At 57.9% G+C, this 225,709-nt stretch carries 223 protein-coding genes (1 of these 223 cut by a window edge); 104 read left to right on the top strand and 119 right to left on the bottom strand.

The window, feature by feature from the left end:
* On the bottom strand, positions 1-243 hold the beginning of the coding sequence (locus tag ACR0B7_RS13785) for a 23S rRNA (adenine(2030)-N(6))-methyltransferase RlmJ (protein WP_170484984.1). Its footprint begins 552 nt before the window's first position; 243 of the gene's 795 nt are visible here — the first part of the coding sequence; it begins with the start codon at positions 241-243; the stop codon falls past the left edge of the window.
* Positions 244-398: 155 nt separating this feature from the next.
* Here ACR0B7_RS13785 and ACR0B7_RS13780 point away from each other — a divergent pair, with 155 nt between their 5' ends.
* The 6 genes from ACR0B7_RS13780 to ACR0B7_RS13755 are packed head-to-tail and all read left to right on the top strand — an operon-like array spanning position 399 to position 6,963.
* Positions 399-1,445, top strand: coding sequence for a rod shape-determining protein (locus ACR0B7_RS13780; RefSeq protein ID WP_039523195.1), 1,047 nt, complete (start codon positions 399-401; stop codon positions 1,443-1,445).
* Between the two features lie 56 nt (positions 1,446-1,501).
* Complete coding sequence (gene mreC / locus ACR0B7_RS13775; RefSeq protein ID WP_170388930.1) at positions 1,502-2,404, top strand: rod shape-determining protein MreC; 903 nt, start codon at positions 1,502-1,504, stop codon at positions 2,402-2,404.
* On the top strand, positions 2,397-2,933 hold the full coding sequence (locus ACR0B7_RS13770) for a rod shape-determining protein MreD (protein ID WP_170484986.1): 537 nt from the start codon (positions 2,397-2,399) through the stop codon (positions 2,931-2,933). Before mreC ends, ACR0B7_RS13770 begins: the two co-directional genes overlap by 8 nt.
* On the top strand, positions 2,930-4,879 hold the full coding sequence (gene mrdA, locus ACR0B7_RS13765) for a penicillin-binding protein 2 (RefSeq protein ID WP_170550268.1): 1,950 nt from the start codon (positions 2,930-2,932) through the stop codon (positions 4,877-4,879). Before ACR0B7_RS13770 ends, mrdA begins: the two co-directional genes overlap by 4 nt.
* Positions 4,876-6,015 carry a rod shape-determining protein RodA gene (rodA, locus tag ACR0B7_RS13760; RefSeq protein ID WP_170388927.1) on the top strand — a complete coding sequence of 380 codons (1,140 nt, stop codon included), beginning with the start codon at positions 4,876-4,878 and terminating at the stop codon, positions 6,013-6,015. Before mrdA ends, rodA begins: the two co-directional genes overlap by 4 nt.
* 15 nt (positions 6,016-6,030) lie before the next feature.
* Complete coding sequence (locus ACR0B7_RS13755; protein ID WP_170484990.1) at positions 6,031-6,963, top strand: 2-hydroxyacid dehydrogenase; 933 nt, start codon at positions 6,031-6,033, stop codon at positions 6,961-6,963.
* Here the strand turns inward: ACR0B7_RS13755 and ACR0B7_RS13750 are convergent, their stop codons facing one another.
* The 6 genes from ACR0B7_RS13750 to ACR0B7_RS13725 form a co-directional block, all read right to left on the bottom strand.
* On the bottom strand, positions 6,964-8,979 hold the full coding sequence (locus ACR0B7_RS13750) for a M3 family metallopeptidase (RefSeq protein WP_170484992.1): 2,016 nt from the start codon (positions 8,977-8,979) through the stop codon (positions 6,964-6,966).
* Positions 8,980-9,037: 58 nt separating this feature from the next.
* On the bottom strand, positions 9,038-10,075 hold the full coding sequence (locus tag ACR0B7_RS13745) for a molybdopterin-synthase adenylyltransferase MoeB (protein WP_170484994.1): 1,038 nt from the start codon (positions 10,073-10,075) through the stop codon (positions 9,038-9,040).
* The gene (gene dut / locus ACR0B7_RS13740) at positions 10,075-10,530 is read right to left on the bottom strand and encodes a dUTP diphosphatase (protein ID WP_170484996.1); all 456 of its coding nucleotides are present in this window, start codon (positions 10,528-10,530) and stop codon (positions 10,075-10,077) included. The genes ACR0B7_RS13745 and dut overlap by 1 nt, the downstream gene beginning before the upstream one ends.
* 15 nt (positions 10,531-10,545) lie before the next feature.
* Entirely contained in the window at positions 10,546-11,742 is a 1,197-nt protein-coding gene (coaBC, locus tag ACR0B7_RS13735) for a bifunctional phosphopantothenoylcysteine decarboxylase/phosphopantothenate--cysteine ligase CoaBC (RefSeq protein WP_170484999.1), read from the bottom strand.
* Between the two features lie 63 nt (positions 11,743-11,805).
* On the bottom strand, positions 11,806-12,621 hold the full coding sequence (locus ACR0B7_RS13730) for a ChaN family lipoprotein (protein ID WP_170576818.1): 816 nt from the start codon (positions 12,619-12,621) through the stop codon (positions 11,806-11,808).
* On the bottom strand, positions 12,618-13,496 hold the full coding sequence (locus ACR0B7_RS13725) for an RNA polymerase factor sigma-32 (RefSeq protein ID WP_170485003.1): 879 nt from the start codon (positions 13,494-13,496) through the stop codon (positions 12,618-12,620). The genes ACR0B7_RS13730 and ACR0B7_RS13725 overlap by 4 nt, the downstream gene beginning before the upstream one ends.
* A gap of 100 nt (positions 13,497-13,596) precedes the next feature.
* On the opposite strand from ACR0B7_RS13725, the gene cobU reads away from it, so the two are divergent.
* The 4 genes from cobU to ACR0B7_RS13705 are packed head-to-tail and all read left to right on the top strand — an operon-like array spanning position 13,597 to position 17,196.
* On the top strand, positions 13,597-14,118 hold the full coding sequence (cobU, locus tag ACR0B7_RS13720; RefSeq protein ID WP_170576817.1) for a bifunctional adenosylcobinamide kinase/adenosylcobinamide-phosphate guanylyltransferase: 522 nt from the start codon (positions 13,597-13,599) through the stop codon (positions 14,116-14,118).
* The gene (locus ACR0B7_RS13715) at positions 14,115-14,693 is read left to right on the top strand and encodes a histidine phosphatase family protein (protein ID WP_170485007.1); all 579 of its coding nucleotides are present in this window, start codon (positions 14,115-14,117) and stop codon (positions 14,691-14,693) included. Before cobU ends, ACR0B7_RS13715 begins: the two co-directional genes overlap by 4 nt.
* Before the next feature lie 58 nt (positions 14,694-14,751).
* Positions 14,752-15,636 (top strand): glutathione S-transferase, encoded by an 885-nt coding sequence (locus tag ACR0B7_RS13710; protein ID WP_170485009.1) that lies wholly within the window; start codon positions 14,752-14,754, stop codon positions 15,634-15,636.
* Between the two features lie 45 nt (positions 15,637-15,681).
* Positions 15,682-17,196: a YifB family Mg chelatase-like AAA ATPase gene (locus ACR0B7_RS13705; protein WP_170576816.1), complete on the top strand. Its 1,515-nt coding sequence runs from the start codon at positions 15,682-15,684 to the stop codon at positions 17,194-17,196.
* Here ACR0B7_RS13705 and gshB read toward each other — a convergent pair.
* The 3 genes from gshB to rsmI all read right to left on the bottom strand — a co-directional run bounded on the left by gshB (position 17,193) and on the right by rsmI (position 19,417).
* Positions 17,193-18,125 (bottom strand): glutathione synthase, encoded by a 933-nt coding sequence (gene gshB / locus ACR0B7_RS13700; protein ID WP_170485012.1) that lies wholly within the window; start codon positions 18,123-18,125, stop codon positions 17,193-17,195. The two genes, ACR0B7_RS13705 and gshB, sit on opposite strands and share 4 nt — an antisense overlap.
* A 61-nt stretch (positions 18,126-18,186) precedes the next feature.
* A complete protein-coding gene (locus ACR0B7_RS13695; protein ID WP_170387578.1) occupies positions 18,187-18,558 on the bottom strand; it encodes a YraN family protein in 372 nt (123 codons plus the stop codon).
* Between the two features lies 1 nt (position 18,559).
* Positions 18,560-19,417: a 16S rRNA (cytidine(1402)-2'-O)-methyltransferase gene (rsmI, locus tag ACR0B7_RS13690; RefSeq protein WP_170485015.1), complete on the bottom strand. Its 858-nt coding sequence runs from the start codon at positions 19,415-19,417 to the stop codon at positions 18,560-18,562.
* Positions 19,418-19,505: 88 nt separating this feature from the next.
* On the opposite strand from rsmI, the gene ACR0B7_RS13685 reads away from it, so the two are divergent.
* From ACR0B7_RS13685 to murJ, 3 genes are read left to right on the top strand one after another with little or no spacing between them, the layout of a single operon-like run.
* Positions 19,506-20,678 carry a penicillin-binding protein activator gene (locus tag ACR0B7_RS13685; protein WP_170485017.1) on the top strand — a complete coding sequence of 391 codons (1,173 nt, stop codon included), beginning with the start codon at positions 19,506-19,508 and terminating at the stop codon, positions 20,676-20,678.
* Positions 20,638-23,457 carry a [protein-PII] uridylyltransferase gene (locus tag ACR0B7_RS13680; protein ID WP_170485019.1) on the top strand — a complete coding sequence of 940 codons (2,820 nt, stop codon included), beginning with the start codon at positions 20,638-20,640 and terminating at the stop codon, positions 23,455-23,457. The genes ACR0B7_RS13685 and ACR0B7_RS13680 overlap by 41 nt, the downstream gene beginning before the upstream one ends.
* Entirely contained in the window at positions 23,454-24,995 is a 1,542-nt protein-coding gene (gene murJ / locus ACR0B7_RS13675) for a murein biosynthesis integral membrane protein MurJ (RefSeq protein ID WP_170485021.1), read from the top strand. Before ACR0B7_RS13680 ends, murJ begins: the two co-directional genes overlap by 4 nt.
* Here murJ and ACR0B7_RS13670 read toward each other — a convergent pair whose 3' ends face one another.
* Positions 24,996-25,682 carry a rhomboid family intramembrane serine protease gene (locus tag ACR0B7_RS13670; RefSeq protein ID WP_170485023.1) on the bottom strand — a complete coding sequence of 229 codons (687 nt, stop codon included), beginning with the start codon at positions 25,680-25,682 and terminating at the stop codon, positions 24,996-24,998.
* Positions 25,683-25,768: 86 nt separating this feature from the next.
* Between ACR0B7_RS13670 and trpS the strand changes: the two genes are divergently transcribed.
* The 13 genes from trpS to ACR0B7_RS13605 all read left to right on the top strand — a co-directional run bounded on the left by trpS (position 25,769) and on the right by ACR0B7_RS13605 (position 37,323).
* Positions 25,769-26,797: a tryptophan--tRNA ligase gene (trpS, locus tag ACR0B7_RS13665; RefSeq protein ID WP_170485025.1), complete on the top strand. Its 1,029-nt coding sequence runs from the start codon at positions 25,769-25,771 to the stop codon at positions 26,795-26,797.
* Between the two features lie 58 nt (positions 26,798-26,855).
* The gene (locus ACR0B7_RS13660; RefSeq protein ID WP_170387564.1) at positions 26,856-27,719 is read left to right on the top strand and encodes a branched-chain amino acid aminotransferase; all 864 of its coding nucleotides are present in this window, start codon (positions 26,856-26,858) and stop codon (positions 27,717-27,719) included.
* A 59-nt stretch (positions 27,720-27,778) separates the two neighbouring features.
* Positions 27,779-28,234: a universal stress protein gene (locus ACR0B7_RS13655; protein WP_170387562.1), complete on the top strand. Its 456-nt coding sequence runs from the start codon at positions 27,779-27,781 to the stop codon at positions 28,232-28,234.
* A gap of 9 nt (positions 28,235-28,243) precedes the next feature.
* Positions 28,244-28,837 (top strand): 2-hydroxychromene-2-carboxylate isomerase, encoded by a 594-nt coding sequence (locus tag ACR0B7_RS13650; protein WP_170485027.1) that lies wholly within the window; start codon positions 28,244-28,246, stop codon positions 28,835-28,837.
* A 69-nt stretch (positions 28,838-28,906) separates the two neighbouring features.
* Entirely contained in the window at positions 28,907-29,470 is a 564-nt protein-coding gene (locus ACR0B7_RS13645) for a NifU family protein (protein WP_170387558.1), read from the top strand.
* The gene (gene tsaB / locus ACR0B7_RS13640; protein WP_170485029.1) at positions 29,460-30,047 is read left to right on the top strand and encodes a tRNA (adenosine(37)-N6)-threonylcarbamoyltransferase complex dimerization subunit type 1 TsaB; all 588 of its coding nucleotides are present in this window, start codon (positions 29,460-29,462) and stop codon (positions 30,045-30,047) included. Before ACR0B7_RS13645 ends, tsaB begins: the two co-directional genes overlap by 11 nt.
* Positions 30,044-30,457 carry a GNAT family N-acetyltransferase gene (locus tag ACR0B7_RS13635; RefSeq protein WP_170485031.1) on the top strand — a complete coding sequence of 138 codons (414 nt, stop codon included), beginning with the start codon at positions 30,044-30,046 and terminating at the stop codon, positions 30,455-30,457. Before tsaB ends, ACR0B7_RS13635 begins: the two co-directional genes overlap by 4 nt.
* A gap of 160 nt (positions 30,458-30,617) precedes the next feature.
* Positions 30,618-31,616, top strand: coding sequence for a BMP family ABC transporter substrate-binding protein (locus tag ACR0B7_RS13630; RefSeq protein WP_170414874.1), 999 nt, complete (start codon positions 30,618-30,620; stop codon positions 31,614-31,616).
* Between the two features lie 84 nt (positions 31,617-31,700).
* The gene (locus tag ACR0B7_RS13625) at positions 31,701-33,230 is read left to right on the top strand and encodes an ABC transporter ATP-binding protein (RefSeq protein ID WP_170485033.1); all 1,530 of its coding nucleotides are present in this window, start codon (positions 31,701-31,703) and stop codon (positions 33,228-33,230) included.
* 1 nt (position 33,231) lies between these two features.
* A complete protein-coding gene (locus ACR0B7_RS13620; protein ID WP_170387548.1) occupies positions 33,232-34,326 on the top strand; it encodes an ABC transporter permease in 1,095 nt (364 codons plus the stop codon).
* Positions 34,326-35,294, top strand: coding sequence for an ABC transporter permease (locus tag ACR0B7_RS13615; RefSeq protein WP_170387546.1), 969 nt, complete (start codon positions 34,326-34,328; stop codon positions 35,292-35,294). The genes ACR0B7_RS13620 and ACR0B7_RS13615 overlap by 1 nt, the downstream gene beginning before the upstream one ends.
* A gap of 338 nt (positions 35,295-35,632) precedes the next feature.
* Positions 35,633-36,553: a sulfite exporter TauE/SafE family protein gene (locus ACR0B7_RS13610; RefSeq protein ID WP_170576815.1), complete on the top strand. Its 921-nt coding sequence runs from the start codon at positions 35,633-35,635 to the stop codon at positions 36,551-36,553.
* Positions 36,554-36,555: 2 nt separating this feature from the next.
* A complete protein-coding gene (locus tag ACR0B7_RS13605; protein ID WP_170485035.1) occupies positions 36,556-37,323 on the top strand; it encodes a TIGR02186 family protein in 768 nt (255 codons plus the stop codon).
* A 3-nt stretch (positions 37,324-37,326) separates the two neighbouring features.
* Here ACR0B7_RS13605 and ACR0B7_RS13600 read toward each other — a convergent pair whose 3' ends face one another.
* The 7 genes from ACR0B7_RS13600 to ACR0B7_RS13570 form a co-directional block, all read right to left on the bottom strand.
* Complete coding sequence (locus ACR0B7_RS13600) at positions 37,327-38,055, bottom strand: SDR family oxidoreductase (RefSeq protein WP_170576814.1); 729 nt, start codon at positions 38,053-38,055, stop codon at positions 37,327-37,329.
* Complete coding sequence (locus tag ACR0B7_RS13595; RefSeq protein WP_170485040.1) at positions 38,052-39,584, bottom strand: AAA family ATPase; 1,533 nt, start codon at positions 39,582-39,584, stop codon at positions 38,052-38,054. The genes ACR0B7_RS13600 and ACR0B7_RS13595 overlap by 4 nt, the downstream gene beginning before the upstream one ends.
* A gap of 61 nt (positions 39,585-39,645) precedes the next feature.
* Complete coding sequence (locus ACR0B7_RS13590) at positions 39,646-40,284, bottom strand: acyl-homoserine-lactone synthase (protein ID WP_170576813.1); 639 nt, start codon at positions 40,282-40,284, stop codon at positions 39,646-39,648.
* A gap of 83 nt (positions 40,285-40,367) precedes the next feature.
* Positions 40,368-41,087, bottom strand: a complete 720-nt coding sequence (locus ACR0B7_RS13585; RefSeq protein ID WP_170485045.1) for a LuxR family transcriptional regulator — start codon at positions 41,085-41,087, stop codon at positions 40,368-40,370.
* Positions 41,026-41,244, bottom strand: a complete 219-nt coding sequence (locus tag ACR0B7_RS13580) for a hypothetical protein (protein WP_170484878.1) — start codon at positions 41,242-41,244, stop codon at positions 41,026-41,028. The genes ACR0B7_RS13585 and ACR0B7_RS13580 overlap by 62 nt, the downstream gene beginning before the upstream one ends.
* Before the next feature lie 206 nt (positions 41,245-41,450).
* Positions 41,451-42,737 (bottom strand): crotonyl-CoA carboxylase/reductase, encoded by a 1,287-nt coding sequence (gene ccrA / locus ACR0B7_RS13575; protein ID WP_170576812.1) that lies wholly within the window; start codon positions 42,735-42,737, stop codon positions 41,451-41,453.
* Between the two features lie 112 nt (positions 42,738-42,849).
* Positions 42,850-44,238, bottom strand: a complete 1,389-nt coding sequence (locus tag ACR0B7_RS13570) for a 1-acyl-sn-glycerol-3-phosphate acyltransferase (RefSeq protein WP_170576811.1) — start codon at positions 44,236-44,238, stop codon at positions 42,850-42,852.
* 143 nt (positions 44,239-44,381) lie between these two features.
* Between ACR0B7_RS13570 and ACR0B7_RS13565 the strand changes: the two genes are divergently transcribed.
* From ACR0B7_RS13565 to deoD, 3 genes are all read left to right on the top strand, one after another.
* Complete coding sequence (locus ACR0B7_RS13565) at positions 44,382-46,349, top strand: methylmalonyl-CoA mutase family protein (protein ID WP_480681699.1); 1,968 nt, start codon at positions 44,382-44,384, stop codon at positions 46,347-46,349.
* A gap of 128 nt (positions 46,350-46,477) precedes the next feature.
* On the top strand, positions 46,478-46,795 hold the full coding sequence (locus ACR0B7_RS13560) for an H-NS histone family protein (protein ID WP_170485052.1): 318 nt from the start codon (positions 46,478-46,480) through the stop codon (positions 46,793-46,795).
* 17 nt (positions 46,796-46,812) lie between these two features.
* Positions 46,813-47,526 (top strand): purine-nucleoside phosphorylase, encoded by a 714-nt coding sequence (gene deoD / locus ACR0B7_RS13555; RefSeq protein WP_170485054.1) that lies wholly within the window; start codon positions 46,813-46,815, stop codon positions 47,524-47,526.
* A gap of 250 nt (positions 47,527-47,776) precedes the next feature.
* Here deoD and ACR0B7_RS13550 read toward each other — a convergent pair whose 3' ends face one another.
* The 10 genes from ACR0B7_RS13550 to ACR0B7_RS13505 all read right to left on the bottom strand — a co-directional run bounded on the left by ACR0B7_RS13550 (position 47,777) and on the right by ACR0B7_RS13505 (position 55,022).
* Entirely contained in the window at positions 47,777-47,914 is a 138-nt protein-coding gene (locus ACR0B7_RS13550) for a hypothetical protein (protein ID WP_170485057.1), read from the bottom strand.
* Between the two features lie 136 nt (positions 47,915-48,050).
* Positions 48,051-48,830 carry a succinate dehydrogenase iron-sulfur subunit gene (locus ACR0B7_RS13545; protein ID WP_170414955.1) on the bottom strand — a complete coding sequence of 260 codons (780 nt, stop codon included), beginning with the start codon at positions 48,828-48,830 and terminating at the stop codon, positions 48,051-48,053.
* Between the two features lie 12 nt (positions 48,831-48,842).
* A complete protein-coding gene (gene sdhA / locus ACR0B7_RS13540) occupies positions 48,843-50,648 on the bottom strand; it encodes a succinate dehydrogenase flavoprotein subunit (protein ID WP_170387519.1) in 1,806 nt (601 codons plus the stop codon).
* 18 nt (positions 50,649-50,666) lie between these two features.
* Positions 50,667-51,038: a succinate dehydrogenase, hydrophobic membrane anchor protein gene (gene sdhD / locus ACR0B7_RS13535; protein WP_170485061.1), complete on the bottom strand. Its 372-nt coding sequence runs from the start codon at positions 51,036-51,038 to the stop codon at positions 50,667-50,669.
* A gap of 11 nt (positions 51,039-51,049) precedes the next feature.
* On the bottom strand, positions 51,050-51,436 hold the full coding sequence (gene sdhC, locus ACR0B7_RS13530; protein WP_170387516.1) for a succinate dehydrogenase, cytochrome b556 subunit: 387 nt from the start codon (positions 51,434-51,436) through the stop codon (positions 51,050-51,052).
* Positions 51,437-51,635: 199 nt separating this feature from the next.
* Positions 51,636-52,298, bottom strand: coding sequence for a DUF1194 domain-containing protein (locus ACR0B7_RS13525; RefSeq protein WP_170485063.1), 663 nt, complete (start codon positions 52,296-52,298; stop codon positions 51,636-51,638).
* A gap of 58 nt (positions 52,299-52,356) precedes the next feature.
* A complete protein-coding gene (locus ACR0B7_RS13520; protein WP_170570712.1) occupies positions 52,357-53,385 on the bottom strand; it encodes a MaoC family dehydratase in 1,029 nt (342 codons plus the stop codon).
* Positions 53,385-53,591 carry a DUF1737 domain-containing protein gene (locus tag ACR0B7_RS13515; protein WP_170485067.1) on the bottom strand — a complete coding sequence of 69 codons (207 nt, stop codon included), beginning with the start codon at positions 53,589-53,591 and terminating at the stop codon, positions 53,385-53,387. The genes ACR0B7_RS13520 and ACR0B7_RS13515 overlap by 1 nt, the downstream gene beginning before the upstream one ends.
* Before the next feature lie 12 nt (positions 53,592-53,603).
* Positions 53,604-54,158: an NnrU family protein gene (locus tag ACR0B7_RS13510; RefSeq protein ID WP_170485069.1), complete on the bottom strand. Its 555-nt coding sequence runs from the start codon at positions 54,156-54,158 to the stop codon at positions 53,604-53,606.
* A gap of 6 nt (positions 54,159-54,164) precedes the next feature.
* The gene (locus tag ACR0B7_RS13505) at positions 54,165-55,022 is read right to left on the bottom strand and encodes an HpcH/HpaI aldolase/citrate lyase family protein (RefSeq protein WP_170485071.1); all 858 of its coding nucleotides are present in this window, start codon (positions 55,020-55,022) and stop codon (positions 54,165-54,167) included.
* Positions 55,023-55,193: 171 nt separating this feature from the next.
* Between ACR0B7_RS13505 and ACR0B7_RS13500 the strand changes: the two genes are divergently transcribed.
* Complete coding sequence (locus ACR0B7_RS13500; protein ID WP_170485073.1) at positions 55,194-55,493, top strand: hypothetical protein; 300 nt, start codon at positions 55,194-55,196, stop codon at positions 55,491-55,493.
* Here the strand turns inward: ACR0B7_RS13500 and ACR0B7_RS13495 are convergent.
* A complete protein-coding gene (locus ACR0B7_RS13495) occupies positions 55,490-56,245 on the bottom strand; it encodes a sulfite exporter TauE/SafE family protein (protein WP_170485075.1) in 756 nt (251 codons plus the stop codon). The two genes, ACR0B7_RS13500 and ACR0B7_RS13495, sit on opposite strands and share 4 nt — an antisense overlap.
* A 147-nt stretch (positions 56,246-56,392) precedes the next feature.
* On the opposite strand from ACR0B7_RS13495, the gene mdh reads away from it, so the two are divergent.
* The 8 genes from mdh (at position 56,393) to lpdA (ending at position 66,614) form a co-directional block, all read left to right on the top strand.
* Entirely contained in the window at positions 56,393-57,355 is a 963-nt protein-coding gene (gene mdh / locus ACR0B7_RS13490) for a malate dehydrogenase (RefSeq protein WP_170414978.1), read from the top strand.
* A gap of 321 nt (positions 57,356-57,676) precedes the next feature.
* A complete protein-coding gene (sucC, locus tag ACR0B7_RS13485; protein WP_170387497.1) occupies positions 57,677-58,870 on the top strand; it encodes an ADP-forming succinate--CoA ligase subunit beta in 1,194 nt (397 codons plus the stop codon).
* Between the two features lie 83 nt (positions 58,871-58,953).
* Positions 58,954-59,835 carry a succinate--CoA ligase subunit alpha gene (gene sucD / locus ACR0B7_RS13480; protein WP_170353524.1) on the top strand — a complete coding sequence of 294 codons (882 nt, stop codon included), beginning with the start codon at positions 58,954-58,956 and terminating at the stop codon, positions 59,833-59,835.
* 40 nt (positions 59,836-59,875) lie between these two features.
* Positions 59,876-60,418 (top strand): DUF805 domain-containing protein, encoded by a 543-nt coding sequence (locus ACR0B7_RS13475; RefSeq protein ID WP_170485077.1) that lies wholly within the window; start codon positions 59,876-59,878, stop codon positions 60,416-60,418.
* Positions 60,415-63,372 carry a 2-oxoglutarate dehydrogenase E1 component gene (locus ACR0B7_RS13470; RefSeq protein WP_170485080.1) on the top strand — a complete coding sequence of 986 codons (2,958 nt, stop codon included), beginning with the start codon at positions 60,415-60,417 and terminating at the stop codon, positions 63,370-63,372. The genes ACR0B7_RS13475 and ACR0B7_RS13470 overlap by 4 nt, the downstream gene beginning before the upstream one ends.
* 3 nt (positions 63,373-63,375) lie before the next feature.
* Positions 63,376-64,881 (top strand): 2-oxoglutarate dehydrogenase complex dihydrolipoyllysine-residue succinyltransferase, encoded by a 1,506-nt coding sequence (gene odhB / locus ACR0B7_RS13465; RefSeq protein ID WP_170485082.1) that lies wholly within the window; start codon positions 63,376-63,378, stop codon positions 64,879-64,881.
* A gap of 2 nt (positions 64,882-64,883) precedes the next feature.
* On the top strand, positions 64,884-65,153 hold the full coding sequence (locus ACR0B7_RS13460; protein WP_170414993.1) for a hypothetical protein: 270 nt from the start codon (positions 64,884-64,886) through the stop codon (positions 65,151-65,153).
* Between the two features lie 72 nt (positions 65,154-65,225).
* A complete protein-coding gene (gene lpdA / locus ACR0B7_RS13455) occupies positions 65,226-66,614 on the top strand; it encodes a dihydrolipoyl dehydrogenase (protein WP_170485085.1) in 1,389 nt (462 codons plus the stop codon).
* 56 nt (positions 66,615-66,670) lie between these two features.
* On the opposite strand, the gene ACR0B7_RS13450 is transcribed toward lpdA, so the two are convergent.
* From ACR0B7_RS13450 to ACR0B7_RS13430, 5 genes are all read right to left on the bottom strand, one after another.
* Complete coding sequence (locus tag ACR0B7_RS13450; protein WP_170485088.1) at positions 66,671-67,714, bottom strand: sterol desaturase family protein; 1,044 nt, start codon at positions 67,712-67,714, stop codon at positions 66,671-66,673.
* 82 nt (positions 67,715-67,796) lie between these two features.
* Positions 67,797-68,402, bottom strand: coding sequence for a pyridoxamine 5'-phosphate oxidase family protein (locus ACR0B7_RS13445; RefSeq protein WP_170485090.1), 606 nt, complete (start codon positions 68,400-68,402; stop codon positions 67,797-67,799).
* A complete protein-coding gene (locus tag ACR0B7_RS13440) occupies positions 68,389-69,129 on the bottom strand; it encodes a lysophospholipid acyltransferase family protein (RefSeq protein WP_170485284.1) in 741 nt (246 codons plus the stop codon). The genes ACR0B7_RS13445 and ACR0B7_RS13440 overlap by 14 nt, the downstream gene beginning before the upstream one ends.
* Positions 69,129-70,028: an FtsX-like permease family protein gene (locus ACR0B7_RS13435; protein WP_170485092.1), complete on the bottom strand. Its 900-nt coding sequence runs from the start codon at positions 70,026-70,028 to the stop codon at positions 69,129-69,131. Before ACR0B7_RS13435 ends, ACR0B7_RS13440 begins: the two co-directional genes overlap by 1 nt.
* Positions 70,025-70,702: an ATP-binding cassette domain-containing protein gene (locus tag ACR0B7_RS13430; protein WP_170485095.1), complete on the bottom strand. Its 678-nt coding sequence runs from the start codon at positions 70,700-70,702 to the stop codon at positions 70,025-70,027. Before ACR0B7_RS13430 ends, ACR0B7_RS13435 begins: the two co-directional genes overlap by 4 nt.
* 184 nt (positions 70,703-70,886) lie before the next feature.
* On the opposite strand from ACR0B7_RS13430, the gene ACR0B7_RS13425 reads away from it, so the two are divergent.
* Positions 70,887-71,624: a zinc-ribbon domain-containing protein gene (locus ACR0B7_RS13425; RefSeq protein ID WP_170485097.1), complete on the top strand. Its 738-nt coding sequence runs from the start codon at positions 70,887-70,889 to the stop codon at positions 71,622-71,624.
* A 9-nt stretch (positions 71,625-71,633) separates the two neighbouring features.
* On the opposite strand, the gene ACR0B7_RS13420 is transcribed toward ACR0B7_RS13425, so the two are convergent.
* From ACR0B7_RS13420 to argH, 5 genes are all read right to left on the bottom strand, one after another.
* A complete protein-coding gene (locus ACR0B7_RS13420; protein ID WP_480681689.1) occupies positions 71,634-74,174 on the bottom strand; it encodes a TIGR02302 family protein in 2,541 nt (846 codons plus the stop codon).
* Between the two features lie 37 nt (positions 74,175-74,211).
* A complete protein-coding gene (gene lysA / locus ACR0B7_RS13415) occupies positions 74,212-75,477 on the bottom strand; it encodes a diaminopimelate decarboxylase (RefSeq protein ID WP_170485099.1) in 1,266 nt (421 codons plus the stop codon).
* Positions 75,478-75,542: 65 nt separating this feature from the next.
* On the bottom strand, positions 75,543-75,692 hold the full coding sequence (locus tag ACR0B7_RS13410; RefSeq protein ID WP_170415035.1) for a hypothetical protein: 150 nt from the start codon (positions 75,690-75,692) through the stop codon (positions 75,543-75,545).
* 85 nt (positions 75,693-75,777) lie between these two features.
* A complete protein-coding gene (locus ACR0B7_RS13405) occupies positions 75,778-75,960 on the bottom strand; it encodes an argininosuccinate lyase (RefSeq protein WP_170485101.1) in 183 nt (60 codons plus the stop codon).
* A complete protein-coding gene (gene argH, locus ACR0B7_RS13400; RefSeq protein ID WP_170485103.1) occupies positions 75,960-77,348 on the bottom strand; it encodes an argininosuccinate lyase in 1,389 nt (462 codons plus the stop codon). The genes ACR0B7_RS13405 and argH overlap by 1 nt, the downstream gene beginning before the upstream one ends.
* Positions 77,349-77,369: 21 nt before the next feature.
* Between argH and ACR0B7_RS13395 the strand changes: the two genes are divergently transcribed.
* The 10 genes from ACR0B7_RS13395 to yddG all read left to right on the top strand — a co-directional run bounded on the left by ACR0B7_RS13395 (position 77,370) and on the right by yddG (position 85,367).
* Positions 77,370-77,936: a TlpA disulfide reductase family protein gene (locus ACR0B7_RS13395; protein ID WP_170485105.1), complete on the top strand. Its 567-nt coding sequence runs from the start codon at positions 77,370-77,372 to the stop codon at positions 77,934-77,936.
* 92 nt (positions 77,937-78,028) lie between these two features.
* Entirely contained in the window at positions 78,029-78,358 is a 330-nt protein-coding gene (locus tag ACR0B7_RS13390; RefSeq protein WP_170415042.1) for a hypothetical protein, read from the top strand.
* Between the two features lie 61 nt (positions 78,359-78,419).
* Positions 78,420-78,806 carry a hypothetical protein gene (locus ACR0B7_RS13385; RefSeq protein WP_170485107.1) on the top strand — a complete coding sequence of 129 codons (387 nt, stop codon included), beginning with the start codon at positions 78,420-78,422 and terminating at the stop codon, positions 78,804-78,806.
* On the top strand, positions 78,803-79,774 hold the full coding sequence (locus tag ACR0B7_RS13380) for a sterol desaturase family protein (RefSeq protein ID WP_170485109.1): 972 nt from the start codon (positions 78,803-78,805) through the stop codon (positions 79,772-79,774). The genes ACR0B7_RS13385 and ACR0B7_RS13380 overlap by 4 nt, the downstream gene beginning before the upstream one ends.
* A 90-nt stretch (positions 79,775-79,864) precedes the next feature.
* A complete protein-coding gene (locus ACR0B7_RS13375; protein ID WP_170387455.1) occupies positions 79,865-80,053 on the top strand; it encodes a hypothetical protein in 189 nt (62 codons plus the stop codon).
* Between the two features lie 100 nt (positions 80,054-80,153).
* Positions 80,154-80,987: an EAL domain-containing protein gene (locus tag ACR0B7_RS13370; protein ID WP_480681684.1), complete on the top strand. Its 834-nt coding sequence runs from the start codon at positions 80,154-80,156 to the stop codon at positions 80,985-80,987.
* A 183-nt stretch (positions 80,988-81,170) separates the two neighbouring features.
* Positions 81,171-82,346: an acetyl-CoA C-acetyltransferase gene (locus ACR0B7_RS13365; RefSeq protein WP_170415051.1), complete on the top strand. Its 1,176-nt coding sequence runs from the start codon at positions 81,171-81,173 to the stop codon at positions 82,344-82,346.
* Between the two features lie 187 nt (positions 82,347-82,533).
* Complete coding sequence (gene phbB / locus ACR0B7_RS13360; protein ID WP_170485113.1) at positions 82,534-83,256, top strand: acetoacetyl-CoA reductase; 723 nt, start codon at positions 82,534-82,536, stop codon at positions 83,254-83,256.
* Positions 83,257-83,556: 300 nt separating this feature from the next.
* Positions 83,557-84,504, top strand: coding sequence for a transcriptional regulator GcvA (locus ACR0B7_RS13355; RefSeq protein ID WP_170485115.1), 948 nt, complete (start codon positions 83,557-83,559; stop codon positions 84,502-84,504).
* Positions 84,501-85,367: an aromatic amino acid exporter YddG gene (yddG, locus tag ACR0B7_RS13350; RefSeq protein ID WP_170570695.1), complete on the top strand. Its 867-nt coding sequence runs from the start codon at positions 84,501-84,503 to the stop codon at positions 85,365-85,367. Before ACR0B7_RS13355 ends, yddG begins: the two co-directional genes overlap by 4 nt.
* Here the strand turns inward: yddG and ACR0B7_RS13345 are convergent.
* From ACR0B7_RS13345 to ACR0B7_RS13335, 3 genes are all read right to left on the bottom strand, one after another.
* Positions 85,364-85,528 (bottom strand): DUF465 domain-containing protein, encoded by a 165-nt coding sequence (locus ACR0B7_RS13345; RefSeq protein WP_170387443.1) that lies wholly within the window; start codon positions 85,526-85,528, stop codon positions 85,364-85,366. The genes yddG and ACR0B7_RS13345 overlap by 4 nt on opposite strands.
* A 124-nt stretch (positions 85,529-85,652) precedes the next feature.
* On the bottom strand, positions 85,653-86,423 hold the full coding sequence (locus ACR0B7_RS13340) for a methyltransferase (RefSeq protein ID WP_170485120.1): 771 nt from the start codon (positions 86,421-86,423) through the stop codon (positions 85,653-85,655).
* Positions 86,420-86,635, bottom strand: a complete 216-nt coding sequence (locus ACR0B7_RS13335) for a putative signal transducing protein (RefSeq protein ID WP_170387439.1) — start codon at positions 86,633-86,635, stop codon at positions 86,420-86,422. Before ACR0B7_RS13335 ends, ACR0B7_RS13340 begins: the two co-directional genes overlap by 4 nt.
* 56 nt (positions 86,636-86,691) lie before the next feature.
* On the opposite strand from ACR0B7_RS13335, the gene ACR0B7_RS13330 reads away from it, so the two are divergent.
* Positions 86,692-87,690, top strand: coding sequence for a polyprenyl synthetase family protein (locus ACR0B7_RS13330; RefSeq protein WP_170485123.1), 999 nt, complete (start codon positions 86,692-86,694; stop codon positions 87,688-87,690).
* On the opposite strand, the gene ACR0B7_RS13325 is transcribed toward ACR0B7_RS13330, so the two are convergent.
* The 4 genes from ACR0B7_RS13325 to soxR all read right to left on the bottom strand — a co-directional run bounded on the left by ACR0B7_RS13325 (position 87,683) and on the right by soxR (position 92,548).
* Positions 87,683-88,504, bottom strand: a complete 822-nt coding sequence (locus ACR0B7_RS13325; RefSeq protein ID WP_170570693.1) for a 4-(cytidine 5'-diphospho)-2-C-methyl-D-erythritol kinase — start codon at positions 88,502-88,504, stop codon at positions 87,683-87,685. The two genes, ACR0B7_RS13330 and ACR0B7_RS13325, sit on opposite strands and share 8 nt — an antisense overlap.
* Entirely contained in the window at positions 88,494-90,209 is a 1,716-nt protein-coding gene (locus ACR0B7_RS13320; protein ID WP_480681679.1) for a tetratricopeptide repeat protein, read from the bottom strand. Before ACR0B7_RS13320 ends, ACR0B7_RS13325 begins: the two co-directional genes overlap by 11 nt.
* A 101-nt stretch (positions 90,210-90,310) precedes the next feature.
* On the bottom strand, positions 90,311-91,957 hold the full coding sequence (locus tag ACR0B7_RS13315) for an electron transfer flavoprotein-ubiquinone oxidoreductase (protein ID WP_170415072.1): 1,647 nt from the start codon (positions 91,955-91,957) through the stop codon (positions 90,311-90,313).
* A 135-nt stretch (positions 91,958-92,092) separates the two neighbouring features.
* Entirely contained in the window at positions 92,093-92,548 is a 456-nt protein-coding gene (soxR, locus tag ACR0B7_RS13310; RefSeq protein WP_170485129.1) for a redox-sensitive transcriptional activator SoxR, read from the bottom strand.
* An 85-nt stretch (positions 92,549-92,633) separates the two neighbouring features.
* On the opposite strand from soxR, the gene ACR0B7_RS13305 reads away from it, so the two are divergent.
* The 3 genes from ACR0B7_RS13305 (at position 92,634) to ACR0B7_RS13295 (ending at position 94,633) form a co-directional block, all read left to right on the top strand.
* On the top strand, positions 92,634-93,014 hold the full coding sequence (locus ACR0B7_RS13305; protein WP_170415079.1) for a VOC family protein: 381 nt from the start codon (positions 92,634-92,636) through the stop codon (positions 93,012-93,014).
* A 141-nt stretch (positions 93,015-93,155) separates the two neighbouring features.
* Complete coding sequence (greA, locus tag ACR0B7_RS13300) at positions 93,156-93,626, top strand: transcription elongation factor GreA (protein ID WP_170387425.1); 471 nt, start codon at positions 93,156-93,158, stop codon at positions 93,624-93,626.
* A 14-nt stretch (positions 93,627-93,640) separates the two neighbouring features.
* Positions 93,641-94,633, top strand: coding sequence for a hypothetical protein (locus ACR0B7_RS13295; protein ID WP_170485131.1), 993 nt, complete (start codon positions 93,641-93,643; stop codon positions 94,631-94,633).
* Here the strand turns inward: ACR0B7_RS13295 and ACR0B7_RS13290 are convergent.
* The 4 genes from ACR0B7_RS13290 to ACR0B7_RS13275 are packed head-to-tail and all read right to left on the bottom strand — an operon-like array spanning position 94,630 to position 97,919.
* The gene (locus ACR0B7_RS13290) at positions 94,630-95,895 is read right to left on the bottom strand and encodes a molybdopterin-binding protein (protein WP_170485133.1); all 1,266 of its coding nucleotides are present in this window, start codon (positions 95,893-95,895) and stop codon (positions 94,630-94,632) included. The two genes, ACR0B7_RS13295 and ACR0B7_RS13290, sit on opposite strands and share 4 nt — an antisense overlap.
* Complete coding sequence (mobB, locus tag ACR0B7_RS13285) at positions 95,892-96,383, bottom strand: molybdopterin-guanine dinucleotide biosynthesis protein B (protein ID WP_170485135.1); 492 nt, start codon at positions 96,381-96,383, stop codon at positions 95,892-95,894. Before mobB ends, ACR0B7_RS13290 begins: the two co-directional genes overlap by 4 nt.
* Positions 96,380-97,024 (bottom strand): molybdenum cofactor guanylyltransferase MobA, encoded by a 645-nt coding sequence (gene mobA, locus ACR0B7_RS13280; RefSeq protein ID WP_170485288.1) that lies wholly within the window; start codon positions 97,022-97,024, stop codon positions 96,380-96,382. Before mobA ends, mobB begins: the two co-directional genes overlap by 4 nt.
* A 4-nt stretch (positions 97,025-97,028) precedes the next feature.
* Positions 97,029-97,919, bottom strand: coding sequence for a formate dehydrogenase accessory sulfurtransferase FdhD (locus tag ACR0B7_RS13275; RefSeq protein WP_170485290.1), 891 nt, complete (start codon positions 97,917-97,919; stop codon positions 97,029-97,031).
* A gap of 49 nt (positions 97,920-97,968) precedes the next feature.
* Between ACR0B7_RS13275 and ACR0B7_RS13270 the strand changes: the two genes are divergently transcribed.
* The gene (locus ACR0B7_RS13270; RefSeq protein WP_170485137.1) at positions 97,969-98,685 is read left to right on the top strand and encodes an AzlC family ABC transporter permease; all 717 of its coding nucleotides are present in this window, start codon (positions 97,969-97,971) and stop codon (positions 98,683-98,685) included.
* A complete protein-coding gene (locus ACR0B7_RS13265) occupies positions 98,682-99,014 on the top strand; it encodes an AzlD domain-containing protein (protein ID WP_170485139.1) in 333 nt (110 codons plus the stop codon). The genes ACR0B7_RS13270 and ACR0B7_RS13265 overlap by 4 nt, the downstream gene beginning before the upstream one ends.
* Here ACR0B7_RS13265 and ACR0B7_RS13260 read toward each other — a convergent pair.
* The 7 genes from ACR0B7_RS13260 to ACR0B7_RS13230 all read right to left on the bottom strand — a co-directional run bounded on the left by ACR0B7_RS13260 (position 99,003) and on the right by ACR0B7_RS13230 (position 105,512).
* On the bottom strand, positions 99,003-99,635 hold the full coding sequence (locus tag ACR0B7_RS13260) for a hypothetical protein (RefSeq protein ID WP_170387412.1): 633 nt from the start codon (positions 99,633-99,635) through the stop codon (positions 99,003-99,005). The two genes, ACR0B7_RS13265 and ACR0B7_RS13260, sit on opposite strands and share 12 nt — an antisense overlap.
* A gap of 21 nt (positions 99,636-99,656) precedes the next feature.
* Positions 99,657-99,791, bottom strand: a complete 135-nt coding sequence (locus ACR0B7_RS13255; RefSeq protein ID WP_058281864.1) for an aa3-type cytochrome c oxidase subunit IV — start codon at positions 99,789-99,791, stop codon at positions 99,657-99,659.
* Between the two features lie 67 nt (positions 99,792-99,858).
* A complete protein-coding gene (locus tag ACR0B7_RS13250; RefSeq protein ID WP_170485141.1) occupies positions 99,859-100,419 on the bottom strand; it encodes a hypothetical protein in 561 nt (186 codons plus the stop codon).
* Positions 100,406-102,244 carry a glycerophosphodiester phosphodiesterase gene (locus ACR0B7_RS13245; protein WP_170485143.1) on the bottom strand — a complete coding sequence of 613 codons (1,839 nt, stop codon included), beginning with the start codon at positions 102,242-102,244 and terminating at the stop codon, positions 100,406-100,408. The genes ACR0B7_RS13250 and ACR0B7_RS13245 overlap by 14 nt, the downstream gene beginning before the upstream one ends.
* 64 nt (positions 102,245-102,308) lie before the next feature.
* On the bottom strand, positions 102,309-102,758 hold the full coding sequence (locus ACR0B7_RS13240) for a DUF6173 family protein (protein WP_170387405.1): 450 nt from the start codon (positions 102,756-102,758) through the stop codon (positions 102,309-102,311).
* 4 nt (positions 102,759-102,762) lie between these two features.
* Positions 102,763-103,809, bottom strand: coding sequence for an MBL fold metallo-hydrolase (locus tag ACR0B7_RS13235; RefSeq protein WP_170485145.1), 1,047 nt, complete (start codon positions 103,807-103,809; stop codon positions 102,763-102,765).
* A complete protein-coding gene (locus ACR0B7_RS13230; protein WP_170576808.1) occupies positions 103,809-105,512 on the bottom strand; it encodes an acyl-CoA dehydrogenase family protein in 1,704 nt (567 codons plus the stop codon). Before ACR0B7_RS13230 ends, ACR0B7_RS13235 begins: the two co-directional genes overlap by 1 nt.
* Positions 105,513-105,649: 137 nt before the next feature.
* Between ACR0B7_RS13230 and ACR0B7_RS13225 the strand changes: the two genes are divergently transcribed.
* Complete coding sequence (locus ACR0B7_RS13225) at positions 105,650-106,600, top strand: L-threonylcarbamoyladenylate synthase (protein WP_170485149.1); 951 nt, start codon at positions 105,650-105,652, stop codon at positions 106,598-106,600.
* Here ACR0B7_RS13225 and ACR0B7_RS13220 read toward each other — a convergent pair whose 3' ends face one another.
* Entirely contained in the window at positions 106,601-107,155 is a 555-nt protein-coding gene (locus ACR0B7_RS13220; RefSeq protein ID WP_170387396.1) for a YqgE/AlgH family protein, read from the bottom strand.
* A 145-nt stretch (positions 107,156-107,300) separates the two neighbouring features.
* On the opposite strand from ACR0B7_RS13220, the gene ACR0B7_RS13215 reads away from it, so the two are divergent.
* Together ACR0B7_RS13215 and ACR0B7_RS13210 are read left to right on the top strand one after the other, a co-directional pair.
* Positions 107,301-108,113 (top strand): protein-disulfide reductase DsbD domain-containing protein, encoded by an 813-nt coding sequence (locus tag ACR0B7_RS13215; protein ID WP_170485292.1) that lies wholly within the window; start codon positions 107,301-107,303, stop codon positions 108,111-108,113.
* A 5-nt stretch (positions 108,114-108,118) separates the two neighbouring features.
* Positions 108,119-108,538: an NUDIX hydrolase gene (locus ACR0B7_RS13210; protein ID WP_170387394.1), complete on the top strand. Its 420-nt coding sequence runs from the start codon at positions 108,119-108,121 to the stop codon at positions 108,536-108,538.
* On the opposite strand, the gene ACR0B7_RS13205 is transcribed toward ACR0B7_RS13210, so the two are convergent.
* The 7 genes from ACR0B7_RS13205 to ACR0B7_RS13175 form a co-directional block, all read right to left on the bottom strand.
* The gene (locus ACR0B7_RS13205) at positions 108,535-111,933 is read right to left on the bottom strand and encodes an efflux RND transporter permease subunit (protein ID WP_170576807.1); all 3,399 of its coding nucleotides are present in this window, start codon (positions 111,931-111,933) and stop codon (positions 108,535-108,537) included. The genes ACR0B7_RS13210 and ACR0B7_RS13205 overlap by 4 nt on opposite strands.
* Positions 111,934-111,938: 5 nt before the next feature.
* A complete protein-coding gene (locus tag ACR0B7_RS13200) occupies positions 111,939-113,393 on the bottom strand; it encodes an RND family efflux transporter (RefSeq protein ID WP_170485153.1) in 1,455 nt (484 codons plus the stop codon).
* Positions 113,394-113,497: 104 nt separating this feature from the next.
* Entirely contained in the window at positions 113,498-114,040 is a 543-nt protein-coding gene (gene moaB, locus ACR0B7_RS13195; protein WP_170485155.1) for a molybdenum cofactor biosynthesis protein B, read from the bottom strand.
* Between the two features lie 6 nt (positions 114,041-114,046).
* Entirely contained in the window at positions 114,047-114,667 is a 621-nt protein-coding gene (locus tag ACR0B7_RS13190) for a LysE family translocator (protein ID WP_170485157.1), read from the bottom strand.
* On the bottom strand, positions 114,664-115,263 hold the full coding sequence (locus tag ACR0B7_RS13185; protein WP_170485159.1) for a metallophosphoesterase: 600 nt from the start codon (positions 115,261-115,263) through the stop codon (positions 114,664-114,666). The genes ACR0B7_RS13190 and ACR0B7_RS13185 overlap by 4 nt, the downstream gene beginning before the upstream one ends.
* Positions 115,263-116,027: a uracil-DNA glycosylase gene (locus ACR0B7_RS13180; protein WP_170485294.1), complete on the bottom strand. Its 765-nt coding sequence runs from the start codon at positions 116,025-116,027 to the stop codon at positions 115,263-115,265. Before ACR0B7_RS13180 ends, ACR0B7_RS13185 begins: the two co-directional genes overlap by 1 nt.
* 97 nt (positions 116,028-116,124) lie before the next feature.
* Positions 116,125-116,331, bottom strand: coding sequence for a hypothetical protein (locus ACR0B7_RS13175; protein ID WP_170485161.1), 207 nt, complete (start codon positions 116,329-116,331; stop codon positions 116,125-116,127).
* Positions 116,332-116,837: 506 nt separating this feature from the next.
* Between ACR0B7_RS13175 and ACR0B7_RS13170 the strand changes: the two genes are divergently transcribed.
* From ACR0B7_RS13170 to ACR0B7_RS13140, 7 genes are all read left to right on the top strand, one after another.
* Positions 116,838-117,773 carry an aspartate carbamoyltransferase catalytic subunit gene (locus ACR0B7_RS13170; RefSeq protein WP_170485163.1) on the top strand — a complete coding sequence of 312 codons (936 nt, stop codon included), beginning with the start codon at positions 116,838-116,840 and terminating at the stop codon, positions 117,771-117,773.
* Positions 117,770-118,288 (top strand): hypothetical protein, encoded by a 519-nt coding sequence (locus ACR0B7_RS13165; protein WP_170485165.1) that lies wholly within the window; start codon positions 117,770-117,772, stop codon positions 118,286-118,288. The genes ACR0B7_RS13170 and ACR0B7_RS13165 overlap by 4 nt, the downstream gene beginning before the upstream one ends.
* Positions 118,273-118,659, top strand: a complete 387-nt coding sequence (locus ACR0B7_RS13160; RefSeq protein WP_480681669.1) for a hypothetical protein — start codon at positions 118,273-118,275, stop codon at positions 118,657-118,659. The genes ACR0B7_RS13165 and ACR0B7_RS13160 overlap by 16 nt, the downstream gene beginning before the upstream one ends.
* Positions 118,656-119,936 (top strand): dihydroorotase, encoded by a 1,281-nt coding sequence (gene pyrC / locus ACR0B7_RS13155; protein ID WP_170485167.1) that lies wholly within the window; start codon positions 118,656-118,658, stop codon positions 119,934-119,936. The genes ACR0B7_RS13160 and pyrC overlap by 4 nt, the downstream gene beginning before the upstream one ends.
* Entirely contained in the window at positions 119,936-120,541 is a 606-nt protein-coding gene (gene plsY / locus ACR0B7_RS13150) for a glycerol-3-phosphate 1-O-acyltransferase PlsY (protein WP_170485169.1), read from the top strand. Before pyrC ends, plsY begins: the two co-directional genes overlap by 1 nt.
* Positions 120,538-120,816 carry a hypothetical protein gene (locus ACR0B7_RS13145; RefSeq protein WP_170485170.1) on the top strand — a complete coding sequence of 93 codons (279 nt, stop codon included), beginning with the start codon at positions 120,538-120,540 and terminating at the stop codon, positions 120,814-120,816. The genes plsY and ACR0B7_RS13145 overlap by 4 nt, the downstream gene beginning before the upstream one ends.
* A 174-nt stretch (positions 120,817-120,990) precedes the next feature.
* A complete protein-coding gene (locus ACR0B7_RS13140) occupies positions 120,991-121,467 on the top strand; it encodes a YHS domain-containing (seleno)protein (RefSeq protein ID WP_170387368.1) in 477 nt (158 codons plus the stop codon).
* A 67-nt stretch (positions 121,468-121,534) separates the two neighbouring features.
* Here the strand turns inward: ACR0B7_RS13140 and ACR0B7_RS13135 are convergent, their stop codons facing one another.
* Positions 121,535-122,518 carry a quinone oxidoreductase family protein gene (locus ACR0B7_RS13135; RefSeq protein WP_170485171.1) on the bottom strand — a complete coding sequence of 328 codons (984 nt, stop codon included), beginning with the start codon at positions 122,516-122,518 and terminating at the stop codon, positions 121,535-121,537.
* Between the two features lie 193 nt (positions 122,519-122,711).
* On the opposite strand from ACR0B7_RS13135, the gene ACR0B7_RS13130 reads away from it, so the two are divergent.
* The gene (locus ACR0B7_RS13130) at positions 122,712-123,569 is read left to right on the top strand and encodes a DUF2189 domain-containing protein (protein WP_170576806.1); all 858 of its coding nucleotides are present in this window, start codon (positions 122,712-122,714) and stop codon (positions 123,567-123,569) included.
* 34 nt (positions 123,570-123,603) lie between these two features.
* Here the strand turns inward: ACR0B7_RS13130 and ACR0B7_RS13125 are convergent, their stop codons facing one another.
* Together ACR0B7_RS13125 and ACR0B7_RS13120 are read right to left on the bottom strand one after the other, a co-directional pair.
* A complete protein-coding gene (locus tag ACR0B7_RS13125; RefSeq protein WP_170485173.1) occupies positions 123,604-124,590 on the bottom strand; it encodes an NAD(P)H-quinone oxidoreductase in 987 nt (328 codons plus the stop codon).
* Between the two features lie 55 nt (positions 124,591-124,645).
* Positions 124,646-125,338, bottom strand: coding sequence for a COQ9 family protein (locus ACR0B7_RS13120; RefSeq protein ID WP_170485174.1), 693 nt, complete (start codon positions 125,336-125,338; stop codon positions 124,646-124,648).
* A gap of 111 nt (positions 125,339-125,449) precedes the next feature.
* On the opposite strand from ACR0B7_RS13120, the gene rpsU reads away from it, so the two are divergent.
* Positions 125,450-125,656, top strand: a complete 207-nt coding sequence (gene rpsU, locus ACR0B7_RS13115; RefSeq protein WP_005614280.1) for a 30S ribosomal protein S21 — start codon at positions 125,450-125,452, stop codon at positions 125,654-125,656.
* A gap of 117 nt (positions 125,657-125,773) precedes the next feature.
* Here rpsU and ppk2 read toward each other — a convergent pair whose 3' ends face one another.
* Positions 125,774-126,691, bottom strand: a complete 918-nt coding sequence (gene ppk2 / locus ACR0B7_RS13110; RefSeq protein ID WP_170387358.1) for a polyphosphate kinase 2 — start codon at positions 126,689-126,691, stop codon at positions 125,774-125,776.
* A gap of 382 nt (positions 126,692-127,073) precedes the next feature.
* Between ppk2 and ACR0B7_RS13105 the strand changes: the two genes are divergently transcribed.
* Positions 127,074-127,823, top strand: coding sequence for a CPBP family intramembrane glutamic endopeptidase (locus ACR0B7_RS13105; RefSeq protein ID WP_170576805.1), 750 nt, complete (start codon positions 127,074-127,076; stop codon positions 127,821-127,823).
* 1 nt (position 127,824) lies between these two features.
* Here the strand turns inward: ACR0B7_RS13105 and ACR0B7_RS13100 are convergent, their stop codons facing one another.
* Complete coding sequence (locus ACR0B7_RS13100) at positions 127,825-128,283, bottom strand: Lrp/AsnC family transcriptional regulator (RefSeq protein WP_170387354.1); 459 nt, start codon at positions 128,281-128,283, stop codon at positions 127,825-127,827.
* 136 nt (positions 128,284-128,419) lie between these two features.
* Between ACR0B7_RS13100 and ald the strand changes: the two genes are divergently transcribed.
* Entirely contained in the window at positions 128,420-129,538 is a 1,119-nt protein-coding gene (gene ald, locus ACR0B7_RS13095) for an alanine dehydrogenase (protein ID WP_170485176.1), read from the top strand.
* A 189-nt stretch (positions 129,539-129,727) separates the two neighbouring features.
* On the opposite strand, the gene ACR0B7_RS13090 is transcribed toward ald, so the two are convergent.
* A complete protein-coding gene (locus ACR0B7_RS13090) occupies positions 129,728-130,534 on the bottom strand; it encodes a mechanosensitive ion channel domain-containing protein (protein ID WP_170387350.1) in 807 nt (268 codons plus the stop codon).
* Between the two features lie 214 nt (positions 130,535-130,748).
* Here ACR0B7_RS13090 and ACR0B7_RS13085 point away from each other — a divergent pair, with 214 nt between their 5' ends.
* Positions 130,749-131,447 carry a glutathione S-transferase N-terminal domain-containing protein gene (locus ACR0B7_RS13085; protein ID WP_170576803.1) on the top strand — a complete coding sequence of 233 codons (699 nt, stop codon included), beginning with the start codon at positions 130,749-130,751 and terminating at the stop codon, positions 131,445-131,447.
* A 36-nt stretch (positions 131,448-131,483) separates the two neighbouring features.
* Here ACR0B7_RS13085 and ACR0B7_RS13080 read toward each other — a convergent pair whose 3' ends face one another.
* From ACR0B7_RS13080 to ACR0B7_RS13035, 10 genes are all read right to left on the bottom strand, one after another.
* Complete coding sequence (locus tag ACR0B7_RS13080; protein WP_170485180.1) at positions 131,484-131,933, bottom strand: YtoQ family protein; 450 nt, start codon at positions 131,931-131,933, stop codon at positions 131,484-131,486.
* A gap of 62 nt (positions 131,934-131,995) precedes the next feature.
* Entirely contained in the window at positions 131,996-134,392 is a 2,397-nt protein-coding gene (gene pheT, locus ACR0B7_RS13075; protein WP_170485182.1) for a phenylalanine--tRNA ligase subunit beta, read from the bottom strand.
* 78 nt (positions 134,393-134,470) lie between these two features.
* Entirely contained in the window at positions 134,471-135,274 is an 804-nt protein-coding gene (locus ACR0B7_RS13070) for a prolyl oligopeptidase family serine peptidase (RefSeq protein WP_170570680.1), read from the bottom strand.
* Between the two features lie 118 nt (positions 135,275-135,392).
* Positions 135,393-135,677, bottom strand: a complete 285-nt coding sequence (locus ACR0B7_RS13065; RefSeq protein ID WP_170485186.1) for a hypothetical protein — start codon at positions 135,675-135,677, stop codon at positions 135,393-135,395.
* Entirely contained in the window at positions 135,674-136,747 is a 1,074-nt protein-coding gene (pheS, locus tag ACR0B7_RS13060) for a phenylalanine--tRNA ligase subunit alpha (protein WP_170387338.1), read from the bottom strand. Before pheS ends, ACR0B7_RS13065 begins: the two co-directional genes overlap by 4 nt.
* An 86-nt stretch (positions 136,748-136,833) precedes the next feature.
* Entirely contained in the window at positions 136,834-137,901 is a 1,068-nt protein-coding gene (locus ACR0B7_RS13055) for a Hint domain-containing protein (RefSeq protein WP_170387336.1), read from the bottom strand.
* Between the two features lie 110 nt (positions 137,902-138,011).
* Positions 138,012-139,382, bottom strand: coding sequence for a glutamate--cysteine ligase (locus tag ACR0B7_RS13050; RefSeq protein WP_170387334.1), 1,371 nt, complete (start codon positions 139,380-139,382; stop codon positions 138,012-138,014).
* A gap of 64 nt (positions 139,383-139,446) precedes the next feature.
* Complete coding sequence (locus tag ACR0B7_RS13045; protein WP_170387332.1) at positions 139,447-139,974, bottom strand: hypothetical protein; 528 nt, start codon at positions 139,972-139,974, stop codon at positions 139,447-139,449.
* Complete coding sequence (locus tag ACR0B7_RS13040; RefSeq protein ID WP_480681660.1) at positions 139,971-140,819, bottom strand: GNAT family N-acetyltransferase; 849 nt, start codon at positions 140,817-140,819, stop codon at positions 139,971-139,973. Before ACR0B7_RS13040 ends, ACR0B7_RS13045 begins: the two co-directional genes overlap by 4 nt.
* Positions 140,816-141,541 carry a 16S rRNA (uracil(1498)-N(3))-methyltransferase gene (locus ACR0B7_RS13035; protein WP_170485188.1) on the bottom strand — a complete coding sequence of 242 codons (726 nt, stop codon included), beginning with the start codon at positions 141,539-141,541 and terminating at the stop codon, positions 140,816-140,818. The genes ACR0B7_RS13040 and ACR0B7_RS13035 overlap by 4 nt, the downstream gene beginning before the upstream one ends.
* A 12-nt stretch (positions 141,542-141,553) precedes the next feature.
* On the opposite strand from ACR0B7_RS13035, the gene ubiA reads away from it, so the two are divergent.
* From ubiA to ACR0B7_RS13020, 3 genes are all read left to right on the top strand, one after another.
* Entirely contained in the window at positions 141,554-142,516 is a 963-nt protein-coding gene (ubiA, locus tag ACR0B7_RS13030; protein WP_170570678.1) for a 4-hydroxybenzoate octaprenyltransferase, read from the top strand.
* 65 nt (positions 142,517-142,581) lie between these two features.
* Positions 142,582-144,492: an OmpA family protein gene (locus tag ACR0B7_RS13025; RefSeq protein ID WP_170576802.1), complete on the top strand. Its 1,911-nt coding sequence runs from the start codon at positions 142,582-142,584 to the stop codon at positions 144,490-144,492.
* Between the two features lies 1 nt (position 144,493).
* Positions 144,494-144,814 (top strand): hypothetical protein, encoded by a 321-nt coding sequence (locus ACR0B7_RS13020; RefSeq protein WP_170387322.1) that lies wholly within the window; start codon positions 144,494-144,496, stop codon positions 144,812-144,814.
* Between the two features lies 1 nt (position 144,815).
* Here ACR0B7_RS13020 and ACR0B7_RS13015 read toward each other — a convergent pair whose 3' ends face one another.
* Genes ACR0B7_RS13015 through pgsA form a run of 3 tightly spaced genes read right to left on the bottom strand, consistent with a single transcriptional unit; the run spans position 144,816 to position 146,180 of the window.
* Positions 144,816-145,259, bottom strand: coding sequence for a molybdopterin synthase catalytic subunit (locus tag ACR0B7_RS13015; RefSeq protein WP_170485194.1), 444 nt, complete (start codon positions 145,257-145,259; stop codon positions 144,816-144,818).
* A 3-nt stretch (positions 145,260-145,262) separates the two neighbouring features.
* Positions 145,263-145,508, bottom strand: a complete 246-nt coding sequence (moaD, locus tag ACR0B7_RS13010) for a molybdopterin converting factor subunit 1 (protein ID WP_142635267.1) — start codon at positions 145,506-145,508, stop codon at positions 145,263-145,265.
* A 3-nt stretch (positions 145,509-145,511) separates the two neighbouring features.
* Complete coding sequence (gene pgsA, locus ACR0B7_RS13005) at positions 145,512-146,180, bottom strand: CDP-diacylglycerol--glycerol-3-phosphate 3-phosphatidyltransferase (RefSeq protein ID WP_170485196.1); 669 nt, start codon at positions 146,178-146,180, stop codon at positions 145,512-145,514.
* A 184-nt stretch (positions 146,181-146,364) separates the two neighbouring features.
* Here pgsA and ACR0B7_RS13000 point away from each other — a divergent pair, with 184 nt between their 5' ends.
* Positions 146,365-147,249, top strand: coding sequence for a DMT family transporter (locus ACR0B7_RS13000; RefSeq protein WP_170485198.1), 885 nt, complete (start codon positions 146,365-146,367; stop codon positions 147,247-147,249).
* Here ACR0B7_RS13000 and uvrC read toward each other — a convergent pair.
* From uvrC to ACR0B7_RS12965, 7 genes are all read right to left on the bottom strand, one after another.
* Complete coding sequence (uvrC, locus tag ACR0B7_RS12995; protein WP_170485300.1) at positions 147,246-149,120, bottom strand: excinuclease ABC subunit UvrC; 1,875 nt, start codon at positions 149,118-149,120, stop codon at positions 147,246-147,248. The two genes, ACR0B7_RS13000 and uvrC, sit on opposite strands and share 4 nt — an antisense overlap.
* 290 nt (positions 149,121-149,410) lie before the next feature.
* Entirely contained in the window at positions 149,411-150,190 is a 780-nt protein-coding gene (locus ACR0B7_RS12990; protein WP_170485201.1) for an SDR family oxidoreductase, read from the bottom strand.
* 21 nt (positions 150,191-150,211) lie between these two features.
* Positions 150,212-151,174 (bottom strand): calcium/sodium antiporter, encoded by a 963-nt coding sequence (locus ACR0B7_RS12985; RefSeq protein WP_170485203.1) that lies wholly within the window; start codon positions 151,172-151,174, stop codon positions 150,212-150,214.
* Positions 151,175-151,342: 168 nt separating this feature from the next.
* On the bottom strand, positions 151,343-152,140 hold the full coding sequence (locus tag ACR0B7_RS12980; RefSeq protein ID WP_170485205.1) for a S49 family peptidase: 798 nt from the start codon (positions 152,138-152,140) through the stop codon (positions 151,343-151,345).
* Between the two features lie 113 nt (positions 152,141-152,253).
* Positions 152,254-153,015 carry an ABC transporter permease gene (locus ACR0B7_RS12975; protein ID WP_170485207.1) on the bottom strand — a complete coding sequence of 254 codons (762 nt, stop codon included), beginning with the start codon at positions 153,013-153,015 and terminating at the stop codon, positions 152,254-152,256.
* The gene (locus tag ACR0B7_RS12970) at positions 153,012-153,941 is read right to left on the bottom strand and encodes an ABC transporter ATP-binding protein (RefSeq protein WP_170415201.1); all 930 of its coding nucleotides are present in this window, start codon (positions 153,939-153,941) and stop codon (positions 153,012-153,014) included. The genes ACR0B7_RS12975 and ACR0B7_RS12970 overlap by 4 nt, the downstream gene beginning before the upstream one ends.
* A gap of 100 nt (positions 153,942-154,041) precedes the next feature.
* Positions 154,042-155,307: a TAXI family TRAP transporter solute-binding subunit gene (locus tag ACR0B7_RS12965; RefSeq protein ID WP_170576800.1), complete on the bottom strand. Its 1,266-nt coding sequence runs from the start codon at positions 155,305-155,307 to the stop codon at positions 154,042-154,044.
* Between the two features lie 124 nt (positions 155,308-155,431).
* Between ACR0B7_RS12965 and ACR0B7_RS12960 the strand changes: the two genes are divergently transcribed.
* Positions 155,432-156,520, top strand: coding sequence for a CaiB/BaiF CoA transferase family protein (locus ACR0B7_RS12960; protein WP_170485211.1), 1,089 nt, complete (start codon positions 155,432-155,434; stop codon positions 156,518-156,520).
* An 82-nt stretch (positions 156,521-156,602) separates the two neighbouring features.
* Here ACR0B7_RS12960 and hemE read toward each other — a convergent pair whose 3' ends face one another.
* Positions 156,603-157,637 carry a uroporphyrinogen decarboxylase gene (gene hemE, locus ACR0B7_RS12955; RefSeq protein WP_170485214.1) on the bottom strand — a complete coding sequence of 345 codons (1,035 nt, stop codon included), beginning with the start codon at positions 157,635-157,637 and terminating at the stop codon, positions 156,603-156,605.
* Between the two features lie 106 nt (positions 157,638-157,743).
* Between hemE and hemC the strand changes: the two genes are divergently transcribed.
* Entirely contained in the window at positions 157,744-158,703 is a 960-nt protein-coding gene (gene hemC, locus ACR0B7_RS12950) for a hydroxymethylbilane synthase (RefSeq protein WP_170576799.1), read from the top strand.
* 222 nt (positions 158,704-158,925) lie between these two features.
* Here the strand turns inward: hemC and ACR0B7_RS12945 are convergent, their stop codons facing one another.
* From ACR0B7_RS12945 to ACR0B7_RS12915, 7 genes are all read right to left on the bottom strand, one after another.
* A complete protein-coding gene (locus ACR0B7_RS12945; protein ID WP_170576798.1) occupies positions 158,926-160,212 on the bottom strand; it encodes an aminotransferase class III-fold pyridoxal phosphate-dependent enzyme in 1,287 nt (428 codons plus the stop codon).
* A gap of 1 nt (position 160,213) precedes the next feature.
* A complete protein-coding gene (locus tag ACR0B7_RS12940; protein WP_170485221.1) occupies positions 160,214-161,317 on the bottom strand; it encodes a mandelate racemase/muconate lactonizing enzyme family protein in 1,104 nt (367 codons plus the stop codon).
* Positions 161,318-161,426: 109 nt separating this feature from the next.
* Positions 161,427-162,542 carry an enolase C-terminal domain-like protein gene (locus ACR0B7_RS12935; protein WP_170576797.1) on the bottom strand — a complete coding sequence of 372 codons (1,116 nt, stop codon included), beginning with the start codon at positions 162,540-162,542 and terminating at the stop codon, positions 161,427-161,429.
* On the bottom strand, positions 162,539-163,645 hold the full coding sequence (locus ACR0B7_RS12930) for an enolase C-terminal domain-like protein (RefSeq protein WP_170485224.1): 1,107 nt from the start codon (positions 163,643-163,645) through the stop codon (positions 162,539-162,541). The genes ACR0B7_RS12935 and ACR0B7_RS12930 overlap by 4 nt, the downstream gene beginning before the upstream one ends.
* Positions 163,642-164,217, bottom strand: a complete 576-nt coding sequence (locus ACR0B7_RS12925; RefSeq protein WP_170485225.1) for a dimethylsulfonioproprionate lyase family protein — start codon at positions 164,215-164,217, stop codon at positions 163,642-163,644. The genes ACR0B7_RS12930 and ACR0B7_RS12925 overlap by 4 nt, the downstream gene beginning before the upstream one ends.
* Entirely contained in the window at positions 164,214-165,296 is a 1,083-nt protein-coding gene (locus ACR0B7_RS12920) for an alcohol dehydrogenase family protein (RefSeq protein WP_480681650.1), read from the bottom strand. Before ACR0B7_RS12920 ends, ACR0B7_RS12925 begins: the two co-directional genes overlap by 4 nt.
* Positions 165,293-167,749 (bottom strand): FAD-dependent oxidoreductase, encoded by a 2,457-nt coding sequence (locus tag ACR0B7_RS12915; protein ID WP_170576796.1) that lies wholly within the window; start codon positions 167,747-167,749, stop codon positions 165,293-165,295. The genes ACR0B7_RS12920 and ACR0B7_RS12915 overlap by 4 nt, the downstream gene beginning before the upstream one ends.
* 68 nt (positions 167,750-167,817) lie before the next feature.
* On the opposite strand from ACR0B7_RS12915, the gene ACR0B7_RS12910 reads away from it, so the two are divergent.
* From ACR0B7_RS12910 to ACR0B7_RS12900, 3 genes are read left to right on the top strand one after another with little or no spacing between them, the layout of a single operon-like run.
* A complete protein-coding gene (locus tag ACR0B7_RS12910; RefSeq protein WP_170415223.1) occupies positions 167,818-168,705 on the top strand; it encodes a MurR/RpiR family transcriptional regulator in 888 nt (295 codons plus the stop codon).
* Positions 168,702-169,790, top strand: coding sequence for an aromatic ring-hydroxylating oxygenase subunit alpha (locus ACR0B7_RS12905; RefSeq protein WP_170485227.1), 1,089 nt, complete (start codon positions 168,702-168,704; stop codon positions 169,788-169,790). Before ACR0B7_RS12910 ends, ACR0B7_RS12905 begins: the two co-directional genes overlap by 4 nt.
* Before the next feature lie 42 nt (positions 169,791-169,832).
* Complete coding sequence (locus ACR0B7_RS12900) at positions 169,833-170,216, top strand: carboxymuconolactone decarboxylase family protein (protein ID WP_170485228.1); 384 nt, start codon at positions 169,833-169,835, stop codon at positions 170,214-170,216.
* A 39-nt stretch (positions 170,217-170,255) separates the two neighbouring features.
* On the opposite strand, the gene ACR0B7_RS12895 is transcribed toward ACR0B7_RS12900, so the two are convergent.
* Positions 170,256-170,924: a TetR/AcrR family transcriptional regulator gene (locus tag ACR0B7_RS12895; protein WP_170485229.1), complete on the bottom strand. Its 669-nt coding sequence runs from the start codon at positions 170,922-170,924 to the stop codon at positions 170,256-170,258.
* A gap of 68 nt (positions 170,925-170,992) precedes the next feature.
* On the opposite strand from ACR0B7_RS12895, the gene ACR0B7_RS12890 reads away from it, so the two are divergent.
* The 5 genes from ACR0B7_RS12890 (at position 170,993) to ACR0B7_RS12870 (ending at position 175,757) form a co-directional block, all read left to right on the top strand.
* Positions 170,993-172,348 (top strand): NAD(P)-binding domain-containing protein, encoded by a 1,356-nt coding sequence (locus ACR0B7_RS12890; RefSeq protein ID WP_170485230.1) that lies wholly within the window; start codon positions 170,993-170,995, stop codon positions 172,346-172,348.
* A complete protein-coding gene (locus tag ACR0B7_RS12885; protein ID WP_170485232.1) occupies positions 172,345-173,247 on the top strand; it encodes a bile acid:sodium symporter family protein in 903 nt (300 codons plus the stop codon). The genes ACR0B7_RS12890 and ACR0B7_RS12885 overlap by 4 nt, the downstream gene beginning before the upstream one ends.
* Complete coding sequence (locus ACR0B7_RS12880; protein ID WP_170570669.1) at positions 173,244-174,182, top strand: SDR family oxidoreductase; 939 nt, start codon at positions 173,244-173,246, stop codon at positions 174,180-174,182. Before ACR0B7_RS12885 ends, ACR0B7_RS12880 begins: the two co-directional genes overlap by 4 nt.
* Positions 174,179-174,958 carry an SDR family NAD(P)-dependent oxidoreductase gene (locus ACR0B7_RS12875; protein WP_170570666.1) on the top strand — a complete coding sequence of 260 codons (780 nt, stop codon included), beginning with the start codon at positions 174,179-174,181 and terminating at the stop codon, positions 174,956-174,958. The genes ACR0B7_RS12880 and ACR0B7_RS12875 overlap by 4 nt, the downstream gene beginning before the upstream one ends.
* A 277-nt stretch (positions 174,959-175,235) precedes the next feature.
* Entirely contained in the window at positions 175,236-175,757 is a 522-nt protein-coding gene (locus ACR0B7_RS12870) for an Arm DNA-binding domain-containing protein (RefSeq protein ID WP_480681644.1), read from the top strand.
* Between the two features lie 211 nt (positions 175,758-175,968).
* Here ACR0B7_RS12870 and ACR0B7_RS12865 read toward each other — a convergent pair whose 3' ends face one another.
* The 3 genes from ACR0B7_RS12865 to ACR0B7_RS12855 all read right to left on the bottom strand — a co-directional run bounded on the left by ACR0B7_RS12865 (position 175,969) and on the right by ACR0B7_RS12855 (position 182,294).
* Positions 175,969-177,753 (bottom strand): Na/Pi cotransporter family protein, encoded by a 1,785-nt coding sequence (locus ACR0B7_RS12865; RefSeq protein ID WP_170486599.1) that lies wholly within the window; start codon positions 177,751-177,753, stop codon positions 175,969-175,971.
* Between the two features lie 273 nt (positions 177,754-178,026).
* Positions 178,027-181,182, bottom strand: coding sequence for an efflux RND transporter permease subunit (locus ACR0B7_RS12860; RefSeq protein WP_480681642.1), 3,156 nt, complete (start codon positions 181,180-181,182; stop codon positions 178,027-178,029).
* Positions 181,179-182,294, bottom strand: coding sequence for an efflux RND transporter periplasmic adaptor subunit (locus ACR0B7_RS12855; RefSeq protein ID WP_170486597.1), 1,116 nt, complete (start codon positions 182,292-182,294; stop codon positions 181,179-181,181). Before ACR0B7_RS12855 ends, ACR0B7_RS12860 begins: the two co-directional genes overlap by 4 nt.
* A 460-nt stretch (positions 182,295-182,754) precedes the next feature.
* On the opposite strand from ACR0B7_RS12855, the gene ACR0B7_RS12850 reads away from it, so the two are divergent.
* The 6 genes from ACR0B7_RS12850 (at position 182,755) to ACR0B7_RS12825 (ending at position 190,886) form a co-directional block, all read left to right on the top strand.
* Positions 182,755-184,320, top strand: coding sequence for an inorganic phosphate transporter (locus ACR0B7_RS12850; protein WP_170563881.1), 1,566 nt, complete (start codon positions 182,755-182,757; stop codon positions 184,318-184,320).
* 415 nt (positions 184,321-184,735) lie between these two features.
* Positions 184,736-186,430, top strand: a complete 1,695-nt coding sequence (locus tag ACR0B7_RS12845; protein ID WP_170486453.1) for an FAD-dependent oxidoreductase — start codon at positions 184,736-184,738, stop codon at positions 186,428-186,430.
* A gap of 22 nt (positions 186,431-186,452) precedes the next feature.
* Complete coding sequence (locus tag ACR0B7_RS12840) at positions 186,453-186,863, top strand: hypothetical protein (RefSeq protein WP_170486454.1); 411 nt, start codon at positions 186,453-186,455, stop codon at positions 186,861-186,863.
* A 37-nt stretch (positions 186,864-186,900) separates the two neighbouring features.
* Positions 186,901-188,145 (top strand): glutamate dehydrogenase, encoded by a 1,245-nt coding sequence (locus ACR0B7_RS12835; RefSeq protein WP_170563884.1) that lies wholly within the window; start codon positions 186,901-186,903, stop codon positions 188,143-188,145.
* A complete protein-coding gene (locus ACR0B7_RS12830; protein ID WP_170486456.1) occupies positions 188,145-188,972 on the top strand; it encodes a class II glutamine amidotransferase in 828 nt (275 codons plus the stop codon). Before ACR0B7_RS12835 ends, ACR0B7_RS12830 begins: the two co-directional genes overlap by 1 nt.
* 126 nt (positions 188,973-189,098) lie before the next feature.
* Positions 189,099-190,886 carry an SLC13 family permease gene (locus ACR0B7_RS12825; RefSeq protein ID WP_170486457.1) on the top strand — a complete coding sequence of 596 codons (1,788 nt, stop codon included), beginning with the start codon at positions 189,099-189,101 and terminating at the stop codon, positions 190,884-190,886.
* A gap of 133 nt (positions 190,887-191,019) precedes the next feature.
* Here the strand turns inward: ACR0B7_RS12825 and ACR0B7_RS12820 are convergent, their stop codons facing one another.
* A complete protein-coding gene (locus ACR0B7_RS12820) occupies positions 191,020-191,514 on the bottom strand; it encodes a hypothetical protein (RefSeq protein ID WP_170486458.1) in 495 nt (164 codons plus the stop codon).
* Positions 191,515-191,715: 201 nt separating this feature from the next.
* On the bottom strand, positions 191,716-193,011 hold the full coding sequence (locus ACR0B7_RS12815; protein ID WP_170486459.1) for an MFS transporter: 1,296 nt from the start codon (positions 193,009-193,011) through the stop codon (positions 191,716-191,718).
* A 572-nt stretch (positions 193,012-193,583) separates the two neighbouring features.
* On the opposite strand from ACR0B7_RS12815, the gene ACR0B7_RS12810 reads away from it, so the two are divergent.
* From ACR0B7_RS12810 to ACR0B7_RS12790, 5 genes are all read left to right on the top strand, one after another.
* Entirely contained in the window at positions 193,584-194,600 is a 1,017-nt protein-coding gene (locus tag ACR0B7_RS12810; protein WP_170577046.1) for an AraC family transcriptional regulator, read from the top strand.
* Positions 194,601-194,694: 94 nt separating this feature from the next.
* Positions 194,695-195,795, top strand: coding sequence for an alpha/beta hydrolase (locus tag ACR0B7_RS12805; RefSeq protein WP_170577045.1), 1,101 nt, complete (start codon positions 194,695-194,697; stop codon positions 195,793-195,795).
* 287 nt (positions 195,796-196,082) lie between these two features.
* Complete coding sequence (locus ACR0B7_RS12800) at positions 196,083-196,904, top strand: hypothetical protein (RefSeq protein WP_170486462.1); 822 nt, start codon at positions 196,083-196,085, stop codon at positions 196,902-196,904.
* Between the two features lie 43 nt (positions 196,905-196,947).
* Positions 196,948-198,387: an arylsulfatase gene (locus ACR0B7_RS12795; RefSeq protein ID WP_170563890.1), complete on the top strand. Its 1,440-nt coding sequence runs from the start codon at positions 196,948-196,950 to the stop codon at positions 198,385-198,387.
* Between the two features lie 27 nt (positions 198,388-198,414).
* Complete coding sequence (locus ACR0B7_RS12790) at positions 198,415-198,906, top strand: acyloxyacyl hydrolase (RefSeq protein ID WP_170577044.1); 492 nt, start codon at positions 198,415-198,417, stop codon at positions 198,904-198,906.
* Between the two features lie 351 nt (positions 198,907-199,257).
* On the opposite strand, the gene ACR0B7_RS12785 is transcribed toward ACR0B7_RS12790, so the two are convergent.
* From ACR0B7_RS12785 to ACR0B7_RS12775, 3 genes are all read right to left on the bottom strand, one after another.
* Positions 199,258-201,468 carry a hypothetical protein gene (locus ACR0B7_RS12785; RefSeq protein WP_170577043.1) on the bottom strand — a complete coding sequence of 737 codons (2,211 nt, stop codon included), beginning with the start codon at positions 201,466-201,468 and terminating at the stop codon, positions 199,258-199,260.
* Between the two features lie 47 nt (positions 201,469-201,515).
* Positions 201,516-201,863 (bottom strand): SH3 domain-containing protein, encoded by a 348-nt coding sequence (locus ACR0B7_RS12780; RefSeq protein WP_170577042.1) that lies wholly within the window; start codon positions 201,861-201,863, stop codon positions 201,516-201,518.
* Between the two features lie 463 nt (positions 201,864-202,326).
* A complete protein-coding gene (locus ACR0B7_RS12775) occupies positions 202,327-202,794 on the bottom strand; it encodes a DUF992 domain-containing protein (protein WP_170486466.1) in 468 nt (155 codons plus the stop codon).
* Positions 202,795-203,432: 638 nt separating this feature from the next.
* Here ACR0B7_RS12775 and ACR0B7_RS12770 point away from each other — a divergent pair.
* Positions 203,433-203,822, top strand: coding sequence for a hypothetical protein (locus tag ACR0B7_RS12770; protein ID WP_348540231.1), 390 nt, complete (start codon positions 203,433-203,435; stop codon positions 203,820-203,822).
* Between the two features lie 535 nt (positions 203,823-204,357).
* Positions 204,358-204,837: an ion channel gene (locus tag ACR0B7_RS12765; RefSeq protein ID WP_170486469.1), complete on the top strand. Its 480-nt coding sequence runs from the start codon at positions 204,358-204,360 to the stop codon at positions 204,835-204,837.
* Positions 204,838-205,524: 687 nt separating this feature from the next.
* On the opposite strand, the gene ACR0B7_RS12760 is transcribed toward ACR0B7_RS12765, so the two are convergent.
* Positions 205,525-206,292 carry a hypothetical protein gene (locus ACR0B7_RS12760; RefSeq protein ID WP_170563858.1) on the bottom strand — a complete coding sequence of 256 codons (768 nt, stop codon included), beginning with the start codon at positions 206,290-206,292 and terminating at the stop codon, positions 205,525-205,527.
* Positions 206,293-207,058: 766 nt separating this feature from the next.
* On the opposite strand from ACR0B7_RS12760, the gene ACR0B7_RS12755 reads away from it, so the two are divergent.
* Positions 207,059-209,155 carry an AAA family ATPase gene (locus ACR0B7_RS12755; RefSeq protein WP_170563860.1) on the top strand — a complete coding sequence of 699 codons (2,097 nt, stop codon included), beginning with the start codon at positions 207,059-207,061 and terminating at the stop codon, positions 209,153-209,155.
* 216 nt (positions 209,156-209,371) lie between these two features.
* Here the strand turns inward: ACR0B7_RS12755 and ACR0B7_RS12750 are convergent, their stop codons facing one another.
* The 4 genes from ACR0B7_RS12750 to ACR0B7_RS12735 all read right to left on the bottom strand — a co-directional run bounded on the left by ACR0B7_RS12750 (position 209,372) and on the right by ACR0B7_RS12735 (position 212,174).
* Complete coding sequence (locus ACR0B7_RS12750; RefSeq protein WP_170486575.1) at positions 209,372-209,899, bottom strand: lipocalin family protein; 528 nt, start codon at positions 209,897-209,899, stop codon at positions 209,372-209,374.
* A 185-nt stretch (positions 209,900-210,084) separates the two neighbouring features.
* Positions 210,085-211,104: an HIT domain-containing protein gene (locus ACR0B7_RS12745; RefSeq protein WP_480681633.1), complete on the bottom strand. Its 1,020-nt coding sequence runs from the start codon at positions 211,102-211,104 to the stop codon at positions 210,085-210,087.
* A 9-nt stretch (positions 211,105-211,113) separates the two neighbouring features.
* Positions 211,114-211,767 (bottom strand): hypothetical protein, encoded by a 654-nt coding sequence (locus ACR0B7_RS12740; protein ID WP_170486576.1) that lies wholly within the window; start codon positions 211,765-211,767, stop codon positions 211,114-211,116.
* Positions 211,764-212,174 carry a hypothetical protein gene (locus ACR0B7_RS12735; RefSeq protein WP_170486577.1) on the bottom strand — a complete coding sequence of 137 codons (411 nt, stop codon included), beginning with the start codon at positions 212,172-212,174 and terminating at the stop codon, positions 211,764-211,766. The genes ACR0B7_RS12740 and ACR0B7_RS12735 overlap by 4 nt, the downstream gene beginning before the upstream one ends.
* Positions 212,175-212,718: 544 nt before the next feature.
* On the opposite strand from ACR0B7_RS12735, the gene ACR0B7_RS12730 reads away from it, so the two are divergent.
* Positions 212,719-214,554 (top strand): amidohydrolase family protein, encoded by a 1,836-nt coding sequence (locus ACR0B7_RS12730; RefSeq protein WP_170577041.1) that lies wholly within the window; start codon positions 212,719-212,721, stop codon positions 214,552-214,554.
* Complete coding sequence (locus tag ACR0B7_RS12725; protein ID WP_170485422.1) at positions 214,551-215,345, top strand: DUF3299 domain-containing protein; 795 nt, start codon at positions 214,551-214,553, stop codon at positions 215,343-215,345. Before ACR0B7_RS12730 ends, ACR0B7_RS12725 begins: the two co-directional genes overlap by 4 nt.
* A 195-nt stretch (positions 215,346-215,540) precedes the next feature.
* On the opposite strand, the gene speB is transcribed toward ACR0B7_RS12725, so the two are convergent.
* Positions 215,541-216,521: an agmatinase gene (gene speB / locus ACR0B7_RS12720; RefSeq protein WP_170352649.1), complete on the bottom strand. Its 981-nt coding sequence runs from the start codon at positions 216,519-216,521 to the stop codon at positions 215,541-215,543.
* Positions 216,522-216,593: 72 nt separating this feature from the next.
* Here speB and ACR0B7_RS12715 point away from each other — a divergent pair, with 72 nt between their 5' ends.
* From ACR0B7_RS12715 to ACR0B7_RS12705, 3 genes are all read left to right on the top strand, one after another.
* Entirely contained in the window at positions 216,594-216,806 is a 213-nt protein-coding gene (locus ACR0B7_RS12715) for a hypothetical protein (protein ID WP_170486579.1), read from the top strand.
* Positions 216,807-216,920: 114 nt separating this feature from the next.
* Positions 216,921-217,646: a ParA family protein gene (locus tag ACR0B7_RS12710; protein ID WP_480553437.1), complete on the top strand. Its 726-nt coding sequence runs from the start codon at positions 216,921-216,923 to the stop codon at positions 217,644-217,646.
* Positions 217,647-217,655: 9 nt separating this feature from the next.
* A complete protein-coding gene (locus tag ACR0B7_RS12705; protein WP_170469303.1) occupies positions 217,656-217,958 on the top strand; it encodes a hypothetical protein in 303 nt (100 codons plus the stop codon).
* 452 nt (positions 217,959-218,410) lie between these two features.
* On the opposite strand, the gene ACR0B7_RS12700 is transcribed toward ACR0B7_RS12705, so the two are convergent.
* The 5 genes from ACR0B7_RS12700 to ACR0B7_RS12680 all read right to left on the bottom strand — a co-directional run bounded on the left by ACR0B7_RS12700 (position 218,411) and on the right by ACR0B7_RS12680 (position 223,868).
* Complete coding sequence (locus ACR0B7_RS12700) at positions 218,411-218,809, bottom strand: hypothetical protein (protein WP_170469306.1); 399 nt, start codon at positions 218,807-218,809, stop codon at positions 218,411-218,413.
* A 276-nt stretch (positions 218,810-219,085) separates the two neighbouring features.
* Positions 219,086-220,369 carry a carbohydrate porin gene (locus ACR0B7_RS12695; protein ID WP_170464500.1) on the bottom strand — a complete coding sequence of 428 codons (1,284 nt, stop codon included), beginning with the start codon at positions 220,367-220,369 and terminating at the stop codon, positions 219,086-219,088.
* Between the two features lie 25 nt (positions 220,370-220,394).
* Complete coding sequence (locus ACR0B7_RS12690) at positions 220,395-220,796, bottom strand: hypothetical protein (protein ID WP_170464499.1); 402 nt, start codon at positions 220,794-220,796, stop codon at positions 220,395-220,397.
* Positions 220,797-220,916: 120 nt separating this feature from the next.
* Entirely contained in the window at positions 220,917-222,428 is a 1,512-nt protein-coding gene (locus ACR0B7_RS12685) for a metal-dependent hydrolase family protein (protein ID WP_170464498.1), read from the bottom strand.
* 66 nt (positions 222,429-222,494) lie between these two features.
* Complete coding sequence (locus ACR0B7_RS12680; protein WP_480681627.1) at positions 222,495-223,868, bottom strand: metal-dependent hydrolase family protein; 1,374 nt, start codon at positions 223,866-223,868, stop codon at positions 222,495-222,497.
* Positions 223,869-224,064: 196 nt separating this feature from the next.
* On the opposite strand from ACR0B7_RS12680, the gene ACR0B7_RS12675 reads away from it, so the two are divergent.
* A complete protein-coding gene (locus ACR0B7_RS12675) occupies positions 224,065-225,018 on the top strand; it encodes an AraC family transcriptional regulator (RefSeq protein ID WP_170577040.1) in 954 nt (317 codons plus the stop codon).
* The last annotated feature ends 691 nt before the right edge of the window (positions 225,019-225,709 follow it).

Below are 225,709 nucleotides of genomic sequence, written 5' to 3'. Positions count from 1 at the left end.
TGACAGGGGATGATCCCCGTTGAACCACCCTTCGCGCTGCGCCCGTTCGATCCCGGCTGCGGCCTCGCCCGTCCGCACGGCCTCGGCCGCGTCCAACTGATACAATCCACGGCCCGAATGCGTCTCGAGATAGGACAGAGGCTTGTCCTTGCGGGTCAGATATTCCAGCATCCATGCCAACAAAGCGTGCTTTTGCACATCAGCCAGATTTCCGGCGTGGTAAATGTGTTGATATGAGAGCATGATGCCTTCTAAAGTCCCTCTCAATAAGGCGGAAAGGTGCTGATTGACGCGGAATCAGCCCTTTTACCGGACGAGATGGCACCCTATAAGACATCCGTCCCGGAACCGTCGAGTCGCGGGCAGTAGAAATTCTGACGAACGGGATCAGTGAACACATGGGAATCTTTGGCAATCTGGGCGGCTTGTTCACAGCGGACATGGCCATTGACCTTGGGACAGCGAACACGCTGGTTTATGTCAAAGGGCGCGGTGTGATCCTGTCGGAACCTTCGGTTGTGGCCTATCATGTCAAGGACGGCGTCAAGAAAGTTCTGGCCGTGGGTGAGGACGCCAAGCTGATGCTGGGCCGGACGCCGGGTTCGATCGAAGCGATCCGTCCCATGCGCGAAGGTGTCATCGCAGATTTCGACACCGCCGAGGAGATGATCAAGCATTTCATCCGCAAGGTTCATAAACGCTCGACCTTCTCGAAGCCCAAGATCATTGTCTGCGTGCCTCATGGCGCGACACCTGTTGAAAAACGCGCGATCCGTCAGTCGGTTCTGTCCGCAGGCGCGCGCCGCGCCGGTCTGATTGCCGAACCGATTGCAGCCGCCATTGGTGCCGGGATGCCGATCACCGATCCGACTGGCAACATGGTCGTCGACATTGGCGGCGGCACCACCGAAGTTGCCGTCCTGTCGCTGGGCGACATCGTTTACGCGCGCTCGGTCCGCGTGGGTGGGGATCGCATGGATGAGGCGATCATCTCGTATCTGCGCCGACAGCAGAACCTTCTGGTCGGTGAATCCACCGCTGAACGGATCAAGACCACCATTGGCACCGCGCGGATGCCCGACGATGGCCGTGGCCAGTCGATGCATATCCGGGGCCGTGACCTGTTGAACGGTGTGCCCAAGGAAATCGAGATCAGTCAGGCGCAGGTCGCCGAAGCTCTGTCCGAGCCGGTCCAGCAGATTTGCGAGGCGGTGATGACCGCGCTGGAAACCACGCCGCCCGATCTGGCCGCGGATATCGTGGATCGGGGCGTCATGCTGACCGGCGGCGGTGCGCTGCTGGGCGATCTGGACCTCGCGCTGCGCGAACAGACGGGTCTGGCCGTGTCGATTGCCGATGAAAGCCTGAACTGTGTGGCTTTGGGCACCGGCAAGGCGCTGGAATACGAAAAACAACTGCGCCACGCGATTGACTACGAAAGCTAAGGCGCGCACCCTTTCGGGGTGAAAACTCGGGCAAGAGCAGCACGGGAAGGTAACCTGTGGCAAAGGACCGATCACAGCGCGACGAATACACGACTCCATTGCGCCGCCTGCTGTTGGGGATCGTTGTTCTGTGTCTGCTGGGCATCTTTCTGGTATGGCGCATTGACAGCCCACGGGTCGAGCGGTTCCGCGCACAGGTCGTAGACACCGTCGTACCCTCAATGGAATGGGCCATGGTTCCCGTCACGGCGGTCGTGAACCTTGTGCGCGATTTTCAAAGCTATCAACGGCTAAGCGAGCAAAATCAGGAATTGCGCAGCGAATTGCGCCTGATGCGCGCGTGGAAAGAAGCGGCCCTGCAGCTTGAGCAGGAAAACGCCCGGCTTCTTGACCTCAACAATGTGCGGCTTGATCCGCGCCTGACCTATATCACGGGCGTCGTAATGGCGGATAGCGGCTCGCCCTTCCGTCAGTCGGTTCTGCTGAACGTGGGCGAGCGTGACGGGATCATGGATGGCTGGGCCACGATGGACGGGATCGGCGTGGTTGGCCGCATCTCGGGCGTTGGCCCTGATACGGCGCGGGTGATCCTGATGACTGATGCCTCCAGCGCGATACCCGCAACTATTCAACCTTCGGGCCAGACCGCTCTGATCGCGGGGGATAACACACCTTCTCCGGCGGTCGAGTTTCTTGAAAACCGTGAACTGGTGCGTCCCGGTGACCGGGTTGTCACATCGGGCGATGGCGGCGTTTTCCCGGGTGGTCTGCTGATCGGACAGATCACGGCTGACCCCGGTGGGCGTCTGCGGGTTCGCTTGTCGGCTGATTTTGAAAGGCTCGAGTTTCTGCGGGTGCTGCGATATCACTCTGCGCCTCCGATCGAAGAGTCTGGGGATATCGTCGGCCCAAGACGACCCGAAGCCGCCATAGAGCCTGCAGAGGTCGGCGATGGATAGGCAGGTTTCGCAGCTTTGGACCAAACGGGCGCTATACCTGTTTCTGGCCTTTCTGGTCATGTTTCTGCACCTATTGCCGCTGGACACACAGCCCGGGCGCTGGCCCTTTCCGGATCTGCTGATCGCCTTGACCTTTGCATGGGTCTTACGGCGACCTGAATATGTTCCGATCCCCTTGATCGCGGTCGTAATGCTGCTAGCGGACCTGCTGTTACAGCGTCCCCCCGGATTGTTGGCCGCGCTTGTCGTTCTGGGGGCAGCCTATTTGCGTTCGGCCGCGCCCAGTATGCGTGACGCCGGATTCGTTGCCGAATGGACCACCGCAGCCGTTGCGATCACGGCTGTTTTTGTACTGAACCGCATAATTCTTGCTATTCTAACGGTGCAACAAGCAGCATTAGGGCCGATGGTGATACAAGTGGTTCTGACAATTGCAGTTTATCCGCTGATCGTTCTGCTCAGCCAAAGCGGATTCGGCATTCGACGCGCCTCAGTGGTGGATTCCGCTACAGCGGGGCTTCGGCCATGAAACAGCGTAAGACCAAATCACAAGGGCTTGCCTATAAACGCCTGCCGCGTCGCGCGGTGATCCTGGGCGGATTGCAGGCGGCGTTCATTGGCGGGCTGGCGGCCCGAATGCGGTTCATGCAGGTGGATCAGGCTGACGAATATCGCCTGCTGGCAGAAGAGAACCGCATCAATATCCGACTGATCCCCCCGACACGCGGTCGGATCTACGACCGCAACGGGCAGATTATCGGACAGAACTCGCCATCCTACCGCATCGTAATGGTTCGCGAGGACGCGGGCGATGTCGATGCCGTAATCTCCAAGCTGTCCGATCTGATCCCATTGACCGATGACGAGATCGAACGCGCCAAGACTGAAATGCGCCGGTCCGCCCCGTTCCTTCCGGTGACGCTGGCGGATCAGGTGACGTGGGAAGATATCTCAAAGGTCGCGGTCAACGCCCCTGCCCTGCCCGGTGTCACCCCCGAAGTTGGCATGACCCGCCAGTACCCAAGATACGAGGACTTTGCGCATGTCGTCGGGTATGTCGGCCCGGTCAGCGACTATGACCTCAGCCAGATCGACGACCCCGAGCCGGTTCTTCGTATTCCCCGTTTCCAAATCGGCAAGGTCGGTCTGGAAGCCAAGCAGGAAGGCACCTTGCGCGGCAAAGCGGGTGCCAAACGGGTCGAGGTCAACGCCACGGGCCGCGTGATGCGCGAATTGGACAGGCAAGAGGGCGAGGCCGGTGCCGATCTTCAACTCTCGGTGGACGCAGACCTGCAACAATACGCGCAGGCTCGTTTGGCCGGGGAAAGTGCCGCCGCCGTGGTGATTGATTGCGAGACCGGGGATATCCGCGCCATCAGCTCTGCCCCCAGTTTCGATCCGAACCTGTTCGTGCGCGGTATCTCGGTCGCTGATTATCGGACCCTGACTCAGGACAACTACCGCCCGCTGGCCAACAAGACGGTGCAGGGCACTTATCCTCCCGGTTCGACATTCAAGATGATCACCGCAATGGCCGCGCTTGAGGCCGGGGTGATCGGTCCGTCCAATACCGTCTATTGCCCCGGCCACCTAAAGGTCGGCAGCCGCAGATTCCACTGCTGGAAGCGCGGCGGCCACGGAACCGTTGATCTGGAAACATCGCTCAAACGCAGTTGCGATGTTTACTACTATGACGTGGCATTGCGTACCGGCATCGACAATATCTCGGACATGGCGCGGATATTCGGGCTGGGCGTGAAACACGACATACCGATGTCTGCCGTTGCCGCTGGACTCGCCCCGAACCAGGAATGGAAACAGCGCGTGCACGGGCAGGACTGGCTGGTGGGCGACACAGCGAATGCCTCGATCGGTCAGGGGTTCATGCTGGCGTCGCCGCTGCAACTGGCGGTCATGACGGCGCGGATCGCCACGGGGCGCGCTGTCTCGCCGCGGCTGGTGCGGTCGGTGAACGGGGTCGAAGAACCCTCGGGCGCGGGTGAGCCTTTGGCGGTGAACCCAAACAACCTTGAGCAGGTGCGCAAGGCGATGTTCTCGGTCTCGAACGACCGGCGTGGGACGGCCTATCGCAGCCGGATTATCGCCGATGACTTCCGCATGGCCGGGAAAACCGGAACCAGCCAGGTGCGCAACATCACCAAGGCCGAGCGCGCTGCTGGCGTTATCCGCAACGAAGACTTGCCATGGGAACGCCGCGACCACGCGCTGTTCGTCAGCTTTGCGCCGTATGACAATCCGAAATACGCCGTTGCCGTCGTCGTGGAACACGGCGGCGGGGGCTCGAAGGCGGCCGCGCCGGTTGCGCGGGATATCATGCTGCAGGCGCTGTACAACGGCACTCCGCCGCTTGAGGCGTATCCGGTCGCCGACCGCGACCGCATAAAGGAACAGCAAAAACGGCTTGAGGGCGACCGCCGCCCCAAAGCGCGTCCGTCCGAAAAGGACCGCGCATGAGCTATCTAGAATACGCTGTCAAATCCACACCATCAGGGTTTCGCAAGTTTCTGTACATGAACTGGCCGCTGACCCTGTTGCTGATCAGCACGGCCAGCGCCGGGTTCCTGATGCTGTATTCGGTGGCCGGTGGGTCGTGGACACCTTGGGCTGAACCGCAGATGGAGCGGTTCGGCCTTGGCCTGGCCGTCATGTTCATCGTGGCGCTTGTGCCGATCTGGTTCTGGCGCAACATGTCTGTTGTGGCCTATCTGGGCTCGATCGCTTTGCTGGTTTTCGTGGAACTGTTCGGCACCGTCGGGATGGGCGCGCAGCGTTGGATCGACCTTGGTTTCATGCGGCTGCAACCATCCGAAGTTATGAAAGTGACATTGGTGATGCTGCTGGCGTCTTACTATGACTGGCTGCCATCGCATAAAACCTCTCGGCCGGTTTGGGTCATCATTCCCGTCATACTGATCTTGATTCCCACATTCATGGTGCTGCGCCAACCCGACCTTGGAACCTCGATCCTACTACTGGCAGCCGGGGGTGGGCTGATGTTTCTGGCGGGCGTCCACTGGGCCTATTTCGCTGCGGTGATCGCGGCTGGTGTCGGACTGATTGCCACTGTGTTCAACAGCCGCGGAACGGAATGGCAGCTTTTGAAAGACTATCAGTTCCGCCGTATCGACACCTTTCTCGACCCATCTACTGACCCGCTGGGTGCGGGGTACCACATCACGCAGTCGAAAATCGCCCTGGGGTCTGGGGGATGGAATGGGCGCGGTTTCATGCAGGGCACGCAGTCGCGGCTGAACTTCCTGCCCGAAAAACACACCGATTTCATCTTCACCACGCTGGCTGAGGAGTTCGGCTTTGTCGGCGGTATCACACTGCTGACCCTTTACGGATTGATCTTGATCTTCTGCACTGTCACGGCGCTGTCGACGAAAGACAGGTTTTCCTCGTTGGTGACACTGGGGATAGCGCTGAACTTCTTCCTGTTTTTTGCCGTAAACATGTCGATGGTCATGGGCCTCGCCCCGGTTGTGGGTGTGCCCCTGCCGATGGTCAGCTATGGCGGATCGGCCATGCTGGTTCTGATGGCGGCCTTTGGCATTGTTCAAAGCGCCCATATCCACCGCCCCCGCTGATCCGAAAGGCCACCAATGCCCGTGAACGTCCTGTTTTCCGCACGCCCCGAGCTTTGGCCGGTATATCAGCCGCTGTTGACAAAGGGTCTGACCGAAGCCGGTCTGAACTTTCGTCTGGCAACCGACATCGAGCCGGATCAGGTGGATTATATCGTCTACGCCCCAAATGGCGGCCTTCTGGATTTCACGCCATATACGCGACTGAAGGCGGTACTCAGTCTTTGGGCTGGAGTCGAAAAGATCGCGGGAAACGAAACCCTGACCGTTCCTCTGGCTCGGATGGTAGATCACGGCCTGACGCAAGGCATGACGGAATGGGTGGTGGGGCATGTACTTCGCTATCATCTGGGGATGGATCAGCACATCACTGTTCAGGATGGCGTATGGACACCGGACGCCCCGCCACTGGCGCCCGAGCGGCGGGTCTGCATTCTGGGCCTTGGGGCGTTGGGCGAGGCCGCAGCCCGCGCCCTTTCCGCGCTTGGCTTTGATGTCACGGGCTGGAGCCGCACCGCCAAGGATATTCCGGGTGTACGGTGCCTGCATGGAGACTCGGGGCTGCGTACCGCCCTGTCACAAGCCGAAATTATTGTGCTGCTGTTGCCGGATACGCCTGCGACCACAAACACGCTGAACGCCGAAACACTGGCCCTGTTGCCAAAGGGCGCACGGGTCATTAATCCCGGCCGCGGGCCATTGATAAACGACGACGCGCTGTTGTCGGCCCTGAACTCCGGCCAGATCGGGCACGCGACGCTGGATGTGTTCCGAGTGGAACCCCTGCCCGCCGATCACCCTTATTGGGCGCACCCCAAAGTGACGGTCACACCTCACATCGCATCGGAAACCCGCCCGGCCACGGCCGCGCAAGTCATTTGCGACAACATCGCCCGAGGTGAAGCCGGAGAAGCCCTGCTGCACATCGTGAACCGCGATCTGGGATACTGATCAGACAGCGATCAGGCCACGGCCTTTCAGCAACGCCTCGACCCCCGGCAACCGGCCCCGGAAGGCCAGATACAGATCCTCGGCCTCGCGCGAGCCGCCGGCGGATAGGATGTTCTCCTCCAGCGCTTTGGCACGCTCGGGATCAAACGCGCCTCCGGCCTCTTCAAAGGCGGCGAAGGCGTCGGCGTCCATGACCTCGGACCACATATAGCTGTAATAGCCCGAGCTATAGCCATCGCCCGCAAACACATGCGCGAAATGCGGCGTCGCGTGGCGCATCCCGATGGCCGGGGGCATCCCCAGACCTTCCAACACCTGCGCCTGTTTTTCCATCGGGTCCGCCGGGGCCGCGCCGTCGTGGAACTCCAGATCAACCAAAGCCGAGGCGACATATTCCACCGTCTGGAACCCCTGATCGAAATTCGCCGCCTTCAGTACCTTATCCAGCATGTCCTGCGGCATCGGCGCGCCGGTTTCGGCATGAGTGGCAAACTCGGCCAGAACCTCGGGCACTTCCAGCCAGTGTTCATAAAGCTGGCTGGGCAGTTCCACGAAATCGCGCGCCACCGATGTGCCCGAGATACTTTCATAGGTCACATCCGACAGCATCTGATGCAGCGCATGACCGAATTCATGAAACAGCGTCCGCGCATCATCATAGGACAGCAACGCCGGATCGCCCTTGGCGAAGTTGCAGACATTGATCACGATCGGAGCCTGCACCTTGGGGAATTTCGCCTGACCCCGCATCGCACTGCACCACGCGCCGGATCGCTTGGACCCGCGCGCGAAGTAATCCCCGATGAACACCGCGATATGCTGACCGTTGCGCGTGACCTCCCACGCGCGACAATCGGGGTGGTACAGAGGCACGTCCAAAGGCGCGAACTCCAGCCCGAACAAGCGGTTGGCACAGGCAAAGGCGGCCTCGATCATCCGGTCCAGTTGCAGGTAAGGCTTTAGCGCAGCCTCATCCAGATCATGCTCGGCCTTGCGGCGCTTCTCGGCATAGTAGCGCCAGTCCCACGCGGCCAGAGGGCCATTGACCCCATCCGCCTGCATCATCTGTGTGAGGATCTCAGCATCCGCATCCGCGCGGGCCTTGGCGGGCTCCCACACCTGCATCAGCAGGTCGCGCACCTTGTCGGGCGTGCGGGCCATCTCAGTCTCCAGCTTGTAGGCGGCGAAATTGTCATAGCCCAGCAGCTTGGCGCGTTCTTCGCGCAGGGTCAGGATTTCGGCGGCGATCTTACGGTTATCAGTCTCACCGCCATTGGCACCACGCGCGGTCCACGCCTTATACGCCACCTCACGCAGATCGCGGCGGGGCGAGAATTGCAGGAACGGCACAATGATCGAGCGCGACAGGGTGACAACCGGACCGTCTGCGCCTTTTTCCTGCCCGGCGGCGCGGGCTGCGTCTACGACGAAATCGGGCAGACCGTCCAAATCATCCTCGGACAGAGGCATGAACCACGCACGCTCATCCGCCAGCAGGTTCTGGGTGAACGCAGTGCCCAGCGAGGCCAGCCGTGCTTTGATCGCCTGCATCCGCGCGTCCGCGTCTCCGGTCAGCGCCGCACCCGCGCGCACGAAGCCACGATGGGTCAGCATCAGCACCCGCGCCTGTTCGTCCGTCAGTCCCAAATCATCCTTACGTGCCCACAGATCGGCCACCCGCTGAAACAGCGCCTTGTTCGACGAAATGCCCGAGAAATGCGCCGCCAGCTTGGGTGAGAAGTCACGCTGCAACTCCTCACGCGCCGGATTGCTATCGGCCCCGGCCACTGTGAAGAAAACAGACAGAACCTTGTCCATCTGCTCACCCGCGGTCTCAAGTGCCTCGACCGTATTGGCAAAGGTGGGGGCATCCGGGTTGCCTGCAATCGCGTCGATCTGCGCGGTGTGGGATGTCATCGCCTCTTCCAGAGCGGGGGCAAAGTCTGCGTCTGAAATATCCGCGAAGGGCGCGATTTCAAACGGTGTGGTCCAGTCGGACAGGATCGGGTTGGTCATGAAACTCTCCTTTGAGCACAAGCTAAGAACGCTGGGTGGGATGATCCAGTGCGCGCGCTCACTTGCCGCAAATCGGGCAATCGGCGCGGCGCGACAGGGTGATCTTGCGGCTTTCCCCATAAAGCGCATCATAGATCAGCATCTCACCGCGCAGGGCTTGCCCCGCACCCGTGATCACCTTGATCGCCTCAACCGCCATCATCGAGCCGACCACACCGGGCAGAGGGCCGATCACACCAGCCTCGGCGCAAGAGGGGGCCAAACCGGGGGCCGGAGCCTCGGGGAAGATACACTGATAGCAAGGGGCGTCATTAGCCGGATCAAAGACGCTGAGTTGCCCTTCCCATTGAGACAACGCGCCCGAGATCAGCGGTTTGCCCAGCGCAACCGCGGTGCGATTGGCCAGATAGCGGGTGTCGAAATTGTCGGTGCCATCAAGGATCAGATCGAAATCGGCAAACAGATCGGCCGCGATCTCATCCGTTAGCCGCCGGTGATAGGGCAGCACAGTCACGTTTGGGTTCTGCGCCTGCATCGCTTGTTGCGCCGAGAACACCTTGGGCATCCCGATATCCGTATCTCGATGGATCACCTGCCGTTGCAGGTTGGCGTTTTCGACCTCATCATCGTCGATCACGCCGATGGTCCCGACCCCGGCGGCGGCCAGATATTGCAGCGCAGGCGCGCCCAGCCCACCGGCACCAATCACCAGCACGCGGGCCTGTTTCATCTTTTTCTGACCCGGCCCGCCCAGTTCCCGCAGCACGATATGGCGGGCATAGCGTTCCAGTTCAGTTTCCGAGAATTGGTCGGATGGCATGGCGGGCTCCTTGACGGCGGGCGCTGCACGGTTTCGCAACGCTTTCAGCACCCTTCCGTAAACCAGAACCAGAACGGCGAAACCACCCAGTATAAGCCACATGGCGGCGGAACCGCCTGTTGCCTCGCGCAGGGGGTGACCGTCAGGCAGCACCAACTGGGCTGTAATGACCCCCAACAGCAACACTGCGACCGAAGCCAGACGCGCTGTTCGGGACACTCCGGCCAGATAGCCGATGCCCCACAGCCCCGCGGCCAGAATGAGCACCAACAGCATCAGCCGCGCCCGGTTGACCCGAAACCGCCCGCACCGCGTGCGGTGTCGCTAAGCGTTTCGACAGCCTCAAAAGTGGCCTGCACCACCGGGGCCACGATCAGTTGGGCGATGCGTTCCCCGTGCGTGATCTCGAACGCCTGTTGTCCGGCATTCAGAACGATCACCCCCAAAGGACCGCGATAGTCACTGTCGATCGTGCCCGGCGTGTTTGGCAGCGTAATGCCATGTCTCAGCGCAAGCCCGGACCGAGGGCGCACCTGCACTTCAAACCCCTGAGGGATTTCGATCCGCAATCCCGTCGGAACCAGAGCCCTTTCGCCCGGCTGCAACTTGACCGACGCACCGTCCGGCAGATTGGCCCGCACATCCGCGCCGGCCGCCCCCGCCGATTCATATGAGGGCAAGGGCACCGAGGGGTCCGCTCCGTCCTCGCGGATCACACGAATTGCAACCATCTGAGTTCCTTTTGCTTAGCGGTTCAGGGCATCTGCGATTTTTTCGGCCAGTCGCTTGGCCACGGCGTCCTTGCCCATCCGGGGCCATTCGTCCGCGCCCTGATCCGAGATCAGGATGACCGCGTTTTCAGACCCGCCCATGATCCCCGTCGCCGGGCTAACGTCGTTGGCAACGATCCAATCACACCCTTTGCGCTTGCGTTTGGCCGTCGCGTGTTCAACCACGTTGTCCGTTTCAGCGGCAAAACCAACAACCAACGCGGGGCGTCCGTCCGTCATCTGAGCAACCCTTTTCAGGATGTCCGGGTTCTCGGCAAACTCCAGTGCGGGAAGACCGTCACGGGTTTTTTTCAGCTTCCGGTCCGAGGCACTGGAAACACGCCAGTCCGCCACCGCAGCCGCAAAAACTCCGGCGTCCACGGGCAGCGCGGCGTCCACGGCATCAGACATCTGCTGGGCGGTCTCCACAGACACAACCTGCACGCCCTCCGGAGCCGGTACATCGGCAGGCCCGGTCACAAAGATCACCTCTGCACCCAGCGCGGCCAGCGCACGCGCCACGGCGGTGCCCTGCGCCCCTGAAGACCGGTTGGCGATATAGCGAACCGGATCAATCGGCTCATGCGTCGGGCCAGAGGTTACAAGAATGCGTTTCCCCATAAGCGGGCCATTGCCAAGCTGGGCTTCTACTGCAGCAACAATTTCCAATGGCTCGGACATACGGCCGGGGCCATACTCCCCACACGCCATATCGCCTTCGTTCGGGCCAACAAAGCGGACCCCATCAGATTTCAAGGTTTGCAGATTGCGCTGCGTCGCAGGGTGGTCCCACATGAGCACATTCATGGCAGGAGCGCACAAAACCGGCGTGTCGGTTGCCATCAAAAGGGTCGAGGCCAGATCATTGGCCAGCCCACTCGCCATCTTTCCCATCAAATCCGCCGTCGCTGGCGCAACAACGATCAGGTCCGCCGACCGGGACAACTGGATATGCCCCATCTCAGCCTCATCCGTCAGGTCAAACAGATCGCGATATACTTTTTCCCCAGCAAGTGCAGAAACTGACAGAGGCGTTACGAATTCTTCGGCCGCGCGCGTCAGAACGGGCGTCACCGAAGCGCCGCGTTCCTTCAACCGTCGGATCAGATCCAGCGATTTATAGGCCGCGATCCCTCCGCCGATGATCAGCAGAATGCGTTTCGATGCCAACATGTTGTGCCCTTCCCATTCCGGTCGGCCCCGACATTAGGCAAGGCCGCCGAACAGTTCCAGCGGTTAATTCTGCGTCTCGAACGCAAGGCAGGGGTCTTCCCGTTCCACCGAAGGGCTGTCGATCACCGCGTCGAATTCCCCCTCGATGCTGCCGTCCTCGGACTGCCCCAGAACGAACACCTTCAGCCCCGGACGCAGGCGCGACAAAAAGGTCGGGATACCCCAGTCCTTGCGCGCGTGACCATTGCCCGTGATCACCGCAACCGGACCACCGGTTTCATCCGTCGCGCGCAAGATAGAGCGGGTCAGAACGGCATCGCGCAGGCGCTGAATGGCAACCATCTGCGGCAGCGCACTTTCGGGAATGGCATCACAATGCGCGGCAAGCTGGTCCGCTTCGCGTGCGTCCTGTTCGGCATCGGATAGTGGGATGGTCAGACCGAAACGGGCTGCGTCTGCGCCCAAAGTTGTCGCGGCCCCACGCTCCATCGCGGCGCGGGCCGCTGCACGCGGGACCATCGCGCCATAGACCGGAGCATCCGTTGCCTGAAAGACGGGGTAATACATGCTCAGCGGTGGCCAGCCGGACTCGGCCCAACGCAGGATTCGCGACAGCTCCTCAGGGTTGGACGCCGCTTTCTGGGCAAGTCGCTGCGCCCCTTCCTCGGTCACCATTTCCCAAACCACAGCCGAGGGCGAGACGATCTTCAACGCCTCGGTCTGCACCATGTGGTGGTGGGGATTGTCGTGGATTTCACCAAGAATAACCACGTCCGCAGACCGCATCGCGGCCGCAACGTCGTCTGGAATATGTTGATCGGCCCGGCCCTGACTGACCGTAATCACCAATGCACACAGCAGAATCGCAATCTGTCTCATGCGATGAAGTGTTGCACCTCGCGCGATTGCGCTTCAAGGTTCTTGCGCATTTTCACAAATGCCGCCGCTTCCAACTGGCGCACACGTTCCTTGGACAAGCCAAGTTCCTGACCCAGACTTTCAAGCGTCCGCGCAGGTTCGCGCAGCTTGCGCTCGCGCACAATAAACCTTTCACGATCGTTGAGCGCCTTCATCGCAGTGACCAGCCACTCTCGTAATTGTTCCGTATCGTGGCTGTTTTCGACAGTCTCGGCAGCCTGTTCGCGGTCGTCTTCCAACGCGTCAATCCACTCGCGCCCGTCTTCATCGGCAGACTGCACAGCGTTCAGCGAGAAATCGGAGCCGGACAACCGTCCCTCCATCATCTCGACGTCGCGCAGCGGCACACCAATCTCGGCGGCAATCATCTGATGCAACTGGTGACGATCCAGTTGCATGCCTTCTGTCGCGGCCTCCCTCTCCAGCCGCGCCTGAACACGGCGCATATTGAAAAACAGCGATTTTTGAGACGAGGTCGAGCCCGTCCGAACCATCGACCAGTTCCGCATGACATAGTCCTGGATACTGGCCTTGATCCACCACACGGCATAGGTGGAAAAGCGCACGCCGCGATCAGGGTCGAACTTGTCGGCCGCTTTCATCAGGCCCAGCCCTGCCTCCTGAATCAGGTCGTTCATCGGCGCGCCGTACCGCTTGAACTTGGCCGCCATTGAAATCGCCAACCGCATATAGGCCGTGATCAACCGATGCAGAGCTTGCTCGTCACGTTGGTCGCGCCACGCATACGCGAGTTTCAATTCGGTTTCCGCGTCCAGCAATTCCGCCTTCATTGCCTGTCGCGACATTGAAAAATCGTTTGAATTGTCCAGTGCCATGGAAATCTCCCCTTTTCACAGGCGCAGGCCGGGCTTGCCTTGCCGACTTGTGGTCGATACGCAGAACAACACCGGGTGGATCACATGAAAGGTAATAATAGTGTATCCGGATTTAACCTTTGTGATAGGGGGCGCAGCTTCGGGCAAATCGGCATTTGCCGAGCAACTTGTTGTTTATTCAGGAAAAACAAAGGCATACATCGCGACTTCACAAGTGTTTGATGACGAGATGCGCCTAAAAGTTGATCGCCACAAAGCCCAACGCGGCCCAGATTGGTTAACAATCGAAGCTCCTCTGGACGTGGCGCCCGCATTGGCCGAGCTGACTTCGGACCACGCCTGCCTGATTGACTGCGCGACTATGTGGCTGACCAATCATCTGCTGGCCGAGAACGATCTGGAACAGTGCCAGCGTGCATTTTTAGACGCGCTGAAAGGCTGCGCCGCACCTATAGTGGTTGTGTCCAATGAGGTCGGTCAAGGGATCGTTCCAGACAACGCCCTGTCCCGTCAGTTTCGCGAGGAACAAGGCAGGTTGAACATTGCACTAGCTGCACAGGCCGATCTTGTCGTTCAGGTCACCGCCGGCCTACCCTTGGTTCTGAAAGGCAAACTCCCATGACCCGCCTACACCTTGTCCGACATGGGCCGACCCATGCGAAAACCATGGTTGGCTGGTCCGATCTGCCAGCGGACCTAAGCGACCACGCCGCTATTTCCCGACTGCACGATCATCTCCCGCGAAACGCCGTTGTGATCTCGTCCGACTTGGCTCGTGCTGCGGATACAGCATCGGCCATTCAAGGAGACCGTCATCGCCTGCCCCATCACCCCGATTTGCGAGAAATCAATTTCGGCACTTGGGAACTGCGCGGCTTCAAGGATATCGAAGCGGAAGACCCTGAACTTGCCTTCGCTTACTGGGACAATCCCGGCGACGTGCGGCCGCCTGACGGCGAAAGCTGGAACGAAGTGCGTAGACGCGTGGACCCCGTGATCGACGGCCTCATCGCAAACCACACCGGTCGCGATTTGGTGATAGTCGTACATTTCGGCGTCATCCTGACCCAGGTCCAGCGCGCTTTGGGCGTTGATGCCCAAGAGGTGTTCGGCCATCGCATCGACAATCTCTCGGTGACGGAAATTACCCACCACGGCGACCGTTGGTCGGTGGGACGGATCAATCATCTTCCGTGATCACACCGCGCACAAATCACTGATTTACCGAGCGGTCTTTCCGCGCCATCCTGCGCCCATGACCTATGATCTGTATATCGGAGACCGCCTGTTTTCCAGTTGGTCCATGCGCGGTTGGCTGATGCTGGAAAAGTTCAGCCTACCCTACCGAACCCATATGATCGGCCTTTATTCCGGCACAATGGCCGAAGACATGAAGCCCCTTTCGCCAGCGCGCCTTGTCCCCGCACTGCGCCTGCCCGATGGCACCGTCGTCGGTGAAAGCCTTGCGATGGCCGAAACGCTGGCGGAACGTCACCCTACAGCCGGGATGTGGCCGCAGGACTCTGCTGCCCGCGCAACCGCGCGGTGGCTCTGCGCCGAAATGGTGGCAGGTTTCGCGGCTTTGCGCGGACAGTGTCCGATGCAACTACAGCATTGCTGGCTAGGATTTGAACCGTCGTCGGAAACGCTGTCTGATCTGAACCGGATCGAGACACTTTGGAACCATGCGCGTGACGTATCGGGATCAACCTCCGGCCCGTTGTTCGGAGCCTATTCCTTGGCGGATGTCTTTTACACTCCGGTCGCGGCCCGCATAATTGGGTATGGATTGCCGGTTTCGGACGCCAGTCGGGAGTACTGCCTTGACCTTCTGTCCGACCCGTCTGTTCGGCAGTGGCGCGCAATGGGACTGACAGTGCGGTACAGCCCGTTTCCCTATCCACAGAATCTGGAGACTCAACCGTGGCCAATAGGCGGCGTATCCAACGCAAGCCACGCAAAAGACGGCCCGTCAATCAACGATACCTGTCCCTATTCGGGCAAACCGGTCTCAGACTTTCTCGAGCTTGACGGTCAGCGTTGGGGCTTTTGCAACCCGTTTTGCCGCGACAAGACCGTTGCCGACCCGGACGCATGGCCAAAATTCGTTGCGATGAGGCAAGCCGTTAACGATTCATAAACCGGCAACATGGCAATAACGACCTGTTAACCAAAAAGGTCGCTTATGGTTGCCCGAGCCCACACTGTCGCTTTCCAAGGGGTCGAAGCCCGCCCTGTCGAGGTGCAATGCGCCGTCTCGCCAGGGCTTCCCGCCTTTTCCATCGTCGGGCTGCCGGACAAAGCTGTGTCCGAAGCCCGCGACCGTGTGCGCAGCGCCCTGAGTTCCATGGCCATCGCGCTGCCGTCTAAACGCATCACCATCAACCTATCGCCCGCCGACCTGCCCAAAGAAGGCAGCCATTTCGACCTGCCCATAGCGGTCGCACTCCTGACCGCTCTAGAGATCATCCCACCCGACGCCGCCGAAGGCGCGGTTTCGCTGGGTGAACTGTCCCTGGATGGCTCGCTTGTACCCGTTGTTGGTGCCCTGCCCGCAGCGATGACCGCCGCAGCGGAAGATCGTATTCTGCTCTGCCCCAGGTCCTCAAGCGCCGAAGCCGCATGGGTGGACGCGACACAGGTTATCGGAGCCGAGTCCTTGGGAGACGTCGTTCGTCATTTTTCGGGCCAGGCTCCGTTACCTGCCGCCAAACCCGGAGAAGTGACCCTAGAGCCCAACGCGCGCGACCTGCGCGACGTAAAAGGGCAGGAACGGGCCAAACGCGCGCTGGAGATTGCAGCAGCCGGACGGCACCACCTGATCATGATCGGCACGCCGGGGTCAGGCAAATCCATGATGGCTGCTCGTTTACCAAGCATCCTGCCTCCGCTCACACCGACCGAAGCGCTTGAAACGTCGATGGTCCAATCTCTGTGTGGGCTGCTTGACGAAGGTGGGATCAGCCGTACGCGCCCCTTTCGCGAACCGCACCACACAGCATCGATGGCTGCAATCGTTGGCGGCGGAAAAGGGGCTAAGCCGGGGGAAATTTCTCTTGCTCACAACGGCGTACTGTTCATGGACGAGTTCCCGGAATTTCCGCGCACCGTTCTTGAAACCTTGAGACAGCCGATCGAAAGCGGCGAGGTCATGGTCGCGCGGGCAAACGCCCATGTGAAATATCCGTGCCGATTCATGCTGGCCGCTGCCGCGAACCCTTGCAAATGCGGGTATTTGACGGATCCGGCCCGAGCCTGCTCGCGCGCGCCTGTCTGTGGCGAGGACTATCTGGGCCGCATTTCCGGCCCTTTGATGGACCGGTTCGACTTGCGGATCGAGGTGCCTCCGGTCGGATTCACCGATCTTGATCTACCACCCTCCGGAGACAGTTCCACCACAGTCGCCGCAAGAGTAGAGCAAGCGCGGCAAGTGCAGGCCGAGAGATATGGCAACACCCCTTCGGTGCATCAAAACGCCGACGCCGAAGGTAAACTCCTGGAAGAGATCGCAGCGCCAGACGCCGAGGGCAAAGACCTGTTGCTAAAAGCGGCCGAGCGGTTTGGCCTGTCCGCACGCGCCTTTCACCGTATCTTGCGGGTGGCGCGCACGATAGCCGATCTGGAAGGCGCGCCTGATGTCCGCCGCCCTCACGTTGCCGAAGCGCTAAGTTTCCGCATCAGCGCCAAGGCCGCGTCTTAGACCTTGGCCTCAATCGCCTGCCAGATTTTTTCAGCGATGTTGACGCCGTCGAACCGCTCCAACTCCTGAATGCCGGTGGGCGAAGTCACGTTGATCTCGGTCAGGTAGTCGCCGATCACGTCGATCCCGACAAAAATCTGGCCTTTTTCCTTCAGCAACGGACCAATCGCGGCGCAAATCTCAAGATCGCGTTCGGACAGCCCGATCTTTTCAGGCCGACCGCCGACATGCATGTTTGACCGTGTCTCGCCTGCCGCCGGAACACGGTTGATCGCGCCCACCGGCTCTCCATCCACCAGAATGACGCGCTTGTCGCCGTTGCTGACATCAGGCAGGAACTTCTGCACGATCAGCGGTTCACGCGAGAACCCTGTGAACAGCTCATGCAGCGAGGTCAGGTTGCGGTCATTCGCATCCAGCCGGAACACACCCGCGCCGCCGTTTCCATAAAGCGGCTTGAGGATGATATCGCCGTGCTTTTCCTTGAACGCCTTAATGGTCTGCAAGTCGCGCGCGATGGTCGTGGGCGGGGTCAGGTCCGGGAAATCCAGTACCAGCAGCTTTTCTGGATAGTTCCGCACCCAGAACGGATCATTGACCACCAATGCCTGCCCTTTGAGGCGATCCAGCAAATGCGTCGACGTGATATAGTGCATATCGAACGGCGGGTCCTGCCTTAGCCAAACAACGTCAAACTCGGCCAGATCAACCTCACGCTCGGGCCCAAGCTCGGCCGGGTTACCGGCAATGCGCTGCACCGTCATGTCCTGACCACGCGCCGTTATGCGGCCTTCCTGATAGGCCAGTTGATCAGGACCGTAGAAAAACAGGGAATGGCCGCGCTTCTGCGCCTCTTCCGCAAGGCGGAAGGAACTGTCGGCATTGATATCCACGGCCCCGATCGGGTCCATCTGAAAGGCGATTTTCATGGCATGTCCCTAAGTTTCACGCCAGATACATGGCCCAGCGCGGCCAAGGGTGCAATGGGCATCAAGCCTGATCAAATGCGTTTTCGATGATTTGAACCGCGCCCAAAGCGTCCACCAGCGCCGCGTCGAACCGAACGTTGGTGAGTTGCCCACCCGGTTCATTTTCAAGATATTGCGCGGCCGACGCGCATATGCGGTTCATTTGACGGCGGTTGATCCGTGCTGCGGCCATATCGAAGGTTTGGCTTTTCTTGACCTCGACAAAAACCAGCCCTTCGGCATCTCTGGCGATCAAGTCGATCTCACCACCCGCACCTCTCCACCGGCGATGCAGGATGGTAAACCCGCGGCGCTCATAATCTGAGGCCACCCGTAATTCCGCAGCCTGCCCCGCATGAAAAGACACAGAGCTTTGCACGGATCGCCTGGACATTTCATCCCTTTCCCAACTTCAGTGCCTTCTGGTAGATCGGTCGGCGCGGCAGCTTGTACATTTCAGATACAAGGTCGGCAGCATCGCGCACCGAATGTGTCTCCAAGGCACGTTTCAATGCCTCTTCTACGTCAGATTCGTTAACAGTTTCCGAATGACTGCGATCCACCAGCAGAACGATTTCGCCTTTGACGGTTTGCCCTGCGATCTCGGCCGAAAGCGCGCCCAGCGTGCCGCGCCGAACCTCCTCGAACTTCTTGGTTAGCTCGCGGCACATTGCGGCCTGCCTGTCCCCCCCTAGAACTTCGGCCAGATCCGCCAGACACGCGGCGACACGTTTGGGCGATTCGTAGAACACAAGCGTTCCGGGTACATCCCTCAATGCTTCGATCCGAGTCCGACGCGCCCCGGACGCATTCGGCAGAAATCCCGCAAAAAAGAACGCATCTGTTGGCAAGCCTGCAAGGGTCAGGGCCATCAACGCAGCCGATGGCCCCGGAGCGCAGGTCACCATGTGGCCTGCCTCGGCCGCCTGTTTTCCCAGGTCATAGCCCGGATCGGCAATCAGCGGCATTCCGGCCTCGGACGCGTAAACCACTGACTGACCATCCTGCAACGCATCCAGTATCTTGCCGCGAGCACCTGCGCCGCTGTGATCGTGATAGGCCAGTATGCGCCGCCCGTCCAAGGGAACTCCGTGGATCTCCATCAGCCGCCGCAGACTGCGGGTATCCTCGGCCGCGATCATGTCAGCCGAAGCCAGCAGGTCCAACGCCCTGAGCGTAATATCGCGCGCCGTTCCGATCGGAGTGGCAACAAAATACAGGCCCGCGCCCAATCTGACTTTTTGATGATTCAAAGCTGGACCCTCACAGCGTGACGTTTATTATCGCGACCCAACAGACTTGCGGTACCCCAAGCCGCCGGGACAGGGAGTTTTCATTTAGATGTTTATCGTTTGCAAGCCCGTTCGCAAACTGGCGAAATCAGCCGTCGTATTGGCAACCGCAGCGTTTCTGGCTGCCTGTGAACCAGGCAACCTAGGCGGAGGTCCATCAATCAATACATCCGCGCCCGTTCCCGTCGCCCTTCTGGTGCCCGCAGGTTCGCCTCAGTCTGGTGATGCAGCCTTGGCGCGCAGCCTTGAAAACGCCGCACGCCTTGCAATGGCCGACCTGCAAAACGTGACCATTGATCTGCGGGTCTATGACACGCAAGGCAGCTCCAACACCGCCGCCGAGGTCGCCCAGCGCGCCGTTGCAGACGGGGCGAAAATCATCCTTGGCCCCGTTTACGCGCAGGCGGCAAATTCTGCCGGGCTTGCCGTGTTGAGCAACAACGTCAACGTGCTGTCATTCTCGAACAACACCAGCATCGCGGGTGGGAATGTATTTGTGCTTGGGCCGACTTTTGACAACACGGCCAACAGGCTGGTCAATTTCGCCGGGTCTCAGGGCAAAACCGGCACCGTGATTGTTCACAGCACGGATGCTGCCGGGCAGCTTGGGCAATCCGCGATCGCAAACGCGCTGAGCAGCAGCCGCGTGAACAATGCCGGAACGGTCGCCTATGACCGCTCGCAGCAGGGTGTCATCAACTCGGTGCCCACGATCAAGGCAACTGTGGATGCGGCGGGCGCTGATTCGATCTTTCTGACCGCGACCACTGCGGGGGCACTGCCGCTGTACTCGCAATTGCTGCCCGAGGCAGGCATTTCACCTGCAACCACACAGTTTATTGGCCTGACACGCTGGGATATCCCGTCCCAAACGCTGGAATTGCCGGGCGTGCAAGGTGGCTGGTTCGCCCTTCCCGACCCGTCCAAGTCGCAAGCCTATCGCCAGCGCTACAACAACACCTATGGCGAAGCCCCCCATCCGATCAGCGGCCTTGCCTATGACGGTATCGCGGCCATTGCCGCTTTGGTCAGCCAAGGCAAATCGGATGCGTTGACGGCGTCAGCGCTTACACAAAATGCCGGATTCCAGGGCGTCGGCGGGATCTTCCGCCTGCGCTCGAACGGTACGAACGAACGCGGTCTGGCTGTCGCCACGATCCAGAATAAACAGGTAGTAGTGATTGACCCTGCCCCACAAAGCTTCTCTGGCGCCGGTTTCTGACCGACCGGCCCTGACCCTCGTCCCGCGTGGCGAGCTGATTTGCCCGGCTGAAAAAATTTTCGACAGCGCCAATGTCATGGCGCAACTGTCGGAAGCCTTTGATAAGACCGAAGACAATACCGCACGGCGCAGCGAAACCGTGCGAATTCTTCGTGATGCCCAGAAATCAGGGCGTCAGGCCATAGCCGATGCCTTTGCGCGGCGCCCCTTCGATGCCAGACCGCTGACGCGATCATATACGTATCTGACCGACGGCCTGGTCTGCACCGCGATGCAGGTCGCCAGCCAGGATCTGCATCCACTTGCCACGCCAACCAAGAGCGAAAAGATCTCGGTTCTTGCGGTCGGCGGGTACGGTCGTGGAGAAATGGCACCTGCGTCCGATGTCGATCTGTTGTTCCTGACGCCCTACAAAATCACCGCATGGGCCGAGAGCGTGATTGAATCCATGCTCTACATCCTGTGGGATTTGCGGCTGAAGGTCGGACATTCCTCGCGCACGATCAAGGACTGCCTGCGGCTGGGCGCCGAGGATTTCACCATTCGCACAGCCATGTTGGAGCAACGGTATCTGGCCGGTGACTCTGCCTTGGGCGAAGAACTGAAAAAGCGCCTGCGCGAAGACTTGTTCAAGGGCAGCGAGCGTCAGTTCATCGAAGCCAAGCTGCAGGAACGCGACGAGCGGCACAAAAAGCAGGGCCAGCGCTATATGGTCGAGCCCAACGTCAAAGAAGGCAAAGGCGGCCTGCGCGACCTGCAGTCGCTCTATTGGATCGCGAAGTATGTGTATGACGTGCAGGATTTCGACCACTTTGCGCCGTTGGGATTGATCACTGACGAAGAATTCAAAACCTTCGCGCAGGCGGAAGAATTCCTTTGGGCCGTTCGGTCCCACCTGCATTTGGTGACAGGCCGGGCAACCGAACAGCTGACTTTCGACCTGCAGGTCGAGGTCGCCGAGCGCATGGGCTATGAGGACCGCGCCGGTCGCCGTGCGGTCGAAGTATTCATGCAGCGCTATTTCCGCGAAGCCACGCGCGTGGGTGAGTTGACCCGCATTTTCCTGACCAAGCTGGAAGCCTCGCATATGAAGGGCGCTGCCTTGCTCGAGCGCATCTTTCGCAGGCGTCCCCGCGTCAAACCCGGCTACAGGGTCGTTCACGGCAGGCTGGATGTTGCTGACGCCAACACGTTTTTGTCGGACAAGCTGAACCTGTTGCGCCTGTTTGAAGAAGGGTTGCGCACCGGAATGCTGATCCACCCTGACGCGATGCGACTGGTCAGCGCCAACCTGCATCTGATCGACGAGGACATGCGCGAAAACAAGGAAGCACAGCGCATTTTCCTCGACCTGATGCTGAAACATGGCAACCCGGAACGGGCCTTGCGACGCATGAACGAATTGGGCGTCCTGTCCGCCTTCCTGCCCGAGTTCGAGCACATCGTGGCAATGATGCAGTTCAATATGTATCACAGCTATACGGTGGACGAGCACACCATTCAGTGCATCGTCAATCTGGCTCAGATCGAACGCGGTGAATTGGTGGAATCCCTGCCTTTGGCCTCGTCGATCCTGAAGGGCGGAGTGAACCGCAAGGTGCTGTACGTTGCACTGCTGTTGCACGACATCGCCAAGGGCCGACCAGAGGATCACTCGATTCTGGGGGCGCAGATCGCTCGTAAGGTTGCACCGCGATTGGGACTGAACAAAAAGGATTCGGAAACGGTCGAATGGCTTGTCCGGTATCACCTTCTGATGTCGGACATGGCCCAGAAACGCGATATTTCCGACCCGCGCACAGTCCGCGATTTCGCCAAGGCCGTGAAGACGGTCAAGCGGCTGGACCTGCTTACGGTTCTGACCGTTTGCGACATTCGCGGCGTCGGACCCCACACGTGGAACAACTGGAAAGCCACCCTGCTGCGCGCCCTTCATGCCGAAACAAAGCGCGCACTTGAGACCGGGATGGAAGACCTCAACCGTGCCAATCGCGGGGCCGGGGCCAAAAAAGCGTTGCGCACGGAATTGGCCGATTGGTCCAAGACCGATCTGAAAACGGAAACCGCCCGCCACTATGACCCCTATTGGCAAGGTCTGAACCTGTCGACCCACGTCGAGTTTGCAGAGATGTTGCTCGAGCTGGACCGCAGCGGCGATCCGGGAGGAATGGAAATCCGTCTACACCCGGACGAGGACCGCGACGCGACCCGCGCGTGCTTTGCCATGGGCGACCACCCCGGCATCTTTGCGCGTATCGCTGGGGCACTGGCTCTGGTCGGGGCCAACGTGGTGGATGCCCGCAGCTATACCACCAAGGACGGGTACGTCACTGATGCGTTCTGGATTCAGGATTCTGATGGCCGCCCGTTCGAGGCCAGCCGATTGCCGCGCCTGACGCAGATGATCCACAAAACGCTCAAGGGTGAAGTGGTCGCACGGGATGCCCTGAAAACCCGCGACAAGATCAAGAAACGCGAACGCGCGTTCAACGTGCCCACTCATATCATCTTCGACAATGACGGGTCCGAGATTTACACCATCATCGAAGTTGATACCCGCGACCGCCCCGGCCTGCTGTATGATCTGGCCCGCACACTGGCCGCCGCCAATGTTTATGTGGCAAATGCCGTGATCGCGACCTATGGCGAGCAGGTGGTCGATACCTTCTATGTCAAAGACATGTTCGGGCTGAAATACCACTCGGAAGGCAAGCAGCGCACGCTGGAGACCAAGCTGCGCAAAGCCATTACCGAGGGCGCCGAGCGCGCTGCCTCATGAAGCAGATCCGGCTGTTTTCGGGCCTGTTCACGGTCGGGTTCTGGACTCTGGCCAGCCGGATACTGGGGTTCCTGCGTGAAATTCTGCTCACGGCCTATATTGGGCCGGGACCAGTGATGGACGCGTTTGTCGCCGCCTTTCGCCTGCCAAACATGTTCCGCCGCTTTTTCGCCGAGGGTGCGTTCAACGCAGCTTTTGTGCCGATGTTCTCGAAACGGCTGGAAGGCGACGAGGACGCGCAGGGCTTTGCGCAGGACGCCTTCAACCTGCTGGCTGTTGCGGTGCTGGCACTGGTCGGGCTTGCCATGGTTTTCATGCCCGCTCTGGTCTGGGTCACGGCCGAGGGGTTCTATGGGGATGAGCGGTTCGATCTTGCGGTCGACTACGGCTATGTCGTGTTCCCGTACATCCTGTTCATGTCGCTGGCCGCGTTGTTTTCGGGCGTTCTGAACGCCACCGGCCGGTTTGCGGCTGCGGCGGCCGCGCCGGTTCTTCTAAATGTCTTCGCCTGCACCGCCCTGATCGCGGGGGCCATATCCGGCGGGGAAGTGATCCGATGGCTGATCTCCGTAATCCCGCTGGCCGGTATCGCGCAACTCGCGTTGGTCTGGGTCGCGACCGAGCGTGCCGGAATCCGAATCCGCCCCGGCCTGCCCAAGCTCAGCCCCGAGATGCGGCGCATGGTGCGCATCGCCGTTCCCGCAGCGCTCGCCATGGGGGTGACGCAGGTCAATCTAGTGGTCGGCCAGCTTGTGGCGTCCAAGACGGAAAAGGCCGTTAGCTGGCTGTTTGCAGCCGATCGCCTGTACCAACTGCCCTTGGGTGTCGTCGGCATCGCTGTTGGCATTGTCCTACTGCCTGACCTGTCGCGACGCCTGCGCGCCGACGACAAGGACGGCGCGCGCAACGCTTTCTCGCGCGCGGGAGAGTTTACGCTGCTGCTGACGATCCCTTCGACCGTGGCCTTTGTGATCATTCCGAACCCGTTGGTCTCGGTCCTGTTTGAACGGGGGCAGTTCAGCGCCGAGGACACGGCAGCGACGGCGCTTGCTGTCGCGATTTACGGAATTGGATTGCCCGCCTTCATGCTGCAAAAGCTGCTGCAACCCTTGTTCTTTGCGCGCGAGGATACCCGGTCACCCTTTCACTATGCGGTGGTCGCCATGATCATCAACGCTGGGCTGGCCTTTGGGCTGTATCCGGTGGTGGGGTGGATTGCGCCTGCGATCGCGGCCTCGGCCGCAGGCTGGGCCATGGTCGGGCTGCTGATCATCGGGGCACGGCGCATGGGGGAAGAAGCCCGGTTTGACGCCCGCTTCAAACATCGCGCGTGGCGCATCATGGCGGCGTCTGCCGGGATGGGCGTTGTTCTTATCGCCGCCATTCACCTGTTCGGCTGGGCGTTCCACGTACCCGGTTGGCGGTATCTTGCGTTGATGCTGCTGATCTTGGTTGCCGCCGTTACGTATTTCCTTCTTGGCCACCTGATAGGGGCCTTCAAGGTGTCCGAGTTCAAGACGGCTCTGCGCCGGTCATGATCAATCCCGGCGGATACGGCCCACGATCCGCGCCCAGCCGCCCGGAGCCAGAAAGAACGACAGGCCAAAACCGGTGGCAAACCCACCCAGATCAGCGACCCAATCCAGCGTCCCGCCGAAAAGAAGACCAAACAGCAGCTGGATGCCCATCAATACCGCAATCAGGCTGAAAGCGCGCGACTGGTTCTCTCCGACCAGCGACAGCTTTCGCCACAGAATCCACGTGAACGCTCCGATCAGGCCGTAGACCGGAGGGAAACCTCCGACCAGCGGGTATTGCGGATCAAGCGGCACAGCATAGATCAACGCGCCGCCGATGCCGGACAGCACAAAGATCACCAGCATCTGCAGGCCGCCAAACACTTCGGCCACCATCTTTCCCATGGCCAGCACGAAGACACAGACAAACACGGCCTGCGTGAAATTGGCCGACACGAAAGGATAGGTCACAAAACGGATCAAATGCTCGAATGGCCACCGGCCATTCTCAACCATCCAATCAAAGATGTCCGGCGAAAACGAATACTGCTGTAGCGCGTCCAGCCGCCAACCGACTGCAGTTGGCCCTCCGACCAGCCCGCGTGCGCCCAACGTGAAGATCAGCTCGATCCCGAAGATGAACAGAACCAACGCCACCACAACAGGCGGCAGAGGGTTCACGGCAGGTGTATAATGCTCACTGCTCATTGGGCTGGCCTTTCGCGGCTGTTGACGTCCCTTGGCCTCATGGGTAAGCGACGGGGGCTGATTTTTCCAGACGGGAGTTCCCTTCGATGACCGAAACCCAATTCACGCCGCGCGTGTTTTCCGGCATCCAGCCTTCGGGAAACCTGCACCTTGGTAATTACCTGGGTGCGCTCAAGCGTTTTGTCGATATGCAGGGCGAAGATTACGAGACCATCTATTGCATGGTCGACCTGCATGCGATCACCGTCTGGCAAGACCCCGCCCGTCTGCGCGAAAAAACCCGCGAGGTTTGCGCAGGCTTTATCGCCGCCGGGCTGGACCCCGAGAAATCCATCCTGTTCAACCAAAGCCAGGTGCCCGAGCACACGCAACTGGCGTGGATTTTCAACTGCATCGCCCGAATTGGCTGGATGCAGCGGATGACGCAGTTCAAGGACAAGGCGGGCAAGAATGCACAAAACGCCTCGCTTGGCTTGTTTGCATACCCAGCGCTGATGGCGGCGGATATTCTGACCTATCACGCGACGCATGTGCCCGTGGGCGAGGATCAGAAACAGCATCTGGAACTGACCCGAGACATCGCGATCAAGTTCAACCACGATTACGGCATCGAGTTCTTCCCGGTAACCGAACCTGTCATCGGCGGCCCAGCGCCGCGCGTGATGAACCTGCGGGACGGGTCGCGCAAGATGTCGTCGTCGGACCCGTCGGACATGACCCGGATCAACATGACCGATGACGCAGACGCCATTGCCAAGAAGATCCGCAAGGCCAAGACGGACCCGGATGCCCTTCCCTCGGAAGTTGACGGCCTGTCGGAACGGCCCGAGGCACGCAATCTGGTGAATATCTACGCGGCCCTCAGCGACCAGACGGCCGAGCAAGTGCTGGCCGAAGTGGGTGGCAAACAGTTTGGTGAGTTCAAACCGATGCTGGCGGAGCTGGCCGTATCGAAACTGGCCCCGATCTCGTCCGAGATGGCGCGTCTGATGGGCGAAGAGGCCGAGATTGATCGGATACTGGCCAATGGTGCCGAAAAAGCACGCGCGATTGCGGCCCCGATCCTGCAACAGACCTACGACATCGTGGGTATGGTCGGCGCAAAACAGGGCTGATTGCGCTGGACGTTGCCGCTACGTCTTCCTAGGTTTGCGCAAAGCTTAGGAGGGCGTCATGGCAGTCGGCAAAAACATCCGCACCTATTTTGAAGGTCAATGGCACGACGGGGATGCGCCGATCATGCGCGCAGCCGATCATGGTGCGTGGCTGGGGTCGTCTGTCTTTGACGGGGCGCGGTACTTCGATGGGCTGGCACCCGACCTAAAGGCGCATTGCGCCCGCGTTAACCGCTCGGCCGAGGCGTTGATGTTGACGCCGACGGTGACCACAGATCAGATGGTCGAAATCGTGCGCGAGGGTCTTGAAAGCTATGCGCCAGACTCTGCCGTCTATATCCGCCCGATGTATTGGGGCATCGACGGGGACGCGACCGCGATTGTGCCGCAGGAAAACAGCACCGGCTTTGCCATCTGCCTGGAAGAAATTCCGATGGCGCCCGAGACGGCCTCGGCCACGCTGGGATATACGCGCTTTCGCCGTCCGGTACTGGAATCGGCGGTGGTGAACGCCAAGGCGGGCTGTCTCTACCCCAACAATGCGCGGATGCTGCAAGAGGTCCGGTCCAAGGGCTTTGCAAATGCGCTGGTGGCCGACGCGCTTGGACATGTGGCAGAAACCGCCACTGCCAACATCTTCATGGTCCGTGATGGCGAGGTCTTTACGCCCACCCCCAACGGCACCTTCCTTGCCGGGATCACGCGTGCACGCCACATCGAAAACCTACGCGCCGACGGCGTGACCGTGCACGAATCCGTCCTGACCTTTGACGATTTCCATAAGGCCGATGAGGTCTTTATGACCGGCAACATGAGCAAGATTACTCCGGTCACGGCGCTGGAGGACACGCAGTATCAGGTCGGGCCCATCGCCCGGCGCGCGCGCGAGCTGTATTGGGATTGGGCGGCCAGCACGCGTTAGGCTTTGGTTGCCAGCACGCATCTGGTCGGGCATGATCGCCCAAATGAGTGAGGACACCCATGCGTAAGTTCCTGGTCGTACTGGATGATAGCCGCGAATGCCTGAACGCCATGCGGTTTGCGGCCATGCGTGCTGCCCATACCGGCGGCGGCGTGACGATCCTGTCGGTGATCCCGCCCGATGAGTTTAACCACTGGATCGGCGTGGCCGAGGTGATGCGCGAAGAAGCGCGGGAACGCATTCACGCCCATTACGAGGTTTTCGCCAAGTGGATGCGCGACAAACAGGGCGTCGATCCGGAACTGGCCATTCGCGAAGGCGAACCGGTGGCGCAGATCATAGAACACGTACAGTCCGACCCTGAGATCGGCGTGCTGGTGCTGGGGGCTGGGGTCGAAAAGAAAGGTCCCGGGCCGTTGGTGACTCAGCTCACCAAAAATTCGGGCAGCCTGCCCATTCCGATCACTATTGTTCCCGGTGATCTGAGCAAGGAAAAGCTGGAAGAAATCACCTGAGGAACGGCCATGCCGCGCAGCGTCCAGTTCTGGTTCGAGTTCGCCTCGACCTATTCTTATCTCAGCGCGATGCGCATTGAAGAAATTGCAGGCCGACACGGGGTTTCTGTCGAATGGCAGCCCTTTTTGCTCGGGCCGATTTTCGTGGCCCAGGGATGGAACGACTCTCCGTTTAACGTCTATCCGGCCAAAGGTCGTTACATGTGGCGTGACATGGAACGATTGACTGCGCAGCGGAACTTGCCCTTCCAAAGACCCGATCCATTTCCACAGAACGGCCTGAAAGCGGCACGGTTGGCGCTGGCTATCGAAGATCACGCAAAAAGGGCCGCATTCAGCCGTGCGGTCTATTCGGCAGAGTTTGCAAACGGGCAGAACATCGCGGACGACGCTGTTCTGCGTGCCTGTCTTGCTGAAACAGGATTGCCGCAGGATTTACTTGCCAAGACGCAGGACCCTTTGGTCAAGGCCGCGCTGAAGACACAGACCAAAGCAGCGCAGGACAACGGGCTGTTTGGCGCTCCTAGCTTTTTGGTGGGCGATGAGCTGTTCTGGGGGGACGACCGGCTTGAAGATGCGATCAAACTGGCGTCGGTAATTTAGAACGGTTCCAAATCTTGACTTCCCGGTCGCAGACCCGCATATCAGAGACAACTGAAACGGAGCTGCGCCATGTTCATCCAGACCGAATCCACGCCGAACCCTGCAACGCTGAAGTTCCTGCCCGGCCAAACCGTGCTGGAAATGGGAACTGCGGACTTTCCAACTGCGGAAGCGGCAGAAAAATCGCCTCTGGCGAGCCGGATATTCGGTGTAAACGGCGTAACCGGTGTATTTTTCGGCAACGATTTCGTGACGGTGACCAAATCGGACGATATCCAGTGGGATCACATCAAACCCGCGATTCTGGGCGCCGTGATGGAGCACTACCAGTCCGGGCAACCGGTTATGGGCGCGGATGCTAAGACGGAATCTGGCCATGCCGAGCACACAGGTGAAGACGCAGAAGTCGTAAATCAGATCAAGGACTTGCTGGACAGCCGCGTGCGTCCGGCGGTTGCGCAGGATGGTGGCGACATCACGTTTCACGGCTTTGACCGGGGCGTTGTCTATCTGCACATGCAGGGCGCGTGCGCAGGCTGCCCGTCATCGACCCTGACGCTCAAGATGGGCATCGAGAACCTGTTGCGCCACTACATCCCGGAAGTGACCGAGGTTCGACCCGTTGCCGTCTGAACCGGTCATTCTGGCATTTGACACATCGGCCGCGCATTGCGCGGCCGCTTTGTTGCAGGGCGATCAGATCATCGCTTCGCGTGTCGAAACCATGTCACGCGGTCAGGCCGAACGGCTGATGCCCATGCTTGAGGAAGTTCTGACCGAGACGGGGCACACCTGGCGCGACCTGTCGGCTATTGGGGTCGGGATCGGCCCTGGAAACTTCACCGGCATCCGCATCTCTGTCTCTGCCGCGCGGGGGCTGGCACTTGGTCTTGGTGTTCCCGCTGTTGGTGTGTCAGGTCTTGAGGCGTTGGCGGCATCTCACGAGGGCGCCTTGCCCGCGATCCGCGCGCCTCGGGGACAGGTCTATATTTCGCTGCTCGGAGCAGACCCTGAACTGGTTGCAATGGAATATGCAGAATCACTCGGCCCGCTCGTGTTCAATGACAACCCAGATGCGCAGGCCCGCGCCATTGCCAGCATCGCGGCGCAACGGTGGCAGAATGTGACCGAGCCTCCCGCTCCGCTCTATGTGCGGCCCGCTGACGCCGCGCCATCCAAGGACCGGCCGCCAATACTGCTGGACGAATGACCCCGGACGAGCTGGCAGAAACGCACGCTGCTTCCTTTACGCAGTCGCGCCCCTGGACCGCTGCGGAATTTGCCGACCTGCTGTCCAACCGATTTACGCATGCCATTGGCACCCCTCAATCTTTCGCCCTGTTTCAAGTCATCGCAGATGAGACCGAGCTGCTTACGATAGCGACCCATCCTTCGGCGCAAAGACAAGGTCTGGCAAAAAAACGAATGGCAGAGTGGCACGCAGAAGCCAAAAAATTGGGCGCAACCCGCGCGTTTTTGGAAGTTGCCGTGAACAACTATCCCGCCATCGCGTTGTACCTACAGATTGGCTACTGCAATTGTGGACTGCGCAAAGGGTACTATCAGCAGGAAAACAACAGAAAAATTGACGCCGCAGTTATGGAATTCGACCTGACTTGAGGCCGTGCCGCAATTTTCTTCGACCAGCTGGTCAAAAATCTGTTGACCCCGGCCATTGCAAACGGCCTTAATTCCTTCCATCACAAGAGTTATGCTCGCTCTGTAGTGGGTAAACGGGGCTGCAATGGCTCCGACCGACAATAACCAACGGGAGTATGAAATGAGCCTGATGAAATCCTTGATGGGTGCCGCCGCTGCTGTCGCGCTGACTGCGGGTGCTGCATTGGCTGAACCGGCCTTGATCTTTGATCTGGGTGGCAAGTTCGACAAGTCGTTCAACGAAGCCGCGCATAACGGTGCGCAGCGTTGGGCAGACAAAACCGGCGGCACGTACCGCGAGATTGAGCTTCAGTCCGAAGCACAGCGTGAACAAGCATTGCGCCGCTTTGCCGAAGCAGGCGCGAACCCGATCATCACAATGGGCTTTGCGATGGCCGACCCGCTTGCCGCTGTTGCTGGTGACTATCCCGACACCAAATTCGTCGCCGTAGACGTGAACTGGCTGGATGCACCCAATATCCGTCAGGTCAGCTTTGCTGAGCACGAGGGCTCGTATCTGGTTGGCATGATGGCGGCTATGGCGTCTCAGTCCGGCACCGTTGGGTTCATTGGCGGTATGGACATCCCGCTGATCCGTCACTTTGGCTGTGGGTATGCCCAGGGCGCCAAGGCCGTGAACCCTGACATCGAAGTTGTCGCCAACATGACCGGCACCACCCCTGCCGCATGGAACGACCCCGTAAAAGGTTCCGAGCTGACCAAGGCGCAGATCAGCCAGGGCGCTGACGTGATCTATGCGGCCGCAGGCGGCACCGGCGTTGGTGTTCTGCAGACCGCCGCCGACGAAGGCATCCTGTCGATCGGCGTGGACAGCAACCAGAACCACCTGCACCCGGGCAAAGTTCTGACTTCGATGCTGAAACGAGTGGACGTTGCGGTCTATGACGCGATGACCGCTGGCGAAGATGTTGAAACTGGCGTGTTCACCATGGGTCTGGCCGAAGATGGCGTCGGCGTTGCGATGGACGACAACAACAAGGAACTGGTTTCGCCCCAGATGGCCGACGCGGTTGAAGACGCGCGCAAAGGCATCATCGACGGAGACATCTCTGTCGTAAGCTACTACGAGAACGATAGCTGCCCGGCACTTCAGTTCTGATATCGCGTGGGGCGGGGGTTGCCTCCGCCTCACACCCACTCTGCCGCGATGTGTATGCGGCCCTTCGGCAACTGAGGACAAGACATGACCGTCCCCGCCATTGAGCTCAAAGGGATTTCCAAAGCCTTTGGGCCGGTTCAGGCCAACAAAGACATTTCCATTAGCGTAGCCCCCGGTACGATCCACGGAATCATCGGTGAAAACGGTGCGGGCAAATCCACGCTGATGAGCATCCTCTACGGCTTTTATAAAGCTGATAAGGGCGAGATTTGGATCAACGGTACCAAGACCGACATCCCAGACAGTCAGGCAGCAATAGCAGCCGGCATCGGGATGGTGTTCCAGCATTTCAAACTGGTCGAAAACTTCACTGTTCTGGAAAACATTGTTCTGGGGGCCGAGGATGGCGGGTTGTTGGCCCCGTCTCTATCAAAGGCGCGCAAGGAACTGAAAGCGCTGGAAGAGGAATATGAGCTGTTCGTGGACCCGGACAAACGCATCGACGAGATCGGTGTGGGGATGCAGCAGCGTGTTGAAATCCTAAAGGCGCTGTACCGCCGGGCCGAGATTCTGATCCTTGATGAGCCGACCGGCGTGCTGACACCTGCCGAAGCTGATCAGTTGTTCCGAATCCTTGATCGCCTGCGTGCAGAAGGCAAAACGATCATCCTGATCACCCACAAGCTGCGCGAGATCATGGAGGCCACCGACACTGTCTCCGTCATGCGGCGCGGCCAGATGACGGCCACGGTAAAGACGGCCGACACCAACCCGCAGGAACTGGCCGAGCTGATGGTGGGCCGCAAGGTTCTGCTGCAGGTCGACAAGGTGCCAGCTCAGCCGGGCAAACCCATCCTTGAGATTGAAAACCTGCAAGTCATTGATGAAGCAGGTGTCGAGCGTGTCAAAGGCATAAACCTGACTGTCCGCGCAGGCGAGATCGTGGGAATTGCCGGAGTTGCCGGAAACGGGCAGTCTGAATTGTTGGAAGTTCTGGGCGGAATGCGCTCTGGTCAAGGCTCGATCAAATTGAACGGCACGCCGCTTGCACTTAGCGGTGCAGGGTCAGATGGGCAGGCGCGGCGCGCGCAACACATCGCCCACGTGCCCGAAGACCGACAGCGCGAAGGTCTGATCATGGATTTCCACGCCTGGGAGAACGTGGCCTTCGGCTATCACCGGGACCCGGCCTATAAACGCGGGATCTTCATGGACAACGCTGCCCTGCGTGCTGATACCGAACGTAAGATCGAAACATTCGACGTCCGCCCGCCTGATGGCTGGCTGGCGGCCAAGAACTTCTCGGGCGGGAACCAGCAAAAGATCGTCGTCGCGCGCGAGATCGAGCGAAACCCCGATCTGCTGCTGGTCGGACAACCTACACGCGGCGTCGACATCGGCGCGATCGAGTTCATTCACAAACAGATCGTCGCCCTGCGCGATCAGGGCAAGGCGATCCTGCTGGTTTCGGTCGAGCTTGAGGAAATCTTTTCGCTATCCGACCGGATCGCCGTGATGTTCGATGGACATATCATGGGTGAGCGTCTGCCCCATGAAACAGATGAAAAAGAATTGGGCCTATTGATGGCCGGTGTTGCGGGAGAGGCCGCGTAAGATGGATAAAATGCCCAAATGGGCCGACGTCGTTCTGATCCCGCTGATCAGCCTGATGCTGGCCGCAATCCTGTCGGCGCTGGTTATTCTCGCCATCGGAGAAAACCCGGTCGAAGCGGTAAAGTTGATGGTGTCGGGTGCGCTTGGGTCTACTTACGGCTGGGGCTATACCCTCTACTATGCCACCAACTTCATGTTTACCGGCCTTGCCGTTGCCGTCGCCTTTCACGCGCGGATGTTCAACATCGGGGGCGAGGGGCAGGCCATGCTGGGCGGGCTGGGGGTTGCTCTGGTCTGTCTTTATGTCCCTTGGCCGCATTGGAGTATCGCGCTGCTGGCGGCCTGTGCTGCCTCGATGCTGTTTGGCGCTGCGTGGGCGGCGATTCCGGCTTATCTGCAGGCCAAGCGCGGCAGCCATATCGTGATCACCACGATCATGTTCAACTTTATCGCTGCGGCCCTTCTGAACTACATGCTTGTCAATGTGATGCGCCCCGAAGGGTCAATGGATCCAGCGACGGCGCGGTTTTCGGAAACGGTCCACCTACCCACGTTGCATGAGCTGCTGGCCCCGATCGGTATCAACTTTTCAAAAGCTGCACCGGCAAACATTTCCCTACTGGTTGCGATCTTTGCCTGCGTCGTGGTCTGGGCACTGATCTGGAGAACTCGTCTGGGGTATGAAATCCGCGCCTATGGCCACTCGGAAACCGGTGCGGTCTATGCCGGTATTTCACCGGTGCGCATTACCATCGTCGCCATGCTGATTTCCGGTGCCTTGGCCGGACTTATGGCGATCAACAACGTTATGGGCGAGGCCGAACGGCTGGTCCTCAACTCGACCGAGGGTGCCGGATTCATCGGTATCGCGGTGGCGCTGATGGGCAGGTCTCACCCGTTCGGCGTGTTCCTGGCCGCGATCCTGTTTGGATTTCTGTATCAGGGCGGGGCGGAATTGGCACTTTGGACGTCCATCCCGCGCGAACTGATCGTCGTTATTCAGGCGCTTGTGATCCTATTCACCGGAGCACTGGACAATATGGTGAGGATGCCGCTTGAAAAAGTGTTCCTGAGCCTGCGGAAAGGAGCAGAGTGATGGAATTCTTCGTGACGCTCGTCCAAATCCTGGACTCGACGATCCGCCTGGCGACACCGCTGTTGCTGGCCTGCCTTGCCGGGCTGTATTCCGAACGCGCTGGCATTTTCGATATCGGGCTTGAGGGCAAGATGCTGATGGCCGCGTTCTTCTCGGCAGCTCTGGCCGCCGTGACCGGTTCGGTCTGGCTGGGCTTGCTTGCTGGGATTGGCTCATCTCTGATCCTTTCCGGCCTTCATGGGCTGGCCTCGATCACGTTCCGAGGCAACCAATTGATCTCGGGGGTTGCCATCAACTTTCTTGCGGCGGGCATGACTGTACTGGTCGCGCAGAGTTGGTTCCAGCAAGGCGGCCGCACGCCATCCCTATTCGGCGGAGGTCGGTTCACCCCGATCAACTTCCCCTTTTCCGAGCAGCTTGCCGGGGTTCCCGTGATCGGACCGATCTATTCCGAACTGCTTTCAGGTCATTCAATCCTTGTCTATGTCGCCTTTCTCATGGTGCCTGCGACATGGTGGATTTTGTACCGCACCCGTTTCGGCTTGCGTCTGCGCGCCGTTGGTGAAAATCCCGCCGCCGTGGACACAGCCGGAGTTTCCGTCGTGGGCCTGCGTTATGCCGCCGTTGCGATCTGCGGCGTTCTGTGCGGCATTGCCGGTGCGTATCTGGCGACAGCCCTGCAAGCAGGGTTTGTCAAGGACATGACGGCCGGGCGCGGCTTCATCGCGCTGGCCGCGTTGATCTTTGCGAAATGGCGGCCGTGGCATGCAATGTGGGCCTGCCTGCTGTTTGGTCTTCTGCAAGCGGTCGCGCTGCGGTTCCAGAACATCGACCTGGGGGGTGTCGTTATCCCGGTTCAGGTCATGGACGCCCTGCCCTACATTCTGACGGTCGTTATTCTGGCCGGGTTCGTGGGCAAAGCTATCCCACCGCGCGCGGGCGGCGAGCCCTATGTGAAAGAGCGTTGATAAGTCCAGTTTCGGACACAGTTCAGTCCTGTTCGCTGCGTAGCGGCATGCAGAGTTGATTTTGCATGCCGCAAAGGTTCTAAAGAGGTATGCGTGTGTTTCCTGTGATAGCCGACCTCGAAGCAAGACTCGCCGGGGTGCCGGGCGCACTGGTACGTGTTTGGGTACAGGCAGCAGCGCGAATTCAAGCGCATCTCTCAGGCGCACCAACTGGGCACTCCACTTTTGGCCTGAGGGTCCGTGCAATCGCCCCTGCTTGCATTGACACGCGACCACATCCTATTTCGCCGGACCGTGTCGCGCTGCGCGATGCATCCAGCCTCAACCGTTAAAGTACTATGCAGATTTACCTTCCCATCGCCGAAGTCTCTGTAAACGCCTTTCTGCTGCTGGGGCTGGGCGGGATGGTTGGTATTCTTTCCGGTATGTTCGGGGTCGGTGGCGGGTTCCTCATGACACCGCTGCTATTCTTCATCGGCATCCCTCCGGCTGTGGCTGTGGCGACCGAGGCCAACCAGATCGTGGCGTCGTCCTTCTCTGGCGTTCTGGCGCATTTCCGACGAAAGACCGTCGACCTCAAGATGGGAACCGTTCTTCTTACGGGAGGATTGATAGGCGCGGCCCTTGGTGTGGTGGTATTCAACTACCTAAAAAGCCTTGGCCAGGTCGATTTGCTGGTCACAGTTTGCTATGTCGTCTTCCTTGGTGTTGTCGGCAGCCTAATGTTCATCGAAAGCCTCAACGCGCTGCGCAAGTCCAAGAAAGGGGGCAGCGCCCCTGCCCCACGGCGTCAGCGCGGTTGGGTTCACGCGATGCCGTTCAAAATGCGGTTCCGCACTTCGGGCCTGTATATCTCGGTTATCCCGCCCATGCTGGTCGGCTTGTGCGTCGGTGTTCTATCCGCGATCATGGGTGTTGGCGGCGGCTTCATCATGGTCCCCGCGATGATCTATCTGTTGGGGATGCCAACAAAGGTAGTGGTCGGAACGTCGCTGTTCCAGATCATCTTTGTGACAGGCTTTACCACCATGCTGCATGCGACCACCAACTATACGGTGGACATCGTACTGGCCGTTCTTCTTCTGGTCGGCGGAGTTGTCGGCGCGCAGATCGGAACGGTGATCGGAGCACGGATGCCTGCGGAACAGCTGCGCGTGCTTCTGGCGGCGCTGGTTCTGGTCGTTTGCGGCAAACTGGCCCTGGACTTGCTGATCGAACCCTCCGAGCTCTACTCGCTTGGCACTGAGGGGGGGCACTGATCATGCTGAAACGCCTGATCCTGCTTTTTGCGTTATGCGTCTCCCCTGCGCTTGCCGAAGATGAGCAGGTCGTGCTTGGCCTCAGCCATGATCGCGTGGCCATTACCGCCACATTTGATGGCTCGGAAATCCTGATCTTCGGCGCGGTCAAGCGTGAGACACCCATCCCCTCAGGCCCACCGCTGGAGGTGGTCGTGGCGGTCGCCGGCCCTTCAAGCCCCGTCATGGTCAGACGCAAGGAACGCAGGCTGGGGATTTGGGTAAACACCGACAGCGTCTTGGTTGATCTTGCGCCCAGTTTCTATGCCGTCGCCACCAGTGCCCCTTTTGACGACATCCTGTCCGACACCGAGGACCTGCGGTACAGAATTTCGATCGAGAGGGCTATCCGCTCGGTCGGCGCGGCAATGCATATACGCGGCGCGCAGGACTTTGCAGATGCCGTGGTCCGCATTCGCGAGGATGAGGGGCTCTATTCGATCCGTGAGGACACCGTCGCTGTGGATGAGCAGACCCTGTTTAGAACCTCGATCGCCATGCCTGCCGATCTGACCGAAGGCGACTATACCGCGCGTATCTTCCTGACCCGAGGCGGAGCGGTCGTATCTAGCTTTGAAACAACCATTGACGTCCGCAAGGTTGGACTAGAGCGTTTTCTCTATAACCTGTCCCGTCAGCAACCCGTCTGGTACGGGCTGATGTCTTTGGTGATCGCCATTGCTGCGGGCTGGGGTGCGTCCACCGCTTTCCGTTTGCTGCGTGAGAACTAACGGCTACCCGCGACCGATATAGGGCATGGTTGTCGCCATCACGGTCATGAACTGCACATTGGCCTCAGCTGGCAGGGACGCCATGTGAAACACGGACCGGGCCGCGTCCTCAACCGCCATGGTTGGATCGGGTTGCTCACCCGCCGCGATCGCATTGTCGACCAATCCCTGCACCATCTGCGTCCGCGCGTTGCCGATATCAATCTGACCGCAGGCGATCCCGAAATCGCGCCCGTCCAAAGACAGGCTGCGGGTCAGGCCGGTGATTGCATGTTTCGTCGCCGAATAGTGGACCGAGTTAGGGCGCGGCACGTGCGCTGCAATCGAACCGTTATTGATGATACGCCCACCCTGCGGCGATTGATGCCGCATGATCCGGAACGCTTCGCGTGCTGACAGGAACATCCCATTCAAGTTGACGTTGACGCTTTGGTACCAATCCGCCAGCGCGATTTCGTCAATCGTTCCGCCGGGCGCAGTTATTCCCGCGTTGTTGAACAGCACATCCAATCGTCCGGCTTTGTCCAGAAAGTGCTTGAACGCGCCCAAAACCGCCTCGGGCTCGGTCACATCCGCAGGTAAGGGAACAGCATTGGGTCGACCACTGGCCATCGCTGCCAAAGTGTCCCCGCTGCGCGCCAAAAGCCCTACTGTCCACCCCTCGTCCAGAAAAAGTTCGGCCGTCGCGCGCCCGATGCCCGCGCTGGCCCCTGTGACTATGATCGTCTTCATGTTTCTTCCGCCTCCAATGTCAGCGAGGCCGCCGGAACCGCACGCAGATCATCCACTCGCAGTGGGTAGGTGGGTTTGGCCAAGCGGTTGCGCACCACCCAGATCAACCTCTCCTGCGCGCGCGTGATGGCCACGTATGCCAGCCGCTTCCACAACGGTTGCCCAGCCTCTGTCCGCCCCATCCGGGCCGCTGCATAGATGTCCGGCGCAAAAACCTGAACCGTGTCCCACTGCGACCCCTGCGCCTTGTGGATCGTCACTGCCGCGCCGTGCAGAAAGGTTGCGCCCATTCGCGCGGCATATGGGATAAAGGGTTCTTCTTCATCCGGCATTTCGATTTTGACAATCGACGCGGCGCTGACCTGCGGGTCTTCGGCACCCATGACGTGCAACCGAGAAAACCCAGGCTTACGTCCCGGCCCAAGATAGATGACCTGCGCGCCTTTGATCAGCCCGCGCGCCTCAAGATCAAGACGCTTTTTGCGATGCTTCAAAGGCAGCTCGATCCCATCGCAGATCAGCGGCTCACCCTCCAGCAACTCGGTATCAGGTGCGCCGTGGACGTGCCTGAACGCTTGAATCAGACGGATACGGGTCGCATTGCGCCAGACCAGAACGGGGCTGCGGGCCATCAGATCGACCTCGACCCTTTGCCCCCAGACAACGCGCTCGTCCCGTTGTGCGGTCTGTTCGACCAGCCGTTCAAAATCCTCGAAACCCATCTGAGGGTCGGCCAACGCATGGGCGAGGTCCAGAATGGGATTGTCCGCAGTCTGTCTGTGTACCCGGTGCAAAATCTGCTTTCGCGGCTCAGGCAGCGCGTCGAACACCATGCTGCCGGATTGATTGACCGGGGCCAACTGTGCGGGATCACCGAATAACAGCAGAGTGGGGAAAATCTCCTGCAGGTCCTCAAACTGGCGGTCATCCAGCATCGAGGCTTCGTCCACGAACCCGATATCAAGCGGCTCATCCCGGCGTTTCCAGCCCGTAATGAAATCCGAGCCGCGCAACCCCGCGGCCGCCAAAGCGCCGGGGATGGATTTGTTGTTCTGGTAGAACGCAGCCGCGCGGTCCAGCGCTTCGTCGGTCAGCCCTTCGATCTCGGGCCGTTCATCATTGCCCGCCAGCCATTCGGCAATGCGTTCGTATTCGGGGTCATAGACCGGCGTATATAGGATACGATGGATCGTCGTCGCAGGCACCCCGCGCAGGCGCAACACGCTTGCTGCCTTGTTGGTCGGCGCGAGGATGGCCAAGCTGCGCTTTTCGCGCGCTTTGCGACTTTCAAAGTCACCCGAGACGATCTGAACACCCGTTTCAGCAAGAGCCTTGTAAAGCTCTGCTAGCAATAGGGTTTTCCCAGACCCTGCCTTGCCGATGACCGCCATGACACCGGATTTTCCGCTGCCGGGCAGCTTCAACAGGGCGTCGTCATCCAGATCAACTCCGGCGGATTTCAGCATCTCGGCGATGCTGTCATAGGCGGCGGCCTGATCGTCAGAGAAGGTCACGGGAGGCAAAGACATGGCGCGACCCTACAGGGCCACGCCAGCTATCACCAGATACGGAATTGCGTTTTCGCGCGCCTTAGGCGGACAAGGCAAACCGGTGTTGCCGCCCGGTCCCGAACGCGGTCTTGAACCACAAGCGGGACAACTCACGCGGGATGCCCGCGCGTTCCGCGACACGATAGCAGTCTTCGGAGGAATAGGGCCAAAGCCCGACCGAAATCTGGTCGCGACCCTTACCCTCGGACCCCAGCACGATCGGCGACGATCCGATGAGGCGATAGATCCGAATCATCCGCGCGTCGAAGACGCCCGCGATATGGGTCAGGCCGAACCCTTCCATGATTTCACCCCCGCTCAGCATGATTGCCCCAGCGGTGTGCGGGCTGGCCGTGCGGGACAGGCAAAAGCGGGTTACCTCCCAGATCAGGGGGCTGTTGACCGGCTCACCGCCTGTCAGGTGCCCGAAAACCTCATTCACCATGACGCGGCCCGTTGTTAGCAGGACACGCATGGACCCGCCGTGGCTGCCGTCCTCCTCCTCCCAGATGACGTAGAGCGGGTTCAGATCATCGTATTGATCCCGCTCCTCTCCGTTTTCATTAACGTGAACATCCCAGCCCAGCCGGGTTTTGAACTGATCCGCGCGGTCGCGGAACATCCCATCGGCCAGCTTCGGAAATTTATGCAATTCATCCGCAAACAAATAGCGCAACATGACTTTTTCCCCTTGTCGTCCTGTGCAGGAACGAAGGGGGTACAAAGCCGTAGTTAATTTCCCGTTCGAGGAGCGCCCGGCCGTTAAACCACTATTAATCCTCGGCTCAGAGCCGTGGCGATGGCGTGGGTGGTGTTCTGCGCCCCGAGCTTTGCGCGCGCGCTTTCGATGTAGACGCGCAGCGTATGCTCGGAAATTGACAGGGAATGCGCCACCTGCGCCCGGTTATAGCCCAGCGCCAGCAAGGTCATTGAATCGACTTCTCTTGGCGACAGTCCGCGCGGCGCATCCGGCTGCCTGTCACTTTCAAACTCCAGCGCTTTTCGATTGAAAAAATGTGCGATCAGGATCAGTTCGCGCCCGTGCGTTTCCATGAAGCCTTTCCAGGTTTCATCGTCGCAAGAGTGATTCACTGTAAACAAGGCGAATTGCCCGTTGGGGCCGCGGATCGGGATCGAATAGCCTTGGTTACCCACTCCGTGCTCCAAAGCATCCCTAAGAAAGTTCTTCGCAACCTTTCCCGACCAATCCAGTGTCTTCCAGTCGACGGGATGGAACCGTTGGAAGCACCCTAAAATCACGGGGTCAATTCGATGGTAGTTTTTCTCACGGTACCGTTCGGCCCAGGTATCAGGATAGGTTGTATAGCCGTATTGATCACCGGCACCGTCTACCCAATGATAAACGAGATGTTCGATCTGCAACCGGTCGCGCAGCCGAATGGCGACTTCGCCAAGTTCGTCAAGCGTGTTGGTGTTTTCCAAGTCCTCCAGAACCTGGCTCAAATCGAGTTGTATTCCCATCCGCGGGTGCCCGTGCCTCATACTTCGCGGACGCGATCTCGGCTGCGGCGATCAGTTTGGTGTCATCCAACTGTTCGGCAAGCGCGGTCAGGCCGTTCTCAACAACGAAGGCGTTGAGGTCCGACAACACGTCCAGTATCCACTCATTTTTCGCCATCCAAAGTCACTCCGAAACAGTTAACGAAGGGTTAATACAACTATAGCATGTGTTATATTTTTTGCCATATTCACCGGTTTCTACTCCCCTAAAATAGCGGGAGCCTCACCCGTAAGGCCCTGTAATCATTTCATATAGGCAAAAAAGAAAGCGCCCGCGAACCGGAAAGACGGTTCACGGGCGACGATGATTGGCTTGCAGAGTGTTTAGCCGCGCGCGTCCAGAACTTCTTCCAGGGTACGCATCCCTGTCCGAGGCGCCTGAACCAGAACCGACATGTTGCCTGGCTTATGCTCGTTCCGCATCATCTTCATGTGCGCTTCGGGCAGTTCATTCCACGAGAACACTTCGGACATGCAGGGGTCCAGACGACGCTCGACCATCAACTGGTTCGCAGCCGATGCCTGCTTTAGGTGCGCAAAGTGTGAACCCTGCAGGCGCTTCTGGTGCATCCACATGTAACGCACGTCGAAGGTCAGGTTATAGCCGGTGGTGCCGGCGCAGATCACAACCATACCGCCCTTTTTCACCACGAAGGTCGACACCGGGAAGGTGCTCTCACCGGGGTGTTCAAAGACCATGTCAACGTTCAAGCCTTTGCCGGTGATGTCCCAGATCGCCTTGCCGAACTTGCGGGCCTCTTTGAACCACTCGGCATATTCCGGCGTGTTCACCGTAGGAAGCTGACCCCAGCAGTTGAAGTCCTTGCGGTTCAGAACGCCCTTGGCGCCCAGACCCATCACAAAGTCACGCTTGCTCTCGTCCGAGATCACACCGATCGCATTCGCACCTGCGGTGTTGATCAGCTGGATCGCGTAAGAGCCCAGACCGCCCGAAGCACCCCAGACCAGAACATTCTGACCGGGCTTCAGGTCATGTGGCTCGTGCCCGAACAGCATCCGGTAGGCAGTGGCCAGCGTCAGCGTGTAGCAGGCGCTTTCTTCCCAAGTCAGGTGCTTAGGACGCGGCATCAACTGTTGTGCCTGCACGTTGGTGAATTGTGCAAACGATCCGTCCGGTGTCTCGTAACCCCAGATCCGCTGGCTGTCCGAATACATCGGATCGCCGCCGTTGCACGCTTCGTCGTCACCGTCATCCTGGTTGCAGTGGATTACGACCTCGTCGCCCACTTTCCAGCGCTTCACTTTGTCACCAACGGCCCAAACGATGCCCGATGCATCGGAACCGGCGATGTGGAAAGGTTGACCGTGGCCATCAAACGGGCTGATCGGCTTACCAAGCGACGCCCAGACGCCGTTGTAGTTCACACCGGCGGCCATCACCAGAACCAGCACCTCGTGGCTGTCCAGCTTGGGGACGTCGACCACTTCTAGCTGCATCGCCGTGTCCGGCTCGCCGTGGCGCTCTTTGCGGATCGCCCACGCATACATTTTCTTTGGAACAAACCCCATCGGAGGGATTTCGCCCATCTCATAGAGGTCTTTTTCCGGCGCGTCGTAGGACGCGATACCGCTGTCGGTGTCCAGAGCCATGTTGGCCTCCTTTGTTCTAATCATTCGCCGCGATGCAGAATCGCTTGCATTAAGTGATGAGATATTGGGCCTTGAGAAATATTGCAATAGATTTTGGGGTCATTTTGTAATTTTATGACCCAGCGGATGCAGAAATTCCCTTTGCACCCGCAGCATGCTTCGCATTTTCATTCAGCGGGGCCGAAGCCGCGTAGTATTCAAGAAGGTCAACACGTTGTCCTGATTGACAAATTTTTCCACTCTCGCGTTTCAAAATCCGACGCTCAACCAACTGGTCCAGCGCGGCCACGATTGAAGCCTGATCCAGAACGTCCAAAGTTCCGTCACGTCGCATAAGATCGGCAATCAGCGTCCGCGCCTCATCTTCCGGCATCCCTCCTTTCTCTCGGATCAGCCAGCAGGCAGCAGGAACTGGCACCAATGGAATCGCATCCCTGATCCGCGCCATAAGCTCTCGCGCCAGGTCTGTCGTCACATCCTTGTCCTTGTCCGCTTGAAACGCCTGTAGTGAGATCGGCTGCCCATATCGGACCGAGGCCACGCCGAATCGCTTGTAGCGACCGACCAGCTTTCGCCCGATCTGTTTGAGTATCCACATCGTGATCACTCCGATCCTGGCGCGGAAGCGTCGTTGATTGCCAAGCGCGGCCTTCGTCAGAATCGTATCTTCCAGCACGCGATCATAGTTCAAGGCAACTGGAACAAAGACGACATCCTTGCCTCCGGGCTTGATCCCGTCGATGAGGTATTTGAGCAAACCCAGTTTTGGCCTGCCCAAAGCACCGGTCAGGCTAAGCCCCCCTTCGGGAAACATCGCCTGTGTCACACCCGCCTCGGTCGCTTGCCGGACGTAGCAGGCAAGCACTTCTCGATACAGTTCGCTGCCTGATTTTCGGCGGATAAAGTAGGCACCCATTGCGCGAATGAGCCTGCTGAGCGGCCACACCCGCGCCCATTCACCCACCGCGTAGGACAGGGCCGATTGATGCGCCGCCAAATAGGTGACCAGAACGTAATCCATGTTACTGCGGTGATTCATGACAAAAACAACCGTCGCATCGGGATCAATATTCTTGACGGCTTCTTCGTCCTGATAACTAAGCCGCACGTCGTAAAACGCGTTGCTCAACATCCGAGCCAAACGGATTGCGACGCTAAAATAGGCAACGGCGGAAAACGATGGCACGATCTCGCGGGCATAGCGCCGGGCCTGCTCGAAGGACACCGCTTCGGGAACGCCGATTTCCCGCGCGCGATCCTGCACCGCCTTCCCGACCTGCGGGTCATAGATAAGACGCTGAATCCTGTCGTGCCGCTCGGCCAGCTTGAAGGGCTGGATCGGTCGCTGCAGGCGTTTGTTCAACCGCTTGACCGCACGCTCAAGTCGGCGACGAAAGAACCAGCGCACGGATGGGAACAGAAAATGCGAGGCCAGCGTGACCGCGGCAAACACCAGGATCAGCAAAAACAGCCAAAGCGGAAGTTCCACGGTCTGAGTCATGCGCGCACCCTGCCAGCAAACGTTGCGTCCTACAATCAGAAGAACCCTGAATGCCGCGACGCAGCGAATTGACATATCCCGAAAATTGCGCTTTAGAACCCATGAACGTAATTTTCTTACCCACCTGAGATATGAGGCACGTTATGACGCAGACGCAGAAAGATCGCCCCTGGCTCATCCGAACCTATGCCGGTCATTCCACAGCCAAGGCATCGAACGCGCTGTATCGTGGGAACTTGGCCAAGGGTCAGACCGGCCTTTCCGTGGCTTTCGATCTGCCGACGCAAACCGGGTATGACAGCGACCATACTTTGGCGCGCGGCGAGGTCGGCAAGGTGGGTGTGCCGATCAGCCATCTGGGGGACATGCGGGTTCTGTTCGATCAGATTCCACTGGAGCAGATGAACACCTCGATGACCATCAATGCGACTGCGCCGTGGTTGCTGGCGCTGTATATTGCGGTGGCCGAGGAGCAGGGTGCAGATGTATCGAAACTGCAAGGGACCGTTCAGAACGATCTGATCAAGGAATACCTGAGCCGCGGCACTTACGTTTGCCCGCCGAAACCGTCGCTCAAGATGATCGCGGATGTGGCCGAGTATTGCTATTCCAACGTGCCGAAATGGAACCCGATGAACGTGTGTTCCTATCACCTGCAAGAAGCAGGCGCGACACCCGAACAAGAACTGGCCTATGCGCTGGCCACCGCAATCGCTGTGTTGGACGAGTTGCGCCCACGTGTTCCAGCCGAGGATTTCCCAGCGCTCTGCGGTCGGATTTCGTTCTTCGTGAACGCAGGCATCCGGTTTGTGACCGAGATGTGCAAGATGCGCGCCTTTGTGGACCTGTGGGATGAGATTCTGCAGGACCGTTACGGTGTCGAAAATCCCAAGTTCCGCCGCTTTCGCTATGGCGTGCAGGTGAACTCTTTGGGCCTGACGGAACAGCAGCCTGAAAACAACGTCTACCGTATTCTAATTGAGATGCTGGCTGTGACCCTGTCCAAGAAAGCCCGCGCCCGAGCGGTACAGCTCCCTGCATGGAACGAAGCGCTTGGCCTGCCGCGCCCGTGGGATCAGCAGTGGTCCATGCGGATGCAGCAAATTCTGGCCTATGAAACCGACCTGCTGGAATATGAAGACCTGTTCGAGGTCAACCCCGCCGTAGACGCCAAAGTGGAAGAGCTGAAAAACGGCGCGCGCGCCGAGCTGGCCAACCTGGATTCGATGGGCGGTGCGGTTGCATCGATCGAGTACATGAAGTCCCGCCTCGTCGATTCCAATGCCGAACGCCTGAACCGGATTGAGCGGAACGAAACAGTTGTGGTCGGCGTGAACAAATGGACCGACGGAGAGGCTTCTCCCCTTCAAACCGAAGATGGCGGCATCATGGTTGTCGATCCGGCGGTTGAGCAGGAACAGATCGACCGCCTGAACGAATGGCGCACCCAACGGGATGACGCGTCAGTCACCGCAGCCCTGGATGCACTGCGCAACGCGGCGCAGACCGGAGCCAACGTCATGGAACCGTCAATTGCCGCCGCCAAAGCAGGTGTCACCACGGGTGAGTGGGCCGAGGAAATGCGCAAGGTCTACGGCACATATCGCGGGCCGACCGGCGTTTCGGGGTCTGTCTCCAACAAGACCGAGGGGCTTGATGACCTGCGCGCCGCCGTTGACGCGGTCAGTGACCAATTGGGCCGCCGTCTGAAATTCCTTGTCGGCAAGCCGGGTCTGGACGGCCATTCCAACGGAGCGGAACAGATCGCCTTCCGCGCGCGCGACTGCGGCATGGATATCAGCTATGAAGGAATTCGCCTGACGCCCGAGGAAATCGTGACCGCCGCGATTGACAACAAGGCCCACGTGATTGGCCTTTCGATCCTTTCCGGCAGTCATATCCCTCTGGTGCAGGACGTCATTGACCGTCTGCGGGACTCGGGTTTGAGCGACGTTCCGGTTGTGGTCGGCGGGATCATTCCTGACGAAGACGCAGCGAAGTTGAAGGCAATGGGTGTTGCCAAGATCTACACGCCCAAGAACTTTGAGCTGAACGCGATAATGGGCGATATTATTACCTTGGCCGATCCACAAAATATGGCCGCTGAATAACAGCCCTTTTACTTTCCGTTTTCTAAAAACCTATTCCCATTTCAAAAGGGGATAGGTAAAAACCATGTCTGTAATTAATATAAGCCGCTAGGGATATGGCCCTATTGACTTTGGCATGGAGAATAGAAATGGGAATTGATCTGGAAAAAATGTCGCGCAAGGAATTAATTAAGCTGCGTGATCAGATCGAAAAGGCGCTAAAAAAAGCGGAAATACGCGAACGGCAAGAAGCGCTGAAGGCTGCGGAGCAGGCGGCGGCTCAATACGGTTTCTCTTTGTCAGATTTGGCCGCAGAAGGGGCCACTATGGGGAAAGGCTCTAAAGCCAAGGCAAAGTATCGCAATCCCGCCGACCCCTCGCAGACCTGGTCCGGTCGTGGGCGCAAGCCGCAGTGGATACACGACGCGCTTAAGTCTGGCGCAAGTATCTCGGACCTAGAAATCTGATCGGGATTTTAAACAAGATGACAATCCATATTGGCGCCGAAAAAGGCGAAATCGCAGAAACAGTATTATTGCCGGGTGATCCTTATCGGGCAAAATGGGCCGCAGAAACATTTTTGGATGACGCAAAGCAAGTCAATAATGTGCGCGGCATGTTGGGTTTCACCGGAACCTGGAAAGGGAACCCGGTTTCCATTCAAGGTAGCGGAATGGGAATGCCGTCATTGTCGATTTACGCGAACGAACTAATTCGCGATTTCGGAGCCAAAACCCTGATCCGGATAGGATCGTGCGGAGGGATGCAAGACACTGTCAAAGTCCGTGACGTTATCCTGGCGATGACCTCTACAACACTAAGCACCCCGTCGCGCGGCATCATGAAGGAACTCAACTTTGCCCCCTGCGCGGATTGGGGTCTGCTGCAAGCCGCGGCCCAAGCGGCCGAGGCCAGTGGTACGCCGACCCATATCGGGGGGATCTATTCCTCGGACGTGTTCTATGACGAGCGGCCCGACCTGAACGAGCAGATGGTCCGTCACGGCATCCTTGGCGTCGAAATGGAAGCGGCCGAGCTTTATATTCTGGCGGCGCGACACAAGTGCCGGGCTTTGGCCGTTCTGACCGTTTCCGATCATTTGCTGACCGGTGAGGCTCTGCCCTCCTCCGAACGGGAAAGCAGCTTTGGCGATATGGTCGAAATCGCGTTGCGTGCCGCGTTTCCAAACGCAACCTAAACCGGGAAGGGGCGCTTAGGGCGCCCTTTCGGGACTATTTCCTCAGGCAGGTTTTCGGGGTATCCGCCCCATCCTGCTGTGCACCGCAATAGGCGCAGACCCAGACACCTTCCTTGCGGTGCTGACGCCATCGGCAGTCACGTGTCAAAGATGATGTCCGTGACCGCCAGATGAAATACGCAAAAACGCCAGCGGCCAGTAGTAGCAACAGAATGGGCATGCTTATGCATTGCCCAATCTTTGCATGAATTCAAGCGGCGTTCGCGTATTCAAACAGGTCTGGTTCGTGAGCGTCAGACACTAAAGGTTCCGGCGTATAGTAAGCCCAAGCCTGTTCCAGCGCTTCCAACGCCTCGTCTGCTTTGGTCTTGATGTTTTGGTCCTGCATCGGAGCGATCCTTCTTCGATTGAATCACTCCTCCCTGCGCGCAAGATAGTGCCGAGCAGGGGAGGCCACATCGCATTGTTTTGCAACCTCGCCATGCGCTTGCCGCAAGGCGGCAAGCGCTGATTTTGCGCGCAACTTAAACCGCGCGTTCGACCATCATCTTCTTGATCTCGGCGATCGCCTTGGCCGGGTTCAGACCTTTCGGGCAGGTCTTGGCACAGTTCATGATCGTGTGGCAGCGATACAGTTTGAACGGGTCTTCCAACTCATCCAGACGCTCACCCGTTGCCTCGTCCCGACTGTCGATGATCCAGCGATAAGCATGCAACAGGGCTGCGGGGCCAAGGTAGCGGTCACCATTCCACCAGTAGCTGGGGCAAGAGGTCGAGCAGCTTGCGCACATCACGCATTCATACAGGCCATCCAGCTTTTTGCGGTCTTCGATGGACTGTTTCCATTCCTTCGCAGGCCGGTTGGTCTTGGTTTCCAGCCACGGCATGATCGAGGCGTGCTGCGCATAGAAATGCGTCAGGTCGGGGATCAAATCCTTGACTACCGGCATGTGCGGCAGCGGATAGATTTTCACGTCGCCCTTGATCTCATCCATGCCATAGATACAGGCCAGCGTGTTGATCCCGTCGATATTCATCGCGCACGATCCACAAATCCCCTCGCGGCAGGACCGGCGGAAGGTCAATGTGGGATCAATCTCGTTCTTGATCTTGATCAGCGCGTCCAGAACCATTGGGCCGCAGCTATCCATATCAACGAAATACGTATCAACGCGCGGGTTTTGTCCGTCATCCGGGTTCCAGCGATAAATCTGGAACTTGCGCACATTGGTTGCGCCTTCGGGCTTTGGCCATGTCTTACCGGTGGTGATCCGGGAATTCTTGGGGAGGGTCAGTTGTACCATAAGTTCCTCTCCTTAGAACGTCCGCGCCTTGGGCGCGATTTTGTTCAGGCTGATGCCGCCTTCATCCTCTGTGGTCAGAGGATCGACGATAACGGGGCGATAGCTGAGCTCGACCTTGTTGCCTTCAACCCGGCTAACCGTGTGAACGCGCCAATTTTCATCGTCACGCTCGGTGAAGTCCTCATGCGCGTGCGCACCACGAGATTCCTTGCGCGCCTCGGCCCCTACGATTGTGGCCAGTGCGCTTGGCATCAGGTTGGTGAGTTCCAGCGTTTCCATCAGATCACTGTTCCAAACCAACGAGCGGTCAGTAACCTTTAGGTCATCCATCTTGGCGGCGATGGCCGTCATCTTCTCGACGCCTTCGGCCATTGTCTTGGCGGTCCGGAACACGGCTGCGTCGGCTTGCATGGTTTTCTGCATCTCAAGCCGCAGATCAGCCGTCGGGATTGACCCGCTGGCGTTGCGAACAGCGTCAAACCGGTCAAATGCCTTATCGACCGAAGCCTGGTTCAGCACCGGGTTCGACGCGTCGGCATCGACAACCTTACCTGCCCGGATCGCAGCCGCGCGGCCAAACACCACGAGGTCGATCAGCGAGTTGGACCCCAGACGGTTCGCACCGTGGACCGAGGCACATCCGGCCTCACCCACGGCCATCAGGCCCGGCACAACAGCGGTCGGATCATCGGCAGTCGGGTTCAGAACTTCGCCCCAATAGTTCGTCGGGATACCGCCCATGTTGTAGTGGACAGTCGGCAGAACCGGGATCGGCTCTTTGGTAACATCGACACCTGCAAAGACGCGGGCCGATTCTGAGATACCCGGCAGACGCTCGGCCAGTGCTTCGGCTGGCAAGTGGCTGAGGTTCAGGTGAATGTGGTCGCCATTGTCACCGTGGCCACGCCCCTCGCGGATCTCCATCGTCATCGAACGGCTGACATAGTCGCGCGGCGCCAGATCTTTGTACTGGGGCGCATAACGCTCCATGAACCGCTCACCTTCCGAGTTGGTCAGGTATCCGCCCTCACCCCGAGCGCCTTCGGTGATCAGACAGCCCGAGCCGTAGATGCCGGTCGGGTGGAACTGAACGAACTCCATATCCTGCAGGGCCAGACCCGCACGGGCCACCATGCCGCCACCGTCGCCGGTGCAGGTATGGGCCGAGGTCGCGCTGAAATAGGCCCGGCCATAGCCGCCGGTCGCCAGCACCACCATCTTGGCGTTGAAAACGTGCATCGTGCCATCGTCCAGCTTCCAGCAGACGACGCCCTGACATTGCCCGTCATCGGACATGATCAGGTCGATGGCGAAATATTCGATATAGAACTCGGCATTGTTCTTCAGCGACTGACCGTACAGCGTGTGCAGGATCGCGTGACCGGTCCGGTCTGCGGCGGCACAGGTGCGCTGCACCGCTGGGCCTTCGCCAAACTCGGTGGTGTGGCCACCGAAGGGACGCTGGTAAATCTTACCTTCTTCGGTCCGGCTGAACGGAACGCCGTAGTGTTCCAGCTCATAAACCGCCTTTGGTGCCTCACGCGCCAAGTATTCCATCGCGTCGGTGTCACCCAACCAGTCCGATCCCTTGACCGTATCGTACATGTGCCACTGCCAATGGTCCGGCCCCATGTTCGACAGGGACGCAGCAATACCGCCCTGCGCCGCAACTGTGTGCGAACGAGTCGGGAAAACCTTGGTCACACAGGCAGTGCGCAACCCTTGTTCGGCCATGCCAAGGGTGGCCCGCAGACCTGCCCCGCCAGCGCCGACAACGACCACGTCATATTCGTGCGTTTCGTATTCGTATGCAGCCATTTCTTTCAGCTCCGGGAATTAGAGGGCAATGCGCGCGATGGCGAAAATGCCAGCCGCTGCCGCGCCGTAGGACAGGCAGGTGGTCAGGATAATCAGAACTTTTTCCATCGTGCCGTGGACGTAATCCTCAAGCATCACCTGAGCACCTTCAGCAAAATGCTTGAAACCGACCACGAGCGTCAGCGCCGCCACTATCGCTTGGAACGGGCGCGAATAGTAATCCAGCACCACGTCGTAAGGTTGGCCCAGAACCGGTCCAAATGTGAAAATGAACAGCGGGACAAGGATCAGCAAAGCCACCGAGCTGACCTTCATGCTCCAGAAATGTGCTGTCCCGGATTTGGCCGAACCAAGGCCGGTCGCACGTTTACGGTCCGTAAGATAACGCATGTCTGGCCTCCTCAAGCGACGATAAGCAGGGTCAGCAGGGTCAGAACGACCGAACCGATCACGACGGCCCAACCCAGTTTTTGGGCTGTGGGCAGATCAAGCCCGACCGCATTGTCCCAGATCAGATGCCGTACACCGGCCAGAGTGTGATACCACAGCCCCCAAAGAGAGAGAGCCATCACCAGATCCCCAATGACCGAGGTCAGCCACCAGTTTGCGCGCGCATACGCCTCGGGCGAGGTCGCAGCGGCCAGAAACCACCACACAATCAACAGCGCGGCAACGATCAGGGCGTTTCCTGTGATACGGGTCAGGATGGATGTGACCGAAGTCAGCTGTGGACGATAAATCGACAGATGAGGCGATAACGGGCGATTGCCCCGATTAACATCGGCCATGGCGGCTCCTTTTCGGTTGGCTTCCGATGGTTTTACTGTTTTTTGCCGTTCTGTCACGTGCTGCATCTGCAAAAAAGCCCATAATTGACCCAAAACGACGGATATTCCAAAATTGTGATCACACAAAATATTGACGTGATCACAAATGATTCCGTCTCGTTGCAGTGTTAGCGTCCTGACCCCCGAATCTTTGCCGGAGTCACTCCAATCCAGCCGTTTGCTGAGTGACCTCTCGCAAAAGTTTTTTACGGATTCTCTCGGGATAATCCTCGAAACCTGCAGCCGAAACCACAAATGCACCCTCGCCGACGATCACATTTTCAAAGAAATACGCGGTCAGGTCCGGTTCGCTTTCTTCGATGGCGATCGCGTTCACTGTCACACCGTGACGACGCAGAACGGAATGTATCTCTGTCGGCTCGACCCCTTCATTTGAAATCCCATCACCCGAGATATCAATAAGTTGGCGCTTGCACTCGGACACGGCGCTAAAACTTGTCAGCGTCATTTCAAGCGCTTCGCCGATTGCAGTTGAGAAATTTCGCCAGACCCGAGCGTCAGAGGCCACTTGGCTTGCAAAGGCATCAAGTGTTTCAAAGCTGTCTATGCGCGTCCAGGGGATCGTGACCTTCTGGCGCGAGGTACCTGTCCATTGCACCAGCATCAAGCGGGCCTGCCCGCGGACAAGCGCCTCTGAGACGACAGGGTCGCGCAACCCGGCGGCAAGACCATCCATCTGTATGCGGTATTCGCCAGAATCAACGGACCCTGAAACGTCAACGGCCAAAGCCAAAGCCAAATCGCACGCCATGGCCGGAGGCGTCAGGAAAATGCAGGCGGCGATTGAACGAAGCAAAAGCATGATCGCAGCCTAGCACGAATGTTGCCGACCGCGATCACTTCAACGTGGGTGGTTCTTATCAGGTCGGGATCAAGGCCCAGTAGTCGAGATCCAACAAGACGCTCGGCATATATCGCCCATCTTCGTTTTTCAGCTCGAAAGGCTCTCCGCCCTTGGTGGCCACCAACCGCAGGCGTATTGCCCCAACGCCAGGCACACCCGTTTCGGCCTTGTCCAGAACCTCGGACCAAGCCTTGATGGTATCACCTGAAAAGCAAGGGTTTGCGTGTGCACCAGCGTTCAGGCCAACGATCATCTGAGCGTTCGCCAGACCATTGAACGACAAGGCCCGCGCCATCGAAATCACGTGTCCACCATAGATCAGGCGACCGTCGGGACGGAAAGTCAGGTCGAAATGCACCTTGGCCGTATTTTGCCACAGGCGGGTGGCCAGCATATGCTCGGCCTCCTCGACGGTTACGCCGTCCACATGGTCGATCTTTTCACCGATCTCGTAATCCCCCCAACGATGCGCCTCGCCCGCTTGGGCAAAGTCGTAGCTCGAGAAATCCAACCCTTCTGGAATAACCAAATCCTTCGGATCCAGTGCCTTTTTCAGCTCAGGCACGACCACTTCCGGTGCGGGGGCGTCGAGGTCGGATTTCCGCACCATGACCCAACGGACATATTCCATGACAGGTTCGTCCCGCTGGTTCAGGCCACGGGTCCGCACATAAACAACCCCGGTCTTGCCGTTCGAGTTCTGCTTGAGCCCGATCACCTCGGATTCCGACCGCAGCGTGTCGCCCGCGTAAACCGGTTTCAGCCAGCGCCCCTCGGCATAGCCCAGATTGGCCACCGCGTTCAGCGAGACATCCGGCACAGTCTTGCCGAACACCACATGAAACGCCGCCAGATCGTCCAGCGGGCTTTGCGGCAGACCAGACGCCCGGGCGAACTCGTCCGAAGAATACAGCGCATGGCGGGCGGGATAGAGCGCGTGATACAGCGCACGCTCGCCGTTGGTCACAGTGCGTGGTACCGCGTGGTGCAGCACCTGCCCGACGGAATAGTCCTCGAAAAAGCGGCCCGGATTGGTTTTTACCATTATTGCTGTCCCAGTTTCATATCGGGTGAATAGTCGGCCGAGACCTCTTTGGTCACGGCCTGCGCACAGCGCATCACGCTGTTGGCGGCGTCATAGGCATAGGACGGGTCGCCATATAGCTCCCACCCCTTTGCCAGCGCGTCGGACACTTTGTGGCAAAAGGCCGAGGTATCCTCTTCGGTCAGCAGACGATAGAGTTTTGCCATCCTGCAAACTCCTTACGAGGGGAACGGAGACGGACCGACCAGCCCGTGGATATAGCCGATCACGCCCAGCAGCACGATCGAGGCCACAAAGAACATCGCGTCCTTGCCATAGGTTCCGGGTTCGCCCGGCGTCCAATCGGGTTCGGCGCGGTTGATGACAACGACTTCGGCCAGCGCCCACAGGAACAGGCCACCGAATAGTATGATCGAGGCCAGATCGCCATTCACCAACAAATGCGCAAAGGCCCAAGCGCGGAAACCGGCCAGTTGAGGGTGGCGCATTTTGTTCAGCAAACGGCCCTTTTTGCCAGCGGGACTCATCATGAAGATGGCGATCAGCACCAGCAGGTTGTTGATATGGACCATGAAAGAGGGCGGCGCCCAGACGTAGATAAAATCGGTCATGCGATAGCCGAAGATCATCAGCAAGATCGCCGCCACCAACGCCAGCGCCACCGCGCCTTTGCCACCATTTCCCATCGCCGCGCGCTGCGCTGGCATCACACGTTTGAACAGATGCGCAGCCCACCAAAGCGCCACACCGAGGATCAGAAGTACAAAGCCCATGCTGGCTTACCCCGCTTGCAAAATTGAGATTGCCTCAGCTTTTGCCAGAATTTCACGGGCGGTTGCAACGTGCAGATTTTCAACGATCTTGCCGTCCACCACAGCGACCCCCTGCCCTTGCGCCTCGATCTCTTCAAAGGCAGCAATCTGACGTTGGGCCAGGTCAATCTCGGCCTCGGACGGAGCGAAGGCCGCGTTGGTGATCTCGACCTGCGCCGGGTGGATCAAGGTCTTGCCGTCAAAACCCATATCGCGGCCTTGCGTACATTCAGCGGCAAGACCTTCGTCATCCTTGAAGGCGTTATAGACGCCATCCACGATGATCAGCCCTTCGGCTTTAGCGGCCAGCAGGCACAGGCCCAGAGAAGTCATCAGAGGCAGGCGATCAGGGCGGAACCGGGTCTGCAATTCCTTGGCCAGATCATTGGTGCCCATCACAAAGCCCGCCATCAGCGGATGCGCCGCGATCTCGGCAGCGTTCAGCATCCCACGCGGGGTCTCCATCATCGCCCAGATCGGAATATCGCCGGTGATCGCGGCCAGCGCGTCTACATCCGCGGCTGAATTCACCTTGGGCAGCAGAACCACATCGGCGTCCATGTCCCGCACAGCCTCGGCATCGGCGCGGCCCCATTCTGTGTCCAGCCCGTTGATCCGCACGATCTTGACACGAGCGCCATATCCACCCGCGGCCAGCGCCGCCTTGAGCGTTTCGCGCGCGTTCTCTTTTTCATCGGCGGCGACGGCATCTTCCAGATCAAAGATGATCGCGTCCACCGGCAGGGTGCGTGCCTTGTCCAGCGCCCGATCCTTGGAACCGGGGATATACAGAACAGAACGATAGGGGCGCTGACGGGGGTCCATTGGCCTCTCCCTCTTGAAATAAAGTTGCGCGGAATGGGGCATTTTTTGTCGGAAAGTTCAAGGGCAAAATCGCCGCATTGCAGCATACGCGACGCAACGTGCGTTTGTTTAACCGGATTTCGGTCACTCGCCCGCACCCTTTCGGGCAGATTGAATCGAAAGGGTGCGACAATGAGAAAAACACTATTCAAGATGACGATGGGGCTGGGCATCATGGCTCTTGCCGCCCAGCAGGTTCACGCACAAAACTGCGCACCCCGCGAGGACATCATACAGCGGCTGGCCGAAACCTATGGCGAAACGCGACGCGGCATCGGCATAGCCCGGCAAGGCTCTGTTATGGAGGTCTATGCCTCGGACTCGAGCGGCAGTTGGACGATCACGGTGACGCTGCCGGACGGGGTGACTTGCCTTATCGCATCGGGTCAAGCCTATGAGGACGTAACCGAGGCTCTACCGCCCAATGTCTAGGTCAGCGCGTCCCAGATCAGTTTACTGCCCGTCAGGGTCAAAAGTACGTAGGCGATGCCAAAGAACAGGCGCTCGGACATCATGAAATGCGCCCGAACGCCCAGCCACGCACCAAGAATGGCGAAGGGGGCCAGTAGCAAATCTGCCATCGCCGTGTGCCATGTGAACAGCCCGAGATAGGCGAAGGGCACGAATTTCACCGCGTTGATGATCCAGAATACCAAGACGGTGCTGGCCTGAAACTCGGTCTTCGACAGACGCTGCGACAACAGGTAGACGGCGGCGGGTGGGCCGCCTGCATGACTTACGAAACTGGTGAATCCGGCAACCAACCCGGCGAAAAGCCCGGCCGAGGGCGGTAGCCGATTGGCAAAACCGCGAATCCAACCCTTGCTTTGCGCCACATGCCAGATCACGAACCCGACTGAGATCCCTCCGATCAGAAGACGCAAAAGGTCGTCATCGGTCACACGATAAAGCCAAGCCCCCAGTGCAATGCCCGGCACAGCGCCCAGGATCAGCAGGCGCGAATCCGGCCAGCTCCAGCGTTTCCAGTAGGGCTTTAGCGTGGCCACGTCGATCACCATTAGGATCGGCAGCATCAGCGCCAATGCCTGCCCCGGCGTCAGGATCAGCGCCAGAATCGACGAGGATGCAAAGGCCACCCCGGACCCAAAGCCGCCCTTGGATATCCCCGCGAAGATTACGGCGGGAATCGCCACGGCAAAAAACATCAAGTTCAACTCGATCATGCGGCCTTCCTGAATCGGGTGAAATCGCGCCTCTTGGACGTTACGAAAAACGGTATGCGGTTGTATGCCACGCAGCAGAACCCTTGCACAAATTCAATTTAGCGACTAGCACAACCGCGATTCCAAAACCCATCGGAGATATTCCAAATGGCCAGACCCAAGATCGCGCTGATCGGCGCAGGTCAGATCGGCGGCACGCTCGCCCACCTCGCTGCAATGAAAGAACTGGGTGACGTCGTCCTGTTCGACATCGCCGAAGGCACCCCGGAAGGCAAGGCGCTGGACATCGCTGAATCCGGCCCCTCCGAAGGGTTCGACGCCAAGATGAAAGGCACCCAATCCTACGAGGACATCGCAGGTGCGGACGTCTGCATCGTCACCGCCGGTGTGCCGCGCAAGCCGGGCATGAGCCGCGACGACCTGCTGGGCATCAACCTCAAGGTTATGAAATCCGTCGGCGAAGGCATCGCGGCACACGCACCCAACGCATTTGTCATCTGCATCACCAACCCGTTGGACGCGATGGTCTGGGCGCTGCGTGAATTCTCGGGCCTGCCCCACAACAAGGTCTGCGGCATGGCCGGCGTTCTGGACTCGGGTCGGTTCGCACATTTCCTGTCGGAAGAATTCAACGTCTCGATGCGCGACGTCACCGCCTTTGTTCTGGGCGGCCACGGCGACACCATGGTGCCGTCGGTGCGCTATTCGACCGTTGCTGGTATCCCGCTGCCCGATCTGGTCGAGATGGGCTGGACCACGCAGGAAAAACTGGACGCCATCGTTCAGCGTACCCGTGATGGCGGCGCCGAGATCGTTGGCCTGCTGAAAACCGGTTCGGCCTTCTATGCGCCGGCTACTTCGGCAATCGAAATGGCCGAGGCTTATCTGAAAGACCAGAAGCGCGTTCTGCCCTGCGCCGCCTATTGCAACGGCGAACTGGGCGTTGAAGGCATGTATGTGGGCGTTCCCACAGTGATCGGTGCTGGCGGCATCGAGCGCGTCGTCGACATCAAGCTCAACGAAGAAGAGCAAGCCGGTTTCGACAACTCGGTCAACGCCGTGAAGGGTCTGATTGAGGCATGTAAGGGCATCGACAGCTCTCTGGCCTGATTTCAGCCTTTTCGACATCCCAAACCGGCCCACAAGTTGGGCCGGTTTTCTTTTGCAGTGGCCTCTTGATCTGCAATACTTGCAGGAACAGTATTAGCGCAAACACCTCAAACACCCTTTTTGAATGTGTTTTCCAAGGCCCGGAACCATTTATCGAATCATAAATTCATCTTCCGTCATTTTGTGATCACACCTCAAAAAAGTGTGATCACAAAAAGTAAAAATCTCTGTGAAAATGGGCGCTGCCCGCAAAAAGACCTTTAAATTTGCCCTCTGGACATCTCTATAACGGATTAATCGTAGTCAGACGGGACAGTTTCGATGAACATTCACGAATATCAGGCCAAGGCTCTTCTTCGCAGCTATGGCGCTCCGGTCTCCGAAGGTCGCGCGGTTCTGCGCGCCGAGGAAGCCAAAACCGCAGCCGGTGAACTGGACGGCCCCTTGTGGGTTGTCAAAGCGCAAATCCACGCGGGTGGCCGCGGCAAGGGCTCATTCAAAGAGGCCGACGCCGGTGAAAAGGGCGGTGTCCGTCTGACCAAATCGGTCGAAGAAGCCGCCGAAGAAGCCAAAAAGATGCTGGGCCGCACGCTGGTCACACATCAGACCGGTCCTGCAGGCAAGCAGGTCAACCGCATCTATATCGAGGCCGGCTCGGGCATCGAGCGTGAGCTGTATCTGGCCCTGCTGGTGGATCGTCAAACCAGCCGCATCTCGTTCGTGTGCTCGACCGAAGGCGGCATGGACATCGAAGAAGTGGCCGAGTCCACGCCCGAGAAAATCCTGTCCTTCTCGGTGGACCCTGTCACCGGCTATCAGGCCTATCACGGCCGCCGCATCGCCTTCTCGCTGGGTCTGGAAGGCGCACAGGTCAAACAATGCGTCAAGCTGATGGGTCAGCTGTACCAAGCCTTCGTCGAGAAGGACATGGAGATGCTGGAAATCAACCCGCTGATCGTGGCCGAAGGTGGCGACCTCAAGGTGCTGGACGCCAAGCTGGGCTTTGACGGCAACGCGGTTTACCGCCACCCCGACATCGCCGAGCTGCGCGACGAGACCGAGGAAGATCCCAAGGAACTCGAAGCCTCCAAGTACGACCTGAACTACATCGCGCTGGATGGTGAGATCGGCTGCATGGTGAACGGCGCCGGTCTGGCGATGGCCACGATGGACATCATCAAGCTGTACGGTGCCGAGCCTGCCAACTTCCTCGACGTCGGTGGCGGTGCCACCAAAGAGAAAGTGACCGAGGCGTTCAAGATCATCACCTCGGACGAGAACGTCAAAGGCATTCTGGTCAACATCTTCGGCGGCATCATGCGCTGTGACGTCATCGCCGAGGGCGTGGTCGCCGCGGTGAAAGAGGTCGGCCTGAAGGTTCCGCTGGTCGTGCGTCTGGAAGGCACGAATGTCGAGAAGGGCAAAGAAATCATCAACACCTCTGGCCTGGACGTGATTGCAGCGGACAACCTGAAAGACGGTGCCGAGAAGATCGTGAAAGCCGTCAAAGGCTGATTGTCATCCCGTTGGGTGGGCTTCAGCCCACCTTTCCCAAGACTTCGGCGGGCTGAGGCCCGCCCTACATAGGAGAACGCCAGATGGCAGTCCTCATCGACGAAAACACCAAAGTGATCTGTCAGGGCTTTACCGGCTCGCAGGGCACATTCCACTCTGAACAGGCCATCGCCTATGGCACCAAGATGGTCGGCGGCGTGACCCCCGGCAAAGGCGGGATGACACATCTTGACCTGCCCGTGTTCAACTCGGTCCACGAGGCCAAGCATGTGACCGAAGCCAACGCCTCGGTGATCTATGTGCCGCCGCCCTTCGCGGCTGACTCGATCCTCGAAGCGATTGACGCCGAGATGGAAGTGATCGTCTGCATCACCGAAGGCATCCCGGTTCTGGACATGATGAAGGTGAAACGCGCGCTGGAAGGCAGCAAGTCGCGCCTGATCGGCCCGAACTGCCCCGGTGTCATCACGCCGGATGCCTGCAAGATCGGCATCATGCCCGGCCACATCCACAAGCGCGGCTCGGTCGGCGTTGTGTCGCGTTCCGGCACTCTGACCTATGAGGCCGTTAAGCAGACCACCGATGTGGGTCTGGGCCAGTCCACCTGTGTGGGCATCGGCGGCGACCCGATCAAAGGCACCGAGCATATCGACGTGCTGGAATGGTTCCTGGCCGATGACGAGACCCACTCGATCATCATGATCGGTGAGATCGGTGGCTCGGCCGAAGAAGAAGCCGCGCAGTTCCTGGCGGATGAGGCCAAGAAGGGCCGCAAAAAGCCGGTTGCGGGCTTCATCGCAGGCCGCACAGCCCCTCCGGGCCGTCGCATGGGTCATGCGGGCGCGATCGTCGCTGGCGGCAAAGGTGGTGCAGAAGACAAGATCGAAGCCATGCGCTCGGCCGGTATCGTTGTGGCAGAAAGCCCCGCGACGCTGGGTGAGGCCGTGCTGGAAGCGATTGGTTAAAGCAGCGGCTTAGCCGTCTACTTTGAGAGGAACGTAGAACATGACCTTTGGTGAGGCTGTAAAAACGTGTTTCTCCAAGTTCTTCACCTTCTCGGGCCGCGCCTCGCGGCCCGAGTACTGGTTCTTTTTCCTGTTCATCGTGATCTGGAACATCATCGCCGGGATCATTGACTGGCAGTTCTTTACTCAGGTCACGACGACGGAAACGGACACGACGAAATCCGTCGCTGCTACCTCAAGCCAGCCGGTGCAGTCGATCGTCAGCGCAATCGTCTTTTTCCCGCATCTGGCCGTCGCATGGCGTCGGATGCACGATACCGGGCGCAGCGGACTTTACGCGCTGCTGCCGATCCTGCTGATCCTCGGAGCCGCCGCGGTTCTGATTTTTGGCATTGGTCTGGCGTCCAGTTTCCAACATGGCGGCAACCTGGACATCCTGTTTACCCGCGCCACTTTGCTGGTCGTTATTCCGACACTGCTGGTTCTGGTGGTGTCGCCCCTCCTGGTGCTGTGGTGGCTGACCCGCCCCAGTCAACCGGGCACAAATCAATACGGTCCCAACCCCTATGAGGTAACCCAATGACCGAACACTCGCCCAACTCTGCCTTTCATGCCTCGAGCTTTATGCAAGGGCATAATGCCGAATACCTAGAGCAGCTTTATGCCCAGTACACAAAAGACCCCAGCGCGGTAGACGCGGCCTGGGCCGAGTTCTTCAAGGCCATGGGCGACGCCACACCGGACGTCCAGAAAGAAGCCGAAGGGCCGTCATGGGCGCGGACCGACTGGCCTCCGACGCCGGCGGATGATCTGACCGGTGCCCTGACGGGGGAATGGGCCGAGATTGACGCAAAAGCAGCGGGCAAAAAGATCAAAGATAAGGCAGCAGCCAAAGGCGTTGAGGTCAGCGACGACCAGATCAAACGCGCCGTTCTGGACAGTTTGCGGGCGCTGATGCTGATCCGGGCTTATCGGATTCGGGGCCATCTGGCCGCCAATCTGGATCCGTTGGGGATGCGGGCCGCCAGCACTCACCCTGAACTGGACCCCAAGACCTATGGCTTTACCGAAGCCGACATGGACCGGCCGATCTTTATCGACAACGTACTGGGCCTGCAGATGGCCTCGATGCGGCAGATCGTCGATATCGTAAAGCGGACGTATTGCGGCACTTTCGCGCTGCAGTACATGCATATCTCCGATCCTGAACAGGCCGCTTGGCTGAAGGAACGGATCGAAGGCTATGGCAAGGAAATCGCCTTTACCAAGGAAGGCCGCAAGGCGATCCTGAACAAGATGGTCGAGGCCGAGGGCTTCGAGAAGTTCCTGCACGTCAAATACATGGGCACCAAGCGGTTCGGTCTGGACGGGGGTGAGGCTCTGATCCCCGCGATGGAACAGATCATCAAGCGCGGCGGTGCACTGGGCATCAAGGACATCGTCATTGGGATGCCGCACCGGGGCCGTCTGAACATTCTGGCCAACGTGATGCGCAAACCGTATCGCGCCATCTTCAACGAATTTCAGGGCGGCAGCTTCAAGCCCGAGGACGTGGATGGATCGGGCGACGTGAAGTACCACCTCGGTGCCTCCAGCGACCGCGAGTTTGACGGCAACAGTGTACACCTGTCGCTGACCGCGAACCCCTCGCACCTTGAGGCGGTGAACCCGGTGGTTCTGGGCAAGGTCCGCGCCAAGCAGGATCAGTTGAAAGACACTGAACGCACCGCAGTGATGGGCATCCTGCTGCACGGCGACGCGGCCTTTGCCGGTCAGGGTGTGGTGGCCGAAGGGTTCGGCCTGTCCGGCCTGCGCGGTCACAAGACCGGCGGGACCATGCATATCGTGGTAAACAACCAGATCGGCTTTACCACCGCGCCGCATTTCAGCCGCTCCAGCCCGTATCCGACGGATATTGCGCTGATGGTTGAGGCTCCGATCTTCCACGTGAACGGTGACGACCCCGAGGCCGTGGTTCACGCCGCCAAGGTCGCGACTGAGTTCCGCCAGAAGTTCCACAAGGACGTGGTCATCGACATCTTCTGCTATCGCCGGTTCGGTCACAACGAGGGCGATGAGCCCATGTTCACCAACCCGATCATGTACAAGAAGATCAAGACGCATAAGACCACGCTGTCTCTGTATACCGAGCGTCTTGTCAAGGACGGCCTGATCCCCGAGGGCGAGATCGAGGACATGAAAGCCGCGTTCCAGGCTCATCTGAACGATGAGTTTGACGCCGGTAAAGACTACAAGCCCAACAAGGCCGATTGGCTGGACGGGCGCTGGTCGCATCTGGACAAGAACAAGGAAGAATATGTGCGCGGTGATACCGCGATCAAACCCGAGACGATGGCAGAGATCGGAAACGCTCTGACCCACGCGCCTGCGGATATCGCAGTTCACAAGACGGTGGCGCGTCTGCTCGATCACAAGAAACAGATGTTCGATACCGGCAAAGGCTTCGACTGGGCAACGGGTGAGGCACTGGCCTTCGGGTCGCTGCTGACCGAAGGTTATCCGGTGCGTCTGTCCGGTCAGGACGCGACGCGCGGCACATTCAGCCAGCGTCACTCTGGCTTTGTGCATCAGGAGACCGAGGAACGGTACTATCCGCTGAACAATATCCGCGCCGGCCAGTCGCATTACGAAGTGATCGACTCGATGCTGTCCGAATACGCGGTGCTGGGCTTTGAATACGGTTACTCTCTGGCCGAACCCAACGCCCTGACCCTGTGGGAAGCGCAGTTTGGCGATTTCGCCAACGGCGCGCAGATCATGTTCGACCAGTTCATCAGCTCGGGTGAATCGAAATGGCTGCGGATGTCCGGGCTGGTGACGCTGCTGCCGCACGGGTTTGAAGGTCAGGGGCCGGAACACTCGTCCGCGCGTCTGGAACGGTTCCTGCAAATGTGCGGTCAGGACAACTGGATCGTGGCGAACTGTACGACGCCTGCGAACTATTTCCACATCCTGCGCCGTCAGTTGCACCGGACCTTCCGCAAACCGCTGATCCTTGTGACGCCGAAATCACTGCTGCGCCACAAGCTGGCGGTCAGCACGGCCGAGGATTTCACCACCGGGTCCAGCTTCCACCGGGTGCTGTGGGATGATGCGCAACAGGGGAATTCCGACACCAAGCTGGTCGCTGACAAAAAGATCAAGCGGGTCGTTCTGTGTTCCGGCAAGGTCTACTACGACCTGCTAGAGGAACGCGACGCACGCGGAATCGACGATGTCTATCTGCTGCGGATCGAACAGTACTATCCCTTCCCTGCGCATTCGCTGATCAACGAGCTTGAGCGCTTTAAAGGGGCCGAGATGGTCTGGTGTCAGGAAGAACCCAAGAACCAAGGGGCCTGGACCTTTATCGAACCGAATATCGAATGGGTTCTGACCCGTATCGGAGCCAAGCACACACGGCCACGCTATGTCGGCCGCGCAACGTCGGCCTCGCCCGCGACGGGTCTGGCCAGCCAACACAAAGCCCAACAAGAAGCGCTGGTGAACGAAGCGCTGAGCATTGAAGGAAAATAAGCAATGTCCATTGAAGTTCGTGTTCCCACGCTGGGCGAGTCGGTCACCGAGGCCACAGTTGCAACCTGGTTCAAGAAACCTGGCGACGCGGTGGCTGTGGATGAGATGCTGTGCGAGTTGGAGACCGACAAGGTCACCGTCGAAGTCCCCGCACCCGCAGCCGGTGTGATGGGAGAGATCGTCGCCGCCGAAGGTGAAACCGTTGGTGTTGACGCTCTGCTGGCGACAATCGCAGCTGGCGAAGGCGTCGCCCCGGCTCCGGCGGCAGCCCCCGCTCCTGCGGCCGAGGCCCCGGCGGCAAGCGCAGCTAGCGTTGACGTAATGGTCCCCACGCTAGGCGAATCCGTGACCGAAGCAACGGTGTCCACTTGGTTCAAACAGGTCGGCGAAAGCGTCGCGCAGGACGAAATGCTGTGTGAGCTTGAAACCGACAAAGTCTCGGTCGAGGTTCCGGCCCCGGCAGCGGGCGTGCTGGCCGAAATCACCGCCCCCGAGGGCACCACTGTGGATGCCTCGGCCAAGCTGGCCGTGATCTCGGGCGCAGGCGCTGTTGCGGCTCCGGCGGCTGCTCCGGCAGCGGCGGCCCCTGCGGCTGCGGCCACGGGCAGGGACGTATCCAACGCGCCCTCGGCTGAGAAAGCGATGGCGCAGGCCGGCCTGTCGGCGGATCAGGTCACCGGCACAGGCCGTGACGGTCGCATCATGAAAGAGGACGTGGCCCGCGCCGTGGCAACCGCTGCGGCCCCCGCGCCTGCCACCGCTCCGGCCCCGGCCCCTACGCCGCGTGCGCCTGTGGCTGCCGATGACGCCGCGCGCGAGGAACGGGTCAAGATGACCCGCCTGCGCCAGACCATCGCCAAGCGCCTGAAAGACAGCCAGAACACCGCCGCCATGCTGACCACCTATAACGAGGTGGACATGACCGAGGTGATGGCCCTGCGCAGCCAGTACAAAGACCAGTTCGAGAAGAAGCACGGCGTGCGTCTGGGCTTTATGTCCTTCTTCACCAAAGCCTGCTGCCACGCGCTGAAAGAAGTGCCCGAGGTCAATGCCGAGATTGACGGCACCGACATCGTCTACAAGAACTTTGTCCATATGGGCGTGGCTGCCGGTACTCCTACAGGTTTGGTGGTTCCGGTCATCCGCGATGCCGACAGCATGTCCTTTGCCGATATCGAAAAAGCCATCGCCGAAAAGGGCAAGCGCGCCCGCGACGGCAAACTGTCCATGGCGGAAATGCAGGGCGGCACGTTCACCATCTCGAACGGCGGTGTCTACGGCTCGCTGATGTCGTCGCCGATCCTGAACCCCCCGCAATCGGGTATTCTGGGGATGCACAAAATCCAGGATCGCCCCATGGCTATCAACGGTCAGGTCGTGATCCGTCCGATGATGTATCTGGCGCTGTCCTATGACCACCGGATCGTTGACGGCAAAGGCGCGGTGACGTTCCTTGTTCGTGTGAAAGAGGCGCTGGAAGATCCGCGCCGTCTGTTGATGGATCTGTAATCATGGCAACTCATGTATTGTGGCAGGCTGACGTAGCGGACTTTGATGTCTGGCTGAAAGTCTTCCGCGAAGACCAAAAAATGCGAGAGGCCGCGGGAATCCGCGACCTCCACATCTGGAAGGACCCAGATCAGAAAGACCACGCAGTTGCGTTGTTTGAAATCACGGATCTGGAGCGCGCTCAGGACTTTATTGAATCTGAGGAACTGGCCATGCATCACGAGCGTGGCGGGGTTGCCCATATCAAAGTAAAAATTCTGACACCGGTCTGACTATTCCCGGGTGCGCCATCCCGCGATGGCCGCCCGATTCAAGTTTAACTCCTCAGGTTCTAGGAGAATAAAATGGCAAACTATGATGTCATCGTTATTGGCGCCGGTCCCGGCGGGTATGTCTGTGCGATCCGCTGCGCTCAACTCGGTCTGAAAACCGCCGTTGTCGAAGGGCGTGAGACACTGGGCGGCACCTGCCTGAATGTGGGCTGTATCCCGTCGAAGGCATTGCTGCACGCATCCCACCAGCTTCACGAAGCCGAGCACAACTTTGCCAAGATGGGCCTCAAGGGAAAAAGCCCCTCGGTCGATTGGAAGCAGATGCAGGCGTACAAGGACGAGGTGATCGACGGCAACACCAAGGGCATCGAGTTTCTGTTCAAGAAGAACAAGATCGACTGGCTGAAAGGCTGGGGATCCATCCCCGCCGCAGGTCAGGTCAAGGTGGGCGACGAGGTCCACGAGGCCAAGAATATCATCATCGCTTCGGGGTCCGAGCCGTCTTCGTTGCCGGGTGTCGAAATAGACGAGAAGGTCGTTGTGACCTCGACCGGCGCGCTGTCGCTGGGCAAGATCCCGAAAAAGATGGTCGTGATCGGCGCAGGCGTGATCGGTTTGGAGCTTGGCTCGGTCTATCAGCGTCTGGGCGCTGAGGTGACGGTGATCGAATTCCTCGACGTGATCACGCCGGGCATGGACCCCGAGGTGCAAAAGACCTTCCAGCGTATTCTCAAGAAGCAGGGCCTGAAATTCGTCATGGGTGCGGCGGTGCAAAAGACCGAAGCCACCAAGACCAAAGCCAAGGTCACCTACAAGCTGCGCAAAGATGACAGCGAGCATGTGATCGACGCTGATACTGTGCTGGTCGCCACCGGGCGCAAGCCGTTCTCGGACGGGCTGGGCCTAGAAGCTCTGGGTGTTGAGATGACTCCGCGCGGTCAGATCAAGGTTGGCACCGACTGGCAAACCAACGTGCCAGGGATCTACGCCATTGGCGATGTGACCGAAGGCCCGATGCTGGCGCACAAGGCCGAGGATGAAGGCATGGCCGCCGCTGAACAGGTTGCAGGCAAGCATGGCCATGTGAACTACGGCGTCATTCCGGGTGTGATCTACACCTGGCCCGAGGTCGCCAATGTCGGCGAAACCGAAGCCACGCTGAAAGAGGCTGGACGCGCCTATAAGGTTGGCAAATTCATGTTCATGGGCAATGGCCGCGCCAAAGCGAACTTTGCCGCCGACGGCTTCGTCAAAATTCTGGCCGACAAGGACACCGACCGTATTCTGGGCGCGCATATTATTGGCCCTGCTGCCGGTGACCTGATCCACGAAGTCTGCGTCGCGATGGAGTTCGGTGCATCGGCCGAAGACCTGGCCCTGACCTGCCACGCCCACCCGACCTATTCTGAGGCCGTGCGCGAGGCTGCGCTGGCCTGCGGAGACGGCCCGATCCATAGCTAAACACCAAAGGCGCGACGCACAAACGTTGCGTCGCGCCTAGGTCAAACCAATCTGATTTACTCGGCAGGTTCGTTGCTTTGTGTCTGTCCAGGCGTGCTTTCGACCTGACGCTTCCGACGCAGCAGACCCCAGGCGTCTCGGAATGGAACGAAATACAGCTTCATGCATGTGTTCAATTCGTGGCCATTGTCTTTTTCGGTCACGCCAAATTTCACGTCTCTATTGTCTTTGGGCATGACATAGGTGTCGAAAAGGACATCCCAAACCGGAAACATGAAAGCAAAGTTCTTGTCCAAATGATCCGGATGACAACTGTGATGCACATGGTGATGGGCCGGGGACGGGAAGACCTTGGACCAGACACCCGGCCAACGCAGCCAGATATGGGAATGCCGTAGATTGTAACCCACGGCGTTGAATAAGAACATCAATAGCGGCACGCCAAGAACAACCGGAATGTTCGGGTGGTAGCCCAGTACTCGAAAGGTAAAACCGGTTACGGCTCCACCCCCTAGGCCGACCGCCAGATAATAAAACATGTTGTCTATCGGGTGCTCGCGAAAATTCGAGATGGGATGCATGACCTCAGCGCTGTGATGCACCTTGTGGAATTGCCAAAGCAATGGAATCTTGTGTTGCAGATAATGGCAATAAAACGCAATAAAATCAGTAACTAAAAACAGCACACACATATATACAATAGTGATAGCTGCGCCGACCCAACCGGTCAGGTGTTTTCCCTCCTCGGCAGTTTGGGGGTCGAATCCCCCGCTAGCCCAGTAGTATGAAACCGCAGCAGATCCCGCCAGTAGACCCAGCATAAGAAAATGTCCGATCAGCATATGGAAAAAGAAATATCGCAAATCCAACCAAGCCGACGGATGCTTCCATACTTTTTTGGGAAATAAGAACCCGAGAAAGGTTTTCTCGCCTTCAACTTCTGAGGAAGTACGGCGCTTTCGGGCATATATCCAAAAGGCGATTAATAAAGATGTCGCCAGATACAAGAAATATATCCGGTTGCCGGGATCAAGCGGGTATAAAAGCACACTCTTCGCGTGATCGAGGAAAGCGTTCCAATAAGACTGCAACTGCTGCATCCAAACCTCCGGTTCAGCTTATCCTATTCTAGCGCTATGAATTGTCTACCCGTGGGCAATTCCGTGAAAAAGTGTAGACCCTTCACCACATCGTTCTGGCGGCGCGCGGACCCCATTCCGCATCATACTGTGCGCCGCCTTCCTCGCCTTTTGACGCCTCGGCCAGGATTTCACCGACGGATGGCAGCCCGGTACTTTCGTCCCCGCTGGTCCATGTCCCCGCGCGCATCAATGCGCGGGCGCATTGCGTGTATATCTCTGCAATTTCAATCACGATCACGGTCGCAGGACGACGGCCAAGTTTTTCAAACCGGCCCCGCATGTCTTCATCCACCGTCAGACGCGCGCTGCCGTTCACACGCACAACATTGTTGGACCCCGGCACCAGAAACATCAGGGAAACACGCGGGTCGCGCACGATGTTGCGCAGACTGTCCAGCCGGTTGTTGCCCCGCCAGTCGGGCATCGCCAGCGTCCTGTTGTCCAGTTCCAGAACCACCGGCCCATCATCGCCGCGCGGACTTCCGTCCACCCCTTCAGGGCCAACCGTGCTGAGGATGCACAAGCGCGACGCCATGATCCATTTTCGGTATAACGGTGTCAGCCGGTCCGCCACTTTGCGCAGGGACGGCGCTCCGGGCGTGCCATAGAGACTCTCGAGTGTTTCGATGTCCTCAATAAACTCCATCAGGATCAAACCCCACTTCCCGCATTAACGCGTTCGAGCGGCTCTCGATCACATCTTCCAGCCGTTCAAGAAACGCCTCGCGCGCGACGCCCGGTTCGATCGGCTCAAGAAAATCGACAATCGCCAATCCGGGTTTTCGCATGATTCCCGTTCGAGGCCAAAAGACCCCCGCGTTTGTTGCTGCAGGAACGCAGGTGAAACCCAACCCTTCGTACAGCACCGCCGTACCCACCTTGTATGGCTTTTGCACACCCGGAGCCACCCGCGTGCCCTGCGGGTAGATGACAAGCTGGCCGGGCTCTGCGAATTCGGTTGCAACATCCTTGACCATCTTGGCCACAGCCGCGCCCCTTTTACCGCGATCCACGGGGATACAACCGAGCCGACGCGCATAAAGACCAATTATCGGCGTCCAGAGCAGTTCCCGCTTCATGATAAACTTCCCATGCGGGACAGCGTTGAAGATGATCATGATATCCAGGAAAGACTGGTGCTTGGCCCCGATCACCACTTCATCCACGGGCACTGTACCCCGGACTTCGCAGCGGATACCCACCATCCAACGCGCCATCCACATCGTTGATCGAGCGTAAATCTTGCATGCCTGCAGTGCGCCGCGCTTGGCGAAAAGGGCATAGGGCGCAAAAACAACGCCCAGTACAAACATCCATGTGTAGATCACGATCATGAAGATCAAAGACCGAACCCATTGCAATGCTGCGGTCATCATGAAAGCTCCGTCAGTTTACGGGTTGCGGCGCTCCAGGTGGCCAGAAACGCGACGGCGGCGCCCAGTACGGGAATCATAGCTGGCAAAAACCAGCCAAGCCCCTGAAATCCAAGCCCGGTCAAAAAGCCCCCTTCGTCCGAGGCTTCGGGCAAAAGCAGCACCCCTGTCATACCTAACAATACCCCGACCACGGCCCCAAAAAAGGCCCGATAGGTAAACCGGCGAACAAAGGCGTTTGCGATAAATCGGTCGCGTGCTCCGACCAGGCGCAACACTTCTATGATCTGTGCGTTTGCGGCAAGCGACGCATTGGCGGCCAAGGTGATCATTGCGGCCGTAGCTCCGCCGATCAGTAGAATGGATACCCAACCCAGCCGTCTTAACGATGTCGCCGCATCGACCAGAGGTTCACGCCAGCGGGTGTGGTCGTCAAGAACTGCGCCCGGCACCTCGGCACCAAGTCGCAGGCGTAGACCGGCGGCATCCAGCCCCGGCTCGCCCTCGATGATTTCGATCAACTGCGGGACGGGTAGCGTGTCCAACGGAAGATCGGGGCCAAACCAAGGGGACAAAAGGGCCAGTTGTTCTTCCGAAGTCAAAGCACGGGCAGAAGCAACGCCGGGCGTTTGCGACAAAACAGTCAACGCGGCCTCGGTCTGTGCGGCAAGCTGATCGGACGGCGCGTTGATGCGCAGCGTGGCAGCCCCCGCCAGTTCGGTTGCCCAGCGATCCGCCAACCTGCCGGATGCCAGCGACAGGGCCAAGGCGAAAACTGCAAGAAAAGCCATCGCGCCAGACACGAACAGTGTCAGTTGAGCCGTGTATCCCGTGGGTGGCACAACCCGATCCGCGCGTTTGTCACGCTGAAGCAGGTTCCTAATGGTGCCCTCACTCATAGGTCCGCCCCCGCCAGTTGTACTTGTCGTTGCGAAATGCGCAGCACCCGCGCCTGTACCTGACTTTTGGCCGCCCGGATCAGGCTTAGGTCATGGGTGGCGATCAGAACCGTCTTTCCCATCCTGTTCAACTCGACCAACAGGCGCAACAGACGCTGCGACATGTCCCAATCCACGTTCCCGGTCGGTTCGTCCGCCAGAACCACATCGGGCGACAGGATAACCGCGCGGGCCAATGCCGCGCGCTGACGCTCACCGCCTGACAACTCAGGAGGAGCCGCGTCCTGTCGGGCGCCCAATCCGACCCAGTTCAGCAGTTCGGCCAAGTCTTCCTGCTGCGCGGATTCGGCGCGACCGGACACCATCAGCGGCAGGGCCACATTTTCGGCCAGCGTCATGTGATCCAGAAACCGGCAATCCTGATGTACAACACCGATCCGACGGCGCAGCAGGGCCATTTGGTCCCGATCCAGACCCGCGACATCCTGCTCGAACGCGCAAAGCCGCCCCGAGGTCGGCAACAACGCCCCGTAGCAGAGTTTGAGCAACGTCGTCTTGCCAGCCCCCGAAGGGCCGGTCAGAAAATGAAACGATCCGGGATGCAGCCGAAGGGACACATCGCTCAGCAATGCTCCACCACCATAGGTATAGCTGACATTTTCCAGCTCGATCACCGGCGCCCCCGTTTTTTGCTGCTGCTCTTCTTGCCCGAGCACAGTCGCGGTTTCAATGCCTGTACCGGGTCGATTTGGTGACACTTGCGGCGCGAAACCGAAAACACCCTTTGCTGTCTGGTCTTAACGGAATATCATTCCTGAAAAAACTACTATCAGGTCAATACTATGGCCGGGAGGCAGCATGCGTCTTACATGTCCGAATTGCGGTGCCCAATATGAGGTTCCAGACGAGGTCATCCCCGAACAGGGGCGTGACGTGCAGTGCTCCAACTGTGAAAAAACCTGGTTTCAGGCAAAACAACCAAGTCCTGCAACCTCACCCGACGTGGCAGAACCTGACGCGGACGTGGTCGAAGACACGCCAACGCCGCCCGCGCCCGAACCGCAGCCGACCAAAACCGAGTCCAAGCCAGCAGAAGCCGCAACAACTGGCAATGTGGACCCGGCTGTCGCCAACATCCTGAAAGAAGAAGCTGCGCGCGAGGCCAGTTTGCGCGCGAAAGAAGCCGAAAGCCTCGAAACGCAACCCGATCTGGCACTGGACCCGCCTCCGCAGCCAGAGCTTGATCAGGCGGTCAAGGATCTGACAACCGAGGGTTCAGGAGAACAGGGTACGTTGCCGGATGTCGATGCGATAAATTCCTCTCTGCGCAGCGACGAACCAGCCCCGAAGAAAAAGAAGAAGAAAAAGAAAGAAGAAGTCGAGCTGCTTCCGCGCAAGTCCAGCGGAGGGTTCCGGCGTGGTTTCCTATTGATGGTGATCATCGGCGCGGTCCTGTTCCTGATCTATGGCAACGCGCAAAGGATATCCGAAGCTGTGCCGCAGGCTGATCCGGTACTGGACAGCTACGTCACCCTGATCGATCAGGCACGTGTGTGGCTCGAAGCGCAAACCAATTCCACCCCTCCGCAAAACTGATCTGTGACGTCAGAAGCGCTCTAACAGGCGTTTGAGATATTCCAGCTCAATCTCGGGGCGGTCCGATTCTCCGGTCCGGCGACGGATTTCATCCAGCAATTCGCGCGCGCGGCGATAAACGTCTTCGCCCTGCAGCAGGTTGTCATCGGTTGAGATCGACCCAGACGCGCCCGGGCTACGGCCCAATGGATCGCGGCTGTTGGCCTGCATGTCACCTTCCTGCGCGCCTTGGCCGGGCTGATTCTGCTGGTTCTGGGCCAACGCCTCACCCAGTGAACGCATACCTTCGCGCAGGGCTTCCATTGCTTCGGACTGGCGATCTATGGCTTCGGCCAGATCGTCACCGCGCAGCGCTTGCTCTGCCTCGTCCATGGCGCGGCCCGCACGACCCAACGCGTCACGGGCGGCTTCGCCCTCGGGCGTTCCGGTACCGGGCAGGTTCTGTTGCTGACGGCCCAACTCATCGCGCAGCGCCTGCTGCCGGTCAGCCAGCGAACCATCGCCCTGCTGACCCTCTCCGGCCTGATCCGAGCCCTGACCCTGACCACCTTGACCTTCGTGACTGTCACCACGGCCCTGACCACCATTTCGGCCTTCATTGCCTTGGTTCTCGCCTGCTTGCGCACCGGGGTTGAACTGTTCCTGCAGATCACGGAACGCCTGATCACTCAGCCCCTGTTGTTCGCGCAGCGTTTCGGCCAGACCTTCCATGGCCTGCTGGCCCTCGGACTGTTGGCCCTGACCCTGACCTTGCGTGACGCGCATGTTTTCCATCATTTGCTGGAATTCCTCCAGCGCCTGCTGCGCCTCGGCCATGCGGCCCTGTTCCATCAGCTCCTGAATGCGATCCATCATGCGCTGCAAGTCGTCCTGCGTCATTTGCATGGTCTCGCCGTTCTGACCTTGCTGACCTTCCTGACCGTCATTTTCCTGCGCCAGCCGCTGAAGCTGCCGCATATAGTCCTGCGTGGCCTCGCGCAGCTCCTGCATCAGTTCGGCGATTTCCTCATCGGTTGCGCCGTTCTGCATCGCTTCGGTCAGGCGCTCCTGCGCGCGACGCATGCGTTCCAGCGCATCCGCCAGCGTCCCTTCTTCGATCAGCACCGCAAGATCCCACAAGGACTGAGCGATCTCAGCTTGCTGCTTTGGCTTCAGGTCGTATTCGGTGAATGTTTCAAGCCGCCGAAGCGTCACGCGCAATCGCAGATAGGCCGTGTCCGAGCGGAACAGATCCTCGGGCAGATGCGAAACGGCCCGCAATACCTGCGCAACACGCGTGGCGTTCTCGCGCGTCCACAACAGGTCACGGCGCTGTTCGATGATCGCCGCGGCCAACGGGTCAAAAAAGCGACGGGCAGGCAGAGCGGTCATATAGGGTTCTGACTGCGTTTCCTGATCCGCAGCATCCCGCGCGGACAGAGTGATTTTGACAGGCAGATGCGCCCAGGGATGTTCCGAGAAATCCTCGATGAAGTCCTCGATAAAGTCGGTGCGATCTCCGGTAATCGGCATCGGTAGCTCTACAGAAATGACCTCGCGCGGCTCTGGCTCAGGCGTCAAACCGTAACGGCGATCAACTGAGGCGAGATCAAGTTCGATGGTGGCCGTACCGGATTGAACTCCATAGTCGTCACCGGCAGCATAGGGCAGCTTCATCTGCCCACCAGCTTCGGCCGTGGCGATGTCGGCAACTGCGATTTCGGGGGGAACATCCGCGATAACATCCAGCGTCCACTCCCGCCCCGAAGGTCCGCCGATCTTTAAAAGGCCGGACCGATCAGCGACAAATTCCTGCTCTGGCGCGGTCGCGCCCTCAGCCCCCAAAGGTGTCGTGGTTTCCGTAAGGCTATGTGCGCCAACCTCGCCATAAAAGCGCAGAGTGATACGGCTGCCCTGCGGGATCGATAAGATTGGGTCCGACTGATCAGCCAGATAAAGCGTCGGCAGACCCGTATAGCGAGGAGGCTCTACCCACCCTTCCCAGCTTGGTCCCTGATCCGCCATTGCAGCGCCCGGAGTCATTTCGGCCACAGACCCTATTCGCCAGAATGACCCGAACAAAGCGGCGATCACCAAGGCCAGCAACGCCGAATACCGCAGCGCGTAAGGATCACGATCCGCAAGGCGCAAATCGGGTTTTACGGGCTGGGCCTGTGCCGCACGACGGGCCATCCGGTTTTGGTGCGCTTGCCACAAGGCGACCGAATCCGCATCCCTTGCCCCAATTGCCTGATCGTCCATCAACGCCTGAATTGGTCGGCCCGGCAGGGTTTCATCCAAACGCATCAACGCTTCGGCGCGCGTGGGCATATGGAATCGCTGCGCGCCCAAACCCAGTGCCGCCAAAAGGCCCAGCACAACCAAAGACCCCACGATCCAGACAGTCTCAACCGTCACGAGATCCTGAAGTCCCAGCATCAAAGCTGCCAAACTCGCCATCAGGATCGAAAAGAACGGCCAAAAGGCACGCCAAACCCGCTCGGCCAGCATCCCAGTGTGCGTCAGCCACAGGGACAGCCTAGGGATCGGCAGGGGCAGTCGTTTGGTCAAGTCGGGCCTCCAACAGTGGGCCCGCGCGCCTATCGCGTCAAAGCCACTCTGGTATGGTATCGCGGTTTATGATTTCGTCAAAGCTCGGGCGTTCACGAATTACGGCGAATTGATCGCCATGCACCAGAACTTCGGGGATCAGAGGGCGCGTATTGTATTCGCTGGCCATGACCGCGCCATAGGCTCCGGCGCTGCGGAAGGCCACCAGATCACCCGGCGCAAGCGGCGGCATGTTACGCTGTTTGGCGAAGGTATCTCCGGTTTCGCAAACGGGTCCGACGATATCATAAGGTTGTTGTTCCACGCCCGGCGCGGGTTCCTGAACGGCGACGATATCGTGATGCGCCTCGTACATTGCTGGGCGGATCAGGTCGTTCATGGCCCCGTCGAGGATCAGGAAATCGCGGCCTTCGCCCGATTTCACGTAAATCACCTTGCTGACCATCAACCCTGCATTGCCTGCGATCAGGCGGCCCGGCTCGATCTCGATCTCACAGTCCAAATGGCCCAATGTCTTTTTGATCAGCGCGCCATATTCCACCGGCAGCGGCGGCGCATCATTGGCGCGGGTATAGGGTATGCCCAGACCGCCGCCCAGATCGAGACGACGGATATTGTGCCCTTCACTGCGCAACTGTTCGGTCAGCTCGGCGACCTTGGTATAGGCCAGCTCGAACGGCTCCAACTCAGTCAGTTGCGAGCCGATATGGACGTCGATGCCAATCACCTCCAGCCCCGGCAGGGTGTCGGCATGGGCGTAAACCTCTGACGCGCGCGCGATCGGGATACCGAACTTGTTCTCCGACTTGCCGGTGGCGATCTTGGCGTGGGTCTTGGCGTCCACATCCGGGTTCACCCGCACGGTGATCGGCGCAACCACGCCCAGATCAAGGGCGACCGCATTGATCACCTCCATCTCGGGCTCGGATTCCACGTTGAACTGGCGTATGCCGCCGGTCAGAGCGGTACGGATTTCATCCGCTGTCTTGCCAACGCCCGAAAACACGATCTTGTCGCCCGGCACGCCTGCGGCCTTGGCCCGCAGATATTCCCCGCCCGAGACCACGTCCATCCCCGCGCCCGCCTGCGCCAGCGTTTTCAGGATCGCCTGATTGCTGGCCGCCTTCATCGCATAGCAGACAAGGTGGTCCATGCCGTCCAGCGCATCATCGAACAGCTTGAAGTGCCGCAGCAGTGTGGCTGTCGAATAGACATAGAACGGGGTTCCGACCGCTGCTGCGATTTCGGAGATTGGGACGTCCTCGGCGTAAAGCGCGCCGTCGCGGTAGAGAAAGTGATCCATACCCGCGCGCTTAGACCAAAAAGGGCGCGCGGATCAATGGATTCTGCACAAGCCGTGGCGTTGCGTCAGTTGGTCGTTGAAACGCCGACCCGCCCATAGCCGGAAATCTTGATCCCTGAACCGCCTGAGTTGGCTTCGGGTTCTGGACGAGGGTTGGACGAAGGTTCACACGCCGCCAGAACGACAAGCGACAGGATCAGGCCAAAAGTTTTCATTCGTGTCTCATCGGTGTTGAGGTGCCAAAGCGCAGGCTACCGAGTGCAGATGGGAGCGGAACCAGTAAATTGCAATCGCTGCGCGTCAGAGGCCCAGATAAATCCCCAAACCGCCGCGTTGCAGACCAATTCCACCGCCGACATAGGTGCCGCTGCTGCCGACGCCGATATTGGCATTCATTGTTGGCTGAATCGGTTCGCCATCCGCACCGCACCCGGCCAGAACCGCTCCGACCGAGATCAAAAGCAACACACGCACGATCTGCATTACACCAGCGCCTTCCACCGCTTGATCTGGGCACGCACCTGATCCGGCGCCGTGCCGCCGTAAGACTGGCGTGAGTTTACCGAGTTTTCGACGGTAAGAACAGAATAGACATCATCCGTGATGTCCGCATGAACCGACTGCATGTCGTCCAGCGTCAGATCGGGCAAGTCGCAGCCTTTGGATTCGGCCATCGCGACCAGCGAGCCTGTGACGTGATGCGCGTCGCGGAACGGCAGGCCCAGCACCCGCACCAGCCAGTCGGCCAGATCGGTCGCGGTCGAGAACCCCGACCCCGCCGCAGCCGCCAGACTGTCGCGGTTGGCGGTCATGTCCTTGACCATCCCCTCCATCGCGGCCAGCGCCAGCATCCAGTTGTCGGCGGCGTCAAACACCTGCTCCTTGTCTTCCTGCATGTCCTTGGAATAGGCCAGCGGCAGACCCTTCATCACCATCATCAGCGCCGTATTCGCGCCATAGATACGGCCCACCTTGGCGCGGATCAGCTCGGCGGCATCAGGGTTTTTCTTCTGCGGCATGATCGACGAACCGGTCGAAAAGCGATCAGACAGTGTTACAAACCGGAACTGGGCCGAGGACCAGATCACCAATTCCTCAGCAAAGCGCGACAGGTGAACAGCGCAGATCGAGGCGGTAGACAGAAACTCCAGCGCGAAATCCCGGTCGCTGACTGCGTCCAGCGAGTTTGCCGCTGGGCGGTCAAAGCCCAGCGCCTCAGCCGTCATCTGGCGGTCGATGGGGAAAGACGTCCCCGCCAGCGCTGCCGCGCCCAAAGGAGATTCGTTCATCCGGGCGCGCGCATCGCGGACGCGCGACAGATCGCGGCCAAACATCTCAACATAAGCCATCATGTGATGGCCCCAAGTGACAGGCTGTGCCGTTTGCAGGTGAGTAAAGCCGGGCATGACCCAATCGGCCCCGGCCTCGGCCTGTGTCAGCAAGGCGCGGATCAAGGCCAGCAGGCCGGTTTCCGCCGCATCGAACTGATCACGGACCCAGAGTTTAAAGTCGGTCGCCACCTGGTCATTCCGCGACCGGCCTGTGTGCAAACGGCCTGCCGGTTCTCCGATCACCTCTTTCAGCCGCGCCTCGACATTCATGTGGATGTCTTCCAGCGCGGTCGAAAACTGGAACGACCCCGACTGGATTTCTGACAAAACGGTGAGCAGCCCTTCCCGAATGGCTTGCGCGTCACTATCAGTAATAACGCCTGTGGCTGCCAACATGGCGGCATGGGCGCGCGAGCCTGCGATGTCTTGGGCTGCCATCCGCTGATCGAACCCGATCGAGGCATTAATCGCCTCCATGATCGCGTCTGGACCGGCGGCAAAGCGGCCGCCCCACATCTGGTTCGAGGATTGATCGGTCATGTAAGAAAACCCGGAGTTGATATGCGCCTATTTCGTCTGATCCCCCTTTATATGGCCCTTGCGCTGGGTGCAAACGCGGCTTTGGCCACAGACGCGGAAACTCTGGGTCCGCTGCGGGACGGCACATTGAAACGCCTGATCCTGCACAAAGAACCGAAACCCGTTGCTGCGGTTGAATTCCAGCTTGAAGAAGATGGCGGTGCCGCCTCGCTTGAAGATTACCGGGGCAAGTATGTTTTGCTGAATTTCTGGGCGACGTGGTGCGCGCCCTGCCGTAAGGAAATGCCGCAGCTTGCCGAACTCCAGCAGGAATTTGGCGGCGATAAGTTCCAAGTTCTAACTCTGGCCACGGGGCGCAATTCGCCTGCCGGGATCAAGAAATTCTTTCAGGAAAACGGCATTGAAAACCTGCCGCGTCACCAGGACCCCAGATCCGCCGTTGCCCGCGAGATGGGGGTTCTGGCACTGCCCATTACCGTCATTCTGGACCCCGAAGGCAACGAGATCGCACGCCTAATCGGAGATGCCGAGTGGAACTCGGACAGCGCCAAGTCGATCATTTCAGCGCTCGTAGAGCCTGAAAGTTAAGGCGCGCGGCCTTTTCCCGTCCAGTTGTGGTAAACTGATCCCGGCCCCTATGGGCCGGTTTTCTTTTGCAACCTTCAGGAAGGGAGACGGCAATGAAACCGGTAGTTCTGTTAGTTGGTCGTTTACCAAATGTCATCGGTGATGTGGCGCTACAGTTGGATCATCTGCCGATCCAATGGCTCGGCGCACACGACACCGATGAAGTCCGGCGGCAATTGGACACCGAACCAAGAATAGCCTGCGCAATCATTGGCGCAGGGCTGGACGACAAGACCCGAGGAGAGTTGGTGGGCATCATCGCGGCGCGCAGGCCCGACATCTGCATCCACCTCAAGGACAGGACATCTGGCCCGGAAGGGTTGGTGCCGTTTGTCCAGCGGGTGGTTCAGCACGAAATCCTGGAACGGCTCGAAGCAAGCTGACGTTACGCCACCTTTGACAGCCACCCGGCCACTCTGCACTTTGCTCAACGGGAGGACGGCTGTGCCGCTGGAAATTCTTTTGGTTCTGGTGATCGGAGGAATCACCGGAATCACCGCGATGTTGCATTTGACGGGCAGGTCCCGTTTGCGCGCGCTGACGCAGGATGGTGCGCGGCGTGAATGGCTGCGGCATTCTCCAGACGACTACATCATTGACGTTACTGTTGCCCATGATGGGCGTTCGGCGCTCATCCGCACGCCCTCGGGGAACGGTTTGGTCTGGGTGTTCGGTATGGATACCGTTGCCCGGCATCTTCTGGATTTCGACTGGCTGGATCGCCCCGACGGGTTCGAAATCCGGTTCCACGAATTTGGCACGCCTAAGGCAATCGTCCACCTTGATGACTTTGAACGCCAGCACTGGCGGCACCTGTTGGAGCCCTCATGACCGATCAAGTGACATTCCCGGACGCCGTGCAGTGGGCCGTCCCGGTCTTTATCGCCGCGATCCTTGCCGAGTTTCTGTGGATCGCGATCAAAGGCAAAGGCGGGCGATACGAGACCCGCGATGCCGTGACCTCATTGATCATGGGCGCGGGGAATATCGCTTCCGATCTGTTGTTGGGAGTTATTGTCTACACATTCTTCATGTGGCTGTGGCAGATCACGCCCTTGAATCTGGGCACGTCGATACCCGTGATCATCCTTTGCTTTGTGCTGGATGATTTTCGCTACTACTGGGTGCACAGGTTCGGCCATCGCATCCGTTGGGTCTGGGCCAGCCATGTGAACCACCACAGTTCGCAGCACTACAACCTGACCACCGCGCTTCGGCAGACATGGACCTATACATTCACCTTCATGATGGTCGTCCGCGCGCCCTTGATCCTACTGGGATTCCACCCCGCAATGGTTCTGTTCTGCGGCGGGGTGAACCTTGTGTACCAGTTCTGGATTCACACCGAAGCCATCCACAAGATGCCCCGCTGGTTTGAAGCGGTCATGAACACGCCCAGCCACCATCGCGCGCATCACGGACGCAACGCTCGCTATCTGGACTGCAACTATGCCGGCACGTTTATCGTCTGGGACAAGCTGTTTGGAACCTTCGTGCCGGAACAAGAACACGACCGCGTCGATTACGGGCTGGTTCACAATATCGGCACGTTCAACCCGCTGCGCGTCGCTTTCCACGAATGGGTCGGTATCTGGCGCGATGCAACCCAGCCGGGCCTGACGCTGCGCCAGCGACTAGCCTACTGCTTCGCGCCTCCGGGCTATAGCCATGACGGAAGCCGCGACAACTCGGAACAGATCAAGGCCAAGCATATTGCCCATCATCCCGAAGATCGCGGAACGCCCGGATTCGAGCATTTCCGAGACGATGAGCCTAATTCGCAAGCAGAACGTGCCTGAACCCACCGAATCTGCCTAGGTACTTTCTTGAATTCCGGCCTGCGCAGTCCATATCCTCAGGAAGCGCAATGTAACGACCGGAGGCGGATCATGACCCGATTTTTGACCATATCCACTGTTCTGGGTCTGGCGGGTCTGGTTGTCGCGATGCTGACAGCACTGGCTGGAACAGCGTCCTCGCTTGTCGTGCTTGGGTTTTCCATGATGGCTCTTGGCTTTGCCGGAGCTGTGATCGGCGCGGCAGCGTCCCTGGGGCGCATCTGGGAAACAGCACGCTAATCTTGCTGCCTCAGGTATTGATGCCCTCCGTTAACCGCAGATTCATGAGTTTGCTTTGATATCCGAACCTGACCGATGACGGGCAGGGAACGTTGAACTCATGCAGGACAGGACACTGGCAGATTTGCCCGAGGGGTCTGAAAACCCCTCGAACTCGGCCGTTACCGCCAGGGATGCGACAACCGTTCAGATGGCGTCCGACGCCGTGAAACACAAGCAATGCAAGCTGGCGTTTCAGCCGGTTATGCAGGCCAATCCCCCCCATGGCGTCGCGTTTTACGAAGGCTTTATCCGGGTTCTGGACGAAACAGGCCGCGTGATTCCTGCGCGCGAGTTCATGCCCCAGCTTGAAAACACCCCGATCGGTCGCGAACTGGACTGTATCGCGCTTGAAATGGGCTTGCGCACACTGGCCCGGACTCCGGACATCCGAATGTCGGTGAACATGTCGGCACGCTCGATCGGATATGCGCGATGGTCCCGCGTGATGGAGAGATTTCTCAAAAAAGACCCCAGCATTGGTGAAAGGTTGATTCTTGAGATTTCAGAAGACTCGGCAATGACCCTGCCCGAGCTGGTGGTCGATTTCATGGACCGCATGCAACCGCGCGGCGTTGCCTTCGCGCTGGATGATTTTGGTGCCAGCAATTTCAGCTTTCGCCACTTCCGCGAGTTTCTTTTTGACGCCGCAAAAATCGACGGCCAGTTTGTACGTGGGATCAGCGACAACCCCGACAATCAAGCACTTGTCCGCGCCCTGATCGCCGTCGCGCGCGAGTTTGAAATTCTGGTGACAGCCGAATCGGTTGAAACACGGGAAGACGCGGAATTCCTTGTCGCAAGCGGCGTTGACTGCCTGCAGGGTTTTTTGTTCGGCGCACCATCTGTCTCAGCCCCTTGGAAATCTGGAAAACTTAATAAAACAGGCAGTTGACCATGGAAAAACCGCCTGTTCACGCCCTGAGACAAGCTGCCCGTTGCTGCAACTGCAGCATTGCGCTATGCCATGATCAGTTGGAGCGGGGGATCATGAGGCGCTCGGGACTGTCAGAGGGCGACCTCTGTGACTTGCGCCGTCACGTTTCCCACAGGACCTTGACGGTAAAGGATTGTCTAAATGACCAACGTAGTAATCGCATCCGCAGCACGCACAGGCGTCGGCAGCTTTGGCGGATCGTTCGCCAACACCCCTGCACATGATCTGGGGACCACAGTTCTCGAGTCTGTCGTGGAACGTGCAGGGATCGAGAAGGGCGAAGTGTCCGAGACCATTATGGGTCAGGTTCTGACTGCAGCTCAGGGCCAGAACCCTGCGCGCCAAGCTCATATCAACGCCGGCCTGCCTAAAGAAAGCGCGGCCTGGGGCATCAACCAGGTCTGTGGCTCGGGGCTTCGGGCGGTTGCGCTGGGTGCGCAGCACATCCAGTTGGGCGATGCTGAGATTGTAGCCGCTGGCGGTCAGGAAAACATGACCCTGTCGCCGCATGCCGCCGCACTGCGCGCAGGACACAAAATGGGCGATATGAAATATATCGACACCATGATCCGCGATGGTCTGTGGGATGCGTTCAACGGCTACCACATGGGTCAGACCGCCGAAAACGTGGCCGAGAAATGGCAGATCAGCCGCGACGCGCAGGACGAATTCGCCGTGGCCAGCCAGAACAAGGCCGAAGCTGCGCAGAAAGCCGGTAAGTTCGCCGACGAGATCACGCCCTTCACCATCAAGACCCGCAAGGGCGATATCGTGATGGACAGCGACGAGTACATCCGCCACGGCGCGACCATGGAGGCCATGGCCAAGCTGCGCCCCGCCTTCACCAAGGACGGCTCGGTCACGGCAGCGAACGCGTCCGGTTTGAACGACGGCGCGGCCGCCACCCTGCTGATGTCGGCTGAAAACGCTGAAAAGCGCGGGATTGAGCCGCTTGCAAGGATCGCATCCTACGCGACAGTGGGTCTGGACCCCTCGATCATGGGCGTTGGCCCGATCTACGCGTCGCGCAAGGCGCTGGAAAAGGCGGGCTGGTCGGTCGGCGATCTGGATTTGGTTGAAGCCAACGAAGCCTTTGCCGCGCAAGCCTGCGCCGTAAACAAGGACATGGGCTGGGATCCTTCGATCGTGAACGTGAACGGTGGCGCCATTGCCATTGGCCACCCGATCGGGGCCTCGGGCTGCCGGGTTCTGACCACGCTTCTGTTTGAAATGAAACGCCGCGATGCGAAAAAAGGTCTGGCGACCTTGTGCATCGGCGGCGGCATGGGTGTCGCCCTCTGCGTGGAGCGCGACTAAGTGCCCTGAAAATGGCATAAAAAGGGGCGTCCGCTGGGCGCCCCTTTTTTGTTACACTGGGGCACGCCCCGAAGATGCGACGATATTGCCACCCGGAATCTCGAAATTCATGACGAAACAATATTGCGCAAGATCACCTCTCAAAGTAACAGCATTACCAAGACGATATGAATTGGAGGAGTCCTAAATGGCACGTACAGCACTCGTCACCGGCGGTTCGCGCGGCATCGGCGCAGCAATTTCCAAGGCGCTAAAGGCCGAAGGATACAATGTTGCGGCCACCTATGCCGGCAATGATGAAGCCGCAGCAAAGTTCACCGAAGAAACCGGCATCGCCACGTACAAGTGGAACGTTGCCGACTATGACGAGTCCAAAGCGGGCATCGAAAAAGTCGAGGCCGAGGTCGGCCCCATCGACATCGTGGTCGCCAACGCGGGCATCACTAAGGACGCGCCTTTCCACAAGATGACCCCGGAACAGTGGCATCAGGTGATAGACACCAACCTGACCGGCGTATTCAACACCGTGCACCCTGTCTGGCCCGGCATGCGTGAGCGTAAGTTCGGCCGCGTGATCGTCATCAGCTCGATCAACGGTCAGAAGGGCCAGTTCGCACAGGTGAACTATGCCGCGACCAAAGCGGGCGATCTGGGCATCGTGAAATCGCTGGCGCAGGAAGGCGCGCGCGCTGGCATCACTGCAAACGCGATCTGCCCCGGCTATATCGCGACCGAGATGGTCATGGCAGTTCCTGAAAAAGTGCGCGATTCCATCGTTGCGCAAATCCCGACTGGTCGCCTGGGTGAACCCGAGGAAATCGCTCGCTGCGTTGCGTTCCTGGCGTCGGACGATTCCCAATTCATCAACGGCTCGACCATTTCGGCCAACGGTGGACAGTTTTTCGTCTAAGCCGGACACAGAAAACGAAAACGGGCCGGTCTTTTCAGACCGGCCCTTCTTTTATCCCGTAAGGACGCGCGCGCTGCGTTCAGCGGGAACCAAAAAACCAGTTCAGAGCCTGCTTGAGCATCTTGCCGCGTTCAGCATGGGCCCGCTGAAAGGCGCGGGCGGCTGCGGGGTTTGTCGTCATCTCGATCATGGCAGTCGTCCTTTCAGTTCAGCTTTGTTTGACTTGCACTCAATATGCGCCTTATCAATGTTGGCGACAAACGAGCTTTCTGCGGGTTTCAGTTAAGAATTTCTTATGCTATGAGCGACTACCTCCCCCCACTGACCGCATTGCGCGCCTTTGATGCCGCCGCGCGCCACATGTCCTTTGCAAAAGCTGCCGAAGAACTGCACGTAACCCCTGCGGCTCTGTCCTTTCAGATAAAATCGCTTGAAGAACATCTGGGCCGTCCGCTGTTTCGCCGCCTGAACCGCGCCGTCGAACTGACCGAGGCCGGCCGTGCACTGGCACCCGGCGCGGCCGAAGGATTCGCTGCATTGCAGGCTGCTTGGCAGGCGGCCCGACGACAGGGAAACGATACCAGCCTGACCGTGACCGCTGGACCGGCTTTGACCGCCAAATGGCTTGCTCCGCGCCTTTATGAATTCGCGCGGGCACATCCCGAGATTGACCTCAAGTTCTCGGCCACGCTGCGCAATATGGATCTGGAACGTGACGATGTAGATGTGGCGATCCGGTTTGGTTATGGCGATGACGAGGGTCTGTATTCCCTGCCCGTGCGCAAAGAGTGGCTAACCCCAGTCATGACCCCTGAATTGGCCGAACGATATTCAACGCCCGACAGCCTGAGGGACGCGCCGCTGATCTTTGACGACTCGATTGCGTTTCTCCAGCCGCCCAGTGACTGGCCTGCATGGTTTCGGGCGGTCGGTGTGAATTTCGCGCCGACCCATGGCGCGCATTTCTCGAACGCAGACCATGCAATCGACGCGGCCGTTGCGGGCGTTGGCGTTGCGCTTGGACGTCGCGCGATGATCATCAAAGACCTGACCGAGGGGCGCTTGGTCGCGCCGTTCAAAACCGCCATCGAAACGCGGGGGCGGTTTCGGTTTCTATGTCTGCCGGGTGCCGAGAACCGCCCCCAGATCGCTGCCTTCCGAGATTGGTTCATGGACGAGATTGAAAAAACCGCGCATATCTCGGATGAATTCGAGATTATCCCGGTGGAAGAGGTCCCCGCACCATGACAAGAACCCGTGCAACGGGGATCGGATTTATCGCGGTCCTGCTATGGTCTTTGCTGGCCTTGTTCACGGTGGGATCCGCCCCCACTCCGCCACTGCTGTTAAACGCCATATGCTTTTCAATCGGCGGCACGCTTGGGCTGATCTGGACCTGGGCGAATGGTGGTCTGCCACAGCTTCGGAAGGTGCGCTGGACAACTTACCTGTTTGGAACGGTCGGGCTGTTTGGCTATCACGCACTGTATTTCTCGGCGTTGCGCATGGCTCCGGCGGCCGAGGCTGGCTTGATCGCTTATCTGTGGCCCTTGCTGATTGTTCTCTTTTCCGGACTGCTGCCCGGTGAGAACCTGCGTCTGGGGCATCTGTTCGGCGCTTGTCTGGGGTTCGCCGGGGCCGCTGTGATCATAGCCGGAGGCGGAAGTGCCGGGTTCCAATCGGATCACCTGCCGGGATATGGCCTGGCCCTGTTATGCGCGCTGACATGGTCCGGCTACTCAGTCCTGTCCCGGCGTTTGGGCGACACTCCGACAAGTTCGGTTGCCGTGTTCTGCGTCGCCACGGCCATCGCGTCCGCTGCGTTGCACATAGCTGTTGAAGACACCGTGTGGCCGGACACCGCAATAAGCTGGGCCTCCGTTCTGGCCTTGGGCCTTGGGCCGGTGGGACTGGCGTTTTACGTCTGGGATATCGGGGTCAAACAAGGCGACATCCAGATATTGGGCACGGCGTCCTACGCGGCACCCTTGTTGTCTACTCTTGTTTTGGTTGTGGCCGGGATCGCGGCCCCTTCGTGGGGTCTGGCGATCGCGGCCGTTTTGATTACGGGTGGCGCGATTATCGCGGCACGCGCCAGTATGAGCCGTTAGTTGGACAGGCGCTCGATCTCTTCTTTCAGTTTCAGCTTCTGTTTCTTGAGTTGAGCGATATGGAGATCATCGATACCTGGCGAGCGTTGGGCTTGTTCTACTTCGAGACCGAGAGTTTCGTGCTTTTTCTTCAGTTCCGTCAGATGTGCGCTCACGCTCATGGCGATACTCCTTTGTTGGTGTCTCAGGTTTACGTAAGAAGTTGACCACATCGTTTCCAGCCTGTCACGCTGCAGACGCACAGAATCTGAAATAAATCCGACAAATTCGGCTGGTTAATGCCTATCACTCCGGGAAACAGGCCAGCGCTGCCCCGTCGCGCAGCACCGCAGATACTTGCGGCGTATAGCTTTCGCCGTCTCTTTCGTGGCGCTCACCTGCGTGTAAAATCAAGGGCGGATGGAGTTGAAACGCTGCGCGGCCCCCTTTTCTGGCCCGCAGAATCACCAGCTCGGCCTTGCGCCCGGACCGGGCTGCCAGCGGCACAACTTCGATCGACCCCAGCCGCCCGGAACAGGCGATCAGCATATCCGGCAGCCGATCCGCCTTTTGGATCATGTGCAGGTAACCCTTCGGGGCAAGGCGCTTCGCTGCGGTGTCAAACCAATGGTCCAGCGGCGTATCCCCGCCCAGTGCGACGCTTCGTCCCTTATCCATAGACGGGCTATGCGCCCCGGCCCGGTAATAGGGCGGATTGGCGATCACATGATCAAACTGACGCTGCTTCAGGTCCGGCGGCAATGCGGTCAGGTCCGCTTGAATGACCTCCAACCGCGCTGCGTTTTCAGCAGCGTTCCGACCTGCCAAATCAGCGTATGGCGCTTGCAACTCCACCCCGGCGGCCTGCAACCCCGGCACGCGCGCCATCAGCGACAGCACTGCCGCCCCTGCCCCGCAGCCCAGCTCCAGCACGCTTTGGCCCCGTTTTGCCGGGACAGAAGCGGCCAGCAGTATCGGATCTACCCCGGCGCGATAGCCACTGCGGGGTTGCCACAGGCGCACACGACCACCCAAAAAGTCATTCAGGGTCAGGTCATCATCGTCAAACAGGGTCATCGGCCCAGCGGAATATCGTTGTCGCGCATCACGCGCTCGGCCCGGGTCAGGTCGTCGGCCCGGACCATCAGGCGGCGCGGGAAAATTCCTATGCCCCCTTCGAGGATGCTCATATTTACGTCCATCTGAAAGCAGTCTATATCCTCGCCTTCAAGAAGGGCGGATGCAAATGCCAGGATCGTTGGATCGGTGCTGCGCAAAAGTTCTTTCATGGGGATGGATGTAAGGGCAAGGTGCGGCAGAAGTCGAGCCTTGTATCAGGAGTGTGATGGCGATCGGCACGGTCTCAAAACCGCATGAGCGGCTGGCGGAAATTCTCGCGGGTGAAATGGACGCAGTGAATGAGCTGATCCGAACCCGCATGGCGTCCGAGCACGCCCCGCGCATCCCGGAAGTAACGGCGCATCTGGTCGAGGCGGGCGGCAAGCGTTTGCGCCCGATGCTGACCTTGGCCGCAGCGCAACTGTTTGGCTATCAGGGCAGCCACCATGTGCGTCTGGCCGCGACTGTTGAATTCATCCATACCGCCACCTTGCTGCACGATGACGTGGTAGACGAGAGCGGCCAGCGGCGCGGACGCCCCACGGCAAACCTTTTGTGGGACAACAAATCCAGCGTTTTGGTGGGCGATTACCTGTTCTCTCGCAGCTTCCAGTTGATGGTCGAGACAGGGTCGCTGCGCGTGCTTGATATCCTTGCAAACGCATCGGCGACGATTGCCGAAGGTGAAGTCCTGCAAATGACGGCAGCCACCGATCTGGGCACCAACGAAGCGATCTACCTGCAGGTTGTGCGGGGCAAGACGGCGGCGTTGTTCTCGGCCGCGACCGAAGTGGGCGGCGTCATCGCCGGAGCGACCGAAGAGCAGGTGCAAGCCCTTTACGACTACGGTGATGCACTGGGTATCGCCTTTCAGATCGCGGATGACCTGCTGGATTATCAGGGCGACAGCGCTGCGACAGGCAAGAATGTCGGTGACGATTTCCGCGAACGCAAGCTGACCCTGCCGGTTATCAAGGCCGTCGCGCAAGCAACCCCGGAAGAACACGCATTCTGGGAGCGCAAGATTGGCCGTGGTCGTCAGGAAGAAGGTGATCTGGACCACGCGCTGGGTCTGATGGCCAAATACGGCACACTGGACGCCACGCGCTCGGATGCGCTGGGATGGGCGAACAAGGCCAAAGCGTCACTCGACATCCTTCCCGACCATGAAATTCGCACGTTGCTGCGTGATCTGGCGGATTACGTGGTGTCTCGCCTCAATTAAGCTGAGCGGCGCGACACCACCAGTCGGGATGGGCTGCTCCAATTTCGTAGGCCGCGAAATGGGCCGCTTTCATATTCGGGTAGAGCGCAAAGCACGTCGATCCCGACCCCGACATCCGAACAAGCAGAGCGTCCTTGGTTTCCGCAAGTTCGTCCAGCACCCGACCAACGTCGGGCGCAAGACCCTTGGTCGGACCCTCAAGATCGTTTCGTTGATCCCGCAACCAAGCGGCGCAGTCCTCAGGAGCGGTAAACGTTGGAATATCATTCGGCATGGGATCGTTGTCACGACTGTCCAGCGCCGAGAATACGGCCCCCGTTGGAACTTCGACGCCCGGATTGACCAGAAGGGCCGGCAAGTGCGGCAGAACAACCGGCGTCAACCCGTCGCCAATACCACGCATTCGACTGGCCCGCGCCGCCATGCAGACGGGGATATCCGCGCCAAGTGACAGGGCGATCTCATCTGGAACGGAGCCGCCCTGATCGGCAACCATGCGCAAAGTGGCCGCTGCATCCGACGATCCGCCACCGATCCCGCCTCCGTGTGGTAGCACTTTGTTCAAGTCGATATGACCTGCCCAACCTGCGGCCTTGGCTGCCTTCCAGACCAGATTACGTTCATCCGCTGGAACCCCTGCCGCGTGCTCACCGGTAACCGTGATCGACAGGCGATCTCCCGGGGTGAAGCGCAGCGTGTCACCCACATCCGCAAAGACCACCAGTGAATCCAACAGGTGATACCCGTCGGGTCGTCGGCCGGTCACATGCAGGGTGAGGTTGATCTTGGCGGGCGCGAAGCCCTCAGCCTTCATTTGCGACCTTCAAAGGGTCAGCCCCCTCCTCGGCCAGAACAGCATCCAGCCCGATCTCAATCTTGCGCCTGATCCGGTCCGGGTCGGCTTCGCCATCCGTGTCATCGGGGTCGATGAAGGACAGGGCGCGTTTCCACTGGAACTCGGCCTCGCGTGCGCGCCCGACAGCCCAATAGACATCCCCCAGATGATCGTTCACCACGGGATCCACTGGCATCAACTCAACCGCGCGCTCCATATGCTCAACCGCTTCGTCATAGCGGCCCAGACGGAATAGAACCCACCCAAGGCTATCCACGATGTAGCCACTGTCAGGGCGCGTGGCGACAGCGCGTTCGATCATCTCTAGCGCCTCATCCAGCTTCTCGCGCCGTTCCACAAGAGAATACCCCAAATAGTTTAGAACCTGCGGCTGGTCCGGGTTCAGTTCCAGCGCACGGCGGAAATCGGCCTCGGCCTGATCCCAGTTCTTGAGCCGCTCGTGCGAGATGCCGCGGGCGTAGTAGAGAAACCAGTTTCCGCCGACCCCTTCCTCAATCAGCTCGATCGCCCGATCATATGTTTTCACCGCAGAGGCATAGTCCTCCTGCCTTCGCTGAAGATCGGCCAAAGCGACGTGCACGCTTGGCAGGTTCGGGCTTTGCGCGGCAAGGGTCTGCAAGACTTCGGCGGCCGCATCGGTTTTTCCAGCCCGCCCCAGAACTTCGGCGCGGCCAAGTTCGGCAGCGTGATAGTCACTGCTGTCAGCCGGTACTTTACGATAAGCCTCAACGGCCAGATCGTATTGTTCCAGCTCATCCAGCAACTCGGCGCTCAGCAAGATTGCGTCAACATGATCGGGCCGCAGGAAGGTCGCGATCTGAGCGTAGAGCAGAACGTAATTCTGGGCCGCCTCAGTGCTAAGCGCGGCACCAACGGAAAAGAACACTTCGGCCATGCCATCCTGAGCGGACCGAACGTGGGTAAATGGCAGGGTATCCCCTGCGGTCAGACGCGCCTCATAGCTTTCGATAGACGGATCACTGCCGGCGGCAAACACATCATTCAAAAACGCCAGCGCCTCCTGATTGCGGTCGAGTTGCGACAGAACCTCGACCCGTGCCAGCGCCGCGCGGCGTGAAAATTGGGCAACTACCCCGCCATCGGCGGCGAAAATAGCCTCGGCCCCTTCAAAGTCGCCAACCGACGCCAAAGCAAGCGCCTTGTGATATAGCGCAAATTCCCGCAGCCCTTCCTGCGTAGATACCTGATCGAACTGCTCCATGGCCTTGGTCATCGAGCCTTGGCCGATATGGGCCCATCCCAGCATCAAACCATCCACCAGCGGTCCGACGCCCTCTGTCTCGGGGTCAAGCGCAAGCAACTCGTCCAGCTTGCCATCCGCGACAAGGTTTGAGGCGATGACCATCCGTGCCGCCTGACTTGGCAGGCCCATGTCCTCGATCGTGCGTGCCACAGGCAGCGCGCGCCTGATATCACCCAGCGAGAGTCTGGTGACAACGACACTTTCCAGTAGCTTGTGATTTTCAGGATCAGCACGCAGGGCCTGCGCATAGTAACGCTCGGCCGCGGTATAATCGTTCTGGAAAATCGCCTGACGCCCGGCAAGATACGAACCGGACCCCGTATCCGAAAAAGCCGGAAACGTGACTGACGAAGAAAGCAGCGCAACCAGCGCTGCGCGACGGAGGAGGGAAGCCACCAAAATCCTGCCTTGCTATTGTTGACTGCCTAACAAGCTAGGACTTTGGCCGGTAAGAGGCAATGGCAGAGCCTTCACGACCCTGCCAGTGCCCGTGTTTTCGCTTACATGTTGGGATAGTTCGGTCCGTCGCCGCCCTGCGGCGTGGTCCAGGTGATGTTCTGGCTGGGATCCTTGATATCGCAGGTCTTGCAGTGAACACAGTTCTGGAAGTTGATGACGAATCGCGGTCCGTTCTCATCCTCGACCATTTCGTAAACCCCTGCCGGGCAGTAGCGCTGCGCGGGTTCGTCGAACTTGGGCATGTTGACATTGACCGGGATCGCCGGGTCGGACAGCCGCAGATGGCAAGGCTGACTTTCCTCGTGGTTGGTCATCGCAAACGAGACGTTGGTCAAGCGGTCAAACGACAGCACGCCATCTGGTTTGGGATAGTCGATCGGCGCGTGCTTGCTGGCCTCCTCGGTCGCTTCGGCGTCGTTCTTGCCGTGACCCAGAGTTCCGAACAGCGAGAAGCCCAGCGTGTTGGTCCACATGTCCAGACCACCAAAGGCAAGAGACGCTGTCAGGCCCCATTTCGACCACATCGGTTTAACGTTGCGCACCTTCTTCAGATCGCTGCCGATGGCACCATCGCGCACGTCGGCCTCGTATGCGGTCAGCTCATCGCCCGCACGGTCGGCTTTGATCGCGTCAAACGCGGCCTCGGCTGCGGCTTTGCCCGACAACATCGCGTTGTGGTTACCCTTGATGCGCGGCACGTTGACCATACCCGCCGAACAACCCAGCAACGCCACACCCGGCGCAACCAGTTTCGGCATCGACTGATAGCCGCCTTCGGTGATCGCACGCGCGCCATAGGCCACGCGCTTGCCGCCTTTCAGCAGCTCGGCCACCATCGGGTGATGCTTAAAGCGCTGGAATTCCATGTAGGGATACAGGTGCGGGTTCTTGTAGTTCAGGTGAACCACGAAACCGACATAGACCTGATTGTTTTCAAGGTGGTAGATGAACGATCCGCCACCTGCGTTGCTACCCAGAGGCCAGCCCATCGTGTGCGTGACCGAGCCTTCCTTGTGCTTGGCCGGGTCGATCTCCCAGATCTCTTTCATGCCGACGCCGTATTTCTGCGGCTCTTTCCCGGCTTGCAGGTCGTATTTGGCGATCACTTCCTTGGACAGCGAACCGCGCACACCTTCCGACAGGAAGACGTATTTGCCGTGCAGCTCCATCCCCGGCTCGGTGTTGGGCCCGTAAGAGCCGTCGGCCTCCAGACCAAACACACCGGCAACCACGCCTTTGACTTCGCCATTCTCACCATAAACCAGCTCGGAACAGGCCATGCCGGGGAAGATTTCCACGCCCAGTTCTTCGGCCTGTTCAGCCATCCAGCGGCAGACATTGCCCATCGAGACGATGTAATTGCCGTGGTTGTTCATCAGCGGTGGCATCGGCCAGTTGGGGATGCGGATCTGTCCCGCCTCGCCCAGCATATAGAAGTTGTCTTCTTCGACCGGCGTATTCAGAGGCGCGCCTTTTTCTTTCCAGTCAGGGATCAGCGCATCCAGACCACACGGGTCCAGAACCGCACCCGACAGGATGTGTGCGCCCACTTCCGAGCCCTTTTCCAGAACCACAACATTCAGGTCCGCATCCAGCTGTTTCAGACGAATGGCCGCCGACAGGCCCGCAGGGCCTGCACCCACGATCACCACATCGTATTCCATCGCTTCGCGTTCAATCTCGGCCATCGCGGGCTCCTTAGCTAACTTTCCGAATTGGCGCTTTCACTGCGTGGTCTGCGCAATTTTGTTTCACGGGTGATTACATGGTCACAAAGACCTTGGTCAATCAAAACACGGCGTAACATTGCTGCAATGCGGCAGTTATTCCTCAGGAGCGTCGCCCATCAGGTACCTGGGACCGCTACCATAGGACCTGGCGCGATCGTCTGGGTTGTACAGAGCGCATTTCGGCAGGCTCAGGCAGCCGCAACCGATGCAGCCGTCCAGATTGTCGCGCAATCGCGTTAAAGTCTCGATTCGCTGATCCAGATGAGATCGCAGATCAACGCTGATCTTCTGCCAATCGTTGGGGGTTGGAGTTCGGTTGCCGGGCAGACCGGACAATACATCACGAATCTCAGGCAGCGTCAGGCCGAACTGTTGTGCGATCATAACAAAGCTCAAACGACGGATATCAGCCCGCTGATACCGCCTTTGTCCGCCTGCGTTCCGCCACGGGGCAATCAGCCCTTGCGCCTCGTAGTACCGGATTGCCGAAACCGCCAACCCTGTGCGCTTGGCCAAAGCGCCAATAGCCAGCCCTTCGGAAATCGCCATTTCATCCTCATAAATACCTTGACCTAAAGTCAGGTTTAGAAATTACGGTGAGTCGGGACAAGCCTCTAAATGAAAAGGAGATCCCATGATGGCGACGCTTGAACACACAAACTTCACGGTCCGCGACCCGCAGGCTTCGGCCAAATGGATGCACGAGGTCTTTGGCTGGAAGACCCGTTGGGAAGGCCCGGCCATCGCGGGCGGCTACACGGTTCATGTCGGCAGCACGCATACCTATCTGGCGCTGTACGCCCCCAGCGACCCAAAACCTGCGGATGAAACCGGCCATCACATAATAGGCGCGTTGAACCATGTCGGCGTGCTGGTCGAAGACATCGACGCGACAGAAGCCAAAGTGAAAGGTGCCGGGTTCACGCCAAAATCGCATGCAGACTACGAACCCGGAAAAAGATTCTACTTTGACGATGAAAATGGCATCGAATTTGAAGTCATTAGCTATGACTAGGCCGTATTCCGCACGTCTTGCGATTTAGCCCCCTTGCATTTCCCACGCCATTTGGGTCAGGTATTTGACGACCCATCAATTCGCCCCGACGCTTGTCTCATGCGGCGGGGCGAAGCAATTTTATGCGTGGACGACAAGAATATGGAAAAAATTCCAATGACGCCTTCGGGCAATGCCGCGCTCGAGGCGGAACTTAAAAACCTGAAATCCGTCGAGCGCCCCGCGATCATCGAGGCCATCGCCTCGGCACGGGAACTGGGCGACCTGAAGGAAAACGCTGAATATCATTCCGCCCGTGAAAAGCAGGGCTTTATCGAAGGCCGCATCAAAGAGCTGGAAGGCATCTTGTCGCTTGCGGACGTGATCGACCCGGCCAAACTGTCCGGTACGGTCAAATTCGGTGCCAAGGTCACTTTGGTCGACGAAGACACCGACGAAGAAAAGACCTGGCAGATCGTGGGCGAGTACGAAGCGAACATCGAAAACGGTTTGCTGAACATTAAATCCCCCATTGCCCGCGCCCTGATTGGCAAGGACGAGGGCGATAGTGTCGAGGTCCGCACCCCGGGCGGAGTGCGCTCCTACGAAATTCTGAGTATCGAGTACGCCTGACCGGAGCGTTAACCATGTCCGAGCCCACGCCAGAGCAGGAGACCGAGCGGCCGACCTCTCTGGGCATCTATGACACGCCGACCAAGCCGTCGGTGACCGAGATCGAGATCGTCGCGATTGTTCTCAGCGTGATCTGGCTGATCGTGTCGGTCGTATTCCTTGTACTGCCCGGCAAGGTGGAAGGAGGCGGATTCGTCGTCACCTTGCTTGCCGTTTTCATGCCCGTTGCGATGATCTGGGTCGCGGCGACTTCTATGCGTGCCGCCCGGGTCATGCGTGAGGAAAGCGCCCGCCTGCAAACGGCGATCGACGCGATCCGGCAGGCATATGTTGTTCAACAGCAGCGCGGCACCAGCGCATATGAGCCCACAGTCACCAAAAAGCTCGACGAAATCGCACAGGCGGCGAAAAAGACCGAAAGTGCGCTGGCGACCTTTTCCACCCATCGCAGCGAACCGTTTCGGAGTGTCGCTCAAAGCGCAGCGGGTGATCAGACTTCTTTGGAACTTGGAACCCAAGCGGAAGACATTGCGCCACGTCTCAGCACCAGCGTGTTTATTCGCGCCCTGAACTTTCCCGAAACACAGGAAGACACCGAAGGATTCGACGCTTTGCGCCTGGCCCTGAAAGACCGGAAGGCCGCGCAGTTGGTTCAGGCATCGCAGGACGTTCTCACCCTGCTGAGCCAAGAGGGGATCTATATGGATGACCTACGTCCCGACATGGCGCGGCCCGAAATATGGCGGCAGTTTGCACAGGGTGCTCGCGGCCGTTCTGTTGCGGCCTTGGGGGGAATTCGTGACCGGTCGTCCCTTGCACTGACCGCAGGTCGAATGAAGCAAGATCCTATCTTTCGGGACGCAGCGCATCACTTTCTGCGCCGATTTGACCACATGCTTGTCGAATTTGAACCCGAGGCAAGCGACGCCGAACTGACGGCCCTTGGCGACACCCGCACCGCGCGCGCCTTCATGCTTTTGGGACGTGTAGCCGGGACCTTCGACTAAAGCCCGAAACTGCCGTAGGGAAGGAACCGGACAGGATCGCCCGGCTGAATGTGACACGCGCCGTCCTCAATCTCGACCAGCCCCTCGGCCCAACTCAGGCCGCTGATCCGACCTGACCCTTCCGACGCGAATACCTCGGCTTTTCCATCACGGATGCGGGCGCGCAAATATTCACGCCGCCCCGGTTTCTTGCGTTTCTCGAACGCGGCGGGCACGTCAAAGCCCTGCGGTTCCGACCAGCCCTCTCCTGCCAGCAGGCCTAGCGCAGGACGCGCAAAGATCAGCGCGCAGACCAAAGCGGCCACAGGATTCCCCGGAAGGCCGAAAACTGGTGTTTCCTTCCACATACCCAGCGCCAACGGTCGTCCGGGTTTCAACGCGATCCGCCATTCCTGCATCGCACCAGCCTGCCGGAGCAGCGCCGAAACGTGATCTTCATCCCCGGCTGATGCGCCACCGCTGGTAAGGATCACGTCAGCCTGATCAGCAGCCCGATCCAACCGGTCGCGCAACGCCTCGCGGTCATCGGCCACCCTGCCCATATCGACGGACCTGAATCCCATCCGATCCATCAACGACAGCAGCATGGGGCGATTGGCATCAAATATCTGACCCGCCCGAGCGGCCTCTCCGGGTTCGACCAACTCATCCCCGGTTGAAAGCACCGCAACACTCAGCATCGAGCGAACAGGAACTTCCGCCACACCCGTTGCGGACAGCAATGCGATGTCAGCAGGGGTCAACCGTCTTCCCCTACGCAGCACCGTATCGCCCTCGGCCACGTCTTCCCCGGCTTTGCGGGCATTCGCGCCACGTTTGAGCGGGCCATGAAACGCCACGTGGCCGTCCTTGACCGTAACATCTTCTTCCAGAACAACCGTGTCCATGCCATCGGGCAGGGCCGCTCCTGTCAGAACCCGAAGGGCATGGCCGGGCAGTACATGTCCACTGAACAAAGAACCCGCCGCCGCTCGTCCATCCTGCAAGGGCATGACTTGAGGCCCATCCGGGGCTGGTCCGGCAAAACCGTACCCATCCACGGCGGAATTCGCCTGAGGCGGGTTAGAGCGTCGCGCACAAATATCGTCCGCCAGAATTCGGTTGGCAGCTTCCGACAGCGGCACAGACTCTGGCGCAGTTACCACCGAAAGCCTCTCGCGCAACAAGGCCAGAGCATCATCCACGGGTGTCCAGTTCACCCCGGCAGGCAAAGCAAAACAATCGTTGCGCAAAGGTGGCGGCGCTATGTTCGGCTTGGTCATAAACCGACCTCCTGCAATACAAAGTCCGCAATCGCGGCCGTGTCGTTCAGATCAAGGACAGGGATGCTTAGCTCCAACGGGGTATCGCTGGCCACCGCCCGGATCGTTTCGTTTTCCTCCGCGATCAGAGGGGTACCCGCCTCGGCCCGGAAAGCCTCGATCTTGGGATGGGCTTCGCGCTTGAATCCTTCGATCAGGATCAGATCGACCGGGCGCAAGCGTTCCAAAAGGCTTTGCAGCGAAGGTTCCGGCGCACCGCGCAGCTCCTGCATGATGGCGACGCGCTGCCCGGACGCAAGCAAGACCTCGCTGGCCCCAGCTTCGCGATGCCGGTAACTGTCCGTGCCCTTCTGGTCCACATCAACACCGTGATGCGCGTGTTTGAGGGTGGAAACCGAATAGCCCCGCTTGGTGATCTCAGCCACCAAACGCTCCATCAGCCCGGTTTTGCCAGCGTTCTTCCAGCCGGTGACACCGTATACTTTCATGCTTGCTCCAGCAGTCGTTGGGCGCGCGCCAGATCGTCAGGCGTGTTGACGTTGAAGAAAGGGTCAAACGGGTCAACAGAGAACAGCGCCTCGCGCCCCCCGTGCTGGTCCGTCCACAGGACGACTTTGCGCAGCCCATTGTTCAAAGCGTCGCGCAGATCGTCCCGCAGCGCCACGGGCCAGAGCCCAAAGGTTGGATGCCGGTTGATCTGCTTTCCACCGCCCGATTTCAACGTCTCATCCCCGGCCCGTGGCGTCGTGGCGAGGACTAGCGGATTCGCCTGCCCCTGCGCCGCTTGTGTCAGCCGCGCCACCAGATCACGAGGGAAGAACGGCGTGTCAGCCGCCGCGGTTACGATGCAGTCTGCATCGTGTTCCGCCGCCCAGTCCAACCCGGCAAGTACGCCTGCCAACGGTCCGGCAAAGCCTTCGATCGAGTCGGGAATGATCGGCAGATCAAAATCACGGAACCGGGCGGGATCGCCGTTTGCGTTCAGCGCCAAACCGTCCACCTGAGGGGCGAGCCGGTCTATCACATGCGCCATCAGGCTTTGCCCGCCGATCTGCAGCAGCCCCTTGTCGCCGCCACCCATGCGGGTCGCCAGACCTCCTGCGAGGATCACGCCCAACGGTTTTCGCATAACCTCAGCCATTGGCGCTTTTCCTGCGAAGTTTCTTGTCCTCAACGGCCACGGTCGATGGATCAATATCGCGTAGCAAACGATCTTCACCCGCCAGACACACAAACCTCTGCCCGCGCATCCGGCCGATCAGAGTCAGCCCAACCTCGCGCGCGATCTCAACGCCCCATGCGGTGAAGCCCGAGCGCGACGCCAGAACGGGGATACCCATCATCGCCGTCTTGATCACCATTTCCGAGGTCAAACGGCCGGTGGTGTACAGGATCTTGTCCTCTGCCGTTTCACCTTCGGACAACATCCAACCGGCGATCTTGTCGACTGCATTGTGCCGACCCACGTCCTCCATATAGACCAGCGGACGGTTTTCCCGACACAACACCGTACCGTGGATCGCACCCGCCTCAAGATAGAGCGAAGGCGTGCGGTTGATCTTGGCGGCCAGATCATAAAGCCACGATGTGCGCACGGTGACCTGCGGCAAGCGCACGTCTTCGAGACCCTCCATCATATCCCCAAAAACGGTTCCAACGGCGCAGCCACTGGTTCGGGTCTTTTTCTTGAGCTTGTCCTCATAAGACGTCTCGCGCGCCGTGCGGACGACGACGGTTTCCAGATCGTCATCGTATTCGACGCGGGTAATCTGGTCATCGGACAGCAGCATGCCCTGATTGCGCAGAAAACCCAGTGCTAGATATTCGGGGTAATCGCCAATGGTCATGGCGGTCACGATCTCCTGCGAATTCAAGAAAATCGTCAGCGGACGTTCTTCAACCACTGAAATCTGGCTGGCCTCGCCATTCTGATCCACGCCTTCAACCGCACGGGTCAGGCGGGCCGCCCTGGGGTCGGGGGCGATGATATAGTCTGACAGGTTCTGTTCCGTGGCCAATTGCAACCCTTTCCCAAGACAGCTACTGCTGCGATCAACACCATAGGATTTAGCCATGGCAGACACCACATCCAAGTCATACTTCTGGAAAGGGTTTCGGGACGGGACCCCGTTTATCTTTGTGGCGATCCCGTTCGGCACATTGTTTGGCGTGTTTGCGACCGAAGCAGGCTTGAACATCGTCCAAACGATGGCGTTCACCTCTACCGTTTTTGCCGGAGCCGCCCAGTTCGCCGCCCTGCAACTGCTGCAGGATCAGACTCCTACTGCGATCATTCTGGTATCCGCCTTGGCGGTGAATCTGCGCATGGCGATGTACTCGGCCTCACTGACTCCGTTTCTGGGCTCGGCCCCGATGTGGCAGCGCGCTTGCGCGGCCTATCTGACTGTCGACCAATCCTACGCCTGTTCGATCGTTCAATTCGAGAAAGAGCCGAACATGACCGTCCCCCAACGGATGGCCTATTTCGTCGGTTCGGTCACGCCGATTACACCTCTTTGGATACTGGCGACCTATCTTGGCGCGGTTCTGGGGACGCGCATTCCGGAAAGCTGGGCGCTGGATTTTGCCCTGCCGATCACGTTTCTGGCGATGATCGGCCCGATGATGCGCACCCTGCCCCATGTGGTGGCAGCACTCGTGGCAATCGTAGTGTCCCTGCTGACGGTGGCGATTCCGTTCAATCTGGGCCTGCTGATCGCCGGGTGCGCCGGCATGATCGCAGGTGCACAGGCCGAGTTGATGGCCGAGCGCAGAAAGGCCGCCGCATGACACAGCCTGATCCGGTCACGATCTGGACCATCATCATCGGGCTGGCCATCGGCAGCTATGCCCTGCGCTTTGTCTTTATCGGCCTGGTCGGAGATCGCCCGATGCCACCGTGGTTGCTGCGCCATCTGCGCTATACGGCCGTGGCAATCATTCCTGCGTTGATCGCGCCGCTGGTCGTGTGGCCTACGGCGACAGGCGGTCAACCCGATGCGCCGCGCATGGCGGCGGCGGCCGTGGCCTTGGCGACTGGTCTGTTTACCAAAAACGTGATCGCAGCCATCTTCAGCGGGGCCGCAACGCTTTACGGGCTGCTCTACCTATTGGGCTGAGTCAGCTTCCAACTGGTTCAATTGCGCATTATTGAAGGCGAGACCGGTTTGCAAATCGGCATCGTCATTTTCACGGTACTCGGCCGTTTGAACACCCGGTAGCTGGGCAAACTGGTCCGACAGATTGACAGGGTAGAAAGTGGTTTCGATCTGCTCGAACCCCGGCACCTGCTGCAACAACTGGGCGGTCGAATTGGCGCAGAACGCACCTGCAACCGGCCCCGACTGCTTGGCGATCTGCAAGGCAATCTCAGCCTGCTGGGGGGTCACTTCGACGGTTTGGATGCGCGCATAATGCGTTTCGCGCGCGTGGCTGCTGCGATAGGCGCGTTCCACGTTCGGCGTTATGCCATATAGAACGTCGTCCTTGATCGGAACCACATCCGCCCGAAAAGATCCAGCGGGGTCAAAGATCACCCTCTCGCTGCCATTGATCATCAGCGAGGTATGGGCACCCGAACCCGTCCGGGTGCTGATCATCGTATACAGGGTCAGGGTCGACGGTCCCGGATCGCGATAGGACCGCGCCGAAATTTCAGCCAAGTCCGCCTGCGGACGCTGAGACCCGGCACAGCCCGCAACTGTCGCTGCCAACAGACAGGCAATCAAAATCCTGATCACGGCCAACCCCGTTCTTCGGATTTAAGCGGCGAAGACCGCCAGGAAAAGGCAGAGGAAGGCGATGGCAACCACGCACCATGTGGTGGCCTTGATGAAACCGTTGAAGGTTTTTGTTTGAACGGTGATGTCCATTTCGCCGTGCTTGTATTCAGCCATGATTTCAGAATCCCAATTCGCGTGTTCGAGATGTTGGATAATCGAAAATCCCGGGCCTGTCACCACGTCATTCGCGCGCAGGGGCCAAGGTTTGAAACACAGAACACCCCGGATAGCCAAACCCCCAGCGCCACGGAAGCCCGGAACAGGGGCCACCACCAAATCGGACCGCTGCGTGCATTGCCTCGGCGGTGACGGAATGTGCCAGACGAATCTGATCCGGTGTCATGTCATAGCGTTGCGCGTAGTCTTCGGCACGATCCTCTCCGTGCTGCTTGACGCAGGCGCGCAACGTGTCGTCGGCGGAAAGGCGCGCCTCGAAACTGTCCTCGGCCCTCAGCGCGCCACCGGCATTGTGATAGGCGCGGTCATGGGTGACGCAGCACCCCTCCCACGGCGGGTGGGCTTCGTAGAGCGCGCCGAACTTGGGAAACGTATCAGCGACGAAACGCCAGCTTGCCGATAGACCGCCCGAGCAACCATCTGTTTCAAACGGCGTCAGAGCGGCCTCGCCGCGTTGCGTGATAAGCGCGTGATGAGCGGGCATTTCGAGACTTCGGATAAAGTCCTGCGAAAGGGCCGGCGACGCGCAAAAGATCAGCGCCGCAATCAGGTTACGGACTTGCATCACGCATCGCCTCGGTATCGACAGACATACCAAACGCAGCGGCCAGCCACAGCAGCAACCGCTCGCCCGGCCCCATTTCGGCGCGCACGCGCAGGACTTCATTGGCCATCCCGGGGCGGTCAGTGATCAGCCCATCCACGCCCATAGAGGCCATCGCGGACATTTGCAGCGGGTCGTTGACCGTCCAGACATAGATGTCCTTGCCCGCCGCCTGAACCGAACGCACCAGCCCCGGCGTGGCCATCGCAGCATTTACGGCGACAAACTCTCCTTCAAGCCCTGACAGATCACCGATTGCGGTGGCCGCAAGAACCCCGGCGCGCCAGTCCGGGCGCAGTTTCTTCATCTTTTGCACGGCCGGATACTTCAGCGACATCGTGGCGATGTCGTCCTGCATATCGAATTCCTCGACCAAAGCCGCCACGCGGTTCTCCAGATCAAAATCGTGGCCATAGTATTTCAACTCGATGATGACCTTGGCCTTGCCCTTGGCCGCCGCCAGCACGTCACGCAGGGTCGGGGTGCGCTCATCGGCATATTCAGGATCAAACCAACTGCCGATGTCGATCTCGGCCACATCTTCCATCGTCGCATCCCAAACTTTGGTTGGGACGCCCGCCAGTTTCATGAAGTCACTGTCATGGGCGACGATCACCACATCATCTGCGGTTTCCTGTACGTCGATCTCGACCCAATCGGCCCCGTCCTCGATCGCTTTCAGGACAGCCGCCATCGTGTTTTCGGGCCGCAGGGCAGCCGCCCCGCGATGGCCGATAACCTCGGCCCGGTCCGGAGCCTGAACACGTTCCAGCAGATGCTGACCAAACCACAGGCTGACCAGAACGGCGACGGCAGCCACGCCGACCGCTGCGAACAGCGGCACCCGCAGAGTGCCGGGCTCGGGGTGCGGTGGTTCGTCTGTCTTGATCTCGAATAACCTGTCCAGCACCACAGCCAGAGCACCCAGGGCTGTCGCTGCCAGCACCAGTCCCGCCAGCGACCATAGACCGGCAACCAGCAGGCTGTAGGTCAAAGCCAGGCGCAGGTTCGAGCTGTCCTGAAGGGGCACGATTGCGAACAAAATTCCGGCAACCCATGCGATCAGAGCCGCAATAGCCAGTCGCAATCCCAGCCACATCGCCAGATCGACCTTTAGGCGGCCACGTTTCCCCTCCATCCGTTCTGCGCTCAGCGGGAACGCATCCGCCGGGCGAACCTGCTCGAACAAAACCAGATGAAGCGACAGCGCCCACGCCGAAAGTCTGCGGATCAGAACCCAGGCCATGACCAAAACCACGGCCCCAATCAGAACCACGGCCGCCCAGAAGGAAGGTGGTTTAAAGGTCAGGTAGTAGTTGATGTCATATTCCGTCAGCCTCCACCAAGCGATCAGGGCTGACAGGGCCGCGAAGGGCAGAACCAACAACAAAACCCTTAGAACGAACCGAACCGCAAAGCCAAACAGCGCGGGAAGGCGCGACAAAATCAGACCTATGGCGGCACTGCCAGCGCGCCACGGGTCGGACTCTCCCATGCGCAGCGATCCCGCCATAACGGAGAACACGAACACTTCGGCCAGCAGGAACAGGCTCAGAACGGCGACAGCGACCAGAAAACCAGCCGGGGACAGGACAAATGCCGCGATATCCTGATCTGTCAGCGCGGTCTGACTGGACAGCGAGACCGCAAGGTTCGCGGCAATCGCCAGCCCCGGCGTAATCAGCGCGATCAACAGCAGGCGCACAACGATATAGATCGGAACAAACACGCGGCGGCGCGCCCATGCGCCTTTGTAGGCTTTTGTAACGGCTGAGAAACTTGTCACCTGACGCCCCCTTGAATGATCCCCTCATTCAAGGCCGCGCCGTCGCGAATTGCAAGTCAGGCCGTCAGCTTTCTTCCAGATTTGCCGCCAGCCGGAACCCGATGCGATTTGCGGGTTTGTCTTCGACCGATTTCGGCAAGGCGCGCAGCATCACGTTTAACTGGCTCACATGTTGCACAAGCTGGGTTCGTGCCCCGGTCGCGTCCGAGCCGTAGAAGGTGATGACATCGGGGTCGAAATACCCCATCCCCTCGATCCGCATGACACCCGCATCACCGCCGGTAAAGCCCATCGCGATCTCGTGGTCGCTATCCAATGTCTGCTCAAAGTTCTGGATGTACAGGATCAGACGCTCATAGGCCCATTGCGCCGGGCTTTTGGTTTCAACCGGTGCTTTCAGCGGATCGGGCAGGTCTTTTGCACCGGATTTCGCGTTGGGATTGGCATGCACCTCGTAGCACCGGGGAAGGGCCGCGGATTCCGCTGCCTCGGCTGAGGTTTCGATCTTGTCCATGCCTTTACCCTTTGCGCTGAAACTCCCACGCCCCGTCCGCACGGCGCGTCCGGGTGACAGCACCAATGTGGTAAAGATGGTTGAGATGTGCAACCGACTCGACCAAGGCCAGCCCGTACTCGCCCTCGCCAATCTTGCGTTTGAACAGCGGGACAAAACAGTCAGCGGCGGTTTTGGGCGTATCCAGATAGTCTTGCAGTCGATCCAGCGCGCTGTGGTGATTGTCGATCAGTTGCTTCATCCGCAACGGCAACCCGGTGAATGGCAGCTTGTGCCCACCCAGCGCCAGTTGATCGGGCCGGGCCAGACCTTGCAGACGCTCGCACGCCTCTAGCCATTCGGCGACCGGGTCGGCCATCGGTTCGGTGACAAAGACGCCAAGGTTGGGGCTGATCGAACTGAGGATCTGATCTCCGGTAATCACCAGATTGTCGTCGCAGCTCCAGAATGTGGCATGTTCGGGCGCGTGGCCATTGCCCATATGCACGACCCAGTCACGCCCGCCCATGCGGATCACGCCATCCTGCTTGATCCGGGTAAAGCCCAGCGGCATCGGATAAACCGTATCGCAATAGTTGAAGGGCCGCTCGGTCATGCGCTTGGCCAGAATTTCAGGCGCCATGCCTGCGCTGCGATAGTAATCCAGCGTTTCCTGGGGCCAGGTTTCCTGCACATCCAGCGTCAGCATTCGCGCAAACAGCCAGGCGGTGCGGGTCGTGATCAGTTCCACGCCGTGTTCAGACTGGAACCAACCCGCATTGCCGATGTGGTCCGGGTGGTGATGCGTCACCACAACCCGGTTCACTGGTTTACCGCGCAACGGACCCGCCAAAAGCGTTTCCCAGATCGCGCGGGTTTTCTTCGATGAAAACCCCGTGTCGATCAACGTCCATCCGTCACCGTCATCCAACGCGTAGACATTGACGTGATCCAGCGCCATCGGCAGCGGAAGCCGCATCCACAGCACACCCTCGGCGACCTCGATCGCTTCGCCCTGGGCCGGAGGCTCAGGCCATGGATAGCGGATCGCCAGAAGGGTATCGCCGTCCATCAGGCTGCCAGCTCGTCTGCGCTGAGGGCATAAATATCGTCCGCCCCGTTCTGCGCCTGCGCCAGCAGACCGGCAAACTCAGGCAGCAGCGCATTGATATAATAGCGCGCCAGCTTAAAGCGTGGACCTTCCTGTTCGGCCAGAGCCGCCTTGAGGTGATAATGCCCACCCAGAACACGCGCGAAAGCATGCAGATAGGGCACGGCACCGGCAAAACGCGTGTTCATGTCGGTCTGCGACACAAGCCATTCGGTTGTTTCCCGCAGGCTTTCGGTGGCTTCCCAAACAGGTCCGGCCAGTTCAGGCATCGTCGCGCGTGCTTTTTCGGCGTGATCCTCGATTTCGTCCAGAAGACGTCCGGCCGCTTCACCGCCGTCCATCATCTTACGCGCAACAAGGTCCATGGCCTGAATGCCGTTGGTGCCTTCGTAAATCGCGGTTACGCGGACATCGCGATAATACTGCGCAGCGCCGGTTTCTTCGATGAAGCCCATGCCGCCATGCACCTGAACACCGGTTTCCGACACGCGCATTCCGGTTTCGGTTCCAAACGCCTTGCCGATTGGCGTCAGCAAAGCAGCGCGGGCGACCCATTCGGGATCGTCAGTGGCCGAGGCCATGTCGATCGCGGCCGCATTCGCCAGCATAATTGCGCGGGCTGCAAACGTATCAGCGCGCATCCCCATCAACATGCGACGTACATCAGCGTGATCAATGATGGTGCCCGAGGGCGTCTTACCCTGCTTGCGTTCCAGCGCATATTCCAGCGCATGTTGATAAGCGCCTTCGGCCGCGCCAACGCCCTGACCCCCGACGCCCAGACGTGCGTTGTTCATCATGGTGAACATCGCGGCCATGCCGCCATGCTCTTTGCCGATAAGCCAGCCCTTGGCGCCGTCATACTGCATCACGCAGGTCGGCGACCCGTGCAGACCCATCTTGTGCTCTAGCGAGACCACTTTCAGATCGTTGGCCACGCCGGGATTGCCATTCTCGTCCGGCAGGTACTTGGGCACCAGGAACAGCGAAATCCCTTTCGTGCCCGGCACACCATCAGGAAGGCGTGCCAGAACCAGATGGCAGATGTTTTCAGCAAAATCGTTGTCGCCCCAAGAGATATAGATCTTCTGGCCCGACACCGAATAGGTGCCATCGCCATTGGGTTCCGCCTTTGAAGTCAGCGCGCCAACGTCCGAACCGGCCTGCGGCTCGGTCAGGTTCATGGTGCCCGACCACTCGCCCGAGATCATCTTGGGCAGGTAGAGGTCTTTCAACGCGTCACTGGCGTGATGTTCCAGCGCCTCGATCTGGCCCTGTGTCATCAGCGGAGCCAGTTGCAGCGACAGGCAGGCCGCGCTCATCATCTCGTTGACGGCAGTGGTCAGAGTCATCGGCAGGCCCATGCCACCATATTCGGGATCGGCGCTCATGCCGATCCAGCCGCCTTCCGCAATGGCTTTCCAACCGTCGCCGTATCCGGGCGACGTGCGCAGCACACCGTTTTCCAGTCGGGCCGGTTCCAGGTCGCCAGGTCTCTGAAGCGGCGCCATGATATCTTCACACAATTTGCCAGCTTCGGTCAGGATGGCGCTAACGACATCTTCACTGGCTTCCGAGAATTTCTCGGTCGCAGCGATCTGGTCGAAACCGATGGCGTTGCGGAACAGAAATTCATAATCGGAGATTGGCGCGCGGTACGGCATGTCTTCCCTCGGAGTTGTTTGATTCGGTTTACGCTGACGGGGTTGGAATTTCCACCTTCAGTCTTTATGCATCTGGGATTGAACGATTACGTAGCCTTACCCATGTTACACGCAATCAAAACGCGGCGTCACCGCCCATGAGTCCTAACGGCACTCGGGAATTTAGCGCGGACTCCCGCGGAATCGCGCAGGCTGCGGACCTGCTGCGACAGGGTCTTTTGGTCGCTTTTCCGACCGAAACAGTTTACGGGCTGGGTGGAGATGCGCGCAACGGTGAAGCCGTGGCTGGCATCTATGCAGCAAAAGGACGCCCCAGTTTCAACCCGCTGATCGCGCATGTCGCTTCGGTCGAAGCCGCCCAACGATTTGTCGAGTGGTCCGATCAGGCCGACAAGTTGGCGCGGTCGTTCTGGCCTGGTCCACTGACACTGGTTCTGCCCTTGCGCGCGGGTCATGGCGTATCTTCGCTGGTCACCGCCGGACTAGACACTCTGGCTGTGCGCGTTCCGGCACATCCGTCGGCGCGTGCATTGCTAAGTGCATTTGACGGACCGGTCGCTGCGCCCTCGGCCAATCCCTCGGGCCAGATCAGCCCGACCACGGCCGACCACGTGCGGGCCGGGCTGGGCGGTCGCATAGCTGCCATTCTGGACGATGGCCCCTGCGGGGTTGGGGTGGAGTCCACGATCGTCGGGCTGGCGGGTGACCCCGCCCTTCTGCGCCCCGGAGGTGTGGCGCTAGAGCAAATCGAAGCCGTATTGAAAACGCGGCTGCACTTTCATAAGCCCGGCGATACCCTGACAGCACCGGGACAGTTGCAGTCACACTATGCACCCGACGCGCCGGTAAGGTTGAACGCAGGTGAAACGCAAGGCGATGAGGTTTTGTTGGGGTTCGGACAGGTTGACTGCGATCTGAACCTGTCGCCGGACGGTGACCTGACCGAAGCTGCCGCCAATCTTTTTGCCGCCCTGCACAGCCTGAATGACACTGGCCGACCCATCGCGGTGTCACCCATCCCGGATCATGGGCTAGGGGCCGCAATCAACGATCGTCTGCGCCGCGCCGCCGCGCCACGCGATAGCTGATCAAGCGCGTCCGGCGCTGGCTGACAGGGTCAGGGGGTCCACACCCAACGTGGCAAGCGCGGCCTCCCATTTCTCGTCGTCTGGAATGTCGAAAACCAGCTTGGATGACGCCTCGGCCGTGAGCCAGCCGTTTTTTGCGATCTCATCCTCAAGCTGCCCCGGACCCCAGCCGGAATAGCCCAGCGCCAATGTCGAGTTCAGCGGCCCCGTCCCCGAGGCCAGGTCTTCAAGCACGTCCAAAGTGGCCGTCATGCTGAAATCGTCCGAAATCTTCATTGAATGCAGGTTGGCGTCATAGTCCGAACTGTGCAGCACAAACCCTCTGGACATTTCGACGGGGCCGCCAAAGTGAACCAGCCGCTCGCCGACAATCGGAATCTGGCAGGCGATATTGAGCTGTTCGAGCAAGGTTTTGATCCGCAGGTCCGAAGACTTGTTCACGATCAATCCCATCGCCCCGTCGTCACCATGACTGCATATATAGACCACTGAATGATCGAAGCGCGGGTCTCCCATGCCAGGCATCGCAATCAACAGTTTTCCGGTCAGGTCCATAAAACGACATCTCTTGCTGAATACCCCTCAACAATGGCCCCGGGGGGCTGGTATTGGCAAGGGATCAACGAAGATTTCCGCAGATTTCATTCAAGTGACCGGAACGTGACTTGGAATCGGACCCGACACGGCGCATGTTGTGGGTATGATCGCAAAGGTGACATTTTCGGCGCTCGCATTGACCTTGAGCCTTGGTTTACCCGGCCCTGTCGCAGCACAGGTGAAGGGGGACGTGGCACAACTGGACATTCTGGACGGCGGCCGCACGGCAAAAGGCAATTACCTTGGGGCGCTGCGCGTGACCTTGAAAGACGGGTGGAAAACCTACTGGCGCGCACCAGGAGACGCGGGGATTCCGCCTCAGTTCAACTGGAACGGTTCGGACAATGTTGGGGGCGTGTCGATCACTTGGCCCGCGCCCCATGTGTTCGACCAGAACGGCCTGCAATCCATCGGGTACGAGGATCAACTGGTCCTTCCGGTTGAGATAACCCCAAAGAACCCTTCGCGTCCCGTGCGATTAAGTGGAACGATGGATTTGGGCGTTTGCAAAGATGTCTGCATCCCCGAGCAACTGGATTTCGATCATACCTTGAACGCGGACGCGGGTCGCAATCCCGCGATTGCCGCCGCGCTCGCCCAGCGCCCTTTCTCGGCGAAAGAAGCGCGTGTTTCGCGCACCAGTTGCCACCTGACACCCACACCTGATGGTATGCAGATTGAGGCTCGCGTCACCATGCCCTCGGCCGGCGGGCGTGAGGTCGCCGTTATCGAACCCGGCAATCCGGCGCTGTGGGCCTCGCCCCCCGAAACAGTACGGCAGGGCGATACGCTGGTCGCCACCTCCGAGGTGATCAGCGAATCCGGCGGTCCTTTCGCGCTGGATCGATCCGAAATACGGATCACCGTCTTGGGTGCGAGTCATGCCGTTGACATTCAAGGGTGCAGCGCAGGCTGACCCGAATGACGCAAACTCCGAAAATCGGCGCGCTGGCCGTTGTTGTCCACAATCAAAATGTGCTTCTGGTCCAGCGCAGCAAGCAACCTGATGCGGGGCTTTGGGGTTTTCCCGGTGGTCATGTGGAATGGGGTGAAACCGTACTGCAGGCCGCACAACGAGAGCTATTCGAGGAAACCTCGGTCATTGCCGCGCCCATGCGCTATCTGGACAATCTGGACCTGCTGCGCCGGGACAGCCAAGGCGCAGTGCTGTCACATTACCTTCTGGTCGGCGTTGCCTGCGAATACCGCTCGGGTCAACCCAATGCGGGGGACGACGCGTTGGATGCGCGCTGGTTTCCGTTGGATCAAATCCGCAGCGGCGATCTGCCGATGAGCAACCGGGTCAGTGACCTTCTGGAAACTGCGCTGGCTCAACTTTAGGCCATTTGCCTTTTGAAGCGGATGTATAACAGGCTGGACAGCGCAACCGACAGCACGAGTATCAGCAGTGCTCCGGCAAGGAAAAGTCCGAGCCCCATCCGCAATACCGCCAACCCGTCCTCGCCAGCGTAAAACCCGGACAGCGGCCCGACCGGTGCGCCCAGAAGTGCAGGCCAGACCATCGTCACCCCGAACCACAGCAAAAGGACCAGCCCCGTTGCGAAAATTGCCCCTTGAACAACGCGATCCGGTGCCCGCAACGCCCGCCGCATGGCCGTCATGGGGCGGGAAAGATCGTTTAGGATGGCCAGCAATGCAGGGACCAGCAGCAGAACCAGCAACATCCCAAAGGCAAGCCCGTAGACCAATGTGATCACTGTCGGCTTGAGAAACTGCGCCTGTTGGGACCCCTCGTACAACAGAGGGGTCAGTCCCAGAACGGTCGTCAGTGTCGTCAGCATGACCGGACGCAAACGGTCCGCCGTACCCTCGATGATCGACGGAACAAGCCCACGTTCCTTTTGATAGGCGTCAATTGTCGTCACCAGAACGATCGAGTCGTTGATGATGATCCCGGTCATCCCCAGCAGGCCCACCACGGTAAACATGCTAAGCGGCACATCCCAAACGTAGTGCCCCCAGATCGTGCCCACCAAACCAAAGGGTATGATTGCCATGACAACCAGCGGCCGTGTCCAACTGGCAAAAACCCAGGCCAGCACCAGATAGATTCCGGTCAGGCACAAGATCAGACCCGTCCGCGCCTCGGTCAGGAACTCATCCTCCTGCTCGCTAAGGCCCGCCATTGTCCATTCGACCTGTCGTTCGGCGGCAATATTGGGCAAAATCTCCTCGCCTAGCGCTCGGGCGATTTCCGCGGCTCGGGCCGGGTCGTCTTCGGAAATGTCACCATTCACGGACACCACCCGCAGACCGTTTTCGCGCCGAACAGTCGAAAAGCCCGATTTGCGCTGAACCGAAACGATATCGGCCAGCGGCACATATATCCCGTCCGGGGTGCGCATCAGGGTCCGCTCAAGGAAATCCGCCGTCAATTCGCCTTCGGGCAGTTCCACGCGGATCTCGGCGCTGCGCGGACCGTCGGGGAAGGTGGCGGCCTCAATCCCGTTCAGGCGATCCCTAAGCACACGACCCAGCGTTTCGATCCGAAAGCCCAGCGCCTGACCCTGCGCCGTGAGATCCAAAATGAATTCCTCTTTGTCGTAGGCCAGATTGTCTTCCAGTGCCGAAACCTCGGAGTATTTCGACAACTCGACCTGCAAGTCCTCGGACGCGGCCTTGAGCGTGTTCACGTCCGCACCATAAAACTGCACATCGATGGCGTCGCCGCCCGGCCCGGATCGCCAGCCCCGGAAACTGAGCACTTCAACCTTGGGGTGGAGCGGAGCAAATTCCTGAAGCTCGCCTACGAACTCAAAACTGGAATACGGACGAAGATCGGCATCGATCAGTTCGATGGAAATACCGCCGAGCAAGTCGGAATCCTTGCCGTCAGCCGCCGACAGTCCAAACCCCGCCGAGCCACCGACTTCGGCCAGCACATAGTCGATCGGGTTCCGCCCGTGCCGTTCCTCGTAGATCTGACCCAATTCTTCGGTTGCACGTTGCAACTGGTGCATCATGGCCAGTGTATCCGCGCGCGTGGCCCCTTCGACCATAATGAAGTTGCCCGTGACCGAACCTCGCTCGGGCGCGTTGAAGAACCTCCAGTTCACATCGCCGCGGATGAAAAGCGCAATCTGGCTGGCCAGAAAGACCAGCATCACCGCGACAACCACATAGCGCGCCCAGATCGCCCAGGCGATCAGCGGGCGGAACAGATGGTCCCGCACCCAGCGAAACCCGCGATTTACAACGCGGTTGGGCAGATCGTACCAATGTTCCTTGGCCGAATGGGCAATGGCATGCGCCATATGATTGGGCAGGATCAGAAAACACTCGATCAGCGAGGCGATCAGAACCGCAATGACGGTGAAGGGGATGTCGCGGATCAACTCTCCGAACCGGCCCCCTATCGCGGTCAGCCCGAAGAAGGCAATCACGGTTGTCAGGGTCGCCGCAAAGACCGGCATAGCCATGCGCCGCGCTGCGCGTTCGGCGGCCACCACGGGGGCTTCGCCCAATCGACGCGCGCGAAAGTCCGCGTGCTCACCCACGACAATCGCGTCATCCACAACGATGCCCAGCGTGATAATCAGGCCGAACAGGGATACCATGTTGATCGACAGCCCGCCGATATACATGAAGGCGATGGCCGCCGACATGGCCACCGGAATACCCGCCGCGACCCAGAACGCGATGCGGGCATTCAGAAACAGAAACAGCAGACAAACAACCAGCCCCAGACCCACGAGGCCGTTATCAATCAGAATATCCAATCGATTGGTGATCGCCTGTGCGCGAGTCCGTATCAGCTCGACCGTCACACCTTCGGGCAGGCTGGCCTGCATCTCGGCCACGACATCCTCAACCGTGCGCTGGATTTCTATTGCATCGCCCAGGTTCGAGCGATCGACACGCACGGACATGGCCGGGTTCTCACCGACAAAATAGCTTCGGTTGCGGTTCACGCCTTCGACCCGGATCAGAGCCACATCTCCGATCAACAGCTTGGAACCGTCGGCAAAGTTGCGCAGAGGAATGCCCTCGATTTCCTCTGGCGTCCGCTTTTCTGTTCCCGTCCGAATACGCGCATTGGCCCCGGTCACATCTCCAGCGGGGTTGGCTGTCACCTCTGCAGAAATGGCGGCGGCAATTTCCGACAAGGTAATATCATTGGCGATAAGCTGGGCGGTCGGCACTTCGACCACCACGCGAGGGGCCGCCAGTCCCCGGATTGTCGTGCGGGTGACGCCCACGGCAAACAGACGGTTGATCAATTCATCGGTAAACTTGGCCAAATTGTCCGGTGCAACCGGACCGGTGACCACCACGTCGGTCACGCGATCCCTCCAGGCGCCGCGGCGAATGGTGGGTTCTTCGGCGTCTTCGGGCAGGTTGCTGACACCATCGACGGCGGTCCTGACCTCCTCGACCGCGCGAGACATGTCCCAGTTCGGCTCAAACTCCAACCGGATGCTCGCGCGCCCCTCGCGTGAAGTCGCCTCGGTGCTGGCAACGCCTTCGACGGCCAGAAGCGCTGGTTCCAGAACCTGTACGATGCCATTGTCAATGTCCTCGGGGCCAGCACCTTCCCATTCGACATTGACGTCGACCCGTTCCAGGATCACGTCTGGAAAGAACTGCGCCCGCATGTTCGGTATGGCTGCGGCCCCCAGAACGAGCATGACAAGCAACAGAAGGTTGGCCACCGTTCTGTGTCGCGTGAAATAGCTGAGAATGCCGCCCGCCACGCTGGGAATCTCGCGCATCATCGGGCCTATCCCCCTGCCCGGTTTTCAAGCCGCCGCACCAGCGACGCCGGGACTGTGGCCTCGCGCAACTGCCCCAGCACTCGGTCCTTTACATCCTCTGGCATACGGTCGCTAGCCTCGACCTGCGCCATGAGCTGGGCGCGCTTTTCCTCGGTCAGCTCGACCATTTCGGCCGTGGCGCCGGCGTTGGCCTCTACCCGCAAGGGCCGCACCCGGACACCTGCCCCCAGCAAAGGCGTTCTGCCGACCACGACCTCGCGGCCCTCCAGACCCTCACCGCGCAGCAGGACCTCATCCCCCTGACGGCGAATAAGCTGCACAGGCAGCGCCTCAAGCCGATCCCCTTCGCCCAGCACCAAGACCGTGCCGACCGCATCCAGAACCGACGAGGGCAGACGCACCACGTTTTCTAACGGCTGTTCCTCGACAGTGACCGTCACGAAATCTCCGGGCTTGAACCCGGATGCATCGTCCAGTCGGGCGTAGATCAACCGCCCGGTCTGCCCTTCACCGGCCGACCCGCTGTCTCGGCTGATGCGCCCTTGCGCCATCAGGTCGGTGCCCGTGACCTCAAGCGATACAGTAACCGGCGCGTTGATCAATGCGCCCTGCGCATCCAGCAGGCGCACATATTGCGCGGTCGAAACGCGGAACGCTACCTCCAGCGCATTCGGATCGACCAGTTCGGCCAGCTTTTCATTGGCGGACACCAAGCGCCCTTCGACCAGTGTCACATCCGTCAGCGTGCCGCCAAACCGCGCCCTTACAGTCATGTCATCCAGATCGCGTTCAGCGGCCTCCAGCGCGATACGCGCGCGCGCCAGCAGAGTGCTCGCCTGATCCACACGCGATTCCGCCTGAGCCAGCGCTATCCGTCGCGCCAGCACCGACTGCTGGGCGGAAGCCTCGGCCAGTTCAGCCTCTTCCACGGCCGCCGGGGTTCCGACGCCCCGGCTTTGCAGGTCTTTCTGGCGCTGCAAGGCACGACCGCGCAGACCCGCCTGCGCCTCGGCCGAGTTCAGTTCATCCTGCGCCAGCAGCAAAGACCGCTCGGCATCGCGTTCCTCGAACTGGGCGTCCAGAAGATCGGATTTTGCCCGATCCAGTGCAGATTGCGCATCGGCGGGGTCAAGTTCGACCAGCACTTCACCTTGTGTCACCACGCCGCCGTCCTCGAAATCTTCGGACAGCGAAATCACACGCCCACCCAAAGCAGCACGCAGTTCCAGCCGTCTGCGGCTTTGCACTTCGCCGAAGGCTTCCAGATAAGGGGTAACGGTCGATAGCTCGGCTGGCTGGACGGACACGGCAAACACACGCTCACGCGCCTGCGGAGGCTCATCGTCGCGCGTCAGCACATCCTGAACAGCGCCCGAGATCATCTGCACGGCCACAAATAGCAGGGCCAGCGTCACAGACGCCAGGAACACACCGACAAGGCTCTGCCTCAGAAATCGCATTCACTTTTCCCCGGTTGCATCAGGCTGCTATCTGCAAAAGGTAGCCGGGCCGTCAAAATTGCCAAGCTACAAAGTCCGTTTAAACGCTTGAACGTGCGAACAGTTTACTTCCGTCGCAGATGTTCGTCCAATCTGGGCATTATTTCCACGAAATTGCAGGGCCGGTGCCGGTAGTCGAACTGTTTCTCCAAAATTCCGTCCCACGCATCTTTGCACGCGCCGGGGCTGCCGGGCAGCGCAAACAGGTAGGTTCCTCCGGCCACACCGCCCGTTGCCCGAGACTGCACCGCCGAAGTGCCGATTTTCTCCATCGACAGAATGGTGAATACAGTGCCAAACGCGTCGATCTCTTTTTCATAAACGTCGCGATGCGCCTCGACTGTTACATCGCGCCCGGTCAGTCCAGTGCCGCCGGTCGAGATCGCGACGTCGATTTCCGGGTCCGCGATCCAACTCCGCAACTGCGCTGCGATCTCGGGACGCTCATCCCTGATAATTTTGCGGTCTGCGACTGTATGGCCAGCCCGTTCGATCCTGTCGACAAGCGTCTGGCCCGAGCGATCTTCGTCCAGCGCGCGCGTATCCGATACGGTCAAAACGGCGATACGGATAGGGATGAATTCCAAGGTTTCGTCAATACGCGACATCCGGCGTCAGGCCCTTTCCATGATGGCAAGTCGAAGGGCAAGGGCCGTGAAAATCCCGCCCGTCACCCATCCCATGATACGAGAGGCGCGCGGGTTCGAGATCAGCACTCGCCCCGCGCCGCCTGCAAAAATTCCAACCATCCCGTTCACGACGAAACCGCCCAGCGCGATGATCACGCCCAAGATCAGGAATTGCGGCAGGATCGGCCCGATGGCCGGGTTCACGAATTGCGGGATAAAGGCCAGCACGAACAGAATGACCTTGGGATTGGTCAAGTTCACGACCAGCCCGTCCCGAAAGGCGTATCGCGTTGGTTTGGCGGGCTTGTCGTCTGAGACGGCACCGTACCGTATCGCGCCCCACGCCAGATACATCAGATAGGCCACGCCCATCCAGCGGATCACATCGAACAGCCACGGCAGGGTGGACACGGCAGCACCCAGGCCAAGCCCTGCCAGCAACACGTGAACCATCAGCCCTGCAGACACCCCGGCACTGGCGATCAGTGCAGGTTTCGCACCTGACCGCAGCCCCTGTCCGAAACAAAACATCATGTCGGCCCCCGGCGTGAAATTCAGCGCCATGGCCGCCGGGATAAACGCCAGCAACGTCACCGTTTCGATCATGTGATCACCTCGAACCAGTTCACTTTGGGGCCGAGATTGGCAATCTGCGTGCGCCCGATGGTGCCGCGAAAGCCCCAACTGTCATGGATATGACCGTGCAGAGAGTATTGCGGCTGCAATCGCTCGATCGCGTCGCGCACGGCCACCGACCCCACCGCATCGCCCATTGACGTCGTATCGCCATACCCTTTGGGCGGCGAGTGCGTGATCAGGATATCAGCGGCGTCGCAACGCTCCAGCAACTCGGCGGCTTCTGATTCCGACAGGTCGCAGGACCATTCTCCGAACGGCGTGACGGGAACGCCGTATCCAAGGCCGAACAGACGCAGACCATCCAAAGTCATCCCCGATCCGTGCAGAACATGGACACCCTCGGGTGCGGCATCCGTCAACTCTCCGGCGCTTTCGGCGTTTCCGGGGGTCAGGACAAGAGGGGCGGAGATTTCCGACAGCATCGCCATCGCTTCATCCAGACCCTGTCGCATATTGCAATAATCACCGGCTCCGATCACCAGATCAGCCTCGGCGCTGGCCGAGGCAATCTCGGCCGCGCGGTTGCGCGCCATATGCAGGTCCGAGAACGCGAGAATACGCATCACGTGCCCTCCAGCCAGGCTTTCAACTCCAGCAAATCCGCCCATGCGTGCCGTTTCAACGGCGGCTGACGCAGCAGGTCTTCGGGTTTCAACATCGGAATCACCGGCAGATCAAACCCCTGATCCCACTTGCCGCGCAGCCGATTGATCCCGCGCTTGCCCAGCACCGCCTGACAACTGATATTGCCCATGACCACCAGAACGTCCGGCTTGGCCAGCGCCACGTGACGTTCCAGAAACGGCTGCATCATCCCGATTTCCTGAGGGTTCGGGTCGCGGTTCTGGGGCGGGCGCCAAGGCAGAACATTGGTGATATAGACGTTTTCCGCACGGTCCAGATCTATCGCGGCCAGCATCCGGTCTAGCAACTGGCCCGCTCGACCCACGAAAGGCTTGCCCGCACGGTCTTCTTCGCGGCCCGGCGCTTCTCCGACGATCATCACCCGCGCACCCGGTGTGCCATCCGCAAAGACCAATTGGCGCGCCCCGCGTTTCAGATCACAATGCTCGAACGCCTCCATCGTGCTGCGCAACTGATCCAACGACCCTGCGCTGGCGGCCGCGGCCTTGGCAACGGCAACCGGGTCCACCTGTTTCGGTTTTTCGGGCGCGGCCTGCGCAGCTTTGGGCTTTTTGGCTTTGGGCGCAGTGTCCGGCAACGCATAGCGATCCACCGGAGCATCCCCGATCGCATCTGTTGCGCCCAGTTCAATCTGCCATTCCAGCAGAGCCCGCGCCGTGTGATAGTCCAAAGCCGATTCCATAGCTCTCAATCTAACCACCTTTTGACCGAGGGAAAGCGAATAGCACTTGATCGGATGGCCCGTCCCGCCCAGCATTGCCCCATTCATGTTGGTCCTATTACGATTCCTTGCCATTGCGCTGTTGCTGATCCCCCTCGGCGACCCCGGTTTCGCACAGCTTCAAAACCGGGGCGGTCTGTACGACAGGAACACTTTTCCGAACCGGGGCGGTATCTATGAACGGAACAATCAATGCCCCGGCGGTCAGTTCAAATGCGGTGCCCGCTGCTGTTCCGGCGGCCAAAGATGCAGCTTCGACGGCCACTGCATTCCTCTGGGTGGCACCTATTGCGGGGGCGGTCGTACATGCGGCCCGTTCGAGCGCTGCGTTGCAGGTGGCAGATGCGCGCCAAGAGGCATAAACAAGTGCCGGGCGCGCCTTGATTGTCCCGGCGGCAGCTTTTGCAACGCCCGGGGTGAGTGCGAGACGATCACACCCGACATTCAGCCCCTCCCCTCGCTAAAATGCAGCGACGGGCGCACCTGCGATTCAGGATCGGCCTGCCTGCCCGGCGGGGGATGCTCGCGCCCCGGCTGGTTTTTCTGCGAGAAAACCGGGTCGCAGTGCCGTCCCGGGTTCAAGTGTTCCAGAAATCAGGGCTGCGTCCCGGTCAAGGCCGTGGACTGCGGCTATGGCAAATGGTGCAAACCCGGTGAACAGTGCCTGCCCGACGGCGGGTGCGAGAAACTGCCCGAAGGGTCCGATCCTTAGGTTGCCTTGCCTCGCGCAGCTACTTATAAGCGGCTCGATTGTCAGACAGGAGCCCGCCCATGCGTTTCGCCCATCGTCACCTTCTTGGCATCGAGCATCTGTCGCAATCCGATATTACCGCCATTCTTGATCTGGCCGAAAAATACGTCGACCTGAATCGCCAGTCGGCCAAACATTCCGACGTGCTGTCGGGACTGACACAGATCAACATGTTCTTTGAAAACTCGACCCGCACGCAGGCCAGCTTTGAAATCGCGGGCAAGCGGCTGGGCGCGGATGTGATGAACATGGCGATGCAGGCCAGCTCGATCAAAAAGGGCGAAACGCTGATCGACACGGCGATGACGCTGAACGCGATGCACCCCGATCTGCTGGTGGTGCGGCACCCGCATTCCGGCGCGGTCGATCTGCTGGCGCAAAAGGTGAATTGCGCCGTGCTGAACGCAGGCGACGGGCGGCACGAACACCCCACGCAGGCTTTGCTGGACGCGCTGACCATCCGCCGCGCCAAGGGCCGCCTGCACCGGCTGAACATCGCAATCTGCGGGGACGTGGCCCATTCGCGCGTGGCCCGGTCGAACCTGATCCTGTTGGGTAAGATGGAAAACCGCATCCGACTGATCGGCCCGCCGACTCTGGTGCCCGGTCAATTCGCTGACTTCGGGGCTGAAATCTACAACGACATGAACGAAGGTCTGAAAGACGTCGACGTCGTTATGATGCTGCGCCTTCAGAAAGAGCGGATGGACGGCGGCTTTATCCCCTCGGAGCGCGAGTACTATCACCGCTATGGGCTGGACGCCGCGAAACTGGCGCAGGCTAAGCCGGACGCCATCGTCATGCATCCCGGTCCGATGAACCGTGGGGTCGAGATCGACGGTACGCTGGCCGACGACATCAACCGCTCGGTCATTCAGGAACAGGTCGAGATGGGCGTCGCCGTCCGCATGGCCGCGATGGAGCTGCTGGCCCGCAACCAGCGCGAGGCCGCATGAACGATCTGACCGTTGCCCCCCATGAACACGGCGTGATCCGCCTGTTCACGCTGGACATGCGCCCGGAGGAGGCGAAGTTCCTGCGCGAGCCGGGCGCGGCCGATCAGGTTCTGGGCGTCAATGGGCTGGACCCCGAACAGATCGACATTTTCCCGGTCGCCGACCTCGAAGATCTCGGGCTTTATGGGTATCTCAACGAAGGGTGCGGGGTATCGCAAGATCAGTTGAACCGCGCGGCTCTTGAGGCGGTCGATGGCTGGGTCATGGCCGTTCGCAGCGCAGCGTTCGGTGGAAACGCCGCCGAACTGCGACCCGACCCAAGGCTGCACCTCATCGGGCTGTTCACGGAAGAAGCAACAAATTGGACCGGTGGTGCCCTTGCATCCGAAAGCGCCAAGCCGTTCTCGGCCCCGCAGTCAGCCGCAGCCAATGACACGCCGCGCCGTGTCGGGTCTGCTGTCTTGGCGCTTGTGATCCTGTTTTTGATCGGGGGTGTTCTTTGGCTGATCCTGTGACCTTCACCGCCGACAAAAGCGCCTATATCCGCACCAATACATGGCTGGCCGCCTTTGCCATGGCGGGTGCTATGGTCGTGCTCTGGCTGGTCAGGAATCCTTACATCTGGACCGGAGCGCCTGCGGGCCTTGCCGCGGTCGGCGTCCGTGCATGGTATCTGGCCTCGGAAGAACTGACCAACACGTGGGAGATGTCCGAGACCGCCCTGACAGGTCCCGGCCCACGCAACGTACCGCTGAACCAGATCGAGGCGGTCAATATCATGGGCAGCTTTGTCCAGATCGTCACCAAGGGCGGCGACAAGCACCTGATCAAGTATCAGGCCAACCCCGCTGCCACCAAAGCCGCAATCGAAAGGGCCATGGCATGAGCAACCTGATCTTCACCAACGCCCGCCTGATCGACCCCGAGGCCGGGACGGACTCGCTCGGCTGGCTGCACGTCACCGATGGCCGGATCGTCGCACGCGGCGAAGGTGTGGCCCCGTCCACCGACGCGCAGGTGATCGACTGCGGGGGTCATTGCCTTGCCCCCGGTATCGTCGATATCGGCGTTAAGGTGTGCGAGCCGGGCGAGCGGCACAAGGAAAGCTATAAATCCGCAGGTCTGGCCGCCGCTGCGGGGGGCGTGACCACAATCGTCACCCGGCCTGACACTCTGCCTGCCGTTGACACACCCGAAACGCTGGAATTCGCCACCCGCCGCGCACAGGCGGATGCTCCGGTCAACGTCCTGCCGATGGCGGCGCTGACCAAAGGGCGCGAAGGGCGCGAGATGACCGAGATCGGCTTTCTGCAGGACGCAGGTGCCGTGGCCTTTACCGATTGCGACCACGTGATCGCCAATACCAAAGTGTTCTCGCGCGCGCTGACATATGCGAAATCCTGCGGTGCGCTGGTGATTGCCCATCCGCAGGAACCGGGCCTCAGCGCCGGGGCTGCCGCCACCAGCGGCAAGTTCGCCGCCCTGCGCGGCTTGCCCGCCGTTTCACCCATGGCCGAGCGGATGGGGCTGGACCGCGACATCGCCCTGCTTGAGATGACCGGGGCCGCCTATCACGCCGACCAGATCACCACCGCCCGCGCCTTGCCCGCGTTGGAACGGGCCAAGCGCAACGGGCTGAACATCACCGCAGGCACCTCGATCCACCACCTGACGCTGAACGAACTGGACGTGGCCGACTATCGCACCTTCTTCAAGGTGAAACCGCCGCTGCGCTCCGAAGACGACCGGCAGGCCGTGATCGAAGCGGTGCGGACCGGGCTGATTGACATCATCAGTTCCATGCACACCCCGCAAGACGAAGAAAGCAAACGCCTGCCGTTTGAAGAGGCCGCATCTGGCGCGGTGGCGCTGGAAACCCTGCTGCCTGCTGCGCTGCGCCTGTATCATGCCGAACAACTGGACCTGCCGACTCTGTTCCGGGCCATGGCGCTGAACCCCGCCAAACGGCTGGGGCTGGACTCTGGCCGTCTGGCCGAAGGCGCACCTGCCGATCTGGTACTGTTCGACCCGGATGTGCCCTTTGTACTGGACCGGTTCAGCCTGCGATCAAAGTCACAGAACACACCGTTTGACGGCCAGCGGATGCAGGGTAAGGTCACCGCAACCTATGTCGCGGGACAAGAAGTATACCGGAGACCCTGATGCCGCCAATTGACAGTTCGATGACCCAGTTGCTGCTGTGGGCCGTGCTTGGGTACCTGATGGGGTCCATCCCGTTCGGGATGATCATCGCCAAGGTCATGGGCCTGGGCAACCTGCGCAATATCGGGTCCGGGAATATTGGCGCGACCAACGTGCTGCGCACCGGTAACAAATCAGCAGCAGCCCTGACGCTGATCTTCGACGCTGCCAAGGGCGCGGCTGCAGTCCTGATCGCAAGAGCAATGGCCGGAGAGGACGCAGCACAAGTCGCGGCGCTGGCGGCCTTTCTGGGGCACTGCTTCCCGGTTTGGCTGGGGTTCAAGGGCGGCAAGGGTGTCGCCACCTTTCTTGGGATTTGGTTGGCGCTGGACTGGCGCGTCGGTGTGGCGTGCTGCCTGACATGGTTGGTAGCGGCCGCCATCTGGCGGATTTCGTCGCTGGGCGCGCTTGTGGCGGCGGCGCTTTCAACCGTTTGGGTCATGGTCCTGACGGATACTACCACATTTGTTCTTGGGATGGTCCTGACCCTGCTGGTCTACTGGCGGCACAGCGCAAACGTCGCGCGTATCCGCGCCGGAACAGAACCCAAAATCGGACAATCTTGACCGCCCCGGACGCGTTTCTATCCGCCTTTTTCGCCATTCCAATCGGAACGTCGACCGGATGGAGCGGCGGTCGCCGCTATATCGTCAGCCGATCAGAACTTGCGGGCGGAAAGTCTCACAAGCTGGTCGCGCAGGAATTGGGCGGTCGGGATTATGTCAGCCTGAACCTATACCTGACTTCAAACAGAAAATCATTGCTGCGCCCGTGCGAAATGCCCGTGCAAAAAGTGGTCGATTTCGTAACCGCTTTTGAACCGGAACCTGCGCAAAACTGAACAGCTTATCTTCACCCGAGCACAATCACGATTGATTGTTTTGAACGTGATGCGGCGGCTGCCCACTTCGGGGTCGTGACGGCCAAGTCCCGACCGCACTGAACAAAATCCCATGAGTTGCCCAGGCACAATTACGGTGCCTTCCGGTGGCTTAGTTCACGAAAGGTGAAGACAATGAACAAGATCAAATCTCTCATCGGCGGCGCTGCCCTGTCCATCGCAATCGCAAGCTCGGCTTTGGCTGCCGGTGTCGAACTGAACGCCAGCTCGACCGGTCTGGCGCTGCAAGGGTATGACCCGGTTGCCTACTTCACTGTTGGCGAAGCCACCAAGGGCGACTACCGCATCACCGCGCTGCACAACGAGGCGCTGTACCGTTTCGCATCGGAAGAAAACAAGGTTGCCTTTGAAGAAAACCCCGAAGCGTATCTGCCCGCATATGGCGGCTACTGTGCCTTCGGCACCGCAATGGGCTTCAAGTTTGACGGTGACCCGAACTACTGGAAAATCGTTGACAACAAGCTGTACCTGAACCTGTCGGCTGACATTCAGGAACGCTGGGAAGGCGACATTCCGGGCTTTAACGAGCGCGCAGACGCGAACTGGAAAGATATCGCAAGCAAAACTCCGGCCGAGCTGCAAGCGCAGTAATCCGACCCTGACAAAAAAGACCGGTGGCAGGAATGCCGCCGGTTTTCTTTTGGCAACCGATTGCCGCTTACAATTCCAGCACCGTGCTGCCAGTGGTCTGGCGGGCTTCTAGCGCGCGGTGGGCATCCGCCACTTGCTCTAACGGGAAACGCTGATCTATGTGGATCTTGACCTCGTTGCCCTCGACCTTGCCGAACAATCGCCGTGCCATGGCCTGACAAACGGCGTGATCGGCAATATGGGTGAACAGCGTCGGCCGCGTGATCTTGAGCGAGCCTTTCTTGGCCAAAATCCCAATATCCATCAGCGGCACTGGCCCCGACGCATTGCCAAACGATATCATCATCCCCAGCGGCTTGAGGCAATCCAAAGAGCCATTGAACGTGTCCGCGCCGATCGAGTCCATGACAGCGTCAACGCCTTTGCCGCCCGTGATTTCGGCAACCCGCTCGGCAAAGTTTTCAGTGCGGTAATTGATGCAATGACTGGCGCCGTTGAATTGGGCGAGGCTGCACTTCTCATCCGTTCCGGCGGTGCCGATCAGCTTGATGCCCTCGGACTTGGCCCATTGACAGGCGATCAGCCCCACACCGCCCGCGGCCGCGTGAAACAACACTGTATCGCCACGCTTCAGAGGCGTTGTGCGATGAAACAGGTATTCGACCGTCATACCCTTCAGCATCATCGCCGCCGCTGCGTCGAATGAAATTCCATCAGGCAAGGGGCAAACCTGCGCTGCTGGCATCACGCGGGCCTCACAATAGGCTCCTGCCGGGGCAGCGGCATAGGCGGCACGCTGCCCAAGTTTCAGATGCGTCACACCCTCGCCAACCGCTTCGATCACGCCTGCGGCCTCCATCCCGAGGGCGTGTGGCAGGTCCATCGGGTACAGGCCCGTTCGCTGGTAGACGTCAATAAAATTCAGCCCGCAAGCGTGATGGCGAATACGAACCTCTCCGGGTCCGGGATCACCAAGGGGGCGGTCTTCTATCTTTAGAACCTCGGGGCCGCCGTGTTCATGAATGACGACGGTTCGTGCCGTTTGATGCATTCTGACCTCCTGTTACCTACCGCCAAGCTAACACGCCTGCGACACAGAACAATCGGCACAATAACGCGAGCACACGCCAAAACGGGAAAAATTGTGTTATACTGGTGCCTAAGCGTTGCCGGCTGGTCCGGCCAAGGGCAACCGACGCCGGATCCACTCTGCTGCGCAGATACGCAAAAGCGAGGGGATGACGATGGCTAAGACAATAGGAAATCCGATAAGTTGGGCCGCCCGAAACATCGGTGCGACCGGGGACCACATAGCTGAGAGTGTGACACGTATCGGCAGCGCGGATACGCGGCATTTGCCGACGGTGCAAACTCTGACCCTGCAAGACCTCCGGGCCTGCCTGCGCGCTGGGTATCAGGACTTTCTGGAAACCCGCGCAGACGCGATTTTTATCGTGCTGATCTATCCCATTGCCGGGTTGCTGATGTTTGGATTCGGCCTAAATCGAAACATGGTGCCCCTGCTTGCGCCGCTGATCGCGGGTTTCGCATTGATTGGTCCAGTGGCCGCAGTGGGACTGTACGAGATTAGCCGCAAGCGCGAACAGTGGAGCGATGTTCATTGGCTGGACGCGTTCGGCGTGTTCAGATCGCCGTCCTTCGGGGCGATACTGGCATTGGGGTTTTATCTTGTGGCGCTGCTGCTGGTTTGGCTCATGGTCGCGCAGAGCATCTATGTTCAAACCCTTGGTCCTGATCTGCCCACATCACTGGGCGCGTTCGTGACACAAGTGTTCACCACCAAAGCAGGCTGGACGATGATCCTGTTCGGCAATGCCGTCGGGTTCCTGTTTGCGCTGATTGCCCTGGCGATCAGTGTTGTCAGCTTTCCGTTGCTATTGGACCGGAAAGTCGGCGTCCCGGTTGCGGTCGTCACCTCGGTCCGGGTTCTTCGACATAACCCCGGCGTTATTCTGACATGGGGCTTCATCGTCGCTGCGATGTTGGTTCTTGGCGCAATTCCAATGTTGCTGGGCCTGATCGTCGTCATACCTGTGCTGGGTCATGCCACTTGGCACCTGTATCGCCGCGCGGTAGCCTGAGCGAACCGCGCGGGACCGTGCATGCACCACCGCGTTAACCCGCGACGTTCAGAACAATCTTACCGATGTGGCCCGAGCTTTCCATTCGCGCATGGGCCGCCGCTGCATCGGCCAGATCAAACTCGCTGTCCATAACGGGGGCAACCTTCCCCGCCTCAAGCAGAGGCCAGACCGCTTCGCGCAGGTCCTGAGCTATGTTCGCCTTGGCAAGATCACTCTGCGGGCGCAACGTGCTGCCGGTTAGTGTCAGGCGTTTGACCATCATCAAAGCAAAGTTCAACTGCACCATCGGCCCCTGCAGAAAAGCGATCTGAACCAGCCGCCCATCCTCGGCCAATGCCTTCACATTTCGAGGGATATAGTCGCCGCCCACCATGTCGAGGATCAGATCGGCACCCCCCTCGGCCCGCAGTGCAGCAACAAAATCCTCGTCGCGGTAGTTAATCGCTTTTTCAGCACCCAGCCTGACACATGCCGCGCACTTTTCCTCGGACCCGGCAGTGGCGAAAACGCGGGCACCAAACGCGTTCGCCAGCTGAATCGCCGTGGTTCCGATACCGCTGGAACCACCATGGACGAGGAACCGCTCACCCGCTTTCAGACCGCCGCGCGTAAATACGTTTGACCAGACCGTAAAAAAGGTTTCGGGCAGGCAAGCGGCCTCTTTCAAGCCCATGCCTGCCGGAACGGGCAAGCAGTGCGCAGCAGGAGTGGCAACGTATTCGGCATAACCTCCACCGGGCAGCAATGCGCAGACCTGATCGCCGACCGATAGGCCATCGACCCCAGCGCCCAGGGCAACGACTTCGCCGGATGCCTCAAGCCCCGGCAGGTCACTTGCACCCGGGGGTGGATCATAAGCGCCCGCCCGTTGCAACGCATCAGGCCGGTTCACCCCGGCATAGGCCACCTTCAAAATCACCTCTCCGGCTTTGGGCGCGGGCATAGGGCGTTGGGTCAGTTGCAGAACATCCGGACCGCCGGGCTTGGTGATTTCAACGGCGCGCATCATCTGGGTCATGGGCAAATCTCCTTTGCCCAATGCCTAGCAGCCAATTCCTCAAAGGCCCAGACGCTTACTTGCGCGGGTTCAGCATTCCCGGCAGATCCGACCTCATCTTCACCGGAGCTTTCACCTGCCCCGCCAGCCAGTTCGGAACTGCAAGAAACGGCTTGAACAGAGGGTTCCCGTTCACCTGTGCCTTGATCTTTTCAAACTGCATGACGTTGTCGATACGGCGGTCCAGAAATTCCCATGTTTTCTGATGGTCCGGCGAATCATCACCCAGCCAGAACAGCACGGTCGAGGAATAGACCCCAGACAGCGTTGCCCGCTTGGTGTACCAGTTCACGTCGTCGGACGTATCACCCAGCGTGTCCCAGATCAGATCGCAGGTCTGCCACAACGCTTTCGCCCCATCCGCCGCGTGCATCGGCAGCGAAAACAGCGTCATCCCGCGACGCACCAGCTCCTTGTCATCAACCGCCTGAAGACGGAACCGAACAGCGGCTGCAATACGATCCCGGAACTTCAGATCGTTCAAATCCTCGGTTTTCAGGCGTTCCACCATCGCGGCGTCCCCCCGCGCGTGAAAGGCCAGCGCCAGATCGACCGCACCACGCGGACAGATGGCGCGGGCCAGTGCGTCGTCCATATCGCAATCGGCTATCGCCATGCGGAAGCTGGTTTCAGACCAGCCGTCAAAGGGCACATGGCCCAACATCGCATCCAAAAGCTGTTCTTTGGCGTCTTCGTAAGTCGTGGACATGGCGGTTCTCCGGGTTCTTGCACCAGTACTAGACAAGTTAGGGGCGCTTTGCTATACGGCCACTTCCTGCAATTTCCTTGCAACTCTATCTAGAAAGGTGGTGACAACCACATGCAGGTTAGTGTTCGCGACAATAACGTCGATCAGGCGCTTCGTGCCCTGAAGAAAAAGCTGCAGCGCGAAGGCGTGTTCCGTGAAATGAAGCTCAAGCAACATTTCGAGAAACCGTCCGAGAAGAAAGCGCGCGAGAAAGCTGAAGCGATCCGCCGTGCCCGTAAACTGGCGCGCAAGAAAGCCCAACGCGAAGGTTTGCTGTAAGCACCTGACGCTCGTCCAGCTTTGGATGACACTATTTGACGACCCCCGAGGCCACGCCCGGGGGTTTGTCGTTTCAGGGCCAACGAAAAACGCCCCCGAACATCAGGGGCGTTGGGATCAGTAGATTTTCGGAACGTGCAGCTCGTCAGGCAGAACGCGGCGCTCATATTCAGGGTTGTATTCGCGATCGGGCAGATTGACCTTTTCCTGCGGCACATCCGTATAGGGTATCTTGGTCAGCAGGTGTTCGATGCAGTTCAAACGCTCGCGCTTTTTGTCGTTGCCTTCGACAATATACCAAGGCGCCTCGGGAATATTGGTGCGGAACAACATATCCTCTTTGGCCTTGGTGTAGGCTTCCCACCGGATGCGGGATTCCAGGTCCATCGGAGACAGCTTCCACTGCTTCATCGGATCGTGGATACGCATGAGGAATCGCAACTGCTGCTCCTCGTCGGTGATCGAGAACCAGTATTTCAGCAAGATAATCCCCGAGCGCACCAGCATCCGTTCAAATTCGGGAACGTCCTGAAAGAACTGCCCAACCTGATCCTCGCTGGCAAATCCCATGACCCGCTCGACGCCCGCGCGGTTGTACCATGACCGGTCGAACAACACGATCTCACCGGCGGCGGGCAGATGGGGAACGTAACGCTGGAAATACCATTGGCTTTGTTCCCTACGGCTGGGCGCAGGCAAGGCGACAACGCGGGCAACGCGCGGGTTCAGGCGCTGTGTGATCCGTTTGATCACGCCCCCTTTACCGGCGCTGTCGCGACCTTCAAACAGGATGCAAACCTTGGCCCCGGTATGCTGAACCCAATCCTGAACCTTGATCAGTTCAGCTTGCAGGCGCAGCAGGTTGCGGAAGTAAACCTTGCGATCAAGCATCTCTGGGTGCTGATCCTTGTAAATCTTTCGGATCTCCATCGACAACATGGGTTCGCTGAACTCAATCTCGAAATCTTCGTCCAACGTGTCTTCCAACTCGGCTTCCAGCCAGTCTTTGGGGGCATCGTTGTGTTCGTAAGCCAAGGTCTGTTCCTTATCGTCTATCGGGTTCAAATATTATCCGGCGCATGTAACCGCCTGATGTCATCAGAAGAATTGATGAGGGTCCTTTTTCTAAGACTAACCGCCCGCAACCGCAAGGTCACTGCGACACGAGAAAACACCCCGCCATGGCACAGAACAGTTTCACCGGCAGCAGCAACCAGCGGCAGAAATGCCTCATGGCCAACGTGTTGAAACATCTTCACCCCTCACCTTCTTGCCTTTGCGCAGTTTCTGACGGCATCAATGCCCCTGTCAAAAATCCGAGAATGCAGTGGCGCACTTTATTTCCCTTTTGCCGATTATCTGGCCGTGGTTCATCCTGATTGCAGCACAGATTAGTGTTGTGTCAGGACAATGGTCTTTGGCCAGGGCTCTACTGGCCGTTTTCGGCGCGGCGGCATTGGTGCTTGGGCTTGTGACTCCCTTGGCGGTTTGCGTGGCAATCGCGGGGATTGGCGGTGCGGCGATCCTACGCCACCTATCCGGACCGGCGGTCTGTCTTGGACATACCGCAATGGTCCTTTGGGCCGTGGCCCTGGGCGCGCACCTGATACCGGGGTTCCACAATCTTCTGATTCTGGATCAGGTTCACGCCGGACCGGAAAGCACAGAGTTCAGTATGTACCTAAACCTGGACAAACCCTTGGTGCTTTTCGCGGTGCTTCTGGCCTGGCCCACAATGAACGACGGATTGAGCCAAATCCGCGGACTGCCTTTGGCCTTCGGTCTACTGCTGTTGCCTCTTTTGTTCGTGATTGGCCTGTTCGCCGGGGCCGTCAAACCAGAGTTCGGCCTCCCTCATTGGTGGTTCAGCTTTGCGCTGTTCAACCTGTTCCTGACCTGCCTGACAGAAGAGGCGTTTTTTCGCGGCTATTTACAGTCCTTGATCACATCCAAAGCAGGTGCCGCGCTTGGTGTCGCCGCCGCAAGCCTGCTGTTTGGGTTGGTCCACTTTCCGGGAGGACTGGCGCTGGTTACGTTCGCCTCGATCCTTGGGGCAGCTTGCGGGCTTGGGTATTATGCGACCGGTCGGCTCTGGGTGCCCACCCTGATGCACTTCGCATTCAACGCGGCGCATCTGGCCTTCTTTACCTATCCCGCTCCGGCTTGAGCTAGACTGGCAAAGCTGTGGTCTTGAATACAGTCCGCAGCGCGAACGAGCTTTGCATCTGCGCCACCCCCGGCAGACGCGACAGGTATTGGCGGTGGATACGGGCAAAATCCTCGGTGTTTTCGGCCACGACCTTCAGAATATAGTCCGCTGTTCCCGCCATGAGATGGCATTCAAGAACATCCGGTATCCGCGCAACGGCCTTTTCAAAAGCATCCAGAACCTCTTCGGCCTGACCTTGCAGCGTGATCTCGACAAAAACCGTCGTTGGGACCTTCATCTTTCGCGCGTCCAAAAGCGCGACATAGTCACGTATGTATCCATCAGCTTCCAGCCTCTGCACGCGCCTATGACACGCCGAGGGTGAAAGATTTACCTGTTCGGACAGTTCGGCATTGGACATCCTGCCGTTTTTCTGCAAGGCGGCCAGAATCTTTCGATCAGTCGTGTCGAGGCTCATTGGTGCAATCCTTTTGCAGATTTATGGCATCTTACCGAAGATTTTCCCGAAAAAAAGCCGAAGTGCAGGCAGAGTTTCACAGAAATTGCACCCAATTTCGCACATAATTTAGGCAGTTTATGAACGGAGAGGCCAAATGAAAATCGGTTGCCCCAAGGAAATCAAGCCGCAAGAGTTCCGCGTCGGCATGACACCCAACGCCGCGCAAGAAGCCGTTGCCAGAGGTCATGAGGTGCTTATCGAAACCGGAGCGGGCCACGGCTCGGGGTTTGAAAACGCAGACTACATTGCGGCCGGAGCAACGATCGTCGAAACAGCGGCCGAGGTTTTTGCCACGGCGGACATGATCGTCAAAGTGAAAGAACCGCAGGCAGTCGAGCGCAAAATGCTGCGCGAAGGTCAGTTGCTGTTTACCTACCTGCACCTTGCCCCCGATCCGGATCAGACGCACGACCTGCTTGCTTCGGGGTGTACGGCGATTGCTTACGAAACCGTGACCGACTCCAACGGCGGGCTGCCTCTGCTGGCACCGATGTCCGAGGTCGCGGGTCGCCTTGCGCCGCAAGTCGGTTCTTGGACCCTCCAAAAGGCCAATGGCGGGCGCGGTGTGCTGATGGGCGGCGTTCCCGGTGTTGGGCCTGCGAAAGTTGTCGTCATCGGCGGAGGTGTCGTGGGGACTCACGCCGCTCAGATCGCCGCGGGCATGGGCGCGGATGTCACCGTGCTGGACCGCTCTCTGCCGCGTTTGCGTTACCTCGACGATGTATTCGGGAACAGGTTCAAGAACCAATACTCGACGGCTGGCGCCACGGCTGAACTGATTCAGACCGCAGACATGGTGATCGGTGCGGTGCTGATCCCCGGGGCCGCTGCGCCAAAACTGGTAACGCGCGAGCAGCTATCCACGATGAAACCCGGCGCGGTTTTGGTAGATGTCGCCATTGACCAGGGCGGATGTTTCGAGACCTCGAAAGCCACGACCCACGCCGAGCCGATCTACGAGGTCGATGGCATCATGCACTACTGCGTGGCCAACATGCCCGGCGCGGTTGCACGGACTTCGACGATCGCTTTGGGGAACGCGACGATGCCCTTCCTGTTGGCGCTGGCCGACAAGGGTTGGAAACAGGCCTGTCAGGATGACCCGCATCTGCTGGCCGGGCTGAATGTCCATGCTGGTCAATTGACCTACTACGCGGTCGGCAAGGCGCTGGGAATCGACGTCGTATCGCCAAATGTGGTGATCAAGTCCTGAACCCTCCCGCCCCTGAAAGCGCCCTCTGCCGAGGGCGTTTACAGCGTTGGGCCAAGCGCTGCGCCGAAGGCGCAGCGCGGTCGGGTTTGTCGAGCCAGTCTTTCAAAAGTATCAACGCCGCGCCGAAGGCGCGGCGCCGGGCCCAACCGGAGGAGGGCATTTCAATGCCCGACCGACGGGCGGGAGCACTTACGCCTGTTTGTGGATCTCCACGGAATGCGGATACGGAATCGAGACACCCTTGGCATCGAACGCTTCCTTGATCGCTTTGGTCAACTCGAACTTTACGTCCCAGTAATCGGCATTTGCACACCACAACCGTGCGGTCAGATCGACCGAGCTGTCGCCCAGATTGGTTACGCGCACCCAAGGCTCGGGATCGCTCAGAATACGGCTGTCCGCCTGTGCGACACTCAGGATGATCTTCATCGCCTCATCCGCGCTGTCGCCATAGTCGATCCCAAACACCAAGTCGACACGCCGGGTATCATGCGCTGAATAGTTCGAGATAATCGACCCCCAGGACTGACCATTGGGGACGATGATCTGCACGTTGTCAGGCGTCACAAGCTCGGTCGTAAAGAGGTTCAGGTCTTTCACGGTCCCCGACGTCCCGCCAATGTCGACATACTGACCCAGCTTGTAGGGGCGGAACACCACCAGCATCACCCCGGCGGCAAGATCGCTCAGCGTTCCCTGAAGCGCCAAACCGATGGCAAGCGATGCTGCACCCAGAATAGCGACGATACTTGTCGCCTGGATACCGAAGATGCCCAGCACGGCGACCAGAACCATGGCCAGTATCGCCCATTTCACAAGGCTGGCTACAAAATTCCCAAGCGTCTGATCTATGTTCGGCGTTGCATTGATCCGGCGGCGGACCATACCGCTGATCGCTCCGGCCACGATCCACCCAAGGATCAGAACAATCAGTGCTTTCACTGCGTTCACGATTAGGGGGGCAAACGCACCCACCTGAGTCACGACCTCATCCACGCGCTTCTCCTTTCCGAGTTACTCCTGACCCGCAACCGCAGTGCGGGATTGCGGAAGTCTGAGCGATAACTGGGCTTCGGTCTAGGTGTGAGATGCAACCCTTTTCCCCGTTGTTCCAGAATACACAGCCGCTGACCGGACATGCACACCCTCACCACTGGAAGGATCGCCTAACCGTGCTTACCTGTTCCAGACCGTCTGAAAGGAACCAACCATGCTGGATACCACCTCGCACCCGATTACAGCCCGCTGGCCTGCCAGCAGCCCCGAAAAGATCCAACTTTATTCCTACCCGACGCCCAACGGTGTCAAAGCCTCGATCATGCTGGAAGAGACGGGCCTGCCCTATGAGCCGCATCTGGTCACGCTGGCCGACAAGGACGTCAAAAGCCCCGAGTTCCTTTCGCTGAACCCCAACAACAAGATCCCCGCGATCATCGACCCCAATGGCCCGGACGGGGAACCGCTGGCGCTTTTTGAAAGCGGTGCGATTCTGCTGTATCTGGCCGAAAAAAGCGGCAAGCTACTGGGATCAACGCCTGCCGACAAACATCGTGTCACCCAGTGGCTGATGTTCCAGATGGGCGGTCTGGGACCGATGTTCGGACAGTTGGGCTATTTCCACAAATTCGCCGGGAAAGAGATCGAAGACCCCCGCCCCCGCGAACGGTACATCGCCGAAGCGAAGCGGTTGCTGAACGTCCTGAACACTCAGCTCAACGGTCAGGATTGGATCGCCGGAGAGTACTCAATCGCCGATATTGCCATCGTTCCCTGGCTGCGCGGTCTGGACTATTACGGCGTCAAGGAAATCGTGGGGTGGAACGATTTCGCGAACCTTCAACCCTATGTCGATCGGTTCTTTGCACGACCCGCCGTACAGCGCGGCCTGCGTATTCCGGCGACAGAGTAAACCGGGTGGGGTGAGGTCGCGCCTCACCCCGCACTCTTAGCCGGGAAGTTTGCCCGTCAAAACGTATCGCAGCACGTCAACAACTTGCGCGGGCTGCCCGGCGACGGCCAGCGCAGCGGCGTCCACCTCTTTCAGGGCGTGCTGGTGATCGGGACCGTGCAATACGATCAGGGACTTGCCCAGAGCCGCCGCATAGCCTGCGTCGAACGCTGCGTTCCACTGTTTGTATTTCTCGCCAAACCGCACGACGACAACGTCAGCATCCGCAATTCCCTTGCGGGTACGAATGGCGTTTACCATCGCGCCCTTATGGTCGTGCCAGTATTTGTTCGGCTCGGCGCCCAGAATGGCCACTCCGCAATCGTCGCTGGAATCGTGATCCGTCACGGGGCTGTTGAACGTAATATCCAACCCTTGTGCGCCCTCGATGATCTGCTCACGCCAGTCGGTGTGAATCTCTCCGGACAGGTAAACGCTCAGGCTCATGGAACTCTCCTTGCTGATGGGCGCGCCCGAAGGCGCGCCTCGAATCTCGATTGCAAACAGGCTTAGCCGCGCAGCGTCCCGCCGGTCGCCTTGGTGACCTTGGCGATAATCTTCTGGGCGGCCGCCTCGATATCTTCTTCCTTGAGCGTCTTGTCCGTTGGCTGAAGGCGAACGGTGATCGCGAGGGATTTCTTGCCCTCTCCGACGCTGCCGCCGATGAATTCGTCAAAGACGCGGACATCTTCGATCAGCGCCTTGTCCGCACCTGCGGCCGCATTGACCAAGGTCAGCGCCTCGACGGTTTCGTCCACGACAAAGGCAAAATCCCGCTCGACCGCTTGCAGGTCACGCAGTTCCAGCGCGGCTCGGGTTGCGCCGGATTTGCGGGGCAGAGGCACCTCGTCCGGCCAGATGGTAAAGGCCATCGCCGGGCCTTTGATATCCATCGACTGCAGGATACGCGGGTGCAGTTCGCCAAACACGCCCAGCACCTTTTTCGGACCCAGACAGATTTTACCGTGACGGCCCGGATGCCACCACGCATCACCGTCGCGCAGAATCTGAACCTTGGCGGGCGCACCAATGGCCGCAAGCACAGCCTCGACGTCTGCTTTGACGTCGAACAGATCGACGGGGCGTGATGCGCAGTGCACATCCTTTGGTCCGTCGCGACCAACCAGCAAGCCGGAAATCTGCGTTTTCTGATCGCCCGGCTCGCCATCATGGAAGACAGGGCCAACCTCGAACAGGGCCACATCCGCGTACCCGCGCGCCTGATTGCGCGCCGCAGCCTGCAACAGACCGGGCAGAAGATCGGGGCGCATATGGCTCATTTCCGAGGAGATCGGGTTTTCCAACTGGGTCGCCTCATCACCGCCACCGAACAGCGCGGCCGACGCCTGATCAATGAACGTGTAGGACACGCACTCATTATACCCCAAGGCCGCGCAGGTACGACGCGCCATGGATTGACGGCGCTGCGTGGGCGTCATCACAGGTTTCGGGATACCGTCCGTGATACGCGGCAGCGGTTTGCCCTTCAGCTTGGTCAGGGACGCGATCCGCGCGACCTCTTCCACCAGATCGGCCTCACCCATGATGTCGGGGCGCCAACTGGGGACATGGGCCATCTCGCCTTCCAGACGGAAACCGAGACGGGTCAGGGTCTGGCGCTGCTCGCTTTCGGGAATATCCATCCCGACCAGCGACTGCACCCGTGCCGCATCCAGCTTGTAGGCCCGCGCATGGTTCGGTGCTTTGCCGGCTTCGACAACGGACGAGACCTCGCCCCCGCAAATATCCAGAATCATCTGCGTGGCCTGCTCCAGCCCTTCACGGGTGTAGTCCGGATCAACGCCACGCTCGAACCGATACCGCGCGTCCGAGTTGATCTTGAGCGCGCGACCGGTCAGCGCGATCTGCACATGATCCCAGAAAGCGCTTTCGAGGAAGACATTCACGGTCTCCTCGGTGCAACCAGTTTCCTCGCCACCCATGATACCGGCGATGGATTCGGGGCCTTTGTCGTCCGAAATCACCATCATGCCGGGTTGCAGCGTGTATTCTTTTTCGTCCAGCGCCACCAGTTTTTCACCACCTTTGGCACGGTGAACGCGCAGGTTGCCTTGTACCTTGTCGGCGTCAAAAACATGCAGCGGGCGGTTCTGGTCAAAGGTCATATAGTTGGTGATATCCACCAGAGCCGAAATAGGCCGCAGACCAATCGCCTTCAACTGATCCTGCAACCACTGCGGGCTTGGGCCGTTTTTGACCCCGCGGATCACCCGGCCGGTGAAATGCGGCGCGCCGTCCAGCGTGTCTTCGTCAATCGTCACCTTGATCGGGCTTTCAAAGTCGCCGGGCACAGGCGCGTAGTCACGCCGCCTTAGCGTCCCTACACCCCGCGCAGCCAGATCGCGCGCGATCCCTGCCACGCCCAGCGCATCGGGACGGTTCGGCGTGATCGCAATCTCGATCATCGGATCAACCTTGGACGGCTCATTCTCGGCCAGCCAGTCCACGAACTTGTCACCGACCTCGCCCGAGGGCAGCTCGATTATGCCGTCATGTTCTTCCGACAGCTCCAGCTCGCGCTCAGACGCCATCATGCCAAAGCTTTCGACGCCGCGGATCTTGCCGACGCTGATGGTGATATCCAGACCGGGGATATACATGCCCGGCTTGCAGACCACGACCGTGATTCCTTCGCGCGCGTTGGGGGCACCGCAGATGATCTGCAGATCGCCCTCATCGGTTTCTACCGTGCAGACGCGCAGTTTGTCGGCGTCGGGGTGTTTCTCGGCGTGCTTTACATGACCCAGCGTGAATCCCGCCAGCCGGTCCGCCGGGTTCACGATCTCTTCGACCTCAAGGCCAAGGTCGGTCAGCGCCTCGGCGATCTCATCAACCGACGCATCCGTATCGAGGTGGTCTTTCAGCCAGGACAGAGTGAATTTCATTGCAGCGGGCTTTCTTGGGCAAACATCCGTTTGGCACAGGCAATGGCAAAGATTGCGCCAAGGTGCAAGCGCTGCGCGTTACGGATAGGTGGGGGTGCGGCCCAAAAGCTCGTCCAATTGCCAGCCAAGCCAGCCATGCGGGATGAAATGGCCGCCCGGATGGGTGTCCAGCACCACCTGCCCCCGCGCGCAATCGGTCCATTCCGTGCGGCTGAGCGTCAGGAACGGCTTCACGCTCCAATCCCCGCGCGGGGTCGCGCCGTTGCAGTTGTACTTTTCCCGCCACAGCGCCACCGGATAGGTCGTGTCACCACCGGGGCCGAGCGGGAAATCCATCACCGTATCGTCCAAGCCATGCACATGCCGCACCTCACGCGGGGCTTCGGGGCAGGTTTCCGTCTGGCGGATTGAGCCGGCAACAGCCAGCAGCGCCGCCATGTCATTGCCCGACTGACACACAAAACGCCACGCCATCGCGCCGCCATAGGAATACCCCGAGACATAGATGCGGTCCGGGTCGACCGGATAGCGATTGGCCACATCCTCTAGAACCCGATCGGCAAAGGGGACATCCCCGGTATCCGCCGACCAGAAGTTCCAGCTTTTGCCCAAGCCGTTCGGAGCCACCAGCAACACGCCCCGCAGCTTCGTGGCCCCCGCGATCCGTTCATGGTTCACCACCACGGTGCCCTGCCGCGACCATCCGTGAAAATGCAGCAGCACCGGCAGAGGGCTTTCCCCATCCCAACCATCCGGTTCCAGCACATGATACGAGCGGTCCCCGACCTCACAGGCAGTATCGCCGTGGCAATCGGATTTCCACGGCCCCATGGCGAGCGCCGGGGTTGCAGTCATCAAGAGGAAAAGCAGTCGATAGATCATAGGCCAGAGCCTAGTCACTTGAGGCGGGGTGTCACGTCACAACCCTGTGGGAACCTGTAACACGCCGCGCTATCGGCCTATATTCCGCGCGCAGAAACCCAAACCTTTTCCCGATCAACTAACGGTAGTTGTAGTTTTGCACGGCAATATCCCAATCACTCTGCAAACGCTCCGCTTCAAAAATCGCGTCATCGTGCTCGTTCTCTAAGCACTCCAAATAGTCGGACATATCCCGAAGATACCTCTGCACGTCATCTTGAGCACTTTCCATTTCCGAATGCTCTTCATAGTGGCCTGAAGGTAAATGTGGCCGGTCGGGCCTATCACAATAGTAATATTGCGCAAAGAGAGGCGCAGGGAACACCACGCCAATCAAAACAAGTGCAAATTTCTGCAGTCTCACCGAGACAAACCACCATGCAGGTTCGGCATATCCAGCGCTGCAAACCCGTAGTGCCGCAGCCAGCGCAGGTCGCTGTCAAAGAACGCCCGCAGGTCAGGGATACCGTATTTCAGCATCGCCAGACGGTCGATGCCGATCCCGAACGCAAAGCCCTGATAGACCTCGGGATCAATCCCACCGGCGGCGATCACCTTGGGGTGGACCATGCCAGAACCCAGAATCTCCATCCAGTCGTCGCCCTCACCAATCTTTAGCTGGCCGTTATCCCACGAGCAGCGGATATCGACCTCGGCCGACGGCTCGGTGAAGGGGAAGTGCGAGGCGCGGAAGCGCAGTTCAACATCGTCGACCTCGAAGAACGCCTTCACGAACTCTTCCAGAACCCATTTCAGGTTCGCCATCGAGATGTCCTTGTCGATGGCCAGCCCTTCGACCTGATGGAACATCGGCGTGTGGGTCTGGTCATAATCGGCGCGGTAGACACCGCCCGGACAGATGACGCGGATCGGCGCGCCTTGCAGCTCCATCGACCGGATTTGTACCGGAGACGTGTGCGTCCGCAGCACATGCGGCGGGCGATCATCGCCCTCGGCGCGGTGCATGTAGAACGTGTCCATCTCGGCCCGTGCGGGGTGGTGGCCGGGAATGTTCAGCGCGTCGAAATTGTACCAGTCGTCTTCAATGCGCGGCCCTTCGGCCACCGAAAAGCCCAGCTCGGCAAAGATCGCGGTCAGTTCCTCGGTCGCCTGACTGACCGGGTGGATCGAACCCTGACGGCGCGCGCGGGTCGGAAGGGTCACGTCCAGCCACTCGGTCCGCAGACGCTCATCCAGCGCGGCATCGGCCAAAGCCGCCTTTTTTGCGGACAGGGCCGAGTTGATCTCGTCCTTCAGAGCATTCAGCGCGGGACCTGCGACCTGACGTTCCTCGGGCGTCATTTTGCCCAGCTCGCGCATCTTTAGCGCGACCTCGCCTTTTTTGCCCACGGCCGCGACGCGGATCGCCTCAAGCGCGTTCTCGTCGCCCGCATCGGCGATTTGCCCCAGATATTTTGCCTTAAGATCGTCCATGACGCTTCCTGAACCTGGCCCCTGACTGATGTTCTGGACCTGCTATCACAGCAGACCGCGAAAGCAAGAGGGGGACAGCCGCGCAATCAGGCAGAGCGCAACAATGCCACGGTTTTGCCCTGACGGATCGGCCGCGCGGCAACGCCATAGGCGTCAGGGCATCGGCGCAGATCAGGGAAAAGCGCAAAAAGTTCTTCCGCCGTTTCCGGCGCAAGCCCGTCCAGCCCTTCCTGGCCCGGAAAAAAGCTCTCGGACACCAAGCCTGCCGTTGTCACCAACTGATGGCGATCGAATAGCAGGTGAACGTAGTGGACAATGTCGCACGGCGCTTGGGTCACGGTCTCGCCATTGACCAGCGATCTGGCTGGAACCAGAACCTCGTCTTCTCCGAACATCAGCTCTGCCTGCCAGCCACAAATCAAAAGGCGATGCTGCGGTGACACCAGAACATCGACCTCTGCGCCCAGCGTTCCGGCGCTGATCCGGATCGGCGCAAACCGCCCCTGCCCCGAAACAGTGCGGTGCCCGATCCAACGCACCTGTTGTTCACCATGATCGAATGTCGTCACCCAGTCGCCGGGTTTCAGGGTTTCGATCCGGCGCGGACCATCCGGAGAATCCAGCATCGTACCAGCCGTGAAGCAGGCCACGCCGCTGTCGCCGGGGTTCACGGCCTCATACACAAGCGTATCAGGGTCGGGCTGGTTGAACTGTATTGTCGTCGAGGTCCGGCTTGGCCCCACCAGCACCGGCAGGTTTACCGACGTTTCGCCCGCCGCCAATCCATCCTGCGCTACGATGTTCTGGGTGCCGCCGCCAATATCGTAAAAATCGACAACCTCGCTCGTTGCGGTGTTGGTCAGCGCATAGGCTTCGTAGTTGTCTGGTCCACCCCCGTCGGGGTCCGTCAGAAGGATCGGAAAATCATCCGCCGAGATAACATAGACCCGTTCGTTGTTATCGGGGTCGATGGAGACCTGAATATTTGGATCATCCAGTGGAATCTCGATCCCGACCTGCCCATTGGCCTGATAAAAAGAGACAGTGTAATCCGCCGGGTCTTCACCAGGGCGAAGCGACACCTCCAGAAACTCGCTAGTACCAGAGGTTGCTGCGTAGGCGTTGGAGTAGTGCAGTTCGCTTATGCGCGCCATCAATCGCTCTCGGAATACGGGACCTTGATTACATTATTCTTTGGCCTGTGACGGCTTTCAAGCCAAGACACCAATATCGGCAAACCATATCTTAAACTGCGGCTCACCGGTTAGTAGCTGTATTCCGGAAAAATGCGCGTCAGATCGCCGTTCCAGTCGCCGTTGTAGTGATCCAACAACTCATCGGCGGGAACCTTGCCCGTTTCGATGCTGTCCTTCAGGGCGTTCAGAAAATGCGTCTCATCGGGGACCAACCCACCTGCGCCGGGCAGGGCGCGGGACTTCAGGCCGGACTCGGCGATCGCAACAACTTCGCGCGCAAGGTCATGCATATTGATGTTGCCGACCTGTGCCTGCAGACCGTCTTTGGCGGCCTCGACGCGCAGCGCTTCGCGCGTTTCCGCGTCCCAGCCTTTAACCAGATCCCACGCGGCATCCAGCGCGCCCTGATCATAGGTCAGCCCCACCCAGAAGGCGGGCAGCGCGCACAGGCGACGCCACGGGCCGCCATCCGCGCCGCGCATCTCCATGAACTTCTTGATCCGCGCTTCGGGGAAAGCGGTGGTTAGGTGGTCGGCCCAATCGGACAGGGTCGGCGTTTCGCCGGGCAACGCAGGCAGTTTGCCTTGCAGAAAATCACGGAAGGACATGCCCAGCGCGTCGATATACTGCCCGTCGCGATAGACAAAATACATCGGCACATCGAGCGCATATTGCACATAACGCTCGAACCCGAAACCATCCTCAAACACAAACGGCAGCATGCCCGTCCGCGCATCGTCCAGATGCCGCCAGATATAGCTGCGCCAGCTTTTCTGGCCGTTCACCTTGCCCTCGAAGAACGGAGAATTGGCGAACAGCGCTGTCGCTACCGGCTGCAACGCCAGCGCCACGCGCAGTTTCTGCACCATGTCGGCCTCGGACCCAAAGTCGATATTGACCTGAACCGTGCAGGTGCGCCGCATCATGGCGCGGCCCATGGTGCCGACTTTCTCCATATAGTCGTTCATCAGGCGATAGCGGCCCTTGGGCATCAGCGGCATCTCGTCATGGGTCCAGATCGGAGCCGCGCCCAGACCGATGAAACCCACGCCGATCTCATCCGCGATATCTTTCACCTCACGCAGGTGCGTGTTCACCTCATCGCAGGTTTCGTGGATCGTCTCGAGCGGAGCACCCGACAATTCCAGCGCCCCACCGGGTTCCAGACTGACATTCGCGCCGTCCTTTTCCAGACCGATCAGCTTGTCGCCTTCGCGCACCTCGCCCCAGCCGTGGCGGTCGCGCAGACCTTCCAACACAGCCACGATCGAGCGCTTACCCTCGAACGGCAACGGCTTCAGCGTGTCCTTGCAATAACCGAACTTTTCATGCTCGGTCCCGATGCGCCAATCTGATTTGGGCTTGCAGCCCGATTCCAGATATTCGGCAAGTTGCTCGTGGCGTTCGATCGGCCCGCCGCCGGACTGGGGGATGGACATGAACCGCTCTCCGATCCTGATGTGTCTGTCTTTGGGTCAGTCGTGGGGGGAAATGCCGCCAGTGTCAATGCAGCCGCAGATGTGGCGGGCGCATCGGGTTGCGCTCCCATATGACCACCGGATGCACACCACCGCTGTTCAGTTCCGCCAGCATTGCTTCGGTTTTAAGCCCCGGCAAAGCCGAGAAAACGTCGAACAACGCCTCGGCCCCTTCTGCATTCACAGGAATGTGAAGCGTTGGCTGACCCGGCTGATCCAGAACCCAATGCGCGGGGTTCGAGGTCGGGTCCAGCGCCAGCCGTTCGATCTCACGTGCCGCAACGATGCCACCATCCAACGGGCCAAGATAGGTTATCTGCCCCTCGTCGATTGTGACAACGCCCGGCCCGCCCGCCCCGGTTCTGAACCGGGCCCGCTGAATTCCGACCACCGTCAACGCTGCGGCAACGATCACCAACACCCATCCCAGCCAGCCCAGCAGACCTCCGGGGCCACTGATCCAGCTAAGCCCAACCAATAGAACCACTCCGGCCGCCAACACCTCGCGCCAGCGCCACAGGGTCAGTTTGGCTTCGGGTCGGATGAAACTCATGCCGGGTCCTTTGGGTTTTTGAACAGGATCAAGGAATACTGACCTGCGGTTTTAAATCCGATTGCGATATAAGCACGCGCGGCGGAATCGGAAGCCGCAAACAGAACAGCGCGGGTCACACCCGCCGCCCGAGCCTCAAGCAAATGCAGCGCAACAGCCAGTTTCGCATAGCCGCGTCCACGCAAGGCAGGCGGGGTGTAGACACCGCCGATTTGTACCGCTTCGGGCAGTCGTGCGTTAAACCCCGTCATTCCCACAGGCTGACCGGAAACCAGCAAAGCCCGATGAGAATCGCGTTCGACATAGGCTGCAATGTCTTTCTTTGACTGGCTTCGCGCGCGGTCCGCGTCGAAATCCATCGCTTCGGTCAGGTAGCTCTGGCGCCAGCCTTCGGCAATTTCACGATCCAGATCGCCCAGCGGCACCAGCGCGGCGCCGGATGTATCAGGCACGACAATCTGGTTCAGATCCAGAGTGAAACCCGGTTCGTCACTGTTCAGCGTCGCGGGCCGGTCTTCCCACCCCGCCAAATGCATGAACCGACGGGCCTGCGTCGCTTCGGCCGCCAGACCGAATAACGCGCGGCCCCGGATCAACTGTATCGCTTCCGCAAGCTCGGCATCGCTGCAATCAGGGCATTGCGGCAGCACCATGCCCTCGTTTGTGATGGCAAGAATGGCACGCGGTCCATCGCCCAATGTCCAGACATTCACCGCGCGCGGGTCACGCCCTCGCAAACCGAAATCTCGTAAATTGGCCAGAGGAAACATCGACGTCTGAATATGTTCCGACAGAAACCGGTCGATCTTTGGCACGTCCCCTTGCCGCGCCTGCTGCCACGTCACGTCCAATCCCCTAACGCCTGCTGCCACATGGTCAGGGCAGCAACCGCCGCCGTATCCGCCCGTAGGATGCGCGGGCCCAGACTGACCACATGCGCAAAAGGCAACCCTGACAGGCGCGCGCGTTCCCGGTCTGAAAACCCGCCCTCGGGTCCGATGAGGATGGCCCAGGGCTGATCCTTTTCGTTCGCAGCCAGACGCAGGGCCGATCCCACCTCGGCCTCATCACAGAACATCAACTGGCGACCGTCAGGCCATGCTTCCAGTACACGATCCAGACGCTGGAGGTCGCTGACTTCGGGCACGTAGGTGCCGCCGCATTGCTCGGCGGCTTCGACGGCGTGGGCCTGCAGGCGGTCCTGCCGGATGCGTTCGGAATTGGTGAATTCAGTCTGCACGGGCAGGATGCGCGCCGCCCCCATCTCAGCCGCTTTTTCAACGATGAAGTCGGTGCGCGCCTTTTTGATCGGAGCGAAAAGCAGCCACAGATCAGGCGGCAATTGCAGGGGCTTGGTCTGTTCAACACAGCTTAGCACCCCGCCGCGCTTTCCGGCCTGCGCGACCTCGGCCAGCCACTCTCCGTCCTGACCGTTGAACAGCGCCACGTGGCCGCCCACGGTCAGACGCATGACGCCAAACAGATAATGTGCCTGCTCGCGCGTCAAATCAACGGATTGCCCTGGACCCAAAGGGTGCTCTACATACAATCTGATCTTTGCACTCATGAGACGTTACATATGCAAGGCAACGCGCCAACACCAGACGGTCAGGTCGCTGATGCGGTATCCGGCAACTGGGTCGATACATATGCGCCCGCATTCACCCGCCCCTATCTGCGCCTTTCACGCGCAGACCGGCCCATCGGCACGTGGCTTTTGCTGATTCCCTGTTGGTGGGGGCTGGCGCTGGCGATCCTGAGCGACGGAAATCCGCGCTGGGAAGACCTGTGGATCGCGGCCGGATGCGCCATCGGCGCGTTCCTTATGCGCGGGGCGGGCTGCACATGGAACGACATTACCGACCGCGAATTCGATGCTCAGGTCGAGCGCACCCGGTCGCGGCCGATCCCTTCGGGTCAGGTCAGTGTGCGGCAGGCAACGGTCTGGATGGCGCTGCAATGCCTTCTGGCGTTGATGATTCTGCTGACCTTCAACCAAGCCGCGATTGCGATGGGCGTGCTCTCTCTGCTGCCTGTGACAATCTACCCTTTCGCCAAGCGGTTCACTTGGTGGCCGCAGGTGTTTCTGGGCCTTGCGTTCAACTGGGGCATCCTTCTGGCTTGGGCCGCACATACCGGAACGGTCGGAGTACCCGCGATCACCCTGTATCTGGCAGGTATCGCATGGACGCTGTTCTATGACACGATCTATGCCCATCAGGACGCCGAAGATGATGAGCTAATCGGCATCAAATCCACCGCTCGGCTGTTCGGGGAAGATACGGCGAAGTGGCTGAAATACTTTCTTGTTGCGACAGTCTCGCTTATGGGCCTTGCGATCATCGACGCGGCAACAACACAGGCTTCGATCCTGGCGCTGTTTGTAGCACTGGCCGGCCCTTGGGCGATGGGTTGGCACATGGCATGGCAGTTGCGTGGGCTGGATACCGAAGACAACGCGAAGCTGCTGCAGCTTTTCCGCGCCAATCGGGACACCGGCCTTATTCCGCTGATCTTTCTCTGCGTCGCGTTGCTGGTCTGATTGCACCTCGGCGCAGGCCTCTGTAAGAGTGGCGCTCAATCACCCGAGGAGTCGATTGCCCGCACATGCGCCTGCCTTATTTCATCGCTGCAGCCCTGATTTTCCTCGTGTCGGCCGGTTTGTCCCTGCTGGCGGCCAGTTTCGCAGTCACAAAGGTCGAAGAAGCGTCCGAATTCGCAGTTCGCCGGGCGCTCGACCTGAAAGGTCACGACTGGGCTGAGGTTGAATCCGATGGTCTACGTGTCGTCCTGACCGGAACCGCAGTGGACGAGGCCACACGCTTTAACGCGCTGACCGCCGCCGGAACCGAGGTTGATACGTCGCGTGTCATTGATGAAATGCAGGTTGAAGCGACAGGCCAATTGGCGCCGCCGCGGTTCTCGGCGGAAATTCTGCGCAACGACAGCGGCATTTCGGTTATCGGCCTGATCCCGGCAAGCCAGGACCGCAACGCGCTGATGGCCAAGCTGCGCAAACTGGACGGCGGCAAAGTTTCGGACCTGATGGAAACAGCGGATTACCCCAAGCCAAAAGGCTGGGAGGAGGCGCTGGATTATGCCGTTGAGGCACTTTCCAAACTGCCCCGCGCCAAGATTTCGGCCAGCCCCGGTCTGGTCAAGATCACGGCGATTGCCGACAGCCAGCAGGAAAAGGAAAACCTTGAACAGAACCTGACCCGCGCGGCGCCGCCCAGCCTGCGCATCGGCCTGTCGATCTCTGCCCCAAGACCGGTGATCACCCCTTTCACCTTGCGCTACTTGATTGATGAAACCGGCGGCACGTTTGACGCGTGCTCGGCACAGGACGAAGACGCGCGCGACGCCATCGTGGCCGCTGCGCAGGGCGCGGGTCTTTCCGGCCCGTATTCCTGCACGATCGGGTTGGGGGTTCCGTCTCCGCGCTGGCCCGAGGCCGCATCACTCAGCATTCGCGCACTTGCAGATATCGGGCAAGGATCGGTGACGATTTCAGACGCCGACATCACGCTGGTCGCCGCTGAAGGCACTGACCCCGCGCTGTTCGACCGCGTCGTAGGCGAACTGGAAAACGGTCTACCTGATGTGTTCGCGCTGCATGCGGTGCTGCCGGAACCAAGCGAGGACGCGCCGACCGGCCCGCCTGAGTTTTCCGCCACCCGCAGCCCCGAGGGGCTGGTGCAGATGCGTGGACGCCTCGGTGACGACGCCGTGCGCGACATGGTCGACAGCTATGCGAAGGCTGCATTTGGGACGGAACAGGTTTACACCGCTGCACGGATTGCACCCGACTTGCCCGCAGACTGGCCAGTGCGCGTTCTGGTCGGACTCGAAGCCTTGTCCCATCTACACAACGGCGCGCTTACGGTAACGCCCGATGACTTGATTCTCAGCGGGATCAGCCAGGACCCGGACGCCAAAGCGCGTATCGCAGGTTTGCTGTCCGACAAGCTGGGCGACGCTCAGGAATACACTCTGTCCATCACCTATCAGGCACCGCCCGAGCCGGAAGACACTCTGCCGGACCCCGAAGAATGTGAGGACCGAATTGCAGAAGTGCAGGCGAAAACCAAGATCGCTTTCGAGCCGGGCTCGGCGACGGTTGCTTCGGACTCGCGCGATACAGTGAACCAGATCGCCAACATCCTGCGCGAATGCGGACCCATCAGGATGGAGATCCAGGGCCATACCGACAGTCAGGGCCGAGAAGAGATGAACCAGCAACTCAGCCAGGCGCGGGCGCAATCCATCCTGAACGAATTGCGCGGGCGCCGGATTCCAACCGGCAGTTACTCGGCCGTGGGCTATGGCGAAACCCAGCCCATCGCAGATAACGGCACCGAAGAAGGCCGCGAGGAAAACCGCCGGATCGAGTTTCGTCTGATCCGGCCCGAACCCGTCGCCAATTCCGAAACCGGGCTTGAAGCGATGGAAGCCACGACGGGCAACTCAGAAGACGCGCAGCCAGAGGCCGAAGAAACCGGCGCAGAGGAACAGTAAGTTGAACAGAATCGAATTCATCATCGCCACCGCCGTCATCCTGTTCGCGGCTTTCTGCATGGGCTGGTTCGCCAACTGGCTAGCCCACCGCCTGTCCCGTGTGCGCCAAAGCGATGTGGCCGATCTGGACCGCATGAGCCAGGAATTGCACGAAGCCGAAGAAACCCGCGATCAGGCGATCACCTACCTGCAGCAGCGTGAGGCGGAACTGACCAATCAACTGACGCAAGCCGAGGCAGAGCTGTCCGCGGCGATGGACGGCCTGCGCGCTGCACGTCAGGAGGCTGAAGAACTTCGAGGACGGATCAACAACGCGGACTGAGTTACCACCGGGTCAGCGCGTCTTCATCCTCGTCCTTGGCGGCCACCCACTCGGCACCGGATGCGGTGATTTCCTTTTTCCAGAACGGCGCGCGGGATTTCAGGTAGTCCATCAGGAATTCCGCTGCCTCGAACGCATCCTTGCGGTGCCGCGCAGCCGTCGCCACCATCATGATCCGATCACCCGGAGCCAGCCGCCCGTGGCGATGAATTACCAACACATCACCCAGTGACCAACGCTGCATTGCCTGTTCCGCAATTTCGGTCAGAGCACGTTCGGTCATGCCGGGATAGTGTTCGATCTCCATGACATCCAGATCGCCCGAAGCCAGATCACGCACAACACCGGTAAAGGTCACAATCGCCCCGTTTGCAGCACCGCTGTCGGCAAAGGCGTTGGCTTCGGCCCCCAGATCGAACGCCTGTTCCTGAACCACGATACGCATGGATCAGCCGCCGGTCATGGGCGGGAAGAACGCGACTTCACGAACCCCGGCGAGCGGCGCGTCAAAGTCCGACAGCTCTTGATCAAGCGCAACGCGCAACGCGGACAGGTCAGCAAAGGCGGCGGCATAGCGATCTTCGCGCGCGCTGAGTTCGGCCACCAGATCGGATACAGTCGCGGCTTCGGTCTCGACCCGTTCTTTTGGCAGGCCGATACGTTCACGCACCCAGGCGAAATACAGAACGTCCATCGCTTAGCTCTCCTTCAGATGGGGCATGGCTTTACGTAGGTAGTCATAGCCCGTGATCAATGTCAGGGTCGCTGCGAGCCACAAGAGCCACAAACCGATCCGTCCCGACCAGAACATGCCCTCTAGATGCCAGCGGATATTGTTTGCGTCGTCGACCTGACCGGTCAACACCTGATCAATGGTCGCGGGATCCATACCAAAGGTCGACATAACGAAATGGTGCTCGAATATCCCCTGAGAAAACAGAACGGCAATCGCCACCATTTGCGCGGTCGTTTTCCACTTGGCCAGCATGGTTACTTTCAGCGTCCCGGCCACGTCACCGAGGTATTCGCGCAGGCCCGAGACGAAAACCTCGCGGAACAGGATCACAGTCGCAGGCAGAACCAGCCACGGCGTCCAGTGCTCGGCCGAATAGCCCACAAGGATCATCAATGCGATCACGACCATCGCCTTGTCAGCGATCGGGTCCAGCATGGCACCCATCTTGGTTTCCTGTTTCCACGCCCGCGCCAGATACCCATCGAACCAATCGGTGATGGCGGCCGACAGAAACAGGATCAAGGCGAACCAATCGGCGAGAGGACGAGAAAAATAAAGAAACATTACGGCGAGACCGGGTGCTGCCAACAGGCGTAGCACGGTCAGGATATTGGGCAGGTTCCACTTCATGCCGCGACACTACATCGCCGTTTCAGGACATAAAAGACGGCCGGTCAAAAAACTCACCCTGCACAGGCGGTTGCCTGTCCACGGAACGGGGCAAGAAACAGGGCGCGTCGGCCAGATATCTCTTGGCGCATCGCCGCATTGAGGTCAGATTGGCCGCCGGTTCCACCTGAACATATCGCAGGACATGAAAACTCACATTCAAACCAACCCAAGGTCCAACCTGATCGGCAGTGCCTGGATGATCGCGGCCATGGCGCTGTTTGCGCTAGAAGACGCGCTGCTCAAGAGTGCGTCTGCTGAAATCCCGATCTGGCAGGTTCTGGCCCTTTTCGGAACCGGAGGAACATTGATCTTTGCGTGCGTGGCGCTGGTGCGCGGCACCCGGCTGTTTCAACCCGACGTGCTGTCGCGGCCGATGAAAATACGGGTAGTCTTTGAAATCTTCGGTCGGCTGTTCTATGTGCTGGCCATTGCACTGACGCCTCTATCCTCTGCCACGGTGATCCTGCAGGCCACACCACTGGTTGTCGTCGCGGGCGCTGCACTGTTTTTTGGCGAGACTGTCGGCTGGCGGCGCTGGAGCGCCATTCTGATCGGGCTGGTCGGCGTCGTGATCATTATCCAGCCAACCGGAGACAGCTTTTCCCTTTTGTCGATCCTCGCGGTCTTGGGGATGCTGGGTTTCGCAGGGCGCGATCTGGCCAGCCGCGCGGCCCCGGCCACGCTGGGGACAGAAGTGCTGGGCTTTTACGGTTTCGTCTGCATCATTGTGGCCGGGCTTGCCTATCGGTTCTGGGAAGGCGCACCGCTAGAGCCCTTGACCCCAACCGTCAGCCTGCACATGGCCGGAGCGATCGTGATGGGCGTTATGGCCTATGCCGCGCTGATGAAGGCGATGCGCACCGGAGAGGTCTCGTCCGTCACCCCGTTTCGCTATTCGCGGCTGCTTTTCGGTATAGGACTGGGCGTCGCAATGTTCGGAGAGCGTCTGGATCAGGCCATGTGGACCGGCAGCGCCCTGATCGTTGCGTCGGGTCTTTATATTCTATGGCGCGGACGGCGGACCTAACCCTTGTCGTGGAAAAAATCGTAGACCTTTTGCGCCAGCCCCGCCGAGATCCCATCCACCGCCTTTAGGTCGACCAGATTGGCTCGACTTACGGCCTTGGCGCTGCCGAAATGTGCCAGCAATGCCCGTTTGCGCGCGGCTCCGACGCCAGGGATTTCGTCCAGCGGGGTCGCGCCAACCGCTTTTTCCCGCTTCGCACGATGCGTTCCGATGGCAAACCGGTGCGCCTCGTCTCGCAGGCGCTGGACGAAATACAGAACCGGATCGTTGCGTTTCAACGCAAACGGGCGATGGCCAACGCGGTGGAATTCTTCCTTGCCGTGGTCACGGTCTACACCTTTGGCGACGCCCACCATCGGGATATCTTCGACGCCGTGCTGAGCCATGATCTCATGCACCGCGCTGACCTGCCCCGCCCCGCCATCAATCAGCAGAAGGTCCGGCCACATACCCTTGTCGCGATCGGGGTCTTCTTTTTGCAGACGGGTGAAACGGCGGTTCAGAACCTCTTTCATCATACCGAAATCGTCACCGGGCGTCAGGTCATCGCCGCGGATGTTGAACTTGCGATAGGCGTTTTTCATGAACCCTTCTGGCCCCGCAACGATCATCCCGCCAACCGCGTTGGTGCCCTGAATGTGCGAGTTGTCATAAACCTCTATCCGTTCAGGCGGTGCATCAAGGTCAAACGCTTCAGCCACGCCGCGCAACAGCTTGGCCTGCGTCGCACTTTCTGACATGCGACGCGCCAGTGACTCCCGCGCGTTGCGCAAGGCACCAGCAACCAGTTCCTGTTTCTCGCCGCGCTGAGGGACAAGGATTTCAACCTTGCGACCGGCCTTCTCGGTCAATGCGTCCTGCATCAGATCGGCGTTTTCGATTGCATCCGACAGGATCAACTGCCGGGGCGGTTCCTTGTTGTCGTAGAACTGGCCCAGAAACGCCTCCATCACCTCGGCGGGCGATACATCCGCCCCGACCCGAGGGTAGAAATCCTTGTTTCCCCAGTTCTGGTTGGCGCGGATAAAGAACACCTGCACGCAAGCCTGACCGCTGTCCATATACAGACCGATCACATCCGCCTCGGTCACGCTGCGCGGGTTGATCCCCTGAGACGTCTGCACCTGCGTCAATGCCCGGATGCGATCACGCAGACTGGCGGCGCGCTCAAACTCCATCGCCTCGGACGCGGCCATCATCTGGTCGGCCAACTCCTCCTGCACCTTGGTCGAGCGACCAGACAGGAACCGTTCCGCATCCTTGACGCTTTCGCGGTAATCGCTTTCCGAAATCAGTCCGACGCACGGCCCCGAACAGCGCTTGATCTGATACAACAAGCAAGGGCGCGTCCGGCTGTCGAACATGGAATCCGAGCAGTTGCGCAGCAGGAACGCCTTTTGCAACTGGTTCAGTGTCCGGTTCACCGCGCCCGCGCTGGCAAAAGGACCAAAATACGCGCCCTTTTCCTTCTTGGCCCCGCGGTGTTTTTTGATCTGTGGAAAGGCGTGATCTTTTGCCACCAGAATGTTCGGGAAACTTTTGTCGTCGCGCAGCAGCACGTTGTATTTGGGCTTGAGCTGCTTGATCAGGTTCTGCTCTAGCAGCAGCGCCTCGGTCTCGGTCCGGGTGGTCAGAAACATCATCGAGGCGGTCGCGGCGATCATCTTCTCGATCCGCCCCGAATGGCCGGGCCGCGTATAGTTCGATACCCGCGCCTTGAGGTTGCGCGCCTTGCCCACGTACAGAACCCGGCTGTCCGCATCCAGCATCCGGTAAACGCCCGGAGAATTGTCCAGCGTTTTCACGTAGCGCTGTATACATTCGTATCCAGTGCCCTGTCTTTCGAGGTTCGATTCGTTCTGGGTGGTCATGAGCCTGAAATATGATTCCCTGACCATGGCTGCAATCTTGTGCGTCTCAGATCAAGAGAAAACAAATCCACGGTTTCTGTGGATAACTATGAAGATAAGTTTCTGAGGATCTCGATTTTCCCTTAATTCATTAAGGATTCCTTGTTTTGCCCAAAAAATAGGCGATATATTAAGATGTTGTTTTCAAACGTTATTTTTTCAAGCGCGTGACAAGTGTATGAAAAAAAAGACAATTTTGTAACGCGTTGGTAACAGAAATGCGAGCGGTGCAAAACTTGCGTCAGAGATGCTTATTCCAGCCCCAAAACGTCCGGTGTTTGCCAAGCAAGATGCTGCCCGCCGTCCACGCATAATAGCTGTCCTGTCACGGCCGGCGCGTCCAGAAAATACCCCAGGGCCGCAGTGATATCCGACGGGTTTGCGCCACGTTCCAGCACGGTATTGGCGCGTTGCGCCTTGAAATGATCTTCGCTTTGCCTGTGGCCCTGCATCGTCGGGCCGGGGCCGATGGCATTGACGCGGATTGCAGGGGTCAGCGCCTGCGCCGCCGTGCGGGTCAGCGCCCACAGACCCATCTTGGCAATGGTATAAGACATGAACTCGGGCGTCAGCTTGCGGACGCGCATGTCGACCATGTTAACGATCAGCCCAACCGCGACGGGTTCACCTGCGTCGTCGGTATCCGGCTCTAGACCCTGATCTGCCATCGCCTGAGTCAGAACGAACGGCGCGCGCAGATTGCTGTCCAGATGCCGGTCCCAGCTTTCACGGGTGGCCGTATGGATGTTGTCATATTCAAAGATCGAGGCGTTGTTGATCAAACATGTGATCGGCCCACCCAAAGCCTCGGCCGCGCGTGGCAGTAGGGTCTGGACCTGTGCCTCATCCAGCAGGTCAGCCTGCAACGAAACCGCCGTGCGGCCCATTGCCTGAACCTCGGACACGACCTCAGCCGCCGGATCAGCGGATGTCGCGTAGTGAACGGCGACATCATACCCGCGTTTCGCCAGGTACAGCGCCATTGCTCGGCCAAGACGAATTCCAGCACCAGTTACCAACGCTCGGGTCATGAAAGCTCCCTCTCAGTCAAATCACGCCAACAGAGAGATGACGTAGACCCCGTACAGCAGAGTCAACAACAGACCCCACCCACGCGTGATGTCCTTTTTGAAGAACACAAACGGGATCAGCAACAGCGATGCGCCCAACATGACCCATAGATCAAACTGCAGGAATTCCGGGTCGACCGGAATAGGACCGACCAATGTGGCGATCCCCACGATGGCCAGCAGGTTGAACATGTTCGAGCCGATCACGTTGCCCAACGCGACGTCTGCCTGACGGCGCAGAGCCGCCATCACGGTCGTCGCCAGCTCTGGCAGAGACGTGCCGACAGCCACCAGCGTCAGGCCGATCACAGTCTCGGTCACACCGTAGGTGCGTGCTATGACCGTTGCGTTATCCACCAGCAGATGCGCACCCATCGGCAAGCCGATCAACCCCAGAACCAGATAAATCGAAATCTTCCAATACGGCATGTTCGGGTCGGCTTCTTCCAGCCCGTCCAGTTCGTCGTTATCTTCGCACGGCTGACCGCAGGCTTTGCGATGCGCGTGAGCCTCGCGGAACGCATTCCACAGAACAAGACCAAGTGCAGCCAGCAGGATCGCCCCGCTATACAGGTTGAATATGCCGCAGAACGCCAGCCCGATGAAAAGAACCGAGGCCAACAACATGAAGACATAGTTCTTGCGGCTATCGCATTCGCTGGTGTGCAGCGTGGCCAACAGAGCAGGCAGGCCCAGCACCAGAAGGATGTTGGCCGTGTTCGACCCCACCACGTTGCCCAGCGCGATCCCCGGCGCATTTTCCTTGATGGCGCTGATCGCGATCAATAGCTCTGGGGCCGAGGTGCCGAAGGCAACGATTGTCAGACTGACGATCAGCGCGGGCACACCCAGACGCAGGCTCAGGTTCACCGCACCGCGCACCAGTGCATCACCCGCCAATAGCAGGATCAGCAGCCCGAGGCCGGAAAGCAGCCATGCCGTCATGTACGGCCTCCTTTTTCGCAGGCGCAGGGGCCTTTGCCGATCCTGAACCGCCCGCAGCGCGGGCATCTTGAAGACTGCAACCTCTGCTGTCCCGGAAAGCGCAGCTTTCCGAACATTGCCAGGACACCCATAGCAATCAGAAAGAGGGTTACGATCTTGATAATCACGTTACAAACCGAAACGCGCGTAGGCCGCGCGCTCCTCAAGGCCGGCAATCGCATCCTGCGCCAGTGACGCCCCGAACCGGGACCAGAGCGGCTTGCGAAGACCGTAGCGACGGAACTTTACCTTGTCGCCAAACCGCTCCTGCATCTTGGGCTTAAGGTGGGCGATACCGTCGATCAACCCCAAGTCCTGCGCACGCCGGGCCAACCAGACCTCACCAGTGAACAGGTCCTCATTTTCATCCAGCTTTGCACCACGACGTGTTTTCACATGGGCGATGAAGTTGTCGTGAATATCGGCCAGCAACCTTTCCAGCCGCGCGACATCCTCTTTCTTTTCCGGAGAAAACGGATCCAGCATGGATTTTGACTGCCCGGCCGTATGGACGCGACGTTCGATTCCCTGACGTTTCAGCAACACATGCGCCCCGAACCCGGACGAGATCACCCCGATCGAGCCTAGTACTGAGCTGTCGTCTGCGTAAATCTCATCGGCCGCCGCTGCCAGCCAATACCCGCCCGAGGCGGCGACATCCTCGACAAACGCAATGACCGGCACGTTCAGTTCCTCGGACAAGCGCCGTATGCGGGCGCCAATCAACGAGCTTTGAACCGGCGATCCTCCGGGCGAGTTGATCTCAAGCGCCACCGCAGAGGGTTTTCCTTTGCGAAAGGCTTTCTCAAGCACCGGGGCAAGCGAGGTATCAGACATCGACGCACGTCCGGCCATTCCGATGGCACCGGACAAACGCACAACGGCGACGCTGGGTTGTTTTTTGAGAAACGGCAGGCTGAGTTTCATGGATGCCGATGTAGAGTGCAGCCAACCGGTAAACAAGGGACCGCTGCGGCCTAATACGCGACGTGAACCAAATTCCCACACATGAAGGGCAAAAATGCAACGCCGCGGATCACCTAGCTGCGGATGCGCCAGCCCGTTTTGAAAATCCATCCGATGATACCCAGACAGATGCCCGTGAACGCCAAAATAGCCAAAAGGCTGAACCCGATGGGAACATCAGCAAGCCCGTAGAACGACCAGCGGAACCCGGAAATCAGATAGACCACCGGATTGAACAGGGTGATCGTCTGCCACACCGGAGGCAGCATCGAAATCGAATAGAATGTACCGCCCAGAAAGATCAGCGGCGTCACCACCAATTGCGGGACCAGCGACATCTGCTCAAAATTGCTGGCCCAGATGCCGATAATGAACCCCAGCAACGAAAAGCTAAGGCACGTCAAAACCAGAAACGACACCATCGCCAAAGGGTGCTCGATCCTCAGATCCACGAAGAACGAGGCGGTGATCAGGATCACCACCCCCACGAACAAAGCCTTGGTCGCCGCCGCCCCGACATAGCCGATCACGATCTCGATAAAGTTCACGGGGGCTGACAGCAGTTCGTAAATCGTGCCGAGGAACTTTGGGAAATAAATGCCAAACGACGCGTTCGAGATCGACAGCATCACCACTGACAGCATGATCAGCCCCGGCACGATGAACGCACCGTAGGACACGCCCTCGACCTCTTGGATACGGCTGCCGATAGCGGTGCCGAAAACCACGAAATACAGCGAAGTGGACAGGACCGGAGACAGAAAGCTCTGCGCCAGTGTGCGAAAGAACCGGGCCATTTCAAACCGGTAAATGGCGGCGACGGCGGACCAGTTCATGCGGGGGCTCCGGACACTAGATTGACAAAAATTTCCTCAAGGCTCGATTGACGGGTCTGTACGTCGCGCAAAACCAATCCCGCCTGCGCCACGTCGTTCAGAAGCGTTGTGATGCCCGTTCTGTCAGCGTGGATATCATAAGTGTAGACCAGCGAGTCGCCGTTCCCGTTCAGGGTCAGATTATGCTCGGCCAGGCTTTCGGGGATGGTTTGGATGGGTTCCGTCAACATGACCTCGATCTGCTTTTTGCCCATCTGGGCCATCAGCGTGTCCTTGTCCTGCACCAGCAGCAGCTCACCCTTGTCGATCACACCCACGCGGTCGGCGATGGCCTCGGCCTCTTCGATGTAATGCGTGGTCAGGATGATGGTGACGCCCGCTTGCTTCAGCTCGGCCACGATTTCCCACATGTCTTTGCGCAGCTCAACATCAACACCGGCTGTGGGCTCGTCCAGAAACAACACGCGCGGCTCATGAGCCAGCGCCTTGGCAATTAGCACGCGGCGCTTCATACCGCCCGACAATTCCTTGATCGCGTTCTTGCGCTTGTCCCACAAGGATAGCTTGCGCAGGATTTCCTCGATCCGAGCACTATCCGCGCCATACCCGAACAACCCGCGCGAAAACCGCACCGTATTCCAGACTTTCTCGAACGGCTCCAACGCGATCTCTTGCGGAACCAGCCCGATCATACGACGGGCGGCCCGAAACTCGGTCTGGATATCATGCCCGCCCACCGTCACGGACCCAGAGGTCGGAGTCGTGATCCCGCAAACTGTGGAAATCAGAGTCGTCTTGCCCGCTCCGTTTGGTCCTAGCAGCGCAAGGATCTCTCCTTCTTCAATATCCAAAGAGACGCCCTTCAGCGCCTCGAAACCGTCAGCATAAGATTTGCGCAAGTCCCTGATGGACAGAATTGGTGCCATTCACTTTCCCCGTTCTGGCGGGGACATTACCCCGGCGAACCGACACAGAACAGGCCCATTCCGCACAGGACCCTGCGCATTTTTGTTCGCGTCAAAACTCTCAAGTTGGCCCGGCATTGCGCAATTCGGCAATTCGCTTCTGGATCAGCTCGGCATGCAGCCGGGCGTCATATTGCCCCTGCCGGTAAGCAGCCGGCAAACGCAATGCAGCCAAACGCTCATCCAGTTCACTCAAGTGCGACTGCATCGTATCCAGTTCGGCGTCGCTTGGATCATTGGCCAACTCCAGCTCGATCTCACGGATTTCGGGGTAATGCTGCCAAACGCGCCAGCGCATCGCGTAGGCATAGGCAAACGGCAGCAGCCGCATCAGCGGAACCACGATAAAGAAAAATGGCAACAACAACAGCAATACCCGGTTGATCTGAGCGGCAATCCAGTAAGGCAACCAGTTGTGCCAGGTGGACGGCCCCTCCAGGATCAATTGCCGCGCCGTATTGCTGACATTCAAGCCAGTGCCTTCAATGCTTGGAAAAACGCCCGGATCGGTGATTATGCCGCGCGCCCGATGCAGCTCGATCGCGGCCATTGTCAGACGATTGACCAACGCAGGGTGTAGATCAGGCCGGACAACAAGCCTGGCCTCAATTGCGATCAGATCGACTGGCCGAGGCGGCAGCACCGGGTCCAGTGACATCCCGCCCGCCGGAACAGAGACCACAGTGGCATAGGCCAGACGCCTCGAAATCGCCTGAACATGGGTCAGGTCCAACACCCTCAACCCGGGTTCCTCGTAGGCTGCTTTCAGGTAAGGAGCTTCGATCGGCGCAACATACACCGCGATATCCAACTCTCCGCCCAACAGGGCAGTGGCGGCCTCAGCATAAGGGATCGAAAAATGTTCGTTGTCCTCCTCGGCCAACCCGACGGCACGCTCGAAATCCCGAAACGCGGCCGCCGTGCCCGACCCCGGAGCACCGCTGTTGATCCGCAACCCGGACCATAAGGCGGGATTGCGCGGGATGGCTGCACCCTCGTTCACCAAAAAGACGACCGGCTCAAAAAACACGGCGCCGACGGCCTCTGCCACGGCAGGGTCCACCTTTATTCCGCCCTGCAGAAAGGCCGCATCCACATCGCCGGCCTCCAGTAGCCCAGCATTGTCGACTGACCCGGCTGTTTCGAGAATCTCAAGGCGGATACCATCTCGTGCCAAAATCTCTGCATAGTCCTGCGCCACGGTCTCATAGGCACCACCCGCGGGTCCTGCTGCCAGCACAATGGTATTTGGCGGGTGCAGACGCGAAAGTATGACCGCCAAGACTGCCAGCGTGACAACACTGCCGAAAAGGATCCACAACCGCATCCGAGCCTCACTCTACGCACCGCAAGGAACGCTAGAGGGCGCATAACCATCTTGCAAGTCGCGAAAATCCGGTCTTGCATTTCCAAGGCAGCCCCGGAAACCTGCGTCAATCAAAGGAGGCAACATGCTGCACGGAACCCGGATCATCGAGATCGAAGGCTTGGGCCCTGGCCCGTTCGCGGCCATGCTGCTGGCCGACCTTGGTGCGGATGTCGTAACCATCCACCGCAAGGGCCAGCCTATGACTCCCGGAATGCCCGAGACGTCCGTTCTGGATCGCGGGAAACGGTCCATAGACCTGAACCTCAAGGACGCAGCCGATCTTGAAATCGCCCGACGCCTGATTTCATCAGCCGACGCACTGATCGAAGGCTTCCGCCCTGGCGTGATGGAAAAGCTCGGCCTCAGCCCCGAGACGTGCCACTCCCTCAACCCCAAACTGGTCTATGGCCGAATGACGGGCTGGGGACAGGACAGCCCCCTATCGGATAGGGCCGGCCACGACCTGAACTATATCGCAATGTCCGGCGCGCTCTGGTACGCCTCGGCAGCAGGGCAGGTACCACAGACGCCGGCAACATTGGTGGGCGATATCGGTGGCGGCGCGATGTACCTTGTCACAGGCATACTGGCCGGCCTGATCAACGCACAGCGTACAGGTCAAGGAACCGTCGTCGATGCCGCAATCTATGACGGCTCGGCGCATATGATGAACCTGCTCATGAGCATGCGTCAAACCGGCAACTTGTCAGAAACCCGCGGCCACAGCCTGCTGGACGGCCCCCATTGGAGCCGCACCTATACCTGCGCCGATGGCGAGTTCATCACGGTGCAATGCCTCGAACCAAAATTCTACGCTGAGTTCCTCAAAACGCTGGGGCTGTCACAGGATCCTGACTTCAATAAACAATACGACCCCAACCTGTGGCCACAGCTCACCGCGCGCCTGACTGAAATTTTCGTCCAACACCCCCGCGACCACTGGGCGGCGCTTTTCCATGAAACCGACGCCTGCGTCGCACCTGTCCTCAGCCCCGAACAGGCCCAGTCTCATCCCATGAACAAAGCGCGCCAGACGTGGCAGGACATCGAAGGAGACCTCCAGGCCGCCGCAGCACCGCGCTTTTCAAACCACGTATGGCAACCAAAACCCAGCCCGTCACGCGGAGAACACCGCTCAGAGATTCTGGACGAGCTCAACCAAAAGCGCTGATCCGCCCCTTCATCTGGCTAAAAATATCCCGGGGGATGAATTGGCCGCAGGCCAAGAAGGGGGCTGGCCCCCTTCCACCAGCTTACCGCGATCGTACCGTATCAATCATCAACTGTACGTTCTCAGGATCTGCATCCGGCGTGATCCCATGCCCAAGATTGAAAATATGCGGCCCTTTGGAAAAGGCCTCGACGATCTTGTGCGTCTCATCCACCAAAGCCTGCCCGCCCGTCACCATGTGGGACGAGGCCAGATTGCCCTGCACACAGCCGTCCACCTGCACGTGATCGGCCGCCCAGTCAGGCGAGACCGAGTTATCCAAGGCCACGCAGTCTACACCGGTCGCCTTGGCGAACCCGATATACCCATCCCCGGCCTCGCGTGGGAAACCGATCACCGGAATGCCCGGATGACGTTGCTTGATCGCCTGCGTAATCACACGGCATGGCTCAACTGCGTATTTCTGGAACGCGTCCCCCTTCAAAGACCCAGCCCAGCTATCAAATATCTTGACCACCTCGGCTCCGGCCTCAATCTGGGCCGAGAGGTACTCGATCGTCGCCAGCGTAATCCGCTCCAGCAGCGCCTCGAACAGTGCCACATTCCCTTCACGCAGGGCATGCGCTGGCCCCTGATCCGGCGTACCGCGCCCGGCGATCATATAGGTGGCTACCGTCCACGGTGCACCTGCGAACCCGATCAGAGTCGTCTCGGACGGCAATTCCCGTGACAAGATTCTCACGGTCTCATAAACCGGAGAAAGCGTCTCGTGGATCGCGTCCACGGGCTTCAGCGCATCAAATTCCGCTTGCTGGGTGATGGTCGACAGACGTGGCCCCTCGCCGGTCACGAACCACAGATCAGCGCCCAGCGCTTGCGGCACAAGCAGGATATCGGCAAACAGGATCGCCGCGTCGAACCCATAGCGGCGGATCGGCTGCAAGGTGACCTCTGCCGCCAGTTCCGGGTTATAGCACAGGGACAGAAAGTCCCCCGCCTGTGCTCGCGTCGCGCGATATTCAGGCAGATACCGCCCGGCCTGACGCATCATCCAGATCGGCGGCACATCCTGCACCTCACCCGCCAGCGCCCGCAGCAGTTTCTTTGTCTCGGCCATGTCTGCCCCCAATCATCAGGTTTGCGCCACGGGTCGGCCCTCAGTGGCAATTTGTCAAGCTCTGCCCCCATTGTCAGGGCAATGTGACGCGACTAAAGCTGAGCGTATGACACTGACCCTGCCCTCTCCCGCTTCACCACTGAAAATCGGCACCCGTGGATCGCCTCTGGCGCTGGCACAAGCCTATGAGACGCGGCAGCGACTGGGCGCGGCGTTCGACCTACCGGATGAGGCCTTCGAGATCGTGGTCATCAAGACCACAGGCGACAACCGCGCCATGATTGACGCGGACCGCCCGTTGAAAGAGATCGGCAACAAGGGGCTGTTCACCAAGGAAATCGAAGAGGCGATGCTGCGTGGCGAGATCGACATCGCGGTGCATTCGACCAAGGACATGCCTGTGGAACAACCCGCAGGGCTGGTGCTGGACACATTCCTGCCGCGCGAGGATGTGCGCGACGCCTTCATCTCGCCCAGCCTCAGTTCTATCCATGACCTGCCGCGGAGCGCGGTGGTCGGTACGTCATCGCTGCGCCGTCGGGCACAGTTGTTGAACCGGCGGCCTGATCTAAAGGTCGTTGAATTTCGCGGCAATGTGCAGACCCGCCTCAAGAAACTGGCCGACGGCGTGGCCGATTGCACCTTTCTGGCCATGGCCGGTATCCGCCGCCTGAACATGGACGACGTTCCCGCCACCGCCATTGCGCCCGAAGACATGCTGCCCGCTATCGCCCAAGGCACTATCGGCATCGAACGCCGCAGCGACGATTCCCGCGCAGCTTGTATGCTCGAAGCAATCCACCACGCGGAAACCGGGCAGCGACTGGCCGCCGAACGCGCGCTGCTGGCCGCGCTGGACGGCTCGTGCGAGACGCCGATCGCCGGCCTTGCCGAAATACAGGACGGCCACCTGCGCCTGCGGGGTGAGGTTCTGCGCCCGGACGGGTCCGAGGCCATCTCGGAAGTCCTCACCGGCGCGGTTGCCGATGGGCCTGAGATGGGCCGCGCCATGGCCGAAACGCTGCTGCAGAAAGCGGGTTCAGGCTTCTTTGACTGGAGAAGTTGAGAAAAATTCCGCAATGTGAACTACTTCACTGTAGGCACAGCAACAGGCTGCAAAGATACGGATACACCGATTGAGACGCCGGGCCGCTCTCGAAAAAGTCGAAAGTTTGCAAGTCCGTCCGTATTTTTAAGTGGTATTCGAGGGGGCGAGGCGCAGCCCCGGACATCCAATCAGTCAGGGCCGCTGTCATGAACTGGCAGCGGCCCGTTTCTTTGCTCCAGCTCAATCCGTTCGGGCATTGGCAATCATCTGAACCGCTTTTTCAACCGCGTGCTTGGTCTGTTGCAGGTCTGCTTCTGCCACGGCCAAGGAAGGATAGAGCTTGCCCGGCGACTTGAAGATCCCACTCGCCCGTAAGCTGTTGTTGTAAATCACGTTGCGATGTGGATCATCATGCTTTGCGCTACGGTAGTCACGGCAATCGGCGTCTGTGAAATAGATATCGAACAGGGTTTCATCGCCGCAAATCCGATGCGGAATCCCCGCGTGGTTCAATGCCTCGACCTGCATCTGCTGAAGCGCTGCTCCTGTCGCGCGCAATTGATCATAGACCCCGTCGCGTCGCAGAACCTCCATCGTTTTCAGGCCCGCGACCGAAGCCACAGGGTTGCCGGACAGGGTTCCGAGCTGCATCAGCCACCCGCCCTCGCCTACCTGATCCTTGTCGAAATGCTTCATGATCTCGGCGCTTGCGCCCAGCGCGGCCAACGGAAACCCACCGCCGATGATCTTGCCCAGCGTGCAGATATCGGGCGTCACGCCGTACTTCTCCTGCGCACCGCCATAGGCCAAGCGGAACCCAGTGACGATCTCGTCAAAGATCAGCAGGACATTGTGCTTGTCGCACAGGTCGCGCAGACCTTGCAGGTATCCGGGCAAGGGCGGGATGATCCGTTGCAAGGGTTCGACCATGATCGCGGCAATATCGTCATGTTCGTTCAGCAGGGCTGCAACGGCGTCCAGATCGTTGAACGGCGCGATCAGCATCTGTTCGGCCACACCAGCAGGTATCCCGGCGCTGTCGGGCACCGCTTGTGGAAAGTTGACCCGACGGCTGGGGGCAAGGCTCATTTGTGCTTCGGCGCTCATGCCGTGATAGCCGCCCTCGAACTTCAAAATCTTGTCGCGGCCCGTATAGGCGCGGGCCAGACGGATGGCGTACATATCCGCCTCGCCGCCCGAGGCGACAAATCGCACCTGTTCGCAGCACGGCACGGCGTCGATGATCGCCTCGGCCAGTTCGATCCCCTTGGCGTTATTGGCAAAAAAGGTCATACCCTTGGGCAGTTGCTCCAGCACCGCCTCCATCACTTCGGGGTGGCCGTGGCCCAGCAGCATTGGGCCGGAGCCGATCAGGTAGTCGATATATTCATTGCCGTCCTCATCCCAGACGCGGCTGCCCTCGCCACGGGCGATGATGATGCCGGGGTCGAAATTACCAAATCCCCTGGCGGGCAGGACTTCATTCGCACGGGCGATCCATTCGGATTGAGTGTTGATCTTGAGCATCTCAGACGATCTCCAATATCGGGGAACCAAGGACATCCGGGTCAGGGGCGACACCTAAGCCCGGACCTTCGGGCGGAGCAATACGACCGTTTTCACGGTTTGGTGAATCCGGGCAGAGGCGTGGGGCCACGTATGAGGACAGATCACAGGTGTTCAGCAACGACCCCTGCGGCGTTGAGGCAGCAAAGTGCAGCGACGCGGCAGTGACAATATCCGACCCCCAAGTGCATTCGGCGCAAATCTCGGCCCCAAGATGTACGCTCAGATCGCGCGCGCGGCGCATGGCTGAAAGCCCTCCGAATTTGGACAGTTTCAGCGCCACGGCATCCATGCAGCCCAACTGGTGCGCGCGCAGCAGCGAGCCCAGATCATGGGCGTTTTCGTCGATCTTCATCGGCAGACCGGTGGCTTGACGGACCGCGGCGCAGTCGTCCAGCGTTTTGCAGGGCTGTTCCAGCATCACATCCAGATGCGCAACCGCACGGCCTGTCCGCGTGGCCTGAAGGCGAGAAGCCCCGCAGTTCCAGTCGCCGTAAACCAACGGCTCCGGTCCCACGGCCTCGCGCACTTTGATCAGTCGTTCGGCGTCGGCCTGCCAGTCGGCTTCGACCCCCAGCTTGACCTGAAATTGGCGGATACCGGTCTGATACGCAGTTTGCGCGATCCGAGCCATCTCATCCGGGGCGACACAGGTAATCGAATGGTAGAGCGGCATGTCCTTGCGCGTGCGACCGCCCAGCAAGGCATAGACCGGCTGGCCTGTGGCTTGGCCGAACAGGTCCCAAAGCGCCAGATCAACGGCGGATTTGGCATAGCGGTGGCCGGGCAAAAAACCGTCGAGCTTGCGCATGGGCGCGTCGGCCCCGAAAGGCGACATACCGAGGATTTCCGGGGCCATTTCGGTGATCGCTGAGGGGACACCATCCGCATAGGCGGGCAAGTAGTGCGGGATCGGACAAACCTCGCCCCATCCTTTCAGGCCAGTATCCGTCTCAAGGCACAGGACATGGGTTTTGACCGTGGCGCAGGTTTTACCTTCGGCCATGTGGTAGGTCTCATGGCTGGTGAGGTCGACGGACCAGAGGGTGAGCTTGGTGATCTTCATTCCGGCCGTCCTTTGGGTGGTGATGTCGTGCAGTCAGAGGGGCCAGCCCCTCTCTTGGCCTGCGGCCAATTCACACCCCGGGATATTTTTGGCCAGATGAAGGAGCGGATCATCGCGGGACCTCGTAGGTTGCGATTGGGGGGCCGAGGGCATCTTCATCGGGGTGAACGCCGAGGCCCGGGGTTTCTGGCAGGTGGAGGTGACCGTTCGTGTTGCGGGGGCCGCGACCGCCAGCGATGTCGACGGTGATCATGTCCTGACAAGCCCAGACTGCGTGGCAGTTTTCATCGGGGATCGTGGCGGCCAGATGAAGGGCCTCGGTATCGGCCAGAACGGAACCTCCGGTCGCCATGACGAACATGTCGATCCCGTGGGCCAGTGCGATGTCGCGCATCCGGGCGGCCTTGGTCAGGCCGCCAACGCGGTTGAGTTTGATCCCGAACACCTCGGCCACACCATCGCGGGCAATGCGCGTTGCGTCTTGCAAGGTGACGAGGCTTTCATCCACGGATACCGGCGCGGCGTGGAGGCCCGCGATGGCGGCGATATCGTCGAGGGACTCGCAGGGTTGTTCAAACATCACGCTCAGCGGTTCGCAGGCTTTCATAACCCTCAGCGCCTGTTGGCGGGTCCAACCGCGGTTTACGTCATAAAGGACGATTTCACCGGGGCGGCGAATACTCTCTACATCGCGGACGCGGGCGATATCGCGTTCGACGTCTCCGCCGATTTTGACCGAATGGGCGACGTATCCCCGGCTGCGGTAGCGGTCCATGACCTTTCGGGTTTCTTCGGCGGTTTTGGCACCGACGGATGAGGCAATCGGGCGCGGTGTACGCGAGCCGCCGCCCATCAGGTCGGCAATCGGCAACCCTACCGCCTGTCCTGCAATATCCCAGCAGGCCATGTCGATCGGACTTTTGGCATAGAGGTGGCCGGGAAGCGCGGTGTCCATCGCGCGCTCAACCTCCAGAACCCTGCGCGGGTCGAGGCCCAGAACAAACGGGGCCATGGTTTCGATCCCGGCGCGGATGCCCGGGCCGTGGGCGGGCACGTAGGTGTGGCCCCAGGGTTTGCCCTCGCCCCAACCTGTCAGGCCGGTATCCGTTTCGATCTTTACCAGCGTCGCGTCGAGCGTTTCAAACTTCAGCCGTCCACCGGATAGCCAGTAGGGATGCTCTAGCGGCAGGTCGACTTGGTAGACGGTGATGGTTTTGATTTTCATAGCGCGTACTCCGCCACGGGGATGCCGAGGCTTTCAAAATCCGGGGTGACGCCTAACCCTGGCGCGTCCGAGGCGAAGAGCTTGCCGTTTCGCGACACAGCTCCGCCGATTCCAGTGGACCGGGTGTTGTAATTCATCAGGTCGGTGGTGTTTTGCAGGTAGTCTGCGGGCGTCGAGGCAGCAAAATGGGCGACCGTGGCAGAGGTGATTTCCCCACCCCATGTATCTTCAGCCACCACGGGAATGCGGTTTTCAATCAGGTAGTCGCGCACCCGCCGCGCCTTGCTGAGCCCGCCAAGATTGGACAGTTTCAGACAGCAGAACTCGGCCCCTTTGTCCGCAACGATGCGTTGCGCCATGTGCATACCCGTCAGGCACTCGTCCAGCTTCATCGGCTGTTCCGCGACTCGGCGGACCTGCTGACATTCCTCATACGTGCGGCAGGGCTGTTCGAGGATATAGTCCAGATCGCGCGTCGCCCGTGCGACCCGGATTGCATTGTCCACACGCCAGCCCTGATTGGCGTCGGCCATTGCCTTTTCGCCCGGTTGCAGCAACGGGATCGTGGCACGAATCCGGTCGATATCAGAGGCCCAATCCGCACCCACCTTGATCTGAAACTGGCGGTAGCCCTGATCGCGATAGGCGTTCATCTCGGCTACGGTTTCATCCAGCGCCTTCTGCGGCGCAACACGGTACATCGGAGCGCCATCGGTCAGCTTGCCGCCCAGCAGCATCCAGACGGGTTGATCGCACACCTGACCCAACAAATCCCAGCACGCCACGTCGAACGGTGCCTTGGCATACCCGTGCCCCTGAACCAGATGGTCCATAAGCTGTTCGATCCGTCCAACCTGTCGTGGATCCTCACCCAGTAGCTTCGGCGCGACCAGCCGTGCCAAGGCGGGCACGCCTTCGGAATGCGCGACCATGTAGTTTTCTCCACAAGGGGTGAACTCTCCACAGCCCTGCAGACCGGCATCCGTGTCGATGACCACAACCGAGGCCACCGCCACCTCAATCGCGTTGCCCGCACCCCACACATAGGCTCCGCCCACATAGGGCAGCCCGGTTTGGTAGATGCGGATGCGGGTGATCTTCATGCGGCGTCCATCCGGGGCAGATCGTCCAAACCTTCCCCTCGCCACAGAACATAGGTCAGGATCGGGCGATCGGTGGTGGCCATGGCGTGGCTTTGCCAACTGTTGTGAAGCCGGGTTTGATTGGGAACAAGATCGGCCTCGTTGCCATCGACCTTGAACCGCGCGCTGCCCGCAACGATCAGGTAAAGCTCTTCGGCCTGATGACTGTGCCAGTCATAGGTCAGACCCGCCCCCCAAAAGGCCACGTATCCCCGCAACCGGGTCGAGTGGAAGTGACCTGACGGGCCAAACAGCTCATAATAGCCATACCGGCTCAGGAAATCCGCACCGACCTCATCCTCGGTATAAGTCACTTTCCAATCGGCCAGATGTGCGGTTGCCCGGATTGCCTCGGTCAGGGCTTTGGTTGGCCCAGCGTCGGGCTCAATCGCCTGCACCAGAGGCACCGCAGGGATCGCGTTTGGTGGCACGTCAACGGCGCGCAGATCATCCGGCCAGTCTCCGAACGCGGCCAGATCGGGATGCGCGTGGTGCAACTGTTGGGCGGCTTTGAGGACATCATCCATAGTCATGGGATCACCACGATGTTGCCGGTGTGCTGTTTGGCGATAAAGGCCGCCTGCGCCTCACGCAGTTCCTCCAGAGGATATGTTGCGGCGAGGGCGGGTTTGATCTGACCCGCCTCGATATATTTCACGAGGTTCTGCATCACCTGCGGGTCAATCACGGTCGAGCCGGTGAAGGTCAGGTCGCGCAGGTAGAATGTGCGCAGGTCAAAATCCACCATCGGCCCTGCGATAGCACCGGAACAGGTATAGCGCCCACCACGTTCGAGGATGTCGATCAGGGTCGGCCAATAGGGGCCACCGACCACATCGGCGACCACGGTGATTTTTTCGTCACCCAGCGCCGCACGCAGGTTGTCAGGCGCGCGGGGCAGGATCATGTCCGGGCCAAGTTGGGCGACGTCGGCGTGTTTCGCCTCGGACGCCAGCGCAATCACCCGCGCACCGCGCCGTTTGGCCAGTTGTACCAATGCGCCTCCGACCCCGCCCGAGGCTCCGGGCACCAGAACCGTGTCTTTCGCGGTGACATTGGCGCGGGTCAGCATCCCTTCGGCTGTTGAGTAGGAACAGGAAAACGTCGCCAGTTCTGCATCCGACAGGTCAGAGGTGATCGGCACGGCATTCACGGCCAGAGTGGTGGCGTATTCGGCAAACCCTCCGTCCCGTTCCGAGCCGTAGTAGCCGGTTTTGTCCTTGTTTCCGGGGTCATCCGGGTCGCGCAGCCAGCCGTCAGTGATCACACGCTGACCGATACGGGTGGGATCAACGCCTGCACCGACGGCAACGATGTGGCCACAGATGTCGGCCCCTTGGATGCGCGGGAAGGTGATCGGGTTGCCGCCCCATGTGGGGTCTTCCTCGCCCACCTCGTCAAACGCGCCGCCTGTGGTCGCGTCGGTGACCGTTTTGGAGTACCAGCCGGATCGTGTGTTCACATCGGTGTTGTTCAGACCGCAAGCGGCGACTTTGATCAGCACCTCATGGGCCGCAGGTTCGGGGCGGGGCCAGTCTTTGTGCAGCACCATTTGCTCCAGACCACCATGGCCCATCGTGACCATGGCTTTCATTGTATCGGGCAGGGTCATTGCGCGGCCTCCATTATAGCATCAGTGCGCGGCAGCAGGCTTTGCGGATCATAAGCAGGTTCGCCCAGCACGCGGGCCGCGCGGGGTTGGCCGTGGATGACGACCTGCAATGCCGTACCGAGCGTGGCGGCCTCGGGTTTGATATAGGCGAAAGCGAGGATCTTGCCGACAGAGTGCCCATAGGCCACCGATGCGGTCGAGCCGACGACGCGGCCATCCAACATCACCGCTTCTCCGCCATGACCATCGATCTCACCATCCGGTTCGATTTCCAGATAGGCGCAAATCCACGGCAGGTCGGCGTTCAAGGTCTTATCCTTACCCAGATAGTCCTTGTCGGTACGGGCAAAGCGCAGCACGTCGGCTTCGGCCAGAGTGACCTCATTGGTCAGCTCGCCCGCGCCTTTGAACCCCTTCTCCATCCGCATCACGTTCATGGCAAAGCTGCCATAGTCGGCGATGCCGAGCGGTTCTCCGGCGGCCCAAAGTGCGGAGTAGACATCGAGGCAGGCGGCGTTGGGCATGTGCAACTCCCAGCCCAGTTCCCCGGCATAGGACATGCGGAAGGCCCAGACCTGATAACCTGCGATGTCGATTTCCTGCGCCGACAGCCAGCGGAACCCGGCATTGGTCAGATCGGCATCAGTGCAACGCGCCAAAACGTCCCGCGACCGTGGGCCGTTCAGTGACAGCGCCGACCAGTCCGCGGACAGAGCGGTGATCTGAACATCCTCATCCGCACGCTGCTGGGTCAGATGATCCAACAGGCGTTGTTCAAAGAACGCCGCACAGACCAGATAGAAGCGGTCTTCGGCCAAACGAACGATGGTCGTCTCCAACTCGATCCTGCCCCCGCGGTTCAGCATATGGGTCAGCGTGATCGAGCCAACCTTTTGCGGCATCCGGTTGGCGGTCAGCTGATCCAGCAGGGCATAGGCGTCCGGGCCGGAAACCTCGACCTTGGTAAAGGCTGTCACGTCCATGATGCCGACGCGCTCGCGCACCGCTTTGACCTCAGCCGCGACCATGTCATCGGCGGGCGTCCGGCGGAAGGAATAGTGATCGCGTTGCTCGACCCCATTGCGGGCAAACCAGCGGGGGCGTTCAAAACCGTAAACCTCCTCATGCACCGCGCCCTTGGACTTCAGCAGCTCATATAAAGGCGAGGGCTTGATCGGGCGTCCCTCTAGCCTGTTGAAATGTGGAAAGGGGATTTCGTGGCGCAGGCAGTAGTCTTCCTCGGCCTTGATCACTTGCCAGTCCTTGGTGGCATAGCTACCGAACCGGCGCGGATCGAACTCACGCATCGAGATATCGGCGGCCCCATGCACCATCCAGCGCGCCAACTCGCGCGTCAGCCCCGGCCCCCAGCCGATCCCGATCTGCGTACCGCAGCAGCACCAGTAATTCCGAACCCCCGGCGCAGGCCCGATCAAAGGGTTCCCGTCCGGCGGATGCGAAATCGCCCCATGCACGTCACGTTGAATGCCCAGCTCGGCAAAGATCGGCATCCGGTTCAGGCTTTCTTCCAGCCACGGCATCACCCGGTCATAATCCGCGTCGAACAGCCAATTTTCGTATTCCCACGGGCAATGATCATGCCAGACCGAGTTGGGGTTCTCTTTCTCATAAATCCCGATCAGACCGCGATTTTGCTCCATCCTGATATAGCCCGAGACTTTACGGTCATCGCGGATCACCGGCAGTTCGGTGTCGAGGTTTTGGAACTCGGGCACTGGTTCGGTCACGAAATAATGGTGCGTCATCGAGGTCATCGGCAGTTGCAGCCCCGACCATTCGCCCATCTGACGCGCATAGGTGCCGCTCGCGTTCACCACATGCTCGCAGGTGATGGTGCCCTGTTCGGTTTCCACCACCCATTCATCGTTCTCGGCCTGCGTGATGTTGGTGGCGCGACAGTTGCGGAAGATGCGGACGCCTTTCTGACGTGCACCAGCCGCCATTGCCATAGTCACATTGGTCGGGTCCACGTGGCCGTCATCCGGCGTGTGCAGCGCACCCAACACTCCATCTAAATTGTAAAACGGGTGCAGCTCGGCCACCTTTTCAGGCCCGACAAGTTCGATGTTGAACCCCAGCGAGCGACCCACCGAGAGGGTGTGGCGCAACCAGTCCATCTCATCCTCGGTATAGGCCAGACGGAACGAGCCACAGCCATGCCATGTCACCGGCTGGCCCGTCTCGGCCTCCAATGCGCCAGAATACAGGCCAATGTTGTAGTCCACGCATTTGCCCAGCCCAAAGCTCGAGGTCGAATGCGTGATCTGCCCTGCCGCGTGCCAAGTGCTACCGCTGGTCAGCTCGGCCTTTTCCAGCAGGACGGTGTCTTCGCCCCAGCCTTCATGCGCCAGATGATAGGCCAGACCGACTCCCATGACGCCGCCTCCGACGATGACCACGCGGGTGTGGGCGGGCAATTTCTTCTCGGACATGACATTTCCTCTTCCCGAGTCGCTTTTCTGCTCGACAGGCTAATTCCACATTTGTACCATCGTCAATCATGAATGACACAAATGTATCATCAATCGTTCTCGACCGCCTCACCGAAGAGTGGGACGCCCTGACGCCCGAGGCGCAGAAGGCCGCGCGCTATGTGCTGGAAAACCCAACAGACGTTGGGGTTTCCACCGTGCGCGAGATTGCCGAGGCCGCGAAGGTCAAGCCCAACACCTTTGTCCGCATGGCCCGGCAAGTAGGCTTTGAAGGCTATGAGGATTTCCGCGCCCCGTTCCGCGATGCGATTCGGCAAGGTGGCGTGTCCTTCCCCGATCGCGCCCGCTGGTTGCAGGATATCGGAAAATCGGGCGAGTTGGGCGGGCTTTACGCCGATATGGTCGGTGCCGCGATCCGCAATATCGAGGAAACCTTTGCCGGGATAGATGCGGCCCGCCTGAAGGCCGCTGCCGAAGATATCTGGAAATGCCGCCAAATCTTCACACTGGGCGTCGGCGTGAACAACGCGAACGCCCGCAATTTCACCTATCTTGCGTCAACAGGAATGAAGCAGTTCCACGCCATCCCTCGCCCCGGATCGACCCCTGTGGACGATCTGGCCTGGGCCGATGAACAGGACGTGCTGATTGCCATCACCTGCCACCCCTATCGGACCGAGGTGATCGACGCGATCAAACTGGCCCGACAACAGGGGCTGACTGTGGTGGGCATCTCGGACAGCCCGGCCAGTCCGGTCATTCTGAACGCGCAGCACGGCTTTGTCGTGGCCGCCGATACGCCGCAATTCTTCCCCTCGTCCGTTTCGACCATCGCTTTGCTGGAAACGCTGCTGTCCTTTGTGGTGGCCGTGTCCAGCGACGAAATCGTCGAGCGGGTGGATCGGTTTCACCAACGCAGACACCAACTTGGCCTCTACGCGGAGGAGCCTGAATGAACGCCCCCCTCACCCACTCACTGGACGCGCGCTATTATACCGATCCCGCGATCTTCGCGCAGGAAATGCAGGGGCTTCTGGCCCGAACATGGCAATTCGCCGGTCACGTGGCACAGGTGCGTGAACCGGGCGACTATTTCGCGTTCGAGATCGCGGGGCAAAACCTGTTCTGCATCCGGGGCCGCGACGGTGAAATCCGCACCTTCTACAACGTCTGCCAACACCGCGCCCATGAGATGGTCAGCGGCGCAGGCAATACCCGCGTTGTCGTCTGCCCGTATCACGCGTGGACCTATGAGCTGACAGGCCAGTTGCGCGCCGGGCCGAATATCAAATCGGTTCCCGGTTTCGACCGCAGCGCGATCTGCCTGACCTCGGTGCGGACCGAAGTGTTCAACGGCTTCATCTTCGTCAACCTCGATGATGACGCAGCACCCATGGATGAATGGTACCCCGGCGTGCGCGAGGAAATCCGCGCCTTTATCCCGCATATTGACGATCTGGAACCGCTGGAGTGGGTGGAAATCCAAGAAAACTGCAACTGGAAGGTCAGTATCGAGAACTACTCGGAATGCTATCACTGCCCGACCAACCACCCGACCTTCGCCGAAGGTGTTGTCAAGCCCGAGACATATGACATTCAGCCCGACGCCAGCGGCGGTTACGTCCTGCGGCACACGACCGAGTGTCAGAGCCTCGACAAGATGACCTATCCCATCGACATGTCTGTGCCGCACGCGGGCGACTATCAGTCGTGGTTCCTGTGGCCGATGTTCTCATTTCAGTGCTACCCCGGCAACGTACTGAACACCTATCACTGGCGCGCACATGACGCCGATCACTGCACCGTCTGGCGCGGCTGGTACACCGAGGGTGGATCCGAAAGCGCCGTGATCCGGCAACTGGCCGTGCAAGACCGTGAAACCACCGTGGAAGAAGATATCCGTCTGGTGGAATCCGTTCATCGCGGCCTGAAATCCCGCGGCTATCGTCCCGGACCATTGGTCTTGGACCCCGGTTGTGGTGTGATGTCGGAACACTCGATCGCCCGGCTGCAACAATGGATGCGCGAGGCCGTGGACTGACGTCCCGCGCAAGCGACCGAAACCCGAAAAGCAGAGGATAAAATGGCAGATATTTTCGACGAAGACCTGTTCCTGAAAGGGTTGGAACAACGCAAAGGCACTCTGGGCGCGGAATATGTCGAGAAGAATCTGGCCGCAGCCGATGACTTCACCCGCCCGTTTCAAGAGGCCATGACCGCATGGTGCTGGGGCTTTGGCTGGGGCGATGACGTGATCGACGCCAAGACACGGTCGATGATGAACCTGTCGATGATCGGCGCATTGGGCAAGATGCATGAATGGGAAATCCACTGCAAAGGCGCGATCAACAACGGTGTATCCCCCGAAGAAATCCGCGCCATCATTCACGTGATCGGCATTTACTGCGGCGTCCCGCAGGCGTTGGAATGCTTCCGCGTCGCACGCAAGGTTCTGGGATACACTTAACCGACCCGACACGCGGCAGGTCCTGCACAACTCACCGGGTCACGACGACCCCGTGCTTAAACTGCCGGTAATGCCAGCCTCGCAAAAGCTTAGCAGGTTCTCGATCACGTCCTCTGCCTCGGGTCCACCTTCGGACCCGGACAGGGCTGAAATACGCCAGTCGGACGTACACAAAGCCAACATCGCAGACACCGCATAGACCAACGACGCGGACACACGGTTTGGGTCAGCGTTGGGGAACCGCGCACACAACGCCTGAACCGCGAAGGATGCGGCGGGATCGAAATGCACCTTTGCCAGCGCCCGCCAGCGCGTATCCGCGGAAACCATCGCCACGATACGCGCGTAAGCCAACCATTGCGGATCACCGCCGAATGCGCGCGTGATCAGCGGCAGCATATAGGCCGCGACAAAGTCCCTGACCCGCCAATCCTGACCCTCCAGCGCCTTGATCGCAGCAAGGCGTTCTTCGGACAGAACAGAGGCCCGGCGCGCGACGATCCGCTCAAACAATTCTTCTTTTGGGCCGCCGTGAAAATTCACATTCGCCTTCTGAACCTGCGCCCGTCCCGCGATGTCTCGAATCGATGCGCCCTCGAATCCCCGTTCGGAAAAAACCTGCTCTGCCGCATCCAGGATTCGCTCTCGCGCAGCTACGGATCGCTGCGACGGCGCCCTTTTTCTTTCTTTTACAGCGTGTTGTGACATCTCAAAAATCAGTTTGCCTTATTTAGAACGATCGTTCAAGGTAAATGACGTCGCAGGAGGAGAGACGCATGGAGCAGGTGCAGTTGGGAGCGGGCCAACCGGTAAAGGTGAAGGCCCGCCCGGAAGATAGTTTTGCACTGATCGGGGCCGGGCCCATGGGTCTTGCGATGGCAAAAACGCTCATCGAGCAGGGCGTGCCGTTTCAAGGATTTGAACTGGCAGATGACGTGGGCGGTCTGTGGAACATTGATGCACCTCGGTCCACGATGTACGAGACCGCCCACCTCATTTCTTCAAAACGCATGACCGAATTCGCAGATTTCCCAATGCTTGAGGAAACGGCTGAATATCCGTCACACCGCGAATTGAAGACCTATTTTCAGGACTTCGCCAACGCGTTCGATTTGTATCAGCACTTCCATTTCGGAGCCGAGGTCCTGAGCACCACGCCGCTGGACAAAGGCGGGTGGGAAGTCCGCTGGCGCGACTCGTCCGGCACCGAGCAGACACAACAATTCGCGGGCGTTCTGATCGCCAACGGTACCCTGTCGGAACCCAACATGCCAGAGTTTGAGGGCACGTTCACCGGCGAGTTCATTCACGCTTCGCACTACCGCTATCCAACCCAATTCGCGGGCAAAAGGGTTCTGGTCATCGGTGCAGGAAACTCGGGCTGTGATATTGCCGTGGATGCGATCCACCACGGCGTTTCCTGCGACATTTCCATGCGTCGCGGATATTACTTTGTTCCGAAATATGTATTCGGCAAACCCGCTGACACAATGGGCGGAAAAATCCGTCTTCCGATGTGGCTGAAGCGCAAGGTGGATAGCGCAATTCTAAAGTGGTTCGTGGGAAACCCTCAGAAATACGGGTTTCCAAAACCGGATTACGAGCTGTACGAATCCCACCCCGTCGTGAATTCGCTTATCCTGTTCCACGCTGGGCATGGCGACCTGACAGTGCGCCCTGACATTGCGCGATTTGAAGGCAAAACCGTCCACTTCCGCGATGGCAGTTCGGCCGAGTACGACATGGTTCTGGCGGCGACCGGCTACAAGCTGCACTACCCATTCATCGACAAATCGCTTCTGAACTGGAAAGGGGACGCGCCGCATCTTTATCTGAACTGCATGCATCCTGAACGGGATGACGTGTTTGTTTTGGGCATGGTCGAGGCGTCCGGGCTGGGCTGGCAGGGCCGACACGAGCAGGCCGAAATGATCGCCAGATATATTGCCGGGCTGCGGTCTGGAAACACGGCAGCACAGGCGATCCGTGCGACCAAGGCCGAAGGGTTTGAACGGGCAACGGGCGGCATGAACTATATCGACCTGCCCCGCATGGCCTACTACGTCGACAAGGCAACCTATCGGCGCGAAGTGACGGGCCAGATCGCAGCTCTCAGGGCGGCGGAAAGATGAAGGGGATCGACCAGGTCGCGCTGAACTTTGACGCGGGCAACCTGAGGCTTTTGAACGCCATCCTTGCCGTTGTCATGTTTTCCATCGCGCTGGACCTTCGGCTTGATGACTTTCGACGGGTAGCGCGGGGGCCCAAACCCCTGATCGTCGGACTGACTTCGCAGTTCATCATTTTGCCGGCCCTGACATTCCTGATGATCGTCGCGTTGAAACCCATGCCCTCTGTCGCGATGGGGCTTATACTTGTCGCGGCCTGTCCCGGTGGGAACATCTCGAATTTCATGACCCATCGCGCAAAGGGCAATGTCGCGCTATCTGTGTCGATGACGGCCTTCGCAACCGTCGCAGCGATCATCGTCACACCGGCAAATATCGCGTTTTGGGGCAACCTCTATGGCCCGACCCGTGAAATCCTGCAACGCACAGAGATCGACCCGGTCGCAGTGGCCATCACCGTGGGGTTCATGCTGATCCTGCCGCTGATCCTTGGAATGATCGTCAATGCACGCTTTACACGGTTCGCCAATCGCATTCGCCGGCCCATGCAGTGGCTGTCTATGGCCATCTTCGTTGCCTTCATCGTCGTGGCGCTTGCCGCGAACTGGGACAACTTCCTTCAGTTTGCCGGGGCGATCGTCGGGCTGGTGATCCTTCACAATGCGTTGGCCTTTCTGGGCGGTTATTTCACCGCCACCGCAGCCGGCCTGTCCGAGCGTGATCGCCGCTCCGTTACGATCGAGACCGGAATTCAGAACTCGGGGCTGGGGCTGATCCTGATCTTCGCCTTCTTCGGCGGCTTGGGTGGTATGGCCGTTGCTGCCGCGCTGTGGGGGATATGGCATGCAATATCAGGGATCGCCCTTGCCGCGTTTTTTGCCAGACGAGAGATACCGCAATGAACCGGATTCTGATCACCGGTGCCGCCGGAACCATCGGAACGGCGTTGCTGCGCCGTCTTGGGCCCCATTCCGATATTGAGGTCATCTCCACCGACATTCGGGAACCGTCCGACCTGCCAGCAAACACGCGGTTCAGAAAGATGGACGTGACGGGAAGCGACCCACAATCCGTTATCGTTGAAGAACGTCCTGACACGATTGTTCACCTTGCCTCGATTGTGACACCCGGGCCGGACTCGACCCGCGAATTGGAATACAGGGTCGATGTCGAAGGCACGCGCAATGTGCTGCACGCGGCCATCGGTGCAGGCACCCAGCGGTTTGTGGTGACGTCATCCGGTGCGGCTTACGGGTATCACCCGGACAACCCCGTTCCACTAAAAGAAACCGATGCGATACGCGGCAATCCCGAATTCGCCTATTCCTGGCACAAACGTTTGGTCGAAGAGATGCTGGCAGAGGCCAGACACACCGCGCCGGATTTGGAACAAGTCGTCCTGCGTGTCGGCACGGTGCTTGGCGCAAACATAGAGAACCAAATCACCGCCCTGTTCCGCAAGCCTCGGCTTTTGGGCCTCACGGGATCGGACAGCCCGTTTGTCTTTATCTGGGACAGGGATCTGGCGGAGATTCTGTTTCGGGCTGCGACTGACAGCCCTGCTGGTATCTTCAACGTTGCCGGAAACGGATCGCTGACCGTTTCACAGATCGCAGCGGCCATGGGAAAGCCGGTTCGATGGTTACAGCCCGGATTGGTCAAAGCAGCCCTGACAGTCGCGCGCCCTCTGGGTCTTTCGCGCTATGGTCCCGAGCAGGTGCGCTTTTTGCTGTATCGCCCTGTTCTGGATAATTCAGCACTTAGGACAGATTTCGGATACGAGCCCGAACTTTCAAGTGCAGAGGCATTTCAACGCTGGTGGGAGGCCGCCCAATGACACAAACCGCAGTGATAACCGGCGGCGCGGGCGGATTGGGCCGAGCCCTGTCCGCGGCGTTGCGCGCGCAAGGGTGGCACACCGTGCTTATTGACCTTCCGGGGCCCGAGCTGGACTCTTTTGCCCGTGTGGACGGCGTCACCACCTTTGCCTGTGACCTGACCCAGCCGGACCAGATCAAGGAGACTTGCGCCCAGGTCATAAAGTCCTGCGCGTCGATTGACCTGGTGATTTACAACGCGGGCGTTTCGCAAATCTCTGCCTTCGCCAAAGGCGACATGGCCTCGCACCGCGATCTGTTCGAGATCAATTATTTTGCAGCGGTTGACTGCGCCAGTCAGTTTCTGCACCCCTTGCGGCAATCTAAAGGAACCCATTTGGCCATATCCTCGGTTGCCGGGTTTGCGCCGCTATTTCATCGCACCGCCTATGCAGCCAGCAAACACGCGCTTGAAGGGTTCTTCAAATCGCTCAGGGCAGAGGAAATCGCACATGGCGTGCGCGTAAGTATCGCCGCGCCTTCTTTCGTGGCCACGAATATCGGGCGGCCGGGTACAGCGCAGCAAGGGTTTGTCCGGCCCGGGTCCGCCACGGACGGCGTTGACTATATGGAACCCGACGATGCAGCGCGCGTTATCCTGCGCGGGCTTGAGCAAGAAAAGCAGTTCATTCCCGTAGGCCGAGTGGCGCGGATCGCGCACATCGTGAACCGGCTCGCTCCGGGTCTGTATTTTTCCCAAATGTTAAAAACGATGACCAAGAGCGGCTCTTCCTGACCAAACAATCGCCACCCAGAAATCGCCAAGCGCTTTGCACAGGCCAAACGGCCCAGCCGGCTCAATAGCCAGGCGTTTATTTTTCACTCGGGCAATCCGAAACAGCACTCAATCGTTTCTTGATTGACAGGTTCCGTCATAGGCACGGCCGAGGCTCGTTCAAAGCGCGGCCTATTTTCAATGGGTTGATGGCGGAGACGAAGTCCGACTAATTGGTGTTTACATATGTTTCTGAGCGTCACTTTTTCTTATATTTTTGTAGTAATTTACAAAGAGTATGTTTCCATCTGTTGCTGTTAGTTTCTGGGCTTTACGATTTTTTGGTGGGTGTTTATGGTGGGTTTCCATTGCCGGAGATCCTCGAACTTTGCCCAAGATAGTTCGCAACCAACTCACCTTTCAACGCGTCAAAAATGAAAAGCGCCCCGGCCGATACGCTGATGGCCGAGGCCTTTATCTAATTGTTTCCGATCATGGATCTCGCTGGTGGCAATGGCGAGGCACGGTGAACGGTCGCCGGCGTGAGATTGGTATGGGTTCAGTCTACACGTTGTCTCTCGCGGACGCACGAGAGAAGGCAGCTGAATGGCATCAAATCGCTCGCTCAGGGAGCGATCCGGCTGAACACCGCGATCGTCAACGCGGAGAAATTGTCAGTTTTGAAGAAGCCTCCCGCCAAGTTTGGGCCGATCAAGTTGACGGTGTCGCCCGAAACGATAAGCATCGAAAACAATGGATCAGTTCCCTCGAAACCTACGCGTTTCCAACTATCGGAACCGCCGAGCTACGGAACCAATGACTTTTGCTGGAAATTCACAAGGTGGCTTTATTCGCAAAGCGGTTACTTGTCGTCGAAGCGGCGATTGTTTTCGTCGCTGAAGAGGCTTTGCTTCAAGAAAGCCTTTGCGCAGCCAAAGTTCAATAAAACCATATGGTTACCTAGGATGGATGTTTAATCCTCCTATACCATAATAACGTGCCGTGTTCGAAAAACCTGCTTCGAAGACTGCTTAGGCCGCTTCAGTGGCGACCTCGACTGGAAGTTGTGTTTTTGCGACGCGCTTTGTCAACGTATACATATGGCGCAATTGCTCGATAAAGGTCATAAGCAGTCGAACACGTTCTAAGTACCGAGGGTCGTCAGCGTTTAGACGCTTGGCATGTCTTTCGAATAGCTGATCTGACAGGTCTCGAATATCGTCCTTGAGCAACAAAACTTCTTGGGCAGAGCGCTCGTCACTATTCCCTACAGCCCGAACTGCAAGTGCAAGGCTTTCCCTTACACAAGTCCACAGCCCCTCTACCATTTCTCGGGTCGTTTGACTGCCTTCGGAATATTCTCCGTCGAAGAATGTTTTGAGGAGTTCAACCATATCAGTTTCGATGATGTCAGCCGCACTCTCGATATCAATAATTGCCGTCACGAGTTTTTGGTGGATTTCACTTTCGCTTTCCGTGAGTGAGCTTTGCCGTATGCGACCGAGATATTTCATGATTTCCGAGGTCAAGATGTCCACTTCATCATCGCGTCTTGCTACATTCTCCAACTCATCCTTCTTGTGATGTACGGCTCCTTCACCTAAAGCATCCATCATTTCCAATGCGATGTGACCGGCTCGCTCGATCTCCCTTCTGACGTTTTCAAGCGCGATTGTGGGTGCTTCCAGCGCTGCGTCATCTAGGAACTCAGGCTGGACAATAATGTCTTCCGGCTCGGGCCGATCCGGGACCAATCTTTCCGCTAGGCGTGCAAAGGCTGTCGTGAAGCCAATAAATATCATCGTATTGAGGACATTGAACATCGTATTGGCGTTCGCGATCTGCCGAGGCACCTCTGCGGCTAATTTGTCTTTACCATCCAGACCTTCTGCCGCCGCAGGTGAAACATTGACGGCAATATCTGCAAGTATGCTTAGGAACGGCAGCCAAATAAGAACACCAGCTATGTTGAATAAAACATGGACAACGGATGCACGGACAGCCTCTACCGGTTTTCCAAGCGCCGCTAGCAATGCCGTAACACAGGTTCCTATGTTTGCCCCCAAGGCTAGAACAATCCCCGCCTGAAGAGACAGAAGACCTTCGCTGGCCATGGCTATTGCGATGCCTACGGTGGCCGCGGAGGACTGGACCAGCCCGGTGAACAAAGCTCCTGCCAGAATTCCGAAAAGTGGCTGTTCCATGCTGGCGAGAATTTCCAAGAAGGGTTCATAGCTGCGCAAAGGCTTCATGCCATCGCTCATCAGGCCCATTCCGTAGAACACAAGGCCAAGGCCCATTATCATCATACCGATGTACTTGGGGCGCTCATTCTTGCTGCCAAAGGTCATGAAAAAGCCAAGCGCGACCGCGATCAAGGAATATGTGGAGAGGTTAAAGGCAAGTAACTGCGCAGTTACGGTGCTACCAATGTTTGCGCCCATGATCACACCGACGGACTGTGCCAGTGTCATAACACCGGCTGTAACGAATCCTACGACCAATACCGTCGTTACAGAGGAAGAATTCAGAACACCGGTGACGAATGCCCCTGTTGCAGCGCCCATAAACCGGTTCACGGTCAACTTCTGAAGAACATTGCGAAGCGTGTTTCCAGCGGCCTTCTTTAACCCTTCAGACAAAAGATCCAACCCTGCCAGAAAGAGCGCCAAGCCACCAAACAATCCCATGCCCAATTGCAGCCAGTCTACTTGCTGCTCTGCCGTTTCCGCTGACTGAGCGTAGGCTGCGCTGAAGCTCAAAAAAGCAAACGCAACAAAAAGGTAAGGCAACAACCGAGTTACCGTTTTCGACATGGATTAACCTCCCGCTGTCAGCTGAACCTCACAGGCCAACATCGACAATTTTAATCTAGAGCTGCTTCCTTCCCAAAGTAGCTAAGCCAAATGCGGTGTTGGGAAAAGTTCTGGTCGATTACTGTTCTAAAAAATGCGGCAACATATTTTGCTGCGCCGGAAATCAACCAATGCTTGCGGCTCACCCTATCCTCCAAGGTTTCCAGGCACCTTTTCACACCTTTGCGGAGCCACAATTGTATTGATCGGAACCTATCCATGTGAACTTTTTTATCAATTCTCAACGGTTTTGGACATTAGATTGGACGAGGCGCGGCGCGAAGGCGCTTCTGATGATGGGCGTTTCAAACCGTAAATTGTGGCATAAAGAGTCGGCACAAGGATCATGGTAAGAATGGTCCCGAAAGACAGGCCCGCCATGATGACCACCGACATTCCAACCCAAAAGACATCTTGAAGCAACGGCACCACGCCAAGAACGGTAGTAGCCGCCGCCAGTACAACGGGGCGAAGGCGTGACACCGCCGCTTCAATAGTGGCGTCGTAGCGGTCCAGCCCACGCTCGATTCCGGCTCCGACCTCGTCGATCAAGACAAGCGCGTTCTTCACCATCATCCCCGCGAGGCTCATCGCTGCAAGCAATGCGACAAACCCGAATGGTACCCCGGTAACAAGCAGACCGAAGATCACGCCAATTAGCGCAAAGGGAATCGTCAGCAAGATCACGATTGGCGGCCGCAAATCGTTGAAAAGTGCGACCATCAGGAACACCATGATTGCCACTGCCGGGATAATACCCGGAACCAGCGAAGACTGACTTTTCACGCTGTTTTCCCGTTCTCCACCCCATTCAATTCGGTAGCCAGGCGGCAACTTGATCTCCTCTAATGCGATTACGACGTCGTCGTAAAGCGTCGGCAGAGTTGAACCGAGCGCTGGGGTCGCCTGAACAGTCAGTGTACGGCGTCGGTCGTATCTGGCGATTACCGCTTCCTGAGGCCTCAACGCAATTCCGTCCACAACTTGTTGGACGGGCACCTGGACTGTACCGGCTGAAGAACTGACACCAACCGAATCAAGATTGCCGGTTTGAGCACGCTCTTCATACACGTTTCTCATCACAATCGGCACAAGGTCGTCATCGTCACGGAAAAGACCAATCACTTGACCTTCGTATGTCCGTTTGATCGCACGCGCGACATCGTCACGTGTGATACCGGCCCAGCTTGCTCGTGATTGGTTGAAGTCGGGTTGCACCTCGATCATGCGTTGACGCCAGTCGGTCTGCATGAGGCCAACAAACGGGCTGGCGGAAACTACTGTTAGCACCTCTTCGCCAAGTTCACGAAGGATTTTCGGATCCGCGTTTCCCGGTCCGCTAATTCGAAGTTCGAACTTCCAGGTATCCCCTGGCCCTACCGTAAATTTACGAATGGGTATTAGTGCATCCGGATAGAAGCTGTCCAGTAGCGGAGAAATGTCAGAGATTAGCGAGTCAATTTCCCGGAAATCATGAACATTGACCACCAGCTGGCCATAGGCGGGATTAGCAGGTTCAGGCTCAACGGGCAGATAGAACCTCGGTGGACCAGAACCAATGAAAGAGGCAACGTCTTTTACTCGTTCATCCGATCGTAGCTGTGCCTCAATCTCTTTCATATCGCTAGCGACCGTTTCGATGCGGGTGCCTTCAGGCATCCAGTAGTCAATCATAAACTTGGTCATTGCCGAGTCGGGAAAGAATAGCTTGTTTACCGCCCCAAAGGAGGACAAGGACGACATCAGTAGCAATACCGCGAGTGAGATCGTGGCAAACCGCATCCGGATAGCAAGATGCAGCACGTTTCGGAAATGGTTGTAAAGCTTTCCCTCGTATTGGTTCCCCTCGTTTCTGTCTGCAGTAGTCTTCAGGATGGTCATGCATTGAAGTGGTGTAACAGTTACTGACAAAACCCACGACGCAAGCAGCGATACAGCCACAACGGAGAACAACGTAGCACAGTACTCGCCGGCATTCTCCTCGGACGCAAAGATCGGATAGAATGCCATCACCGCGATGACAGTTGCACCAAGAAGGGGCAAAGAAGGCTTGCTGGCTGCTTCAATGGCTGCATCACGTGGCTTTTGGCCCTGTGAGACGCGAACAGCGTAGCCGTCCGCTACAACAATCGCATTATCGACCATCATTCCTAGTGCGACTACCAGCGCGCCCAGTGACATCCGCTGAAGGTCGATCCCCAAAACGCTCATCATTAAGAACGTTGCCATAACTGTCAGAACAAGTGCGGTCCCGATGACTACGCCCATACGCCAACCCATCGGTAATGTAAGCACCAATAGGACGATAGCTATTGCCTGAAACAAGCTCACAAAGAAACCTTGGACAGAGGCGTCCACATCGTCTGACTGCCAATGAACCTTTTGCGCCTCAAGTCCGACGGGTAAGTCCTGCTGAAGTTCAGCAAGTCGCGCATCCACACGTTTTCCAACATCTACTACGTTTTCGCCTGGGCGATTAGTGATTGCGATCCCCACACCCGGAAGACCGTTAAACCGCAGAAGTTGAGTAGGCGGATCTTGGTACCCTTCTACAATATCCCCAATGTCGCGAAGACGCAGCACTTCGTCGCCAGATCCAACTAGATCGCCAAAGGCAGCGCTTCTTCGGATCACGTCTATAGAACTTGGGCGAATTATGAGATCCTCAATGTCAGCGGCACTTGCGATTTCTCCCGTTGGGGCGACGCGTAGCGCGCGATTGGGTAGAAAGACCCGACCTCCATCAACCACTGCATTCTGGTTCGCTATTGATTGTGCAATGGTCACGTCCGACAAGCCGAGGTCTTTAAAGCGGTTCGCCGAAACTTCAAGATACACCCTCCGTTCTCGTACTCCCCAGAGATCTACGCGGGCGACACCATCTACCAGACTCAGCTCCCGTTTAATGTCGTCGGCGTACCGTTCTAGTTGCGCGGGTGAAAAGCCGTCGCCCGTCAACGCCAGCAAAAGGCCAAAAACATCCCCAAAATCATCAATGACTATCGGCTCACCAGCCCCGGGAGGAAGACTCCGAGCAGCCTCGCTGGTGCGTGAACGCACTTTGTCCCATATCTGCGGTAGTTCGTCAGTGCTGTAGCTTGCCTTAATGTTCACCTTTATGCGCGAGTGGCCTGCGCGCGAGAAACTCTCAATAGAATCCAGCTCTTTTAACTTTTGCAGTTCGAGTTCGATTACTTCAGTTACTTCGTGCTCAACCTCTTGTGGAGAAGCACCTGGGTAGACGGTCGAAACTACTGCAGTTTTGATAGTGAATTCTGGATCTTCGAGTTGGCCCAATGAAAAAAATGCTGCGACGCCGCCAACTAATATGAGCGCCGCCGCGAACCAAGTGACCGTACTGTTGTCAATCGCCGCTCTTTGCAAGCTCATTTCTCATCACCTTCTGCGGTGTTCAAAATTTTGACTACTTGGTTCTCCTTAAGGCTATGCGTTCCTGCCGTGACGATCCAATCTCCGTCAGAAAGCCCGCTCGTGACTTCTGTTCCGGTGGAAAGCAGCTGGCCAACTTGGACAGGTCGTAAAGTTACTTCGCCAGAATACTCGTTAATTACCCATACCGACATTTGGTCGCCCCCCGGCTGCAGCGGTCGAAGGGAACTAGCCGGTACAATAACACCGGATGCCCGGTTTGGTTCCGTTACCTTGCTCGCTCGGGCGCTGCCTGACATGCCGGGCAGGATCGTGGACTGATCTGCTTGCTGCATGACAATAGTGACCGGGTATGTGCGAGTTGTTTGAGAGGCTTCTGAACCGATTTCTGAAACCACTGCGACCAATTCAACATCAGGAAACGCGTCGAAACTAACCATTAACTCTTCAACGAGTGGCACCAACGCAATTTGGGTTTCTGGAATGTCGATAATCATTTCAACGTAAGAGGCATCGAGCAAGCGGATAATCGGCTTTTGTGCTGCGATTTCCTCGAAGTCTTCAGCGTAAGCCGCGACCACTCGGCCTGCGTATGGTGCTTTTAGCACAGTATAAGATAGATCGATCCGTGCGCGCTCCAAGGCGGAACTCACCGAACTAACCCGTGCGGCAGCTGTATCGCGTTCGGCACGCGACACATCTCCGCGCGCTGCACTATACGTCCCACTCTCAACAAGTTTCGAAACGCGGTTAAACTGCTCGTCTTTTGCAAAAAAGTCGGCTCTCGCGGCCTCCAAGTCGGCTTCGAGACGTGCAACATCGGCTTGAAAAGGCTCAGGGTTTAGAACGGCTATTACATCGCCTTCTTGAACCTCGTCCCCGATACTCACTTTCCTTTGGCTAATTGTACCGGGAACCCTAAACGCAAGAGACACTTCTCTAGAAGCGCGCGCTCGGCCGGGAAAACTTCTTTGCCCAAGAAAATCCGTCTCGCCGACCTGCATTGCAAGGACGGGCCTAGGCTCAGGCGCAACATTTACTACTTCTTCTTCCCAGCAACCGGCTAGGCTGGAAACAGTGACTATTCCCGCGACCAAAGCTATCCGCGTCATAGGACCTCCCGTCTTCTGAAATCCATAAGCCAAAATGGATGATATGCCTTAACGGCCTGTCTCGCTGTAGTTTTTTGCTGTTGGAAGCTACCATTTCACGACAAAACGACCCCAAGCATAGGCTGGTCAGAAGAACATCGGTTGAGGTTGGAGGATGGTTTTCTTAGCCTGATTCGATGATGAAACGTTTGCCTTTCACTTGTTTCAAACCGAGGCCCGGGATCACTCGCGTGGCAAAAATGAGTATCGATCGGTTGTTACTATCACTTCGAAAATCGAAAGACTTTTTGCAAAATCGTGGCATCGATACAATTCGTGCGAATGTTTGCCATAGATGGAACCGTTTCTACCCAAGCACGCATCGGAGCATTGCGAGTTTACTGGCTTTGCTCAAACTGGTTCGAATTTGCCTGACACTAAACTTTGAACTGATGTGCTACATGAGACCGATGGACCAAACATGTTGAGAACTGAAAGAGTAGAAAAGGCAGTTCGCCTAAACCGCGAAGAACTTTTCCGGTTTGGAACGGCTCTGCTCTTCATCGTCGGCATCATGCTGGTAGCAATGGCCAGATCGGAAGGCGGAACAGACGGAGTGCTCTTGATCGTCGCCGCAATGATCGGTGGATACATGGCTATGAACATTGGCGCGAACGACGTGGCGAACAATGTTGGCCCCGCCGTCGGGTCTCAGGCAATTACTTTGACCGGCGCTATCCTGATTGCGGCTTTCTTCGAAGCCGGCGGCGCCATGATTGCGGGGGGCGATGTTGTCGGCACAATAAAAAAAGGCATAATCGATCCGGACTTGGTGGCGGACCGAGACACATTCATCTGGCTGATGACAGCGGCTCTGCTCGCAGCAGCGGTGTGGCTGAACTTCGCCACAGCTGTCGGTGCCCCGGTTTCCACAACGCATTCAATCGTCGGTGGCGTCCTTGGGGCTGGGATAGCTGCGGCCGGTTGGAGCATAGCGGACTGGTATCAGGTTGGGATGATCGCAGCGAGCTGGATAATTTCTCCCGTCCTTGGAGGAGTTATTGCGGCAACTTTCCTTTACATCATCAAGCGCACAATAACCTATAAATCGGATGTATTGACTGCAGCCAACCGAATGGTGCCATTCCTTGTTGCCGTTATGGCGTGGGCCTTCGGCACGTATCTTATGCTCAAAGGTGTGAAGAAGTTGGTGAAGGTTGACTTCCCCACAGCGCTGGTGATTGGCCTGTTGCTTGCGATCGTCGTTTACTTTCTTATTCGTCCGTATGTCGCAAACACGACAAAGCGTCTGGAAAACAAAAAATCAAGCGTGAACGATCTCTTCACCGTTCCTCTAATCTTTGCAGCAGCACTCCTGAGTTTTGCTCATGGTGCCAACGACGTCGCTAATGCAGTGGGCCCGCTAGCCGGTATCAACGAAGCGATCGCCGCCGGTGCCGTGGCCACGAAAGCCTCTATTCCGATATGGGTAATGGCGGTTGGAGCCATAGGCATTTCTCTCGGTCTCGCGCTTTATGGACCCAAATTGATCCGAACCGTAGGAAGCGAGATCACCGAACTTGATAAAATGCGCGCATATTGCATCGCGATGGCGGCGGCGATTACGGTTATTGTCGCCTCGCAGCTGGGGTTACCAGTCAGTTCCACCCATATCGCTGTGGGGGGTGTATTCGGTGTCGGATTCTTGCGCGAATACATCAAGTCCAGCTACGCCCGCATGTTGGACGAAATTAGAGAGCACCACGCGGACCATGACCCAGAAGCGGTTGAAGCATTCCTCGAGAGATTTGAAGCTGCTGACGTCACGACTAAGGGCGAGATATTGCGTGATATGAAGGCACAGGCTTCATCCGACCGTGTTTTGGCTAAGAAAGAACGAAAAGCTCTCGGCAGGGTGCATCGGATCGAATTGGTCAAGCGAAACCTATTGCTCCGAATTGCAGCTGCGTGGGTTATAACGGTCCCTTTGGCAGGCACTCTTGCAGCCATGTTCTTTTTCATGATCCGCGGAATGTTGCTGCCTTAGATGGCCGGACATGACTTTAAACGTGCCGCGGCGCGAATACGAAAATCATCGGATGTACAAAGCAGTAGACACGGCGATTGTCGAAATAGCTTCTTAAGTAGGTTTCCGAAGCAATTTACCGCCCCTAAATTGGCGATCGCTCAAGCTCGATGCTTCTGCATTCTAAATTGTTGCCGTCAAGCTTTAGCAAAGGTCTTGGATCCAACCATCGCGTCAATATCCATTCAGATAAGTCGTGGCGACTTTGGACACGAAATCGTCTTTGGAATGACTTGCTCAAATAACCATATCGCGTCCACGCAAGGAGCTATTAGCGTGTGCCATCCATGATCTGAATCAATACCCAATTTTGCCGGTTTGAATATCCTCAACAGGTTCGTGCCGCGCCAGGACACACTCGATAGGGAGAGGTTCTATGAAAGTTGCTATCATTGGTGGAGTCGCAGGCGGAGCATCTTGTGCAGCAAGGCTCAGGAGGCTTGATGAAAATGCCGAGATCATCCTGGTCGAACGCGGGCCTTACATGTCCTACGCGAATTGCGGCCTGCCCTACCACGTCGGCGGGGTTATCCAGGACGAGGCTGAATTGCTGGTCGCGAGCGCAGAGCTGTTTCGGGAGCAATTTAATATCGACGCACGCGTGAATTGCGAGGCTATTTCAGTAGACGCCGCTGCAAAGACCGTCGATCTTCGTGATCTCACGATGGGTGACGTAACCACGGTTTCTTACGATAAGCTTGTGCTTTCTCCGGGTGCCAAATCCGTAAGGCCGCCGATCCCGGGGATCGATTTGCCTGGTATCTTCGAGGTAAGGACGGTTCCGGATACACGGGTTATTCGACAATGGATCGAAAAGGGCTCGCCCTTCCTTTCAGGTATGCACAAATATTCTGGTTTTCAGACCGCACGCCCGAAGACTCGGGCGGTCGTTGTCGGAGGAGGCTTCATCGGACTGGAAACGGCTGAAAATCTCGTTCACCGCGACTTAGACGTGACTGTTGTCGAAATGGCCGATCAGATTCTCATGCCGCTCGACCGCGAGATGGCGCTGATCGCTGAAAAACACCTTGAGCGCCACGGTGTTCGACTTGTGCTAGGAGATGGCGTGGCAAGCTTCTCGCCAGCGCAACATGGCGGTCTTGATGTCACTACCCAGTCCGGTTCAGTGTACTCTGCCGACATCGTCATCGTGTCTCTAGGGGTCAAGCCCGATACTATGCTGGCCAAGTCCGCTGGCGTCGATATTGGTGAGCGCGGAGGTATAAGAACAGACGACCGGATGGTCACATCGGATCCCGACATCCTTGCTGTGGGCGACGCCGTGGAGGTCAGAGATTTTGTTACCGGGGAATGGAGCCTCATCGCGCTCGCTGGACCAGCCAACCGCCAGGGACGCATCGCTGCGGACGTAATCGCAGGACGCGATGCGCGATTTCGGGGAACGCAGGGAACTTCTGTGATTGGTCTCTTTGACGGTACTGCAGCTTGGACAGGGCAGAGCGAAAAGGCCCTGAAGCGACGGGGGGACGATGATTACGAGAAGATCTATATCTACCCCAACTCGCACGCCGGTTACTACCCAGGTGCTCGTCCGATCGCGATGAAAGTACTGTTTCGCAAATCCAACCGGAAACTGCTTGGCGCTCAAGCGCTGGGGCTTGACGGTGTGGACAAGCGTATCAGTACGCTGGCCTTTGCGCTGCAGATGGGCGCTACGATTGATGATCTGGCCGAGGCCGAGCTCTGCTACGCCCCGCCATATGGAAGCGCAAAGGACCCAGTCAACTTCGCGGGAATGGTGGCGGCTGACGTCCTGAGTGGCGACATGCCAATTCGCCACTGGGACAACGCGGAGGAAGGGTTTCTACTTGACGTTCGAGAATTGCCCGAATTGGCGGTCGAGTGCGTGGAAGGCGTTAAGCACATTCCGCTCGGGCAACTGAGAGGCCGAGTGGACGAGTTGCCAAAAGATCGGGAGATCCTGGTGGTATGTCGGTCTGGTCAGAGGGCTTACTACGCCACTCGTATGCTTCTGCAAATGGGCCTTAAGGCCAGCGTGGTGTCTGGAGGTATGCTCTCGCATTTCCAAAATGGCGTTTTGGATGCGTAGGCAAAGATAGGTTTATTGGGCGATGAGTCTTGAGGAAGCGGCACAGCGGGGAATTGAGAACCTTTTCGAGCGCCCGGAGGGTCCACTAGCGTTTCGCATTGTTTTGCAACCAATTGCAGCCGCGGTGCTAGGGGTTCGAGATGGACTTCGGGACGCTCGTAGCGGCGCACAGCCGTACGGATTAGCACTTTCGCTGAAGACCAGCCATCGGCGCGAGGCATGGCGTGGTGGATTCATTGCGACTGCACGTGTCATGATTGTTGCGTTGCTTATTGATGTCGCATACCAGCTCTGGTTTTTGCAGGCGCTTTACCCGGGTGAGGCGCTGGTAGTTGCTTTTGTGATTGGCTTCCTGCCGTACCTGCTCGTACGCGGCCCTGCATCGCGTATTGCCCGAATTTTTAATACCCCGGCTGACGATCCGCCAGAGTAGCGGTCGGATCGCGATGCTTTCATGGAGGAGAAAGAACATGCTTGCCGAAAGCCACTTCTATTTCAACAAGGCGGCCGATGTGCTCGGTCTTCCGGAGAAGGTTCGTACTATTCTCCTGACACCGTACCGGTCGGTAAAGGTCGACATCGCAATCGAAGGTACGGATGGCGAGTTGCACAGTTACGAGGGATACCGCGTACAGCACAACACAGCCCGTGGTCCGATGAAAGGTGGTCTGCGATTTCATCCCGAGATGGATGAGGATCATGCCGGTGCGCTGGCTAATTTAATGACTTGGAAGACTGCCGTTGTCGACGTTCCATTCGGCGGCGCCAAAGGTGGTATTAATTGTGACCCGCATGAACTTTCAAAAAAAGACCTTCACGCTATCACTACCGTTTTTGTAGAGCGTATGAAGGACGTGATAGGACCGACTACCGACATTCCAGCCCCGGACGTGAACACCAATGCCGAGATAATGGGGTGGATAATGCACGAGTATTCGAAGTACGCGGGGTTTTCTCCGGCCATCGTGACGGGAAAGCCGCTGGATCTTTTTGGCTCAGAGGGCCGTGCCGCAGCAACTGGGCGTGGTGTCATGGATGTGCTCGCCTCCGCACTCGAGGAGAAAGGCAAAGGCTTCTCCGATGTGACGGTTGCAGTACAGGGTTTCGGAAACGTGGGTAGCAATGCCGCTCTACTTATCGCTGAGCGGGGCGCAAAGATCGTCGCAGTGGCCGATCATACCGGCGGCGTCGCCAATGAGGACGGGCTCAATGTCACTGACTTGGCAGAGTGGGTTGCCAAACACCGCGGTGTCAAAGGGTTTCCGGGCGGAGATGCATTTGACGGGTCAGAAGTCATAACTTGGGATGTCGACGTTCTCGTGCCAGCGGCACTCGAAAACGCAATCCACGAGGGCAATGCAAACGACATTAAAGCCAGCATCATCGTAGAAGGTGCCAATGCACCAACAACTCCGGAAGCCGACAAGACTCTGGTGGACCGCGGTGTGCTCATTGTGCCGGACATCCTTGCAAACGCCGGCGGAGTGACGGTGAGCTACTTTGAATGGGCCCAGAACATCCAGCAGTTCCGCTGGGATGAAGAACGCGTGAACCTGGAACTGGATAAGAAGATGAAGCTTGCTTACCAAGCCGTGCGCGAGACTGCGGATGAATACAATATCGACCTGCGGACTGCGGCATTCGTACTCGCTATTCGACGAGTTGGGCGAGCTGCGCTGTCACGGGTCCATATTGAAACGGAACTTCCGTTCTGATGTGCCGCTGGTTCGCCTACATTGGATCGCCAGTTCCGATCGAAACCTTCCTGCTTCAGCCTGGGCATTCACTTATCGACCAAAGCCTGAACGCGCGCATGGGTGTTTTGACCACCAACGGCGACGGTTTCGGATTGGGCTGGTACAACGACATCGGTGGTCCTGGGCTATACCGATCCACCGCTCCGGCTTGGAACGATCAGAATCTTCGCGAATTAGCTACGCATGTTACGTCCCATGCGTTCTTTGCGCATATCCGCGCCTCGACCGGGACGCCTATACAGCAGACAAATTGCCACCCTTTCCGGCACGGTCGTTGGCTCTGGATGCACAACGGCGTGATACGTGATTTCGAACGAATGCACCGTGATCTAGTCATAGAAGTAGATCCGAAGCTCTTTAACAACATTCAGGGATCAACGGACTCAGAGGTTATGTTCTACCTGGCCTTGACTATGGGCTTAACCGAAAACCCTATAGCAGCGGTAGAGCGTATGGCTGGCATCGTAGAGCAGATCGCCGAACGAAACGGTGTTGAAAACCCACTTAAGATGAGTCTCGCAGTTTCAGATGGCGAACGATTATGGGCATTTCGTTATGCTTCTGGTGGCGATGCACCATCGCTATTCCATACGACAGACGTTGAGACACTCCGAATTTTGTATCCGGACAACCCGCGCCTTGAGGAAGTATCTGAATCTTCGCGCATGATCGTATCGGAGCCGCTCACAGAGTTTACTGGAGTCTGGAACGAGATCGAAGAGTCGAGTTGCTGTATCGTTCAAGGTACATACATTTCACCTCGCTCATTTGAGCCGTGTCGATGATGTTGCTCCGAGACACAGTCAGAGTTCTGCAGTCGTAGGGCCGGCTTGTAGTCACCGATCAGCCCCGATTTGGCGAGCCAACCGATGTCCGTCAAACGGCGGTAACAAGTCAATGAAAGGAAAAGAATGATACTCACCTTCGCCATTCTCGGCATCACTATTGTGCTGTTCGTATGGGGACGTTGGGCACCCGATCTTGTTGCTGTTCTGTCGCTACTCTCCCTGGCACTGTTTGGCGTGATAGAAACAAGAGACGCGCTCGCCGGATTCGGCAATTCGACGGTTGTGATGATTGCGGCCCTGTTTGTAGTGAGCGAAGCGTTGTCCAAAACCGGCGTCACCGGATGGGGAGGTGAAAAGCTGATCGCTGTCGCCCACGGCTCTACCTCCCGGCTGCTTGTCGTCGTGATGATCGGTACCGCGGTTCTGTCAGCCTTCATCAGCAACACAGGCACGGTTGCAACGCTTTTGCCGGCAGTTGTCGCGGCAGCTTGGGCTGCCAATACCACGCCATCGAAATTCCTTATACCACTTGCTTTTGCTGCCAATACGGGCGGTTTGCTAACCCTAACCGGTACGCCGCCGAACATCGTCGTCACCCAAGCTCTTCAGGACCAGGGCTTGCGCGCTTTTAACTTTTTCGAGTTCGCACTTGTGGGTGGTCCCCTGTTGGTCGTAGCCGTTGCCTACATGGTGCTGATTGGGCGCCGGCTGTTGCCCGTACAATCTAACGAGCAACGCCCTATCGATGCCGCGGCCCACCTTGCCGAGCTGACCCAAGCCTATGCGCTTCAGGAAAACCAGTTCCGGCTGCGCATCCGGGCGGGCTCTAGTTTGATAGGAAAGTTACCCACCGAAGCCGCGCTCGGGCCGACTTATGGCGCGCCGGTTCTGCGGATTGAAGGGCGGCCTTTCGCGCTGAACGACCCGCTTCGCGAGGGCGACGTACTCGTCCTGCGCACATCTGCTGACAATGTGGACAAGCTTACAACGGACTTAGGTCTGGCGCTTGTGCCGCCAGCCGAGACACCGGATACGGTCGCATCCAAAGAAATCGGACTGGCCGAGGTACTTCTGACCCCTAGGTCTGACTACCTGGGTCGGCCAGTTCAAATCGGAACGATTGGAGAGCGTTACGCGGTACAGATTCTGGCTGTACTTCGGCAAGGCGCACCTCTCCAAGAACACCCTGTGACATTAGAGGTGGGCGATTCTCTACTGGTGCGCGGCAGCTGGGACGCCATTTGCGAGCTAAAGGCAGAACGGAGAAACTTCGTGGTCGTCGGTGCACCAGAAGCGATGGCAAAAGAAGTCTCTGGCTTGCGTCCGCGTGCCAGTATGGCAATCGCGGCACTGGTTGGCATGGTAGTGCTCATGGTTACAGGCCTTGTACCAACAGTTCTTGCCGCGCTGATGGCCGCAGCTGCAACTATCCTTGGCGGCTGCCTGACCACGCGCGAGGCCTACAGAGCGATTAGCTGGTCAAGCGTTGTTCTGATTGCAGCAATGATCCCGATGGGTAAGGCCCTGGAAATCACAGGCGGTGCAGCGCTCATTGCCGAGTGGCTGGTGACCACGTTGGGAACAGTGTCTCCACTGGCGCTCATGGCCGGTGTGTTCATACTGACCACCGCGTTCAGCCAAGTTATCAACAACACCGCCACCGCTGTTTTGGTATCCCCGATCGTGCTTCAGGCGGCAACCAGTCTCGGCGTATCGCCGCATCCGCTCCTGATGATTGTCGCCATTAGCGCATCGACAGCGTTCCTGACTCCTATTGGGACGACCACAAATATCCTTGTCTTTTCGCCGGGCGGATATCGTTTTTTTGACTATGCGAAGGTCGGTTTTCCGCTGATGCTGCTCTTTCTTGCCGTCAGCCTTGTACTCGTGCCATTGATCTGGCCTTTGTGAGGCCGGCAAGCTAATTTGCCAGTCTAGCTCGCACGTTTATGACTGACCTGTGTTTCACCGACGCGACGGTTTCTAGGGCGGGGCATAATAGTCTCTGGGCCGATCCGTCGTTCGTTTCGAAGCGACGCAAGTTTCAGTCGTTGGTGAACTCAACAAAGAAGCTCTGGCCCGCTTCAAGAGAATAGTGCAATCCAGACTCCACGACCCTGGCAACGAGTGTCACGCAATTTGCGTTTACAAGCTGAACGTCTTTTTTATCAATAAGTGGCAGGAAGCCTCCAGCTGTTCCTTCATAGTACCCGACAAAGTCATCCAAGTTATTAAGTCCGTAAACATCGCCCATTATCTGCACGGTGCTGGATCCTGTTTCTCCGAATTTCAACCCACGTACCGAAAACTCAAACTCCTGACCATTGTTAAGAGTAAGGATGCCTTCTCCCCATCGGAATGCAACGAAGAGTCCTCGCTTTTGACCATCCAATGTGAACGTTCCTGATTTCACGGGGTTTTCTGGGCATTCGGTATCTATAGTCTGCGCGAAAGAAGGAGCGATGGGTATGCACATCAACCATCCTGCAAATAGTGTTTTGGAGAAGGACATCACCAAAGTGCTCTTTTTGCGTTGCATTTTTTGCTCCTCCTACTTCGAGTTCCTGAATTTGACGTGACTTGCTTTAGGAAAACGTTTTCAAGCATTGACCTGCACTGGTCTCACTTCCGGTTGCCTGGCGGAGGGCCACATAAAGGCAGCGGGGCGTAGTCGGATCACACAATATAAGACATGCTCTGCCAAAGCTCACAAAGCTGCGGCAAGCGTAGTTACAGAGTTTCATCCCTCCTCCTTTGCGCCTAGAGTTGGATCAGTAGTCTGCTTTCGCTTCTGCTCTGGTTTCATTTCGACGCTTGTTGCGGTGCCGGGAACATGCGTAACCTGAGCGGCCCGCGGCACACGATCGCGGCGTTGCATTCGCCAAACGACGAAGAGTGAGAAAGCGAACGCAATCACGAAGCACATGAGAAATAAATTTCCGTCGCCTAACAACTGGCTCACGATTGCCGCCAGAATCGGGCCAGTCACTCCACCGAGCGTCCAGACGAAGAGTAGCGTAACTGCGGCAGAGGGGACGTAGACAGGCACAGTCCGATCCATCCCATGCGCGACTAGCAATGAATAAGTAGGGAGTAGCATGCCACCCATCAGGAAAACCAGAGCGAACCCAAAGAGCTGCCAACCTACACCGTAGCTACCCTTGGCAGCTGCTGCGTCACCCTTGCCCAAAACGACAAACAGGAACAGGATTGCGGCAGTTAAGCCCGCGACGACGGCAACTATTATCCGCCGATCCATTTGGTCCGAGGCTCTGCCCAGTGGAAACTGGAAGAAAATTCGGCCTGCATAGGCCAGCCCAATTCCAATTGCGATTGTCGAAGGATCGAGTCCCAGCACACTGGCGCGAAATGGAACAACGGTTAACATAACGGTAACAATGAGACCGTTCACAAAAACTCCGACGAAGGCGGTGGGTGACTCGCCGAAGACTTCGCGAAGCCTGACATTTGCTTTTCCCCCAGAGTCGACCGGGTTGGTCCGAGTTGTTGCAAGCACGATGATCGCGATGCAGTAGAACATCGATACGAAAACAAAGGCTTCTGATAGCTCACCTGATTGGCGAATTACAAATCCCTGACTTAGGACAGAAACAATGCCAAGAACTGTTGCGTAGACTGCAAGTATACGTCCTCGGTTTTTCGGTCCAGCCGTATCATTGATCCAAGCATCTCCAATCGCGTAAAGACCTGCCGTTGCGAGTCCAGTAGTGAACCGTACCATTACCATCACGACTGGTTCCTGGGTGCTCGACAGAAATAGTGTGAAGAGTGCGCAGACGGCCGCTGCCGCTGCGAACGCTCTGATGTGTCCTATCCGCGCGAGAGGCTTGGCAATGTAGAAGCAACCGATCATAAAGCCAAGTGAATAAGCTGCAGCGACAATAGAAGCGGCTTCCTGTGTTCCTCCGATCGCCGCGATTTGAAGAGGAACAAGTGTTCCGAGCGCTGCGGTGGCAAGTTGAATTGCCCCAACAGATACAAATAGAGCACGTAACGACAGGACTTGGGCGTTCACTTTCAATCTCCCGGTTTATGTGTCCTGTCCGGACGCCGCCTTTATTAGATCGACCAAAATGTTCAGGTTCAGGTATCTACAATATTTGAATACCGACATCCGGTCGCGGTACGGATACAAACAATTGCCGAAACACATTGGTGGATTTCATCGTCGAGCGAAGAATGCCTCAGCTCTTATAAACTACGCCCAACCCAGCCGCAGCCGTCTCAATCGAACCTCCTCTAAAAAAGCCGGAAACCATCCAGAATTGCCGACTAGAGCGACGACTGTTACACGAGGACGACCTGAACGAATTTGCGATTAGCCCCCTTTTCAAAACGAGCAGGTCTCGGCAATAAGCCAATGATATGCTGTTTGAATTTTGCTTGCTCCTTTTTTCTGAAGAACGGCGTTACCATTTCACGACAAACTTCCAGCAAGGGCTTGATCAAATTCGCAAGTTTGCCTTGCAATGGTTTTGGAAACGCGTTTGCCCTCACTACGAGGTGGCTTTGCTGTCTGGAGCCAAAGCGAGAGCTCTTGAACAAAGCCAATTTGACATGGGGCTCTAGAAGCGATGAAATTTAACTATGAATGAAATGACCTTTGGACGAGTCAGCGACTTAAATGGACTTCCCGAGCTTATCTTAGATTTGGGCGGAGAAGAAGCGCTGGTTCGAGTCTTCGAGCGTCAGTCTGTTCCTCGCGAAATACTGGATGACAGTGACGCCGTTATACCAATGAAAGACATTATTGGGCTATATCGAAGCGCTTCCGAAATAACGGGTATAAGATCCTTCGGTCTGGTCGCCGCCGAAGACGTTGATTTAGACGAATACGGTCAAATGGCGGATTTTGTTCTTAGCGCCACAACGCTGAAAGGAGCGTTGGCAAGGTTCAAGGCCGCTTTACCCTACTACGAAAGTGGTAGCGCATTATCAGTTTGTTTTTCTGAAAATGACTGCATTATTGGCTATCAGAACGTCTTTCAATCCATTGTAGGTTTTCGGCAAGCGGGTGATATGACGCTGCGTATCATTGAAGCCGTTATTCAAACCTATCTGGGCCCCGATTGGCACCCAAGTAGCGTGAGACTGGCATGCTCGAATGGGCCTTGGGCACAAGACTACGAAGATGCATTCCAAGCACCCGCTCATTTTTGTTCAGAAAGCTTAGCGTTCACATTAGATCGAGATATGTTTGATGGAGCACAAACCGTTGCGCCGCCTAGTTGTGATAATGTGGTTTCGCTCGAAGACCTGCGTTATTTGGGCCAGGAATTGCCCCTAGATTTTGTTGGCTCTGTCGCCCACCTGATCAGGATACACTTGCCGGATGGAAAGAGCCGACTGGAAGATACCGCTTGTAAGATGGCAATAGGACCGCGAACTTTGCAACGCCGGCTTGAAGAATACGGCATTGGCTTCCGAGAATTATTGGAGCGGGTTCGAATGCAACGAGCTTGTGAGCTTTTGCGAGGAACCGACGCGACAGTAGCGATCATAAGTAACGAACTTGGATACTCCGCTACTTCACATTTCTCGCGTGCGTTTTCACGTGTCTTCGAAGTTACACCGAGCGAATTCAGAACCGAGTATGCTTCTTAGGTACGGTTATCGTAAGTCCAGCTTGCGACTGTGTGTTGAACCCAACTCGGCCGACTACGGAGGTTTCACAGGCGTATAGGGAGCATATTTTTTGGTGAGTTTTTTTCTTAAGGTGTTGTTTTCCTTGATGGTTTGCCTTGTTTTGCAAGGCTGCTCACGTCCGCCGGATTTGATTGGTGTTGAACACCCAGAGGTGTCTTCAACTGACGTGCCAGGCATCAAAAGCCATAAAGTTTTTATCATGACATCCAGAGCTCGAAGTAGCGTAGAAGCAGAATTCTATTCTCGCAAACGATCCGAGCAGCTGGGCCTTTCCTCGGTCATTGTGACCGTGCCACCTCGCCACGCCACTTCAAAGATCGAAAGATCAAAGAGCAATCCGCCGGACCCGCGTAGGAGTTTCACAGTTGTCGAACCTGTCGTCTACGAAACCGACGATGGGTTTCTGTCTGGTATAAATCGAGAACTGGCAAAAAGACCGCCAGAGGATCGAACTATTTTGGGTTTCATCCATGGGTATAATATGACCCTGAGTGACGCGACACTTAGGTTAACTCAATTCGTTGAAGACTCCGGCTTCGAAGGCGTTCCTGTACTGTTTTCATGGGCATCATATGCCAGCGTTACCCGATATGTTTACGACCTTAACAGTGCGCTTCAATCCAGGGTTCAAATGGTTTCCGTAGCAAATTTGTTGACCCGTAGTGATGCCAAAAGGGTTGATGTTCTAGCATGGTCCATGGGCAGCTTCGCAATAATGGAAGGCATCGTTTATGCGGCTACAACTGGCCAATTCGATCGCAAAAATAGACTGAAAAATGTTATTCTCGCCTCACCGGATATCGACCTGGATCTGTTTCGAGCACAGCTTACGCTGATCCCAGAGGTTGTCGACGACATCTACATCCTCACGTCGAAAGCCGACTTCGCGTTAAAATTTTCAAGCCTGATAGCTGGACGACAAACGCGGCTTGGGCACGCAAATCTCGAACAATTGGAAGGTCTTGGGGTTTCAGTAATTGACCTTAGCGAAGTAGATGACGTTGGAACCAAAAGTCATGGAAAATTTGCGGAGTCCCCTCAAATTGTGCAGCTTATTGGCCGAGGTTTACAGGACACAAACTCTCTGGGAGAGGTCGCTGGCGGCGAGACTGTGAGCCTTCCTTCGCTTCTGATCCAAGACCCGCGGCGATAATGCCAATTTAGTTCAGTTCAACAGGTAGGTTCGCTAGATTTCACATGTCCACGTCTGCAGTATTGGTGCGCATTTTTTCTAGCGATAGCCAAAAGCGGTAGTTGGGGTAGCTTCAACTTTCGCGCTGCAACAAGTTCATTTATGTGAGCAGCATTGGAGGTGCAGGCAATTTTGTCGTTAAATGGCAACGACTTCCCAACTCGCTGAATGGTACAAAAAATGCAATGACGCGCTCCTAATAGCTTCGTCAGCCAGGCGCTGGATGCCATCAGAATACGGAGTTAAAAATGAAGCGTAGTTTCGTTCCATTAGTCCTATCAATCTGCCTTTTCGCATTGCAACCAATAGACCCGGCGCTGGCGCAAGAAGGTGCAGATGCTGAGCAGGCGTCTGCCGACAAATTCCGTTCCAAGGATGACAAGACTGGAACCAATCCGATCAATTTCCAGCAAGACATCCGCCTCTATCACGAATATCAGGATCTGGGAGGTGGGAACACTGGAAACGTTACTACATTTGAATACCGGACGCCGTTCGCCAAAGGTAAATGGCAGTTTCGGATAAAAATACCTCATAGATCAGTCGATGTCTCCGGTCCCGGCTTCTTTTTTGATGAAGCCGGACTTGGCGATATCAATTTTCGAGTTTTGACTGTTCCTTACCTTAATCCTGAAACGCGGCAAGCCTTCGCGTACGGGTTGGAAGTCTGGTTGCCCACCGCGTCAGAAGATATTCTGGGCGACGATGACGTCGTTTTAGGCCCGCAGCTTTTTTATGCGTTTTTCAATCCGTTCGGCATTGAGAGTTCAGGGCTTTTTCCTGGCATACAACACGCTTTCAACGTGGGATCGAATGTTGGAGACGATGTGAATGAGACAAGGTTCGATATCTTTTTCCTAAAACAATGGCCTGAGCAGCAGCTCTACATGCTTCTCAACCCCCAATACATTGTCGATTGGGAAAACGATCTCCAAGGCGGTGTATTCGACGCGGAGGTTGGGTACACGTGGAAAACTGGGGTGACTCTTTATGGTCGCCCTGGGGTTGGCTTGGGACCGGACGAACCACTGGATTGGAACTTTGAGGGCGGGATCAAATACATCTTTTGAACTCTGGTTCCTTCACTACTCAAATTTCCTATTGGAGGGCAAAATGAAGGGCCGAACGCTTAATGCATTTGCTGTTGCAGTCACGACGCTGTTTGGCGCGACTGTCTGCGCAGCGGAAAAACCTAACATTGTTTTGGTGTTCATGGACAACTTCGGTTGGGGCGAACCGGGATTTAATGGCGGTGGCATAACGCGAGGCGCACCAACTCCACGCTTGGACAAATTGGCGGCTGAAGGCTTGAAACTCACCAACTTTAACGTTGAATCGCAATGCACTCCCTCACGCGCAGCGATAATGACTGGCCGTTACGCTGTTAGGACTGGCAACGGCACAATCCCCCTCGGCGGGGGTGTATACGGCTTGGTGCAGTGGGAAGTTACCATGGCCGAAATGCTTTCTGACGCGGGATATGCAACGGGCATGTTTGGCAAATGGCACCTCGGTCACACAGAAGGTCGATTTCCCACAGATCAAGGCTTTGATGAGTGGTACGGGATTCCGAACTCAAGCGACGAAACGCCCTGGTCGACGCTTGATGGCTTTGCCGAAAGCGGTGTTTCGGGCACCTATATCTACGAGGGAAGGCGCGGGTCAACGCCTCAACAGGTCACGGACTATGATCTTGAGCAGCGCGCGCTGATAGACGCCGAGTTAACTAGTCGGGCAATCGACTTTATGGAGCGTCAGGTCGCAGCTGAAACCCCATTTTTCCTCTATCTGCCCTACACCATGACGCACTACCCCCTTGTTCCACATCCGGACTTCGAAGGCTCTACCGGAAACGGGAGGTTCGCAGATGTGTTGGCGCAGATCGATGCGTACTCCGGAATGCTTTTGGACGCTATTGACGAATTGGGCATTCGCAACGACACGATCTTCATTTTCACCGCCGATAATGGTCCAGAGATATTGCCCGAAGGGTCAAACACACCCTCTATTGAATACTTCATACCTGGCAATGCGGGCCCATGGCGCGGATCGTTATTTACCGGTTTCGAGGGCAGTCTACGTGTGCCTTTCGCTGTGCGCTGGCCGGGAAGAATTCCAGCTGGTGCAACCAGTGATGAAATCGTTCACGAAATGGATCTGTTTCCGACATTCGCCAACATAGCCAACGGTGTGGTACCGGACGACCGGATGATAGATGGGGTCGATCAAACTGAATTTTTCCTTGGAAATCAGGATGTTTCAAATCGAGAAGGCGTAGTTGTCTACATGGGCAACAACGTTTGGGGCGTAAAATGGCGCAACTGGAAAGTACATCTTAAGGAGCAGGAGAACATTCTTACGGGTACCGTGGACTACGGTGTGCCGCGGATCTACAATTTATATAAAGATCCTGGCGAAACACAGAACGTTTTGTTCCCTGAGACGTGGGTTCCTCAAGCTGCCCTACGACAGCTTACGGAGCACGTTGTCTCTCTTCAGAAAGAGCCTCCGATTAAGCCTGGAACCCTGGATCCATACGCACCCGCTGAATGACTAGTGTTTTTTTTTGGTTTGAATCCAATGTTGAGCAATATCGCTCCAAGATCTCTGTTTTTCGTTTTGAGTTTCTGGACAGCACCCGCAGTTGCAGGTGAGTTCTTGATAGGAGTAGGCGCGGAGGACTCCTTTGAACATGAAATAGCGCCAGCACTAGTTGTTGAGTACCGGTTAACTCCCTTTTTCAAAGGAGAAATTTCGGAATATGCTATTGGCGTTGCAGCGCAGATCGATTCGGACGCAGACTTCTGGGCTGGTATTGGCATTTCGGCGGTATGGTCAATTTCCGACCATTGGTTCATTGAAGGTAGTCTGATGCCAGGTCTCTATCACAAAGGTTCAGATGGCCTAGACCTTGGCGGAGATTTTCAATTCAGATCACTAATAGGACTTGGGTACCGTCTCGAAAACAGCGCCAAGATATCTTTCGCGATCGATCACAAGTCGAACGCTTCGACCAATCCATTCAATCCGGGAAGCGAAATGGTTGCCCTGCGTTACGCATATCCTTTTTAATAGTCCAATTTGGTCTAGAATGAGCTGTCTTCTGTGTTCGTGGAAGGGCGGTTAGAATTAATTTGCCCTGAGGTCCACACTGCGGGCTATGCTGCCATCTAAAAGTGCCTATAAGTCGACAAAGGTGAAAGCAATCATGCAGCGGTTTCGCGTCTGTTAAACCCGCTTGGACAGCAGATACTTTTATTTTATTGTCCGGGCAGCTTGGGATACCGCTTACGCCCCTTGCGTGCCCGCCAATTCCCAATTCCTTCTGACAAGACTATTACCAAGCTCGCCAGTGACCACCAAGGTGATTCTAGAATTTGAATCCGCTGGCAATGATAAAGCGAGTCTAATCTGTTGGAGACATCAGCGTCGTCCTCCCGCTCTGGCGTTTCCGCCTCGCGTGCCTCCGCTTCGCGCTCTGCCGGTTCGAACTGCGCCGGCCTTTGCCCGTGACGGCGATCGAGGGGCGGAGGATCGAGCTTTGTTTGACGACTGAGGAATTGTCGGGGTTTGCGCTCTTTGCGATGTGGCTCGGGGAGAAGAGCTCTTAGGTGCCCTTGCGCCCTTAGGGGAACGTTGTTTGCGCACTGCGTGCGAGCGTTGGTTGGCTGAAGCGCGAGCCGCGGCATCACGATGAACTTGGCTGGGCAACGGCGCCCCGGAATTCACGCGTTGCCCGGTCCAGGACCGGTCTTTGTCACCCAGTCGTTGCCGCCCCCTCTCAGGTGTCTCCCAACTTTGGCCTTGTTGCCCTAACTGATCGCGACTAGGTCTCGGGACGACTTGCCAACCGCCATTAGGGTCCCACTGTTGCCAATTGTCGCCTGACTTGCGGTAGACGTTTCCGTCCCTACCGGCAAAAGTGTTACCGCGACGATCGTTCAACGCAAAGCCACTGCCACGAGAGCTGTCCCATTTGACGCCCTGACCGCCCCGGGCACCCTCGCCCGCCGTCACGCGCACGTAGTCAGAGCCGCGTTTGACCGCTCCAGTGGCCCACATTCCGTAAATACTCTCTTTGCCTCGCACTACTGCGGTAGTACCCGTGCGCGGGTTTGATGCATGCACGAAACCACGGGTACGCTCTGCACCATAAGCACGCGCGCCGCGTACAAAAGTTCCCGTTGCGGGATCATATGCACTTCGGGCTTCGACGCCCCGATAAGGACCATAAACATATCCGTAGCGCCCGAAGGATCCGCGCGCTGGATTATAATACGCTCCGCCGCCATAGGTCACCGGCGGTGGCCGATAGTAACCGGGCGGGTATCTGCCGGGAGGATAGTAAGGGTAATAGTGATAGTAATACTTATTCCCCCGGTCTCCGAACCACCATCCTAATCCAAAGGCCAGCACACCCCATGCAAGAAAGGTGTTTTTATACCCAGACGTGTAGCAATACGTGACTGACGTTGGGTTCGTGTCGCAAACTTTCACGTATGTAACGTTATGCATCGGAGAAGAAGGAGGTATCGTGTAGACGTCTTGCGGAATTTGTAAGGCCGGTTCCCAGGGTCCCATGGCGCTATCGGAGACAAACCATATCCCGTCGATTACGGCAAAATACTGGTCCGCGACATGGATCACTTGCGCCGATGTATTGGCGGCATAGGCCAAATCCGTTCCGTCGATCGGCACAAAGTGCGGATCGCCATCATAGACGATTTCTGGACTCTCCATGCCGTCAAGCGTGACCTGTGCAACTTCCGGGATCGATGCTCGCAGTCGAGCTTCGTTGGCTTCCGATGTCCCGGGAACGCTTGCACGAACCGTGTAATAAGGCTTGTTTTCAGGGATCCTTAGAAAATCCGGCGGCAAGTCTAAAGTCGAGAATGACCACGGACCTTTCAGCGATGGTGAACTGAACCAACGCCCGGACACCAAGTAGTACAGCTGATCTGTCAACCGGTGATGGAAAAGATCGCTTTCAGTATTGGACGCCCAACGAAGTTCGGTACCAGGGACAGCCTCAAACTCGGCGGGCCCATCGAAAGCGATAATCTCGGCCGGCCGGTCGCTGTAGAAAAACTCTGGCATACCTTCGTCATAAGTGACTGGCAACAGGGACGCCCGCGCTGCGTCCCAGTTTCCGTCGTCGGGAAGGTCTTTGATAGCGTCAGGCAACTCTTGAACAACAGTCCATGGTCCTTCCAGAGTAGAAGCGGTTACCCAGGATGTTTGGTCACGTATCCAGAAGGAGCCATCTACACGAAGGATGTCCCAATTGGTGTTTACTACGAACTCGATACCCTGAGAGCCCGGGACTGGTGCAAAAATTGCTGGTCCGTCAGTTTGAACAAGCCTGCTTGGTACATAAGAGACCAAAATGACAGGTGGGTCGGCTTTAATACCTTCGACATCCCGGACGTTTTGATAGCTGGCAAGACCTGCCAGTATTCTTTCCTCGGCAAGAGTAATGGGCTCCGTTGGTAGCAGGCCGCCGACACCTACGGCTAAGCCTTCGAGTTCGGCGCGATACAAGGACGAGAAATCAAGTTGCGTAACCCTTATATTACTGGCGATAACCTTACGATCCTCGGTCACCGCCGTTGTGGACGCGCTGACACCGATCACTCCGAAGATTGGTTCCGCCTCTTCGCTCCTTCGTACCTCTGTAGCAATTAGCGCATGGAGGTCCTTGAAATCAGTCCAGTCCAGGCACTGTACTGAGGTTCGTAAAGTACGATGAAAGTGTCGTTCTTGCCCGCATAGGCGCGCGGGAAACTCGTGGCGCTTTCAGGTACGGTCAAAACCACATAACGACCGCTCGCAAATCCTGAATGCCCCCCGAAACTGATCGCACACCATGACCCAGACTCGTTGCAGTCGAGAATCTCTACAGCGCTCCCATTTGGAATCGTGAGAATAATCGCGTCTTGCGTGCTGGGGCCACTTCGGAGATTAAGGTTCGCAGTCACCTGACCCGAAGTTGCCAGGGCCGAGGTCGCAACTAGCAAAAACGAAGACATGAACGCTGTGAATTGTCGAAACATCGATACCTAATTTGCAAACTGTTCTAGATGACGCAAAAGTTGAACCAACATCACAGCGGGACTAAAATACCTGCTGGTGTATGGATCGCACTGCGGTTTCTTTTCCCGGCGAGTAACCGACGTCTGCTATTTGCTTAGTGAAGCCGAAGCGGGCATTCGTTTGCTTCGATTTCTTGGCGTTTTCTGCTTCGGACGCGACGCCGTCCAAGAGCAAGCCTATCCATTATTCAGCGCAATGCGCACTCCGTTGTAAGAAACGCGGACACTATAAATTTAAGGCCTTCCGCAGGAAGTGGTTCAAACTGCACCACCGTAGCGATATTGGTTTCACCTTTGGTTGCGGTCCCGTGTCTATAGGGCCAATTGATCAGAAACCGCTTAAGGAATGGATATCGGCTCTGCCTTCTAACCCACTTGGGGAAACGGCTGCGCTACCTAGTCACGACGCTGGCGAGAGCACGAAGCTCTCTACACCCAGTGAGGCACCCGTACCTCTCACGCCGGTAATGCTGAGAGGTTTGAGAGTGATAGCGTCGTCTCCACCGCCAACAAGCACTCGCGCTCCAGGACCCACGATTAAAGATACATCGGCGCCAACCCCTGCATATTCTCCGGCCAGCGAGCCAGGATTTTTCGTGTTGCCGGAGAGGATCACATTCCAAACGACAACGAAGTTTTTTCTGATCGAAAGATCGACTCCAACCCGTTGGATTCTGCCCTGGTATTTCTCCTTACCGCCATCAATCCGAATGAAGGTGCAGTCCAAGTCCATTTTGCTAACCAAAATGAAGTTCCTAGCTTGCGCGAGAGAACAGGACAAGCTGCCCAGATCCACTGGAGACTGCGCACTAGCCTGGCCTGAGCATATGACAAAAATTATCAATGCAAGAAATGCCCGAAATCTCATTCTCCCTTACTCCCTTTGATAGGGCCCTCTTCCCGTCACCAGAGGTCGCAACTTCTTGTTTTCATACGGCTTTTCGGCATCATGTTCGACACGGATTATTAGTCTGGTCGAAACGTCCGCACCCGCATCAAAAATCCAACTCTTCACGTATTTCGGCGACAGCGAAAATCCCATGCCAGTCCGTTATTCAAATACAAATTCTTGAGATTTTTGAGAGCTTGTCATTCCCATTTCACGACAAAATCGGAGACGCTTTGTCGAATTGCTCTCTATTCGCTTGAGATTGTTGTATTACGTGGTTCGAGCATTCTCTTGACTTGAGCTCGTACAATCGGGGTTTGGCCGCAAGGTACCACACAGATTTTTTGTGAGGCTCTAAAGACTAGCCATTAGATCAGTGGAGAAGGAAGAAATGAAACAAAGTATCTTTTTTGCTTCCATAGTTTTCAGCTGTCTAGCGCTTGTGCTGCAAGCTTGCGGGCCTGCTCCAACAGCTGAGCAACAGGCACAAAGACAACATGAAATTGCATGTTTGTCTGGGACAGTCGGGGGTGCTCTGATTGGAGGGGCGATAGGAAATCAGTTCGGTGGTGGCAGTGGTCAGGATATTCTGACAGCTGGAGGCGCCGTTGCTGGCGGTGCAGCTGGCCAAAGATACGCGTGTTAACTTGGAGAGCGCTATGAAAGTGCGGCAACTCGTGATTCCAATTCTGTTCGCTTGTTCAGGCACAGCACTGACTGAAGAGTTAAAGATGGACCAAAGTGACCTTAGCACATTGGACAAAGATGGTGACGGCGCAGTATCGAAATCCGAGTACGATGCATTCTCCAACTATGCGTTTGACATTATTGATACAGATAACAACGGTGAACTGTCTGCAGACGAAGTGGATGACTACTTAGCTGGAGACGCCTTCGAAATTCTGGATGATGACGGAAACGGAACGGTATCTCCCAGCGAGTTTTCCACTCAAATGAGTGAAGACTTCGTATCGGGCGACAAAGACGGGGACGGCATTTTGAATTGAAAATGAAACAATTTAGCGACCTAAGGATTTGTTGAGCGGGCCACCACCGGATTTCGTTCCACTTTTGAAGATCCTATGTGTTCCACCAAAATCTCCACAAGGTCGTTGGTTAGAGTTGGCTTGATTATCTGAAAAGATTTTCTGCTTGCGTCTCAAACAAGTCATCTGACCAAATCTGTAGGATGTCCGCAGAGAGCCCCAATTAGACCTCTAGATCTCTGATTTCATCTCTTATTTCAGGTGAAAATCTTTTCCCTTCTATTTGCCGTTTTCAAGAAACTGCGCGTCTTCAATGACGTCATCCATACCAATCATTGCTTCTTGTCCCCTCGACTGCGATCACCAAACAGGTTTTTGGCAAAATGACGACAATCAGTACAGTGACTACCGACGGCAAGATTATCAGAGCTAAAGTCGCGATTTCTATTTGCATCTATTATTTCCCTTCGCTTGAACGCCTACGAGATGCAGTTCGGTTGTAGGCTGGACGACTTCGTCGTCTGAGCGCGAGCACAAGCGGGTGGTAGTGTCAACCTTGGCGGCCCTGCTGCACAAGTTGGAAAAGGAGAAACACCTCGTGCTTGGTCAATTATTGTTGGGTTCAGTCATTTCGGTAGTTTCTATAATGATTGGTGCAATAATGTGGGGCATTCTCAACGAGGTAGTTGGAAGGATGGACCTATGGCTTCGCCGTCCAAAATATCGCTTTATTTCGTTCGTCGTTGTTTTGCTCATGGTTTTGTTTTGCATAATGACCGTAACTTCAATTGGCGTTTGGTTGTGGGCTTTGGTTTTTGTGCAAATGTCGGTATTCACGACATGGGAGGAGGCGGTCTATTACTCACTGGTAGCTTATACAACTTTGGGCATTGGCGACGTGGTGGTCCCGCAAAACCAGCGCCTTCTAGGTGGGATGACGGGCGCAAACGGTTTTTTTATGTTTGGCCTGATGACGGCTATGCTCACTGATATTTTTCGACACGTGGGCCGAGTTCAACACGGAATGCGAGACTAGTGAGTTTTAGCTAGCAGTGTTCTAGTAAGTATTTTCGCTTTCTGAACCTTGCTTTCCTACAAGTCTAAGCTGGTTAGGCGAAAAACAGATACTTGACAGGTCATTTTCGAAGACTTTTCTTGCGGCGAGCGGAGGCTTTTGTAACTGCGTTTAGCGTTGTCCGTATTGTGGTCACTCTCGAAATTTCGGCGAATGATCAAACCAAGCCCCAAGTGGTCTTGGTTACGCAGAGAATTAAAGCGCAAATCGGCTTTACCCGAATCAAGCAACATTGCTTCGCACTCGAATAGATTCTGATAGTTTGAACTCCGGAGCAGGGATATCGTGGGCGACCAACCCCGGTCTAGAACTTCTCGCGTCACGGGGCGCTCCTGTCGACTCACAGAACTCAAGCAAGAACGCAAATTAAGGCAATCAAGATCGTTATGGTGGGTTTTTTGGTGGGTTTCCGCACAATAACGCCCAATAAGGCTTTATAATCAAAAAGCTTTTACGGGCATGGTGGCGGAGACGAAGTCCGCCAACATCTATTTCGTTCAGAATTTTATTTATAATTTACCTATACTTAAAGGAATATTGCAATGGGGCTTCACGAAATATGTGCAGCAAAATGTGCAGCAATTTGAATGGGCCTTCGTAGAAATCAAAGCGTCGAACTGAGAGACGCAAGCTCGAGACAATCAGTGCTCAAAGCGACGTGTAGTATGCCTTCAACGTCTTCGCGATAGATTGACGCCGCAGCTTCAAAAATTCCTGGTAGTCCGCAAATTCGCCCGTCAGAAGTCCAAGCGGAACTGCGTTCTCCGTGAAGTTCTCTTCAAGATCCGCGTAGACTACGATCCCTCCGTATTTTGCGGTTCCTGAACTGCATTGTTTCCGCAAATCTGAAACATACTCACTAGGAGGCGCATTTCCGATGGCAATGTTGATCTCTTGCTGTGTGTAGACCAAGTTGGCGACTTGATTGTATTGAGACTGCGTAAGGCCAAGCGTCTTTTTCAGGTGATCCTTGGGGAAGATGTGGTGAACATCGCCTCTGTGCTCCAACATACTCCGCACTGTGATTTCTTTTGACAGAAAGCCTCTAGCATTGGACTTCACCTGAGACGCAAGAAATGTCCTGAAAGCCGGATGTTTGCTATTTGACGTTGTAAGCGCTTGCACCAAACCAACTTCCCAAAAGGCATCCGAGAGCACCGCTTTCTCGATACTTTCGAGATATTCCCCCATTCCCATCTCAGAAATCTGTCGAATGTCCTGGTCAAAGCGGGTTTCCATCGATCCCGAATATCTGGCGGTCAAGAGTGAGAGCGCGAACCACTTCCTGACAAATCGTTCTATCAACTCGGAGGCGATGCCATCTTTCCGCAGGCGCAGGAAGAGAATGTAGGCAAAGTTCAATGGCGCCTGGTTGAAGCTGAACGCGACCACGCTTGGTGCAACCAAAAAGAACACTGGCAGCTCAAAGTGTCCGAAGCCGCCCGCGCCGACATTGTTGCAACCGCACTAAAAGGCATCTCTGTTCGGCCAAAGGAGGCTGCGTGAATTCAGACTGGTGATTGCCCAATCCACATTTGGGTGACCCACTGACCGGCCCAAACCGAGAGTTCAACGCACGGCTCAGGTCTTCGAGTTTTGTCTAATCAGCAAGCTCATAACCTTTTGATAATACCAAGACTTCAAAAATGGCGATGAACCCAAGTTCATCGTGCGCTCCCGCTGTGCCCAAGCATCGGCGGGAGCGAAGTTGTCCCTGATCGTTTCACGAAGCTTCGTCGAAATGCAGGTGCCACGGCAGATCACATTCCCTTGCTCACGAATGCAGATGCTCCCCAGCATCTAACACCACCCGAGGCAGACCACGTCGCGACACCATTGGTAATTCGGAAGCTCGCCAAGAACACCCGCAAGAAGCGATGAAGATAACACAACCACCAAAGGTAAGGCCTTCGGCAGATTAGATAATTTTCGTGCTTCTTTTTTGCTTCATGAGAGAGGCTTGCAACAAAGATACGCAAGCGCGCATTCGAAAAGACTTGTCATTTCGGAGCGCCATGCATACTTCAATCTCCCCAAGGGAGAAAATCGTGCCTTCAAACAACTCGAAATCCAAGCGCACTCTGCCGCTACCTGAGAAACGCATACACGCCTGAACTTATCGCGTGTTCGCAGCCGTTCGGCTGCGATGTTTCCAGATTTCGAGTATTGAAAGGGCATCTCCATGCAGCCCCAAGTCTATACATCTTTCTTCTACCCGCGTTTGAATGGGTGGTTCCAGCCAGCCTACGAGAGCCTGATTAAAGCCGCCAACCGAAAGTCCGGGTGGGATGCCTTTGATGAGGATGCACCGGCTGAGGATTCGATGCCAAAGCAGTACGCGAGGGACTATTGCGCCGTTGCCTCATTGATCCGTGTTTGCGCGGCATGGAAGGACACACGCGATCAGATTGCAGGCCAGTTGCGTCGCCCATTTTCGCTGACAGTTGTTGAAACCGGTGAAAGTGAATGGGTGGAAGCCACAGGAGACGCGTTTAGCGATGGTTTGATCCCCGCGATCTGTAGCAACAACCCTGATGCAACCAAGCCAAAAATCGTGTGCTACAAGTCGCGCTGGCGCAAGACCACGCCAGCAAAGACTGCAAGCGATTTCAATGAAGCGCTGGCTCTGGCCGCGAAGGAACCAGCGTCGTTGATTGTAATCGTGCCAAGTATCGAAGTGTTGCCGGACGCCTTTTGCAAGAAATCCGCAAAGATCATTTCCCTGAGCCCATTGTCACGGAGCATGATCTTGATGCTCTATGCCATGATGCACGGCCGCCAATGTACAGCTTTGATGACAAAGGCGCTTAATCAGATGCCATCCCATGATGCTTTGGCTCAGATCTCAGCTAATGAAATTATGTTGGCTCTTCGGACGCCCAAGCTGATGGCATTTGTCCTGCAACTGAATAAGTTGACGACGCGCACAAAAGCCAACCCAGAAGCCATGGATGACGTCAAAGGCCTGGGGGCCGCGCGGGCGCCGTTGAAGCGTCTCGTGGATGACATCCAAGCATACTCTGACGGTCACCTGAGTTGGGCAGATATCCCTAACAACCTTCTACTCGATGGGCCTCCGGGTGTCGGGAAGACCTTTGTCGCGCAGAAATTGGCAGAAGCGACAGGGGCGCATTTTGTTGGCGCAAGCTATGCTGCTTGGCAAGCGGAGGGCCATCTTGGCGATTTCCTCGCTGCAATGAGAGATGATTTCCTGGAGGCAAAGCGCCATGCGCCGTCCGTTTTGCTGATCGATGAAATCGATAGTTTTGCAGATCGCGCAACCAACAAGAGCGATAACGAGAACTACAATCGGGCGGCACTAAATGGCCTGCTTGAACAGCTGGCGGGCGCCGAAAAGACGGATGGCGTCTTGGTGGTCGGCACAACAAACTACTCGGGCAAGTTGGATGCTGCACTACTGCGCTCTGGGCGGTTCGACCAAAAAGTCCACATCCCTCTTCCGGATAGGGGCGCGCTGACAGAGATCTTGTCCGCAGATGCTGGACCGACAATCAGCAAGCAGGAACTTCACGCAGTGGCGGCAGAAATGCTTGGGCAATCGGGCGCGGATGCCGCCGCGCTTGTGCGTCAGGCCCGTTCCATCGCCCGCCAGGATAAACGCCCAATTGCGATCCAACACCTCCAGACGGCGCTTGAGAAGTTTGCGAAGCCACTGCCTTCCAAGATGCTGTATAGGATGGCAATCCACGAGGCCGGCCACATCGTGGTTGCGCACGCACTTCTCGCCGGATTGCCGACAATGGCCCAGATCTCACCGAGAGGTGGTCGAGTTGACCTTGAGCTGGACAAATTCGGTCATGAAACTCAAAGCTTGGAAAATCGCCTCGCTATTTTGTTGGCTGGACGCGCAGCCGAACTTTCTTGCCTGGGTAGTGTTTCGTCAGGTGCCGGCGCGGGCGACAAAAGCGATCTTGCTCAGGCCACCATGTTTGCAGTCCAAGCCGAAACACAATTCGGTTTGTCCAACGACAATTTGATTTGGCACCCGGTGTCCATGGATAACCTGCAAGATATGCTTCAAGATCGCGACCTGGCAGCCCGCGTTCAGTCGCGGCTGCGCTCCGCAAACCATCTTGCTCAAAAGACCATCGGCGAAAATGAATATTTGCTTGAAGGTGTGGCCCAATCGCTTGTCGAAAGGCGGCAATTGAACCGGGCTGAGCTCGAGCAGTTGTTGCGAGATTTGAAATCTGCAAAAGGCAAAGATCGCCATGCAGTTAAGGAGAATTCGATCCAAAACATGCGCTGGCTTCATTGACCATAATGTCGGTCCCGAATGCGCCGGCTCTTATCGTCAAATTCCCCATATAGAATATCTCTATATGGCTCTTTTGACAGAGGTTTCGCGTGTGTGTGTGTGTCGGGCGCGGCGGGCTGCTGCCGGAAACGTGAAAGGTTTGGCTGGGGCGTTTCAGGACCAACGTTTTCTAACGGCCCCGCCCCGGAGCGGTCGCCTCTTCGCTCGTTTCCTACGTCACTTGGAAGCGTGGGGCGTCACTTCCAGCTTGGGCACATCGTATCCGGCTTCCGTCAAAACAGATCGCGCTTTGTCGATATGCTTTTGGCTGGGTTCCGTGCTGCGCGATAGGATCCAACCGGCGCTTCCATTGGGCACCCCAACAACGGCAACCTCATACTCATCGTCCACCCACAAAACCCAGTATGGCGATTTGACAAAGGGAACCTGTGGGAAGCTGACCTTGAGTTTGCCAACATCTTCAATTGTGGCTTGGCCGGTGATGTCCTTTACCCTCGTGCCATTTTCAACAAGACAGCGGTTGTAAACGGACACCGTATCCTCGGCGATAATCTGATATTCAGCCGTTGTGTCTGTGCATCCCCGCTGGAAGAACACCGGGAAGCGGGCGTACTCAAACCACACTCCGGTGTATCTCTGCACGTCTAGTTTGCCCACGACGTCCATCGTGACCGAGGTGTCGCGGTAGGAACCCGAGCAAGCCGCAAGGGTTGAACATAACAGAATAGCAGCAAGTTTCTTCACGGGGATCTCCGGCATATTGGGCCAACCTCAAAACATGTCAGAAACAACAGTTCGATTTGGTTTCTGGCCATCTATCTGGAAAGCCAGAAGGGATCAAAAAGGCTTGGCACCTTCTCGCCTATCGGTCTGTCAAGAAAAGGTAGTATGCAATGCGCCGTTCAGGCGCAGCTTTTGCCTAAAGCTTCTCAGTAAATTCGCTTCTCAGGAATGACACCCCTGACCCCACCACGAGGGTTTTCTATATCGCCAGCACGGCGAGGGATAAGGTGAATGTGGCAATGGAAAATGGTCTGTCCCGAAACTTCGCCTGCATTGATGCCCACGTTAAATCCTTCGACAGACCGATCCAGCCCGCGGACAGTTTGGCGCTCTGTTTGGAGGAGTTGCTGTACCGCATTCAACTCTGGCTGATGAAGGTCGAAATAGTCCGGCACATGCCGTTTCGGGATGATCAAAGTATGATGCTGGGTGACCGGAAAGCCGTCCCGAATGGCATAAGCCAGTTCATTTTCAGCAACCACCCGCTCGCCGGGGATTTCGCAAAACGCGCATCCATCGCATCTGTGAGCGTAGCTCTTGGCCATGCCCCGAAAATCAGTGTCATCGCGATCTCGCTTCATTGCATTGCAGGAATAATAAAGCGCCTGAAGGTTGATGGCCTCGTCACTGCCGCCTTTGTTTCGGGGCAGGATGTGGTCGACTTCCAACGCCTTTTGGTCGGCCGATATCCCACATAGCTCGCAACGAAAATGGGCGCGCTTCAGAACCTCGTATCGAAGGGTGCCGGGAATGTACCCTGACGACTTTGATCTATGCGACCATATCTTGTCGCCACGCTTCCCGATGAACGTATCGATTTTCTGATCGCAAATCCTGATGAGGTCTTTGATCTCGGCATCTTGGAGGCCCGAATTCTCTGCAAGTTGATAAGCTTGGATTTCCCGGCCGGATTTAATGGGCTGCACAATGCCATTGTTTGTGAGAACACGTCCCACCATGTTCTTCGTGCGGATCATATAATATTCGAGCTGCGAGCGGTCATAAACCATGAGCGCTGCGGCAATCTCTTCAAGCGAGGCGGATCCACCACCTTTTAGTATTCTGCGGATCATCACCGGCTGGTAGATATGTGACATCCGCATATGGTGCTCAAGAAACTCCTGGAGCCGCACATATGCTTTTGATGGCGTTGGAAAACCTGACATTTTGACAAACTAAACGATCTGATTGTCGAGCGTCCAGTTACTCGGTGATCTTGATTGTTTTCGAAGGCGCGCTCGATACTCCAGCCACATATTTTCATCTTGTCCGGCAGCAAACATGGCTTCCCGAAGCGCCGTTTCGAACGGCTTGAGATCCAAGGCTGGCCTCTCCTTTTCGAGCGCCCTGTAAACCTGCTTGTTGAACCGCCCAGGCACCACCCTATGGCCAAGCGTCAACTCGCAGAGGCGTGCCAATTTTTCGTTTCGCAACTTGGTGAACCGGCTGCTCAGAATGCGACCGGTCTCCACATCAAGTTCAGGGAAAGCAACATGCCAGTGTGTTTCGTTTCCGATGCCAGACTTTCGCGGTTTCTCGTGCTGAACAATGCTGGCTCGGTTGCCAGACGTGTTGGAAACACCGTATTCAAAACAGATTTCAGCAAACACAGAGACAAAGTCTTGCTGGCTCATTTGCTCGTTTGGCGAAATCACAAAATGCCTAACGCTATACTGTTTGCCAGCAATTTTGGAGATTTCACCCAAAAGTAGGAGGTCTTCCGGGCAGCCACGGATCCAAGTTGAAATTTCGTTGCCCGCAGGTTTTGCAAGGTAGGTTGCGATCCGACTGGTATGCGCAGTTGGGATGCGCGTTGATTTGATAATCATGACCGCCCCCCCAAGATTTGGGTGCGGATCAAGTCGACATCTCGTCTGATCGCATCGATACGTTCGCCTTGCTCGACAACTTGCTCAGCGCGCAGCGGATTGAATGTATGCGTCTCGGCCAATTTGCGCGACAGAAATGAGAGGTTCATCCTGACATCGATCAGAAGCCCTAGGACCTCAATGGCAGCTTGGATGTCTTTAATGATGGGCTTCTTTCGTGGCGGCTTACGAGGTTTGGTTTCAGGCAGCGCGCCTTCAAAATTTAGGGCTCGCGCCAAGACAAAGCGCGCATACGCAGTTGCGGAGATACCCTCCGCTTCCGCTCCATCTGTCAACAAATCATGCAGATCTTCAGATACCCGCATTCCCACCATTTTTGTTTGTTTTTTTGTTTTGTTTTTAGCCATCTTCGTTCTCCAATTTTGATAGCTGCACGACTTGCTATTAGCGTGCGCAACATGGAGTTGTGCGGAGGGTTGTAAGGGGCAAGCGGACGTGACTGATCGGCCCACGGCTACCAGGGGCGGTTCCGGCCCAAAGCCGACATCCAGCCGTCTACAGGGATGCTGTACCGCGGCTCAGCAATGCTGCCGTTCGCCGCATATGCACGATACCATGCCGGATCGACAGTACGTAAGTGATCAAAATGGTAGTGCCTGCAATGGTCAGTAGGGCGCCGTCTACAAGTTGCGGGTGAGATCGAGAAAGACCGGGCCGTTCGGTTTGAAACTTCGATCTCCCGCCGTAAGTATAGGCCGTTTTGCTACAACAAAACTGATGTTGTTCAAGCACTGCGATTAATTAGGCAGGTGCAACGGTGTGATGCGCTTTATCAGGTTGCCAAAGATGTAGAGCCAGATCCTGCGTCCATTTTGTTGAAAAGTTGATTTGACACTCGTTGTGGTCTTTTGCCAACCTCCAAACAGTCAGCATTTAGGGAAACACTTGAAAATGAAATCAGGATACAGCGCGCTCGCGCTAGCTATTTTGCTCGCAGGCTCGCCGCTACTTGCTCAGCAAGCCGACACCGTTTTCCTGAGTGAAAACATCATCACGTCAAACCCCGAGTTGCCACTGGCGCAATCCGTGGCGGTTGCGGGAAACACGATCATTTGTGTACGCACTGATGACAGTTGCCGCGAGTTGGCAGGCGATGGCACCCAGATCGTGGATGCGGGCACAAATACCGTTATGGCTGGTATCATCGACACTCACTTGCACACACGCATCTTTGGGCAGACGCATTTCGTCATGCTCAACCTGTTCGGTTACAACGATGCGTCGCGTAAGGAGGTTGTCGAAGTAATCCGGGAGTACGCGGCGACGCTCGGGCCAGATGAGTGGGTGATCGGCGGCGGTTGGTCCGACGCGCATTTTCAGAATCCCACCAAGGAAGAACTGGACGAAATCGTTGGTGGACGCCCTGCATTGATCTCCGACAATACGCAACATAACGGCTGGTATTCGACGAAAGCTCTGGAATACCTCGGGATCACTGCCGATTGGGAGCCACCGAAAGGCGGCTACATGCCTTTGAATGACGCTGGCGATGAACCTTCCGGACTTTTGCAGGAGAAAGCTCACCTTTCGACAGGGTTTGTCGAACAGCACAAACTCTATTCTTTTGAGAAACAGGAGGAAGCGATTATTGGTGCCGCTCGCGTGCTCAACGCGGTCGGGGTCACCGGTGCAACGGAAGCTGCCGCCGGGTCCAAGGAGGGGGCAGATGACGTCTACGTCCGTTTGGCGCAAAAAGGAGAACTAACACTCAGGCACGAATTAGCCATGGTGTTCTGGGGCACCGGCACGCCAGAGGGCGATACCGCAATGATCGAACAATTAGAGATACGGCGGGCCGCAGTCGAGGATGCGGGCGTTGATCCCAGTATTCTCCATGCGAACACTGTGAAGTTCGCTATTGATGGAACACCGGGGCGTTTTGCCTATATGGAAGGCCCGTATCTGGACGGCACACGGCCGGATATGAACTTTCGACCAGACAACCTTGCAGAGATTTTCGACGCACTAACAGAGCGTGATTTTACCTTGATGCTGCACGTTGAAGGGAACGCGGGGATCCGCCGCTCGCTCGACGCGCTGGAATTTGCACATGAAACCGGCGAGCCCCTTCGCGACGACATCCCTCAGATTTTCACGCATGTTGACCATTTGTCTATCGACAACGCTCGTCGCATGTCTCGGCTCGGGGTTTCCGGGCAGCTTCAACTTCACTGGGCTGATCCCACCGAGGAGTACTTTCGTAATGTGACCAGTCAGAACCTGCCAAAAGAGGTGCTGGAGCGTATGTACCAGTTCAAACTCGTGACCGAGTTCATGGAGTATGGATTTGGACCTGACGCGCCGACGTCTCCTGTGTTTTCGCCGTGGGAAGGAATGGAGATCGGCATGACACGACAGGCTATGGGAACACCCGGCGGTCTTGTCATGCCCGGTGAACCATTGACCTTTGAAGAGGTTATCCATGGCTCGACCCTGGGTAGTGCACGCCTTCAGGATCGGGGCGATGTGTTGGGGAGTCTCGAGGAAGGCAAGATTGCAGACATCATCGTGCTCGACCGAGATATTCGCAGACAGGCCGAAGAGAACGTTTTTGAATTTCACAAGACTGAAGTGCTGCAAACCTATTTTGGCGGCGAACTGGTCTACGATATTGATCGCGACGGCGAACCGGACAAACTATTGACCGAGCCGGAGTGGGAAGAAGGCGACGACGAGAAACTGCGCCGAGGCGTCGCAGTTACTAGCGTGAGAGTGTCTGAGGGATGACGAGTCCGCTGTCAGCTTTTGCGATTGGCGCTCTGTTTGGTCTGATATCTCTCCCGGTTGCGGCACAAAGCATTGAGAGCGCATGGCAGCGCGCGATTGCGGGCCAGCAACCCGGTGGTATGCCGTTTGATCCGCTTGCAGCTCCGCTTGATTTGACCCGAACGCCAGTCAGTGTAGCGCCGCAAAACATGTCGACAGGTACGCGTGTGATTGGCTGGCAGGATCTGCTACCAGTGCATGTCTCCAGCGAAACGCCCTTTGCCGACATGCGACCGTTTCTGCGCGACGCCATGCGCATCCACGTCGAATGGCGCACGTCGACACCGCGCGAACGGGAAGATATGGCACTATTTGAACGCCACGAAGCTGCTCTTACACTCCTCTCAATGCATCAAGTTGACGTAGACGGCCTGATGAGAGAGCGGCGGAACATCATCGCTCAGAATGGCAAAGCAAGGCGCGCACCCAACCAGAACATTCTCGGACAATCTATACGGCTTGCCGGTTACGTTGTCCCGCTCGCCTTCGAAGAGAAAAAGGTGACAGAATTCCTGTTTGTGCCAGTTGCAGGTGCCTGCGTTCACACGCCAACACCGCCTCCAAACCAGATTGTCCATGTGGACTATCCAAAGGGTGTTGCCTTCAGCTCAATCTTCGAAGCTTTCTGGATCGAAGGAGAATTGAACGCCGAGGATACACGGCGCGACGTCGTCTTTTTTGATGGCGCTGCAAACATTGAGGCGCAATATAGCCTGAAAGCAAAGACCGTAGAGGTCTACAATTCTTGGTGAAATCAATCGTCAGCCATGATTGATGCTTGAGCCATTTGATAGAGAGAATGTCCAAACGAACTTATGGATCCGTTGCCCCTTACCGGACATTTGAGCTCGAATAGACAGAAGGGCGCAATCTGCGGACGGCCTATTGGGGCCAAGCCGCACGCAGCTATTCTCCACTTGTGAGACAAGCAACAGACGATTTATTGGCTATTCTGAAACGGCCCGAGCTCCTCTGGCCCAGGCTTTCAGGCAAAGAAGTTCTGCGGCGATCATTGCGGCTGCGTTGGAGGTCATCTCCGCATGATCAAACGGGGGGGAGACTTCGACCACATCCATGCCGACTGGATCGAGCCCCTTCATGGCCCGGATTATGGCGAGCGCTTGGTAGCTGGTAAGCCCGCCCGGGACCGGTGTGCCCGTCCCGGGAGCAGTGGACGGATCGAGGCAGTCTATGTCGAAGGTCAGGTAGGTCGGACCATCCCCAGCGGTGGACAAAATGGTTGCGGCAATCTCTTCAGCTGGAGCAGCATGTACGGCGTCTGCATGCAAGATTTTCATGCCATAGGTCTCTTCGCCCTCGAAACAGGTGCGGATGCCCACCTGAACGGTCCGTTGCGGATCTATGATGCCCTCGCGAACCGCTAGGTTGAACATACTGCCGTGATCCATGCGTCCACCCTCGTCGGGCTCGACGTCCCGATGGGCATCAAACTGGATGAGACCGATTGGGCCGTACTTCTCAGCATAGGACTTAAGTACCGGATAGGTGATGAAATGATCGCCGCCCAGAACAAGGCTGGCCGTTCCTCCCGAGATTATCTCCGATATGTGGCGCTCTATGGCCAACGGGACGTCTTGGGGCACGCCCCAGTCGAAAACGCAATCACCGTAATCGATTGCTGCAAGCGTATCGAATGGATCAAACCGCCAGGGCCAAATTGGGCCCCAGGCATGTTGAGCGCTTGCCTTGCGAATTGCCTCTGGGCCAAAGCGGGTTCCAGGACGGTTACTCACAGAAAGATCAAAGGGAACTCCGGTGATCGCTACATCCGCCCCCTCAAGATCCTTTGTGTATTTGCGGCGCATAAAACTCAGAGCGCCGGAATAACTGGGCTCAATCTGTGAACCTTTGAGTGCGCCACGGGTAAAGGCGGCATCGATGCCATAGGATTTAAGGTCTGTAGCCATGGTGTTTTGGTCAGTTTCTTGTGATAGGTTTCATGGCTTTTTCTATTCTCATTATCGGCTGGATGCTATCTGGTGATCTTGATCTTGCAGCCGATTTTCGGCGGCGCAGTGATTATCTTAGTTGCAAAATCAATCGAATGTCAGCTTTCGGCAGAGGTCCTTGCCTATTATGCGGACACAACGAAAGTCAGCTTTCCGCCCATTTTGTCGAACACTGAATTACCCAACCTAGGAAACTTTGGGCTTGTAGTCACTAACAGCGTCAAAGGCGAAGCGTTGAGTTGAGTTGAGCCATTTGCTTCTCAATTCTTTCCTTGAGAACCAATTGCTGCCGATGCCTTCCGCAGGCATCTCTTCCCCAGAAATCCAAATCCATTATCCTTAAATCTTTCCTAAACCTTGTTCTGGCAATCTATCGGAAGCAATTTCTTAAGGAGAATTCGATTGCCAACACTTTCATTTTGCTCACCAAAAGGGGGCTGTGGGAAATCCACAACATGCATTTTAATGGCCCTCGAAACATCCCGGGCTGGGATGTCTGTTTGTATCTTGGACTCGGATCCCAAACGGTGGCTGTCTGAATGGGCTAGCGCGAAGCCGCTTCCCGAGAATCTCACTGTTCGTCAGGTCGAACAGCGAAACCTGACCGAGGCGGCTTTCGCGGCGGCCGAACGTTTCGACTACGTATTGATCGACGTCGAGGGATCAGACGATGCATCTTTGATTGATGCCATTCTCGTAAGCGACCTTGTCATCGTTCCCACCCAGACATCTCGTTTGGATGCGCTGGCGGTGGTCCAAGTTCTAAAACAGGTGCGCCAGAAAAGCCTCGTATTGAGGCGCGATATTGCGGCTCGTGTCTTGCTGACCAAGACAGAACCAGGGGCGGTCGAATATCGGATCACCGCAGAAATCAAAGCAGTCTTACAGCAAGCAAACGCGCCCGTTTTTGCAACTCAGCTTGCAAATCGCCCTATTTTTCAAGCGATGGTGAGCTTCGGTGGGGATTATCTGGACTTACCAAAAGCGTTCCAAGGATCCTCCCCAAAATCAGCGCACGCAAACGTTGCCGCTTTGGCGCAGGAAATCTCAACGACCCTCTCAGAAATTCTCCAAGCTGCATAAGGAAAAACAATGATGGATAAAACAAAACACAATCATATGCCCAGTCTCGGCGACATTAACAAAGTCGAGCAAGGTGACATGGGCTTCCCACTCGGATCGACCAGTAAGCCGAGCCTCGCACTCCAACCAGAGATGAGCCCTTCAAAGCGCAGGGCGGCCGCGCGTACGCAAAAGCTTTCCGTAAGTGTAAATCCAGATCTCTATGCTGCTTGGAACGCAATCCGAGAGGACAAAGAGCAAGCGGTTGTGCGAGCCGTCGAGCTGTCTCTGATCGCATATTTGGAAAAGCACGGACAAACGTTCGATCTGTAAGGCCAGCCCTAAAAAGCCCGGCTCCCTGCCTTCGTTATGTGGGGAGTCGTGCCGTTTTCTGGGTCTCTTATTTTTCCCGTGGCCCCCTCTTATTTTTGGTGCTGACCTCTTATTTTTCCAAAAGATTAGGAAACCGATTTTGAGCGGCGTGGAATTGGTGGAATTATTGACTTTATTGTTTTTTATCAAATATTTATATGTTGACTCGGTCGCACTTACGCGATAGAAAATGCGCATTCAAAACGGGAGGGAACAACATGTTCCATTTCATCAAAGAGGCTTACCACCAGTTGCACATTGCAGCTGTCATCATTCATGTTTCGCTGGTTATCGGCGAAGTCTATGATTTGATCCCACACGCGTGACCAGGAGCAAATCATGGAATTTTTGGTCTATCAGATAAGTGAAAGAGCCCTGTTCTGAGCGCCGGTATCATGAGCCTGCGTTGCGGCTCACATTGCAGCTCTTGAAAGCGCCGCCTTCAGAATGGGCGGCTTTTTTGTTTTCAGCAGTGTCAGATGAAGATACTTGGCGTTCTCGTCATCTCGGCACATCCAGGCCGCCGCCGCATACATTTCCTCGAGAACCTTCAGATAGCCAAATAAGTGGGGATCAGTGTCCTTTCTTCGATGCCGGAGGACATCCAGTTTGCCACGGTTGCTCTTGCCGATCTCTGCACCTATTTGGCTGATTTCCAGCCATAGCGCACCTTCGGATTTCGAGTACGTCTCGATTTGTCCTAGAAGAAGAAATCGGCCTTCAGAAATCTTGCCGACGGCGCTCCAAACCGGTTGGCCGGGCTCGCTGAGAATGATGTCTCTGTACAATCTGAAGCTAATTTTTCCAGGCATTTGGCGCCCCCTTGCACAGGTAAGTGTGCGAGCAGATGCAATGGGCAAGTTGGGGGGCTATTTCGGTAGATTGGGCGGATTACGGACTTTCTCTGCAGGCGCGAAACGACCAAGGTGCCTCGTTGGAAGCGGACATCCACATTCGCCCGAAACTGGGAAATTCTCTGCAACGCCGCATGACGGCTCCGAGCCCGAACTTGCCATCGGACGGTGGGTTGCGAGCGTCGGCTGTGAGAATGCGAAATGTCAAAAAGGGAGTTCCTATTGCTTTCAGCCTTATAAATTGAACCTCAGCCGCAGACCGAAAATCAAAGGGCCATCGTCAGTGAAGCCGGGGTTGTTCAAATACTGAACATCAGCCGTAAGCGCGAGGTTGTCGGAAATATCCAGACGGTAAAATGCTTCGACCGTGGTCTGTGTATCGAGAGTTGGATCGGTTGGATCGGCGACTGTCACACCAAACCCGAACAAGTCGTCATACAATCCGGGGCGCCACATGACACCGGCATTGACGGCACGTTTCGCAATCGATGCATCGCCATCTGACCAACCAAGACGACCGAACAGCATGAGACTCTCGTCTAGGGTTACATTCCCCGAAAGTATTGCTCCGTGACCGCCGGGGACGCCTGCGTCTTCTCTGTCGTCCACATGGAAAACTCCCAAATGGACGTTTGTGAGGAATCGCTGGTCTCTTGCGGGCGTCCAGCCGATCTCACCGTAAGTGAAAAACTCCGAGCCACCTGGAAACCATTCCACATCAGTGAGCGACCCATTTGCATCGCTGACCACGCCAAGCGCGTAAATCTGGTCGGTAATGTATCCGCCGCCTGCAATTCCAAAACCTGGGTCGGGAATGGGAAGCACAGGACTAAAGAGGATCGAAAAATTCGAAAAGGTCGTGCGGGGATTCACATAGCCAAGGATATCGGAATAGTCGCCGGGATCGATGCGACCTGCAACGAAGCCTCCGTTGATGCCGGACAGCGCCTGCGACCAATAAGCAACCGACAGCGTTGAATCTGTGTCGCTGAAGGTCGTTGCCGTGACACCGAGATATCCGATTTCGCCCGCGAGACTGCCCGGCGCGATATCCGTGCCCAAACGATGACGGTTTTCGAGGATGAAGACAAAACTGCCTGCATTGTCGGTCCCACGATTCAGCAATTCCCAATTGCCAATGATCCGCGCCTGCCCCGAAGCGGCCTCGTCGGTGCCACTCAGGCTGTCTGAAGACTTCTGGTAGAGCGCTTGGTAGTCGAAGGACAAATTCAACCCAGTGCGTTTGGCGAAAGCCTCGCGCGACTGTTCGAAGGGATCGAAAAACCGATCCAGCCCCGGCAATCTGGAATTCTCGAGACGCCGGAGCCTGTCCTGCTCTAATTGCGCCTGAGCCGACGCTGGCCCCCCAAGCGAAGCGGTGGCAGCCGCCTCCAACTGCCGTAACGTGCTGTTTTCTTGGGCTGACGCGTCCGAAGCGATGGCCGCAACCCCAGCGCAGATGCTCATGGCCTGTTTCAACCACGCCATTGCAACTGTCACATAGAGGTTTAAGCGCATGGTGTTGGTCCTGATATGACTGACGCTACTTCAAATCATCCTGCGCCTTGATCTCGGGCACGCGGGACAACGCTTGGGCCATGTCCGCGCTGCTCATCAATTCGATCATCTCGTAGTCATCGAGCAGTCCATCCCCAAGACGGCTGACGTAAAACGCCTGAATGAAGGTGGGATCGTCAGGTAGCGAAACAGTGATGTAGTTTTTTCCGTTTCCGAGGCCCCAGTAGTAGCTCAAAAGCTCCCCGCCAAGCGCTTCGATGCTGCCTTTGACCGAAGCTGCACGATCGCCCGGATTTGCGATCTGCATTTCCCAAGCGGCGCTATTGGATGTGCCAATGAACAGAAACGTACGCATTTTTTGGGTATCTTCCGCAGTGGCCAACGTGCCGTATCCCGCCAGAAGGGCACCTAGGATAAGATGTTTCATTGTACGTCCCTTCAATGCTGAGCCTGCGGCAAGACGATGCAGGCTATTGTTTGGATGCTCGCGCCAAAAAATGGCGCGATCCGGCGCAGGCATAGGCAGAATACAAAAAACCTCTGCTTATCACTCCAGCGTGTTCTTGTAGATCACGCCGTCTTTCATGATCATTCGAATGCTTGGGACATCCTGCCCGCGCGGCGGCGCATCAAACCATGTGTCCACCGCGCCGATGGCCGAGATGTCTTCAAGTGGGTTCCCGTCTACGATCAGAATGTCGGCGTAGGCGCCTTCTTCGATCACACCAAGCTTGCCTTCAGGGTAAGGGTTTCCTCGTCCGGTCAGAGCCGCCAATTCGCCACCATTCGAGGTCATCATCTGCAATGCCCAGAGGTTGCCAAACTCACGCGCGACAAACGCCTTCGTAAAATCCATTGACTGGCGATAAGGGACACCCGTGAGAAGCACGTAATCGGAATCGAACACCATCTTAGGCTTGTATTTTTTCACAAGATCCATGAGCTGCTTGCTGTTTTCCCGCAACCACAGAAACTTCGCCGTCGGCGGGAAAGTCGGGTCCTGATGCATCGGGTGTTCCAGAGCTTCGGGCGCAAGCGCAGTCAGGTTGGGTGAAAAGAACGCCTCTTTTTCGACCAGCTTCTGCATCGTCGGTTCGGTAATAGTCAGGCCGTGGTCTACCACTTTGACACCAAGATCGAGCGCACGAGACAGGTCGCTATCCATAAATACGTGCATAGCGACGTATGAGTCCATATCGCCTGCAACCTCTACTGCAGCAGAAATCTCTTCGTTTGTGAAAGCAGACTGATATATCGGGTCCTTGATCGATGTCACGCCACCGCTGACCATAATCTTGAGATAGTTTGCCCCTAAAGCAAAATTCCTCCTCGCACCCTGAAGCACCTCGGCGGGCCCGTCCACCAATCTGGTGATCTCCAGTCGCTCAAGATTGCTCTCGTTCTTGCGTTGACCAGCGATACCCCAGTCGCCGTGTCCGCCCGTTTGGCTAAGGCATGCGCCGGAGGAATAAATTCTTGGGCCGGGAAGTGATCCTTCATCAATAACCGCTCTCAGCCCACCATGAGCGCCGCACATATCGCGAACAGTTGTAAAGCCCATCGCCAACATTTCCTGCGCGAATGCGGCAGCACGTGCGCCAATTTCTTCCCATGTGGTGTCCTGAAGCCCCGGGATAGTCCCGTTCTTGTACATGTTCACATGCACGTGGCTGTCGATAAGCCCTGGCATGAGCGTACGACCGCCTCCGTCAATGACGGTCACATCCACTTCTTTGGTCTCAATGCCGCGTTCCGTTTGAACGGTGAAGGAGTAGCCGTCGATGCCGCCGACTGGATCGGGCAACCGCTTGGATCCCCCAGTGCGCACATCGACTTCCCACTTCCCGCCCTCAGGAATGTCAGCGTCAATCTTGTGAATTTTGTTTTTGACCACGAGAACGTCGACGTTCTTGAGTCCGTCACTCACTCCATCAAAAACCATCACATTCTTGAAGAGTGTAACAGGAGGGATGTCACCGGTGGCCTCCTGTGCAAAAGCCGCGCTTGTGGTGAGAGCGACTGCGCTCGCCATCATTGTAGATTTGCCGAGGTATTTCATGGGCTTCCCTTCCCTTCCGCTATCGGGGTGCGCGGGGTGCCGAGGTGAATTCGCCCCGTGCGACACTCAATCGAGTGTATTCTTGTAGATCACGCCGTCTTTCATGATGATTTTCAGATTGGCGTCCGGCTCGGCCAACAGAAGGATGTCCTCCAGCGGGTTGCCATCGACGAGTAGAAGATCTGCATAGGCACCTTCCTCGACCACGCCGAGGGGGCCGTCTTGATACGGGTTGTTCAAGCCGGTCAGTTGGTTCATGCGGGCGCCGTTCGACGTAGCGATGCGCAGAATGTCATATGCGCTGAAACCCGCTTCGTGCAGATACCCGATTTCGTCGTTCATCTTCTTGTCTTGCTCAAGCGTCTGATCCCAGTTGTTCACAAGGTCTGTGCCCAGTGTGTAGAGATCGATCATGCCCGGCGTCGTCTGGATTACTTCGATCATATTGGCTGCAGCATCGCGCACGCTTTTCCATTTTACAAAGGACGCTGGCGTGTAAAAGGCTTCCGCTTGTTCGGTGGTCACCGAGTAGACCGGGGCCACCGCCGTCGCGAACATGATCTGCTTTTCGACCATAATCTCGGCAGCCTCCTTGGTCAGGAACGGGATGTGTTCAATCGTCTTGGCGCCATTGTCGATGCAGTTGCGGATCGCCTCTTCGGTGAACACATGGCAGGTGACATAGGTGCCCCATTGCGCGGCCGTCTTGACCGCCATCTGGATCTCGTCAGCCTGATACTGAAGTGAGTGCAGCGGATCAAACTCTGACGTAACCCCGCCGCTGACCATGATCTTGATCTGGGTTGCCCCGCGACGCAGGTTTTCACGCACCGCCATTCGGATTTGCTCAGGTCCGTCGGCGATAAAGCTCATGTCCGTCTCGAACCAATGCGAAGGACCCTGTCCGGAGAGTGTCGGATGCCGGTCGTTCAGTTTGCGGAAATCGGCATGACCGGATGTCTGAGTGATAAACGCTTCCGAGGAATAGATACGCGGGCCGGGAAACATTCCGGTGTCAATGATGCGGGCGATGGATTTGGCCGGACCACCAAGGTCGCGCACGGTTGTGAATCCGTTCATCAGGATGCGTTCGGACCGGATCGTGGCGACGCCGCCAAGGTGAAAGGGAGTGATGTTCTGGCGTAACCCGTCGCTGAGCGGATTGAATACCGTAAGATGCACGTGCTGGTCATGCATGCCTGGCATTAGAGTTCGCCCACCGCCGTCGATGATTTGCGCATTGGCCACAGCCAATGGTTCGGTCGAGATCTCGGCAATTAGATTGTCGATCACCAAAACATTGGCATTCTCGATCCGCTCCTCATTGACACCGTCAAAGACATGCACATTGGTGAAGAGGATTGGAAAACTCTCCTCCTGAGCAAACGAATTTGTTGCGACCGCCGAAAGAACAGTGGCGACCATTAAGCTTTTGAACATTCTATATTTTCCTTGAAGATGCGCTGCGCTACGCGATTCTATTTTGGCGTATTGCGCCCAACCTGTCATTGGCTTTATGGTTGATGTTTCAAAAAAATTGATCCAAAGTGCTAATTTGAAGTCCGAAACTTCGACTTGAAAATCTGATCTGCACATGAAGCTCCCCACTGTTGAATGCTCGATGGCGCAACCCTTTGTGTCCGTTGCCCTCAGCCATGGCCTCGAAGTCGAACGCTTTCTTGAGCCATCTGGCCTAAGTTTAAAGGACGTGCAGCGCGGCGAAGCGTTCATGGCAGGGCAGCATTGGTACGATCTTGCCGACAATCTCGCTCATGCACTAAAAAACCAGCATCTGGGGTTTGAGATTGGGGCGAATGCCGCTCTGAAGACATTGCCCAACCTGTCGATCCTTGAAACTGAAAATGCGACGCTGGGTGAACTTTTGATATCGCTTGTAGTGGACGTCGGCCGGATTTCGTCCATGGCGAACTACAATCTCGAGACTGATGGCCGTGTCGGCAGTTTGGTTGCAAAACGGACATTCACGCCATCTTCTCCACCCGGCCAAGCCGACGGCTATTATCTGGGTTTCATGGTCCGATTGGTTCGATCCGTCTGCGATCCCGACTGGGACTCCAAAAAACTACGCTTCTGGGTTTGCCAACCTGATTGCATACCCGATTGGCAGAAAAAGGAGATTTCGGTACGCAGGACCAATCGCTTGGGCGCTCGAATCGAATTCCCGGCGAACTGGTTGCTACTTCGATACGGAGGTGGGCAAAGCCAAAACCTCCCGGAAAACTTCACAGGCGGCGATGATTTTCTTCAGCAAACCCGCGATCTGCTGGAACTGCATCTCGACAAGCAACCTGCCACTCTGAACGGTTTTGCTGAGTTGTTTTCGCAAAACCCCGGGCGTTTGAAACGCACCTTCCGAGCCAATGGTACAAGCTTCAAAGTAGAACTGGAAAAATGTCGGGCGAAGCGAGCCAAGACTTTGCTTGCAAGCAGCCAACTTTCGATAAAGGAAATTGGTGAAAGTGTTGGGCTTCTGGACCAACCGACATTTCACAGGAGCTTTAAACGATGGACCGGGATGACCCCGGGCGAGTTCAGAAATCGCAGTCGAAATGCGACGCCGCCTGATTGATGCCCGGAGGATCACCTCTTTGCAATTCGGAGGAGAAGATGCAATTCGCATTTTGTCGCGGGCGTTAGGTCGATCAGGATATCCGGCGTTTTTCCGTGGGACTTCAACGCCGCGTACAGCGCAAAGACTCTGCCTCAACGCCTCAACGGCCTTCTCATGGGCGATTCTTAGATGGACCGGGATGTCCCCAGCAGCCTTCAAACGATCGGTCCGGTAAGCTTAGCACTCTAAGGAATGCCGCTTCTGGAAAGCGGACGTTCGCCAAATGGCGGCTTCGTCCTTTTTTGTGTGAGTTCGAGCAGCTCCAGCTTTGCGCGTGCAGCGAATGTCCGGTTCGACAGGCCGCGCTGCGGCAACGGGCACTAAAAGAGAATGTCCGCAATGGGCCGTTCTAGACAGATCGAAGATCCGGCACCGCAGGGACTTACCCCCCCTATTTCTGTTTAACGGAAATAGGGGGGGGTAAGTCAGGGTATGTCCCTCTCCCAAAACCCATTTCTTAATCTTGCATTGAATCAGTTTGCGTGTCGAATAGTGCTAATACCAAGTGTAAATAACAACTTGATCGACGCCAATGCGAACCGAAAGTCAGACTATTGATGGAACGTCCGATCGGCCTCGAGAGCCATACGTTCTCTATGTATTCCGAAGCCTCTTTCTCTATTTGATTATTTTGAACAGGAGAAGGTAC

Source organism: Ruegeria sp. BB6, from assembly GCF_056539385.1.
The sequence above is the reverse complement of the archived record's forward strand: the minus strand, read 5'-3'. Positions and strand labels throughout refer to the sequence as shown.

What these genes read in the sequence shown, in the direction of transcription:
- ACR0B7_RS13780 (WP_039523195.1), top strand. Translation starts at nt 399, where the DNA reads ATGGGAATCTTTGGCAATCTGGGCGGCTTGTTCACAGCGGACATGGCC.
- ACR0B7_RS13770 (WP_170484986.1), top strand. Translation starts at nt 2,397, where the DNA reads ATGGATAGGCAGGTTTCGCAGCTTTGGACCAAACGGGCGCTATACCTG.
- mrdA (WP_170550268.1), top strand. Translation starts at nt 2,930, where the DNA reads ATGAAACAGCGTAAGACCAAATCACAAGGGCTTGCCTATAAACGCCTG.
- rodA (WP_170388927.1), top strand. Translation starts at nt 4,876, where the DNA reads ATGAGCTATCTAGAATACGCTGTCAAATCCACACCATCAGGGTTTCGC.
- ACR0B7_RS13755 (WP_170484990.1), top strand. Translation starts at nt 6,031, where the DNA reads ATGCCCGTGAACGTCCTGTTTTCCGCACGCCCCGAGCTTTGGCCGGTA.
- ACR0B7_RS13750 (WP_170484992.1), bottom strand. Translation starts at nt 8,979, where the DNA reads ATGACCAACCCGATCCTGTCCGACTGGACCACACCGTTTGAAATCGCG.
- ACR0B7_RS13745 (WP_170484994.1), bottom strand. Translation starts at nt 10,075, where the DNA reads ATGCTGTTGGTGCTCATTCTGGCCGCGGGGCTGTGGGGCATCGGCTAT.
- dut (WP_170484996.1), bottom strand. Translation starts at nt 10,530, where the DNA reads ATGGTTGCAATTCGTGTGATCCGCGAGGACGGAGCGGACCCCTCGGTG.
- coaBC (WP_170484999.1), bottom strand. Translation starts at nt 11,742, where the DNA reads ATGTTGGCATCGAAACGCATTCTGCTGATCATCGGCGGAGGGATCGCG.
- ACR0B7_RS13730 (WP_170576818.1), bottom strand. Translation starts at nt 12,621, where the DNA reads ATGAGACAGATTGCGATTCTGCTGTGTGCATTGGTGATTACGGTCAGT.
- ACR0B7_RS13725 (WP_170485003.1), bottom strand. Translation starts at nt 13,496, where the DNA reads ATGGCACTGGACAATTCAAACGATTTTTCAATGTCGCGACAGGCAATG.
- ACR0B7_RS13715 (WP_170485007.1), top strand. Translation starts at nt 14,115, where the DNA reads ATGACCCGCCTACACCTTGTCCGACATGGGCCGACCCATGCGAAAACC.
- ACR0B7_RS13710 (WP_170485009.1), top strand. Translation starts at nt 14,752, where the DNA reads ATGACCTATGATCTGTATATCGGAGACCGCCTGTTTTCCAGTTGGTCC.
- ACR0B7_RS13705 (WP_170576816.1), top strand. Translation starts at nt 15,682, where the DNA reads ATGGTTGCCCGAGCCCACACTGTCGCTTTCCAAGGGGTCGAAGCCCGC.
- gshB (WP_170485012.1), bottom strand. Translation starts at nt 18,125, where the DNA reads ATGAAAATCGCCTTTCAGATGGACCCGATCGGGGCCGTGGATATCAAT.
- ACR0B7_RS13695 (WP_170387578.1), bottom strand. Translation starts at nt 18,558, where the DNA reads ATGTCCAGGCGATCCGTGCAAAGCTCTGTGTCTTTTCATGCGGGGCAG.
- ACR0B7_RS13685 (WP_170485017.1), top strand. Translation starts at nt 19,506, where the DNA reads ATGTTTATCGTTTGCAAGCCCGTTCGCAAACTGGCGAAATCAGCCGTC.
- murJ (WP_170485021.1), top strand. Translation starts at nt 23,454, where the DNA reads ATGAAGCAGATCCGGCTGTTTTCGGGCCTGTTCACGGTCGGGTTCTGG.
- ACR0B7_RS13670 (WP_170485023.1), bottom strand. Translation starts at nt 25,682, where the DNA reads ATGAGCAGTGAGCATTATACACCTGCCGTGAACCCTCTGCCGCCTGTT.
- trpS (WP_170485025.1), top strand. Translation starts at nt 25,769, where the DNA reads ATGACCGAAACCCAATTCACGCCGCGCGTGTTTTCCGGCATCCAGCCT.
- ACR0B7_RS13660 (WP_170387564.1), top strand. Translation starts at nt 26,856, where the DNA reads ATGGCAGTCGGCAAAAACATCCGCACCTATTTTGAAGGTCAATGGCAC.
- ACR0B7_RS13655 (WP_170387562.1), top strand. Translation starts at nt 27,779, where the DNA reads ATGCGTAAGTTCCTGGTCGTACTGGATGATAGCCGCGAATGCCTGAAC.
- ACR0B7_RS13650 (WP_170485027.1), top strand. Translation starts at nt 28,244, where the DNA reads ATGCCGCGCAGCGTCCAGTTCTGGTTCGAGTTCGCCTCGACCTATTCT.
- ACR0B7_RS13645 (WP_170387558.1), top strand. Translation starts at nt 28,907, where the DNA reads ATGTTCATCCAGACCGAATCCACGCCGAACCCTGCAACGCTGAAGTTC.
- ACR0B7_RS13635 (WP_170485031.1), top strand. Translation starts at nt 30,044, where the DNA reads ATGACCCCGGACGAGCTGGCAGAAACGCACGCTGCTTCCTTTACGCAG.
- ACR0B7_RS13630 (WP_170414874.1), top strand. Translation starts at nt 30,618, where the DNA reads ATGAGCCTGATGAAATCCTTGATGGGTGCCGCCGCTGCTGTCGCGCTG.
- ACR0B7_RS13625 (WP_170485033.1), top strand. Translation starts at nt 31,701, where the DNA reads ATGACCGTCCCCGCCATTGAGCTCAAAGGGATTTCCAAAGCCTTTGGG.
- ACR0B7_RS13620 (WP_170387548.1), top strand. Translation starts at nt 33,232, where the DNA reads ATGGATAAAATGCCCAAATGGGCCGACGTCGTTCTGATCCCGCTGATC.
- ACR0B7_RS13615 (WP_170387546.1), top strand. Translation starts at nt 34,326, where the DNA reads ATGGAATTCTTCGTGACGCTCGTCCAAATCCTGGACTCGACGATCCGC.
- ACR0B7_RS13610 (WP_170576815.1), top strand. Translation starts at nt 35,633, where the DNA reads ATGCAGATTTACCTTCCCATCGCCGAAGTCTCTGTAAACGCCTTTCTG.
- ACR0B7_RS13605 (WP_170485035.1), top strand. Translation starts at nt 36,556, where the DNA reads ATGCTGAAACGCCTGATCCTGCTTTTTGCGTTATGCGTCTCCCCTGCG.
- ACR0B7_RS13600 (WP_170576814.1), bottom strand. Translation starts at nt 38,055, where the DNA reads ATGAAGACGATCATAGTCACAGGGGCCAGCGCGGGCATCGGGCGCGCG.
- ACR0B7_RS13595 (WP_170485040.1), bottom strand. Translation starts at nt 39,584, where the DNA reads ATGTCTTTGCCTCCCGTGACCTTCTCTGACGATCAGGCCGCCGCCTAT.
- ACR0B7_RS13590 (WP_170576813.1), bottom strand. Translation starts at nt 40,284, where the DNA reads ATGTTGCGCTATTTGTTTGCGGATGAATTGCATAAATTTCCGAAGCTG.
- ACR0B7_RS13585 (WP_170485045.1), bottom strand. Translation starts at nt 41,087, where the DNA reads ATGGGAATACAACTCGATTTGAGCCAGGTTCTGGAGGACTTGGAAAAC.
- ACR0B7_RS13580 (WP_170484878.1), bottom strand. Translation starts at nt 41,244, where the DNA reads ATGGCGAAAAATGAGTGGATACTGGACGTGTTGTCGGACCTCAACGCC.
- ccrA (WP_170576812.1), bottom strand. Translation starts at nt 42,737, where the DNA reads ATGGCTCTGGACACCGACAGCGGTATCGCGTCCTACGACGCGCCGGAA.
- ACR0B7_RS13570 (WP_170576811.1), bottom strand. Translation starts at nt 44,238, where the DNA reads ATGACTCAGACCGTGGAACTTCCGCTTTGGCTGTTTTTGCTGATCCTG.
- ACR0B7_RS13565 (WP_480681699.1), top strand. Translation starts at nt 44,382, where the DNA reads ATGACGCAGACGCAGAAAGATCGCCCCTGGCTCATCCGAACCTATGCC.
- ACR0B7_RS13560 (WP_170485052.1), top strand. Translation starts at nt 46,478, where the DNA reads ATGGGAATTGATCTGGAAAAAATGTCGCGCAAGGAATTAATTAAGCTG.
- deoD (WP_170485054.1), top strand. Translation starts at nt 46,813, where the DNA reads ATGACAATCCATATTGGCGCCGAAAAAGGCGAAATCGCAGAAACAGTA.
- ACR0B7_RS13550 (WP_170485057.1), bottom strand. Translation starts at nt 47,914, where the DNA reads ATGCAGGACCAAAACATCAAGACCAAAGCAGACGAGGCGTTGGAAGCG.
- ACR0B7_RS13545 (WP_170414955.1), bottom strand. Translation starts at nt 48,830, where the DNA reads ATGGTACAACTGACCCTCCCCAAGAATTCCCGGATCACCACCGGTAAG.
- sdhA (WP_170387519.1), bottom strand. Translation starts at nt 50,648, where the DNA reads ATGGCTGCATACGAATACGAAACGCACGAATATGACGTGGTCGTTGTC.
- sdhD (WP_170485061.1), bottom strand. Translation starts at nt 51,038, where the DNA reads ATGCGTTATCTTACGGACCGTAAACGTGCGACCGGCCTTGGTTCGGCC.
- sdhC (WP_170387516.1), bottom strand. Translation starts at nt 51,436, where the DNA reads ATGGCCGATGTTAATCGGGGCAATCGCCCGTTATCGCCTCATCTGTCG.
- ACR0B7_RS13525 (WP_170485063.1), bottom strand. Translation starts at nt 52,298, where the DNA reads ATGCTTTTGCTTCGTTCAATCGCCGCCTGCATTTTCCTGACGCCTCCG.
- ACR0B7_RS13520 (WP_170570712.1), bottom strand. Translation starts at nt 53,385, where the DNA reads ATGGTAAAAACCAATCCGGGCCGCTTTTTCGAGGACTATTCCGTCGGG.
- ACR0B7_RS13515 (WP_170485067.1), bottom strand. Translation starts at nt 53,591, where the DNA reads ATGGCAAAACTCTATCGTCTGCTGACCGAAGAGGATACCTCGGCCTTT.
- ACR0B7_RS13510 (WP_170485069.1), bottom strand. Translation starts at nt 54,158, where the DNA reads ATGGGCTTTGTACTTCTGATCCTCGGTGTGGCGCTTTGGTGGGCTGCG.
- ACR0B7_RS13505 (WP_170485071.1), bottom strand. Translation starts at nt 55,022, where the DNA reads ATGGACCCCCGTCAGCGCCCCTATCGTTCTGTTCTGTATATCCCCGGT.
- ACR0B7_RS13500 (WP_170485073.1), top strand. Translation starts at nt 55,194, where the DNA reads ATGAGAAAAACACTATTCAAGATGACGATGGGGCTGGGCATCATGGCT.
- ACR0B7_RS13495 (WP_170485075.1), bottom strand. Translation starts at nt 56,245, where the DNA reads ATGATCGAGTTGAACTTGATGTTTTTTGCCGTGGCGATTCCCGCCGTA.
- mdh (WP_170414978.1), top strand. Translation starts at nt 56,393, where the DNA reads ATGGCCAGACCCAAGATCGCGCTGATCGGCGCAGGTCAGATCGGCGGC.
- sucC (WP_170387497.1), top strand. Translation starts at nt 57,677, where the DNA reads ATGAACATTCACGAATATCAGGCCAAGGCTCTTCTTCGCAGCTATGGC.
- sucD (WP_170353524.1), top strand. Translation starts at nt 58,954, where the DNA reads ATGGCAGTCCTCATCGACGAAAACACCAAAGTGATCTGTCAGGGCTTT.
- ACR0B7_RS13475 (WP_170485077.1), top strand. Translation starts at nt 59,876, where the DNA reads ATGACCTTTGGTGAGGCTGTAAAAACGTGTTTCTCCAAGTTCTTCACC.
- ACR0B7_RS13470 (WP_170485080.1), top strand. Translation starts at nt 60,415, where the DNA reads ATGACCGAACACTCGCCCAACTCTGCCTTTCATGCCTCGAGCTTTATG.
- odhB (WP_170485082.1), top strand. Translation starts at nt 63,376, where the DNA reads ATGTCCATTGAAGTTCGTGTTCCCACGCTGGGCGAGTCGGTCACCGAG.
- ACR0B7_RS13460 (WP_170414993.1), top strand. Translation starts at nt 64,884, where the DNA reads ATGGCAACTCATGTATTGTGGCAGGCTGACGTAGCGGACTTTGATGTC.
- lpdA (WP_170485085.1), top strand. Translation starts at nt 65,226, where the DNA reads ATGGCAAACTATGATGTCATCGTTATTGGCGCCGGTCCCGGCGGGTAT.
- ACR0B7_RS13450 (WP_170485088.1), bottom strand. Translation starts at nt 67,714, where the DNA reads ATGCAGCAGTTGCAGTCTTATTGGAACGCTTTCCTCGATCACGCGAAG.
- ACR0B7_RS13445 (WP_170485090.1), bottom strand. Translation starts at nt 68,402, where the DNA reads ATGGAGTTTATTGAGGACATCGAAACACTCGAGAGTCTCTATGGCACG.
- ACR0B7_RS13440 (WP_170485284.1), bottom strand. Translation starts at nt 69,129, where the DNA reads ATGACCGCAGCATTGCAATGGGTTCGGTCTTTGATCTTCATGATCGTG.
- ACR0B7_RS13435 (WP_170485092.1), bottom strand. Translation starts at nt 70,028, where the DNA reads ATGAGTGAGGGCACCATTAGGAACCTGCTTCAGCGTGACAAACGCGCG.
- ACR0B7_RS13425 (WP_170485097.1), top strand. Translation starts at nt 70,887, where the DNA reads ATGCGTCTTACATGTCCGAATTGCGGTGCCCAATATGAGGTTCCAGAC.
- lysA (WP_170485099.1), bottom strand. Translation starts at nt 75,477, where the DNA reads ATGGATCACTTTCTCTACCGCGACGGCGCGCTTTACGCCGAGGACGTC.
- ACR0B7_RS13410 (WP_170415035.1), bottom strand. Translation starts at nt 75,692, where the DNA reads ATGAAAACTTTTGGCCTGATCCTGTCGCTTGTCGTTCTGGCGGCGTGT.
- ACR0B7_RS13405 (WP_170485101.1), bottom strand. Translation starts at nt 75,960, where the DNA reads ATGCAGATCGTGCGTGTGTTGCTTTTGATCTCGGTCGGAGCGGTTCTG.
- argH (WP_170485103.1), bottom strand. Translation starts at nt 77,348, where the DNA reads ATGACCGATCAATCCTCGAACCAGATGTGGGGCGGCCGCTTTGCCGCC.
- ACR0B7_RS13395 (WP_170485105.1), top strand. Translation starts at nt 77,370, where the DNA reads ATGCGCCTATTTCGTCTGATCCCCCTTTATATGGCCCTTGCGCTGGGT.
- ACR0B7_RS13390 (WP_170415042.1), top strand. Translation starts at nt 78,029, where the DNA reads ATGAAACCGGTAGTTCTGTTAGTTGGTCGTTTACCAAATGTCATCGGT.
- ACR0B7_RS13380 (WP_170485109.1), top strand. Translation starts at nt 78,803, where the DNA reads ATGACCGATCAAGTGACATTCCCGGACGCCGTGCAGTGGGCCGTCCCG.
- ACR0B7_RS13375 (WP_170387455.1), top strand. Translation starts at nt 79,865, where the DNA reads ATGACCCGATTTTTGACCATATCCACTGTTCTGGGTCTGGCGGGTCTG.
- ACR0B7_RS13370 (WP_480681684.1), top strand. Translation starts at nt 80,154, where the DNA reads ATGCAGGACAGGACACTGGCAGATTTGCCCGAGGGGTCTGAAAACCCC.
- ACR0B7_RS13365 (WP_170415051.1), top strand. Translation starts at nt 81,171, where the DNA reads ATGACCAACGTAGTAATCGCATCCGCAGCACGCACAGGCGTCGGCAGC.
- phbB (WP_170485113.1), top strand. Translation starts at nt 82,534, where the DNA reads ATGGCACGTACAGCACTCGTCACCGGCGGTTCGCGCGGCATCGGCGCA.
- ACR0B7_RS13355 (WP_170485115.1), top strand. Translation starts at nt 83,557, where the DNA reads ATGAGCGACTACCTCCCCCCACTGACCGCATTGCGCGCCTTTGATGCC.
- yddG (WP_170570695.1), top strand. Translation starts at nt 84,501, where the DNA reads ATGACAAGAACCCGTGCAACGGGGATCGGATTTATCGCGGTCCTGCTA.
- ACR0B7_RS13345 (WP_170387443.1), bottom strand. Translation starts at nt 85,528, where the DNA reads ATGAGCGTGAGCGCACATCTGACGGAACTGAAGAAAAAGCACGAAACT.
- ACR0B7_RS13340 (WP_170485120.1), bottom strand. Translation starts at nt 86,423, where the DNA reads ATGACCCTGTTTGACGATGATGACCTGACCCTGAATGACTTTTTGGGT.
- ACR0B7_RS13335 (WP_170387439.1), bottom strand. Translation starts at nt 86,635, where the DNA reads ATGAAAGAACTTTTGCGCAGCACCGATCCAACGATCCTGGCATTTGCA.
- ACR0B7_RS13330 (WP_170485123.1), top strand. Translation starts at nt 86,692, where the DNA reads ATGGCGATCGGCACGGTCTCAAAACCGCATGAGCGGCTGGCGGAAATT.
- ACR0B7_RS13325 (WP_170570693.1), bottom strand. Translation starts at nt 88,504, where the DNA reads ATGAAGGCTGAGGGCTTCGCGCCCGCCAAGATCAACCTCACCCTGCAT.
- ACR0B7_RS13315 (WP_170415072.1), bottom strand. Translation starts at nt 91,957, where the DNA reads ATGGCCGAGATTGAACGCGAAGCGATGGAATACGATGTGGTGATCGTG.
- soxR (WP_170485129.1), bottom strand. Translation starts at nt 92,548, where the DNA reads ATGGCGATTTCCGAAGGGCTGGCTATTGGCGCTTTGGCCAAGCGCACA.
- ACR0B7_RS13305 (WP_170415079.1), top strand. Translation starts at nt 92,634, where the DNA reads ATGATGGCGACGCTTGAACACACAAACTTCACGGTCCGCGACCCGCAG.
- greA (WP_170387425.1), top strand. Translation starts at nt 93,156, where the DNA reads ATGGAAAAAATTCCAATGACGCCTTCGGGCAATGCCGCGCTCGAGGCG.
- ACR0B7_RS13295 (WP_170485131.1), top strand. Translation starts at nt 93,641, where the DNA reads ATGTCCGAGCCCACGCCAGAGCAGGAGACCGAGCGGCCGACCTCTCTG.
- ACR0B7_RS13290 (WP_170485133.1), bottom strand. Translation starts at nt 95,895, where the DNA reads ATGACCAAGCCGAACATAGCGCCGCCACCTTTGCGCAACGATTGTTTT.
- mobB (WP_170485135.1), bottom strand. Translation starts at nt 96,383, where the DNA reads ATGAAAGTATACGGTGTCACCGGCTGGAAGAACGCTGGCAAAACCGGG.
- mobA (WP_170485288.1), bottom strand. Translation starts at nt 97,024, where the DNA reads ATGCGAAAACCGTTGGGCGTGATCCTCGCAGGAGGTCTGGCGACCCGC.
- ACR0B7_RS13270 (WP_170485137.1), top strand. Translation starts at nt 97,969, where the DNA reads ATGGCAGACACCACATCCAAGTCATACTTCTGGAAAGGGTTTCGGGAC.
- ACR0B7_RS13265 (WP_170485139.1), top strand. Translation starts at nt 98,682, where the DNA reads ATGACACAGCCTGATCCGGTCACGATCTGGACCATCATCATCGGGCTG.
- ACR0B7_RS13255 (WP_058281864.1), bottom strand. Translation starts at nt 99,791, where the DNA reads ATGGCTGAATACAAGCACGGCGAAATGGACATCACCGTTCAAACAAAA.
- ACR0B7_RS13250 (WP_170485141.1), bottom strand. Translation starts at nt 100,419, where the DNA reads ATGCAAGTCCGTAACCTGATTGCGGCGCTGATCTTTTGCGCGTCGCCG.
- ACR0B7_RS13240 (WP_170387405.1), bottom strand. Translation starts at nt 102,758, where the DNA reads ATGGACAAGATCGAAACCTCAGCCGAGGCAGCGGAATCCGCGGCCCTT.
- ACR0B7_RS13235 (WP_170485145.1), bottom strand. Translation starts at nt 103,809, where the DNA reads ATGGACGGCGATACCCTTCTGGCGATCCGCTATCCATGGCCTGAGCCT.
- ACR0B7_RS13230 (WP_170576808.1), bottom strand. Translation starts at nt 105,512, where the DNA reads ATGCCGTACCGCGCGCCAATCTCCGATTATGAATTTCTGTTCCGCAAC.
- ACR0B7_RS13225 (WP_170485149.1), top strand. Translation starts at nt 105,650, where the DNA reads ATGAGTCCTAACGGCACTCGGGAATTTAGCGCGGACTCCCGCGGAATC.
- ACR0B7_RS13220 (WP_170387396.1), bottom strand. Translation starts at nt 107,155, where the DNA reads ATGGACCTGACCGGAAAACTGTTGATTGCGATGCCTGGCATGGGAGAC.
- ACR0B7_RS13215 (WP_170485292.1), top strand. Translation starts at nt 107,301, where the DNA reads ATGATCGCAAAGGTGACATTTTCGGCGCTCGCATTGACCTTGAGCCTT.
- ACR0B7_RS13210 (WP_170387394.1), top strand. Translation starts at nt 108,119, where the DNA reads ATGACGCAAACTCCGAAAATCGGCGCGCTGGCCGTTGTTGTCCACAAT.
- ACR0B7_RS13205 (WP_170576807.1), bottom strand. Translation starts at nt 111,933, where the DNA reads ATGATGCGCGAGATTCCCAGCGTGGCGGGCGGCATTCTCAGCTATTTC.
- ACR0B7_RS13200 (WP_170485153.1), bottom strand. Translation starts at nt 113,393, where the DNA reads ATGCGATTTCTGAGGCAGAGCCTTGTCGGTGTGTTCCTGGCGTCTGTG.
- moaB (WP_170485155.1), bottom strand. Translation starts at nt 114,040, where the DNA reads ATGTCGCGTATTGACGAAACCTTGGAATTCATCCCTATCCGTATCGCC.
- ACR0B7_RS13190 (WP_170485157.1), bottom strand. Translation starts at nt 114,667, where the DNA reads ATGATCGAAACGGTGACGTTGCTGGCGTTTATCCCGGCGGCCATGGCG.
- ACR0B7_RS13185 (WP_170485159.1), bottom strand. Translation starts at nt 115,263, where the DNA reads ATGCGTATTCTCGCGTTCTCGGACCTGCATATGGCGCGCAACCGCGCG.
- ACR0B7_RS13180 (WP_170485294.1), bottom strand. Translation starts at nt 116,027, where the DNA reads ATGGAATCGGCTTTGGACTATCACACGGCGCGGGCTCTGCTGGAATGG.
- ACR0B7_RS13170 (WP_170485163.1), top strand. Translation starts at nt 116,838, where the DNA reads ATGCGTTTCGCCCATCGTCACCTTCTTGGCATCGAGCATCTGTCGCAA.
- ACR0B7_RS13165 (WP_170485165.1), top strand. Translation starts at nt 117,770, where the DNA reads ATGAACGATCTGACCGTTGCCCCCCATGAACACGGCGTGATCCGCCTG.
- pyrC (WP_170485167.1), top strand. Translation starts at nt 118,656, where the DNA reads ATGAGCAACCTGATCTTCACCAACGCCCGCCTGATCGACCCCGAGGCC.
- plsY (WP_170485169.1), top strand. Translation starts at nt 119,936, where the DNA reads ATGCCGCCAATTGACAGTTCGATGACCCAGTTGCTGCTGTGGGCCGTG.
- ACR0B7_RS13140 (WP_170387368.1), top strand. Translation starts at nt 120,991, where the DNA reads ATGAACAAGATCAAATCTCTCATCGGCGGCGCTGCCCTGTCCATCGCA.
- ACR0B7_RS13135 (WP_170485171.1), bottom strand. Translation starts at nt 122,518, where the DNA reads ATGCATCAAACGGCACGAACCGTCGTCATTCATGAACACGGCGGCCCC.
- ACR0B7_RS13130 (WP_170576806.1), top strand. Translation starts at nt 122,712, where the DNA reads ATGGCTAAGACAATAGGAAATCCGATAAGTTGGGCCGCCCGAAACATC.
- ACR0B7_RS13125 (WP_170485173.1), bottom strand. Translation starts at nt 124,590, where the DNA reads ATGACCCAGATGATGCGCGCCGTTGAAATCACCAAGCCCGGCGGTCCG.
- ACR0B7_RS13120 (WP_170485174.1), bottom strand. Translation starts at nt 125,338, where the DNA reads ATGTCCACGACTTACGAAGACGCCAAAGAACAGCTTTTGGATGCGATG.
- rpsU (WP_005614280.1), top strand. Translation starts at nt 125,450, where the DNA reads ATGCAGGTTAGTGTTCGCGACAATAACGTCGATCAGGCGCTTCGTGCC.
- ACR0B7_RS13100 (WP_170387354.1), bottom strand. Translation starts at nt 128,283, where the DNA reads ATGAGCCTCGACACGACTGATCGAAAGATTCTGGCCGCCTTGCAGAAA.
- ald (WP_170485176.1), top strand. Translation starts at nt 128,420, where the DNA reads ATGAAAATCGGTTGCCCCAAGGAAATCAAGCCGCAAGAGTTCCGCGTC.
- ACR0B7_RS13085 (WP_170576803.1), top strand. Translation starts at nt 130,749, where the DNA reads ATGCTGGATACCACCTCGCACCCGATTACAGCCCGCTGGCCTGCCAGC.
- ACR0B7_RS13080 (WP_170485180.1), bottom strand. Translation starts at nt 131,933, where the DNA reads ATGAGCCTGAGCGTTTACCTGTCCGGAGAGATTCACACCGACTGGCGT.
- pheT (WP_170485182.1), bottom strand. Translation starts at nt 134,392, where the DNA reads ATGAAATTCACTCTGTCCTGGCTGAAAGACCACCTCGATACGGATGCG.
- ACR0B7_RS13070 (WP_170570680.1), bottom strand. Translation starts at nt 135,274, where the DNA reads ATGATCTATCGACTGCTTTTCCTCTTGATGACTGCAACCCCGGCGCTC.
- pheS (WP_170387338.1), bottom strand. Translation starts at nt 136,747, where the DNA reads ATGGACGATCTTAAGGCAAAATATCTGGGGCAAATCGCCGATGCGGGC.
- ACR0B7_RS13055 (WP_170387336.1), bottom strand. Translation starts at nt 137,901, where the DNA reads ATGGCGCGCATAAGCGAACTGCACTACTCCAACGCCTACGCAGCAACC.
- ACR0B7_RS13050 (WP_170387334.1), bottom strand. Translation starts at nt 139,382, where the DNA reads ATGTCCATCCCCCAGTCCGGCGGCGGGCCGATCGAACGCCACGAGCAA.
- ACR0B7_RS13045 (WP_170387332.1), bottom strand. Translation starts at nt 139,974, where the DNA reads ATGAGTTTCATCCGACCCGAAGCCAAACTGACCCTGTGGCGCTGGCGC.
- ACR0B7_RS13035 (WP_170485188.1), bottom strand. Translation starts at nt 141,541, where the DNA reads ATGAGTGCAAAGATCAGATTGTATGTAGAGCACCCTTTGGGTCCAGGG.
- ubiA (WP_170570678.1), top strand. Translation starts at nt 141,554, where the DNA reads ATGCAAGGCAACGCGCCAACACCAGACGGTCAGGTCGCTGATGCGGTA.
- ACR0B7_RS13025 (WP_170576802.1), top strand. Translation starts at nt 142,582, where the DNA reads ATGCGCCTGCCTTATTTCATCGCTGCAGCCCTGATTTTCCTCGTGTCG.
- ACR0B7_RS13015 (WP_170485194.1), bottom strand. Translation starts at nt 145,259, where the DNA reads ATGCGTATCGTGGTTCAGGAACAGGCGTTCGATCTGGGGGCCGAAGCC.
- moaD (WP_142635267.1), bottom strand. Translation starts at nt 145,508, where the DNA reads ATGGACGTTCTGTATTTCGCCTGGGTGCGTGAACGTATCGGCCTGCCA.
- pgsA (WP_170485196.1), bottom strand. Translation starts at nt 146,180, where the DNA reads ATGAAGTGGAACCTGCCCAATATCCTGACCGTGCTACGCCTGTTGGCA.
- ACR0B7_RS13000 (WP_170485198.1), top strand. Translation starts at nt 146,365, where the DNA reads ATGAAAACTCACATTCAAACCAACCCAAGGTCCAACCTGATCGGCAGT.
- uvrC (WP_170485300.1), bottom strand. Translation starts at nt 149,120, where the DNA reads ATGACCACCCAGAACGAATCGAACCTCGAAAGACAGGGCACTGGATAC.
- ACR0B7_RS12990 (WP_170485201.1), bottom strand. Translation starts at nt 150,190, where the DNA reads ATGACCCGAGCGTTGGTAACTGGTGCTGGAATTCGTCTTGGCCGAGCA.
- ACR0B7_RS12985 (WP_170485203.1), bottom strand. Translation starts at nt 151,174, where the DNA reads ATGACGGCATGGCTGCTTTCCGGCCTCGGGCTGCTGATCCTGCTATTG.
- ACR0B7_RS12980 (WP_170485205.1), bottom strand. Translation starts at nt 152,140, where the DNA reads ATGAAACTCAGCCTGCCGTTTCTCAAAAAACAACCCAGCGTCGCCGTT.
- ACR0B7_RS12975 (WP_170485207.1), bottom strand. Translation starts at nt 153,015, where the DNA reads ATGAACTGGTCCGCCGTCGCCGCCATTTACCGGTTTGAAATGGCCCGG.
- ACR0B7_RS12970 (WP_170415201.1), bottom strand. Translation starts at nt 153,941, where the DNA reads ATGGCACCAATTCTGTCCATCAGGGACTTGCGCAAATCTTATGCTGAC.
- ACR0B7_RS12965 (WP_170576800.1), bottom strand. Translation starts at nt 155,307, where the DNA reads ATGCGGTTGTGGATCCTTTTCGGCAGTGTTGTCACGCTGGCAGTCTTG.
- ACR0B7_RS12960 (WP_170485211.1), top strand. Translation starts at nt 155,432, where the DNA reads ATGCTGCACGGAACCCGGATCATCGAGATCGAAGGCTTGGGCCCTGGC.
- hemE (WP_170485214.1), bottom strand. Translation starts at nt 157,637, where the DNA reads ATGGCCGAGACAAAGAAACTGCTGCGGGCGCTGGCGGGTGAGGTGCAG.
- hemC (WP_170576799.1), top strand. Translation starts at nt 157,744, where the DNA reads ATGACACTGACCCTGCCCTCTCCCGCTTCACCACTGAAAATCGGCACC.
- ACR0B7_RS12945 (WP_170576798.1), bottom strand. Translation starts at nt 160,212, where the DNA reads ATGCTCAAGATCAACACTCAATCCGAATGGATCGCCCGTGCGAATGAA.
- ACR0B7_RS12940 (WP_170485221.1), bottom strand. Translation starts at nt 161,317, where the DNA reads ATGAAGATCACCAAGCTCACCCTCTGGTCCGTCGACCTCACCAGCCAT.
- ACR0B7_RS12935 (WP_170576797.1), bottom strand. Translation starts at nt 162,542, where the DNA reads ATGAAAATCAAAACCATCACCGTCTACCAAGTCGACCTGCCGCTAGAG.
- ACR0B7_RS12930 (WP_170485224.1), bottom strand. Translation starts at nt 163,645, where the DNA reads ATGAAGATCACCCGCATCCGCATCTACCAAACCGGGCTGCCCTATGTG.
- ACR0B7_RS12925 (WP_170485225.1), bottom strand. Translation starts at nt 164,217, where the DNA reads ATGACTATGGATGATGTCCTCAAAGCCGCCCAACAGTTGCACCACGCG.
- ACR0B7_RS12920 (WP_480681650.1), bottom strand. Translation starts at nt 165,296, where the DNA reads ATGACCCTGCCCGATACAATGAAAGCCATGGTCACGATGGGCCATGGT.
- ACR0B7_RS12915 (WP_170576796.1), bottom strand. Translation starts at nt 167,749, where the DNA reads ATGTCCGAGAAGAAATTGCCCGCCCACACCCGCGTGGTCATCGTCGGA.
- ACR0B7_RS12910 (WP_170415223.1), top strand. Translation starts at nt 167,818, where the DNA reads ATGAATGACACAAATGTATCATCAATCGTTCTCGACCGCCTCACCGAA.
- ACR0B7_RS12905 (WP_170485227.1), top strand. Translation starts at nt 168,702, where the DNA reads ATGAACGCCCCCCTCACCCACTCACTGGACGCGCGCTATTATACCGAT.
- ACR0B7_RS12900 (WP_170485228.1), top strand. Translation starts at nt 169,833, where the DNA reads ATGGCAGATATTTTCGACGAAGACCTGTTCCTGAAAGGGTTGGAACAA.
- ACR0B7_RS12895 (WP_170485229.1), bottom strand. Translation starts at nt 170,924, where the DNA reads ATGTCACAACACGCTGTAAAAGAAAGAAAAAGGGCGCCGTCGCAGCGA.
- ACR0B7_RS12890 (WP_170485230.1), top strand. Translation starts at nt 170,993, where the DNA reads ATGGAGCAGGTGCAGTTGGGAGCGGGCCAACCGGTAAAGGTGAAGGCC.
- ACR0B7_RS12885 (WP_170485232.1), top strand. Translation starts at nt 172,345, where the DNA reads ATGAAGGGGATCGACCAGGTCGCGCTGAACTTTGACGCGGGCAACCTG.
- ACR0B7_RS12880 (WP_170570669.1), top strand. Translation starts at nt 173,244, where the DNA reads ATGAACCGGATTCTGATCACCGGTGCCGCCGGAACCATCGGAACGGCG.
- ACR0B7_RS12875 (WP_170570666.1), top strand. Translation starts at nt 174,179, where the DNA reads ATGACACAAACCGCAGTGATAACCGGCGGCGCGGGCGGATTGGGCCGA.
- ACR0B7_RS12870 (WP_480681644.1), top strand. Translation starts at nt 175,236, where the DNA reads ATGTTTCCATCTGTTGCTGTTAGTTTCTGGGCTTTACGATTTTTTGGT.
- ACR0B7_RS12865 (WP_170486599.1), bottom strand. Translation starts at nt 177,753, where the DNA reads ATGTCGAAAACGGTAACTCGGTTGTTGCCTTACCTTTTTGTTGCGTTT.
- ACR0B7_RS12860 (WP_480681642.1), bottom strand. Translation starts at nt 181,182, where the DNA reads ATGAGCTTGCAAAGAGCGGCGATTGACAACAGTACGGTCACTTGGTTC.
- ACR0B7_RS12855 (WP_170486597.1), bottom strand. Translation starts at nt 182,294, where the DNA reads ATGACGCGGATAGCTTTGGTCGCGGGAATAGTCACTGTTTCCAGCCTA.
- ACR0B7_RS12850 (WP_170563881.1), top strand. Translation starts at nt 182,755, where the DNA reads ATGTTGAGAACTGAAAGAGTAGAAAAGGCAGTTCGCCTAAACCGCGAA.
- ACR0B7_RS12845 (WP_170486453.1), top strand. Translation starts at nt 184,736, where the DNA reads ATGAAAGTTGCTATCATTGGTGGAGTCGCAGGCGGAGCATCTTGTGCA.
- ACR0B7_RS12840 (WP_170486454.1), top strand. Translation starts at nt 186,453, where the DNA reads ATGAGTCTTGAGGAAGCGGCACAGCGGGGAATTGAGAACCTTTTCGAG.
- ACR0B7_RS12835 (WP_170563884.1), top strand. Translation starts at nt 186,901, where the DNA reads ATGCTTGCCGAAAGCCACTTCTATTTCAACAAGGCGGCCGATGTGCTC.
- ACR0B7_RS12830 (WP_170486456.1), top strand. Translation starts at nt 188,145, where the DNA reads ATGTGCCGCTGGTTCGCCTACATTGGATCGCCAGTTCCGATCGAAACC.
- ACR0B7_RS12825 (WP_170486457.1), top strand. Translation starts at nt 189,099, where the DNA reads ATGATACTCACCTTCGCCATTCTCGGCATCACTATTGTGCTGTTCGTA.
- ACR0B7_RS12820 (WP_170486458.1), bottom strand. Translation starts at nt 191,514, where the DNA reads ATGCAACGCAAAAAGAGCACTTTGGTGATGTCCTTCTCCAAAACACTA.
- ACR0B7_RS12810 (WP_170577046.1), top strand. Translation starts at nt 193,584, where the DNA reads ATGAATGAAATGACCTTTGGACGAGTCAGCGACTTAAATGGACTTCCC.
- ACR0B7_RS12800 (WP_170486462.1), top strand. Translation starts at nt 196,083, where the DNA reads ATGAAGCGTAGTTTCGTTCCATTAGTCCTATCAATCTGCCTTTTCGCA.
- ACR0B7_RS12795 (WP_170563890.1), top strand. Translation starts at nt 196,948, where the DNA reads ATGAAGGGCCGAACGCTTAATGCATTTGCTGTTGCAGTCACGACGCTG.
- ACR0B7_RS12790 (WP_170577044.1), top strand. Translation starts at nt 198,415, where the DNA reads ATGTTGAGCAATATCGCTCCAAGATCTCTGTTTTTCGTTTTGAGTTTC.
- ACR0B7_RS12780 (WP_170577042.1), bottom strand. Translation starts at nt 201,863, where the DNA reads ATGTCTTCGTTTTTGCTAGTTGCGACCTCGGCCCTGGCAACTTCGGGT.
- ACR0B7_RS12775 (WP_170486466.1), bottom strand. Translation starts at nt 202,794, where the DNA reads ATGAGATTTCGGGCATTTCTTGCATTGATAATTTTTGTCATATGCTCA.
- ACR0B7_RS12755 (WP_170563860.1), top strand. Translation starts at nt 207,059, where the DNA reads ATGCAGCCCCAAGTCTATACATCTTTCTTCTACCCGCGTTTGAATGGG.
- ACR0B7_RS12745 (WP_480681633.1), bottom strand. Translation starts at nt 211,104, where the DNA reads ATGTCAGGTTTTCCAACGCCATCAAAAGCATATGTGCGGCTCCAGGAG.
- ACR0B7_RS12740 (WP_170486576.1), bottom strand. Translation starts at nt 211,767, where the DNA reads ATGATTATCAAATCAACGCGCATCCCAACTGCGCATACCAGTCGGATC.
- ACR0B7_RS12735 (WP_170486577.1), bottom strand. Translation starts at nt 212,174, where the DNA reads ATGGCTAAAAACAAAACAAAAAAACAAACAAAAATGGTGGGAATGCGG.
- ACR0B7_RS12730 (WP_170577041.1), top strand. Translation starts at nt 212,719, where the DNA reads ATGAAATCAGGATACAGCGCGCTCGCGCTAGCTATTTTGCTCGCAGGC.
- ACR0B7_RS12725 (WP_170485422.1), top strand. Translation starts at nt 214,551, where the DNA reads ATGACGAGTCCGCTGTCAGCTTTTGCGATTGGCGCTCTGTTTGGTCTG.
- speB (WP_170352649.1), bottom strand. Translation starts at nt 216,521, where the DNA reads ATGGCTACAGACCTTAAATCCTATGGCATCGATGCCGCCTTTACCCGT.
- ACR0B7_RS12705 (WP_170469303.1), top strand. Translation starts at nt 217,656, where the DNA reads ATGATGGATAAAACAAAACACAATCATATGCCCAGTCTCGGCGACATT.
- ACR0B7_RS12700 (WP_170469306.1), bottom strand. Translation starts at nt 218,809, where the DNA reads ATGCCTGGAAAAATTAGCTTCAGATTGTACAGAGACATCATTCTCAGC.
- ACR0B7_RS12695 (WP_170464500.1), bottom strand. Translation starts at nt 220,369, where the DNA reads ATGCGCTTAAACCTCTATGTGACAGTTGCAATGGCGTGGTTGAAACAG.
- ACR0B7_RS12690 (WP_170464499.1), bottom strand. Translation starts at nt 220,796, where the DNA reads ATGAAACATCTTATCCTAGGTGCCCTTCTGGCGGGATACGGCACGTTG.
- ACR0B7_RS12685 (WP_170464498.1), bottom strand. Translation starts at nt 222,428, where the DNA reads ATGAAATACCTCGGCAAATCTACAATGATGGCGAGCGCAGTCGCTCTC.
- ACR0B7_RS12680 (WP_480681627.1), bottom strand. Translation starts at nt 223,868, where the DNA reads ATGTTCAAAAGCTTAATGGTCGCCACTGTTCTTTCGGCGGTCGCAACA.